General features: G+C 59.0%; 156 protein-coding genes and 2 pseudogenes. 80 read left to right on the top strand and 78 right to left on the bottom strand.

Going from position 1 to position 174,213, the window contains the following annotated elements; translation table 11 throughout:
• The coding region (gene hisD, locus ACIOMO_RS11725; RefSeq protein WP_401240772.1) for a histidinol dehydrogenase at positions 1–1,271 on the top strand (1,271 nt) is incomplete at its 5' end.
• A gap of 3 nt (positions 1,272–1,274) precedes the next feature.
• Positions 1,275–2,327 (top strand): histidinol-phosphate transaminase, encoded by a 1,053-nt coding sequence (gene hisC, locus ACIOMO_RS11720; protein ID WP_212544068.1) that lies wholly within the window; start codon positions 1,275–1,277, stop codon positions 2,325–2,327.
• A 193-nt stretch (positions 2,328–2,520) separates the two neighbouring features.
• On the opposite strand, the gene ACIOMO_RS11715 is transcribed toward hisC, so the two are convergent.
• From ACIOMO_RS11715 to algW, 4 genes are all read right to left on the bottom strand, one after another.
• A complete protein-coding gene (locus tag ACIOMO_RS11715; protein ID WP_401240769.1) occupies positions 2,521–3,240 on the bottom strand; it encodes a DUF4198 domain-containing protein in 720 nt (239 codons plus the stop codon).
• A 12-nt stretch (positions 3,241–3,252) separates the two neighbouring features.
• Positions 3,253–5,358, bottom strand: a complete 2,106-nt coding sequence (locus ACIOMO_RS11710) for a TonB-dependent siderophore receptor (protein ID WP_401240766.1) — start codon at positions 5,356–5,358, stop codon at positions 3,253–3,255.
• Positions 5,359–5,578: 220 nt separating this feature from the next.
• On the bottom strand, positions 5,579–5,974 hold the full coding sequence (locus ACIOMO_RS11705; protein ID WP_401240763.1) for a hypothetical protein: 396 nt from the start codon (positions 5,972–5,974) through the stop codon (positions 5,579–5,581).
• 250 nt (positions 5,975–6,224) lie between these two features.
• Complete coding sequence (gene algW / locus ACIOMO_RS11700) at positions 6,225–7,385, bottom strand: Do family serine endopeptidase AlgW (protein ID WP_053117131.1); 1,161 nt, start codon at positions 7,383–7,385, stop codon at positions 6,225–6,227.
• A 103-nt stretch (positions 7,386–7,488) separates the two neighbouring features.
• On the opposite strand from algW, the gene ACIOMO_RS11695 reads away from it, so the two are divergent.
• The 3 genes from ACIOMO_RS11695 (at position 7,489) to cysN (ending at position 11,309) form a co-directional block, all read left to right on the top strand.
• The gene (locus ACIOMO_RS11695) at positions 7,489–8,247 is read left to right on the top strand and encodes a Nif3-like dinuclear metal center hexameric protein (protein WP_053117132.1); all 759 of its coding nucleotides are present in this window, start codon (positions 7,489–7,491) and stop codon (positions 8,245–8,247) included.
• A 236-nt stretch (positions 8,248–8,483) separates the two neighbouring features.
• Positions 8,484–9,401 carry a sulfate adenylyltransferase subunit CysD gene (gene cysD, locus ACIOMO_RS11690; protein WP_008085033.1) on the top strand — a complete coding sequence of 306 codons (918 nt, stop codon included), beginning with the start codon at positions 8,484–8,486 and terminating at the stop codon, positions 9,399–9,401.
• Positions 9,402–9,410: 9 nt separating this feature from the next.
• On the top strand, positions 9,411–11,309 hold the full coding sequence (gene cysN, locus ACIOMO_RS11685) for a sulfate adenylyltransferase subunit CysN (RefSeq protein WP_053117134.1): 1,899 nt from the start codon (positions 9,411–9,413) through the stop codon (positions 11,307–11,309).
• A 153-nt stretch (positions 11,310–11,462) separates the two neighbouring features.
• On the opposite strand, the gene ACIOMO_RS11680 is transcribed toward cysN, so the two are convergent.
• The 3 genes from ACIOMO_RS11680 to ACIOMO_RS11670 are packed head-to-tail and all read right to left on the bottom strand — an operon-like array spanning position 11,463 to position 14,852.
• Positions 11,463–12,365, bottom strand: a complete 903-nt coding sequence (locus tag ACIOMO_RS11680; RefSeq protein WP_053117136.1) for an acyltransferase — start codon at positions 12,363–12,365, stop codon at positions 11,463–11,465.
• Positions 12,366–14,465, bottom strand: a complete 2,100-nt coding sequence (gene pta / locus ACIOMO_RS11675; RefSeq protein WP_401240757.1) for a phosphate acetyltransferase — start codon at positions 14,463–14,465, stop codon at positions 12,366–12,368.
• 60 nt (positions 14,466–14,525) lie between these two features.
• A complete protein-coding gene (locus tag ACIOMO_RS11670) occupies positions 14,526–14,852 on the bottom strand; it encodes a DUF3565 domain-containing protein (protein ID WP_082341397.1) in 327 nt (108 codons plus the stop codon).
• Between ACIOMO_RS11670 and ACIOMO_RS11665 the strand changes: the two genes are divergently transcribed.
• From ACIOMO_RS11665 to ACIOMO_RS11655, 3 genes are all read left to right on the top strand, one after another.
• Positions 14,821–15,306 carry a peptidylprolyl isomerase gene (locus ACIOMO_RS11665; RefSeq protein WP_053117141.1) on the top strand — a complete coding sequence of 162 codons (486 nt, stop codon included), beginning with the start codon at positions 14,821–14,823 and terminating at the stop codon, positions 15,304–15,306. The two genes, ACIOMO_RS11670 and ACIOMO_RS11665, sit on opposite strands and share 32 nt — an antisense overlap.
• A gap of 122 nt (positions 15,307–15,428) precedes the next feature.
• Positions 15,429–15,911, top strand: a complete 483-nt coding sequence (locus ACIOMO_RS11660) for a glutathione peroxidase (protein ID WP_053117143.1) — start codon at positions 15,429–15,431, stop codon at positions 15,909–15,911.
• A 195-nt stretch (positions 15,912–16,106) separates the two neighbouring features.
• Positions 16,107–17,210 carry an NADH:flavin oxidoreductase gene (locus ACIOMO_RS11655; protein ID WP_282355775.1) on the top strand — a complete coding sequence of 368 codons (1,104 nt, stop codon included), beginning with the start codon at positions 16,107–16,109 and terminating at the stop codon, positions 17,208–17,210.
• 137 nt (positions 17,211–17,347) lie between these two features.
• On the opposite strand, the gene ACIOMO_RS11650 is transcribed toward ACIOMO_RS11655, so the two are convergent.
• Both ACIOMO_RS11650 and cysZ read right to left on the bottom strand, forming a co-directional pair.
• On the bottom strand, positions 17,348–18,547 hold the full coding sequence (locus ACIOMO_RS11650) for a glycosyltransferase family 4 protein (protein WP_401240753.1): 1,200 nt from the start codon (positions 18,545–18,547) through the stop codon (positions 17,348–17,350).
• 42 nt (positions 18,548–18,589) lie between these two features.
• A complete protein-coding gene (gene cysZ, locus ACIOMO_RS11645) occupies positions 18,590–19,342 on the bottom strand; it encodes a sulfate transporter CysZ (protein ID WP_159812166.1) in 753 nt (250 codons plus the stop codon).
• A 312-nt stretch (positions 19,343–19,654) separates the two neighbouring features.
• Here cysZ and trxB point away from each other — a divergent pair, with 312 nt between their 5' ends.
• Positions 19,655–20,617 (top strand): thioredoxin-disulfide reductase, encoded by a 963-nt coding sequence (trxB, locus tag ACIOMO_RS11640; RefSeq protein ID WP_053117174.1) that lies wholly within the window; start codon positions 19,655–19,657, stop codon positions 20,615–20,617.
• 214 nt (positions 20,618–20,831) lie between these two features.
• On the opposite strand, the gene ACIOMO_RS11635 is transcribed toward trxB, so the two are convergent.
• The 6 genes from ACIOMO_RS11635 to ACIOMO_RS11610 all read right to left on the bottom strand — a co-directional run bounded on the left by ACIOMO_RS11635 (position 20,832) and on the right by ACIOMO_RS11610 (position 23,918).
• On the bottom strand, positions 20,832–21,170 hold the full coding sequence (locus ACIOMO_RS11635; protein ID WP_102900671.1) for a HopJ type III effector protein: 339 nt from the start codon (positions 21,168–21,170) through the stop codon (positions 20,832–20,834).
• A complete protein-coding gene (locus ACIOMO_RS11630; RefSeq protein WP_401240749.1) occupies positions 21,163–21,459 on the bottom strand; it encodes a DUF1244 domain-containing protein in 297 nt (98 codons plus the stop codon). The genes ACIOMO_RS11635 and ACIOMO_RS11630 overlap by 8 nt, the downstream gene beginning before the upstream one ends.
• Positions 21,460–21,557: 98 nt before the next feature.
• Entirely contained in the window at positions 21,558–21,929 is a 372-nt protein-coding gene (gene folX / locus ACIOMO_RS11625) for a dihydroneopterin triphosphate 2'-epimerase (RefSeq protein ID WP_053117178.1), read from the bottom strand.
• Entirely contained in the window at positions 21,930–22,490 is a 561-nt protein-coding gene (gene folE / locus ACIOMO_RS11620; RefSeq protein WP_053117179.1) for a GTP cyclohydrolase I FolE, read from the bottom strand.
• A 21-nt stretch (positions 22,491–22,511) separates the two neighbouring features.
• Positions 22,512–23,222, bottom strand: a complete 711-nt coding sequence (gene folM, locus ACIOMO_RS11615; RefSeq protein ID WP_401240746.1) for a dihydromonapterin reductase — start codon at positions 23,220–23,222, stop codon at positions 22,512–22,514.
• Between the two features lie 126 nt (positions 23,223–23,348).
• Entirely contained in the window at positions 23,349–23,918 is a 570-nt protein-coding gene (locus tag ACIOMO_RS11610) for an antibiotic biosynthesis monooxygenase (RefSeq protein WP_401240743.1), read from the bottom strand.
• 210 nt (positions 23,919–24,128) lie between these two features.
• On the opposite strand from ACIOMO_RS11610, the gene ACIOMO_RS11605 reads away from it, so the two are divergent.
• Positions 24,129–25,088 (top strand): MerR family transcriptional regulator, encoded by a 960-nt coding sequence (locus ACIOMO_RS11605; RefSeq protein ID WP_401240740.1) that lies wholly within the window; start codon positions 24,129–24,131, stop codon positions 25,086–25,088.
• 3 nt (positions 25,089–25,091) lie between these two features.
• On the opposite strand, the gene ACIOMO_RS11600 is transcribed toward ACIOMO_RS11605, so the two are convergent.
• Together ACIOMO_RS11600 and ACIOMO_RS11595 are read right to left on the bottom strand one after the other, a co-directional pair.
• Positions 25,092–25,697, bottom strand: coding sequence for a hypothetical protein (locus ACIOMO_RS11600; protein ID WP_053117187.1), 606 nt, complete (start codon positions 25,695–25,697; stop codon positions 25,092–25,094).
• A gap of 54 nt (positions 25,698–25,751) precedes the next feature.
• Positions 25,752–26,228, bottom strand: coding sequence for a PAS domain-containing protein (locus ACIOMO_RS11595; protein ID WP_053117190.1), 477 nt, complete (start codon positions 26,226–26,228; stop codon positions 25,752–25,754).
• Between the two features lie 153 nt (positions 26,229–26,381).
• On the opposite strand from ACIOMO_RS11595, the gene ACIOMO_RS11590 reads away from it, so the two are divergent.
• Entirely contained in the window at positions 26,382–26,837 is a 456-nt protein-coding gene (locus ACIOMO_RS11590) for a flavodoxin (protein ID WP_053117192.1), read from the top strand.
• Here ACIOMO_RS11590 and ACIOMO_RS11585 read toward each other — a convergent pair.
• The gene (locus tag ACIOMO_RS11585) at positions 26,827–27,714 is read right to left on the bottom strand and encodes a LysR family transcriptional regulator (protein WP_401240736.1); all 888 of its coding nucleotides are present in this window, start codon (positions 27,712–27,714) and stop codon (positions 26,827–26,829) included. The two genes, ACIOMO_RS11590 and ACIOMO_RS11585, sit on opposite strands and share 11 nt — an antisense overlap.
• A gap of 97 nt (positions 27,715–27,811) precedes the next feature.
• Between ACIOMO_RS11585 and ACIOMO_RS11580 the strand changes: the two genes are divergently transcribed.
• From ACIOMO_RS11580 to ACIOMO_RS11560, 5 genes are all read left to right on the top strand, one after another.
• On the top strand, positions 27,812–28,198 hold the full coding sequence (locus ACIOMO_RS11580) for a CidA/LrgA family protein (protein WP_053117196.1): 387 nt from the start codon (positions 27,812–27,814) through the stop codon (positions 28,196–28,198).
• Positions 28,188–28,874 carry an LrgB family protein gene (locus ACIOMO_RS11575; protein ID WP_053117198.1) on the top strand — a complete coding sequence of 229 codons (687 nt, stop codon included), beginning with the start codon at positions 28,188–28,190 and terminating at the stop codon, positions 28,872–28,874. The genes ACIOMO_RS11580 and ACIOMO_RS11575 overlap by 11 nt, the downstream gene beginning before the upstream one ends.
• 132 nt (positions 28,875–29,006) lie before the next feature.
• Positions 29,007–29,789, top strand: coding sequence for a class II aldolase/adducin family protein (locus ACIOMO_RS11570; RefSeq protein WP_053117200.1), 783 nt, complete (start codon positions 29,007–29,009; stop codon positions 29,787–29,789).
• Positions 29,789–30,691, top strand: coding sequence for an alpha/beta fold hydrolase (locus tag ACIOMO_RS11565; RefSeq protein WP_401240731.1), 903 nt, complete (start codon positions 29,789–29,791; stop codon positions 30,689–30,691). Before ACIOMO_RS11570 ends, ACIOMO_RS11565 begins: the two co-directional genes overlap by 1 nt.
• A gap of 202 nt (positions 30,692–30,893) precedes the next feature.
• Positions 30,894–31,805, top strand: coding sequence for an SDR family oxidoreductase (locus ACIOMO_RS11560; protein ID WP_159812177.1), 912 nt, complete (start codon positions 30,894–30,896; stop codon positions 31,803–31,805).
• A gap of 48 nt (positions 31,806–31,853) precedes the next feature.
• Here the strand turns inward: ACIOMO_RS11560 and ACIOMO_RS11555 are convergent, their stop codons facing one another.
• The 3 genes from ACIOMO_RS11555 to ACIOMO_RS11545 all read right to left on the bottom strand — a co-directional run bounded on the left by ACIOMO_RS11555 (position 31,854) and on the right by ACIOMO_RS11545 (position 35,663).
• Positions 31,854–32,477 carry a hypothetical protein gene (locus ACIOMO_RS11555; protein ID WP_401240728.1) on the bottom strand — a complete coding sequence of 208 codons (624 nt, stop codon included), beginning with the start codon at positions 32,475–32,477 and terminating at the stop codon, positions 31,854–31,856.
• 403 nt (positions 32,478–32,880) lie between these two features.
• On the bottom strand, positions 32,881–33,141 hold the full coding sequence (locus ACIOMO_RS11550) for a hypothetical protein (protein WP_053117206.1): 261 nt from the start codon (positions 33,139–33,141) through the stop codon (positions 32,881–32,883).
• Entirely contained in the window at positions 33,141–35,663 is a 2,523-nt protein-coding gene (locus ACIOMO_RS11545) for an S-type pyocin domain-containing protein (protein WP_401240726.1), read from the bottom strand. The genes ACIOMO_RS11550 and ACIOMO_RS11545 overlap by 1 nt, the downstream gene beginning before the upstream one ends.
• 746 nt (positions 35,664–36,409) lie before the next feature.
• Here ACIOMO_RS11545 and ACIOMO_RS11540 point away from each other — a divergent pair.
• The 4 genes from ACIOMO_RS11540 to ACIOMO_RS11525 all read left to right on the top strand — a co-directional run bounded on the left by ACIOMO_RS11540 (position 36,410) and on the right by ACIOMO_RS11525 (position 44,872).
• Positions 36,410–38,203 carry a DUF1302 domain-containing protein gene (locus tag ACIOMO_RS11540; RefSeq protein ID WP_212544053.1) on the top strand — a complete coding sequence of 598 codons (1,794 nt, stop codon included), beginning with the start codon at positions 36,410–36,412 and terminating at the stop codon, positions 38,201–38,203.
• Positions 38,204–38,226: 23 nt separating this feature from the next.
• The gene (locus ACIOMO_RS11535) at positions 38,227–39,594 is read left to right on the top strand and encodes a DUF1329 domain-containing protein (RefSeq protein WP_053117210.1); all 1,368 of its coding nucleotides are present in this window, start codon (positions 38,227–38,229) and stop codon (positions 39,592–39,594) included.
• Positions 39,595–39,733: 139 nt separating this feature from the next.
• Positions 39,734–42,295: a LuxR C-terminal-related transcriptional regulator gene (locus ACIOMO_RS11530; protein ID WP_401240723.1), complete on the top strand. Its 2,562-nt coding sequence runs from the start codon at positions 39,734–39,736 to the stop codon at positions 42,293–42,295.
• Between the two features lie 165 nt (positions 42,296–42,460).
• Positions 42,461–44,872, top strand: coding sequence for a dermonecrotic toxin domain-containing protein (locus tag ACIOMO_RS11525; protein WP_401240720.1), 2,412 nt, complete (start codon positions 42,461–42,463; stop codon positions 44,870–44,872).
• A gap of 45 nt (positions 44,873–44,917) precedes the next feature.
• Here the strand turns inward: ACIOMO_RS11525 and ACIOMO_RS11520 are convergent, their stop codons facing one another.
• Complete coding sequence (locus ACIOMO_RS11520; RefSeq protein ID WP_401240717.1) at positions 44,918–45,712, bottom strand: IclR family transcriptional regulator; 795 nt, start codon at positions 45,710–45,712, stop codon at positions 44,918–44,920.
• A 164-nt stretch (positions 45,713–45,876) separates the two neighbouring features.
• On the opposite strand from ACIOMO_RS11520, the gene hmgA reads away from it, so the two are divergent.
• From hmgA to ACIOMO_RS11500, 4 genes are all read left to right on the top strand, one after another.
• Positions 45,877–47,181, top strand: a complete 1,305-nt coding sequence (hmgA, locus tag ACIOMO_RS11515; RefSeq protein ID WP_150792373.1) for a homogentisate 1,2-dioxygenase — start codon at positions 45,877–45,879, stop codon at positions 47,179–47,181.
• A 3-nt stretch (positions 47,182–47,184) separates the two neighbouring features.
• The gene (fahA, locus tag ACIOMO_RS11510; RefSeq protein WP_401240715.1) at positions 47,185–48,489 is read left to right on the top strand and encodes a fumarylacetoacetase; all 1,305 of its coding nucleotides are present in this window, start codon (positions 47,185–47,187) and stop codon (positions 48,487–48,489) included.
• Between the two features lie 12 nt (positions 48,490–48,501).
• A complete protein-coding gene (maiA, locus tag ACIOMO_RS11505; RefSeq protein WP_401240712.1) occupies positions 48,502–49,137 on the top strand; it encodes a maleylacetoacetate isomerase in 636 nt (211 codons plus the stop codon).
• A gap of 164 nt (positions 49,138–49,301) precedes the next feature.
• On the top strand, positions 49,302–50,657 hold the full coding sequence (locus ACIOMO_RS11500; RefSeq protein WP_401240709.1) for an MFS transporter: 1,356 nt from the start codon (positions 49,302–49,304) through the stop codon (positions 50,655–50,657).
• 79 nt (positions 50,658–50,736) lie between these two features.
• Here the strand turns inward: ACIOMO_RS11500 and ACIOMO_RS11495 are convergent, their stop codons facing one another.
• Complete coding sequence (locus ACIOMO_RS11495) at positions 50,737–51,540, bottom strand: transglutaminase family protein (RefSeq protein ID WP_401240707.1); 804 nt, start codon at positions 51,538–51,540, stop codon at positions 50,737–50,739.
• A 185-nt stretch (positions 51,541–51,725) separates the two neighbouring features.
• On the opposite strand from ACIOMO_RS11495, the gene ACIOMO_RS11490 reads away from it, so the two are divergent.
• Positions 51,726–52,745, top strand: coding sequence for a Glu/Leu/Phe/Val dehydrogenase dimerization domain-containing protein (locus ACIOMO_RS11490; RefSeq protein WP_053117228.1), 1,020 nt, complete (start codon positions 51,726–51,728; stop codon positions 52,743–52,745).
• Between the two features lie 144 nt (positions 52,746–52,889).
• Here the strand turns inward: ACIOMO_RS11490 and ACIOMO_RS11485 are convergent.
• Positions 52,890–53,144: pseudogene (locus tag ACIOMO_RS11485) on the bottom strand (YebG family protein); the annotation flags it as partial.
• Between the two features lie 337 nt (positions 53,145–53,481).
• Between ACIOMO_RS11485 and ACIOMO_RS11480 the strand changes: the two are divergent.
• On the top strand, positions 53,482–53,982 hold the full coding sequence (locus tag ACIOMO_RS11480) for a phosphate-starvation-inducible protein PsiE (RefSeq protein ID WP_053117232.1): 501 nt from the start codon (positions 53,482–53,484) through the stop codon (positions 53,980–53,982).
• Here the strand turns inward: ACIOMO_RS11480 and ACIOMO_RS11475 are convergent.
• Both ACIOMO_RS11475 and ACIOMO_RS11470 read right to left on the bottom strand, forming a co-directional pair.
• On the bottom strand, positions 53,979–54,296 hold the full coding sequence (locus ACIOMO_RS11475; RefSeq protein WP_053117234.1) for a DUF3509 domain-containing protein: 318 nt from the start codon (positions 54,294–54,296) through the stop codon (positions 53,979–53,981). The genes ACIOMO_RS11480 and ACIOMO_RS11475 overlap by 4 nt on opposite strands.
• A gap of 341 nt (positions 54,297–54,637) precedes the next feature.
• Positions 54,638–56,014: an L-serine ammonia-lyase gene (locus tag ACIOMO_RS11470; protein ID WP_053117236.1), complete on the bottom strand. Its 1,377-nt coding sequence runs from the start codon at positions 56,012–56,014 to the stop codon at positions 54,638–54,640.
• A 135-nt stretch (positions 56,015–56,149) separates the two neighbouring features.
• Between ACIOMO_RS11470 and ACIOMO_RS11465 the strand changes: the two genes are divergently transcribed.
• Positions 56,150–57,097, top strand: coding sequence for a LysR substrate-binding domain-containing protein (locus tag ACIOMO_RS11465; protein ID WP_159812191.1), 948 nt, complete (start codon positions 56,150–56,152; stop codon positions 57,095–57,097).
• A gap of 199 nt (positions 57,098–57,296) precedes the next feature.
• Positions 57,297–57,704 carry an HPF/RaiA family ribosome-associated protein gene (locus tag ACIOMO_RS11460; protein ID WP_053117239.1) on the top strand — a complete coding sequence of 136 codons (408 nt, stop codon included), beginning with the start codon at positions 57,297–57,299 and terminating at the stop codon, positions 57,702–57,704.
• Positions 57,705–57,941: 237 nt separating this feature from the next.
• Here ACIOMO_RS11460 and ACIOMO_RS11455 read toward each other — a convergent pair whose 3' ends face one another.
• The 4 genes from ACIOMO_RS11455 to ACIOMO_RS11440 form a co-directional block, all read right to left on the bottom strand.
• Positions 57,942–58,310, bottom strand: a complete 369-nt coding sequence (locus ACIOMO_RS11455; protein WP_401240702.1) for an endonuclease domain-containing protein — start codon at positions 58,308–58,310, stop codon at positions 57,942–57,944.
• Positions 58,311–58,517: 207 nt separating this feature from the next.
• Positions 58,518–60,851, bottom strand: a complete 2,334-nt coding sequence (fecA, locus tag ACIOMO_RS11450; protein ID WP_401240699.1) for a TonB-dependent Fe(3+) dicitrate receptor FecA — start codon at positions 60,849–60,851, stop codon at positions 58,518–58,520.
• 179 nt (positions 60,852–61,030) lie between these two features.
• Positions 61,031–61,963: a DUF4880 domain-containing protein gene (locus ACIOMO_RS11445; RefSeq protein WP_401240697.1), complete on the bottom strand. Its 933-nt coding sequence runs from the start codon at positions 61,961–61,963 to the stop codon at positions 61,031–61,033.
• A complete protein-coding gene (locus ACIOMO_RS11440; protein ID WP_282355841.1) occupies positions 61,960–62,448 on the bottom strand; it encodes a sigma-70 family RNA polymerase sigma factor in 489 nt (162 codons plus the stop codon). The genes ACIOMO_RS11445 and ACIOMO_RS11440 overlap by 4 nt, the downstream gene beginning before the upstream one ends.
• 186 nt (positions 62,449–62,634) lie before the next feature.
• Between ACIOMO_RS11440 and ACIOMO_RS11435 the strand changes: the two genes are divergently transcribed.
• From ACIOMO_RS11435 to ACIOMO_RS11410, 6 genes are all read left to right on the top strand, one after another.
• Positions 62,635–62,940 (top strand): DUF3649 domain-containing protein, encoded by a 306-nt coding sequence (locus ACIOMO_RS11435; RefSeq protein ID WP_053117249.1) that lies wholly within the window; start codon positions 62,635–62,637, stop codon positions 62,938–62,940.
• On the top strand, positions 62,937–64,523 hold the full coding sequence (locus ACIOMO_RS11430) for a PepSY-associated TM helix domain-containing protein (protein ID WP_401240693.1): 1,587 nt from the start codon (positions 62,937–62,939) through the stop codon (positions 64,521–64,523). Before ACIOMO_RS11435 ends, ACIOMO_RS11430 begins: the two co-directional genes overlap by 4 nt.
• On the top strand, positions 64,523–64,849 hold the full coding sequence (locus tag ACIOMO_RS11425; RefSeq protein WP_053117253.1) for a DUF3325 domain-containing protein: 327 nt from the start codon (positions 64,523–64,525) through the stop codon (positions 64,847–64,849). The genes ACIOMO_RS11430 and ACIOMO_RS11425 overlap by 1 nt, the downstream gene beginning before the upstream one ends.
• Before the next feature lies 1 nt (position 64,850).
• Entirely contained in the window at positions 64,851–65,417 is a 567-nt protein-coding gene (locus tag ACIOMO_RS11420; RefSeq protein ID WP_053117255.1) for an RNA polymerase sigma factor, read from the top strand.
• Positions 65,414–66,403: a FecR family protein gene (locus tag ACIOMO_RS11415; RefSeq protein ID WP_401240690.1), complete on the top strand. Its 990-nt coding sequence runs from the start codon at positions 65,414–65,416 to the stop codon at positions 66,401–66,403. The genes ACIOMO_RS11420 and ACIOMO_RS11415 overlap by 4 nt, the downstream gene beginning before the upstream one ends.
• A gap of 198 nt (positions 66,404–66,601) precedes the next feature.
• Positions 66,602–69,031 carry a TonB-dependent siderophore receptor gene (locus ACIOMO_RS11410; RefSeq protein ID WP_401240688.1) on the top strand — a complete coding sequence of 810 codons (2,430 nt, stop codon included), beginning with the start codon at positions 66,602–66,604 and terminating at the stop codon, positions 69,029–69,031.
• Between the two features lie 216 nt (positions 69,032–69,247).
• On the opposite strand, the gene ACIOMO_RS11405 is transcribed toward ACIOMO_RS11410, so the two are convergent.
• The gene (locus tag ACIOMO_RS11405) at positions 69,248–70,123 is read right to left on the bottom strand and encodes a helix-turn-helix domain-containing protein (protein ID WP_401240685.1); all 876 of its coding nucleotides are present in this window, start codon (positions 70,121–70,123) and stop codon (positions 69,248–69,250) included.
• Positions 70,124–70,262: 139 nt separating this feature from the next.
• Here ACIOMO_RS11405 and ACIOMO_RS11400 point away from each other — a divergent pair, with 139 nt between their 5' ends.
• The gene (locus tag ACIOMO_RS11400; protein ID WP_159812200.1) at positions 70,263–71,165 is read left to right on the top strand and encodes a DMT family transporter; all 903 of its coding nucleotides are present in this window, start codon (positions 70,263–70,265) and stop codon (positions 71,163–71,165) included.
• Between the two features lie 19 nt (positions 71,166–71,184).
• Here ACIOMO_RS11400 and ACIOMO_RS11395 read toward each other — a convergent pair whose 3' ends face one another.
• Entirely contained in the window at positions 71,185–71,694 is a 510-nt protein-coding gene (locus ACIOMO_RS11395; RefSeq protein WP_401240682.1) for a DUF2165 family protein, read from the bottom strand.
• A gap of 146 nt (positions 71,695–71,840) precedes the next feature.
• Positions 71,841–72,815: a D-glycerate dehydrogenase gene (locus ACIOMO_RS11390; RefSeq protein WP_053117267.1), complete on the bottom strand. Its 975-nt coding sequence runs from the start codon at positions 72,813–72,815 to the stop codon at positions 71,841–71,843.
• A gap of 809 nt (positions 72,816–73,624) precedes the next feature.
• On the opposite strand from ACIOMO_RS11390, the gene ACIOMO_RS11385 reads away from it, so the two are divergent.
• A complete protein-coding gene (locus tag ACIOMO_RS11385) occupies positions 73,625–74,113 on the top strand; it encodes a hypothetical protein (protein ID WP_401240679.1) in 489 nt (162 codons plus the stop codon).
• Positions 74,114–74,204: 91 nt separating this feature from the next.
• On the opposite strand, the gene ACIOMO_RS11380 is transcribed toward ACIOMO_RS11385, so the two are convergent.
• Together ACIOMO_RS11380 and ACIOMO_RS11375 are read right to left on the bottom strand one after the other, a co-directional pair.
• Complete coding sequence (locus tag ACIOMO_RS11380) at positions 74,205–74,579, bottom strand: DUF6124 family protein (protein WP_401240676.1); 375 nt, start codon at positions 74,577–74,579, stop codon at positions 74,205–74,207.
• Between the two features lie 380 nt (positions 74,580–74,959).
• A complete protein-coding gene (locus ACIOMO_RS11375) occupies positions 74,960–75,928 on the bottom strand; it encodes a LysR family transcriptional regulator (protein ID WP_008088899.1) in 969 nt (322 codons plus the stop codon).
• Between the two features lie 279 nt (positions 75,929–76,207).
• Here ACIOMO_RS11375 and ACIOMO_RS11370 point away from each other — a divergent pair, with 279 nt between their 5' ends.
• From ACIOMO_RS11370 to ACIOMO_RS11355, 4 genes are all read left to right on the top strand, one after another.
• Complete coding sequence (locus tag ACIOMO_RS11370; protein ID WP_401240673.1) at positions 76,208–77,707, top strand: efflux transporter outer membrane subunit; 1,500 nt, start codon at positions 76,208–76,210, stop codon at positions 77,705–77,707.
• 238 nt (positions 77,708–77,945) lie between these two features.
• The gene (locus ACIOMO_RS11365) at positions 77,946–80,138 is read left to right on the top strand and encodes an FUSC family protein (RefSeq protein WP_401240670.1); all 2,193 of its coding nucleotides are present in this window, start codon (positions 77,946–77,948) and stop codon (positions 80,136–80,138) included.
• Positions 80,128–80,328 (top strand): DUF1656 domain-containing protein, encoded by a 201-nt coding sequence (locus tag ACIOMO_RS11360; RefSeq protein WP_007914106.1) that lies wholly within the window; start codon positions 80,128–80,130, stop codon positions 80,326–80,328. Before ACIOMO_RS11365 ends, ACIOMO_RS11360 begins: the two co-directional genes overlap by 11 nt.
• A gap of 10 nt (positions 80,329–80,338) precedes the next feature.
• Complete coding sequence (locus ACIOMO_RS11355; RefSeq protein WP_053117274.1) at positions 80,339–81,199, top strand: HlyD family secretion protein; 861 nt, start codon at positions 80,339–80,341, stop codon at positions 81,197–81,199.
• Positions 81,200–81,251: 52 nt separating this feature from the next.
• Here ACIOMO_RS11355 and ACIOMO_RS11350 read toward each other — a convergent pair whose 3' ends face one another.
• From ACIOMO_RS11350 to ACIOMO_RS11340, 3 genes are all read right to left on the bottom strand, one after another.
• Positions 81,252–82,544 carry a hypothetical protein gene (locus ACIOMO_RS11350; protein WP_401240665.1) on the bottom strand — a complete coding sequence of 431 codons (1,293 nt, stop codon included), beginning with the start codon at positions 82,542–82,544 and terminating at the stop codon, positions 81,252–81,254.
• Between the two features lie 171 nt (positions 82,545–82,715).
• On the bottom strand, positions 82,716–83,114 hold the full coding sequence (locus ACIOMO_RS11345; protein ID WP_053117278.1) for a DUF4440 domain-containing protein: 399 nt from the start codon (positions 83,112–83,114) through the stop codon (positions 82,716–82,718).
• Positions 83,111–84,481, bottom strand: a complete 1,371-nt coding sequence (locus ACIOMO_RS11340; RefSeq protein WP_401240662.1) for an MFS transporter — start codon at positions 84,479–84,481, stop codon at positions 83,111–83,113. Before ACIOMO_RS11340 ends, ACIOMO_RS11345 begins: the two co-directional genes overlap by 4 nt.
• Positions 84,482–84,590: 109 nt before the next feature.
• On the opposite strand from ACIOMO_RS11340, the gene ACIOMO_RS11335 reads away from it, so the two are divergent.
• The gene (locus ACIOMO_RS11335) at positions 84,591–85,472 is read left to right on the top strand and encodes a LysR substrate-binding domain-containing protein (RefSeq protein WP_401240659.1); all 882 of its coding nucleotides are present in this window, start codon (positions 84,591–84,593) and stop codon (positions 85,470–85,472) included.
• Positions 85,473–85,567: 95 nt separating this feature from the next.
• Here the strand turns inward: ACIOMO_RS11335 and ACIOMO_RS11330 are convergent, their stop codons facing one another.
• Together ACIOMO_RS11330 and ACIOMO_RS11325 are read right to left on the bottom strand one after the other, a co-directional pair.
• On the bottom strand, positions 85,568–86,392 hold the full coding sequence (locus tag ACIOMO_RS11330) for an SDR family oxidoreductase (RefSeq protein ID WP_401240656.1): 825 nt from the start codon (positions 86,390–86,392) through the stop codon (positions 85,568–85,570).
• A gap of 36 nt (positions 86,393–86,428) precedes the next feature.
• Positions 86,429–86,893, bottom strand: coding sequence for a hypothetical protein (locus ACIOMO_RS11325; RefSeq protein ID WP_053117285.1), 465 nt, complete (start codon positions 86,891–86,893; stop codon positions 86,429–86,431).
• A 170-nt stretch (positions 86,894–87,063) separates the two neighbouring features.
• Here ACIOMO_RS11325 and ACIOMO_RS11320 point away from each other — a divergent pair, with 170 nt between their 5' ends.
• The gene (locus ACIOMO_RS11320) at positions 87,064–89,538 is read left to right on the top strand and encodes an RHS repeat domain-containing protein (protein WP_401240654.1); all 2,475 of its coding nucleotides are present in this window, start codon (positions 87,064–87,066) and stop codon (positions 89,536–89,538) included.
• Between the two features lie 92 nt (positions 89,539–89,630).
• On the opposite strand, the gene ACIOMO_RS11315 is transcribed toward ACIOMO_RS11320, so the two are convergent.
• From ACIOMO_RS11315 to yaaA, 13 genes are all read right to left on the bottom strand, one after another.
• On the bottom strand, positions 89,631–91,082 hold the full coding sequence (locus tag ACIOMO_RS11315) for a mannose-1-phosphate guanylyltransferase/mannose-6-phosphate isomerase (RefSeq protein WP_159812211.1): 1,452 nt from the start codon (positions 91,080–91,082) through the stop codon (positions 89,631–89,633).
• Positions 91,083–91,288: 206 nt separating this feature from the next.
• Entirely contained in the window at positions 91,289–91,945 is a 657-nt protein-coding gene (locus ACIOMO_RS11310; protein ID WP_105705573.1) for an alginate O-acetyltransferase AlgF, read from the bottom strand.
• A 14-nt stretch (positions 91,946–91,959) separates the two neighbouring features.
• Positions 91,960–93,135, bottom strand: a complete 1,176-nt coding sequence (locus ACIOMO_RS11305; RefSeq protein ID WP_401240651.1) for an alginate O-acetyltransferase — start codon at positions 93,133–93,135, stop codon at positions 91,960–91,962.
• A 10-nt stretch (positions 93,136–93,145) separates the two neighbouring features.
• Positions 93,146–94,711, bottom strand: a complete 1,566-nt coding sequence (locus ACIOMO_RS11300) for an MBOAT family protein (protein ID WP_053117293.1) — start codon at positions 94,709–94,711, stop codon at positions 93,146–93,148.
• A 191-nt stretch (positions 94,712–94,902) separates the two neighbouring features.
• Positions 94,903–96,027, bottom strand: a complete 1,125-nt coding sequence (locus tag ACIOMO_RS11295) for a mannuronate-specific alginate lyase (RefSeq protein ID WP_053117295.1) — start codon at positions 96,025–96,027, stop codon at positions 94,903–94,905.
• A gap of 8 nt (positions 96,028–96,035) precedes the next feature.
• Complete coding sequence (locus ACIOMO_RS11290; protein WP_053117297.1) at positions 96,036–97,496, bottom strand: alginate O-acetyltransferase; 1,461 nt, start codon at positions 97,494–97,496, stop codon at positions 96,036–96,038.
• Positions 97,497–97,506: 10 nt separating this feature from the next.
• The gene (gene algG, locus ACIOMO_RS11285; RefSeq protein ID WP_401240647.1) at positions 97,507–99,093 is read right to left on the bottom strand and encodes a mannuronan 5-epimerase AlgG; all 1,587 of its coding nucleotides are present in this window, start codon (positions 99,091–99,093) and stop codon (positions 97,507–97,509) included.
• 26 nt (positions 99,094–99,119) lie between these two features.
• Positions 99,120–100,601, bottom strand: coding sequence for an alginate export family protein (locus tag ACIOMO_RS11280; protein WP_401240644.1), 1,482 nt, complete (start codon positions 100,599–100,601; stop codon positions 99,120–99,122).
• Positions 100,598–102,100, bottom strand: a complete 1,503-nt coding sequence (algK, locus tag ACIOMO_RS11275; protein ID WP_400755614.1) for an alginate biosynthesis TPR repeat lipoprotein AlgK — start codon at positions 102,098–102,100, stop codon at positions 100,598–100,600. Before algK ends, ACIOMO_RS11280 begins: the two co-directional genes overlap by 4 nt.
• 15 nt (positions 102,101–102,115) lie before the next feature.
• On the bottom strand, positions 102,116–103,285 hold the full coding sequence (locus ACIOMO_RS11270) for an alginate biosynthesis protein Alg44 (RefSeq protein WP_053117301.1): 1,170 nt from the start codon (positions 103,283–103,285) through the stop codon (positions 102,116–102,118).
• A 35-nt stretch (positions 103,286–103,320) separates the two neighbouring features.
• Entirely contained in the window at positions 103,321–104,802 is a 1,482-nt protein-coding gene (gene alg8, locus ACIOMO_RS11265; protein WP_401240640.1) for a mannuronan synthase, read from the bottom strand.
• A 178-nt stretch (positions 104,803–104,980) separates the two neighbouring features.
• A complete protein-coding gene (locus ACIOMO_RS11260) occupies positions 104,981–106,297 on the bottom strand; it encodes a nucleotide sugar dehydrogenase (RefSeq protein ID WP_008087506.1) in 1,317 nt (438 codons plus the stop codon).
• A gap of 809 nt (positions 106,298–107,106) precedes the next feature.
• Positions 107,107–107,886, bottom strand: coding sequence for a peroxide stress protein YaaA (gene yaaA, locus ACIOMO_RS11255; RefSeq protein WP_053117306.1), 780 nt, complete (start codon positions 107,884–107,886; stop codon positions 107,107–107,109).
• Between the two features lie 320 nt (positions 107,887–108,206).
• Here yaaA and ACIOMO_RS11250 point away from each other — a divergent pair, with 320 nt between their 5' ends.
• The 6 genes from ACIOMO_RS11250 to ACIOMO_RS11225 all read left to right on the top strand — a co-directional run bounded on the left by ACIOMO_RS11250 (position 108,207) and on the right by ACIOMO_RS11225 (position 113,507).
• Positions 108,207–109,331: a polysaccharide deacetylase family protein gene (locus ACIOMO_RS11250; RefSeq protein WP_159812216.1), complete on the top strand. Its 1,125-nt coding sequence runs from the start codon at positions 108,207–108,209 to the stop codon at positions 109,329–109,331.
• Positions 109,332–109,668: 337 nt separating this feature from the next.
• Complete coding sequence (locus ACIOMO_RS11245) at positions 109,669–111,063, top strand: PhoH family protein (RefSeq protein ID WP_053117311.1); 1,395 nt, start codon at positions 109,669–109,671, stop codon at positions 111,061–111,063.
• Positions 111,064–111,295: 232 nt separating this feature from the next.
• Positions 111,296–111,769 carry a cyclic pyranopterin monophosphate synthase MoaC gene (gene moaC / locus ACIOMO_RS11240; protein WP_016985015.1) on the top strand — a complete coding sequence of 158 codons (474 nt, stop codon included), beginning with the start codon at positions 111,296–111,298 and terminating at the stop codon, positions 111,767–111,769.
• Positions 111,766–112,008: a molybdopterin converting factor subunit 1 gene (gene moaD / locus ACIOMO_RS11235; protein WP_134174740.1), complete on the top strand. Its 243-nt coding sequence runs from the start codon at positions 111,766–111,768 to the stop codon at positions 112,006–112,008. Before moaC ends, moaD begins: the two co-directional genes overlap by 4 nt.
• 3 nt (positions 112,009–112,011) lie before the next feature.
• The gene (moaE, locus tag ACIOMO_RS11230) at positions 112,012–112,464 is read left to right on the top strand and encodes a molybdopterin synthase catalytic subunit MoaE (RefSeq protein ID WP_038357637.1); all 453 of its coding nucleotides are present in this window, start codon (positions 112,012–112,014) and stop codon (positions 112,462–112,464) included.
• A 266-nt stretch (positions 112,465–112,730) separates the two neighbouring features.
• Positions 112,731–113,507, top strand: a complete 777-nt coding sequence (locus tag ACIOMO_RS11225; RefSeq protein WP_401240635.1) for an ABC transporter substrate-binding protein — start codon at positions 112,731–112,733, stop codon at positions 113,505–113,507.
• Positions 113,508–113,608: 101 nt separating this feature from the next.
• Here ACIOMO_RS11225 and ACIOMO_RS11220 read toward each other — a convergent pair whose 3' ends face one another.
• From ACIOMO_RS11220 to ACIOMO_RS11200, 5 genes are all read right to left on the bottom strand, one after another.
• Positions 113,609–114,235, bottom strand: coding sequence for a transcriptional regulator (locus tag ACIOMO_RS11220; RefSeq protein ID WP_064118408.1), 627 nt, complete (start codon positions 114,233–114,235; stop codon positions 113,609–113,611).
• 93 nt (positions 114,236–114,328) lie between these two features.
• Positions 114,329–115,456: an NAD(P)/FAD-dependent oxidoreductase gene (locus ACIOMO_RS11215; RefSeq protein ID WP_401240632.1), complete on the bottom strand. Its 1,128-nt coding sequence runs from the start codon at positions 115,454–115,456 to the stop codon at positions 114,329–114,331.
• Positions 115,457–115,615: 159 nt separating this feature from the next.
• On the bottom strand, positions 115,616–116,560 hold the full coding sequence (locus ACIOMO_RS11210) for an ornithine cyclodeaminase family protein (RefSeq protein ID WP_053117325.1): 945 nt from the start codon (positions 116,558–116,560) through the stop codon (positions 115,616–115,618).
• 136 nt (positions 116,561–116,696) lie between these two features.
• On the bottom strand, positions 116,697–118,175 hold the full coding sequence (gene rhlB, locus ACIOMO_RS11205; RefSeq protein ID WP_401240629.1) for an ATP-dependent RNA helicase RhlB: 1,479 nt from the start codon (positions 118,173–118,175) through the stop codon (positions 116,697–116,699).
• 96 nt (positions 118,176–118,271) lie between these two features.
• Positions 118,272–118,928 carry an alpha/beta hydrolase gene (locus ACIOMO_RS11200; RefSeq protein WP_053117331.1) on the bottom strand — a complete coding sequence of 219 codons (657 nt, stop codon included), beginning with the start codon at positions 118,926–118,928 and terminating at the stop codon, positions 118,272–118,274.
• Between the two features lie 468 nt (positions 118,929–119,396).
• Here ACIOMO_RS11200 and ACIOMO_RS11195 point away from each other — a divergent pair, with 468 nt between their 5' ends.
• The 4 genes from ACIOMO_RS11195 to ACIOMO_RS11180 all read left to right on the top strand — a co-directional run bounded on the left by ACIOMO_RS11195 (position 119,397) and on the right by ACIOMO_RS11180 (position 123,559).
• The gene (locus ACIOMO_RS11195) at positions 119,397–120,428 is read left to right on the top strand and encodes an amino acid ABC transporter substrate-binding protein (protein ID WP_053117336.1); all 1,032 of its coding nucleotides are present in this window, start codon (positions 119,397–119,399) and stop codon (positions 120,426–120,428) included.
• Between the two features lie 66 nt (positions 120,429–120,494).
• On the top strand, positions 120,495–121,676 hold the full coding sequence (locus tag ACIOMO_RS11190; RefSeq protein WP_212544011.1) for an amino acid ABC transporter permease: 1,182 nt from the start codon (positions 120,495–120,497) through the stop codon (positions 121,674–121,676).
• 10 nt (positions 121,677–121,686) lie between these two features.
• Positions 121,687–122,784, top strand: coding sequence for an amino acid ABC transporter permease (locus ACIOMO_RS11185; RefSeq protein WP_008080192.1), 1,098 nt, complete (start codon positions 121,687–121,689; stop codon positions 122,782–122,784).
• A 10-nt stretch (positions 122,785–122,794) separates the two neighbouring features.
• Positions 122,795–123,559, top strand: coding sequence for an amino acid ABC transporter ATP-binding protein (locus ACIOMO_RS11180; protein ID WP_053117341.1), 765 nt, complete (start codon positions 122,795–122,797; stop codon positions 123,557–123,559).
• A 61-nt stretch (positions 123,560–123,620) separates the two neighbouring features.
• On the opposite strand, the gene ACIOMO_RS11175 is transcribed toward ACIOMO_RS11180, so the two are convergent.
• Entirely contained in the window at positions 123,621–124,109 is a 489-nt protein-coding gene (locus ACIOMO_RS11175) for a type II toxin-antitoxin system MqsA family antitoxin (protein ID WP_401240623.1), read from the bottom strand.
• On the bottom strand, positions 124,106–124,417 hold the full coding sequence (locus tag ACIOMO_RS11170) for a type II toxin-antitoxin system MqsR family toxin (RefSeq protein WP_159815599.1): 312 nt from the start codon (positions 124,415–124,417) through the stop codon (positions 124,106–124,108). The genes ACIOMO_RS11175 and ACIOMO_RS11170 overlap by 4 nt, the downstream gene beginning before the upstream one ends.
• 166 nt (positions 124,418–124,583) lie before the next feature.
• Between ACIOMO_RS11170 and ACIOMO_RS11165 the strand changes: the two genes are divergently transcribed.
• The 5 genes from ACIOMO_RS11165 (at position 124,584) to ACIOMO_RS11145 (ending at position 128,579) form a co-directional block, all read left to right on the top strand.
• Positions 124,584–125,243, top strand: coding sequence for a FadR/GntR family transcriptional regulator (locus tag ACIOMO_RS11165; protein WP_053117351.1), 660 nt, complete (start codon positions 124,584–124,586; stop codon positions 125,241–125,243).
• Positions 125,233–126,537: a CynX/NimT family MFS transporter gene (locus ACIOMO_RS11160; RefSeq protein ID WP_401240620.1), complete on the top strand. Its 1,305-nt coding sequence runs from the start codon at positions 125,233–125,235 to the stop codon at positions 126,535–126,537. The genes ACIOMO_RS11165 and ACIOMO_RS11160 overlap by 11 nt, the downstream gene beginning before the upstream one ends.
• Before the next feature lie 209 nt (positions 126,538–126,746).
• Positions 126,747–127,217: a nuclear transport factor 2 family protein gene (locus tag ACIOMO_RS11155; protein ID WP_053117357.1), complete on the top strand. Its 471-nt coding sequence runs from the start codon at positions 126,747–126,749 to the stop codon at positions 127,215–127,217.
• Positions 127,218–127,256: 39 nt separating this feature from the next.
• Entirely contained in the window at positions 127,257–127,559 is a 303-nt protein-coding gene (locus tag ACIOMO_RS11150; protein WP_008083651.1) for a GIY-YIG nuclease family protein, read from the top strand.
• An 84-nt stretch (positions 127,560–127,643) separates the two neighbouring features.
• Positions 127,644–128,579, top strand: coding sequence for a glutathione S-transferase family protein (locus tag ACIOMO_RS11145; protein ID WP_053117363.1), 936 nt, complete (start codon positions 127,644–127,646; stop codon positions 128,577–128,579).
• Positions 128,580–128,678: 99 nt separating this feature from the next.
• Here ACIOMO_RS11145 and ACIOMO_RS11140 read toward each other — a convergent pair whose 3' ends face one another.
• Together ACIOMO_RS11140 and yejK are read right to left on the bottom strand one after the other, a co-directional pair.
• On the bottom strand, positions 128,679–129,029 hold the full coding sequence (locus ACIOMO_RS11140; protein WP_282359160.1) for a glutaredoxin family protein: 351 nt from the start codon (positions 129,027–129,029) through the stop codon (positions 128,679–128,681).
• Entirely contained in the window at positions 129,029–130,033 is a 1,005-nt protein-coding gene (yejK, locus tag ACIOMO_RS11135; RefSeq protein ID WP_053117368.1) for a nucleoid-associated protein YejK, read from the bottom strand. The genes ACIOMO_RS11140 and yejK overlap by 1 nt, the downstream gene beginning before the upstream one ends.
• 519 nt (positions 130,034–130,552) lie before the next feature.
• Between yejK and ACIOMO_RS11130 the strand changes: the two genes are divergently transcribed.
• Complete coding sequence (locus ACIOMO_RS11130) at positions 130,553–130,834, top strand: HU family DNA-binding protein (protein ID WP_401240615.1); 282 nt, start codon at positions 130,553–130,555, stop codon at positions 130,832–130,834.
• Between the two features lie 180 nt (positions 130,835–131,014).
• Here the strand turns inward: ACIOMO_RS11130 and rlmF are convergent, their stop codons facing one another.
• The 5 genes from rlmF to ACIOMO_RS11105 all read right to left on the bottom strand — a co-directional run bounded on the left by rlmF (position 131,015) and on the right by ACIOMO_RS11105 (position 137,737).
• A complete protein-coding gene (rlmF, locus tag ACIOMO_RS11125) occupies positions 131,015–132,034 on the bottom strand; it encodes a 23S rRNA (adenine(1618)-N(6))-methyltransferase RlmF (protein WP_401240612.1) in 1,020 nt (339 codons plus the stop codon).
• Positions 132,035–132,260: 226 nt separating this feature from the next.
• Positions 132,261–135,107, bottom strand: a complete 2,847-nt coding sequence (locus ACIOMO_RS11120; protein ID WP_401240609.1) for a valine--tRNA ligase — start codon at positions 135,105–135,107, stop codon at positions 132,261–132,263.
• 246 nt (positions 135,108–135,353) lie between these two features.
• The gene (locus tag ACIOMO_RS11115) at positions 135,354–135,749 is read right to left on the bottom strand and encodes a DNA polymerase III subunit chi (RefSeq protein ID WP_212549652.1); all 396 of its coding nucleotides are present in this window, start codon (positions 135,747–135,749) and stop codon (positions 135,354–135,356) included.
• Between the two features lie 8 nt (positions 135,750–135,757).
• The gene (locus ACIOMO_RS11110) at positions 135,758–136,186 is read right to left on the bottom strand and encodes a DNA polymerase III subunit chi (protein ID WP_053117380.1); all 429 of its coding nucleotides are present in this window, start codon (positions 136,184–136,186) and stop codon (positions 135,758–135,760) included.
• Positions 136,187–136,246: 60 nt separating this feature from the next.
• Positions 136,247–137,737: a leucyl aminopeptidase gene (locus tag ACIOMO_RS11105; protein WP_159813864.1), complete on the bottom strand. Its 1,491-nt coding sequence runs from the start codon at positions 137,735–137,737 to the stop codon at positions 136,247–136,249.
• Between the two features lie 308 nt (positions 137,738–138,045).
• On the opposite strand from ACIOMO_RS11105, the gene lptF reads away from it, so the two are divergent.
• The 8 genes from lptF (at position 138,046) to pdxJ (ending at position 146,472) form a co-directional block, all read left to right on the top strand.
• Positions 138,046–139,167 (top strand): LPS export ABC transporter permease LptF, encoded by a 1,122-nt coding sequence (lptF, locus tag ACIOMO_RS11100; protein ID WP_053117386.1) that lies wholly within the window; start codon positions 138,046–138,048, stop codon positions 139,165–139,167.
• Positions 139,160–140,221 carry an LPS export ABC transporter permease LptG gene (lptG, locus tag ACIOMO_RS11095; protein ID WP_401240604.1) on the top strand — a complete coding sequence of 354 codons (1,062 nt, stop codon included), beginning with the start codon at positions 139,160–139,162 and terminating at the stop codon, positions 140,219–140,221. Before lptF ends, lptG begins: the two co-directional genes overlap by 8 nt.
• 172 nt (positions 140,222–140,393) lie before the next feature.
• Positions 140,394–142,193, top strand: coding sequence for a translation elongation factor 4 (gene lepA / locus ACIOMO_RS11090; protein ID WP_016986097.1), 1,800 nt, complete (start codon positions 140,394–140,396; stop codon positions 142,191–142,193).
• 5 nt (positions 142,194–142,198) lie between these two features.
• On the top strand, positions 142,199–143,053 hold the full coding sequence (lepB, locus tag ACIOMO_RS11085) for a signal peptidase I (protein ID WP_053117392.1): 855 nt from the start codon (positions 142,199–142,201) through the stop codon (positions 143,051–143,053).
• Positions 143,054–143,236: 183 nt separating this feature from the next.
• The gene (gene rnc, locus ACIOMO_RS11080; protein WP_053117395.1) at positions 143,237–143,926 is read left to right on the top strand and encodes a ribonuclease III; all 690 of its coding nucleotides are present in this window, start codon (positions 143,237–143,239) and stop codon (positions 143,924–143,926) included.
• Positions 143,919–144,821 (top strand): GTPase Era, encoded by a 903-nt coding sequence (era, locus tag ACIOMO_RS11075; RefSeq protein ID WP_007909024.1) that lies wholly within the window; start codon positions 143,919–143,921, stop codon positions 144,819–144,821. The genes rnc and era overlap by 8 nt, the downstream gene beginning before the upstream one ends.
• Positions 144,822–144,987: 166 nt before the next feature.
• The gene (gene recO, locus ACIOMO_RS11070; RefSeq protein WP_401240601.1) at positions 144,988–145,677 is read left to right on the top strand and encodes a DNA repair protein RecO; all 690 of its coding nucleotides are present in this window, start codon (positions 144,988–144,990) and stop codon (positions 145,675–145,677) included.
• Positions 145,678–145,725: 48 nt separating this feature from the next.
• Positions 145,726–146,472, top strand: a complete 747-nt coding sequence (gene pdxJ, locus ACIOMO_RS11065) for a pyridoxine 5'-phosphate synthase (RefSeq protein ID WP_400755637.1) — start codon at positions 145,726–145,728, stop codon at positions 146,470–146,472.
• An 83-nt stretch (positions 146,473–146,555) separates the two neighbouring features.
• Here pdxJ and mltF read toward each other — a convergent pair whose 3' ends face one another.
• Entirely contained in the window at positions 146,556–148,016 is a 1,461-nt protein-coding gene (gene mltF, locus ACIOMO_RS11060; RefSeq protein ID WP_082341386.1) for a membrane-bound lytic murein transglycosylase MltF, read from the bottom strand.
• A gap of 285 nt (positions 148,017–148,301) precedes the next feature.
• Here mltF and purL point away from each other — a divergent pair, with 285 nt between their 5' ends.
• From purL to ACIOMO_RS11035, 5 genes are all read left to right on the top strand, one after another.
• A complete protein-coding gene (purL, locus tag ACIOMO_RS11055) occupies positions 148,302–152,198 on the top strand; it encodes a phosphoribosylformylglycinamidine synthase (RefSeq protein ID WP_401240599.1) in 3,897 nt (1,298 codons plus the stop codon).
• 5 nt (positions 152,199–152,203) lie between these two features.
• Complete coding sequence (locus ACIOMO_RS11050) at positions 152,204–152,515, top strand: YqfO family protein (RefSeq protein ID WP_042607740.1); 312 nt, start codon at positions 152,204–152,206, stop codon at positions 152,513–152,515.
• A gap of 978 nt (positions 152,516–153,493) precedes the next feature.
• Positions 153,494–153,856 (top strand): DUF6124 family protein, encoded by a 363-nt coding sequence (locus ACIOMO_RS11045; RefSeq protein ID WP_212549650.1) that lies wholly within the window; start codon positions 153,494–153,496, stop codon positions 153,854–153,856.
• A 252-nt stretch (positions 153,857–154,108) separates the two neighbouring features.
• The gene (locus ACIOMO_RS11040) at positions 154,109–154,765 is read left to right on the top strand and encodes a DUF6036 family nucleotidyltransferase (protein ID WP_401240595.1); all 657 of its coding nucleotides are present in this window, start codon (positions 154,109–154,111) and stop codon (positions 154,763–154,765) included.
• Positions 154,749–155,195, top strand: a complete 447-nt coding sequence (locus tag ACIOMO_RS11035) for a hypothetical protein (protein ID WP_064393272.1) — start codon at positions 154,749–154,751, stop codon at positions 155,193–155,195. Before ACIOMO_RS11040 ends, ACIOMO_RS11035 begins: the two co-directional genes overlap by 17 nt.
• A 53-nt stretch (positions 155,196–155,248) precedes the next feature.
• Here the strand turns inward: ACIOMO_RS11035 and nagE are convergent, their stop codons facing one another.
• The 7 genes from nagE to ACIOMO_RS11000 form a co-directional block, all read right to left on the bottom strand.
• A complete protein-coding gene (nagE, locus tag ACIOMO_RS11030) occupies positions 155,249–156,961 on the bottom strand; it encodes an N-acetylglucosamine-specific PTS transporter subunit IIBC (RefSeq protein ID WP_401240592.1) in 1,713 nt (570 codons plus the stop codon).
• A 23-nt stretch (positions 156,962–156,984) separates the two neighbouring features.
• Positions 156,985–159,498 (bottom strand): phosphoenolpyruvate--protein phosphotransferase, encoded by a 2,514-nt coding sequence (ptsP, locus tag ACIOMO_RS11025; protein WP_401240590.1) that lies wholly within the window; start codon positions 159,496–159,498, stop codon positions 156,985–156,987.
• A 304-nt stretch (positions 159,499–159,802) separates the two neighbouring features.
• The gene (locus ACIOMO_RS11020) at positions 159,803–160,825 is read right to left on the bottom strand and encodes an SIS domain-containing protein (RefSeq protein ID WP_110721222.1); all 1,023 of its coding nucleotides are present in this window, start codon (positions 160,823–160,825) and stop codon (positions 159,803–159,805) included.
• On the bottom strand, positions 160,806–161,912 hold the full coding sequence (gene nagA / locus ACIOMO_RS11015) for an N-acetylglucosamine-6-phosphate deacetylase (protein WP_401240587.1): 1,107 nt from the start codon (positions 161,910–161,912) through the stop codon (positions 160,806–160,808). Before nagA ends, ACIOMO_RS11020 begins: the two co-directional genes overlap by 20 nt.
• A gap of 24 nt (positions 161,913–161,936) precedes the next feature.
• Positions 161,937–162,668 (bottom strand): GntR family transcriptional regulator, encoded by a 732-nt coding sequence (locus ACIOMO_RS11010; protein ID WP_053117422.1) that lies wholly within the window; start codon positions 162,666–162,668, stop codon positions 161,937–161,939.
• A gap of 281 nt (positions 162,669–162,949) precedes the next feature.
• Positions 162,950–163,465, bottom strand: a complete 516-nt coding sequence (locus ACIOMO_RS11005; RefSeq protein WP_008081650.1) for a murein L,D-transpeptidase family protein — start codon at positions 163,463–163,465, stop codon at positions 162,950–162,952.
• 74 nt (positions 163,466–163,539) lie between these two features.
• A complete protein-coding gene (locus ACIOMO_RS11000; RefSeq protein WP_053117425.1) occupies positions 163,540–164,094 on the bottom strand; it encodes an NUDIX hydrolase in 555 nt (184 codons plus the stop codon).
• Between the two features lie 147 nt (positions 164,095–164,241).
• On the opposite strand from ACIOMO_RS11000, the gene ACIOMO_RS10995 reads away from it, so the two are divergent.
• From ACIOMO_RS10995 to purT, 5 genes are all read left to right on the top strand, one after another.
• A complete protein-coding gene (locus tag ACIOMO_RS10995) occupies positions 164,242–164,841 on the top strand; it encodes a CoA pyrophosphatase (protein ID WP_053117428.1) in 600 nt (199 codons plus the stop codon).
• A gap of 45 nt (positions 164,842–164,886) precedes the next feature.
• Positions 164,887–165,411 (top strand): gamma carbonic anhydrase family protein, encoded by a 525-nt coding sequence (locus tag ACIOMO_RS10990; RefSeq protein WP_007954617.1) that lies wholly within the window; start codon positions 164,887–164,889, stop codon positions 165,409–165,411.
• Positions 165,408–165,623: a DUF1289 domain-containing protein gene (locus ACIOMO_RS10985; RefSeq protein ID WP_401240582.1), complete on the top strand. Its 216-nt coding sequence runs from the start codon at positions 165,408–165,410 to the stop codon at positions 165,621–165,623. Before ACIOMO_RS10990 ends, ACIOMO_RS10985 begins: the two co-directional genes overlap by 4 nt.
• A gap of 132 nt (positions 165,624–165,755) precedes the next feature.
• On the top strand, positions 165,756–166,223 hold the full coding sequence (locus ACIOMO_RS10980; protein ID WP_053117431.1) for a VUT family protein: 468 nt from the start codon (positions 165,756–165,758) through the stop codon (positions 166,221–166,223).
• 100 nt (positions 166,224–166,323) lie between these two features.
• On the top strand, positions 166,324–167,505 hold the full coding sequence (purT, locus tag ACIOMO_RS10975) for a formate-dependent phosphoribosylglycinamide formyltransferase (RefSeq protein WP_007908992.1): 1,182 nt from the start codon (positions 166,324–166,326) through the stop codon (positions 167,503–167,505).
• 104 nt (positions 167,506–167,609) lie between these two features.
• Here the strand turns inward: purT and ACIOMO_RS10970 are convergent, their stop codons facing one another.
• The 3 genes from ACIOMO_RS10970 to ACIOMO_RS10960 form a co-directional block, all read right to left on the bottom strand.
• Positions 167,610–168,926 (bottom strand): MFS transporter, encoded by a 1,317-nt coding sequence (locus ACIOMO_RS10970; protein WP_401240578.1) that lies wholly within the window; start codon positions 168,924–168,926, stop codon positions 167,610–167,612.
• 401 nt (positions 168,927–169,327) lie between these two features.
• Positions 169,328–170,569, bottom strand: a complete 1,242-nt coding sequence (locus ACIOMO_RS10965; RefSeq protein ID WP_401240576.1) for a transporter associated domain-containing protein — start codon at positions 170,567–170,569, stop codon at positions 169,328–169,330.
• A 12-nt stretch (positions 170,570–170,581) separates the two neighbouring features.
• Positions 170,582–171,394 (bottom strand): inner membrane protein YpjD, encoded by an 813-nt coding sequence (locus tag ACIOMO_RS10960; RefSeq protein WP_159813843.1) that lies wholly within the window; start codon positions 171,392–171,394, stop codon positions 170,582–170,584.
• Positions 171,395–171,533: 139 nt separating this feature from the next.
• Here ACIOMO_RS10960 and ACIOMO_RS10955 point away from each other — a divergent pair.
• The 4 genes and pseudogenes from ACIOMO_RS10955 to trmD form a co-directional block, all read left to right on the top strand.
• Positions 171,534–172,610, top strand: a pseudogene (locus ACIOMO_RS10955) (signal recognition particle protein); the annotation flags it as partial.
• Positions 172,611–172,861: 251 nt separating this feature from the next.
• Positions 172,862–173,113, top strand: a complete 252-nt coding sequence (rpsP, locus tag ACIOMO_RS10950; protein ID WP_045059142.1) for a 30S ribosomal protein S16 — start codon at positions 172,862–172,864, stop codon at positions 173,111–173,113.
• A gap of 5 nt (positions 173,114–173,118) precedes the next feature.
• Entirely contained in the window at positions 173,119–173,655 is a 537-nt protein-coding gene (gene rimM, locus ACIOMO_RS10945; RefSeq protein ID WP_007908985.1) for a ribosome maturation factor RimM, read from the top strand.
• A 44-nt stretch (positions 173,656–173,699) separates the two neighbouring features.
• On the top strand, positions 173,700–174,213 hold a 514-nt coding region (trmD, locus tag ACIOMO_RS10940; RefSeq protein ID WP_401240801.1), incomplete at its 3' end, for a tRNA (guanosine(37)-N1)-methyltransferase TrmD.

Genomic DNA, 174,213 nt, shown 5'->3' with positions numbered 1-174,213 from the left:
ATCATGTGGATCATCTGCTGAGCTGGGAAAGTGTGTCTGACGACTCGGTCAATCAGCGCGTGCTGGACATCATCAAGGCTGTGCGCGAACGCGGTGACGCGGCGCTGGTCGAGTTCACCCAGAAGTTCGACGGCCTTGAAGTCGCTTCGATGGCCGACCTGATTCTGCCGCGCGAGCGTCTGGAACTGGCGCTGACGCGCATCACCGTGCCGCAGCGTGAAGCACTGGAAAAAGCCGCCGCCCGCGTGCGCAGCTACCACGAAAAACAGAAGCAGGATTCCTGGAGCTATACCGAGGCTGACGGCACCGTGCTGGGCCAGAAGGTCACGCCGCTGGATCGCGCCGGTCTGTACGTGCCGGGTGGCAAAGCGTCGTACCCATCCTCTGTATTGATGAACGCGATTCCGGCCAAGGTCGCCGGTGTGACCGAAGTGGTCATGGTCGTGCCGACCCCGCGCGGTGAAATCAACGAGCTTGTGCTGGCGGCGGCGTGCATCGCTGGCGTTGACCGCGTGTTCACCATCGGTGGCGCACAAGCCGTTGCCGCGTTGGCGTACGGCACCGAAAGCGTGCCGAAAGTCGACAAGGTGGTTGGCCCGGGCAACATCTATGTCGCCACGGCCAAGCGCCACGTTTTCGGTCAGGTTGGCATCGACATGATTGCCGGCCCTTCGGAAATCCTCGTGGTGTGCGACGGCCAGACCGATCCGGACTGGATCGCCATGGACCTGTTCTCGCAAGCCGAGCACGACGAAGACGCGCAGGCGATTCTGGTCAGCCCGGACGCCGAGTTCCTCGACAAGGTCGCCGCCAGCATCGACAAACTGCTGCCGACCATGGATCGCGCGACCATCATCGAAACCTCGATCAATGGCCGTGGTGCACTGATTCACGTGAAAGACATGGCCCAAGCCATCGAAGTCGCCAACCGCATCGCCCCGGAACACTTGGAGTTGTCGGTCGCTGATCCGCAAGCCTGGTTGCCGCAGATTCGCCACGCCGGCGCGATCTTTATGGGCCGTCACACCTCCGAAGCGCTGGGCGATTACTGCGCGGGCCCGAACCACGTATTGCCGACTTCCGGCACTGCGCGGTTTTCGTCGCCACTGGGTGTGTATGACTTCCAGAAACGTTCGTCGATCATCTTCTGCTCCGAGGCCGGTGCTTCCGAGCTGGGTAAAACTGCCTCCGTGCTGGCCCGTGGCGAATCGCTGAGCGCCCACGCGCGCAGCGCCGAATACCGCATCAAAGACGAACAGAAGGGAAACTGAAAAATGAGCAAATTCTGGAGCCCGTTCGTTAAAGATCTGGTGCCGTACGTGCCGGGCGAACAACCGAAGCTGACCAAACTGGTCAAGCTCAACACCAACGAAAACCCGTACGGGCCATCGCCAAAAGCCTTGGCGGCCATGCAGGTCGAGCTGAATGACAACCTGCGTCTGTACCCGGATCCGAACAGCGATCTGCTGAAAACCGCTGTCGCCAACTACTACGGCGTACAGAGCAATCAGGTGTTCCTCGGCAACGGTTCGGATGAAGTGCTCGCGCACATTTTCCACGGTCTGCTGCAACACGATCAGCCGCTGCTGTTCCCCGATATCAGCTACAGCTTCTATCCGGTTTACTGCGGTTTGTACGGCATCCAGTTTGATGCGGTGCCGCTGGACGCACAGTTCCAGATCGACCCGGCCGACTACGCCAAGCCGAACGGCGGGATTATTTTCCCAAACCCGAACGCACCGACCGGCTGCCTGCTGGCGCTGGAAGCGGTCGAGCAAATCCTCAAGGCCAGCCCGGATTCGGTAGTGGTTGTTGATGAGGCGTATATCGACTTCGGCGGCGAGACGGCGATCAGTCTGGTCGATCGTTATCCGAACCTGCTGGTGACGCAGACCCTGTCCAAGTCGCGCTCGCTGGCAGGTTTGCGCGTGGGTCTGGCGGTGGGGCATCCGGACTTGATCGAGGCGCTGGAGCGGATCAAGAACAGCTTCAACTCCTATCCGCTGGATCGTCTGGCGATTGTCGGTGCTGCTGCCGCGTTCGAAGATCGCGAGTATTTCGACAAGACCTGCCGGTTGGTGATCGAGAGCCGCGAGTGGGTGATCGCTCAGTTGCAGGCCAAAGGTTTTGAGGTGTTGCCGTCGGCGGCGAACTTCATCTTTGCGCGGCATCCGCAGCATGATGCGGCGGGGCTGGCGGCTAAATTGCGAGAGCAGGGCGTGATTGTGCGGCACTTCAAGCAGGAGCGGATTGCGCAGTTCCTGCGGATTTCGATTGGCACGCCGGAGCAGAATCAGGCGCTGATCGACGGCCTGGGCGAGCTTTAAAGGCAAGAGCCCCTCACCCTAACCCTCTCCCAAAGGGAGAGGGGACTGATTGGGGGATGCTGTTGAATTGCACCGACCTGATGCTGCTTTACCGAATCCATAATCGACTCGGTCTTTCAGGTCGATGTACACCGCAAGACACCTCGGTCGGCTCCCTCTCCCTCTGGGAGAGGGCTGGGGTGAGGGTCTGCTCTTATTCGTGATGTGGCTCGCCGAGGAATGTCAGCGAACTAAACAACCCACGACTATTCACATCAGCACTGTCCTTCACCGGCACCTCAACCTGCGCCGCAATCACATTCAGCCCTTCATTTCTCACCAATACCTGCGCCCGGCCATCCTTATCCGTCTCGGCGCTCAACGTGTTCGGCGCATTGCGATAGTCGCCAATCAACTTCACCCCCGGCGCCGGTTTGCCATCGAGCAATACCCGCACCGGCAATGATTTCCCCGGCCCCACCGTCAGTGGATCAACCTCCGGCACAATCAGCACCTTGATCTGATCCAGCTTCGGCAACTTCGCCCCCGGCTGATAAATCGCCAGACTGTATTTAAACGTCTCCGTCGCCTCGACAGCGCCCGGTACTTTGCTGCGCCCTTCATTGACCCACTTCTTGTCAGCGGTCTGCGACCACATGCCGTTATTCAGCGCCACGGCCATCACCGCAGGCGACTTCAGCGGTTTCAAACGTGCGTGATCAGCGAGCCGTTCAACGCTGACCGGAATCATTTTTCCGCCCGCGTCATAAGCCCAGGCGCCGCTGATTTTCTGCGCCTTGAACGCATTGTCTTCAGCGCCGTGGCCGTAGATCACTTCGATATTGCCGCGCCGTTGTTCCGTCCACAGGCCATGAGCCGAGACTTGGCCGGCGAACAGGGCGGCGATAAGCACGAGGGTTTTGCCGTATTGCATGGTGACGTCCTTTTACAGATTGAGTGTCAGGCTGACGGTGAAATTGCGCGGCTCGCCGGGGTTGACCCAGTAATTGCTGTAGGAGCGCTCGTAATACTTTTCGTCGAAGAGGTTGTTCAGGTTCAGGCCGACGGTGACGTTGTCGCTGGCCTTGTAGTGGGCCAGCAGGTCGACGGTGTGATAGGCCGGCAATTGAAAATCGCTGCCGGATTCACCGGAGCGGTCGCCGACATAAGTGAACGCCGCGCCGACGTCCGAGCCGCGCAAACGGCCATCCTGAAACTCATACACCCCGAGCAGACTGCCGCTGCGTTTGGCCACGCCGAGGATTCGGCTGCCGTTGGGAATCACCGCGTCACCCTGAGTGACTTCGGCGTCGATATAAGCGAAGGCACCGATTACCCGCACCGCATCGGTGACTTGCCCGGTGACTTGCCAATCGAAGCCGCGACTGCGCGCCTTGCCCATCGCACGGCTGGTATCGGTGCCCGGGTCGAGGGCGAGGACGTTTTCCTTGTCGATGTGGAAGAAGGCGAGGGTGCTGCTCAGGCGCTCGTCGAACAGCTCGTTCTTGATGCCGACTTCGTAGCCGACGCCTTCTTCCGGGTCGAAGGATTTGCCGGACGCGTCGAGGCCATTGTTCGGTTTGAACGAGGTCGAGGCGTTGGCGAACAGACCGGTTTCCGGCGTCAGTTGATAGAGCAGGCCGGCGCGTTGGGTGAGGGCGTCATGCCGTTGGTTGCTCGTGGCGTTGCGGCTGTGATCGTCGATGTGTTGATCGAAATGTTCGAAACGCGCACCGATCATCCCGCGCAGTTTGTCGGTGAAGATGATTTGATCCTGCAGGTTCAGCGCATGGCTTTCGACGTGTTCGAACGTATCCGTGCCCGAACGTGCACTGTTGGGTTTCGGCTGGCCGTAGATCGGGTTGTAGATGTCAATCGCGTAGGGGCCGCCAGCAATCGTGGTGACGCGCTCGTTCTTGCGGAAGTTCTCGTACTCGCTGCCGATCAGCAGTTCGTGCTGCCAAGGGCCGAGGTCGAACAGGCCACGCAGCTCCAGTTGGGTGATGCTGTCGTGCCAGTTGGTGTCGCGCTCGCGATATCGGCGGTTGACGGTGTGGCCGTCGGCGTTCAGCGGACGCGCTTCCGAAGCGAAGCCCCAGAGTTTGCCGTCCTTGTAATGGCTGGCCAGGCGCAACTTCCAGCTGTCGTTGAGGTGATGTTCGAGGGTCGCTTGCAGCAGGTTGTTGTGGTTGTCGATGTTACCGTCGTTGGGTTCACCGAGGAAGGTCGAGCGCGACACGCCGCTCCATCTGTTGTTCGGCGCAACGATGCCGCGATCGAACGTGGAGCTGTGGCGGACGATTTCGCTTTCCACCAACAGCGACGTGTCCGGGTTCAATTGCCAACTGATCGAAGGCGCGACGAACACGCGCTTGCTGTCGACGTGATCGCGAAAACTGTTGTTGTCCTCGACCGCGAGGTTGATCCGCGAGAGCACATCGCCCTGATCATCCAGCGGCGTGTTGACGTCCAGCGCAGTGCGATAGCGATCCCAACTGCCGGCGCTGGTTTGCAGCGTGGTAAAGGCTTCGGGCTGCGGTTTCTTGGTGACGATGTTCACCGTGCCGCCCGGATCGCCTCGACCGTACAGGCTGGCCGCCGGGCCTTTGAGCACCTCAATACGCTCGATGTTGGCCGCATCCGGCGTGCTCGGATAACCGCGATTGGCGCTGAAACCGTCCTTGTAGAACTCAGAGGTGGTGAAACCGCGCACGCTGTACTCGTAAAGCGTCAGGCCACCGAAGTTGTTCTGCTTCGACACGCCGCCAGCAAAATCCAATGCGCGCTCAACACTGCTGCTGCCCAGATCCTTGAGCACGCTGGCGGGAACTACGCTGATTGCTTGCGGGATATCACGAATCGCCGTGTCGGTTTTGGTCGCACTGGACGAACGCGTGGCGCGATAACCCTTGACCGGGCCGGTCGGCGATTCGTAATCGGAGATGACGCTGATGGCGTCGAGTTCGAGGGGTTGCGGTTCTTCGGCGAAGGCTGGATCAACCAGCAAACCGAGGCTCAGGCCGAGCAGGGAGGCCTTTGTTCGAGATGACATGTTATATTGTTCCAATTCCTAGAATTGAAACAATATAACATGCCTTTTGAGATTCGTTGCTATTCGCCTTAGACGGTGAAAACCCGCTTGTTTGGGGCGGGCCGAACATCTGGTTACCGCAGCGCACACGCGCCCTTCGTAGCACCGAGAAGAAGCTGGGAGCTAAAAAGCCGAATCTCTCGGCTCTTCACTAAGATTAACTTCAGAAAAAATACATCAATTACAGCCAGTTCAAATCGAAAACCGCCCTGAGTGAAATTAATCCCTTATCGATAAACTCGATTCTGCCAACGAGTTTTTTGTCAGGGCTCGAGACGGTAATGTAGAGCTTCCCTTCTGTTGCATTAAAGATTTCACCGTTCTGGCTATAGACCCACTGCATAAACACATCAGGAAAGTCTTCTGGGTAACTTAAAATGTTGAGGCCTTCTTGGAGACCATTACCAAAAGTTACTCGAAAACTGGAATTACCGGTTAGACGGACAGCATGGAGATCGCTGATTCTGCCCGAGTTGGGATTGTGTGCTACATCGATATCGTTGGGAGAGAAGGCTGTCCCGCCCGTAGGAGTGACGGTGAAACGACCTTTCAATGGGCGTTTTTCTTCGCGATTCATCTTGTCTTCCTTGTTAATAAAGAATAGTTGCAACGCAGAAAGATTAATGGCGAGTGTATTTTTTTGTAACTGTCAGATCTGACAGTCTGTGGATACCAATTTGTTATTAGAATTATCGCTAAACTGTTAGAAATGGCTCTAAGGAGGAAAGGGTACCTTCGTCAGTAGGGAGTATCGTCAACAAAAAACGCGGTGTATTAACACACCGCGTTTTATAAACGTGCTCCGAGAATACTATTTGCGTGCAGGGTTAGTTCTCTTCCTCCGCTTTCACCGGCGCCGGTGGTGGACGCAGACCAATTTCAGCGGTGAGCTTCAACTCTTTACCGTTACGCATCACCTGAATCGTCACTTTGTCAGTCGGCTTGATCCGCGCAACCTGGTTCATCGAGCGACGACCATCCCCGGCCGGCTCGCCATCAATGCTCAGGATCACGTCACCCAATTGCAGGCCGGCCTTCTGTGCCGGGCCATCGCGGAAGATCCCCGCCACGACAATCCCCGGACGCCCGGACAAGCCAAACGACTCGGCCAATTCCTGGGTCAGCGGCTGCACTTCAATGCCCAGCCAGCCACGAATAACTTGACCGTGTTCGATGATCGACTTCATCACTTCCATCGCCAGTTTCACCGGAATGGCAAAACCGATGCCCTGCGAGCCGCCGGACTTGGAGAAGATCGCCGTGTTGATGCCGGTGAGGTTGCCGTTGGCGTCGACCAGTGCGCCGCCGGAGTTGCCTGGGTTGATCGCCGCGTCGGTCTGGATGAAGTCTTCGTAGTTGTTCAGGCCCAACTGGTTGCGGCCAGTGGCACTGATGATGCCCATGGTCACGGTCTGGCCGACGCCGAACGGGTTGCCGATGGCCAGCGCGACATCGCCGATACGGATGTTGTCAGAGCGGCCGACAGTGATCGCCGGCAGGTTTTTCAAATCGATCTTGAGGACAGCGAGGTCGGTTTCCGGGTCGCTGCCGATGACGCGGGCGAGGGTTTCACGACCGTCCTTTAACGCCACGACGATCTGATCGGCGCCGCTGGTGACGTGGTTGTTGGTGAGGATGTAGCCTTCCGGGCTCATGATCACGCCGGAACCGAGGCTCGATTCCATACGCTTCTGCTTCGGCGAGTTGTCACCGAAGAAGCGGCGGAACTGCGGATCCTCAAACAGCGGATGGTTCGGCTTGTTGATGACTTTGGTGGTGTACAGGTTGACCACCGACGGCGCCGCGATGGTCACCGCGTCGGCATAGGACACCGGGCCCTGCTGCACGCTGGTGGTTTGCGGGGCCTGTTGCAGGTTGACGTCGAGGCTCGGCAGCCCGACCCATTGCGGGTAACGCTGAATAATCAACAGAGCGATAAGCACACCGGCCAACAACGGCCAGCCCATAAAACGCAGCGCCTTGAACATTAAGCACGTCCTGGAAAAGTTGCAGGCGGGGTCAGACCGCCCATAATGTCGCGCATTATACGAGGCCGCGCGTGCCTCTGAACGGGATATTTAGGAGTCTTTCATGGCCGTTGCCCTCAGCACCCTCGTCGAAGAAGCCGACCGTTACCTTGGCAGTGCGAAAATCGCCGATTATTGCCCCAACGGCTTGCAGGTCGAAGGCCGGCCGCAGGTGATGCGTATTGTCAGTGGCGTCACTGCCAGTCAGGCCTTGCTCGACGCTGCCGTTGAGGCCGGGGCGGATCTGGTGCTGGTGCATCACGGTTACTTCTGGAAGGGCGAAAACCCGTGCATCACCGGCATGAAACAGCGCCGGTTGAAGACGCTGCTCAAGCACGACATCAGCTTGCTCGCCTATCACTTGCCGCTGGATCTGCACCCGGACGTGGGCAATAACGTGCAACTGGCGCGTCAGTTGGACATCACGGTGGAAGGGCCGCTGGATCCGGATAACCTGAAAATCGTCGGCCTGGTCGGCTCGTTGAAAGACCCGATGACCGCCCGCGACTTCGCCCGCAAAGTGCAGGAAGTCATGGGCCGTGAGCCGCTGCTGATTGAAGGCAACCCGATGATTCGTCGGGTCGGCTGGTGTACTGGCGGTGGCCAAGGCTACATCGATCACGGCGTCGCGGCGGGCGTCGATCTGTTCCTCAGTGGCGAAGCGTCCGAGCAGACTTTCCACAGCGCTCGCGAAAACGACATCAGCTTCATCGCCGCCGGCCACCACGCCACCGAACGCTACGGCGTGCAGGCGCTGGGCGACTACCTGGCAAAACGCTTCGCCCTCGAACACATCTTCATCGACATCCCCAACCCGATCTGACTGACACGACCTCTGTAGGAGCTGCCGAAGGCTGCGATCTTTTGATCTTTAAAAACAAGATCAAAAGATCGCAGCCTTCGGCAGCTCCTACAGGGGCGGGTTGGCCGAACTGGTGGGCATATTCATATGCCCTTTCGTTCTAGCCCGCGTCCTGATTAGAAGAAGGTCGCTGTGCTAGGATTCCCCGCTCGAACACGGCCCGCTGGCCGTTCATAAGAAAGTTTTCGTGAGTAGCCATGGTCGACAAACTGACGCATCTGAAACAGCTGGAGGCGGAAAGCATCCACATCATCCGCGAGGTGGCCGCCGAGTTCGATAACCCGGTGATGCTGTACTCCATCGGTAAAGACTCCGCCGTGATGCTGCATCTGGCACGCAAGGCGTTCTTCCCGGGCAAGCTGCCGTTTCCGGTGATGCACGTCGACACCCGCTGGAAATTCCAGGAGATGTACAAGTTCCGCGACAAGATGGTCGAAGAACTGGGCCTGGACTTGATCACCCACATCAACCCCGATGGCGTGGCGCAGAACATCAACCCGTTCACCCACGGCAGCGCCAAGCACACCGACATCATGAAAACCGAAGGCCTGAAACAGGCACTCGACAAGCATGGTTTCGACGCAGCGTTCGGCGGCGCCCGTCGCGATGAAGAGAAATCCCGCGCCAAAGAGCGCGTGTACTCGTTCCGCGACAGCAAGCATCGCTGGGATCCGAAAAACCAGCGTCCGGAGCTGTGGAACGTCTACAACGGCAAGGTCAACAAGGGCGAATCCATCCGTGTATTCCCTCTGTCGAACTGGACCGAACTGGACATCTGGCAGTACATCTACCTCGAAGGCATCCCGATTGTGCCGCTGTACTTCGCCGCCGAACGCGAAGTGATCGAGAAGAACGGCACGCTGATCATGATCGACGACGAGCGCATCCTCGAGCACCTGTCCGATGAAGACAAAGCGCGCATCGTCAAAAAGAAAGTGCGTTTCCGCACCCTTGGCTGCTACCCGTTGACGGGCGCCGTGGAGTCCGAAGCCGAAACGCTGACGGACATCATTCAAGAAATGCTCCTGACGCGAACTTCCGAGCGCCAGGGCCGTGTCATCGACCACGATGGCGCCGGCTCGATGGAAGACAAAAAACGTCAGGGTTATTTCTAAGGGGTTGTCATGTCGCACGTATCTGATTTGATCAGCGAGGACATCCTCGCCTACCTGGGCCAGCACGAACGTAAAGAGCTGCTGCGCTTTTTGACTTGCGGTAACGTCGATGACGGCAAGAGCACCCTGATCGGGCGCCTGCTGCACGACTCGAAAATGATCTACGAAGATCACCTCGAAGCGATTACCCGCGATTCGAAGAAAGTCGGCACCACCGGTGACGACATCGACTTGGCATTGCTGGTTGATGGTCTGCAGGCCGAGCGGGAGCAGGGCATCACCATCGATGTTGCTTACCGCTATTTCTCCACCGCGAAACGCAAATTCATCATCGCCGACACCCCCGGCCATGAGCAGTACACCCGCAACATGGCCACCGGTGCCTCCACCTGTGACCTGGCGATCATCCTGGTCGACGCGCGTTACGGCGTGCAGACCCAGACCCGTCGCCACAGCTTCATTGCTTCCCTGTTGGGGATCAAACACATCGTCGTCGCCATCAACAAGATGGATTTGAAAGGCTTCGATGAAGGTGTGTTCGAGTCGATCAAGGCCGACTACCTGAAGTTCGCTGAAGGCTTGAAGATGAAGCCGACCAGCATGCACTTCGTGCCGATGTCTGCCCTCAAGGGCGACAACGTGGTCAACAAGTCCGAGCGCTCGCCTTGGTACAAAGGCCAGTCGCTGATGGAAATTCTCGAGACCGTGGAAGTCGCGGGCGACCGCAACTTCACCGATCTGCGTTTCCCGGTGCAGTACGTCAACCGTCCGAACCTGAACTTCCGTGGTTTCGCCGGCACGCTGGCCAGCGGCATCGTGCACAAGGGTGACGAAGTCGTGGTGCTGCCTTCGGGCAAGAGCAGCCGCGTGAAATCCATCGTCACCTTCGAAGGTGAGCTGGAACACGCCGGTCCGGGTCAGGCTGTCACGCTGACCATGGAAGACGAAATCGACATCTCCCGTGGCGACCTGTTGGTGCATGCCGACAACGTGCCGCCAGTCACCGACAGCTTCGAAGCGATGCTGGTGTGGATGGCTGAAGAGCCGATGCTGCCGGGCAAGAAATACGACATCAAACGCGCCACCAGTTACGTGCCGGGCTCGATTGCCAGCATCGTTAACAAGGTTGACGTGAACACCCTGGAAGAAGGCCCGGCGAGCGCGTTGCAGCTTAACGAAATCGGCAAGGTGAAGATTGCGCTTGATGCGCCAATCGCCCTCGACGGTTACGAAAGCAACCGCACCACCGGCGCGTTCATCATCATCGACCGCTTGACCAACGGCACCGTCGGCGCCGGCATGATCGTCGCGCAGCCTGTGACGCATGGCACTGCCACGCACCACGGCAAACTGGCGCATGTTGCGACTGAGGAACGTGCTCAGCGTTTCGGCCAGCAACCGGCGACCGTGCTGTTCAGCGGTCTGTCGGGCGCGGGCAAAAGCACGCTGGCTTATGCGGTCGAGCGCAAGCTGTTCGACATGGGCCGTGCGGTATTTGTGCTGGATGGTCAGAACCTGCGTCACGACCTCAACAAAGGTCTGCCACAGGATCGTATCGGCCGTACCGAGAACTGGCGTCGTGCCGCACACGTGGCGCGTCAGTTCAACGAAGCCGGTCTGGTCACGTTGGCTGCGTTTGTCGCGCCAAGCGCTGAAGGTCGCGAGCAGGCCAAGGATCTGATCGGCAAGGATCGTCTGCTGACGGTCTACGTACAGGCCTCGCCGGCCGTGTGCGCCGAGCGTGATCCGCAAGGTCTGTATGCCGCCGGTGGCGACAACATCCCGGGCGAATCCTTCCCGTACGACGTGCCGCTGAATGCCGATCTGGTGATCGACACGCAGACGCTGAGTCTGGAAGAAAGCGTCAAGCAAGTGCTGGATCTGCTGCGTCAGCGTGGCGCGATCTAAGCGTTAGCGACAAATAAAAAGCCCGCCGATGAGTGATCATCGGCGGGCTTTTTTTTGATCTTTAAAAAGTCAAAAGATCGCAGCCTTCGGCAGCTCCTACAGGATGTACGTCAATCCAATGTAGGAGCTGCCGGAGGCTGCGATCTTTTGATCTTAATGCTTCGGATATTCGCGGTGCATCTGTTCCAGCAGCGCATCCTTGTCCAGCCACAGCTGATTGATCCAGCCCTGAAACTGCAAACGATACTCGCCGTCCTGGTCGTAATTCTTGCCAATGAATTGCTGCGGAATTTTCAGCTCTTCAAAGTGCACCACCACGTCGCGCACATTGCCGCACAGCAAATCCCAAAAACCCGGACGCCCGGCCGGGTAGTGAATCGTCACGTTAACGATCGACTCCAGTTGCTCGCCCATCGCATCCAGTACAAACGCAATGCCGCCAGCCTTCGGCTTGAGCAGATATTTGAACGGCGATTGCTGCTGCGCATGTTTGCCTTCAGTAAACCGCGTGCCCTCGACGAAGTTGAAAATCCCCACCGGATTATTGCGAAATTTCGCGCAGGTTTTACGCGTAGTTTCGAGGTCTTTGCCTTTCTTCTCCGGGTGCTTGGCCAGGTACGCCTTGGAGTAACGCTTCATGAACGGAAAGCCCAGCGCCCACCACGCCAGACCAATCACCGGCACCCAGATCAGCTCCTGCTTGAGGAAGAACTTCAGCGGTTGAATGCGGCGGTTGAGCACGTATTGCAGCACCAGAATATCGACCCAGCTCTGGTGGTTGCTGGTGATCAGATACGAGTGCTGATAGTCGAGGCCTTGCAAGCCGCTGAGGTGCCAGCGCGTGCGGCGCACCAGGTTCATCCAGCCTTTGTTGTTGCTGATCCACGCTTCATGGGTGTGGCTCATCAGCCAACCGGCGATGCGTTGAGTGAAGGCAAACGGCAGGGCCTTGACCAACGCCACGCAAAACAGAAACGAGCAAAGCAGAATCGTGTTGAGCGCCAACAGCAGCGAGGCGATCACGCCGCGCACGGGTGCAGGTAGAAAATCCAGCATTTACACATCCATAGGTCGGTTGGCGGCTTGAATCGCGGTGAGGGCGATGGTGTAGACGATGTCATCGACTTGCGCGCCGCGCGGCAAATCGTTCACCGGTTTGCGCAGGCCTTGCAGCATCGGCCCGAGGCTGACGCAATCGGCGCTGCGTTGCACGGCTTTATGCGTGGTGTTGCCGGTGTTCAGATCCGGGAAGACGAACACCGTGGCGCGACCGGCGACCTGACTGTTTGGCGCCAGTTGCCGGCCGACTTCGGCGTTGGCCGCGGCGTCGTATTGCAACGGGCCGTCGATCAGTAGCGAGTGCTGTTGTTCGTGGGCGAGCAGGGTGGCTTCGCGGACTTTTTCGACTTCTTCGCCCGTGGCCGATTCGCCGCTGGAATAACTGATCATCGCCACGCGTGGCGTAATACCGAACGCCGCTGCCGAGTCGGCGCTTTGCAGGGCAATCTCGGCCAGTTCGGTGGCGCTCGGGTGCGGGTTCATCACGCAGTCACCGTAGACCAGCACTTCCTCCGGGAAGAGCATGAAGAACACCGACGACACCAGCGTGCAGCCCGGCGCGGTTTTAATCAGCTGCAATGCCGGGCGGATGGTGTTGGCGGTGGTGTTGATCACGCCGGAAACCAAGCCGTCGACTTCATCCAGCGCGAGCATCATGGTGCCGATCACCACGGTGTCTTCCAGTTGCTGCTCGGCCATCGGCGCATTAAGGCTTTTGGTTTTGCGCAGGGCCACCATCGGCTCGACATAGCGTTCGCGGATCAGATCCGGATCAAGAATCTCCAGCCCCGGCGGCAATGTGATGCCTTGGGCGCGGGCGACGGCTTCGACGTCTTCCGGTTTCGCCAGCAACACGCAACGGGCGATCCCGCGTTCCTGACAGATCGCCGCCGCTTGTACGGTGAACGGCTCGCTGCCTTCGGGCAGGACGATGCGCTTGTTCGCTGCCTGCGCACGCTGAATCAATTGATAACGGAACACCGCCGGCGACAGACGCATTTCCCGTGGCGTGCCGCAGCGCTGGTGCAGCCATTTCGCGTCGAGGTGGCTGGCGACGAAGTCAGTGATGATCTCCGCACGCTCGCGGTCATCAATGGGGATTTCCTTGTTCAAACCGTTGAGCAGATTGGCGGTGTCGTAGGAGCCAGTGCTCACCGACAACACCGGCAAACCGGCCTGCAACGCGCCACGGCAGAGGTCCATGATGCGCGGATCGGGCAGGGTGTCGCTGGTCAGCAACAGCCCGGCCAGCGGCACACCGTTGATCGCGGCGAGGCTGACGGCGAGGATGATGTCGTCGCGATCGCCGGGGGTCACCACCAGCACACCGGGCTTGAGCAGCTCGACGGTGTTGCGCATGGTGCGCGCGCAAATGATGATTTTGGTCATCCGCCGGGTTTCGTAATCACCGGCGTTGAGCACCTGCGCGCCCATCAGATCGGCGACGTCGCGGGTGCGTGGTGCGTTGAGTTCTGGTTGATACGGAATGCAGCCGAGCAGGCGGAAATCACCGCTGCGCAGCAACGGCGAGTGCTCCTTCAGACGCGCGGCGAAGGCGTCCATGCTTTCTTCGGTCTTGACCTTGTTGAGGATCACCCCAAGGACTTTCGGGTCTTTCGGCCCGCCGAACAATTGCGCCTGCAATTCGACACGACCGGAGAGTTCGGCGAGCACTTCGTTTTCCGGCGCCGAGACCAGAATCACTTCGGCGTCGAGGCTCTTGGCCAAATGCAGATTGACCCGTGCGGCATAACTGGCGCTGCGGGTCGGCACCATGCCTTCGACCACCAGCACGTCTTTGCCGATCGCGGCTTGCTGGTAAAGGGTGATGATTTCTTCGAGCAACTCATCGAGCTGACCGTCGCCGAGCATCCGCTCAACGTGAGCGAGGCCCAGCGGTTGCGGCGGTTTCAGGCCGTGGGTGCGCGCCACCAGTTCGGTGGAACGCTCAGGGCCGGTGTCGCCCGGGTGCGGCTGCGCAATCGGTTTGAAGAACCCGACTTTCAGGCCCGCTCGCTCCAGCGTGCGTACCAGCCCGAGGCTGATGGAGGTCAGACCCACGCCAAAATCGGTGGGTGCGATAAAAAAAGTTTGCATGCGAATTCTCTAAAGTTGCATGGCAATGGTGTCAGCTTATGTCTGGCTGACTACCGAAATTCAGTCGCCAAGGTTATCGCTAACCGAGCCTTGTGCGCACCAACCGCAGGCAAAGGGTTGGCCTATTTTTTCAATACGTTGCGCCGGGTCGAGTACCCACGCCCGGGTTTGCCAGGGCGGCTGATGGCGCAGGTGCTGGGTGTGGCCACAGGAAAGCTCGGCCACCCAATGGCCCTCTTCGTCTTGATGGAAGCCTGTGATCGTCGAAACCCGTTTGTCCGGGTTGTGTTCGCTTTCGCGCGATTGCTTCGCTAAACTTGGCCTTTCTATATTCTTATGCAAAAGGTCTCGCCCCATGCTGATCGCCGCCAATAAGGCTGTCTCCATCGACTATACCCTGACCAACGACGCTGGTGAGGTCATCGACAGCTCCGCCGGCGGCGCTCCGCTGGTCTACCTGCAAGGCGCAGGCAACATCATCCCGGGCCTGGAAAAAGCTCTGGAAGGCAAAACCGTTGGTGACGAGCTGGACGTTTCCGTTGAACCGGAAGACGCTTACGGCGAATACGCCGCTGAGCTGGTCAGCACCCTGAGCCGCAGCATGTTCGAAGGCGTTGACGAGCTGGAAGTCGGCATGCAGTTCCACGCTTCGGCGCCGGACGGCCAGATGCAAATCGTCACCATCCGTGACCTCGACGGCGACGACGTGACCGTTGACGGCAACCACCCGTTGGCCGGCCAGCGTCTGAACTTCAAAGTGAAGATCGTTGACATCCGTGATGCCAGCCAGGAAGAAATCGCTCATGGTCACGTCCATGGCGAAGGTGGCCATCACCACTGATTTCTGCGCTAAGCTTCGAGTACTGGAGAGGCGCCTGCGGGCGCCTTTTTAGTCCGCGGCTGTCCTTGGTGGTCTCGCCAAGTGGCTGTTTCGAGTAGAACACGGGAATCTTGGAGTTCGTCATGAGTGCTTTTCACGACCTTAAGTTGACAGCCCTGGATGGTCAGGAGCTACCGCTGGCGCCTTTCAAGGGCCAAGTCGTGCTGGTGGTCAACGTCGCCTCCAAATGCGGCTTGACCCCCCAGTATGCGGCGCTGGAAAACCTCTATCAGCAGTTCAAAGGCAAAGGCTTCAGCGTGCTGGGCCTGCCGTGCAACCAGTTTGCCGGTCAGGAACCCGGTTCTGAAAAGGACATTCAGGATTTCTGCAGCCTCAACTATGGCGTGACGTTTCCGTTGTCGAGCAAGCTCGAAGTCAACGGTCACGAACGGCATCAGCTCTACCGTCTGCTGGCGGGCGAGGGCGCGGAGTTTCCCGGTGACATCACCTGGAACTTCGAGAAGTTTCTGCTCGGCAAGGACGGCCGGGTGTTGGCGCGGTTTTCGCCGCGTACGGCGCCGGATGATCCGACCATTGTTCATGCGATTGAAAAAGCGCTGAGCTGATCAAGCAAGATCAAAAGATCGCAGCCTTCGGCAGCTCCTACAGGTGACCTCAAAATCCCATGTAGGAGCTGCCGAAGGCTGCGATCTTTTGCTCTGCGTCTTTTGATCCTTAATCACCGAAATCAATAATGCTGTTCAAAGGCTTCGGCTCTCCATATTATCGCCGTCATAAAGCCATTTCTGTGGAGCCTCTCGATGCCCGTTCAAGCCTTGTTCAAACCGTTCCACCTCGGTGCCCTCGAACTGCCGACCCGCGTGGTCATGGCGCCGATGACCCGTTCTTTCTCCCCGGGTGGCGTGCCGAATTCGAAAGTCATCGAGTACTACCGCCGTCGTGCGGCGGCCGGTGTTGGCCTGATCATCACTGAAGGCACCACCGTTGGCCACGTTGCCTCGAACGGTTACCCGAACGTGCCGCAGTTCTTCGGTGAAGCGCCGTTGGCTGGCTGGAAAAAAGTCGTCGACGCCGTTCACGCTGAAGGCGGCAAGATCGTTCCGCAACTGTGGCACGTGGGCAGCGTGCGCCGCATCGGCACCGAACCGGACGCCAGCGTGCCGGGTTACGGCCCGTCGGAAAAACTCAAGGACGGTCAGGTCGTGGTGCACGGCATGACCAAACAAGATATTCAGGACGTGATCGCTGCGTTCGCCCAAGCGGCCAAAGATGCACAAAGCATCGGCATGGACGGCGTGGAAATCCACGGCGCCCACGGTTACCTGGTCGACCAGTTCTTCTGGGAGGGCAGCAACCAGCGCACCGATGAATACGGCGGCAGCCTGGCCAACCGTTCGCGTTTTGCCATCGAGTTGATTCAAGCCGTGCGTGCTGCGGTCGGCGAAGGCTTCCCGATCATCTTCCGCTTCTCGCAGTGGAAGCAGCAGGATTACACCGCGCGCCTGGTGCAGACCCCGGAAGCGCTGGGTGAATTCCTCAAGCCGTTGTCCGACGCTGGCGTGGATATTTTCCACTGCTCGACACGCCGTTTCTGGGAGCCTGAGTTCGATGGCTCTGACCTGAACCTCGCCGGCTGGACGCGAAAGCTGACCGGCAAACCGACTATCACCGTTGGCAGTGTCGGCCTGGATGGCGAGTTCCTGCAGTTCATGGTCAACACCGACAAGGTCGCGCAACCGGCCAGTCTGGAGAACTTGCTGGAGCGTCTGAACAAAGAGGAATTCGATCTGGTGGCGGTGGGGCGTGCGCTGCTGGTTGACCCGGACTGGGCGTTGAAAGTCCGCGAAGGGCGTGAACAGGATATTTTGCCGTTCAGCCGTGAGGCGTTGATGTCGCTGGTTTAAGCGGCGCCTTCATTGGCCTCTTCGCGAGCAGGCTCGCTCCCACAGGTTCCTCTGGTGTTCACAAAATTTTATGTTCACTAAAGATCCCCTGTGGGAGCGAGCCTGCTCGCGAAAGCGGTTGGCAGGTCAACAACAATTCAGGGCAGTGTCTGAGCCCCAGGCACCACCAAATCCCCCAAACATGCCCCACGCAAATGGCTCTCAAACTGCTCGATAATCGCCGCCCATCCCTGGCGACTCGCATGCTGCCGCGCATTCAGGCGCACGCAACGCAAGCGCTCATCCTCTTCCAATAACCACACCGCCGCCTCGCAAAACGCCTCTTCATCACCGGGCATCGCCAGCACGCCGCTGTAGCCATGGCGAATATGCTGCGCCGCCGCAGCCTGATCGTAAGCCACTACCCCCAACCCTGACGCCAACGCTTCCAGCACCACATTGCCAAAGGTTTCGGTCAGGCTCGGAAACAAAAACACATCCCCCGACGCATAGTGCGCCGCCAGCGCTTCGCCACGCTGGGCACCGCAAAAAATCGCCTCAGGCAATTCCTTCTCCAGCGCCAGCCGTTGCGGCCCGTCGCCGACCACGATCAGTTTCAGATTGCGCTGTGGATAAGCGCTGCGCAGTGCTTCGAAGCTGCCCTTGAGCAGGCCTAGGTTTTTCTCCGGCGCGAGGCGTCCTACGTGAATCACGGCAACGTCGCGCTCGCCCAGTCCCCATTGCTCACGCAAGGCGTTCAGGCGTTTGCTCGGGTGAAACAACTGGCTGTCCACACCGCGCGACAACAACGCCAAACGCTCGAAATGCCGACGCTCCAGTTCCAGACGTTGACTGGGACTGGGCACCAGCGTCATCGCCGAGCGATTGTGAAACCAGCGCAAATAATGCGTGAGCATCCGCGTCAGCAGGCCGAGGCCGTACTGACTGGTGTATTGCTGAAAATTTGTGTGAAAGCCGCTGACCACCGAAATCCCCAGGCGTCGCGCCGCGCGCAAAGCCGATAAACCCAGCGGGCCTTCCGTGGCGATGTACAGCACATCCGGGCGCTGGCGTTTCCAGCGGCGCAGCAATTTGTGCATCGACGACTGGCCCCATTGCAGGCCCGGATAGCCCGGCAGCGGCCAGCCTCGGCACAACAGCAGCGCGTCGTCATCGCTGCGCTGCGGATCGCCGGCCTGACGCGGGCGCACCAGATCCACTTGATGCCCGCGCGCGCGCAGTCCATCGCACAAGCGGCCAAGGGTATTGGCCACGCCGTTGATTTCCGGTGGGAAGGTTTCGCTGATGAGGGTGATATGCAGAGCTGTCGTCATGACCTCAGTGTCGGCTGAGGCCATGTCGTCGTTGTGACGTTCGGATGATGGATTTGTGACGCCGCGTTAGCGTTGAGTCACCAGGTTCTCGGCGCCACGCTCACGCACCCAGAACAGCGTCGCACCGGCGACGGCGGCCGGCATCATCAAAATGTTCACCACTGGAATCAGCAGCACCAGATAGACGATCCCGCCAAAACTCATGCTCTGCCAGCGCTTCTGCCGCAGCCAGGCGAGCATCTCGTTCCAGCCGAGTTTGTGGTTGTCCGCCGGGTAGTCGATGTACTGGATCGCCATCATCCACACGCCGAACAACAGCCACAGCGGCGCGGCGATAATGTTCACCACCGGGATAAACGAAAGAATGAACAGACCGATCGCGCGGGGCAGGAAATAGCCGAGTTTGCGCATTTCCCGGGCGAGGGTGCGCGGTACCATTTCGATCAGTTCGCCCCAGCTGAAGGCCGGGAAGTCATCGGTGCCGCGCACCACCACTTCGACTTTTTCCGCGAGGAAACCGTTGAACGGTGCGGCAATCACGTTGGCGAGCATGGTGAAGGTGAAAAACACCATCAGCGCCACCAGCACCACGAACAGTGGCCAGAGGATGTAGCTGAGGAAGCTCAGCCATTCCGGCAGCGACGGCATCAGCGTGTCGACCCAGAGGCTGAACTGGTGGCCGGCCAGATAGATCAATCCGACGAACAGCACGAGGTTGATCGCCAGCGGCAGCAACACGAACAAGCGCAGGCCAGGGCTGAGAACCAGTTTGAGGCCTTCGCGCAGGTATTGCGGGCCGGACAGAACAGGGGCGGGCATAAGGTGCTCCGAGCAAGGGAAAACGCGCCGACCTTACCGACTTTGCAACGGCGGCGAAAGCACGGTAGAGCGATCGACATTCACTGTAACAAAGACGTCCATCTCGTCAGTGTGTCGGCATAGAGACCACCTATGAGCTGGATTGTTAATCCGTATTTCCTTAATCTTGCCCCCCTCGATACGCTGCACCCAACTTTTTACAGGACTGTCGAGCTCAAGCCTTCCCCAAGGTTTTCCACGGTTCTTTTTTATTTCCGCCGGCAGTCCGGCGATCCGTGCCAGTTTTTTCGGCCCGGTCAACAGGAGCAGGTCATGTCTGAAGTCCGTCATTCGCGAGTGATTATTCTCGGTTCCGGCCCTGCCGGTTACAGCGCTGCGGTATACGCGGCCCGTGCCAACCTCAAGCCACTGCTGATCACCGGCATGCAGGCCGGCGGTCAACTGACCACTACCACCGAAGTCGACAACTGGCCGGGCGACGTTCACGGCCTGACCGGTCCAGCCCTGATGGAGCGCATGCGCGAGCACGCCGAGCGTTTTGAAACCGAGATCGTTTTCGATCACATCAACGCTGTGGATTTCGCTGCCAAGCCTTACACCCTGACCGGCGACAGCGCGGTTTACACCTGCGACGCCCTGATCATCGCCACCGGCGCCAGCGCTCGTTACCTGGGCCTGCCGTCGGAAGAAGCGTTCATGGGCAAAGGCGTTTCGGCCTGCGCAACCTGCGACGGTTTCTTCTACCGCAACAAGCCAGTCGCTGTGGTCGGCGGCGGCAACACCGCGGTTGAAGAAGCACTGTACCTGGCCAACATCGCCAGCACCGTGACCCTGATTCACCGTCGCGAAACCTTCCGCGCCGAGAAGATCCTGATCGACAAACTCAACGCTCGCGTCGCCGAAGGCAAGATCATCCTCAAGTTGAACGCCACTCTCGACGAAGTCCTGGGCGACAACATGGGCGTGACCGGTGCGCGTCTGAAGAACAACGATGGCAGCTTCGACGAAATCACCGTCGACGGCGTGTTCATCGCCATCGGCCACACCCCGAACACCTCGCTGTTCGAAGGCCAGTTGACCCTGAAAGACGGTTACCTGGTGGTGCACGGCGGCCGTGAAGGCAATGCGACTGCGACCAGCGTCGAAGGGATCTTCGCTGCCGGTGACGTGGCTGACCACGTTTACCGTCAGGCCATCACCTCGGCCGGCGCCGGCTGCATGGCGGCACTGGACACCGAGCGTTACCTGGACGGTCTGCAGAACGCATCGTTCTAAATCGCAGACATAAAAAAACCGGCCAGATTGGCCGGTTTTTTTGTGCCCGGAGTTTCAGCTACGTGATGATCGTTCCCACGCTCTGCGTGGGAATGCCTCATCTGGACGCTCTGCGTCCGATGGGACGCGGAGCGTCCCCGGCTGCATTCCCACGCGGAGCGTGGGAACGATCACGGTGTAGGAGCTGCCGAAGGCTGCGATCTTTTGATCTTGATCAGCGGCGGGTCAGGGGTTGGGCGGTGAACTTGACGCCGGCCAGACCGTGTTTGATCAACGCACGGATGTTGCCGTGATCGCTGCCCTCAGGCGTCGCCACTACCGAGCGGTAATGCTCACCAAACGCCAGCAGCGCTTCTTCATCACTCAGGCCTTCCAGCAGCGCCAGACCCAAGGTCTTGCACGAACCTTCGTTCTGCCCGGCGGCGTTTTCCACGCCACCGTTGTTGAAGGCTTGCGGCTGGTAGTCGTAACCGGCAGCAATGAAAGCCAGGGTGTCGGCGAAAGCGTGCTCGCCGCTTTTCAGGCTGGCGCGCAGGGTGTTCAGGTCACTCATGGGGTTTTCCTTTGGCGAACGCCGCTTGCTGGTCGGCGCTGGCTTCTTGCTGATATTGGGCTTTCCACTCGGCGTACGGCATGCCGTAAACCACTTCGCGGGCGTCATCGAGGCTGACGTCGATCTGGCGCTCGTCGGCTTCGGCCTTGTACCACTTCGACAGGCAATTGCGGCAGAACCCGGCGAGGTTCATCAGGTCGATGTTCTGCACGTCCTTGCGGCTGTCCAGATGGGCGACCAGCCGGCGGAAGGCGGCGGCTTCGAGTTCGAGGCGTTGTTGCTCGTTCATGGAGGTCTCTTCGAGACAGCTTCAAGCGGCGAGCTTCAAGCTGCAAGTTTGGATTGTGGGTGGCGGTAGCTTAACGCTTGCAGCTCGAAGCTTGAAGCTCAGCGGCTTGCCGCGAGGGTGATCGATACCGATTCGGCAAATCGCAGCGCATGCGGCTTGTCGACTTCGACTTCGGCGTACAGCACCGAGCCGTTGCTCATCACCAGATCGAGCAATTCCTGCGTCAGGCGTTCAAGCAGCGCAAAACGGTTGCCCTCGACGTGAGCGATGATCGCTTTGGTGATCGTGCGGTAGTTCAGCGCGTGATCGATGTCGTTGTCACGCACCGCTTCCTGCGCGGCATACAGAATGGTGACGTTGATCAGCACATCCTGCTTGTTGAGGATCTCGTCCTCGTTGATCCCGATAAAGGTGCGCAAGCGCAGATCCTTGACCCGGATGCGCGCCATTCCCGGTTGAAGTTGTGGCATTTACTTGCTCCGTCCAATCAATTGCAGGAACTCCTGACGGGTGTTGCTCGACTCGCGGAAGGCGCCGAGCATGACCGAGGTGTTCATCGTCGAATTCTGTTTTTCCACGCCGCGCATCATCATGCACATGTGTTTGGCTTCGATGACCACGGCGACCCCAGCGGCATCGGTGACCTGTTGCACCGCGTCGGCGATTTGCCGGGTGAGGTTTTCCTGAATCTGCAGGCGTCGGGCGAACATGTCGACCAGCCGTGCGATCTTCGATAATCCCAGCACCTTGCCCGTCGGAATATAAGCCACATGGGCCTTGCCGATGAAGGGCAGCAGGTGATGTTCGCACAACGAGTACAACTCGATGTCGGCGACGATCACCATCTCGTCACTGTCCGAAGCAAACAGCGCGCCGTTGACGATTTGCTCGACGCTCTGATCGTAACCGTGACACAGGTATTGCATGGCTTTGGCCGCGCGCACCGGGGTGTCGAGCAACCCTTCGCGGTCGGGATTTTCGCCGAGACCGATGAGGATTTCACGGTAGTTTTCGGGCAGGGAAAGGCTCATGGACATCCTCGCAGCTAGGCGTTATTTGACGTGCCGCCCGCCGTTGACGGTCAGGGTCGTACCGGTGACATAAGGGTTGTCGAGCAGATAGCGCAGGCTCTGGTAGATCACTTCGCTGCCGGGTTCGATGCCCAGCGCCGATTTAGCCAGCGCTTTGGTGCGGTACGCCGCGTCGTCGTCGGGATTGAACAATAGCAGGGCCGGCGCGATGCCGTTGACCTTGATTGCTGGCGCATAGCGCGCGGCGAAGGACAGCGTCAGGCTGTCGAGCCCGGCTTTGCTGGCGCAATAGCCGATGTGTTTGCTGCTGCCCTTGCGCGTGACATCGTCGCTGATATGGATGATGTCGGCGGGTGTCGAGCGGTGCAACAAATCGGCGCAGTGCAGGTTGATCAGGTAGGGCGCGAGCATGTGCAGATTGATCATGCGCGTGAAGGCTTCCGCCTCGCTGCCCGGGGTTTCGGCGAGCCACTCGGAGGCGTTGTGCACGATGGCGCGCAGGCTGTCGGTGTGGTTTTTCAGTTCGCTGATGAAGGCGAGAATCCCGGCTTCGCTGGAGAAGTCGGCGAACAGGCCGATGGCGCCCAAATCGCGCAGTGTTTGTACACCGGGACGTTCGGTGCGGTAGGTGAAGATGACGCGATGACCGTCTTCAAGCAAACGCTGCGCGCAATGCAGACCGACACGCTGGCCGGCGCCGGTGATGAGGATCGGGGCTGCGGAAGTAGACATGAACGGCTCGCATCGCGGTGGGAGCAAAAACTATAACAGCGACACGACGGAAAAGATCGCAGCCTGCGGCAGCTCCTACATTGGCCTGCTTGCCTCCCTGTAGGAGCTGCCGAAGGCTGCGATCTTTTAAAGGTGCTGCGTAGACGTTTTGGCCGGCACGCGTCGAACCGGCGTGCTGTTCAACCAATTCGCCAGTAATCGCGTCGACAGCGGAATAAAGAAATAAACCATCAATGGCGTCAGGCACAGCGTGCTGATAAACACCCGCGGCAACAGACTCATTTCGCCGAGCAGCGGGCCCAGCACAAAGTTGAACAGCATCGACACCGGAAAGAACGCCAGCCAGATCGCCACCGCCTGTTTCCAGCGTGGCGGGCGCTGACCGGCCGCGCCGAACCAGCCTTCGATGCCGCTGACGCGATGTTCCTTCGGATGCGCAAACAGATCGCTGCCCCGATCCAGCCATGCCGTACGCGAGGCGGAGTGCTCCCACGTATGCAAAGTCTGTTCATCGACGAAGCGGAAGATGATTTGAAACTCGTTATCACCGGGCGGCGGAGCGAGCACGCCAGAACCGAGATAACCGGGAAAGTCGGTGGCCAGTTGTTCGCCTTCGCGCAACCAGGCAATCAGATCCTGATAGCGACCATCGGCGACGCGACGCGCGACCATCAGCGTGACGGGGGAAGTAGACATTGTGTATCTCCGTATTTCGTTCGCGGCACTCCGGGTAGGAGTTTCGCCAGACGCGCGCCGGGGTAGAGGCCCGCGTTTATTGCCAAGCAAGGATTATTCCTGAATTTCGCGATTTAACCAGAGACTTTCGTCGCAGTTCATCGCTTTTACCTTTAGCGGGCATTGCAGCTAGAATGGATCCAATCACTTTACAAGGACGTTGAGCGCACTATGCCTGTCATTACGGAGCTGAGCCCTGTTTCACGGGCGTCTGACGCGCTCGAGCGCGAAGACCTCTTTCCCATTCGTGAAGTGTCCCGACTCACCGGGGTCAACCCGGTCACGCTGCGTGCCTGGGAGCGACGTTACGGTTTGATCGAACCGACGCGCACCGAAAGTGGGCATCGGCTGTATTCAATGACCGAAATCGAGCGCGTTCGCAGCATTGTCGAGTGGATCGATCGTGGCGTCTCCGTGAGCAAGGTCGGCAAAATCCTCGCTAAAACCGAACCGCTAAAAGCACTGTCGCACATCATTTCCGATGATCAGGTGCAGGCCGATTACCAGCAGTGGCAGCATCAGGTAAAGCGTGCGGTCAGCGCCTTCGACGATCTTGAACTGGATCGTGTCTACGGCCAGATTTTTTCTTCTTATTCGCTGCCCGTGGTTTTTCAGGACATCCTGCTGCCGCTGTGGCGGCAATTGCTGCTGGGGCAGGAAGCCTTCGGACACACCAGCGAATGGCTGTTCTACGACGGCTACCTTAGAACCCGCGTACTGCAACGAATCATCGCGTTACGCACCACGCAGCCCCGCAAGATTCTTGTCAGTGCATTGGCCGGTCAGTGCCGTGAACTGGAATTGCTGGTGGCCGCGCTGTTTTTGAGCAGCAGCGATGCGGGTGTTCGGGTATTGACGACCGGTCAGCCATTCGATGAATTGACGCTGGTCTGCGAAAAGATCAAACCGCAGGCACTGGTGCTGTTTTCCAATCACGCACCGGCCGTCGAACTGCCACGGCGTTTGAACCGTTTGGCGCTGAGTCTGGATTGTCAGGTGTTGCTGGCGGGGGATGCGGCGGATCTGGCAGAGGAAACTCTGGCCGGATCGTCAATCGGTTGTCTGGGCAATGAAGGCGCGACCATGCGTCAGCGGCTGACGCAATATCTCGCGGGCAAACTCGATACCTGAGACTCAGGTGTGCAGGGCAGGGTGGGTCAGGCGATGTTGTTGCAGAATGAACTGGCGCAGGCGCTCGGTTTCATCGGCATCGGTCTGGCTCAGTTCGTAGGCGAAGAAACCTTTGTCGGTCTCACGCTCGAAATTGCCGCGCAGGGAAATTCGCTCATAGCCTGAAGGGCTGAACCACAGGGCGAAATGCTTCGGTGGTTTGGTCTTGTTGCGCACTTCCAGCAACACGCCTTTGTGCGACACCTCATGAACCCACAACGTCCCCGGTTGGCCATTGGCGTTTTCCAGCGCCACCGGCTCGTCCAGCGCCAGGCGCCATGGCCGCACCATCGGGCCGTCTTCGTAAATGCTCGGCACGCCGAGGCGCAAATGCAGCGCGTGGAACTCGTCTTCCACCAGGTGCAGCGGGAAAGTCATCTGTTGGTTTTCGAAGTTGGCCTGAATGGTCACTTGTTCGTGAGCGGCCAGGCGCGTGAGCAAATCACGGATCTGCGAACCGCCATTAACCAGCAGACTCGACGTCGCATCCCGCACATTCAGCTGCGGGTTGTGCTGCATGGTCTGGATGAAATCCAGCTCATCCTGAGTGAGGAGGGCGTCGCGTTGCATGGTTAGCTCGAAAGATATAGTTACAAAGTCATTGGTGATTGTAGTTAATGACAATTAGTTCGCTGATTTGTTTGCGCCGTTCGTCGCTTTCAGTTCTGCCAGCTGTGCTTTCAATGTCGCGACCTCCTGTTCGAGTTGCGCAACACGTTGCTGAGCCTTGACCTGAATCGTTACATCTTTCTGCACGCCGACGAAATAAGTCAGCCCGTCGTCAGCGCTTTTTACCGTTGAAAGCGACAGTTCGTTCCAGAACGGTGTGCCGTCCTTGCGATAGTTACGCAGGATTTCCCGGCACGACCCATTGTTGCGCAGCACCTCGCGAACCCGCTCCAGACTGGCTTGATCACGGTCACCAGCCTGCAGAAAGCGGCAGTCCTGATAGAGAATTTCTTCGCTGCTGTAGCCGGTCAGCTGTTCGAATGCGGGGTTGACGTAAATCAGGATCGTGTCCTGATCGCCTTCCTTTTCCGCTACCACGATTCCATCGTTGGAGGCGTTGATCACCATTTGCAGCAGGCTGGCGTTGATCATCTGTGAGTCCGTTCAGAATGGCCGAGGGTTCGCATTCTAGATAAACCGTCAGCGCTGTCTACTGGCCATTATCGCCAGTTGAGATCCAATCGCAGCTTTGCGGCTCGGGCTGCTACTATCGCCGCTCATTTTTTCAGTTTCAGGATCAGATTGATGAAAGTCGCCATCCTCTCCGGTTCGGTTTACGGCACCGCCGAAGAAGTCGCCCGCCACGCCCAGAACCTGTTGAAAGCCGCTGGCTTTGAAACCTTCTACAACTCGCGCGCCAGCCTGGCGGACATTCAAGCGTTCGGCCCGGAAGCATTCCTCGCGGTGACCTCGACCACTGGCATGGGCGAGCTGCCGGACAACCTGCAACCGTTGTATTCGACCATTCGCGATCAACTGCCAGCAGCGTGGCGGGGTTTGCCCGGCGCGGTCATCGCCTTGGGCGACGCCAGTTATGGCGACACCTTCTGCGGCGGCGGCGAGCAAATGCGCGAACTGTTCGGCGAACTGGGTGTGCGTGAAGTGCTGGAGATGCTGCGCATCGACGCCAGCGAAAGCGTGACCCCGGAAACCGACGCCGAGCCTTGGCTGGCGCAGTTGATCGACGCGCTCAAGGGCTGATCGGCCGCTCGCGCAGGAGTGCCAGCCACGCCTGCGCGGCATTCGACAAATAAGCGCCCTGACGCCAGATAAACGCGATGTCCCAGCGCAGATAATCCGGCGCACGCAAGGTCAGGCGCACCACGCCTGGCCGCACAAGTCCGCGCGCCACCACGCTGGGCAACAACACCACGCCTTGCCCGGCGGCCACCAGCGCCGCAAGAAAATCCGCCTGACCGCTGCGGCCGCCTTCCTTCGGTGTGAAGCCCATTTGCTGGCACGCCTGCAGCAAACGATCGTTGAGCACGAAGCTGCGCTGATAAAGCAGAAACGGCGTATCGGCGAGCTCCTCCAATCCGATCTCGCCGCGATCAGCCAACGGGTGATCGACCGGTAGCAGCGCATCGAGTTTCTCATCGCAAAACGGCTGACAGTCGAACTGCGGATCCTTCGGCAACAAACTGCCACCCAGCTCCAGTTCACCGTTGAGCACGGCTTGCTCGATGTTGCGGCTGCCGCCCTCGAGCAACTGCACGCTAATGTTTGGATAGCGCCGGCGATATTCAGCAAAGAGCCCGGCGAACAAAGCATCGCTGCCCAACAGTGGCAGACCGAGGCGCAACTCGCCACGGGCCAGATGACTGAGATCGTCCAGTTCGACCAGCAATTCGTTGCGTAAACGCAGCATCGCTTCGGCGCGCTGCAACACCACGCTGCCGGCGGCGGTCAGGCGCAACTGCGAACCGAGGCGCTCGAGCAGCGGAGTGCCCAAACTCTGTTCCAGTTGTGCGACTTGCTTGCTCACCGCCGACTGGCTGATGTGCAGGGTTTTCGCCGCTTGGGTGAAACCGCCCTGATGCATGACTTCGACAAAGCTGCGCAGCTGTTTGAATTCCATCTGCCTGATTCCGTTTTGGAATGGCTTTGAGTCTAACAATTCGCTTCGGGGATGGCAGGCCACTTCGTAAAATAGGCTTCTGTAAGGAGCCAATCTCATGAACGCCGCCCGCTTCAAACACCTTTCCCGTCTCTTCGTCGAACTCGCCGTGTTACTCGGTCTCTACCTGCTCGGCTGCCAACTCGCCGCGTGGCTGGCCTGGCCGATTCCTGGCGGCGTGATCGGCATGGCGCTGTTGCTGCTGGCCTTTGCTTTCGGTTGGGTCAAACCGGCGGCGCTGCAATTGGGCGCGGGCTTGTTGATGGCCGAGATGTTGTTGTTCTTTATCCCGGCGCTGATGAGCCTGCTCGATTACGGCACGTTGCTGCGCAATGACGGCTGGCGGATTTTGCTGGTGATCGCCGCCAGTACCTTGATGGTGATGCTGGTGACCGCATTCACCGTGGAATTGGCCGTGCGCGCGAGGCGTTCCCATGAAGCTTGAATGGATGCCGATGTTCTGGCTCGCCTTCACTTTGTTGGCGTACCTGTTCAGCCGCTGGATTTATCGGCGCACCGGGCGCTATGTGTTGTCGCCGCTGATTCTGGTGCCGGCGCTGCTGCTGGCGCTCGCCGTGCCGCTGCACACCGCCTATGCCGAATATTCCAGCAACACCCATTGGCTGATGTTGGTGCTCGGCCCGGTGACCGTCGCGTTTGCTGTGCCGATCTGGCAGCAACGCCGATTGCTGATGCGGCACTGGTCGGCGCTGATGCTCGGCATGGTGGCGGGCAGTGCAGCGTCGATCGGTACCTCGTTCGGCTTGGCCAAGGCGTTGGCACTCGACAGTTCGGTGACGATGTCGCTGGTACCGCGTTCGATCACCACGCCGTTCGCCATGCCGCTCGCGCAAAACCTCGGCGGTGTGCCGGAGCTGACCGCGGTGTTCGTGATGTTCACCGGCGTGTTCGGCGCGATGCTCGGCGGCGTGCTGTTGAAGTGGTTGCCGCTGCGCAGTGCCTTGGCGCGTGGCGCGTTGTTCGGCGTTGGCGCGCACGGTGCCGGCGTGAGTCGCGCGCATGAAGTGGGCGGTGAAGAAGGCTCTGTCGCCGGGCTGGTGATGGTGCTCACTGGGTTGCTCAATCTGTTTGCTGCACCTTTGTTGGCGTCGTTGCTTTGACATGGATCCAAGCTGTTTGCACGACTGACCCGGTCAGTCATCAAGCTGGCTGCCAATGCAACTACGTGATTGCCTGCACCTGACTAGACTGCTCACACGTTGCAGAACAATAAGAACGCAGAGGTGCATACAGTGAGCGTAGCCCCCGTCCAATCGTCCCTTAACGTCAAAGACCAGGTCAGTGCTGCGGAATGGCAGACCCGTGTCGATCTCGCCGCTTGTTATCGTCTGGTCGCCGCCCATGGCTGGGACGATCTGATCTTCACGCATATTTCCGCCAAGGTGCCGGGCACCGAAGACTTCCTGATCAATCCGTTTGGTCTGATGTTCCATGAGATCACCGCGTCGAGCCTGGTGAAGGTCGATCAAGCCGGCAACAAACTCATGGACAGCCCGTACGAAATCAATCCTGCCGGCTATACCATCCACAGCGCCGTGCACGAAGTGCGGCACGACGTGGTTTGTGTGCTGCACACGCACACCGCCTCGGGTGTCGCGGTGTCGGCGCAAAAGCAGGGCGTGTTGCCGATCAGCCAACAATCGTTGTTCGTGCTGTCGAGCCTCGCCTATCACGGCTATGAAGGCGTGGCGCTGAACCACGAAGAGAAGGCGCGTTTGCAGGCCGACCTCGGCGAAAATAATTTCCTGATGTTGCACAACCACGGTCTGCTGACCTGTGGCAGCACCATCGCCGACACCTTTTTGATGATGTTCACTTTCCAACGCGCTTGCGACATTCAGGTGATGGCGCAAACCGGTGGCGCTGAACTCATCGCCATCGAACCGCAAATTCTGGCAGGCGCCAAAGCGATGATCGCCGGCGTCACCAAAAGTGCTCAAGGCATGGGTGGCGCGCTGGCCTGGCCAGCGCTGCTGCGCAAACTCGATAAACAAGACCCCGGATATAAACTCTAATGCCACTTGCCGAGATTCCTCTGTGTGTCTGGCGTAAACGCAGCCGGACGTTTGTCTTTCGTGGTCAGCCGATCCGTTACTGGACGGCGGGGCAGGGCGAGCCGCTGCTGCTGATCCACGGCTTCCCGACCGCCAGTTGGGACTGGCATTACCTGTGGCAGCCACTGGCCCAGCGTTATCGGGTGATTGCCTGCGACATGCTCGGTTTCGGCGATTCAGCCAAGCCGATCAACCACACCTACAGCTTGCTGGAACAGGCGGATTTGCAGCAGGCATTGCTCGCGCATTTGCAGGTCGAGCAACCGGTGCATGTGCTGGCGCACGATTACGGCGACAGCGTTGCCCAGGAACTGCTGGCCCGGCATTACGAAGATCGCCTCGAAATCGCCAGTTGCGTGTTCCTCAACGGTGGCCTGTTTCCGGAAACCCATCGGCCGGTGTTGATGCAGAAACTGCTGCTCAGCCCATTGGGCTGGATGATCGGGCGCGCGTTTACCCGCGATGCGCTGGTGAAAAGTTTTCGACAGATTTTTGGGCCGAACACGCGGCCGACAGAGAGCGAACTGGATGATTTCTGGAGCCTGGTCGACACTAATCGTGGGCCACGGATCATGCACAAACTGATCAGCTATATTCCGGAGCGTCGGGTGCAGCGTGATCGTTGGGTCGCGGCGATGCAGCGCGGTGAAATTCCTCTGCGGGTGATTGATGGCGAAGTCGACCCGATCTCTGGTGCACACATGGTGCAGCGTTATTGCGAGTTGATTGCTGATGCCGACGCTGTGCTGTTGCCGGGCATTGGTCACTACCCGCAAACCGAAGCACCGGTGCAGGTGCTTAAGCACTATCTGGAATTTCGCGAGCGTCAGGTGCTGCCACCGCGCAAAGTGGCCTGTTCCTGAAGATCAAAAGATCGCAGCCTTCGGCAGCTCCTACACTGATCCCCTGTAGGAGCTGCCGAAGGCTGCGATCTTGTGCTTTTCAAACCTGACTATCCCCCAACCTTATCGCACACCATTCAGCCCCAGCCCTGTTCGTTGTGACACCACGCCCCGTGCCTGACACTCGGGATCAATGTCCCATTGGCCTGCTGGAGTTGCCTCGATGAATGAGTCTGTGCGTTTCGAAGATAAAGTCGTGATCGTCACCGGAGCCGGTGGTGGCCTTGGCCGCGCCCACGCACTGCTATTCGCCAAACAAGGTGCGAAAGTGCTGGTCAACGACCTCGGCGGCTCGGCTCAGGGCGAAGGCGCCAATGCCTCCGCTGCCGACCGCGTCGTCGCCGAAATCCGTGAAGCCGGCGGCACCGCCGAAGCCAACCACGACTCGGTCACCGACGGCGACAAACTCGTGCAAAACGCCCTCGACGTCTTCGGCCGTGTCGACGTCGTGGTCAACAACGCCGGGATCCTGCGCGATAAGACCTTCCACAAAATGGACGACGCCGACTGGGATCTGGTTTACCGCGTCCACGTCGAAGGCGCCTACAAAGTCACCCGCGCCGCATGGCCGCACCTGCGCGAGCAAAACTACGGTCGCGTGATCTTCACCGCATCAACCTCCGGCATCTACGGCAACTTCGGCCAGTCCAACTACGGCATGGCCAAACTCGGCCTCTACGGCCTGACCCGCACCCTGGCCATCGAAGGCCGCAAAAACAACATCCTCGTCAACGCCATCGCCCCAACTGGCGGCACGCGCATGACCGAAGGCCTGATCCCGCCGCAAGTGTTCGAACAACTCAAACCGGAACTGGTCAGCCCGCTGGTGGTGTACCTGGCGAGCGAGCAATGCCAGGAGACTTCAGGACTGTTCGAAGTTGGTGGCGGCTGGATGGGCAAAGTGCGTTGGGAGCGCAGTTTGGGCGCCGGGTTTGATCCGCGAGTGGGTTTCTCGCCGGAAGATGTCGCGGCGCACTGGCAGCAGATTTGTGATTTCGAAGGCGCGGCGCATCCGAAGGACAATATTGAAGCGCTGAAGGAAATGATGGCGAATTTGCAGAAGTATTCGCTGTAAGGGACGTTTTAGCCTCGCTGCGTTCTCGACGTGGCGAGGCTCTTTCTTTTATTCCTCGTACCGTTTATCAATTATGAATTCCGGGAGTTTCCAATTTGGGCCCGAAATGGCGACAGCCTCTTTGCCCTCAGCCAATACGCCTTCATGAAATAATTCCTCGTACGTTTTACACAGTTCACCACGTGCAATGACTTCAAATCGATAACGCCCGAACAGTGTATCGAGGGCGGGAAATGCCAAACCGATTGCCAACACTGATAACAAATCCCTGAGATTTTCTTGCCTGACAGCCTGCTCGAGTTTTGCAGGCGAACTCTTGATTCTGCTGACACATTCAAATGCTTCCAGTTCCTGTTTTTTCGCAGCGTCAATCGCCTCGGCGGTGTAGCGCAATGCCTCATCATCACCCAGTTTGAAATCTTCAAGTGTGGCCGAATGGACGTTATTCCAAAGCGACGGATTACTCTTGGGAACGTAGTCGTCAGCAAGCCCCATCGCTCTGAATCGCTCCATCATTCGAATCGCATGCGCATAGTACCGGCGATCGGTGTCGGTCATCGCAAGCTTGCACTCCAGGATGGCATCAAGACGCGCAAGCATGATGAGGTCGGCAGCAGATCCTTTTCTTTCGATTTTTGTCTCTGCGGCTTTAACAGAATCTTGTTCCAACATTCGTTTTACTCGCTGCAAGTTTTTCGGATTTTTCGGAGCGATTAACCTACATCAGCTTTTGAACAGACATATCTGCATCGTTCGTCAGTAATGACGCGCGTATTTGTATGAATAATCTTTAGCCCTGAATTAAAGCTTGGCATCAGCGGGTCAAAAAGAGATTTCCTACAACTGATGGGAAAACTTCCTGATGAATGCAGGAGAGGTGGGCAAAACGACGCCCATAAAAAAGGCCGCTGCAAACACAGCGGCCAAGGTAAGACGTTGGATCAAGGAGCTAAAAATCAAAAGTCAGTGAGCGCATCTTTGAGATAAATATGGAGACGCTTGGGCAATTGATGGCGCATTTACAGAAGTCTTCGTTCTGAGAAAAGAACCATCAAACTCAGGCTTGATGGTCCGGTTAGGAGTATCTGTTTTCTATCATGAATTTTGGGGCTTTCCAGTTTGGGCCTTTGGCTGCCAAGCCTTTGTCGCCGTGTGCCAATACACCAGCAGCAAGAAGGCGCGCGTATGCCATTTCCAAAGCTCCGTATTCGGAGATCAGCTCTCGGTTATAACGTCTGATCATCATGTCCAGATGCGGATTCGCGTTGAACAGCGAGAATACGGTGACGATGTCATCCAAAGATTCATTTTTTACGATTTGCTCAATGGTGCTCATTACCACATCTCCTTGAGTAACTTCTGATATTCGCGCTCTTGCTGTAGGTCATCGGCTTCCAGAGCTTCCGGTGTGTAGAGCAAAGCCGGATCGTCTCTCAATTGATAGTCTTCCAAGGTCGCAGCATGCACGTTGTTCCATACGGGAGAGTCTTTGTCGGGCATTTCATTGTCGCCATACCCCATGGCTTTGAGTCGTTCAAATTCCCTGATTTCATGTGTGTAAAAACGCTTATCTGTGTCGGTCATCTCAAGCTCCCCTTGAAGAACTTTATATAACCTGTCGACCATGATTTCGTTTGCAGCTGATTTTGGGAATTTAAGGGTGTGGGATTCCACCGTAAAAACTCCTTCCGGTGTTGCAATTGCAGAACCCCAATGAGAAAGAATAATCGGTAATCCAATTTCCTCCGGATTGAACTTTCGAGTGCTGTGCTCTCCTTCTTGGATTGCTCCCTCGTATGGACTGCTGAACACCACATAAAGCGGAGCAATCCCTGAGTCATCAGGGAACACAATAATGAATCGTTCCCACCCCTCGACCAGAATCGGATTTATATCCAGTCGCCCTTCAACCGGGATAATGGCGGCTCCCGAGTAGGCGGGCGTATCTGTTTCCGTAATGGGTGATGCAGTAGAGCTGTTACCCGGTGAGTGGGCGGGCGTCCAGGTAAGGAAGTCAGTTGGAGAATCCGGCAGAACGGCTTCGTAGACGTCATTCAATAGATCGTACGCTGCGTTCAGCACCAGAACACTTGAGCGCACATGGAAGTCGTCGGTAGTCGTGACGAATACTTCGGCGCCGGGGCCAAAAGATCGAATTCCCAATCCAACGGGTAGATCGAGTGTTCCTTGTCGGTCGGCGATTTCGCGCAATGTCTCGGGAGTTTCTGAAGACAGTTCGGCAAACGGTACGCTCAGCGTGAATCGATCACCGTTACCCAAGCGCGATGGCATCAGCAGTGCCGCGAAACCGACAACTGCTGGAGCTATCAAAGCAGTTCCCGCCGTTGTCAGCGTCAAAAGCCCTGACCTCATAGCGTTGAGAATCGAGGTCGTCGTCGCAGGGGGCAGGCGAACTGCACTTGATGCGAACGAGAAAACCGGCCGGCTGACAGCCAGCGCTCCGGAGGCTGGGTAAACGGTGTGAATTTCCGATATTTGCCGAGGCTCTTCTACATCTCGTTCATCGGCCTCCGCTTGCGACTTCGCTGCTCTTTGCTGATTGATCTTTTGCGTTGCCAATTGAGCTTGCTGTTGAGCCACAGATGTAGCGGTTCTGATGGCGCCGTTGAGAATTTCCTGACGTCGCTGCTCGGCTTCCAGTCGGGACTTTATTTGCTCGATTCGCTGCTCCATTTCTGCAGTAAGACGAGCCTGCTCCACAGCGAAAAACTGTGCGGCTGCTTCTGCATCGACTTGCGCTCTGGCAAGCGCTGTTTTCAATGCCAAAGCATCAGCTTGAGCCTTAGCCTTTTCACGCGCCGCATTTTCGATTAATTCATTGTAAAGTTTTCTCAATTCTTCTCTTTCTGCTTGGTCTCTGACTTCCTCCTCTTCCTGCTCTTTGCGAGCTATTTCATCGAGTTCTCTCTGGCGTTGCTGTTCAGCAGCAATTCGAGCGCGCTCGGCGTTGGCCAGACCCTCGAGTCGTGCCTGTTCGCGCGCTCTATGTTCTTCCTGTTGTCTGCGTGCAACTTCAGCAAGGTCTTTCTGCCGTTGTTGCTCCGTTGCAATACGTGCTCGTTCAGCGGCCAGGCGCTGAGCTTCTGCGACCGCAGCAAGTCTTGCCTGCTCCTGTGCTCTGTTATGTTCCGCCTGTCTGCGTGCCGCATCGGCAATGTCTCTCTGCCGTTGTTGTTCCGCTGCAATCCGGGCGTTTTCGGCTGCCACTCGAGCTGCCTCGGCCATCGCCGCATTCCTTGCGTGCTCCTCAGCCTGTGCGGCCCTCAAGTAACTTTGTGCATTCATCGCTTGCTGGTGCAGCAGGGCAATCGATTGAGATAGAAGCTGGGCCTCATGCGCCGCGAGATAGGATTGCTCCCAGAGTTGTGTCGAGCGAGCGCCGGGCCAGATTAGCTTGTCGATGGTTGTCGCTTTACGAACGAAGTCGGTGAATGATTTATCTCTCGGGTCACTGCCGAAAAAAGCATTCGCAGTAATGTTTTTTTGCTGTAGTTCGACGGTCTTTCGAGCGCGTAATGTTTCCCTTATATCTACTTCTCTCTGCCACGCCTGAACGGCTGATATCGATGAAGCAGGCAGCTGTGATCTATTGGCTGCAATTTCTGCTTCCAGATTAACCGGCAGTGCTTGTGACTTGGTTTCAAATTCCTGCTGTACTTGTCTTTTTACTTCTTGAGTTCTGACAGATGTTTCCACCTGGTGGAGTTGAGTGTTGGTACCGTTCCCGAACATGCCACTGCCGCGAGGGCGTGAATGAGTGGTAATCGGGGTCATCCATTCCGGGGCTTGTCCAACAGTATGGATAGCCGGAAAATTATCTTGTGGTGGTCGTTGCATTTAAATTCCTTTTTAAATGCGGCATCGAAATAGCTTTTGCTGTGCGGCATTAGTCGCAAGCGTAAAGCTGCAAGCCTGCGCCAATGATGTGAGCAGGTATGTTTATGCTAAGTGATTAATTTCTAGGAATGGGCTTAGTGTGTTGTCGGAAACTTCTGGTACGACAAAGAGAGTCTGGGAAGCGATGAGACAGATTTTGTTAATGAATATGTAGGATTAGTAGGAATGCGGAAATTTCTTACAGTGCGCCGCGGTAGTTAGCTCAGCGCCTTGTAGGATCTGATCAATGCAGCGCCCATAAAAAAGGCCGCTGCAAACGCAGCGGCCAAGGTAAGACGTTGGATCAAGGAGCTACAAATCAACGTCAGTGAACACCGGGGCGATAAACCGACCTATCGATTCATCTGAAATCTGTCAGCAATGGCCAGCGTTGCTCATGGCCAGTGCTTCGGCGCTTTTCGGCGTATCCCGTGAAAGCCCGCTCAGAATAAGCAGTTCGGCCTGTAGGAAAAATAGCGATTCCGGACATGCACTGTTGCGGAGCATGCAACAGTCGCTACGTCCCGGCATGCACCATGCGCTGTGCTGATGATCGTCCATCCAGCTCACTCATGGATCGCGCATAGCCCCGTGCTGTGCGGGCATTCATCCTTTCGAGCGACAGCGTGAATACCTCCTTGGTGCGCTTATCGTCCGGTGGTGGCGGCAGTAGGGTGGGGCCTTCTGTCACTCACCGGGGAAGACGCATGACAAAAACAACAATGCGCGCCATCTTCACACCGCAAGCGCTGGCCGCTGCGGTGGCTCTGGGTTGCTGTGCCCAGGCGCAGGCGGTTTCGTTCAACATCGGCGAAATCGAAGGGACGTTCGACTCGTCCTTGTCGATCGGGGCGAGCTGGGGCATGCGCGATGCCGACAAGTCGCTGGTCGGCACGGTCAACGGCGGTACCGGGCAATCTTCCACGGGTGATGACGGGCGCCTGAACTTCAAGAAAGGCGAGACCTTTTCGAAAATCTTCAAAGGCATTCACGACCTCGAACTGAAGTACGGCGACACCGGTGTGTTTGTGCGCGGCAAGTATTGGTACGACTTCGAGCTCAAGGACGAAGACCGCGAGTTCAAACAGATCAGCGACAGCGGTCGCAAGGAAGGCGCCAAGTCTTCCGGCGCGCAGATTCTCGATGCCTTCGTCTATCACAACTATTCCATCGCTGATTTGCCGGGCACTGTGCGCGCGGGTAAGCAGGTGGTGAGTTGGGGCGAAAGTACCTTCATCGGCAACTCGATCAACAGCATCAACCCGGTCGACGTTTCCGCGTTTCGCCGTCCCGGTGCCGAGATCAAGGAAGGCCTGATTCCGGTGAACATGTTGTTCGGTTCGCAAGGTCTGACCGATCAACTGACGGTTGAAGGCTTTTACCAACTGGAGTGGGATCAGACCGTTCTCGACAACTGCGGCACGTTCTTCGGTGTCGACGTGGCGGCGGATGGTTGCAACAACGGCTACACCGTCGGCAGTCCAGCCATTGCACCGTTTGTGCCGTTGACCCAGGCATTCGGTCAGGGCATTCAGGTCACTCGCGAAGGGGTGGTGATTCCCCGTGGCGGCGACCGCGATGCGCGGGATTCCGGGCAGTGGGGCACGGCGCTGCGCTGGCTCGGCGACGATACCGAGTACGGCCTCTATTTCATGAACTATCACAGCCGCACGCCAACGGTGGGCACCACTACGGCGGGGCTTTCGACGCTGGCGGCGTTGCCGGGCATGGTCGGCATTGCCAACGGTCTGGCGCCGGGCAGCGGTGCGGGGCTGGCGCAGAGCGTGATGCTTGGACGCGGTCAGTACTACCTCGAATACCCGGAAGACATTCGCTTGTACGGCGCGAGTTTCTCCACCACCTTACCGACCGGTACCGCGTGGACTGGCGAGATCAGTTACCGGCCCAACGCGCCGGTGCAGGTCAACACCAACGACTTGACGCTGGCGCTGCTCAACCCGATTGCCGGCGGTGCGGCCTCGCCACTGGCGACGTCGCCGGGCGCGGACAACAAAGGTTATCGCCGTAAAGAAGTGACGCAAGTGCAGAGCACCCTCACGCACTTCTTCGATCAGGTGTTGGGCGCTGAACGTCTGACCGTAGTCGGCGAAGCGGCGGTGGTGCACGTCGGTGGTCTGGAGTCGCGCAGTCAGCTGCGTTATGGCCGCGACTCGGTGTACGGCCAGTACGGTTTCGGCGGCGACACCGATGGCTTTGTCACCTCGACCTCGTGGGGCTACCGCGCCCGGGCGATTCTCGATTACGCCAACGTGGTCGGCGGGATCAACTTCAAACCCAATCTGTCGTGGTCGCATGACGTCGCCGGTTACGGGCCCAACGGCCTGTTCAACGAAGGCGCGAAAGCGATCAGCGTCGGCGTCGATGCCGACTACCGCAACACCTACACCGCGAGCCTCAGTTACACCGACTTCTTTGGCGGTGACTACAACGTCCTCGAAGACCGTGACTTCGTGGCCCTGAGCTTCGGCGTGAACTTCTGATCTGCCCGAGAAGGATGACTGCAATGCGCAAAATGATTCTGCAATGTGGTGTGCTGGCCCTGAGTGTGCTGGCGGCCAACGTGATGGCGGCGGTGTCGCCGGATGAAGCGAACAAACTCGGCACCAGCCTGACCCCGCTCGGTGCTGAAAAGGCCGGCAACGCCGATGGCTCGATTCCGGCGTGGACCGGCGGTATCCCGAAAAACGCCGCCGCGGTGGACAGCAAAGGTTTCCTCGCCGACCCGTTCGCCAACGAGAAACCGTTGTTCACCATCACCCCGGCCAACGTCGACAAGTACAAAGACAAGCTGTCCGAAGGCCAGGTGGCGATGTTCAAGCGCTACCCTGAAACCTACAAAATTCCGGTCTACACCACTCATCGCACCGTCGCCGTGCCGCCGGAAATCTACGAATCGGCCAAGCGCAGCGCGCTCAACGTCACCACCATCAACGACGGTAACGGCTTGGCCAATTTCACCGGCAACCGCTACTACGCCTTTCCGATTCCGAAGAACGGCGTCGAGGTGTTGTGGAACCACATCACCCGTTATCACGGTGGCAACGTCAAACGCATCATCACTCAGGTGACCCCGCAGACCAACGGCAGCTTCACGCCGATCCGCTTCGAAGAAGAGATCGCCGTGCCGCAACTGATCAAGGATATCGACCCGGAAAAAGCCGCCAACGTGCTGACCTTTTTCAAACAGTCAGTGACCGCGCCGGCGCGTTTGGCCGGCAACGTACTGCTGGTGCACGAAACCCTCGATCAGGTGAAGGAGCCGCGTCTGGCGTGGATCTACAACGCCGGCCAGCGTCGGGTTCGTCGGGCGCCGCAAGTGGCGTATGACGGCCCGGGCACGGCGGCGGATGGCCTGCGTACTTCGGACAACTTCGACATGTTCTCCGGCGCACCGGATCGCTACGACTGGAAACTGGTCGGCAAAAAGGAAATGTACATCCCGTACAACAGCTACAAACTCGATTCGCCGAGCCTGAAATACGACGACATCGTCAAGGCCGGGCACATCAATCAGGATCTGACCCGTTACGAACTGCACCGTGTCTGGGAGGTGATCGGTACGGTGAAACCGAACGAGCGGCACATCTACGCCAAGCGCCACATGTACATCGATGAAGACAGCTGGCAAGTCGCACTGGTCGATCACTATGACGGTCGCGGTCAATTGTGGCGCGTGGCCGAAGGTCACTCTGAATATCACTACGAGCATCAGGCACAGGCTTACACCCTCGAAGCGCTCTACGACATCATTGCCGGTCGCTACATTGCCCTGGGCATGAAGAACGAAGAGAAACACAGTTACGAATTCGGCTTCGAAGCCAAGGCGGCGGATTACACGCCATCGGCCTTGCGCGCCGAGGGCGTTCGGTAACGGTCTGGATACATCGGCAAGGCAAAAGGCGACCACTCGGTCGCCTTTTTTATGGGCCGCAATCAGCGCGCTGAATACTCGTCAACAAGGTGCCCGGAGCGGGCTAGGGTGAGTGCACAACGATAAGAAGGCTCACTCGATGACCGCCATGACGCCCTGCCTGGATCGCCGCGGATTTCTGCCCAGGCTTTCTTCCCATCATCAGTCGCGTACGCGTTTGAGCGCGCCATTGCTCGAATCCGTGGCGCGGGTGCGGCTGGTGTGCGCGCCGGCCGGCAGCGGCAAAAGTGCATTGCTTGCTGAATGTCTGTTTCAGGCGCCGCCCGCGTGCGAGGTGCGGTGGTTGCCGTTGGCCGGGGCAACGCTCAGTCCCGCCGACTTCTGCCAGCGTCTGGCGCAGACGTTGGGACTGGTCGAACGGGTGGATGAGGCGCGGTTGATCGCGACGCTGGCGCGCTGGTCTGAGCCGACCTGGTTGTTTATCGACGATTACTGTCGTCTGCCCGATCCGGCGCTGGATGCGTTGCTTGATCGTTTGCTGGCGGTCAGCAGTCCGGCACTCACGTGGTGGATCGGCACGCGCCGACGTCCGCAATGCAACTGGCCGCGTTTGCTGCTCGACGATGAGTTATATGAATCTGAAAGCGTGACCCTCGCTCTGACCCAAGACGAAATCGCCTGTGCGTTGACGCATTTGACGGCAGAGCAGGCCCACAGTGTGGCCGGGCGAATTGTCCAGCGCACCGGCGGCTGGTGCGCCGGGGTGCGCATGGCGCTGCTGCAAAAGTGCGACTGGACGCAAAGTCTGCAACCGCAACAACGGGTCGATACGCTGCTCGATTATCTGCAACACGAACTCTTCAGCAGCCTTACGCCGGAGCTGGCTGAAGCCTGGCGGGTGTTGGCGCATCTGCCGCGATTCAATGCCGAACTGTGCGAGCACTTGTTCGGTGCCGGCGAGGGTGCGCAACTCTTGCGCACGCTGCAAACGCTGGGCTGCTTTATCGAGCCGTGGCACGAATCGGCTGAATGGCTGCAAGTGTTCCCGCCGCTCGCGCAAGTCATGCGCGAAGAGCAATGGCCGGCGAGCCGTTCCTGGCATCGGCGTGCCTGTCAGTTTTTTACCGTCGGCAAGGATTGGCGTTCGGCCTTCGAGCAAGCGCTGCTCGCCGAAGAATTCGAAGTGGCGGTCAGCCTGTTGCAGCACTTCAGTTTTGAGCATCTTTTTGAAGAGCAGACCGTGGTGTTGTTGCTGCAATTGCACGAGCAACAGGGCGAAGAGTTGATTTTGAGTTCGCCGCAATTGGTCGGTCTGTTTACCGGGGCGCTGTTGTTTGCCGGACGGTTTGAACAAGCAGAACAATGCATCGCGCATATGACGCGATTCCTGCCGCAACCGTCAGTGCAATCCGAGCGGCAATTGATCGCCCGTTGGCAGGCGCAACAGGGTTGGCTCCTGCATTTGCAAGGGCAGATGCAGCCCGCGCAGGAACACTTTCAGCAGGCGCTGGCCGAACTGGCCCCCGAGACGTGGCCGACCCGGCTGCTGTGCCTGTCGGGGCTGACTCAGCAGGCATTTCTGCGCGGTGAACTCGACGTGGCGCAGGCGTTCAACCGGCAAGCGCTGTGCCTGGCGCGGGCGCATGATTCATTGGTCTTCGAAGGCCTGCTCGAACTTGATCATGCGCACCTGCTCGAACAGCGCGGTGCGAGCGCGCGGGCCGAGGCGTTATTGAGCAACATGGATGAATTGCTTCGCGAGCACACTGTGCGGCTGACGCCTTTGCACGGCAGGATCGCGCTGCTGCGCGGGCGACTCGCACTTAATCAGGGGCTGGACGAACGCGCGGCGGCACTGTTTCAAAGTGGCTTGAATGATTGCCTGCGCAGCCACGACAAACGAGTGCTGTACGGCTATTTGGGACAGGCGCAATTGGCGGCCAATCAGCGTGATTTTGAGCTGGCCTTCAATCGGCTCCGGGCGGCTGAACGCTTGATGCAGCAGCGGCAGATTCCCGACACGGTCTATCGCGGTGTGTTGCTGCAGGTCAGCAGCCATTTCTGGTTGCAACAGCAACGTCAGGATCTCGCTTGTGAAGCGCTGAGCCGCGTGTTGCGTCATTACCAGGGAGCTCAAGCTGTGCAGGCTCCGCCAGCAACCGTGTTGCTCATCCCGAGAATTGAATACCTGCTGATCCTTGCTCGCGCTGCCGGTTCGCCGATGGACGCTGAGCACCTGGCGCAGTTGCAGCGCAGGATGAACCAGGCCCAATCCAGCGCGATGAACGCCTTGCACACGGAATTGCAGCTGGTCATCGCCGAGCTTTTGTGGCTCGCCGGCCGCAAGGATGAAGCCGATAAAGCCTTGCGACAGGGGCTGCGGCTGGCGGCGGATTTTCAGTGCCGTCAGGCGTTGCAAGAGTTGAGTCTGCGCAGGGCCGAGATGCTGCAAACGGTGGCGCTGCCATCGGCTCATCATGCGGATTTTGAAAACTCCGCCAGTTTGCCTTTGTTGAGTCAGCGCGAACTGAAAGTTTTAAAGCTGATTGCCCTCGGTTATTCGAATCAACAGATTGCCGATGAAATGTTTATCTCGTTACACACGGTAAAGACTCACGCTCGACGTATTAACGTAAAGCTCTGCGTAGAGCGCCGGACTCAGGCGGTCGCGAAGGCAAAGTTGTTAGGCGTGCTGAGTTAAAAATAAAGCGTGCTAACAGCACGTTGAAGTCATTGAGACGTTTTGCATGCTTTGCCCATATTTTGAATTGCTTGTCGGTTTTTTTGTTTTCGCCAACTGAAGTAATTTTTGCCCGTTGACCTGCCATTCGGCTGGTTGTGTTCTGAAATAACTCAGGGGCATTGAATGAACTTGTTTGATAAGCGAATTTTGGCGAACGTGCAAGAACCTGCAAAGTGGCTGGGAAATGCCGAGGGTGATAAGCAGCTCGAGTTTGCGCAGTTAGAACAACAGCTTGTTGCCAGTCGACTGCATCTCGAACGACAACTGGAGCACCTGACCGATCTCCAGTCGTATGCGCGCTTTGTCATTGCTGGTTTGATCAGGCTCGATTTTGGTACGGTATTGAATCCTGATCAAATCACCGTTCGTTCACAATATGTTTTCAAAGTAGGCCCGCACACTATTCAGCAGGACAACTCACGGAGTCTGACCGAGTTTGCGCTGTATGGGCTGCACGACAAATCGTCACGCGCCCGACTGGAATGCGTGGGCGAAGGCGTGCCGATACAGATGAACCAGCAATGGGTCGAAAACGTCTTGGATACTGCTGATTTGCGCTCCGCTTATGCTGTCAACTTGCGCAAAACCTATGAGGAAAGCAGTGTCGTCGAGGCCATGAGTGCCTTTATAAAACAGCAGTTGTTGCTGAGCGCCTTTTCCGCGCGGCTGCAGGGGCAACTTGATCAAACCAATCTCGAGCGTGTCCGGCGCGCGGTCGAGGGCGAGGCGGGGCTAATTGTCGGATACCTGATACTGGAGCTTCCCGGGGTCAATAATCGGCCGTTCAAGGATCTCGTGGTGATCGGCCCTAATCAGCCTGGGCGGGGTGACTGGCTTCTGTATGCGCCGGGCTCTCCGGGCAATCGCGAATGGCGAGAGTTTCCCGATATTCGGAGTCTGAGCTTTGAAATCGGCGCCTGGACGGCGACTGAAAAGGGTTGCGATTATCTTGTCTGGCAGTCTCATGCGATGGATCGGCAGGTCATTTCCAGCCATCTAAAGAAGGTCTTGCAATTACCCTCTCTGTGGCGAGGCGTAGAGGTGGGGCCTACGCCTTACCGTGGCTCGGAAGCGATGTTGAATCTGGTGTACAACCAGCGTGCCTGGATTGTGGCGCAGGAAGAAAGTGTCACACCCTATGCCTATCGTACGGCCACCGATGGACAGCGTCAGACGTTCGCCAGGGTCAGTACCGAACTTCAGGCGCTGCAAACCGTAAATGTACATCAGGGCGGATTTATTTCTTATGAACAGTTCTGCTTCGACCTGATCAAACAGCGTGTTGAACAAGTGATATCGGAACGGGGCGAGTCTGTTTTAGTCAATCCGGATCAGATCCGGGTTGAAATCAGCGAAGATCAGCAATTGACGCTGAGGCAGTTGATTGTTGCTGAAGTGCACTTTTATGCCGACGGTGCCGGTCAACCCAAATACCCGCGATTTGTTGTAGCTGAAAATCATCCACCGTTAAGGACTCTGGATATTCGCGACATCGCCGGTTGGTCACGAACACTCCGCCCGGGTGAGCAGTACATCGATATGTTGCGTGCCGTTCATCTGAATCGAAACAATAGGGAGGGTGCATTCAAGCGGCAGATTTATCTGTCGGCTTTGATACGCAAAATGTATGTGGCCGCCATGCAGGCTTTTTTCAGCGGGCGTCTGAGCGCTCAAACGCTTCCTGAATTACTTAATCTCATTGGCGGGATTGATGGTGAACACCCGCCTAAATCGATTCTGGAGAAGATTGGTACAGTCAAATACAGCGCGATGTGCAGTTTGCATATCAAGGGTGAATTGGTGGTCGGTGTGTACGTGTTCCGTTTGCACGTCGCGGGTCATGTTGAAGAATACGTGTTCGCCCCGGATGCCCCGGACGGCTGCGAAATCTGGCCATTTCACGAGTTCGTCAACGCTGTGAAAACACGCGGTTACGGGCGTTACTTTTATGAGAGAGTCGAGGAGAAGTCTCAGCGCAAGGTCAAAAGCTATCTGGATCAGCTTGAGGAACAAAGCAACTTCGTAGAGGCTCCTGTTCTGGAGTCCAACAGCCGAATAGCTAACTTCCAAACCTGCTATGACGAATTGATTAACAAGGTCATTTCCGATGTCGATGAAAAGACTCAAAGCCTGAGCGAAATTATTTTCGGGCTGGTTTTTGATGGCGTTGTCACGGCGGTCACTGCACTGAGTTTCGTCTTTCCGCCGGCGGGCATTGCTCTGAGTGTTGTGTTGTTCACCAAAGAAACGTTATCCGGCCTTGATGCACTTGTTCAGGGTGATCGGGCGAAAGCGCTGAAGCATTTTGTGGAAGCAATTGCGGAACTGGCCTCGTTGGGCAAGGCTGCCGCGGGTAAGCGCGCCGCGTCCACAGTGCAACGTAACTTCGTTTCACTCATCGGTGACGTTTATAAAGTCGAGAGTTTTTACAGGCAGGCAACAGGACACGCTGGTCTGCCCGGTCTGGCAAAGGAGGCCATTCAGGAGATCCTGGATGGCCCTCAAGCCCTGACCAGTAAAACCACGGTTATCTGACCCAGTACCGTGCCATGCCACAGCGTCGCACACTAATGGCGCTGCTCAGCGACTGACTTCATCGCTTTGGTAGCCCATTCGCCAGCTCACGGCCCGCGTCGCCGCCAACAAGCGCTGCGCCGCCGGGCCGTTTTCGTCAGCGTGAAACAACGAGGTCGGGCCGACAATCGTGAGCACCGCCGCGACCTGGCCTACGGCATTGAACACCGGCGCGGACAACGCGTCCACGCCTGGCATCAGCAAGCCGTGAACATGGTGCAGACCGCGTTCGCGGATCTGTTGGCACAGGGTTGTGTAAGTCTTTTCCTCTTTGAGCGGGTGATCGGCAACGGCGATTTCCTGCTCGCGCAGATCATCGGTTTCCCGATGCGGCAGAAACGCGCTGAACACCAGTCCCGTTGAAGAACTGAGCAGCGGCAGCACCGAGCCCAATTGCGTCACCACCGTCACCGCACGCACCGCCGGTTCGATGTGCACCACGGTTGCACCCTGATTGCCCCACACCGCCAAAAAACAGGTCTCGTTGAGTTCGTCGCGCAGTTCGGCCAACGGCAGGGCGGCGACTTTCAGCACGTCCATACTGTTGAGTGCGGCCAAACCCACGCGCAACGCTTCGCGGCCGAGGCCGTAATGGTTGGTGGCGGCGTTCTGTTCGGCGAACCCCGAGGCGATCAACGCCTGTAAATAGCGATGCACCTTGCTCGCCGGCATCTGCACATGTTCGGCCAGACGCGACAGCGAGGTCGACGGTGACAACTCGGCCAAAGCCTTGAGGATGTCGGTGCCGACTTCGGCGGAGCGGACTTTCTGTTTGCCGTTACTGTCGCTGGTTTTTTCCATGGTGCGGCCGGGTTCCGATACGAATGGGCGTCTTTATAGCTTGACGCTGGATAGCGAGCAAATTACGTTATGCGTAATCGAATTACGATAATAACAACCCCGGCGTGCCGAAACCTCTGAGCCAGAGCGATGGGCCACTGCCGACTCCCTGTTCAGGAGGCTCCATGAACCTCGATTCAACCGCTCAGGCGCTGGCGTATCAGTCCGGTTTCGGCAACGAATTCAGCACTGAAGCGTTGCCCGGCGCGCTGCCCGTCGGCCAGAACTCCCCGCAAAAAGCCCCGTACGGCCTCTACACCGAATTGTTTTCCGGCACCGCGTTCACCATGACCCGCAGTGAAGCGCGGCGCACCTGGATGTACCGGATTCAGCCGTCGGCCAATCACCCGGCGTTCGTCAAACTGGAACGGCAACTGGCCGGTGGGCCGTTGGGCGATGTGACACCGAATCGCCTGCGTTGGAATCCGCTGGAGATCCCGGCCGAGCCGACTGATTTCATCGATGGCCTGGTGAGCATGGTGGCCAACTCCGCCGCCGAAAAACCGTCCGGCATCAGCATTTACAACTACGCCGCCAATCGTTCGATGGAACGCGTGTTCTTCAATGCCGACGGCGAACTGCTGCTAGTGCCGCAACTCGGCCGTCTGCGCATCGCCACCGAGCTGGGCGTGCTGGAAGTGGCGCCGCTGGAAATCGTCGTGCTGCCGCGCGGCTTGAAATTCCGCGTGGAACTGCTCGACCCGCAAGCACGCGGTTACGTCGCCGAAAACCATGGCGCGCCGCTGCGTCTGCCGGATCTGGGGCCGATTGGCAGCAACGGTCTGGCCAATCCGCGCGACTTCCTGACGCCGGTCGCTGCTTACGAAAATCTGCAGCAACCGACCACTCTGGTGCAGAAATTCCTCGGTCAGTTGTGGGCTACCGAACTCAATCACTCGCCGCTGAACGTGGTCGCCTGGCACGGCAATAACGTGCCGTACAAATACGACCTGCGCCGTTTCAACACCATCGGTACGGTCAGTTTCGATCATCCCGATCCGTCGATCTTCACCGTGCTGACCTCGCCGACCAGCGTGCACGGTCTGGCCAACCTCGACTTTGTAATCTTCCCGCCGCGCTGGATGGTCGCCGAAAACACCTTCCGGCCACCGTGGTTCCACCGCAACCTGATGAACGAATTCATGGGCCTGATCCAGGGCGAATACGACGCCAAGGCTGAAGGCTTCGTGCCCGGTGGCGCCTCGCTGCACAGCTGCATGAGCGCCCACGGCCCGGACGGCGAGACTTGCACCAAAGCGATCAACGCCGAGCTCAAACCGGCAAAAATCGACAACACCATGGCCTTCATGTTCGAGACCAGTCAAGTTCTGCGCCCAAGCCGCTTCGCCCTCGACTGCCCGCAACTGCAATCAACCTACGACGCGTGCTGGGCCACACTGCCCGCCACGTTCGACCCGACCCGGAGATAACCCATGACGCAGAATTCCATTACCCGCAGCTGGGTCGCTTCAGCCAACGGTCACGCAGATTTCCCACTGCAGAACTTACCGCTCGGTGTGTTCAGTATCGACGGTTCGGCGCCGCGCGCAGGCGTGGCGATTGGCGAACAGATTTTTGATCTGCAAGTCGCGCTGGAAGCCGGGCTGTTCGACGGTGCCGCGCGCAGTGCCGTCGAAGCCATGCACGGGGGCCAGTTGAACGCGTTTTTTGAACTCGGTCGCGACGCTCGTGTGGCTCTGCGCGAACGCTTGCTGGAACTGTTCAGCGAAGGCAGCACGCACCGTGGCAACATCGAAGCCCAAGGTGCAAAACTGCTGCCACTGGCCGCAGATTGCCAACTGCACCTGCCGGCACGCATCAGCGATTACACCGACTTCTACGTCGGCATCGAACACGCGCAAAACGTCGGCAAACTGTTCCGTCCGGATAACCCGCTGCTGCCGAACTACAAACATGTGCCAATCGGCTATCACGGTCGCGCCTCCACCGTGCGTGCCTCCGGTACCGATGTGCGTCGTCCTAAAGGTCAGACCTTGCCGGCCGGTCAGACTGAGCCGACTTTCGGCCCGTGCGCGCGACTGGATTATGAACTGGAACTGGGCATCTGGGTCGGTCAGGGCAACGAGATGGGCGACTCGATCGCCATCGGCGATGCCGCTGATCACATCGCCGGTTTCTGCCTGCTCAACGATTGGTCGGCGCGCGATATCCAGGCGTGGGAATACCAGCCGCTGGGCCCGTTCCTGTCGAAGAGCTTCATCACCAGCGTTTCGCCGTGGGTCGTAACAGCAGAAGCGCTGGCGCCATTCCGCACCGCGCAACCGAAGCGTCCGGAGGGTGATCCGCAGCCGCTGCCGTACCTGTTCGATCAACGCGATCAGGACGGCGGTGCTTTCGACATCGAACTGGAAGTGCTGCTGCTCACCGAAGCCATGCGCGAACAGAATCTGCCAGCCCATCGCCTGACCCTGAGCAATACCCGCTACATGTACTGGACTGTCGCGCAAATGGTCGCGCACCACAGCGTCAACGGTTGCCAGTTGCAGGCCGGTGATCTGTTCGGTTCGGGCACTTTGTCCGGCCCGGAAAACGGTCAGTTCGGCAGCCTGCTGGAAATCACCGAGGGCGGTAAAAAACCGATCGAACTGGCCTCCGGCGAAGTGCGCAAATTCCTTGAAGACGGTGACGAAATCATCCTGCGCGCACGTTGCGCCCGTGATGGTTTTGCCTCGATCGGCTTCGGCGAATGCCGTGGCAAAGTGTTGGCGGCGCGCTGACAGGAGCGGTTCATGGATCTCTATACCTACTACCGTTCGACCTCGTCGTACCGCGTACGGATCGCGCTGGCATTGAAGGGCCTCGACTATCAGGCGTTGCCGGTCAATCTGATCGCGCCGGCCGGTGGCGAGCATCGGCAAGCGGCGTATCTGGCGATCAATCCACAAGGCCGGGTGCCGGCCTTGCGCACTGACGAGGGTGAGTTGTTGATCCAGTCGCCGGCGATCATCGAGTACCTGGAGGAACGTTATCCACAGGTGCCGTTGTTGCCGGAAGACCTCGCGGCCCGCGCCCATGTGCGTGCTGTCGCGGCGGTGATCGGTTGCGATGTGCATCCGCTGCACAATGTTAGCGTGCTCAATCGCCTGCGCCAGTCGGGGCAGGAAGAGCCGCAGGTGGTCGAGTGGATCAGTCACTGGATCGGCCAAGGCTTGGCGACGGTGGAGCAGTTGATTGGTGATAGCGGTTTCTGTTTCGGCGAGTGGCCGTGTGTGGCGGATGTTTACTTGATTCCGCAGTTGTATGCGGCTGAGCGGTTCAATGTGTCGTTGGAGGCTTATCCGCGAATTTGTCGGGTTGCTGCACTGGCGGCAGACCATCCAGCGTTCATCAAAGCCCATCCCGCGAATCAACCTGACACCCCGTAACCAAAATTGTGACTGATCGTTCCCACGCTCTGCGTGGGAACGCATCCCGTGACGCTCTGCGTCACAGTGGACGCAGAGCGTCCCCGGCGGCATTCCCACGCGGAGCGTGGGAACGATCCGGTGGCCACAGCAAAAAATCATAAAAACAAAACAGGTACCTTGCGATGCACAACCAGATTGCCAGCTTCCGTGCGGCACTCGACGCCCGTCCGGTGTCCCGCTATCAGTGGTTGCTCCTGATCCTGCTCGCCTTGCTGCTCGTCACCGACGGCTACGACGCGCAGGTGCTCGGTTACGTTGTCCCGGCACTGGCTCAGGATTGGGGGCTGGAAAAAGCCGCATTCGGACCTGTTTTCAGCGCCAACCTGCTCGGTTTGACCATTGGTTCGCTGGTGGTCACGCCATTGGCCGACCGCTTCGGCGTGCGACGGATTCTGCTTGCTTGCGTGCTGATCTACGCCACGCTCACCGTGTTGATGGTGTTCGCCGATTCCCTGAATACGCTGATGATCGCGCGTTTTATCTGCGGCATCGGCATGGGTGGCGCGATGCCCAGCGCGATGGCGTTGATGTCGGAATATTCGCCACCGCGCTTGCGCACCTTGATGGTGACGCTGGCGGCGTGCGGTTTTTCGTTCGGTGGTGCGGCGGGTGGTTTTGTCGCGGCCGGATTTATCGATCAGTTCGGCTGGCAAGCGGTGTTCCTCGCTGGCGGCGTGACGCCGTTGCTGCTGTTCCCGTTCCTCTGGTGGATGTTGCCGGAGTCGCTGCCGCGTTTGCTGCGTGACGCGCCGCCGTATGCGCGCCTGCGCAAAGTCACCGCGCGAATGTTGCCGGACTGGCAACCGCCAGTGGCGAGCGTCGAGCAGAACGAGCGCGAGCAGGGCAGCAAACTGACCGTGGTTGAATTGTTCCGCAACGGCTACGCGCGACCGACGCTGCTGATTTGGGCGACGTTTTTTGTCAGCCTTATTCTTCTGTATTTCATGATCAGCTGGCTGCCGACGTTGCTGCTGGAAAGTGGCCTGACACTCAACGAAGCCAATCTGGTGACGTCGATGTTCCTGTTCGCCGGCACCCTCGGCGCGATTTGCATGGCGTGGTTTGCCGACCGTTTAAAGCGCAAGGTGCGGCTGTTGTCTGGCGTTTTGGCCGGCGCGGCGCTGTGTACGATTTTGCTTGGCCTTAATCACGACAACCCGCGTTATCTGGTGGCCTGCGTGTTTGCGGCGGGGTTCTGCATCATCGGCGGGCAGCTGACGTTGAATGCGTTCGCGAGTAATTTTTATCCGGCGCACGTTCGCGCCACGGGTACTGGGTGGGCATTGGGTGTAGGGCGTTTTGGTTCGATTCTCGGGCCATTGTTCGGCAGTCTGCTGTTGGCGATGCACATTCCCGTGGCGCAGATTTTCTTCTTCTGCGCGATTCCAGCGGTCATTGCGGCGCTGCTGATCATCCAGGTGCGCTCGCCTTCCGAGGGTGGTTCGGTTGTGGGTGTTGCGGCGCCTTCTAAATCCTGAAGATCAAAAGATCGCAGCCTTCGGCAGCTCCTACATGGGATCATCTGTAGGAGCTGCCGCAGGCTGCGATCTTTTGCTTTTAATGGACGACGGAATTAGGCGGCAAGTGGCTGAGCCGGTCGGTCAGGCGCAGACGCTGGATCGGATCATCGCTCAGCAACAACGCACGCTCCAGATCGAAGCGCTCGGCATTCGGGCAATCCAGCCGCTGATATAAACTGGCCCGCGCCAGATAATCAGCGGCAGCAGCATCGCCCAGTTCGAGTACCCGTTCAGCGTCGATCAGCGAGGCAATGTAGTCCTCATGGGTCAGGTGCAACTGCCGCAAGTTGCGCGACAAACGTTGCAGCATCTGCACCGGCGAGGCGGTCAGTAAATGCTCGGCGTTGAGTTTCATGTTCGGCCCGTACTGGCGCTGCAACAACTCGCGACAATCATTCGGATACAGGCGTCGACCGCCGCAGGGATCAAGCAGGTGATCAGCCCCCGGTACTCGCAGCAGGAAGTGCCCGGGGAAGTTGACCCCGACCAGCGGAATCTCCAGGCCCTGTGCCAACTCCAGCGCAATCAACGCCAGCGCCAAAGGCTGACCGCGACGGGTCTGCATGACTTTTGGCAGCATCGCCGCCTGCGGTCGTAACGGCAAAAAATCATCCTGAGCGAAACCCAGATCGGTCATCCGCCGCAGCAACGGTTGCGCCAGTTCACTGACCGGCAGCATCGGCAGCCCATAACTCACGCGCTGTTGCAGCTCTTTGAAGTCGTGCAGCAGCGCCGTCGGGTCGACGTCTTTTTCGTGCTCGGCAGCAATCCACAACGCGGCTTCTAACAGCGCGGGCGGTGAACGGTGCAGGCACTCGAAAAATCGTTGACGCGGACTCATCGCAATCTCCCTCGAATGCCTCGTTTTAGCCCCGTCAGTGCTATTCGTCCAGTGGCGGATTTTGCAGCGATTGAGTTATGCCGCAAAACATCTGTCTTCGAGGCCGCTTATTCCGGTGCGCTCCAGCAATTTTCAGGCGCAAGCCTATACTGGCGTTCTACAAGAAGTGATTCGGGAGCCCAACAATGTTTGCGCTCATGCAAAGCACTCGCCTGGATTCGCTGCACCTTAGCGTCGACCCGGTTTCAGGGTTGAAGGCGGTCATTGCCATCCATAACAGTCGCCTCGGGCCAGCCCTGGGCGGGTGTCGTTACCTTGCCTATCCGAATGATGAATCAGCCATCGAGGATGCCATTCGCCTGGCTCAGGGTATGAGCTACAAAGCCGCGCTGGCGGGATTGCCGCAGGGCGGTGGCGTTGCAGTGATCGTGCGTCCGGCGCATGTGGAAAATCGTGCGGCGCTGTTCGAGGCGTTCGGTCGCTGCATCGATCAGCTTGATGGCCGTTACATCACCGCCATCGACAGCGGCACCTCAGTGGCGGACATGGATTGCATCGCTCAACAAACCCAACACGTCACCAGTACTACTTCGGCGGGCGATCCGGCCCCGCATGCGGCAATGGGCGTGTTCGCCGGTATTCGCGCGACCGCCATGGCGCGGTTGGGCAGCGATAATCTTGAAGGTTTGCGCGTGGCGATTCAGGGTTTGGGCAACGTCGGGTATGCGCTGGCGGAGCAACTACACGCGGCGGGTGCCGAATTGCTGGTCAGCGATATCGACCACGGCAAGGTGCAACTGGCGATGGAGCAACTCAACGCGCATCCGATTGCCAACGATGCGTTGCTCAGTACGCCGTGCGACATTCTTGCGCCGTGTGGGCTGGGCGGGGTGCTCAACAGTCACACCGTCACACAATTGCGTTGCTCGGCGGTGGCGGGCTCGGCGAACAATCAACTGACACATCTGGACGTGGCTGATCAATTGGAACGGCGCGGAATTCTTTATGCGCCGGATTATGTGATTAATGCCGGTGGGCTGATTTATGTCTCGCTGAAGCATCGCGGCGAGGAATTGCCGACAATTACCGCGCATCTGTCGAAAATCAGTTCGCGACTGACGGAGGTGTTTGCTCATGCGCAGGCGGAGAAGCGTTCGCCAGCGCGGGTGGCGGACGAGTTGGCGGAGCGGGTTTTGTATCGGTGATGGGGGAAGATCAAAAGATCGCAGCCTTCGGCAGCTCCTACAGGGGCTGCGATCCTTTGTTGATTACTTTGCCGCTTTTGCCGCTTTCGCAGGCTTGGCCGGCGCTTCAGCAACTTCCACCACTTCGGCGTTCTCGACAGGCTCGGCCGGTGCGTTGATCAGCTCCGACAGTGCGTCAGGCTGGCTCTTGAACGCCCGGGCGAACACATCGCGATTCTTCGCCATGTAGATCCCGGCTTCTTCCACTTGCTGTTCAGTCAGGGACGGAACGGCTTTTTGCAGGACATCGGCCAGATATTCGGCCAGTTCGAGCATTTTGTCATGACGGTCAGCTTCGGCTTTATCCATGAACAAGCGCTCCAGATCTCGGCTGCTGCGGTATACCACTTCGACGGCCATTCACCACCTCACATGCCTTCACATTAAGTTGTCTTGACGACTACTGTATCCATATACAGCGAAAAGGATAAGCGAATCCCTGCGCCATGGGTAGTGGGATTTTAATGTAGACCGGATTTAGGGTTTGTCAGTGGGATCGTGTTGGGGCCATTCGCGAGCAAGCTCGCTCCCACAGGGATCGTGCGAACCCGAGGCCTGCGACCAAACGCCACGGCGCGGGTTTGGTGATGGCTCGCCATGATGGCGTGGCCTCTTTTCTGCATGAAAACCGTCACGTGCAGAAAACCGTCACGTCCAACGCGCATCATCCGCTCGCATCGAGCTAAGGAACATCATCGTGAAAATAAACTGGGCCGAGAAACTGCGGCAAAACGTGCATCAACTGGCCGAGTCCCTGGGCAACCTATTCGTCGAAACCTTTCACTATCTGGCGCTGTTTGCCATCGGTGCGGTGACGGCATACGCGGCGGTGATGGAGTTTCTCGGGATGCTCGAGGAAGGCCACATCAAGATCGATGACATTCTGTTGCTGTTCATCTATCTCGAATTGGGCGCGATGGTCGGGATTTATTTCAAGACCAACCACATGCCGGTGCGCTTCCTGATCTACGTGGCGATCACTGCGCTGACGCGCCTGTTGATCTCCAACGTCTCGCACCACAACCCGCCAGACATGGGCATCATCTACCTGTGCGGCGGGATTCTGCTGCTGGCGTTGGCGATTCTGGTGGTGCGTTACGCCTCGTCACAATTTCCCTCGGTGAAAATCGAGAAACCACAGCGCACCCTCGGTACAGGTTCCAGCGAGCATCCCGAGGTCGAGAAGGGCGAGCTTTAAAGTCCGGCCGCTGGTCGGGGCTGATCAATGATTTTTTGCGGTGGCGGGGTCAGTCCGTCGCCGCTGGTCATCGATTCGAGGATCGCCATGGCGCTGTGGCCCTGTTCGATGGCGATGCCGAATTGAATGCTCTGCACCAGCCGTTTAAGGCGCGCGGGATCGTTGCGTTGTTCGGCGCTGATCATGCGTTTGGCCACGATCCGGCCGTTGTTGGACAGGGTCAGCATAATGCTGCCGTCCAGCCCTTGAATGCTCAGGTTGATCTGATAGTCCGGCGCAAAGGCATCGGTAATGATCTGAAATGGATTGTCCATGATGCGTCACCGCCTGATTGAACGTGCAGTTGTTGACCGGCCGTGATCGGGTTGGTTCGCCAAACCTGATCACCGGCCATTCCGTGGCCATTCGCGAATTGCTCGTGTAGGAGCTGCCGCAGGCTGCGATCTTTTGATCTTCGGTGTTTTGATTTCAGTCATAAAGATCAAAAGATCGCAGCCTTCGGCAGCTCCTACCATGGAGTTTGCAAGGGACATGCCGGAAAAATTGTCGAACAATGAACACGGCGATAAAAAAGGCGAGCCACGGGGCTCGCCTTTTTTTATCGCGCGGTTTCAGGGCAGAACTGCGCAGATGACCGCTGACAGTGCAATCGGGATCAGCACTCCACCCAGTTCACCGCCAGGCCGCCGCGCGACGTTTCCTTGTACTTGTCGTGCATGTCGGCGCCGGTATCGCGCATGGTGCGGATGACGCGATCCAGGGAGATGAAGTGATTGCCGTCGCCGCGCAGGGCCATTTGCGTGGCGTTGATCGCTTTCACCGCCGCGATCGCGTTGCGCTCGATGCACGGCACTTGCACCAGCCCGCCGACCGGGTCGCAGGTCAGGCCGAGGTTGTGTTCCAGACCGATTTCGGCCGCGTTTTCCAATTGCTCCGGAGTGGCGCCGAGCACGTCAGCCAGACCCGCAGCGGCCATTGCGCAGGCCGAGCCGACTTCGCCCTGACAACCGACTTCGGCACCGGAGATCGAGGCATTTTTCTTACACAAAATACCGACGGCGGCCGCGCCGAGAAAGAACGCGACGACATCGTCGTCAGACGCGTCCGGATTGAATTTCATGTAGTAGTGCAGAACCGCCGGAATGATCCCCGCTGCACCGTTGGTCGGCGCAGTGACCATGCGCCCGCCCGCCGCGTTTTCTTCGTTCACCGCGAGGGCGAACAGATTCACCCATTCCATTGCAGACAGGGTCGAGCTGATCACATTCGGTTTGCCGATTTCCAACAGGCTGCGGTGCAATTTCGCCGCACGACGCGGCACATTGAGACCGCCGGGCAGGATGCCTTCATGGCGCAAACCTTGTTCGACGCACTCCCGCATCACCGACCAGATGTGCAACAAGCCCTGACGGATTTCGGCGTCGCTGCGCCAGGCGCGCTCGTTGGCCATCATCAGCTCGGACACCCGCAAGCCATGCTTTTTGCACAACGACAGCAGTTCGGCGGCGCTGGAAAAATCGTACGGCAGCACCACGTCGCCGGCCGGGGCGACACCCGACTCGGCTTCCGCCGCTTCGACGATGAAACCACCGCCGACCGAGTAGTACGTTTGCTCAAGCAGCACGTCGGTTTCGCCGAAGGCTGTCAGCGACATGGCGTTGGGGTGGTAGGGCAGGCTCTCGTCGAGCAGTAGGAGATCTTCCTGCCAGTTGAAGGCAATCGCGCGTTGACCGGCGAGGGACAGTTGGCCTGACTCACGCAATTGCTGGATGCGCGGGTCGATGGTCGACGGATCAATGCTGTCCGGCCATTCGCCCATCAGGCCCATGACCGTGGCGCGATCGGTGGCGTGACCGACGCCAGTAGCGGAAAGCGAGCCGTACAGGCGGATTTCCACGCGCCGCACATCATTGAGTAACCGCTGGTCGATCAGCGCCTGAGCGAAGGTCGCAGCGGCGCGCATCGGGCCGACGGTGTGGGAACTGGACGGGCCGATGCCGACTTTGAAAAGATCGAAAACACTGATAGCCATACTAAAGCCTTGCAAGTCATGGAGTAGGAATCGCCGCCATTTTTTGTAGGCCAAGCGCAATGTCGGCGATACTGCCTCTCTCGGTCTGACGTGACCAACGAAACTTCCTAAGACAGCCTTTAGCAGGACTAAACGATGAGTCGTCAATTGCACGCACAGACCTATGTCTGGCTGCAGGTGTTTTCCTGTGCTGCGCGGCACCTGTCATTCACCCGGTGCGCGGAAGAACTGCACATCACCCCGGGCGCGGTCAGCCAGCAAATCCGCCAACTGGAAGAGCGCCTTGGCTTTCGTCTGTTTCATCGGCGTGCGCGGGGCGTGGAGCTGAGCGCCGAAGGGCAGCGGCTGGCGATCACGGTCAACGAGGCGTACGGCAGCATCGATGCGGAATTGCGTCGACTCGATGCCGGGATGATCAGCGGCACGCTGCGGGTGCGCTCGATTCCATCGTTTCTGAGCAAATGGCTGACGCCACGCTTGCCGCGCCTGCAACAGCGTTTTCCGGATATTCAGTTGCGACTGGTGGCGGAGGACAGCAGCGTGCCGTTGCATGAAGGCGATTTCGATCTGGCGATCGATCTCAACGACGGTAGCTATCCGGGATTGTTATCCACAGCCTTGCTCGATGAGCAGATTTTCCCGGTGTGCGCGCCGAGCCTGCTACGCGGGCGCCCACCGCTGCACGGGCCGGCGGATCTGGGGCATTTCCCGCTGCTGCACGACATCACCGCCTGGCGCGGCAGTTATGAATACGCGGAGTGGGAGTTTTATCTCAACGCGATCGGCTTCGAGGGCGCCGACGTACGGCGCGGGCACACCTTCAACCGCAATCACCTGACCATCGAAGCGGCGATTGCCGGCATGGGTGTGGCGATTGCCCGGCGCACATTGCTTAACGATGAGCTGGAGCGGGGCGCGTTGATCGTGCCGTTCGGCTTGTCGGTGCCCAATCACAAACGTTACGTGTTGCTCTATGCGCCAGGGGCGCTGAGCCATCCGGGCGTGCGTGCGGTGCATGATTGGCTGGTCGAAGAGGCGGGGATTTTTCGCAGCTTGCACCCGTTGAACGACGGGCAATTGTGAGCAGATTTTGCCAGGTTGCGAGGCGACCCAACTCCCGACCTTACCAGCGCTTTACTCGGTTGTCCGGCTTTTTTTGCGAATGAATATTTATCTTTTCTCAGGGGTTGAAATGTTCGGCAGTCGGGCCGATTGTTGTAACCAAGGGGTCAGGAAATTCAATTCAGGCCCCTCGCGAGCTAGCTGAAATAAGGGATGAACTATGCAAATCCAAGTCAACAGCGATAACCATGTTCAAGGCAGTAAACGACTGGAGGAGTGGGTACGTACAACCATTGAGAGCACGCTCGACCGTTATGAGGAAGACCTGACCCGTGTCGAAGTCCATCTGAGCGACGAGAACGGTGACAAACCAGGACCGCATGACATGCGCTGCCAACTGGAAGCGCGGCCAAAGGGCCATCAACCGATTTCCGTGACCCACAAAGCCGATTCGCTGGAACAGGCGATCGACGGCGCTGCCGAAAAACTCGAGCACGCCTTGGAGCACCTCTTCGGCAAACTGCGAGGTAAACCACGCGCCGCTGTAGTGCCCTTCACCGGCAAGGCCAACGACAAGCTGTTGGCGGAAGAATTTGACGAGAATGAACAGGCAGCGATCAACAGTTGATGCGCTGATTTTATAAGCCAACCTGATGAGAACGGGCCTGCGAATGCAGGCCCGTTTTTTTGTAGCAGGACAGCCCCTCACCCCAGCCCTCTCCCAGAGGGAGAGGGGGCCGACCGAGGTGTCTTGCGGGGTACATCGACCTGAAAGACCGTGTCGATTATGGATTCGGTAAAGCAGAATCAGGTCGGCGTGACTCGCAAGCATCCCCAATCAGTCCCCTCTCCCTCCGGGAGAGGGTTAGGGTGAGGGCAATTTTCGAGCTGCCGCTATTCGTATGATCTGCTCCAGTACGGCATCCATCTGCTGGAGTACCTCCAGATTGCTGAACCGTACGACCTCAATGCCTTGTTGATACAGGTAGAGAGTTCGGCGCTGGTCATGGATCAATCCCGACGATTCATAGTGCTGGCTACCGTCCAGCTCAATCGCCAATTTCAGCTCAGCACAGTAAAAATCCAGCACGTAAGGCGGGCAGGGAAACTGTCGGCGGAATTTAAGCTTGGCGATTTGGCGGGAGCGTAATCTCTGCCAGAGCAAGTGTTCGCAGTCGGTCTGCTGGGCGCGTAACTGGCGGGAGAACTGGACGAGGGTGGGGCGAGTTTGCATGCTTCACGATCCTTGTGAAGTTGATTTGATATTTCACTGTAGCCGAGAACCCTCACCCCAGCCCTCTCCCAGAGGGAGAGGGGGCCGATTTGTGTGCTTTTCAAACGCAAGCTCGACTCGATATCTCAGGTCGGCGTAATTCGCAAAACAACGCGATCAGTCCCCTCTCCCTCCGGGAGAGGGTTAGGGTGAGGGGCTCTTCAATCCTCAGAACGCTACCGAAGTCTGCACATAAACCGTCCGCGGTTCACCCACATACTTGCCTTTGTTGTTGTCATCAAATGAGCGCGTGAAGTACTGCGTGTTAAAAATGTTCTTCACCCCAACCGCGACATTCAAATCCGACAACTGCGGCCCAAAGTCATACCCCGCGCGACTGCTGAACAGCATGTACCCTGGAATCTTGCCATTGCTGCCATCAGCACTTTCCTTCGAGGTATTAGCGTTATCAGCAAACTGGTCACTCTGGAAACTGCTGTCCAGATTCAACTTCCACGCCCCTTCGGTGTAACCCATACCAATCGTGCCCTTGTGCTTTGACGAGAACGGCACCCGATTACCTTTGTTCGGCCCGTCTTCACGAATAGTCGCGTCAACAAAGGCGTAAGTCGCGTAAACATCAAAACCCGCCAGCGCCGGGCTCAAGTCATCCAGCGCGTAGTTGACGCTGGTCTCGATACCTTGATGACGGGTCTCACCACGGGCGATCACCGAATCATTGGTCTGATTACTTTCATACTGATTGTCGAAGTTGATCAAGAACGCGCCAATTTCCGCGCGCAACGCGCCATTGTCATAGCGAGTACCAAGCTCCCAGGTGCGCGCCTTTTCCGGTTTTACTTCGCCGCTGCTCACGCGGTTGGGCATCTGGCTGTATTGCACGCTGCCGAACGAGCCTTCGGTGTTGGCGTACAGATTCCAACTGTCAGTCAGGTGATAAAGCACGTTCAACGCCGGCAGCGCGGTGTTGTAGTCGCCTTCATATTTGACGTTGGTCAGGTTGTTGGTTTGCTGCGAGTCGATCATCTCGTAGCGCACGCCCGGGGTGATTGTCCATTTGCCGATGTCGATGCGGTCGTCGACGAAGAACGCATTGGCTTCGGTGCCTCCACGGGTATCGCGGTCGTTGCGGCTGTTGGTGGTCGGGTATTCGTTGCTGGCGATCGGCGTGCGATAGCGCAGTTCGTGGCCGGCCTCGTTGATGTAGCGATAGCCGATGCCGACTTCATGACTGGTCGGGCCGAGGTCGAAGCCTTGGGCGAAACGGGTTTCCAGACCGCGCACCCAGTACTCGCGCGGCGACAGCGAAAGGAAGCTGCCCTGATCCAGATAACCGCTGCGCAGGGTTTTGGTGAAGAAAGTATTGGCAGTGAATTCGCGGCGATCTTCCTGATAGCGATAGCCGAAGTTGAACATGGTGCGACGGCCCCAGAACTGGTCTTTCGGGCGCGTCGACTGATACGGATCGGCATCGTAATCGGCGACGTTCAGACCGCCCGGCATGTCGGCCTTGCCTTCGTAATACTGCGCCATGGCGTTGAAGCTGTTGGCCTCGTCGAGCTGGTATTTGCCCTTGAGGATCAGGTCGTCGATTTCGCTGTCGCTGTGTTCGCGCCAATCACCGCCGCGCGTGCCGGAGTAAAGCAATGCGCCGCCGAGACCGTTGGCGTTGGTGCCACCGGCCAGCAGGTTGGCGCTGGTTTTGAAGCCATCGTGGCTCGAGGAAGGGCTGGTCTCAGTCTGGAAACCGCCCTTGACCGTTGGCTCGTCAGGAATCGCGCGGGTGACGAAGTTGACCACGCCGCCGACGTTCTGCGGGCCGTAACGCACCGCGCCGCCGCCGCGCACCACGTCCACCGCATCCATGTTGCCCATGCTGATCGGCGCGAACGACAACTGTGGTTGGCCGTAAGGGGCGAACGGCACCGGGATGCCATCCATCAACACGGTCGAGCGTGCGGCCAGACGCGGATTCAAACCACGAATGCCGAAGTTCAGCGCCATGTCGTGGCTGCCGGTGCCGTTGTTTTCCGGGGCGTTGACGCCGGGGATGCGGTTGAGCACATCACGCGCTTGAGTCGCGCCTTGGCGTTCGAACTCTTCGCGGCGGATCACATCGCGCGCGCCGGGGTGTTCGAAGACGTTGATCTGCGCGGCATCGCCGAGCCAGTCGCCGACGACTTTCGAGGTGTCCAGCTCCAGCGCGGCATCGGTGATCGGTTGCAGGCTGAACGCGTTGTTACCTTCGGCGCGTGCTCGCAGACCGGTGCCTTCGAGCAGCGCATTCAAACCTTGCTCAGGCGTGAAGCTGCCTTCCAGACCCCGGCTTTGCACGCCGCTGGTGATTTGTGAACCGAAAGAAATCAGCACACCCGCTTCACGGCCAAACTGGTTGAGGGCGTTTTCCAGCGACGACGGTGCGATGTGATAAGCCTTGGCGTCGGCCGCCATCGCGGCGGGCAGGGCGCTGAAGCTCAGGCTGGCGCCGAGGACGAGATTGCGCAGGCTGCGAGCCAGTGGCGTGAGGCGGGTGGGGTGCATGGTGGATGATCCTGAGAAGGTTGAATCAAGGGGGCTTTCCTTCTCTGTCACGCCAGATCTGAAAAACGGCTCATTTATTTTTCAAGGATCAAAAGATCGCAGCCTGCGGCAGCTCCTACATTTGCAATGCATATCTCCTGTAGGAGCTGCCGAAGGCTGCGATCCTTTGATCTTGTTCCTTACACCCGCGCCTCAACGGTCACCCAATACCGGGTAAAGCGCTTCACCTTCACCGGCAAACTGATTTCCAGCAGATCAAGAATCCGCTCACTGTCGTCCAGCGGATACGTCCCGGAGATCATCAAATCAGCAACCTTCCTGTCGCAATTAAGCTGCCCACGACGATAGCGACCGAGTTCATCGAGGAAATCCCCCAAGCGCATATGCGCCGCCACCAACATGCCGTCCACCCACGCTCCACTGTTGGCATCCAGCGCTTTCGCCTCACCAACGGAGGTCGAGGTAAAACTCAGTTGCCGAGCCACCGGCAGCAGCATCGGCGCACGCCCATCGGCGCTTAGTTCGACCCGCCCTTCAAACAACGCCACCTGCGTGCGATCGGCCAATTGCCGCACATTAAGACGCGCGCCCTGGGTTTTCAGAACACCCTGCGCCGTGCGCACTTCAAACGCTTGCGACGCGGTCAGGAGCATTTCTCCCTCAAGCAAACGAATCAGACGCTGATCAATCCGCACGTCAGCCGCACTCGCCGTGTTGAGGTGCAATTGATCGCCCGCACCCAACGCCACCTTGCGCCGTTGCCCAACCGGGCTGCGGTAATCGGCGAGCAGCGACGGCAGCGGATTGTGCTCGCGCATGCCCCAAGTGGCAGCGGAACCAGCGCCAAGAATCAGCAACAATTTCAGCGCCTGACGCCGACTGCCCGACTTCGGCCCGTTCAACGCCGCATGCGCCAGCGGTGAAGACACCCCGCGCAACCGCTGATTGACCCGCTGAATGTGTTCCCACGCCCGCCGATGTTCGCTGTGCGCCTCCAGCCATTGCTGCATCGCCATCTGCTGGCGCGGGCTCAAGGCGCCTTGCTGCATTTCCATCAGCCAGTGCACAGCCTGTTCGGCCACCTGCGAAGAAAAATCCGGCGCGCGATTCATAGGGCGAAGTAGCAGCGCATCGCCGCTTTGTTCAGATGACGTTTGACCGTGGCCACAGAAATGCCGAGTTCAGCGGCGATCTGTGGATAAGTCAGGCCATCGACCTGCGCCAGCAAAAACGCGCGTTTGACCTGGCGCGGCAAACCGTCGAGCAACTCATCCAGCTCCATCAGGGTTTGCAGGATGATCGCTTTGTGTTCTTCCGACGGCGCGAGCATTTCCGGCATCTGCGCGAGAGTGTCGAGATAGGCGCGCTCCAGATCCTGCCGGCGGTAATGATTGAACAACACGCGCTTGGCGAGGGTGGTGAGGAACGCGCGCGGCTCGATGATCACCGGTGGATCGCGAGCGGTCAGCACTTTGATGAAGGTGTCCTGCGCCAGATCCGCCGCGCTGTCCGGGCAGCCGAGTTTGCGCCGCAGCCAGCCGGTCAGCCAGTTGTGGTGGGCCTGATAGAGCGATTCGACGGGATGGGCGGACGACAACGGTGACTCCGGGCGTTTTGTTGACGCGGTAGAGAGGTGCGTTAGAGAACAAGAACTGTTCGCATTGTAGGGTGCGCTGACGGTGTCCGGCAATCAGATGCTTTTGCGTATGAGAATATTTATCATTAATATTGCCCTACTGTTGTTCGGCTTGTCGGCCGGACGTTTTCGTTTCAGGGTCGAAACATGAAAGCCAAACTCGCCACACTTCCCATGTCCTATCGTCTGGCCGTTACCTCGCGGGTGCTGGCGGCGGTGTTTGGCGGCTATCTGGTCGCGGCGCTGGCCAGTGTCACTCTGACCATGTGGTTGCCGCTGAACCGCGCCGAAGCCGTGGTGACCGGCATGACCGTCTCGTTTCTGGTCTATCTGGTGGCGGTGTTGTGGTGCTTTGCCTGCCGCACGGCGTGGTCGGCGTGGGTCGGTTTGCTAGTGCCGAGCGTGATTCTGGCGACCATCTCCGGCGCTGCTCGCGGGTTGGGCTTTGCATGAAAGAGGGTTTTCGCCAGGCCATGGCCTGGTTGCACACGTGGGTCGGGCTGGTGTTCGGCTGGTTGCTGTTCGCGATTTTTCTGACCGGCACGCTGGCCTATTTCAATGATGAAACCACGCACTGGATGCAGCCTGAAATTCCCTCGCGACCGTTGAATGCCGAGGCGAGCCTGGCGCTGGCGCAAAATTATCTACAGCAACATGCCACCGGCGCCTCGCGCTGGTTGATCGACTTGCCCGACGCCCGTGATCCCGGCCTGACCGTGCGCTGGCAGCAGTCGCCGGGCAAACCCGGCGAACGCGGCCGCTTCGAATCGAAAACCCTCGACGCGCAAACCGGCAGCGAAGTGCAGGGCCGCGAAAGCATGGGCGGCGAGTTCTTCTACCGCTTCCACTTTCAGCTGCAAATGCCCTATCCGTGGGGGCGCTGGCTGGCGACGATCGCCGCGATGGTGATGTTCGTCGCGCTGATCACCGGGATCATCACCCACAAAAAAATCTTCAAAGACTTCTTCACCTTCCGTCCGCGCAAAGGCCAGCGCTCCTGGCTCGACGGGCATAACGCGGTCGGCGTGCTGGTGCTGCCGTTTCACCTGATGATCACCTACAGCAGCCTGGTGATTTTCATGTCGATGGTCATGCCGGCGAGCATTTTGGCGTCGTACGGCAGCGACGTGAACAAGTTTTATGATGAGGTTTTTCCTGCATCCAATACCCCGGAACGCGCCAACATTGCGCAGGCGCTGGCGCCCATGGCACCGCTGTTGGCCAAGGCCAGCGAACAATGGTCGGGCGGCCATACGGCGCGACTGTCGGTGAACAATCCGGGCGATGCCAACGCGACGGTGGTGCTGTCGCGTGCCGGCGACGGCGTGGTGCACGATTTCGGCCGTGCGGTGACGTTCAACGGGGTCAGCGGGCAGATGCTCGGCAGCACACCGAATCAGCCGATGGCCATGGCGGTCGGCGGCGCTTTTTATGGGTTGCACATGGGCCACTTCGCCGGGCCGGTGTTGCGTTGGCTGTACTTTATTTGCGGGCTGGCCGGCACCGCGATGATCGGTACCGGGCTGGTGATCTGGCTCGGCAAGCGTCAACTGAAACATGCGAAGAGCGGTGTGATGCCGTTCGAACTGCGGCTGGTTGAAGTGCTGAACATCGCCAGCATGGCCGGGCTGGTGACGGCGATCGCGGTGTTTTTCCTGGCCAATCGTCTGCTGCCGACAGGCCTCGCCGGGCGTGCGGATTGGGAAGTGAATGCGTTCTTTATCGCCTGGGGATTGAGCGTGGTTCACGCGCTGTTGCGACCGGGGCGCAAGGCGTGGGTCGAGCAACTGGCGTGCGGCGCGTTGCTGTTTACTGCCGTGCCGGTGATCAATGCGCTGACCACGCCGTGGAATCTCGCGGCGACCCTGACGCAGAGCGATTGGACGCTCGCCGGTTTCGATCTGACCTGCCTTGCCACCGGCCTGTTTCTGGCGTGGGCCGCATGGAAAATGCAGCGTGCCGGCAGCACCGTCAGCGTGAAAAATCCTCGTCGCGAAAAGGCTCGGGCGATCACCCTTGAGCAGGGAGCGAACTAATGTTGCTGGCGCTGCTGCTGTGCTATGCCGGGTTCACCGCGTTGTGTCTGTCGATGCCTCGTCATCACGACGAATTGCTAGGGCACAAACCTTCGGCCTCGCGTCGTCAGGCGCTGAAAATCGGCGGATGGTTGTTGCTGTGTTTGTCGCTGTGGGCGGCGGTGACGGTGAACGGCTGGAGCTTTGGCCTGGTCGACTGGTTCGCCGTGCTGATGCTCAGCGCATTGACGCTGGTGTTGCTGATGCCGTATCGCCCGCGTCTGGCGTTGGCGCTCGCCGGGCTGAGTCTGTTGGCCAGCCCGGTGGCGGCATGGGCGCAGTGCTGACGTGCTGATCGGTCTCCCTCCGGAATCCCGCGACGACGAACCGCGCGGGGCGCGTGCGCATTTTCTCCAGGTATTTCTGTCCCAGCGTTCGCAGATGGAAGCGCTGGTGAATCGGCGCGTCGGCTGCCGGGCGACAGCGGCGGATCTGGTGCAGGATCTGTTTTTGCGTTTCTGGCGGCGGCCGCTGGTGCAAGTCGAAGAGCTCAGCACTTATCTTTTACGTTGCGCCGGCAACATCGCCATCGACCATTTGCGCAGCGAAGGTACGCGCTCGCGAGTCAACGAGGGCTGGCAACCGGATGAGCCGCACAGCCACGGCAGCGAGCCGCAAGCCGCGCTCGAAGCGGGCAATGATCTGCGTCATGTCGAAGCGGCGTTGCGTGCATTGCCCGAGCGCACCCGACAAATCTTTTTGCTCAATCGCATCCACGGCCGCAAGTACGCCGACATCGCCAAAGCCATGGGCCTGTCCCAAAGTGCCGTGGAAAAACATATGATGCGCGCCCTCGAGGCCTGCAAGGCCAGCCTGCGCGAACCCGCGCCACGTCTGCCAGGGAAAGCACCGTGAAGCCAACCGATTACGTCACCCCGACACCGGCTCAGGAGCAGGCTGCATTCGCCTGGCTGAGCCTGTTGCATGATCGGCCAAGTGCGGGCGATCAACTCACCTTCAGCCAATGGCTACGCGCCGATCCGGCGCACGCCGAGGCTTATGCGCAGGCGCAAGTGGTCTGGGAGCTGAGCGAAGGCCCGGCGCGAACATTGGCCGATGAAGAGGCTTTGGCGCTGCAGGATTATCTCGATGCGATGGATCGACCGCGTCGTCCGCAGCTGTTGCGGTGGTCGGGTGCGCTGGCGATTGCCGCGTGTCTGTTGTTGATGATCAGCCTCGGCACCGGGTGGCAGCCGCAGCGCTGGATTGATGATCTGGGGGCGGATTACGTTTCCGCGCCGGGGGAAATTCGCACGGTGACGTTGGCCGATCAATCGCAAGTTACCCTCGATGCTGACAGTGCGATTGCAGTGGATTTCAGCCGGGGTGAGCGGCATGTGCAGTTGCGCCGTGGCGCCGGATTTTTCACGGTTACGCACACTGGTGAACCGTTTGTGGTCGAGGCCGAGAAGGGCCAGGCGCGGGTGCTTGGGACGCAATTCGAGGTGCGACTGCAAGCGCATGGCGCGCAGGTGACGGTGTTGTCCGGGCGTGTCGGGGTGACGGCGGATCGTGATGGCGAACAGCAGATTCTCACGGCCGGGCAGCAAGTCGCTTACGGCGCGGGATCGGCGGAAAAACTGCATGCCGTGGACAGCGAGGCGCAACTGGCCTGGCGGCAGGGTTGGCTGACGTATTACAAGTCGACGCTGGGGGACGTGGTGGAGGATTTGCGCCGGTATTACCCGGGGCGGATTGTGCTGCTCAATGATGAGTTGGCGGCGCGCAAGGTCAGTGGCAGTTTTCCGAGCAAGGATCCGCAGGCGGTGTTGAATTCTTTGCAGGGGGTGTTGGGGTTTGAGCAGCATCAGGTGTTGGGGCATTTGATTATTTTGCGTTGAGGCAAAGTCAAAAGATCGCAGCCTTCGGCAGCTCCTACATTGAAATGCGATCCCCCTGTAGGAGCTGCCGAAGGCTGCGATCTTTTGATCTGAAAAAATATTTTCAAATTGTGATGAGGTAAACCCAGGCCCCATCCGTGTAGTGACTGAAACTGCGAGTCATTCGCATCCGTTGCGGTTCTACACAGGTCATGAGTCATGAAGTCCAGGGCAAAATCGGGTTCGGTCAAACAGTGGTTAGGCGCGTCGGCGTTGAGCTTTTCGGCATTGGCGCTGTTGCCGATGAGCGTGGCGCGCGCCGCTGAAACCGTCAGCAGCCAGCCGCAAAAGCTATTCACTTTCAGCCTGGCCGCCAAACCGCTGCCGCAAGCCTTGAGCGATTTCAGCCGCGTCACCGGGCAGAGCGTGGTCTACACCGACGAAGCGCCGTACGGACTCACCGCCCCGGCGGTCAACGGCCAGATGAGCGCGGAACAGGCCCTGCAAAAGTTGCTCACAGGTTCCGGCCTGAGTTTCCGCCGCACCGACAGCCACACCCTGGCACTGGAGCCGCAGCCCACCGCAGGCGCACTGAACCTCGGCGCCACCACCATCACTTCGATGCGCGACGATTCGTTGAGTTATCAGCCGCCGGAAACCAGTTCGGTGATGCGCTCGTCGGCCTCGCTGCAAGAAGTCCCGCAGACCGTCAACGTCATCCCGGCGCAGGTTATCCGCGATCAGGCGCCGCGCAATCTCGACGACGCACTGGCCAACGTCAGCGGCATCACTCAGGGCAACACCTTGGGCAGCACGCAGGACTCGGTGATGACGCGCGGTTTTGGCGATAACCGTAACGGCTCGATCATGCGCGACGGCATGCCGATCGTGCAGGGCCGTGGCATGAACGCTACCGTGGATCGCGTCGAAGTGCTCAAGGGCCCGGCCTCGTTGCTCTACGGCATTCAAGACCCCGGCGGTGTGGTCAACATGGTCAGCAAGAAGCCGGAACTGGCGCAATACAACGCGCTGACCCTGCGCGGCTCGACCTACGGCGACGGCAAGAATGGCAGCGGCGGCACTTTCGACAGCACCGGTGCGCTGGGCGATTCCGGGCTGGCCTATCGCATGGTGCTCGATCACGAAGACGAAGATTACTGGCGCAATTTCGGCACGCTCCGCCAAACCCTGATCGCGCCCTCGCTGGCCTGGTTCGGCGAAAGCACCAAGCTGTTGTTCGCCTACGAGCATCGCGAATTTCTCACGCCGTTCGACCGTGGCACGGTGATCGATCCGCGCACCAATCATCCACTGGATATCTCGCGCAACGAGCGCCTCGACGAGCCGTTCAACAACATGGAAGGGCGTTCGGATCTCTATCACTTCGAAGCCGACCACGAACTCAACGACGACTGGAAAGCCCATTTCGGCTACAGCTGGAACCGCGAAACCTACGACGCCAGCCAAGTACGCGTCACCGCCATCGACACTAAAAAAGGCACGCTGACCCGCAGCATGGACGGCACACAAAACGCGATCAGCACCGACCGTTTCACCACCGCCAGCCTCGAAGGCAAGATCAACGTGTTAGGCATGCAGCATGACCTGGTGTTCGGCGTCGACGATGAGTACCGCAAGATCTACCGCGCCGACCTGATCCGTCAGAAAAGCCTGAGCACCTTCAGCTACGTCAATCCGGTGTATGGCCGTGAAGTCGAAGGCACCACGGTCAGTGCCGCCGACAGCGCGCAGACCGATGAACTGCGCAGCGATTCGGTGTTTATGCAGGACTCGATTCACCTCACCGATCAATGGATTCTGGTCGCCGGCGGGCGCTTTCAGGAGTACGACCAGTACGCCGGCAAAGGCGTGCCGTTCAAGGCCAACACCGACAGTAACGGGCAGAAATGGGTGCCGCGCGCGGGGCTGGTGTATCGCTACACCGACGCTTTGTCGTTCTACGGCAGCTACACCGAATCGTTCAAACCCAACTCGACCATCGCCCCGCTGAGCGGCAGCAGCACCGTGCTCGACGGCAGCATCGCGCCGGAAGAAGCCAAGTCGTGGGAGCTGGGCGCGCGCCTCGATCTGCCAGGACAAGTCACCGGCAATATCGCGCTTTTCGACATCAAGAAACGCAACGTGCTGGTGGCCAATGCTGAAGGCCCAACGACGATTTACAGCGCCGCTGGCGAAGTGCGTTCGCGCGGTCTGGAACTGGATTTGAGCGGTCAGTTGAGCGAGCGCTGGAGCATGATCGGCAGCTACGCCTACACCGATGCCGAAGTGACGGAAGACCCGGACTACAAAGGCAAGCGCCTGCAAAACGTGGCGAAGAATAGCGGCTCATTGTCGGCGGTGTATGACTTCGGCAGCGTGATCGGTGGCGATCAATTGCGCGTCGGTGCCGGGGCGCGGTATGTCGGTGAGCGGGCGGGTAACGCGGTGAATGATTTTGATCTGCCGAGCTATACCGTGGCGGATGCGTTTGCGACTTACGACACCCAGGTTGAAGGGCAGAAGGTCAAGTTTCAGCTGAATGTGAAGAACCTGTTTGATCGCACTTACTACACGTCGGCGGCGAGCCGGTTCTTTGTGTCGATGGGGGATTCGCGGCAGGTTTCGTTGTCCAGCACGTTGGAGTTTTAAGTCAAAATCAAAAGCCCCTCACCCTAACCCTCTCCCGGAGGGAGAGGGGACTTATTGGGGGATATTGGAGAACTCCGCCGACGTGATCGATCTTTACCGAATCCACAATCGACTCGGTTATACAGGTCGATGTACAACGCCAGACACCTCGGTCGGCCCCCTCTCCCTCTGGGCGGTCCGACGTTTCGGGAGGGCTGGGGTGAGGGGAACCAGGCCTCAACGCAAAAACGCCTGCCGATACTCCCCCGGCGTTCCGCCCAACACCTGCTTGAATCGATTGGTAAAGTGGCTCGCACTGGCAAACCCGCAAGCCAGGGCAATCTCCCCCAACGGCAACGCCGTACCGCGCAATAACGCCCGCGCCCGATCCAGACGTCGCGCCAGCACGTATTGATGCGGCGGCAAGCCAAAGCTCACCCGGAACATCCGCGCAAAGTGATATTCCGACAATGCACATAATCCGGCCAACTGCCCAAGGCTGATCGGCTCGGCCAACTGGCTGTCGATGAACTCCACCAATTGCCGACGCTGATGCGGCGCCAGCCCACCCTTCAAACGCAAACCCTGACGCACGCCGACTTGGCTGAGCAAGGTGTGGCTGATCAATTCGTGAGCAATGCTGCTGGTCAGCAAGCGCTCGGCGGGCTCGGCCCAGTTCAACGTCAGCAGTTGCCGAAAGCGCTGTGCCTGTTGCGGATCTTCAAGAAAAGTCTGCTCGCGCAATTGCATCTCACGCGGCTCACGATCAAGCAGCGTGACGCAACCGAGGGCGAATTGTTCAGCGCTGAAATACAGGTGCGCCAAACGAATATCACCGTTGATCACCCAGCCCGATTCGTGATCGGCCGGCAGGATGCACAGCTTGTCCGGCCCGCCTTTTTGCCCCGGCTGGCCGCGACGGAAAGTGCCGGTGCCGCCAGCGATGTAGCAGGACAGCGTGTGGTGGCTCGGCGCTTCGTATTCCTGCGCGTCGTGGTGGTTGGTCCACAAAGCTGCAGACAAGCCGTCACCGAGCTCGGCGCTGTGCACAAGGCGTGCGTTCGGCGAGCGGTTGAGGGCTTGAAAGACTTGCAGGTTATCGATTGCGGCCATGATCGGTTCTCTCCAACGCCTTGCATCCTACTCCGTAGACTTCGCGCTGCCAGCCCACTGCCGGACAAAAGCGCAAGAATCTGCAAGCGCCCAGGGCAAGCCTCGGCAGACACTCAAGGCCTATTGAGGAGTAAGCGCCATGAACCTGTCGTTGTATTTGCTGACCGTGCTGATCTGGGGCACCACCTGGATTGCCTTGAAATGGCAGTTGGGGGTGGTGGCGATTCCGGTGTCGATTGTTTATCGATTTGGCCTCGCGGCGCTGGTGCTGTTTGTGTTGTTGCTGCTCAGCCGTCGGTTGCAACCGATGAACCGTCGCGGTCATTTGATTTGTGTGGCGCAGGGCTTGTGCCTGTTTTGTGTGAACTTCATGTGTTTTCTGACGGCGAGCCAGTGGATCCCCAGCGGTCTGGTGGCGGTGGTTTTTTCCACCGCAACTTTGTGGAATGCATTGAATGCGCGGGTGTTCTTTGGGCAGCGCATCGCGCGCAATGTATTGATGGGCGGGGCGCTGGGGCTGTTCGGTCTGGGCATGCTGTTCTGGCCTGAACTGGCCGGGCATCAGGCCAGTCCGCAAACCTTGCTTGGACTCGGTTTGGCGTTGTGCGGCACCTTGTGTTTTTCGGCGGGCAACATGCTGTCGAGCCTGCAGCAAAAAGCTGGCCTCAAGCCGCTGACCACCAATGCCTGGGGCATGGCGTATGGCGCGGCGATGCTGTCGGTGTGGTGCCTGGTCAAAGGCATTCCGTTCGACATGGACTGGTCGCCGCGTTACGTCGGCGCGCTGCTCTACCTTGTTATTCCCGGTTCAGTGATCGGTTTCACCGCATACCTGACCCTGGTCGGCCGCATGGGCCCGGAGCGCGCGGCGTATTGCACGGTGCTGTTCCCGGTGGTCGCGCTTAACGTTTCGGCGTTTGCCGAAGGTTATCAGTGGACGGCGCCGGCGCTGGTCGGGCTGGTGCTGGTGATGTTGGGGAACGTGTTGGTGTTCCGTAAACCGAAAACAGTCTTGGTTCCGCCGCACGGTAAGTTAGCTTGATATGAAAGAGCGCTGTTGATCAGCGCTCGACTTTCAAGGTGATATAAATCATTACCGGGAAGATGAAGTCAACAATGTGCCGAGCCCAGTCTTTTGCATTCCATGATTGCGAAGTGTCCATGTCGAACCATTCGACGCCGACGGTTTGCAGGCAGACGTAATAGATGAAGATGGCAACCATTATGCCCATGATCGAGAACTTCTTGGCTTCATGGAAAGCGTCCGCCGAGTCATTGACCTTACGGTACAAGTGATAGGTGCCCATCAGGCAGAGCACGGTGTACGTGACCTCCATCGTAATGATGAACCAGTAGATCCGGTGGTGCAGATACGGTGAGTCGATCGCCCGGTACAGAATGTTTTCGTTGGCGGTGGTGGTGTCCATGCTCAGGATGTGAGCAACGTATTCGTAGTTTGAATTGTAGTCGGTAAAGTTATGGGTGATCACTAACAGACCAAAGAAGCTGATGTAAGCCATCAAGATAATTTTGCTGTAGCGGATAAGTTTTTCGGTGGTCATGTTGTTCAAGGTGTTCGCTCTCCATAGCGCGTTATCGTTAATTCGATAGTGTGGAGAGCTTATAGCGCTTGACTTTTATTAGGGCTAAAGTTGAATTTCAAGTTATGTAGTCAAGTTGTGGCGGGCAAGTGCAAGTTTTGCACTTGCCCGTTTTTCTATCCGCGCCAGACTTGTGGGTTGACCAGATCCTGCGGGCGTTCGCCGAGCAGGGCGCTGCGCAGGTTGGCGAGGGCACGGTTGGCCATGGCTTCGCGGGTTTCGTTGGTTGCGGAGCCGATGTGCGGCAGGGTTACGGCGTTTTTCAGCTGGAACAGTGGCGATTCGGCCAGCGGTTCTTTTTCGTAGACGTCCAGACCGGCGCCGCGAATGCGGTTGTTTTGCAGGGCTTCGATCAGGGCGGGTTCGTCGACGACCGGGCCACGGGAGATGTTGACGAGGATGGCGCTTGGTTTCATCAGGGCCAGTTCGCGGTGGCTGATGAGGTGGCGGGTTTTGTCGCTGAGTGGCACCACCAGGCAGACGAAATCGGCTTCGGCGAGCAGTTGGTCGAGGCTGCGAAATTGGGCGCCGAGTTGTTGCTCGAGTTCGGTCTTGCGGCTGTTGCCGCTGTAGATGATCGGCATGTTGAAGCCGAGGTGGCCACGGCGGGCGATGGCGGCGCCGATGTTGCCCATGCCGACGATGCCGAGGGTTTTGCCGTGTACGTCGCTGCCGAACAGCGGGGCGCCGACGCTGGCTTGCCATTGGCCGGCCTTGGTCCAGGCGTCGAGTTCGGCGACGCGGCGGGCGCTGCTCATGATCAGGGCGAAGGCGAGGTCGGCGGTGCTTTCGGTGAGGACGTCGGGGGTGTTGGTGAGCATGATGCCGCGTTGGTTGAAGTAGTCGAGGTCGTAATTGTCGTAGCCGACGGAGACGCTGGAGACGACTTCGAGTTTGGTCGCGGTTTCGAGTTGGGCCTGGCCGAGTTTGCGGCCGACGCCGATGAGGCCGTGGGCGTGGGGCAGGGCTTCGTTGAATTGGGCGTTGATGTCGCCGGTTTTTGGGTTGGGGACGATGACGTCGAACTCTTGTTGCAGGCGTTCGATCATTGGCGGGGTGATGCGGCTGAAGGCCAGGACAGTTTTTTTCATTGGTTTTGGCTCGTTGTCGGGCTTGATGCTAAGCACGCTAACATTTTTGTTTTGGGGTGTCTTGGCGGCCTTTGGGCCGACCATGTTCTTGGGGTTTTGGGTGTATATCCGTTGCTTCGGTAACGGCGGCTTAGGGTTTCGCCCTGACGGCGACTCACTTTTTTTACAAACGCCTAAAAAAAGTAAGCAAAAAAACGCTTGCTCCTGCGTTCGGCCCGCTCGCTGGGGCTCGGGGTTCCTTCGCTGCGGGATTGATCCGGGGGCAGCGCCTACGGTTTGCTTCGCTGCACCTCCTCTCGCTGTGTTTGGCTGCGCCAAACGGTCGCTGCGCTCCCACCCCCGGATCAATCCCTCCACTCAGCCTTCCGACGTCGCTCATGGATCAAGATCAAAAGCTTTGTCGAGCTTGCGCTCATCCTGTGTAGGAGCTGCCGCAGGCTGCGATCTTTTGATCTTGCTTGTGCTTTTGTAGGAGCAGAGCTTGCTCGCGAAGGCGGCCTGACAGCAGACCCATTTCTTGCAGACTGCACACAATTCAACTGTAGGAGTGAGCCTGCTCGCGATGACGTCCTGCCGGCCTACCAATATCTCTCAATTGTACTCAACCCCTGTGGGAGCGAGCTTGCTCGCGAAGGCGGTATAACAGCCGATCATTTTCTGTGAGGTTGCAAGAGGTCTGACTCGGTTTTCCAATTTTTTATCGCAACTCGTACTTAAAAACTGTCATTTGTATCAGGTGTTAATTGCCCGAAGAGAGGGAAGAATCGGTTGAAAGTAGGGCCACTTAAATTTCTTGGAAGGGTTAAAACATGGAACATGACGAGTTTTTTACAAATGATCATCCCCAGTCGGCAGTACAAGGTAGCGGAAATGCGTTGATAGGTGACTTTGCACCGTTTTCCGGGAAGGTCGTAAAATTTATCGTAGGTCGAAACAGTAAATGGGTGGTGCTGGATGTAAAACAGGAGCTTAGTCTGAATAAGTGGCTGAGTCTTACTCTCTACTTCAGCTCGGATATTGAAAACGGCAGGCATCCATTTGTAAAAGATGGAAAGGTCTCTCACATGATCTATTCAATCAATGAAAAGGTAGGCGGTGGGCATAGCTTTGAACCTTATTCTGCGCTGCATGGAACGGGATACGTTGACGTGGACTTTGATATTACTAACGGGACGTTTGAAGGTGGCTTTGAACTATTGTTCGAAGGCAGTACGTCACCTACACGCAAAGATCATGGTGGGTTCAGAGGTGTTTCAGGCTTGGAATACGAGACTAACCCTGATGGTGATCAATTGTAGGAGTGAGCCTGCTCGCGATAGCGGTGTGTCAGACGCCAGAAATATTGAGTGTGCTGACGTCTTCGCGAGCAGGCTCGCTCCCACGGGGGAATCAGTTGTGGGTTGGGGGTTGGGCTATTTCGTGGTTATCCAGCGCCCGGTTTACCGCCAGTTCGGCGAGCATGATGATTTGCTGGATCGCCAGAATCGTTCTTCGCTGCGGGAGTTCGATGTAGGCGGCGATGTCGCTGGTCATGAGGCTGGCTTGGGCCAGGGATTCGCAGGCGTGGACCAGCAGGCTTTCGTTGTCCTGATCCGGGGCGATCTGGAACATGGTGGTGGGTTTGTGGAAGCGCAGGGTGAGTGCGTTGGGTTTGAGGTAGTGGTCGAGGGCGCGTTCGGCGGCTTCGTGGAATCTTTTTGAGCCGGGGAATTCGTAGGGGGTGGTGTTTTCGGGTTCGGGGGGATTCGGTGTTGGTTTGATCATGGTGAAGCTCCATTCGGGAAGTGGAGTTCGCCAAGCACTGCGACCAAGCAATAGGGTGGCGAACCGTACGCGGGTTGGTCGACCAGGGAATGGAAACCCGGCAGAGCCGAAGCTCTCCCACGCACGGCTCGCCATTAAGCAAGCTTGAAAAGTGCGCCATTCTAAACCCGAGCGACCAAGCCCGGTCGCTGATTCGTCAGCGACACCCAAAGCCTATCCACCTCGCTTCCGACAGACAACCGACGCGACCTGTCGGAAACATCCGCGAAATTCCCGTTCTGTAGGAGCTGCCGTAGGCTGCGATCTTTTGATTTTTAAACGGCAAGATCAAAAGATCGCAGCCTGCGGCAGCTCCTACAGGGGCGTGGGGTGTTTAAGCGTCAGTTGGCGACTCGGGCGCCGGCGAGGGTGCCGCTGAGTTCGTAGGCGGCCAGTTCGGCTTGGTGTGCGGCGAGGATTTCTGGCAACGACCCGCGCAGGTATTCGACCCACGTTTTGATCTTCGCATCCAGATATTGCCGCGACGGGTAGATCGCATACAGGTTCAATTCCTGCGAGCGGTAGTTCGGCATCACCCGCACCAGCGTGCCGTTGCGCAAGCCTTCAATCGCCGCATACACCGGCAGCACACCCAGGCCCATGCCGCTGATGATCGCGGTTTTCATCGCGTCGGCGGAGTTCACCAGAAACGGTGAGCTGTTGATGGTGACCACTTCCTGACCTTCCGGGCCGTCGAACGCCCATTTTTCCAAAGGGATCACCGGGCTGACCAGGCGCAGGCACGCGTGGTTGAGCAAGTCGCTGGGCTTTTGCGCGGCGCCGTTGGCTTTCACGTAGGCCGGGGAGGCGCAGACGATGCTGTAGGTGATGCCCAGTCGCTGCGAAACAAAACCGGAATCGGGCAGTTCGCTGGCGAGCACGATGGACACGTCGTAGCCCTCGTCGAGCAAGTCCGGCACGCGGTTGGCCAGGGTCAGGTCGAAGGTCACGTCCGGGTGGGTTTTGCGGTAGCGGGCGATCGCGTCGATGACGAAGTGCTGGCCGATGCCGGTCATGGTGTGCACTTTCAACTGCCCGGCCGGGCGCGCGTGGGCGTCGCTGGCTTCGGCTTCGGCTTCTTCGACGTAGGCGAGGATCTGTTCGCAGCGCAGCAGGTAGCGCTTGCCCGCTTCGGTCAGGGCGATGCGGCGAGTGGTGCGGTTGAGCAAGCGGGTTTGCAGGTGGGCTTCCAGGTTGGAGACCGCGCGCGAGACGTTGGCGGTGGTGGTGTCGAGTTGCACGGCGGCGGCGGTGAAGCTGCCGGCTTCGGCGACGCAACTGAAGGCGCGCATGTTTTGCAAAGTGTCCATGGGGTGCTCTCAAGGGAGATGGCAAATTGTGACACGAAGTTTCAGGGGCGAGACCCCCGACCAAGGGATTATCTCGTTAACCGTAACAAAGATTCACAGAAATCCCAGCTTATCGCCGCACAGGGCCTTCCATAGAATTGCGCCGATCCCTGTAGGAGCTGCCGAAGGCTGCGATCTTTTGATTTTGTTTTAAGGGAATCAAGGTCAAAAGATCGCAGCCTGCGGCAGCTCCTACAGAGAGCAAGCCCCGCCTTATCCTCTTCTCAGGAATTCGCAGCTGTGCCGCGTCGCATCAACAGAGCGCTTTTGCCTCTCAGTGTTCTGGCTTTTACCCTGGGTCTCAGCGGCTGCATCTCAACTGACGGAATTGCCCCGCAGGGCGAGGCGTTGGAGGCCAATTCACTGGCCACCGACGACGCCATCGCCCACGCTGCCCGTGACGCCAACTGGCCCACCGCGCAATGGTGGCAAGCCTACGGCGACCCGCAACTGAATCGCTGGATCGACCTCGCCGTGCAATGCAGCCCGAGCATGGCCATAGCCGCTGCGCGAGTGCGTCAGGCGAAAGCCATGGCCGGTGTCGCCGAGGCGGCTGAGTCGTTGCAGATCAATGGCGAGTCGACGTTAAAACGCCACAATTGGCCGACCGATCAGTTCTACGGCCCCGGCGATCTGGCCAACACCACGACCTGGGATAACAACGCTGCGCTGGGTTTCAGCTACGCCCTCGACCTCTGGGGCCGCGAAAGCAATAGCAGCGAGCGCGCGGTGGATCTGGCGCACATGAGCGCGGCCGAAGCGCGACTGGCGCAGCTGGAATTGCAGAACAACATCGTCCGCGCCTACATCGAACTGTCGCTGCATTACGCCCAGCGCGACATCGTCGCGGCGACGCTTGCGCAGCAACAACAGATTCTCGATCTGGCGCAGAAGCGTTTGAACGGCGGGATCGGCACGCATTTCGAAGTCAGTCAGGCCGAAACACCGTTGCCGGAAACCCATCGGCAAATCGATGCGCTGGATGAAGAGATCGCCCTCAGTCGTAATCAACTTGCCGCGCTGGCGGGTAAAGGGCCGGGGGAGGGCGCGCAGTTGCAGCGCCCGACTTTGTCCCTTGGCGCTGAGTTGAAACTGCCGTCAGCATTGCCCGCCGAATTGCTCGGTCAGCGGCCGGACGTAGTCGCCAGTCGCTGGCAAGTCGCGGCGCAGGCGCGCGGGATCGATGTGGCGCATGCCGGGTTTTATCCCAATGTCGATCTGGTCGGCAGCCTCGGTTACATGGCCACGGGTGGCGGCGCGCTGGAGTTTTTGACCGGCAAGAAACTCAACTACAACGTCGGCCCGGCGATCTCGCTGCCGATCTTTGACGGTGGGCGTTTGCGTGCCGAACTCGGTGAAGCCTCCGCCGGTTACGACATCGCCGTGGCGCATTACAACCAGACGCTGGTGAATGCGCTGAAGAACATTTCCGACCAGTTGATCCGCCGCGAATCGATGGACAAGCAGCAAGGCTTTGCCGCCGAGTCGGTGGCCACGGCGCAGAAGACGTACGACATCGCGATGATCGCTTATCAGCGTGGGCTTACTGATTACCTCAACGTACTCAATGCGCAGACGTTGCTGTTCAAGCAACAGCAAGTGCAGCAGCAGGTGCAGGCGGCGCGCCTCAGTGCGCATGCCGAATTGGTGACTGCGCTGGGTGGCGGCCTCGGTGCCGGCAACGACGTACCGACGGCCGAGAAAACCCAGGCCCCGAAAACCCCGGCACTGCTGCGGTGAACCCAAAATCTCAGCTGGAAATTTCCTCCTTTGGAGTTGACCCCAAACCCTGTGGCGAGGGGATTTATCCCCGTTCGGCGGCGCAGCCGTCGCAAAGCCAGTGCACGCGGTGTGACTGTGGGAATCGGGTCGTAGGTTTTGGGGCCGCTTCGCAACCCAACGGGGATAAATCCCCTCGCCACAGGGGCTGTGTACGCTGTAACAAATTCTTCAATTCTCGATCATTGAGCAGAATTTAATGACTCCCTTGCCCGCACCATTGCGCTGGCTCTACTCCCTGGAATGGCGCCGTGGATTTTTCGACTGGGCGCGCAGCGATGGCGTGACCTGGGTCTACATTTTCAAGGTGTTGCTCGCCGCGTTCCTCACGCTGTGGCTGGCCATGCGCCTGGAACTGCCGCAACCACGCACGGCGATGATCACCGTGTTCATCGTCATGCAGCCGCAGAGCGGCCAGGTGTTCGCCAAGAGTTTCTATCGCTTCCTCGGCACATTGGCCGGGTCGGCGATGATGGTCACGCTGATCGCCTTGTTCGCGCAAAACACTGAACTGTTTCTCGGCTCATTGGCGATCTGGGTCGGCATCTGTTCGGCCGGCGCCGCGCGTTGCCGCAACTTCCGCGCCTACGGTTTTGTCCTTGCCGGTTACACCGCCGCGATGGTCGGTTTGCCCGCGCTGGCTCACCCGGACGGCGCGTTCATGGCCGCCGTATGGCGCGTGCTGGAAATCTCGCTGGGCATCCTTTGCGCGACCGTGATCAGCGCCGCGATCCTGCCGCAAACCGCCAGCGCCGCCATGCGCAACGCCTTGTATCAGCGCTTCGGCGTGTTCGCGCTGTTTGTCACCGATGGCCTGCGCGGGCGCAGCAAAGCCGAGTCTTTTGAAGCGAGCAACGTGCGCTTTATCGCCGAAGCGGTGGGTCTCGAAGGCTTGCGCAGCGTGACGGTATTCGAAGACCCGCACATGCGCCGACGCAACGGTCGCCTGAGCCGTTTGAACAGCGAATTCATGGGCATCACCACACGCTTTAACGCCTTGCATCAGTTGCTCGAACGCCTGCGCGTCAACGGCGAAGAACACGTGGTCGCGGCGATCAGACCGGGCCTGCAGGATCTCGCCGAAGTGCTCGACGGCTTCAGCGGCCGCGCCCTGACCAGCCCCGATGCCGCCCGTTTGGCAACTGCGCTGGCAACCTACAAAGAAGGTTTGCCGACACGCGTGCGAACCTTGCGCGCGATCTTTCAAGACACCGATCCGAGCGAAGCCGAGCAGCTGGATTTCCACACCGCGTACGAACTGCTTTATCGCTTCGTCGACGACCTGCACAGTTATGCACAGACCCACGCGTCACTCGCCGATCACCGTCACGAACGCGAGCGCTGGGATGAACCGTTCACCCCGCAAACCAACTGGTGGGCCGCTGCGGCATCAGGCATACGCGCCTCGTTCATTCTGGTGGTGCTCGGCAGTTATTGGGTCGCCACTGCATGGCCAAGTGGCGCGACGATGACCCTGATCGCCGCCGCCACCGTGGGCCTTTCGGCTGCCACACCCAACCCGAAACGCATGGCTTTCCAGATGGCTTGCGGCACCTTCCTCGGTGCCCTGATCGGCTTCGTCGAGATGTTTTTCATCTTCCCGTGGATCGACGGTTTTCCATTGCTGTGCGTGATGCTCGCGCCAGTGATCGTGCTCGGCTCGTTCCTCACGTCGCGCCCGCAATACGCCGGTGTCGGCCTTGGTTTGCTGATCTTCTTCAGCACCGGTTCGGTGCCGGACAACCTGACGATCTACAACCCCTACACCTTCATTAACGACTACATCGCCATGGTCATGGGCATGCTGGTCTGTGCCGCTGCCGGGGCGATTATTCTGCCGCCGAACAGTCGCTGGCTGTGGAAACGTCTGGAGCAGGATCTGCGCGGCCAAGTGGTTTACGCAATCAGCGGCAAACTAAAAGGCCTGGCCTCGAGCTTCGAGAGCCGCACCCGCGATCTGCTGCATCAGGCTTATGGTCTCGCGGCCGGGGAACCTAAGGTGCAAAAGAATCTGCTGCGCTGGATGTTCGTGGTGCTCGAAGTCGGCCACGCGATCATCGAGTTGCGCAAGGAACAGGCGATCCTGCCGGTGCACCCGGCCTATGCCGAATCGCAGCCGTGGCGCCAGGCAATTCGCGTGATGGGTCGCGCGTTGGTGCGGCTGTTTCTGCAACCCAACTCCAGCAATCTTGAACGCGCACTGATCGCTGTCGATCACGCAATCAGCCGAGTCGCCGCGACCGATGAGCCGTTCGCGCCGCATTTCGATACCTCCGCATTGCGCCGGGTGAAGAGCTATCTGCACTTCATCCGCACCTCCTTGCTCGACCCGCAATCACCGCTCGCTGCCTACGCCGTCGCCAAGCCCGAAGGACTTGCCCATGCCTCGTGAAATCGCCTTCCACGGCGTGTACATGCCGACCATGACCCTGATGTTTTTCATCGCTGCGGCACTGGCCTGGGCGGTGGATCGGTTCTTGTCCGGTTTCGATCTGTACCGTTTTTTTTGGCACCCGGCGCTGCTGCGTCTGAGTCTTTTTACCTGTCTGTTCGGCGCCATGGCGCTGACTGTCTACCGTTGAGAACGTCCCCATGAAAAAGTTTTTCAGCCTGCTCGCGACCCTGCTGGTGCTGGCCCTGGCGCTGTGGATCGGCCGCACGTTGTGGGAGCACTACATGAACACGCCGTGGACCCGCGATGGTCGCGTTCGCGCCGACATCATCAACGTCGCCGCCGACGTTACCGGCGAGGTGATCGACGTGCCGGTGCGCGACAACCAACTGGTGAAAAAGGGCGATTTGCTCATGCAGATCGACCCCGAGCACTACCGCATCGCCGTCAAACAAGCGCAGTCGCTGGTCGCCTCGCGCAAGTCGACGTGGGAGATGCGCAAGGTCAACGCCCATCGCCGCGCCGACCTCGACAACCTGGTGATCTCCAAGGAAAACCGCGACGACGCCAGCAACATCGCCGACGCCGCGCTCGCCGATTACCAACACGCGCAGGCGCAACTGGAAGCTGCTGAACTCAACCTCAAACGCACCGAAGTGCGTGCGGCGGTCGACGGTTACGTGACCAACCTCAACGTGCATCGCGGTGATTACGCCCGTATCGGCGAAGCGAAAATGGCCGTGGTCGACATGAACTCGTTCTGGGTTTACGGCTTCTTCGAAGAGACCAAACTGCCCCACGTTCGCGTCGGAGATAAAGCCGACATGCAATTGATGAGCGGCGAAGTGCTCAAGGGCCACGTGGAAAGTATTTCGCGCGGCATCTACGACCGCGACAACCCGGAAAGCCGCGAGCTGATCGCCGATGTGAATCCGACGTTTAACTGGGTGCGGTTGGCGCAGCGGGTGCCGGTGCGGATTCACATTGATGAGGTGCCGGAGGGGGTTCTGTTGGCGGCGGGGATTACTTGCACGGTGGTGGTAAGTCAGGGAGTGGAGTAATCCTCTGAGTTCCCCCACCTTTAGTAGGCGGGGGGGCAACGGTGCGACGGGTTCAGCTGAGGAAACATTTCATGACGCCGATGCCCTCAGGATTAACCCCGGTGATGTTGGCGCTGACAATGATTCGCCCGTCCTGACGGGAGACCAGTTGAACCGGCGCGCTTTTTATTGTGAAGTCCGCAGGGGTGTAGCCGGTGCTGTTGAAGGTGGTGTCCAGGCTCCCGTCCACATTGAAGCGGGCAAGCAATGGCCACCAAAAAGCAGCAGCAACCACAATTTTGTTATCGGGTTGTACCAGTGCACAGCTCCAATGATTTTCACGCTCGGCATCGAACTGGGTCAGCAGCGGTTTGCCCTGGTTGAACATGAGATGGGGGCTGCCATTGGGCGTCAGCGCAACCAGCAGGCCCAACTGGTGAGGAGCACCTCGGGTAAAGGCTTCGCCCGCAGCGATCAAGCTATGGTCGGCTCTTTCGATTACGGTATTGAACAGTGAGCCATGATCGGGCAGATCCACGAAGTGAAAACCTGAGGAATCGGCAAAATCCCTGTCAACCTCACCGTTGTGCTTTAGCCGTACCAGCGTCGCGACGTTGTGCGCAGGCTGGGCACGGACATGGCCTGCAATGACCACATTGTCACCCTGAGAAAGGCAGCCATTGATGGCCGTCGCGGCATGGGGATCAGGTATTTTCAGTTCCCAGCGACCATTGCCATTGAACCCCGTGTCAGGTTCTCCATTTGATAGAAGACGAAAAACCACGCCCGTTGTCAGCTGCAACTCATTGTGGCGCAGTAAGTAGTTGGCGGTGACCAACAGCTTGCCATCTGGCTGAATCTGCAAGGTACAGGAGTTTGTCAGCAGTTCCTCGTACACGGGCGTTGCAATGACAACGCTGCCGTTGTTGCCAAAGGAGGGGTTGGGTTGACCGTGCTTATCGACGCACGTAATCGCCAGATCAGCCCAACCTGAAGGGCCTTCCGTCCAGCCTTGCATGTAGATAAGTCCAGGTTCGCTTTGCTGCACCACCAACTTGCCGCCGGAACACGCCGCCCCGGAATTGAAGCTTCCCAATAAAATGCCATTGTTGGCGAACGTCCGATCGAGAGTGCCGTCGCTGTCGGTGCGTCCAATGACATATTTGTACTGTTCTTCGTGATGCACGTAGGCACTGAAGATCGTCTTGCCTTGTAGATCACTACTGAGTCCCATGAACAGGGCTAGCACTTGGAATGCTGGATCGTCATCCAGTAATTTACTCAGGTAGGCAATGCTGTCTTCGTCGCCGAATGCTGGATCTGGCGTGCCGGGTGACCGGTTCGCCTTGGGATGTGAAAGCGTCATCAGTTGTCCGCCGTTGTCGATTGATGTGGTGTTTTCAACGTGGGGTACAAGGCATACACGACACCATTCATTCGATACTGCGCAGGAAACTGTGGGTGCTTGTTCTGAAAGACTACGGCTGATGTTCTCGATACGTCTACTGTCAGAAGTAACAGGTAGCGACCGACGGCTTCAGCCCTGGCAGAGCGTCTCCTGCAAGTGTCGCCAGATCACTCGCCCGGATGGGTGTTTTTCAAAAACCACCGTCGAGCGCCGATCTGTATACGACCCGCTTGCATCGGTTTGCTGCTCTCGGTAACTCACCGTCGCCCCGCGTTCGTGCAGCGCAATCGTGCGCAGTTCACTGAGCTCAATCCTGAACCCGGGTTTCTTCCCTCCAGCCATCCGAAACAACGCGCTCAAGGCCTCGAAATTCAACACCCGGCCCAACGGCGAAACCATGGAGAATTCGGCTGAAAACCTGTTCAGTAATCTCTCCAGCGCTGCGTCTTCTTCCTCCAAGGCAAACCATCGCTCGATGGCTTCGTGTGCCTGAATCACTTCATCAAAGTATTCGCTGTAGTCGGTCATGTAGATTTTTCCTTGAGGGGAGTTTGAGTCAGCAGCGCGAGCACTGCCGTCGAATCGAACCGCAAAACACTGACCATCGGCAGCATCGTCAGCAACGCGGCAGCGAGGAAGCAGTAGCGAAAACCCTCACCACCCAAAGCCCCCAACAAGGAGCTGAGCAACGCCGCGCCGAGGCAAAAACCAAGCTGACGATTGATATTCCACAGCGCACTGGAGTGGCCCATTTTTTCTGGCACGATGCCGACGAATGCCAAGGTCTGCGCAGTGACGCTGCACAGGCTGCCGCCCAGGCCCATCAGGCCGTAGGCGATGATCAGCGGCGTGCTGGCGGGTTGTTCGATGCGCATCAGCAAGACGATACCGAGGCATTGCAGGAGCATGCCGGCGCTCAACAGCGGCTTCGGCCCCAGGCGATTGAAACTGCGTTTGCCGAGCATGATCGCCACGCCCGAACCCACTGCCCATGGCAGCATCAACGCACCGGTTTGCGCAGCGCCTAAGCCGAGGTTGTGCAGATACAACACGGCGATCATGTGGGTGCCGGTGAACACGCCGGGCACGCACAGGTAGATCAGCATCGCCAGACGCAGGGAGGGGTTTTTGATCAGTTGCAGATCGAGAATGGCGTTGGGTTTACGCCAGCCGTCTCGCAGATAAATGCACAGGGTCAGGACGCTGAGCACGAAGACAAGGAGACCGAGGATTCGGGTGTCGGCTTCGCTCAGCATGCTGACGGCGATCAACAACAAACTCAGCGCAGTCGCCGCCAATAGCAAGCCGCGCGCATCCAGCGTCGGGCGTTCACTCGAAGGCTGATCGGCTTTCAGCCAGAACAGACCCAGGCCAAACGCGAGCAGCGCCACCGGCAAATTGAGGTAGAAAATCCACCGCCACGACAACGCCTGAACGATCAATCCGCCCGCCGCCGGCGACAGTGCCGGCACCATCAGCGCCACCAGTAACACCACGCCGGTGAAATGCGCGCGCTGCGATGGCGGAAACTGTCGATACGCCAACGCCTGACCCACCGGCAGCAACAACCCGCCACCGAGCCCTTGCAGCAGGCGCCAGCCAATCAAGCTTTCGATCGATGCCGCTTGCGCCACCAGCGCCGAGCCAATCCCGAACAGCAGCAGCGAGGCGAGAATCAGCCGTCGCTCGCCGACCCGTGCCGCCAGCCACACGCTCAGCGGAATGATCAGCGTCAGCCCGAGCATGTAGGCGTTGGTGATCCACGCCAGTTGCGTCACCGAGGCATGCAATTGTTGGGCGATGTCGGGGTAGGCAATGCTGGCGACGAACATGTTCAGCAAGTCGAGGGCGAACCCCAACAGATACACCAGCGCGACTTTCGAGCGATAAGCCATGGCAGCTTCCCTGTGATGAGACGTGCAGGGTAGGGCGCTTCTGGTGATAGGAAAACGCTGGTTTGGCTGCTAGTTTGTCAAAATTATTTTGACAAGGAGCGCCGTGGCAATGGTCAGTCTGGATCGATTCGACACCTTCAAAGCCGTGGTCGAGGCCGGTTCGTTGACCGCTGCCGCTGACACATTGGGCCAGACTCGCGCGGTGGTGAGCTTCAATCTCAAGCGGCTGGAAGAGGAATTGGGCGTGACCTTGCTCACGCGCAACACCCGGCAACTGGCGCTGACCGACGCCGGCGAACGCTTCTATCGACGCTGTTTGCGCACGCTGGATGAAGCGCGACTGGCCATTGAGGAAGCGCGTTCGGAACATTCACAGCTCAAGGGCACGTTGCGGATTACCACGACGGTGGAGTTCGCGCTGGCGCAAGTGGTGCCGGCGCTGGAGGTGTTTCGGCAGCAGCAACCGCAGTTGAATATTCACCTGTCGACGTCTTCGACGCATGCCGATCTGATCTCCGAACGGTTCGACATGGCGATTCGTCTGGGGCGTATGCACGACTCCAATTTGCGTGCGGTGCAGTTGTCGACATTCGAGGTGTTTGCGGTGGCAGCGCCGGGATTGGTCGAGCGTTTTGCGCCGGTTGATATGCTGGCGGTGCTGGAGTCGATGCCGACATTGGGGCACGGGCGGGTGCCGGAGATGACGGTGACTGATCCGCACGGTGCAGAACATTTCTACCAGCCGAAACCGGGAACCACTGCGATTGTTGCGGACAACTCGGCGACGCTCAGGGCCTTTGCCTTGACCGGGCAAGGGGTGGCGATTTTGCCGCAATGGTTGATTCAGGAGGATTTGGAGTCGGGGCGGTTGGTGCGTTTGCTCCCCGACTACCGCTTTGCCCAGCAAGGGGTGTACGCGCTGTATCCGGACACCCGGCATTTGCCGCTGAAGGTGCGGGCGTTTATTGATTTCATGAAAACCTGGAACTAACGACTCCCTGTAGGAGCTGTCGAGTGAAACGAGGCTGCGATCTTTTTATCTTCAAATCAACATCAAAATCAACAGATCGCAGCGTGCCGCAGCTCCTACAGATCCCCACCCAACCCGAACCGCTTCATCAACACCGACTCCAGCAACCCTTTCGGCAACAACGCCGCCAACAGCGGCAACGCCCGGCTGCCATTACCAATGCGGATCAAGCGCGGCGGGTTGCTCTGCCGCACGGCCTTGAGCAAATCAGCGGCAAACTCAGCAGCCGGCGTTGGCTTATCCTGCGAAGCCTTGGCCCGCGCGCGAATGCCTTCACGCAATGGAAACCACGGCGATTGTTCATTGATCAATTGCTCGGCCTCATGCCCGGCATTCTTGGCGAAGCTCGACTGAATCGCCCCCGGCTGCACTTCCATCACACGAATGCCGAACGGCGCCAGTTCCATGCGCAAGGCATCGGTCAATGCGTGCACCGCCGCTTTCGAGGCGCAGTAAGCACCGGCAAACGGCGTGACCAAAACCCCTGACACGCTGCCGATATTCACCACCAGTCCCTTGCTCCGCCGCAGCACCGGAAACAACGCGCGGGTAACGCCGACTATGGAAAACACATTGGTTTCGAACTGCCGTTGCATCGCCGGCACACCGCCGTCGAGCAACGGCCCCATCGCGCCATAACCGGCGTTGTTGATCAGCACATCGATTCCGCCATGCTCCTGACTGATTCGCTCGCCGAGTTGCGCCAGCGCCGCGCCGTCGTTGACATCCAGTTGCACGGCGGTAAAACCGGCTGCACTCAATGCAGCGACATCGTCAGCCTTGCGCGCACTGGCCCAGACCTCATAGCCCGCGGTTTTAAATGCATCGGCAAGCGCGCGGCCGATGCCGCTGGAACAACCGGTAATCAACGCAACGGGCATGGCGCATTCCTTGTGCAAAAAAGTTGGGAAGGGGGATCAGTCGGAGAAACTACCCTGCAAATGCTCGGCGCGGAACTCCAGAGTTTGCGGGCGATAACCGGGACGCAGTGGCGGCAATGGCAAACAGTCTTCCCATGTCGAACCGGCCTGCAATTCGCCGGGGCCACGGTAGCGCGGTGCGGTGTATTGGTTGTCGGCCAGGTTGACCGTGTCACCCGGCGCGTAGGCTGCGATGCGCCAGCGCAGTTCGGTCAGCGGCACGCTGTTGCCGTTGTTCATCTTCAATTGCAGCGGACGATCGGCGGGGCATTGCTCCGGCGCGTAGCTGATGCGCAACTCGAGGCGCGCCAGTTGCTTGATCTCGCGGTTGTCCAGCCACACCACCCACATCGCTACCAGACCGAGGCCGATAGCGGCTGCCACTGACACCGGCAAGGCTTTGGCCGGATAGCGCAGCAACAGGATCAGCCAGGTGATGACCAGCAAAATGCCGATGAACATGGGGGAGCGCTCCTTGAGTTCGTGAGCACCATCCTACCGAAGGGCCGGCGCAATGGATATTCGTAGAACAGTCGATTGCGCCGTTGGTCGGGACTGTAATTTCTGACAGTAGGCACGCGGCACTTTGCCTGCTGTGATAACCGCACGCACCAAGGACGTGGTCGAAACCCATGGGCATCCACAGTCATACATCGATGCTTGAGGTGAATGATCCACGCGGACTGCAAATTCGCAACGTGGATTACTGGCGCGACGATGAAACCCGGCCTGCTGAAACGCGTATCCACCGTACGGCCCTCGACGTCGCCGGGCATGCCGTCAAACAATGGGATCCGCGACTGTGGGCGCTGCAAGCAACGGATCCGTTGACGCCGGCCAACCTGACTTCGGTGCATGCATTGAATGGCGAAGTGCTGCGTTCGGACAGCACCGATGCCGGTGTGCATATCAAGTTGCGTGGTCTGGGCAATCAAGTGTTGTCCGCTTGGGACAGTCGTGCCACGCGGCAAGAGAATGAATACGATCAGCGTCTGCGCCCGACGGCGAAGTTCGAAGAGGCGGTGGCCGAGCCCCGACGCTGTGTCGAGCGCTTGGAGTACGGCCGGCCGGGGGAGGGCGATGCGCAATGCAATCAGTTCGGCGAGCTGATCCAGCACTTCGATCCCGCTGGTTGCGTGCTGTTCACACAGTTCGCGATCAACGGTCAAAGCACTGAAAACACCCGCCACTTCACCCAGGATTCGGTTGTGCCGAACTGGCCACCCTTGCTGGATGATTGTCTGCGATTGCTCGAACCGGGGCCTGGTGCGACCACGCAATGGCGCTTTACCCCACAGGGGACGCTGCACGAACTCATTGATGCCAAGGGTCATCGACAAACGTTCGAGATGGCCGTGGATGGCCGTTTGCGTGGCGCTGCTTTGCAGTTGAAGCATCAATCCAGCGCGCAGCTGTTGGTCAGCGATATCCGCTACAACGCTGAAGGCCAGGTTGTATATGAAATGGCGGGCAACGGTGTCAGCACGACGTTGCTTTATCGGCCACAGGACGGTCGACTGCTCGAACGTCTGACCAAGAGCACTGTTAGCGTGGTGTTGCAGCATTGGCTTTATCAGTACGACCCGATGGGCAATGTACTGAGCATTGAAGACAAGGCACTCCCCGTGCGCTATTTCGCCAACCAGCGCATCGAGCCGATCAGGCATTTTCGCTACGACAGTCTTTACCAGTTAATCGAAGCTACTGGCTGGGAGTCGCTCGTTACTCAGCGGGGCCCCGGCGCGAGCGGCCAGGCGGATCCGGCAGCGATCGGCAACTATCGGCAGACCTTCCGTTACGACGCCAGCGGTAATCTCCTGCAATTGAGCCATGTCGGCGGACAAGCTCAGGGTCATCAACTCAGCGCCGCTCGCTACAGCAATCGTTGCCTGTCCTGGCGCAACGGTACGGCCCCCACGGAAGCCGACATCGCTGCCGCGTTTGATAGCAACGGCAACTTGCTGGCGCTGGAGCCCGGCCGAAAACTGCACTGGAATCTGCGCAATCAGCTCAGTCGCGTCACGCCCATTACCCGCGAGAGTGGGCTCGATGATCGAGAATCTTACCTGTATGACGGCGCCGGTTTGCGCGCGCGCAAGATCACTGAATGGCACACCCATGAACGCACAGTGATTGCTGAGACGCGCTATTTGCCCGGGCTGGAACTGCGCAGCCACAGCGGGCATGGCGATCAATTACAGGTGATCACTGTGCCGATCGGACTCAACAACGTGCGGGTTTTGCATCGTGACGGCGGACCGGATCGCTACCGCTATGGCTGCACCGATCACGTCGGTTCCATCGGTCTTGAACTGGATGGCGATGGGCAAATCATCAGCCGCGAAATGTTTTATGCCTTCGGTGCAACGGCGTGGCAGGACGGCGATGTCAGCGACAAAAGCCTCGGCTACTCAGGCAAGGAGCAGGATGCCACCGGCCTGCATTATTTTGGCTTCCGTTACTACGCCGCGTGGCTGCAACGCTGGGTCAGTCCCGATCCCGGCGAAGAGGTCGACGGGCCAAATCGATACCGGGCGATGCGCAACAATCCGCTGTTCTATCGCGATCAGGATGGATTGGTTTCATTGCCCACTCAGGCCTCAGGCAGTGCGGCATTGCGAATGCAGGAATCGTCTCGAGGTCTGCCACAAGTGTCATCAGAAACCCGAGAAAGGATTGCTCAGGGCGCACAGGTCATTGGCAAGACCTTGTCTTACGCCAAGCATCCGTTGATCGGCGCCGTGGGCAGTGTGCTGGAAACCGGCGGGCGCGTGCTCGAAGTCTACGATGCGCAAGCACAGATGCAGAGCCGCCAACGCAGCCCCCAGCACATGTTGCCAACGAGTGTGCCGGTTGCCAGCAACACCTCATCACTGTTGAGCAAGTTACCGGAGATGGCCGCTTTCACCGGTTTTAACCATCAGATTGGCGAAACAGCCGCACAGTCCAGCGCAGCGCCGAGTGCACTCTCGATGCAGTTATTCGCCGCCGGATTCGGTTCGGCGACGCCACCGAACATATCGATGGCGCTGATGGCCGAGGATCCTTTGAAGATGGGCAACAAACGTGGCAAACGCGCCACGGTTGCTGCGGCGCATCATGAATAGAGTGGCTGTCTGGAAATAAAAAAGCCCCGCCCAACCCGCTGCGGATAGGGAACGCAACGGGCTGGACGAGGGCTTCCTGTTTTGCCGATCAGTTACTGCGCGATGGTTTTCACCGACACGCCGCGTTCGATCGGGGTGGAGCGGCCGTAGATGTCTTCGAAGCGTTCGATGTCGTCTTCACCCAGGTACGAGCCCGACTGGACTTCGATGATTTCCAGCGGGATCTTGCCCGGGTTGCGCAGGCGATGCACCGAGGCGATCGGGATGTAGGTCGACTGGTTTTCGCAGAGCAGGAACACGTTTTCATCGCAGGTCACTTCGGCGGTGCCGCTGACCACGATCCAGTGTTCGGCGCGGTGGTGGTGCATCTGCAGCGACAGGCATGCGCCCGGTTTCACCGAGATGTGCTTGACCTGGAAACGCCCGCCCATGTCCACCGAGTCATACGAACCCCACGGACGATAAACCTCGCAGTGGTTCTGGGTTTCGCTGCGGCCCTGCTCGTTGAGCGTGTTGACCATTTGCTTGACGCCCTGAACCTTGTCTTTGTGGGCAATCATCATGGCGTCTTTGGTTTCGACCACGACGATGTTTTCCAGACCGATCACCGACACCAGTTTGCCGTTGCCGTGGATCATGCAGTTCTTGCTGTCCTGGATGACCACGTCGCCTTTGGTGACGTTGCCGTTGGCGTCTTTCTCGTTGACTTCCCACAGCGACGACCAGCAACCGACATCGCTCCAGCCAGCGGTCAGCGGCACCACGCAGGCGCGCTGGGTTTTTTCCATCACGGAGTAGTCGATGGAGTTGTCCGGGCAGCAGGCGAAGGTGGCTTCGTCCAGCGTCACGGTGTCGGCATCCTGCTCGCTGCGCTCAAGGGTCAGCAGGCAGGTGTCGTAGATGTCCGGATCGTGCTTTTTCAGCTCTTCGAGGAAGCGGCTGGCGCGGAACAGGAACATGCCGCTGTTCCAGTAGTAACCGCCGGACTGCACGTACTCGGTAGCGCGTTTGACGTCAGGTTTTTCGACGAAGTGCGAGACGCGGCTGACGCCTTCGGGCAGCAGCGAATCCGCAGTGGATTTGATGTAGCCGTAACCGGTTTCCGGTTTGGTCGCCGGTACGCCGAACAGCACCATTTCGCCGTTTTCAGCGGCGACGGTGGCGAGGGCGAGGGCGCGTTGCAGGGCTTTCTGGTCTTCGAGGACGTGGTCAGCCGGCAGCACCAGCATCAATTCGTCGCGACCTTCATTGACCAGCATCATCGCGGTCAACGCCACGGCCGGCGCGGTGTTGCGGCCGAACGGTTCCATCAGGATGCGCTGGCATTCCAGATTGCGATTGCTCAACTGCTCGTTGACGATGAAGCGGTGATCCTTGTTGCAGACCACGATCGGGGTGTCCATACCTTCGAACACCAGGCGTTCGAGGGTCTGCTGGAACAGCGTGTGTTCGCCGGTCAGGGCGAGGAATTGCTTAGGGAACTGCTTACGCGAAAGCGGCCAAAGACGTGAACCGCTACCACCTGACAAGATCACCGGAATCATATTGTTTACTCCATAAAATCGATTGGTTAGAGGCACGAACGCTGTGTCGTTTCACTCTTGTTTTTGTTTCGTACCGAGAGGCCGCCGCATTCCCTTGTAGGAGCTGCCGAAGGCTGCGATCTGTTGATCTTGATCTTCAAAAACAAGTCAAAAGATCGCAGCGTGCCGCAGCTCCTACAGGGGTCAGCGTCTCATCGGGAAATTTGTTAGCGAGTCGATACCGGGCGTTTTACCCAGACTGGCGACAGGCTGCTGCCGCTGCCGGTGACGTACAGCACCGCCGCTTCACCACGCTCCAGCGCGACCGGTTTCACGTCGCCGACTTTCTTGTCACCTTCGTACAGCGCCAGGCTGACTTTCACCGGGTTGATTTCACGTTCGCCACGGCCCTTGGCGGCCACGTTCGGCACCACGTCGGTCTTGCCGTCGGCGGTCTTCAGGGTCAGCGGCTTGTCGCTGAGGTTCTGCACGCGCACCAGGGATTTCTGCTTGTTCTTGAACGGCGGCTCTTCAATCAGTTGCGGCGCGCCGGAAGCGTTGTTGACCAGGGTGTAGTAGTGGTCACCGGCGAGTTTCACCGGCAGGGTCTGGCTGCCGACTTTGGCGCTGTAATCACCGCCCGGCATGAAGCTGAAGTCGCTGCTGGCCAGTGGTGCAACGTCGCTCAGGTTGGTGCTGCCAACGGTGGCGCTGACTTCAGCGTTGCTGGCGTTGTAGACACGCACAAAGGACGAGCCTTTCGGTGCGGTCGGGCCGTACAGCGCGGCGTCACCGCCGGCGAAAGCTTGAACCGACAGCACGCTCAAACCTGCAACCAGTGCAATGCGTTTTGCGAGACGACGAGGAGTAGTAGTGAAAGTCATGGTGTACCTCTCTTTCAGTTTTGCGCCCGATCGGGCGTCTCGGATTTAGTGTTGATTGCTACGTTTTGTTGGCGCGCGCCGGCTTGTTTAAGCTCTGCGACCCACTGCGGGTCGGCGTCGCCGATTTCGTTGTTCACAGGCAGATATCGTTCAGGAAACTCCCAGATCAGCACCTGTGGCGGGCTGTTCTTGAAGTCATCGCTTTTCAGGTAGCTGAGCATTGGCAGGATCGGGCCGTGGCCGTCTTCGGCGTAGCTCACCACGTCGCTGTGCAGCGCTTGTTTCAGGGCACCGACGAAGTTCCAGTTGGGGTTGGCGCTGTAGCTGGTGCCGACCAGTGCCACCGGCACTTCATTGCTGGCGAACAGCGCGTCGTCACCGGCAGGCTGATCGCCAGCCGCGACGGTGTTGCGCTTTTGCAGCGGCTCTTGCGCCGGCATCAGGTTTTCAAACAGCGGATCGAGCGGCAGGAACAAGCGCAGATCGCCCTTGTGCGTGACCTTTTCCGCTGGCGTAGTGACGAAGCGCTGCGGCTCGCCGCTGAGCGGGAACTTGTCGGCGATGGTTTTCGCCAAAGTGTTTGCTGCAACCTCGGCGCCCTCAGGCGTCCAGTGCGTATCGGTGCGCAGGAACACTTGCTGACCGCTTTGCTTGGCCTGTTGGAACGGCTTGAGCAAGTCAGGGGCGAGGATCTTGTCGGCGGCTACACGAGCATGGAAATCCTGATAGAGATTTTCGTGGATGCTCGCCGGTTTCACTTCACCCAGATGCTCCGGGTAGAGACGAACCTTGGCCGGCACGATCGCCATCACCAGTTTCACGCCTTTCTCTTTGAGGGTCTGGCGCACGCCTTCGACCAGCGCGTAGTTGCCTTGCAGGTTCAGCTCTTCGTTGACGATCGGGTTGAATTCTTCATAGCTGTACAACCACTGATAGCGACCGAGCACCACGCCCGGACGACCTTCGTTGAACAGTTTGAAATCCAGCGCGGCCCAGAGGTTGGTGCCCAGACGCTTGATCGGGAATTCATCGTCGTAGTGGGTTTCCACAGCCTTGGTCCAGCGACCGTTGAGCACTGTCGCATCGGCATTGGTGCTGAAGCCGAAGAAGCTGCGAACCGACCACAGACCCAAGACCAACAGGGTCACCAGGAACAGGGCGATGTAGAAGATGCGTAATGAGCGGGTCATGTCAGATCCCTCAGAACTGGAAGTAAAGGAACGGCGAGAAGCTTTGCGCCGAGAGTTTGAGAATCGAGGCGATGAACAGCAGCAGGATCAGGCCGCGCATCACATAGCGCGACCAGTCCGCGCTCCAGTAGGCCGGTTGCACCTGGGCTTCGACGCCGACGGTGTAGCCAGGCTCATGGATGCTCGCCGGGTTTTCGCCGGGTGCGGCTTTGATCATTCCCGGAGTCGCCGTCGCTGGGCCGTTGGCCTCGACGTTGACTTCAGGTTTGCTCTTGGCCGGCGGCTGGTTGGTGTACAGATCGCGCAGGCCGAAGAAGGCCAGCGTCACGTACGCCACAACCAAAGTTGCCACTTGCAGACCGGTGAGGCTGGCCTGATTGAGTTCGGACAACGACCAGTCGCCAAAGCTGAACATTGCGCCGTACATACGGCCGGCGACATGCAGGTTCTCGGCGCGGAAGATCACCCAGCCCATCACCACGAGCAGGAAAGTCAGCGCCCAGCGGATCGGATTGAGGCTGCGTGGCGAGGTGTTCAGGCCCAGCGCTTTTTCAATCGCCAGCCACATGCCGTGCCAGGCGCCCCAGACGATGTAGGTGATGTTCGCGCCGTGCCACAGACCACCGAGGAGCATGGTCAGGAACAGGTTGCGATAGGTCATCAGCGTGCCTTTACGGTTACCGCCGAGGGTGATGTACAGGTAGTCACGCAGCCAGGTCGACAGGCTGATGTGCCAGCGACGCCAGAACTCGGTAATCGACTGGCTGATGTACGGCTGTTTGAAGTTTTCCATGAAGCGGAAACCCATCATCAAGCCCAGACCAATCGCCATGTCGCTGTAACCGGAGAAGTCGAAATACAGCTGCGCGGTGTAGGCCAGTGCGCCGAGCCAGGCATCGCCGGTGGTCGGGTTTTGCAGGGCGAAACAATGGTCGGCGACCACCGCGAGGGTGTCGGCGATGAAGACTTTCTTGATGAAACCCTGCATGAACCGCGTGCAGCCCTCGGAGAATTTATCGAGGGTGTGCGTGCGGTTGTTGAACTGGTCGGCGAGGTCGCGGAACCGCAGCACCGGGCCGGCAATCAAGTGCGGGAAGATCGCTACGAAGGCGGCGAAGTCGATCAGGTTGCGCGTGGCCGGGGTGTCGCCGCGATACACGTCGATGATGTAGCTGATCGACTCGAAAATGTAGAACGAGATACCGATCGGCAGCAGTACGTGGGTGAGGATGAACGGCGACAGACCGACCGACGTCATCATCGCGTTGATGCTGTCGACGCCGAAGTTGGCGTACTTGAAGTAGCCGAGGATGCACAAATCGACTGCGACACCGAGCAACAACCAGCGCTGCGCCGGTTTGGTTCTGACACCGGCGGCACCGACTTTGAGGCCGATCCAGTAGTTCCACAATGTGACGGCGGCGAACAGCGCGAGGAAGTCCACACGCCACCAGGCATAGAACACGTAGCTGGCGATCAGCAGCAGCAAATTGCGATAGCGTTGCCCGCTCAAGTAGTACAAGCCGAGAAAGATCGGCAAGAACAGAAACAGGAACACGTTGGATGAAAATACCATCCCGATCTCTCCATGTTTGAACCAACAGTCAAGGGCCAAAGCCCCCCCAAACCCCCCACGAAAAACCGGCGGGCCAACTCAAATTCGATGCCCCCTGTAGGAGCTGCCGAAGGCTGCGATCTTTTGATCTTGATCTTTAAAGGCCAGATCAAAAGATCGCAGCCTGCGGCAGCTCCTACAGGGTTGTGGTCTTACGAGCCTTTGTTGCCCTTTTCATGGGACGGGTCGTACACCTTGGTCAGGTCGCCGCCGAGGCGGAAGGTCTTGAACGGCTGCATGCCGCGCTTCTTCTCGATGACATCCGGCGCACAGGTGTAGAGCGTGCAGAACGGTTCGAGCCAGGCGAATTTCATGTCCTCTTTCAGGTCGGTCATGTCCTGCTCTTTGCCGTTCTTCTTCTCGAATTCATCCGGGTCTTTCACCCCCGACAACACCCGATCACCCAGACGCTTCAGCGCACCGTTGTTTTCCTGACGCAAATCGACCCCGTTGACCTGAGCGAAACTGGCGATCATCGCCAGCGGCGGCAGGGCGTAGTTGTGATAGGCGAGGGCGCGTTGCTGGCGCTTGAGTTCGTTCGGCAGGTAACCGTCGGCATCGACCTGATTGGCGCCGACCTTGTATTCCTTCACCGCCCAGTCAAACAGGTCGCGGCGGTTGGTCGCGACCGAGGTCGCCATCACCGACCATGCGGCCCAGTACGAGTGATTGTTGGTTTTTTCCAGCGGCAGGTTGTCCCAGTCGCTGACCACCTGGTCGGCCATTTTGCTGAACCACGCCTCGATCACCTGCGCTTCCTGCTGATGCTGCGCCAGCGGATGCGAGTCGGAGAACTTCAGGCGAATGTACGAAGAGGCCATGCTGCCCAACGCCCATTTGCGCATCGACTTGCCGGTGTGGTTGAAGTCTTTCGACATCAACGCGTCGGCCTTGGCCCACGCGGTCAGCCAGTTCAGCGTGCAGTCGAGCTGTTCCGGACGACCGTCGCGCATGAACTGCATCACCCGTTTGGCGGTGCCGCGTTCCAGCGTGGTGATGTCTTTGGTGGTGTCGCGGAAAGCTTTTTCCGACTGCACGTTCAGCGTTGAACGGGCCTTGTCCGAGCCTTCGTATTTGCTGCGAAATTGCAGCGGCCCGGTGTACGGCGTCGGCATGGCGTCGCAGCCTTCGCTGTTGTCGCCGGTCTTGAATTTATCCACAGGCGCGAAATAGCCCTGCGGTGGACGCAGTGGCGCGGCGGCCTGTGTCGCCCCGGCGAACATCGCCAGGCTCAGCAGCGTCGGTGCCAACAGATTTTTGAGTTTCGGATTTCGCATAGCAGACCTCATTGCCCGACCTGAGCGGTTTGTTGCCCAGCGCCCGGGAATACGTTGCGTTTGCAGATTTTCGCTTCGACTTTTTGTGGAGCGGTGCCCGCTTCCGGGCCCTGAACTTCGACCGCCAGCAGGTTCTGCGTGGCCCAGTCTTCGTCCGTGCGCAACTCAAAGGCGAAACGACCGTCGGTGTCGGAGGTTTCCGGTTTCTCGATCTTGATGTCCTCGTGGCGACCGTTCATGTACCAGAGGGTGGCTTGGAGGGTTTTCACCGAAGGGTCGGCGAAGCGGATGTCGACCTGATGGCTGCTGTTTTGCAGGTTCAGGTTCTTGCTGTTGACCAGCAGTTCTTGTTTGCCGCCCGGCTTGAGCGTGGTGCTCGCGGACATCTGTGCGTCTTTGCCTTCGCAGCCGTTGTCGAGCAGGGACATCATCTGGCGATAGATGGTCTCCTGATCGAGGCGATACAGCGGCGAGAACTCCCAGATGAGAATTTTCGGCGGGGTCTTCTGGAATTCGTCGCTGCCGAGGTACTGCAACATCGAACCTTCCAGACCGCCGCCAGGGAAGGCGACGTTGAGAATGTCGGCGCCGATGGCTTCTTCGAGGAAACCGGCGAAGTTGTAGTTCTTGCCGCTGTGCGACGTACCGACGAGGGTGATTTGCGGGTTGCCGGAATCACCGAACAGGTCGCCGTCGCCAGCCTCGCCCTTAGGCTCGGTGGTGAACTGGTCCATGTACTGGATCGCGTAACTGGTGCCGCACAGTTGCCCGGCCATGTTGTGCAGGGTGCCGGTCTTGCCCATGCGCCCGGAGCGTTTGGTTTCGAATTCACGCTTGGGCACGTCGGCGAAGGCCGGGATTTGCTTGACCTTCTCGGCGACGATTTTCGCCGTGCGCTGTGCACCGTATGGCGTCCAGTGTTGGTCGCCGCGGAAGTAGAAATCGTGGGCGGGCAGGGTGTCGGGCAGCGATTCGTTGGTCAGCGGCGACAGATCCGGCACGACGTAACCCATCTTGGCGAAACGGCCGAGCATGGTCTTGTAGTTGCCCAGCGCTTTCTCGTAATCGAACGCTGCTTTTTCCTGCGGGTTGAGCTTGTTGCGGTTCACCAGGCCACGGGTTGGCTGGTAAACAATCACCAGCTCGACGCCTTTGGCCTTGAACGCATCGTGCAGCTGTTGCAGGCGTTTGTAGCCGGCCGGGGTGGTGTTGAACTCGGTGCGCAAATCTTCCTGAGTGCGGAACAGCCAGTCGCCTTGCGCCTGCACCAGCGTGGTGAAGTTCTGCTGATAACGCGTGGTGTAGTTCTTCGCGTCATGCGCCGCCGGGCACAGGTTGCAGCACGGTTCGGCGCTGAACTTCGGCGGCGTAGCGGCGGCGCCTTCATCGGCGCGGGCGCCGTTGCTGGCCGCGAGAATGCCCACGGTCAGGGCCGACAGGCTGAGTAATTTGATCAAGTGTGGGTGCATAAAATTATCCTCAGTCCTGCATTTCGGTCTGGCGTTCGACAGGGTCGATCAGCACGGCTATCTGCTGGCTCACAAGCAGGTCGAGAATTTCATCCTGGCGCTCGCCGAGGATGCCGTTGAAGCTGATGCCGCTGGATTTGGTCGGCGCCAGCATCGACACGCGATACAGCTCGACACTCAAAGGCGAATCGATCGACAGCGGGCCGCTGCCGTTGGCCGCCAGCTCACCGCCGACGACGATCAGCGACACCTGCGCATCGAACGGGTCGAGCTTGATGTCACGGTCGGTGTCGCTCAGATCCTTGATGTGGCCGTAAACGCCGGTCAGGCCGTTGGCCATGGCGACGTTTTCGTAGAGGCGGATGTTCACGCTGTTACGAATACGGATGCCGTGGCGTTTGTTGCTGATGACCTTGTTGCCCCACAGCAGATTGTCGGCGGACTCGTAGAGCGTGATGCCGTCGGTGTGGTTCTTGTAGATCTCGTTGTAGGCAATGATGTTGTTGACGCTGTTACGGTCGATCACCAGGCCCGAGAGGTGGTTGTCGAAGCTCTTGTTGTTGAAGATGAAGCTGTCGTTGACCTCACGGGAAATAATGATCCCGTGCTTCTTCTTCGTGCCGTGCACAGTGTTCTCGGCAATGATCAGGCCGTGGGAACGGTCGTGCGGGTCGATGCCGTAAACGATGTTGTCTTTGTAGGTGTTGCCCTTGACCACGAAGTCGCGGGTCTCGTAGCAGTAGAAGCCGTACCACATGTCCGAGAACTCGGAACCGACGATCCAGCCAGTCGGTTCGGGACGCTTGAGCACCTTGGCCATGTTCGGCGTGTACTGGGAAATACTCACGCCGTACGACTTACTGTTGGCGTAGCCGAAGCTGGCCATTTTGCTGTTGACGATGTAGGTCTCGGTGCCGCCCCAGGCGAGCAGGAACGGACGGAATTCTTTCGGCGAACGGAAGGTCGCCGGGCCGTTTTCCTTCTCGCGCCAGCCAGTGATTTTGGTGTCGCGCACGAACAGCTGACCGTCGTTGACCAGGAACGAACCGGCCTCTTGCGACAGGCGCAATTCCTGGGTCTGGCCATCGATTTCGAGGATGCCTTTACGGCCAACCACGATCGGCAGCTTCGACAGGTACACGCCCGGCGAGGTTTCGCTGAAATACTGCTTGGGCAGTTTCTGCGCCAGATCCTTGAGGTTCATGTAGCCGTCGTCGACGAAGATCGCCTGCGGGATGCCGTGCTGACGCACCACCCATTCGGCCATCTTGTTGTCGCCGCCGATGAAGTCCTTCAGCGCGTCTTCCTGCATCATCCGGCGCACGCTGATCTTGCCCGGTTTGCTGCGGACGATTTTCGCCGCAGCGGCTTCGGCGGTGAAGCCGGAGAGGTCAGGCAGTTTTGGCGCGGCCAGATTCAGCGCGTCGGTCGGCGCGCTGCTGACGGTGTAGGTCTTGGCCTGTTGCAGTTCTTTGGCCACGGTGGCCGGCTTGGCCGGTTGCGGCGCCGTCGGCTCCACATTGGCGAAGGCGCCGGCGCTGGCCAGCAGCATCGCGCCGGCCAGCAGGCTGAGTGAGCCTATCCTGGTGCTGATCATGTCGGGCACTCCCTTGGCGGTTTGCATCAGAAGCGCCAGATCACGTCGATGAACGCGCGGTGCATGTACGAATCAACCTGCTTGCCGTAGGCATCGCCCGGTTTGAACACACCGCCACGGAAACGCACGAGGGCCGAAGGCTCGTCGATCGACTGGCTCAACGCCGCCGGCAGCAGGCCTTGCTTGAAGTACTTGGTGACGACCAGATCCATCTCCTGACCGAGATCCTTGTTGCCGTCTTCAAGCGGCAGCGAGGTGCTGGAAAGGATCGCGCCGGTGGCGTCGTCGGTGTTGTTTTCCACAGCGTTGATGCCGTTGCTGCCGACCGGCTTGTTGCCGTCGACACGCCAGAATTTGTGGTAGATCAGGCTGGCGTCGTACTCGTCGTTGACCATCCACGAACCGAACAGCGTCGCGGTTTGCATGTTGTTCATTTCGCCACGGAAGGCTTCGCCGAAACGGTGAACCCGCGAGCGCGTACCGGTGTAGTTGGAGCGGTTGCTCTCCAGACCATTCTGCTCGTAATCGGCGCTGGCGCGGGCATACGCACCGCCGACTTGCCATTGCGGATCAAGGCGCAGACGCACACCGATGTCGGTGGCCCAACCGTTGACGTCATCGCTGCGCTTGGCTTGTGCCGGGCGGGTGCCATCGGCATTCAGCGCGTTGACCGTGTCGCGGTCGCCGCTCATGCCGGTGATGCTGCCCCAGTAGTTGACGGTGTTGGTGTTGCGCCAGTTGTAGGCGTCGCTGTCGGCGGTCAGGCCGATCCAGCTGATGTCGCCGTTCTCGGTTTTATCCAGCGAATCACGCGGGACACCCGGCTCGGCGTAATCGAGTTTGCCGTCGTCGTGGGTATGGTGACCACGAATGCCGACCCACTGGCCCGGCGTCCACTGGTAAGCGGCATCGGCGTAGGCGTGCAGGCGATCTTTGTCTTTCGGCGCCAGCTCTTTCAAGTCGGTGCGGTATTCGCTGAAGCGTTCGGCGACACCGGCGTTGGCGCGCAACAGGGTGGTGTCTAAGGTCCAGTTCAGCGCTTCGATGTTGGTGTCGCGCCATTGGCCGTCGTCATTGCGCAGGCGCTGGCGACCGAACTTGAGCATCTCGCCCGGGTACGGCGTGAGGCCGCTGTAGCCAACCCAGAACTCGCGCATCGCCAGGTAGTTTTTCTTGGTTTTGCGATCACCGTTGTCGGTGGCTTGTTCACCGTCGGATTGTTGCAGGGTGTCGGTTTCGATGATGTCGGTCGAGGTCACGGCCTGGCCCATGGCGTAGGCGCTCCACGCGCCGCTTTCGCCGTAGATCCACGGACGCAGGTCGAGGCCGACGCCGTTGACGTCGCCGCCGCTGGCGGTGCCGAGGTCGCGATCGTCTTCGGACTGGCCGGTGACTTTCACTTCGAGGCCGAAGTTCTTGGTTTCAGTCATCGCGGCCAGTGTCGGGCAAGACCAGATCAGCGCGAAAGTGAGGCCAATGCCGGCCTTCACGAATGGATTCAACTTCATAATTTTTCCTCGCCGTCTTCTTCTTGCAGGGCGTGCAGTTGCAGCGTGTTCTGGTTCAGAGCGCCACGGCTGGCTTGCTCCTGTTGCAGCAGACGTTGGGCTTCGGCCAGACGCTCGGGCGGCAATTGCGCGGCGAGGGTGGTCGCCAGCTCATCGGCTTGCGGGGTGTTTTGCGCCTTGGCCAGTTGGCTGAAGACGTAGGCGTTGAGCGGATCGGGCTTGGTGCCCTTGCCTTGGGAGAACAGTTGCGCGATGGCGAAGTCGGCGCTGTTTTGGCCGTTGCGCGCAGCGGTCAGCAAGTGGTCGAGCGCCTTCTGCGGATAGACCTTGCCGAGGTAGCCACGGCGATAGATCTGGCCGAGGTAGTAGTCGGCGGCGACTTCACGGCCAACGGCTTTCTGGAAATGTTCTTCGGCGACTTTGGCGTCGGCCGGGACCATTTTGCCTTCGTAGTAGAGCTTGCCCAGCAACAGCTCGGCGCGCGGCTGGTCGGCGGCGCGGCCGTTGTCGAGGTACTTCATCATCTGGTCGACGTCGCCCAGTTCCGGGTAGTCGTACAGCAGTTGCGCGAGGGTCACCCACGACGCCGGGTAGCCAGGAGCGATCGGCTCAAGCAGGGACTGCGCGGTTTTTTCGTCGGGCTTGCCGAGGGTCGAATCGGCCAATACACGGGCCACCGAATCGACGCGCTGGGCGGTGACGGTGCCACGGCTGTAACCGGCCTGCATCTGCTTGATCAGCTCGGCTTGCTGTTCTGGCTGGGCACGTTTCTGATAGACCGTGGCCAGTTCGACGTAGCAGATGTCGGTGGTGTTGAGCGCGGCTTTGCAGATTTTTTCCACGTCATCCAGGTGCTGGTCGTAGGTGCCTTGGGTGCGATACAGCAGCACTTGGGCCAGGCCCGCTTCCGGGTAACCGGATTTGCGCCATTGATCGATCTGCTGCTGCGCGTTGATGTTCGGGAAGCTGTGCGGGTATTGCAGGTAGAGCATCGCCAGCGGGATCAACGTGTTGCCTTCGCCATTGGCGGCGGCTTTTTTCAGCAGGGTTTCGGCTTCGTGGTGCTCGGCTTCGGTGGAACCCGGTTTGGCCACCAGCAAGCGGCCCAGACGCGCCTGAGCACGCGGCGAAACACTGGCGGCGGCGCGGTAAGTCGCTTCGGCCTGTTTCATTTGCTCAGGGTCGCGGCTGTCGACCTGGATATCGGCGAGGCCGACTTGCGCCTCGCTGTAACCCAGATCGGCCAGTTGCTGATAATTCTGCGCAGCGGTGGCAGTGTCGCCACGCTTCAGCGCTTCGTTGGCCAGACGCTGATCGGGCAGGCCGGCGCAACCGGCCAGAGAAACTGCCAATGCCAGCGAGCACACCATCAATCCCATGTGGGAGCGAGCCTGCTCGCGAAGCAGTCGACTCGGTACATCAGACAAACCGTGCGGACCCTTTCGCGAGCAGGCTCGCTCCCACAGGGTCGGCGGTGTGTTCAAGATAGGAGTAGTCACAGGCATGTCCTCGACTTAAAGACCGGCAGCCATGGCTTTGTCGATCAGCCAGTTCAGGTTCGGGCCACGGTCGCTGTTGACTTCCACAGGGCGGCCGGCGAGGTTGCTGTCGAGCGGCTCGTCTGGCTGGATCTGTACGCGGATGTCAGAGGACAGGTCGGCGCTTTTCAGGCTGGTGCTGCTGACGATCTTGCCGGTGCGGGTCTTGTCTTCGCCGGCGATCTGGAAGCTCACCGGAGTGCCCGGACGCACGTCGCCGAACTGGCGATAGGAGAAGCGCGCATCAACGGTGGCCTGAGTGTTGCGCGGCACCAGTTGGAAGATCACGTCGCCCTTGCTCGCGTATTGACCGTCAGCCACCAGTTGCTGGGCCACGGTGCAATCGCAGGGCGAAGTCAGGGTGCCGGTCATTTGTTTGCCGAACAGTTCTTCAACCTTGGCCGGGGACAGTTGATCTTCTTCCAGATGGCCCTTGAGCACGTCGAGCATGCTGGTGCTGAAGGTCGCCAGTGGCGCGCCTTTGGCGGCAACGCCGTCGGACTTGATCAGGCTCTGCACGGTGCCGTCGCGCGGCATGGTGATGTTCATCCCCGGTACGCTGACCAGACCGGCCTGCGCGTGGCTGACGAAGTACATGCCGTACACCGATTTGAAAATGAAGCCCGCCGCGACCAGGCCGACGACAAACACACCGGCGCTGAAGGTCACTGCTTTCAGTCGACCGAACGGGGTCATGCCGGAGCCGCCGTCCTTCACTTTGCGCGCCTTGGTGAAGTTGTCGCGCTGCAGCGTTGCCAGCACTTCACCCATGCTGACGATGTCGCCGGCCAGGTGCGAAGTGATCAAGTGGCGCAGGGTGGAAATGTCCTGCGGCTCGAGGTTCTGAAACTGGCAACCGACGCGGCCGGTCTGGCGGTCGTAAGAACGGATCTGCAGTTCCACGTCCATCGCCAGTCCGAGGTTGTCGATGACGAATTGCAGACGCGCCTTGTGCACGTCGCCAGCCTTGAGCGGCAACTGCCCGGCGTTGAACGCCAGACCACCGGCCGACAGGTCGATGACCCGCGCTTCAACCGGTGTCCGGTCGGGGCCGAAAAAGCGCAGTTTGGCCGGGATTTTCACGCGGGCGTGTTGGCGCTGGGCTTCGGATTCATGCACTACGTTGGCGTTGACGGCGGTATTCATAGGGGCGATTTCCTTGTTAATTCAATAGGGGCGGGTCAGACCATCATCAGCAGCACGGCGACAAAAATGCTGCCGGCGGAGAAGGTCATGGTCCGAGACGACCAGGTGTTGAACCAACGTTGAAAGCTGGCGAGATCACGGGTCAGGGATGTGGGTTGGCGTGTCCAGGATTGTTGGTCGAGGCGGAAGAACACGTAGATCTTCACCAGCGCGCCGACGATCTGGTTGTAATAAAGAATCGCGGGATAAGCTGGGCCGATCCGGTGACCTGAGCACGACAGCAGCAGGGTCAGAATCAGGCGGGTGATGCCGATCCACAGCAGGTAAACGAGGATGAACGCGGTGCCGTATTTGAAGCTGGCGATGATCGCCACGGTCAGGCCGAGCAATGACGTCCACATCGATACGCGCTGGTCGAACAGCACCACCGAGGTGAAGGCGCCGAGGCGTTTCACACCCAGGCCCAGTGCTCGCGAGTTCTGGCCCAGCTTGTAGCCGAACCAGCGGAACATCAGTTTGCGGCTGGCCTTGATGAAGCTCTTTTCCGGCGGGTGTTCAACGGTGTTGATCGCCGCGTCAGGCACGTAGAAGGTGTCGTAGCCAAGGCGCATCAGGCTGAACCAGCTCGACTTGTCGTCGCCGGTCAAAAACTTGAAACGGCCCAGACGCCAGTGTTGCAGCGAGTCGCTTTCAACGTCGGCGATGAATTCCGGATTGGTCACCACAGACGCTTTGAATACCGACATACGCCCGGTCATGGTCAGCACGCGTTTGGACAGGGCCATCGAGCACATGTTGATGTGGCGCTGGGCGAAACGCAGCTTGTGCCATTCGCTCATGATGTAGCCGCCGCGCACTTCGCAGAATTCGTTGGTGGTCAGGCCGCCGACGTTGCCGAACAGCTGGAACCACGGCACGGTCTTGCGCACGGTGCCTTCGCCGAGCACGGTGTCGCCATCGATCACGGCGACCACGGCACGGTCGTCCGGCAGGTGACGGGAGATCGCGCGGAAACCGTAGGCCAGGCCATCACGTTTGCCGGTGCCGGGAATGCGCACGAAGTCGAGCTTCACACGCTCTGGCGGATTCATCCGCGCCCACAGCGCCTTGACCAGCAGCTCATCGGACATTTCCACGATTGAGCAAACCACCGTGGTCGGCAGTTCGCAGTCGATGGCTTCGCGGATCACCGAGCTGTAGACCTGCGCTGTGGTTAGCGCGTCGATACGGAAACTGGTGACCATCAGAAACACATGCGACGGATCCGCCGCTTTACCCAGCTTGCGCACTTTGCGGCGCAGGTGCGGGTAAACGATGTAGAGGAAAATCATGCCGCGCACAAAGTGCGTTGCACCCATCGAATAGCGCCAGATACCCACGGCGCCAATCAGGAAAATGAAGTCCTTCGACTCGGAGTCGAACGTGGACGTGGGCAGCATCAAGGCCAGGCCCATCAGCAAACTTAGGTAAAACAGCCAACCGGCGGCCTGAAGTAGGCCGTGTTTTAGCCTGTGCATAATCTGCATCCGTCTCTATCTCGGGCCGGGCCCGATGGGGTTAAGGCAGGCTTACAAAAACTTGCAAGGACATGTAGGAGCTGCCGAAGGCTGCGATCTTTTGATCTTTCGCTTGGGATTTTGGTGTTCCCGAAAAGATCGCAGCCTCGTTTCACTCGACAGCTCCTACAGGGCTGCTTTACCAGCAGATACCTTCGGTGCGAGTACCGGCGTCGGTGGCTTTGGCCATGAAGCCGACCAGGTCGATCACCTGTTTGCCGTGCGGCGCTTGTTGGGCCAGGGCACGGAACTTCTCGTCGCGGTTGCCGAGGATGATCACGTCGGAGTTGTCGATCACCGAATCGAAGTCCGCGTTGAGCAGGGACGATACGTGCGGGATTTTCGACTCGATGTAGTCTTTGTTCGCGCCGTGAACACGGGCGTACTCGACGTTGCTGTCGTAAATGCTCAGGTCGTAACCCTTGCCGATCAGCATCTCGGCCAGCTCGACCAGCGGGCTTTCGCGCAGGTCGTCGGTGCCGGCCTTGAAGCTCAAGCCGAGCAGGGCGACTTTGCGTTTGTCGTGGCTTTCAACGATGTCGAAGGCGTTCTGTACTTGCGATTCGTTACTGCGCATCAGCGAGTTGAGCAGCGGCGCTTCGACGTCCAGCGAACCTGCGCGGTAGGTCAGGGCACGCACGTCTTTCGGCAGGCACGAACCGCCGAAGGCGAAGCCTGGGCGCATGTAGTACTGGGACAGGTTGAGGGTCTTGTCCTGGCAAACCACTTCCATCACTTCACGGCCATCGACGCCGACCGCTTTGGCGATGTTGCCGATCTCGTTGGCGAAGGTCACTTTGGTCGCGTGCCAGACGTTGCAGGTGTACTTGATCATCTCGGCGACGGCGATGTCCTTGCGGATGATCGGCGCGTCGAGTTCTTCGTACAGCGATTGCAGAACGTCGCCCGAAGCCTTGTCGAATTCGCCGATGACGGTCATCGGTGGCAGGTCGTAGTCGGCGATTGCGGTGGATTCACGCAGGAATTCCGGGTTGACCGCAACACCGAAGTCGACGCCAGCTTTCTTGCCGGAGCAGTCTTCGAGAATCGGGATTACTACGTTGGCAACAGTGCCCGGCAATACGGTGCTGCGTACAACGATGGTGTGGCGAGTGGTTTTTTCACGCAGAACAAAACCGATCTCGCGGCACACGGCTTCGATGTAGTTCAGTTCGAGGTCGCCGTTCTTTTTGCTCGGCGTACCGACGCAGATCATCGACAGGTCAGTGTCACGAATCGCTTCGGCGAAGTTGGTCGTGCCACGCAGACGACCGGTTTGAATACCCTGTTGCAGAAGTTCGCCCAGGCCCGGTTCAACAATGGGAGATTTGCCAGCGTTGATCATGTCGATCTTGTCTTTGGCAACATCGACGCCAACCACGTCATGGCCCCGTGCAGACAGGCAACCGGCACAAACTGCGCCAACGTAACCCAAACCAAATATGCTGATGCGCATCGCAATTACCTCTGTATATATCAGGCCTTAGAAGGCCGGAGTTAATGGTGTTCAGCGTTCACTAGTGCACTCGAAAGTGCGGCTTACAGGCGCCACAATGCCGTGTGCAGGCATACAAAGTTCCGAGTGTCTAAATAAGTGCACTCAAGATGTGCGCAACCAGGCCTTATAGTTATGACTTGCCCTGTTATGCAGCGGATCTTCCTTTGGAAGACTCAGGTGCATTCGTCTTGCGCGCTTGATGGCGGGCAGGAAGGCCCGTAGATCAAGCGGTTTGGTGCTCAGGCGAGCACGTTTATAGGGGCGCGGCCTTGGCCTTGTAGGGGATATTAATGCTGCGTATCTCCTGTCCTTCAGTGTGCTTTGCGACCGGTTAGTCATCTAGGCAAGTTGCTGTGACAACTTGGTTACATGGCTAATTGTCCTACGTAAGTTATCTCGTACAAACTCGGCGAGAATCGTTACCGGTGGTATGAACTACGCATTTGGACATAGTTCCAGTCCGCTCATCGCGCCATCTGAAATTTTTTGAAATATTGACAAAGATGGCACTGGTCTCAATTTGATAGCACTTTCCGTTTCGCCCTTTATTGATAGGGGCGTCATTGCGGTAGATAGTTTTGTGCCACTACCTTGAAAAAAGTTACGTGCCACTACTGAAAAAAATGATCAGTGTCGAGTGAAACTAAAATTAGAAAGGACAGGGATTGTTTTCTGGCGCCATAAAAATGGCGAAATCAAGCGAGGAATTTTTGACGTCGTGCGAGCTGCACGACTCTTTATAAAAAGAGTCGTGCATTAGGCATGCTTTATTCGGGGGCGTGGTCGCGCAGAAATACCAGGTTGTCAGGTTTCGACTGTTCGGCGCTGTAGCGATAACCCTGCACATCGAACTGCTTGAGCTGGGCGGGATCGTTGATCTTTTCCTGAATCACGAAACGGCTCATCAGGCCACGAGCCTTCTTCGCGTAGAAGCTGATGATCTTGTACTGGCCGTTCTTCTGATCCTTGAACTCGGTGTTGATGATCCGCGCGTTCAACGCCGTGCGTTTAACCGCCGAGAAGTATTCGTTGGACGCGAGGTTGAGCAGCACGTCGTCGCCCTGATCGGCCAGCGCTTCGTTGAGCCATTCGCTGATGCGCGTGCCCCAGAAGGCGTACAGGTCTTTGCCACGGGCGTTGGCCAGTTTGGTGCCCATTTCCAGGCGATACGGTTGCATCAGGTCGAGCGGGCGCAGCAGACCATAGAGGCCGGAGAGCATGCGCAGGTGCTTTTGCGCGTAGTCGAAATTGGCTTCGCTAAAGGACTGCGCATCAAGGCCGGTGTAGACGTCGCCCTTGAAGGCGAGCAGCGCTTGCTTGGCGTTTTCCGGGGTGAACGCGGGCGTCCAGCTGCCAAAACGCGCGGCGTTGAGGCCGCCGATCTTGTCGGACACGTGCATCAGCTCACTGATCTGCGCCGGGGTCAGGTCGCGCAATTGCTGGATCAGTTCCTGAGAATGGTCGAGGTACTGCGGCTGGGTGAAGCGCTGGGTCGCCGGCGGTGTTTCGTAATCGAGGGTCTTGGCGGGGGAAATCACCATCAGCATGAAGTCGTCTCCTTTAATCGTGGGGGCGATTCTAGGGGGTTGTCGGTGTTGACTCCAGCTATCAAGCCCATAGGTGATCGGCGGCTTGGCGATGATCGTTCCCACGCTCTGCGTGGGAATGCCGCCTGTGACGCTCCGCGTCACCGTCGAGCTGGACGCGGAGCGTCCGGGGAGGCGTTACCACGCAGAGCGTGGGAACGATCATCGCAATGATTCAATGGAGGCACAGGTAGGAGCTGCCGAAGGCTGCGATCTTTTGATCTTTCTTTTGATCCACCCGCGATATAGTGCCGCGCGGGTTTTGTTATGGAGACGCCCCTTTGCGCATTGTTCTTTTATTCACCGCGTGGCTGTTGAGCTTCGGTGCCATCGCGGCGCCGGGCGATGTGGCGACGCTGGATCGCAGCACCTGGCCGGAGCAGCTCAGCAGCCCGACGCTGTTCGACGTCGCCTCGCGCGCCGAAATCCTCATGTTCGCCCGGGGCCTGCTCGGCACCGAAGCGCTGGACGAAACCGCGCTGGCCCAGCGCCTTGGCCTGCGCACGGTGAATATCGACGCGGTCAACAGCCTGCGTCAGCGCCTCTGGCAGCGCCTGTTGGCCAACTACAACTACGCCCAGCAAAGCTGCGATCAGGACGCCTCGTTCTGCTTCCTCGTCGAAGACCTGCCGACCCTGCGCGAGCAAGCCGCCAAATTCGTCGTCAGCGATGACAGCTATTACACCAAGTGGGCCGAGCCGAGCCGGATCTTCCATGTGCAGTATCTCGATGAACTGATGCGCAAGGCCGCGCTGTTCCCGCAGACCAGCAGCGAAGTCGATCGTTTCGGCGACTACGAGCGCAACGGCGATGAGATGCACGACCGGCTGTTTCTGCTGACTTTCGACAGCGCCGCGAATCTGCAACCGGACAATACCGACTGGCTCACCGGCTATCTGCGCAAGGCCAATTTGAGCGGCACGTTCTTTGTGTTGGGCAAGGATATTCAGGCGCGTTTGAGCGATCGTTCGGTGAGCAGCCTGCAAACCGAGTTCTCCAGACAGTGCGTCGGCGTGCAGGGCTGGGAGTTCCGCTCCCACAGCCACTGGCAGGACTGGCAGGATTCGGTGCGGCGCAGCGCCGATCTGGTGAAGAACAAACTGCCGGAAAACTACGTACCGCTGTTCCGTCCGCCGGACGGCCAGCGTCGCAGCGATGCGCAAGGTTTCTTTAACACCCAGGGCCTGCAAGTGGCGCTGTGGGACATCGATGCCCAGGACGGTGCCGGCAAACTCAAGGGCGCACCGAGCGCGCAACGGGTGCTGACCCTGATGCTGTTGTGGCGTCACGGGGTGATCAATTTCAATATGAAACAGGACGCGGTGAAGACCTCGTTGCCGTGGCTGATCACGCAAACCGCGCAGAGCGGCATCGGTTGGGAAGACTGTCAGGACGCGTTTCGCTGAGAAACGCTAAAAGCCCGGAAACATTGGGCTTGGGGTGATTTTTACAGAGAATTTGCTGCAGGTGGACTTCCGACTCTAACGGTGTCGACGGAGTCCGCCAAGGGCTTTTCGTCACTTTGCAAAATAAACTTAAAAAAACCGTCAAAGTACTTTTTTATGTCATCGGTTTTGGAGTATTACGAAGACAGACCGCCGAAACCTGCAACACAGGTGGCGTCTTCCAAGACCCGTTTGTTTGCAGTCACTTGAATCTCCGCAGGTGAGATTTCGGCAGTCACATCGAGGCGCAGCACCGCTCAGGTATTGCGTCTACTGGCTCTGACATAGGTGACCGAGTATGGATGATCACGGACGTAGCCCTTCCTCCAACCAGCCAATCCTGTATGTACTCGATACCAACGTATTGATTCACGATCCAAACGCCCTGCTGAATTTCGAAGAACACCACGTCGCGATCCCGATGACCGTGCTTGAAGAGCTGGACAAGCTCAAGAGCGGGCATCACAGCGTGGCCGCTGAATGCCGTCAGGCCATCCGGCTGATCGACAAAACCCTGGGCGATGCGTCCCCGGAAGATGTCGAACTGGGTGTGCCAATCCAGCGCGGCAAGGGCGGGCCGAAGGGCTTGCTGTCAATTCTGATGAGCAAGCAGGCCGAATCGAACCTGATTCTGCCCGAGCATCTGAACGACAACAAAATCATCAACCAACTGATCGACCTGCACACTCGCGACCCTAAAAAACCAGTGGTGCTGGTCACCAAAGACATCAACATGCGCCTCAAGGCGCGCGCCTGCGGTATCGCCTCCGAGGACTACAGCACCGACCAACTGGTCGACGACGTGTCCTTGCTGCCGAACGGCTACCACAACATGACCGGCTCCTTCTGGGACCGCGTGAGCAAGGTCGAAACCCGTCAGGATCACGGCCGCACCTGGCACCAGGTACAACTGATCGACAACCTGCCGGCCGTGCACATCAACGAGTTCATCATTGATGAACAGGGCTTCGTCGGCTGGATCAAGGAGATTGAAGAAGACCGCCTGCTGATTCTCGACCTGCACCAGGAACCGCTGCTGCACCAGGAAGCGTGGGGGCTGAAACCGCGCGACATCTATCAAAGTCTGGCGCTGTACGCGCTGCTCGACCCGGACATTCATCTGGTCAACCTGTCGGGTGCGGCAGGCTCCGGTAAAACCATTCTGGCGCTGGCCGCTGCGATCGAGCAGACCATGGTCAGCAAACGTTATCGCCGCATCATTGCCACCCGCAGCGTGCAGGGTCTCGACCAAGAGATCGGTTTCCTGCCCGGCACCGAAGCGGAAAAAATGGAGCCGTGGCTGGGCGCCATCACCGACAACCTCGAAGCCTTGCACATGGATGACGAAAACACCCATGGCAGCGTCGACTACATCCTCAGCAAAGTGCCGCTGCAGTTCAAATCACTCAACTACATTCGTGGTCGCAGCTTCCAGCAGAGCCTGATCCTGATCGACGAATGCCAGAACCTCACACCGCACCAGATGAAAACCATCATCACCCGTGCCGGCGCCGGTTCGAAAGTGGTGTGCCTGGGCAACCTCGCACAGATCGACACCCCTTACCTGTCCGCGACCAGCTCCGGGCTGACCTACCTGACCGAACGCTTCAAGGATTTCCCGAACGGTGTGCACATCACCCTGCAAGGGGTACCTCGCTCGATCCTGGCTGAATACGCCGAAACCCATCTGTAACTGCATCGTCAACAAAACCGGGCGGCCCCAAAAGCCGCCCGGTTTTTTTATGCCTGAACACAAAACCAAATGTAGGAGCTGCCGAAGGCTGCGATCTTTTGATCTTGTTTTTAAAGATCAAAGTCAAAAGATCGCAGCCTTCGGCAGCTCCTACACAGGTTGCGTGATAATCCGACTCGCGGAAATTTGACCCGCAGGTTTACAATCCCCGCTCCTGATCAGGAGTAATCCCGTGCTGACTCATCTCGATTCTCAAGGTCGCGCCAACATGGTCGACGTCACCGAAAAAGCCGTGACGTTCCGTGAAGCGACGGCCCAAGCGCTGGTGCGCATGCTCCCCGAAACGTTGCAGATGATCGTCAGCGGCGGCCATCCCAAGGGTGACGTGTTTGCCGTAGCGCGCATCGCCGGCATTCAAGCGGCAAAGAAAACCAGTGATCTGATTCCCCTGTGCCACCCGCTGATGCTGACCGGCGTCAAAGTCGAACTCAGTGCTGACGGCGAAGACACCGTGCGCATCGTCGCCCGTTGCAAACTGTCCGGGCAGACCGGCGTCGAGATGGAAGCGCTGACCGCTGCCAGCGTCGCCGCCCTGACCATTTATGACATGTGCAAAGCCGTCGATCGCGGCATGACCATTGAAAGCGTGCGTCTGCTGGAGAAGGTCGGCGGCAAGAGCGGGCACTTTCAAGCGGAGCAGCCATGAACCTGACCGTGAAGTTTTTTGCCCGTTACCGTGAAGCGCTGGGCGTGGATTCGCTGAAGGTTGAAGGTGATTTCGCCACCGTCGATGACGTGCGTGCATTGCTGGCGCAACGGGATGGCGCTGAAGTATTGAGCGAACAGAACCTGATGTGCGCGCGCAATGAAGACCTCTGTCAGCTCGACGAGCCGGTGGTCGATGGCGACGAAGTGGCGTTTTTTCCCACCGTGACCGGAGGCTGAGCCATGGCGATTCGTGTGCAGGCCACGCCGTTCGACCCGGGCGCTGAAGTCAACGCGATGCACGCGGCCAACGTCGGTGTTGGCGCGGTGGTGAGTTTTGTCGGTTACGTGCGCGACTTCAACGATGGACTGGATGTGGCGGGGATGTTCCTCGAACACTATCCGGGCATGACCGAAAAAGCCCTTGGCAAAATCGCCATCGAAGCCGAGCAGCGCTGGCCGCTGCTAAAACTGGAGGTGCTGCATCGCATCGGCGCGCTCGAGCCGGGTGAACCAATCGTGTTCGTCGGCGCCGCCAGCGCCCATCGCCAGGCCGCCTTCGATGCCTGCGCCTTCGTCATGGACTACCTGAAAACCCGCGCACCGTTCTGGAAGAAAGAAAACACCAGCGACGGGCCGCGTTGGGTTGAAGGGCGGGACAGTGATCATGCCGCGGCGGATCGCTGGAAAAAGTAATTCCTGTAGCGCCCTTCAGTAAGCCTTCGCGAGCAGGCTCGCTCCCACATTGGATCTTTATGAACGCAGATGTTGTGTTCGCTACAGATCCCCTGTGGGAGCGAGCCTGCTCGCGAAGACGCCATCTGCATCAATAAAATCCTTCCTCTGTGCCCGATTGACGGCTTGTACGTATAAGTCCAATATGGATTTATAAGTACAAAAAAGCATCGCCTCCGTTTCAGCTCTTTCTTGCCAAACCAACAACAACCCGCGAGAGAACGAACATGAAGAAACTCACCCTCATCACCGGTCTGGCCCTCAGCCTGTTGTCCTGCGCCAGCGTGTTCGCCGCCGAGCAAACCCTGCGCATCGGCATCGAAGCCGCTTACCCGCCATTCGCCTCGAAAACCGACAAGGGCGAAATCGTCGGTTTCGACTACGACATCGGCAACGCCCTGTGCGCGCAGATGAAGGTCAAGTGCGTGTGGGTGGAAGGTGAGTTCGACGGTCTGATTCCTTCGCTGAAAGTGAAGAAGATCGACATGGCGCTGTCGTCGATGACCATCAACGAAGACCGTAAGAAGTCGGTGGATTTCACCCACAAGTACTACTTCACGTCGTCGCGTCTGGTGATGAAAGAAGGCGCCACGGTAGACGATCAATACGCCAGCCTCAAAGGCAAGAACGTCGGCGTTCAGCGTGCGACCACCACCGATCGTTACGCCACCGAGGTGTTCGAGCCCAAGGGCATCAACGTCAAGCGCTACAGCAACAACGAAGAGATCTACATGGATCTGGCGGCGGGGCGGCTGGATGCGATTTTCGCTGACACCATTCCGCTGAATGACTTTTTGACGATGCCGCGCGGCAAGGGCTATGCGTTTGTCGGGCCTGAGTTGAAGGATCCGAAGTACGTCGGCGAGGGCGCGGGGATTGCGGTGCGCAAGGGCAATGCGGAACTGGTCAGCCAGTTGAATGGCGCGATTGATGGCATTCGCGCGAGTGGCGAGTACCAGAAGATTTCCGAGAAGTATTTCAAGTCCGACATTTACGGCGACTGATAGTCCGCTATCGCGAGCAGGCTCACTCCTACATTTGGAATGCGTTCCCCTTGTAGGAGTGAGCCTGCTCGCGATGGCGTCAGAGAAATCACCGCAAATCTCTAGCCCTTCATTTCCTTCAAATGCTTGTACACCGTCGCCCGCCCCATGTTCAGCACATTGGCCACATAGTTCGAAGCGCTCTTGCCCTTGAACGCGCCCTCGGCGTGCAGCGCCAGCACCAGTTCACGTTTGTGATCGCGGGTCAGCACATTCAGGCTCAACTGCCGCTCGCGCAGCCAGGCGTGGAGGAAGGTGTTGATGCGTTCCTGCCAGTCATCGCGAAACAGTGAATCCGGCTGCGGGATCAGTTTGCTCGGCGACAGGAACAGATCCAGCGCCGCCTTGGCATTCTCAAACAGCGATATATTCAGATTGATGCAGAGCACCGCCAACGGCAGACCTTCGCCGTCGCGCAGGACGCTGCTCAGGCTGCGAATCTTCTGACCGTCCCAATTGAGCTTTTCGTACGGGCCAATGTTCCTGTCGCTGACATCCTCGCTGAGCATGTCTTCTAGAGACGAGTCGTCGCCGATTTCGCGTTTCGACAGGTTGTTGGCGATGTAGTCGACCTTCTGCGTGCGCAGGTCGTGCAGCACCACTTCGGCGTGCGGAAAGAACAGCGTGGCGATGGCGTCGGCGATGGCGCGGAAGTTATCCAGCGCCGGATCGAATTCAGGGGCGGTCATGACAGTGGAGCTCCAGGCAGCGTCAGCGCCCCCGTGAACAGGAGGCGCTGCGAGTGTGCCGCAATCCGTTGAGCGAGTCATCCTGACGGGCATTCAAGCGAGGCGGGCAGGGGAGAGCATGGCGCTGCTCAGACCGAAGTTGCGCAAGTGCTCGGGCAGAGGTTCGCCGCGAACCAGCGCCGCGCTGGCCTGGCCCATCGCCGGCGATGTCTGGATGCCGTAACCACCCTGCGCCGCGACCCAGAACAGCCCCGGCACCTGCGGATCGAAACCGCTAAGCAAATCACCGTCGGCGACGAAACTGCGCAGGCCGGCCCAAGTGCGGGTCGGACGGCGGATGGTCAGCGTGGTGGCTTCTTCGATCTGGTAAATGCCCATGGCGATGTCCAGTTCTTCCGGTTGCACATCGTGGGGTTCGACCGGATCGGCGTTGGCCGGTGAGCCGAGGAACATGCCGGCGTCGGGCTTCATATAGAAGGATTCGTCGAGGCTGACCAGCATCGGCCAGTGATGAATGTTGACGCCTTCGGGGCCGGCGAAGATAAATGCGGCGCGGCGTTTCGGTTGCAGGCCCAGCGGTTTGGCGCCGGCTAGCGCTCCGATTTTGTCGGCCCAGGCGCCGGCGGCGTTGATGATCACTGGCGCGCTAAAGGTCTGGCCGTTGGTTTGCACCTGCCAGAGGCCGTCGGCGTCACGACTGAGGCCGAGCACCTCGCAATCGGTGTGGACTTCGCCGTTGTTGCGTCGGATGCCGCGCAGGTAGCCCTGATGCAGGGCATCGGTGTCGATGTCGCTGGCGCTCGGGTCGTAGATCGCGCCGTGGACTTTTTCCCGGCGCAGGATCGGCAGGCGCGCGCAGGCTTCGTCGGCAGTGAGCAACTGCATCTCAGGGACTGTGGCTTTGGCGCTGAGGTATTGGTTGTTGAGTTCGGCGGGGTCACCGGTGAAATCGACGGTCATTTCGCCGCGTGGGGTCAGCAGTGGATGTTCGCAGAAACCGGCCGGTGGATGATCGAAAAACTCACGGCTGGCCTGGGTCAGTGCACGTACCTGCGGGGTGCCGTAGGCGGCGGTAAACAGCGCAGCGGAGCGGCCGGTGGAGTGATAGGCCGGGTGCGATTCACGTTCGAGCACGATGACTTTGCCGTGCGGCGACAGCCAGAAACCGGTGGAAGCGCCGGCAATCCCGCCGCCGATGATGATGAAATCTGCCTGGCTCATGAAAAACTCCAACGCTATCAAGGTTCTCCGGGAATCCGCCTGCGGCAGCTCCCAATTGAAATACATTCCCTGTAGGAGCTGCCGAAGGCTGCGATCTTTTGATCTTGACCTTAAAAAAACAGATCAAAAGATCGCAGCCTTCGGCAGCTCCTACAGTGGTCAGTTGTTGAGGTGGTAGAGCGCATTGGCGAGGGCGATGTCTTCCAGGCCCAGGCCGATTGAGCGGAAAAACACGTGACGATCGTAATCCGGGCGCTGCACTTTCTCGCTGAGCAGGTCGGCGAGGTCGCCGACGATCAAATCCTTGCTCCAGCCATGTTGTTCAGCAGCAATCAGCATTTCACCCGCCGAACCCGGCGTGGTCAGACGATAGTCGCAGAACACTTGCATCTCGTTGAGGCGCTGCGGTGGTACTTCGTGGGCGCGCGGGGCGTTGGTGCTGATCGAGGTAATCAGCGCCGGTTTACTCAGCTCAGCCGGATCAATCACCGGCCCGGCTGACGAGGTGCAGAGCATGATCACGTCAGCCTCGGCGAGGGCGGCTTCCCGGCTGTCGACGATCTTCAGATTGGGCGTGATGGCTTTCAACAGGGCCTGGGTCTGCGCGTCGGCGGACAGGCTTGGCGAATACAGGCTGATGCTCTGCCAGTCGCGCAGCGACTTCACGTAATGCAGATGCGCCTGCGCAACCTTGCCGCTGCCGATGATCGCCAGTCGCGTGGCATTCAACGGCGCGAGGGCGTCAACTGCCACGGCAGTGGTCGCGGCGGTGCGTGCGGTGGTCAATTCACCGGCATCGCAGAGCAGCAGCGGTTGACCGGTTTTCATCGACATCAACAGCGTCCACGCCGTCACCAATGGGCCTTGCTCGCGAACGATGTAGGGCGAAGTCTTCATGCCGTACACACCGTCTTCAGCCAGTACACCCAGATAGTTGATGAAGTCACCGGCACCCTGCGGGAATTCCACCAGTTGCTGCGCCGGTTGCACGGCGCTACCCGCCGCAAGGTCGCGAAACAGCTTGCGCAGGATCTGCGGCACATCGAGACGCGCCAACAACTCGCGGGCCTGATGCTGGTCGATCACGTAGGGCGTACTGGACATGTAGGACTCCGGAATCCGAATCTAAACTTATTAGTCCATTATGGACTTTTAGTATTCTCTCGCAAGCGTCCGATCAAATCCCGGGCGAAAAAAAAGCGCAGTCCGTTGCCGGCTGCGCTTTTCTATTAAACGTCGCTTACTGCGGACGCTTACGCTCGACCGCACGCAACAGATGCGTCGGTGGCGTTTCACAACTGATCTTGCGACCGAGCTTCTCTTCAATGGACGGCAACTGATAGGAGTCGTCCTCACCGGCGAAGCTGATCGACACGCCATCAGCGCCCGCACGACCGGTACGGCCGATGCGGTGTACGTAGTCGTCCGGCACTTCCGGCAGGGTGAAGTTGATCACATGGCTGATGCCGTCGATGTGAATGCCGCGACCGGCCACATCGGTGGCGACCAAGACACGAATCTTGCCTTCGCGGAAACCTTCCAGAGTCTTGATACGTTTGTGTTGCGGCACGTCGCCGGACAACTGCGCAGCGTTCACACCGTCGCGCACCAGACGCTCTTCGATGCGGCGGACTTCGTCCTTGCGGTTGGCGAAGACCATCACCCGCTCCCAACCATTATCGTTGACCAGGTTGTAGAGCAGTTTGTACTTGTCGGCACCGGCCACGGCGTAGATGTGTTGCTCGACGTTTTCGTTGGCGACGTTGGTGATTTCGATTTCGACGATCGACGGATCGGTCGTCCACTGCTTGGCGAGGTTCATCACGTCTTCGGTGAAGGTCGCAGAGAACAGCAGGGTCTGGCGTTCGCTTTTTGGCGGGGTCTGACGAATGATCTGGCGGACTTGCGGGATGAAACCCATGTCGAGCATGCGGTCGGCTTCGTCCAGCACCATCACTTCGACCATGTCCAGATGCACGTCGCCGCGCTGGTTGAAGTCGAGCAGGCGGCCCGGGGTCGCGACGAGAATGTCGCAGTGGCGCGCTTCGAGGTGCTTGAGTTGCTTGTCGAAGTCCATGCCGCCAACGAAGGTCATCACGTTGAGGCCGGTGTACTTGGTCAGGTCAGCGGCGTCTTTAGCGATCTGCACCACCAGCTCACGGGTCGGCGCGATGATCAGCGCACGGGGTTCGCCCATGTAGCGTTCTTTCGGCGGCGGTGTTTGCAGCAACTGAGTGATGATCGAGATCAGGAACGCGGCGGTTTTGCCGGTACCGGTCTGCGCGCGACCAATGGCGTCTTTGCCGGCGAGGGTGAAACCCAGCACCTGCGCCTGGATCGGCGTGCAATACGGGAAGCCCAGATCCTGAATGGCGTGCATCAGTTCTGGCGCTAGTTTGAAATCGTGAAAGCGGGTTTTGCCTTCTTGTGGCTCGACGACGAAATCTTCGAGTTTCCACGGAATGACCGATGCCTTGGGCTTCGGTTCGCGACGCGGTCTGGCCGGTTTCGGCTCTTCACTGCGCGCAGGCTCGGCGGCGATGGGCGCGGCCGGAGCGGGTTGCGGGTCTTGCTTCGGTGCTGCTACGGCAGCGGGGCGGTCGGCCTGGGGCACATCGTGGCGATGACCGGGGGCGTGCGACGGCGCACTGGGAACTGGCGCGAGCTGCTCAGCCTCGCTTTTACCGAACATTTTCTTGAGTGCTTCGAGCACGGTCATCTCATCAATTGGTTAAGGAATGTACGCCGGCCAGTGTAATGCAAGAAACGGGCGCGGCGTAGTGTGATGATCAACGGGCAGGCAATGCTGTCGCGATTAGCGCAGACGTTCGCTCAACCAGACGCCAATGTCGCGAATTTCTTCGGGTAACACTTCGTGCTCCATTGGGTATTCCTGCCATGTCACGGTGACACCATGCTTCACCAAGTGCTCGTAAGCACTGCGGCCCATCGAGTTCTGCACCACGTTATCGAACTGACCGTGCAGGCACAGCACCGGAATCCGCTGCTGGCTGGCCGATAACTCCAGCTCATCACTGAACGTCGGTGCATACGTCGACAACGCCAGCACGCCACCCAACGGCCCCTGCCATTTCAAGAAAGCGGTGTGCAACACCACGGCACCACCCTGGGAAAAACCGGCGAGGAAAATCCGCGAGGCGTCTATTCCGCTGGCGCGCTCGTTTTCGATCAATTCGATGATGCGATCCGCCGACGCTTCCAGCTCATCACGATCGATCGCCCGCGCCGGGCTCATGGCTTTAATGTCGTACCAGCTCGGCATGGCATATCCGCCATTTATCGTAACGGGACGTGTCGGCGCCTGCGGCAACACAAAACGCGTGCTCAACAGGCTTTCCTGCAACGCTTCGGCCACCGGCAGGAAGTCATAGCGGTCGGCGCCGAGGCCGTGCAGCCAGATCACGCAGGCGTCTGCGGGCTTAACAGGCTGAAGAATCAAGGGCTCGGTCATGGCTGCTCCAATTGTGTGCGGGCGCTCTCATTGAGTGCGTGATTGAAGGGCGCGCCCGATTGATCTGTTAAGAAGATGTCGCAAGGGTACAAGTTTTGCTATTGACCTGTCGCTAAAGCGCTTCAGCGAACGGTGTGGTACGGGCTTTGCTATGGCTTCAGGCGTGCAACCGATCTCGCGCCTGGCGGTAACACTATCAGTGTACCCCGTGGGCCGGGATTGCAAAAAATCCGGTGATGGATGTTCGCCAAGGGCCGCTACGGGCTTCGCGAACGTGAAAGGGCTACCGCCCGTTCGGCCGATTGGTGAGAAGTGAGTGATCCATTTTGTGGATCTTCTCCTACTAGACTCATAGCGAAGGTCTTACGTCGGTTGACCCAATAAAAAGCCAACAAGGGTCAACACCGCCTCAAAAGGGTGCGACTGGACTCAAGCTCCGACACAACAAGAGCAAAACTGGAGGTTTGAATGAAGATGTTGAAATCCACCCTGGCCATCGTGACTGCAGCAACAGTACTCGGTGTCAGCGGGTTCGCTCAGGCGGGTGCAACCCTGGATGCAGTGCAGAAGAAAGGTTTCGTGCAGTGTGGCGTGAGCGACGGTCTGCCGGGCTTCTCGGTACCGGATGCAACCGGCAAGATCCTCGGGATCGACGCTGACGTCTGCCGCGCTGTGGCCGCTGCCGTTTTCGGCGACGCGACCAAGGTCAAGTTCAGTCAGTTGAACGCCAAGGAGCGCTTCACCGCGCTGCAGTCCGGCGAAATCGACATTCTGTCGCGCAACACCACCATGACCAGTTCGCGTGACGCGGGCATGGGCCTGAAATTCCCGGGCTTCATTACCTACTACGACGGCATCGGCTTCCTGGTGAACAACAAGCTCGGTGTGAAAAGTGCCAAAGAGCTGGACGGTGCAACCATCTGCATCCAGGCCGGTACCACCACCGAGCTGAACGTTTCCGACTACTTCCGTGGCAACGGTCTGAAATACACCCCGATCACTTTCGACACCTCCGATGAAAGCGCCAAATCGCTGGAATCCGGTCGTTGCGACGTGCTGACCTCCGACAAGTCCCAACTGTTCGCCCAGCGCAGCAAGCTGGCAGCGCCGAAGGACTACGTGGTTCTGCCGGAAACCATTTCCAAAGAACCCCTGGGCCCGGTCGTACGTAATGGCGACGACGAGTGGCTGGCTATCGTGCGTTGGGTTGGCTACGCGCTGCTCAACACCGAAGAAGCCGGCATCACTTCGAAAAACGTCGAAGCCGAAGCCAAGTCGACTAAAAACCCGGACGTCGCTCGTATGCTCGGTGCTGACGGCGAATACGGCAAAGACCTGAAACTGCCGAAAGACTGGGTAGTACAGATCGTCAAACAAGTCGGTAACTACGGCGAAATCTTCGAGAAAAACCTCGGCAAGAGCACTCCGCTGGAAATCGACCGCGGCTTGAACGCCCTGTGGAACAACGGCGGCATTCAGTACGCACCACCAGTGCGCTAATGGTTCTATCGCCCGGCGGGCCAACCGCCGGGTGATGTTCTTGTTCCATTTTTTGCGGGGCACTTCATGCAAAATTCAATCGGCGCACCTAAGCAGAGGCTCAGCCTCAGCGATCCGCGAGTGCGTGCGTGGCTATTCCAGATCATCACGATTGTCGCGGTGGTTTCGCTGGGCTGGTTCCTGTTCGACAACACTCAAACCAACCTGCAGCACCGGGGCATCACTTCCGGTTTCAGCTTTCTGGAGCGCAGTGCCGGGTTCGGCATCGCTCAACACCTGATCGACTACACCGAAGCGGACAGTTATGCCCGCGTCTTCGTTATCGGTTTGCTCAACACCTTGTTGGTGACAGTGATCGGCGTGATTCTGGCGACGATTCTCGGCTTCATCATCGGTGTGGCACGGCTGTCGCAGAACTGGATCATCAGCAAACTGGCGACGGTGTATGTGGAAGTCTTCCGCAACATTCCGCCGCTGCTGCAAATCCTGTTCTGGTACTTCGCGGTATTCCTGACCATGCCGGGGCCGCGCAACAGCCATAACTTCGGCGACACCTTCTTCGTCAGCAGCCGTGGCCTGAACATGCCGGCCGCGCTGGCCGCTGATGGTTTCTGGGCGTTCATGATCAGCATCGTGGTGGCCATCGTCGGCATCGTGCTGATGTGCCGTTGGGCCAACAAACGCTTTGAAGCGACCGGCGTGCCGTTCCACAAGTTCTGGGTGGGCCTGGCGATTCTGCTGGTGATTCCGGCGTTGTGCGCACTGATCTTCGGCGCGCCGCTGCACTGGGAAATGCCCGAGCTCAAAGGCTTCAACTTCGTTGGCGGCTGGGTGCTGATCCCGGAACTGCTTGCCTTGACCCTGGCCCTGACCGTGTACACCGCGGCGTTCATCGCTGAGATCGTGCGTTCGGGGATCAAGTCGGTCAGCCACGGCCAGACCGAAGCGGCGCGTTCGCTCGGCCTGCGCAACGGCCCGACCCTGCGCAAGGTGATCATCCCGCAAGCCCTGCGCGTGATCATTCCGCCGCTGACCAGCCAATACCTCAACCTGGCGAAAAACTCTTCGCTGGCGGCCGGTATCGGTTACCCGGAAATGGTTTCGCTGTTCGCCGGCACCGTGCTTAACCAGACCGGTCAGGCGATCGAAGTGATTGCCATCACCATGAGCGTGTACCTGGCGATCAGTATCAGCATTTCCCTGCTGATGAACTGGTACAACAAGCGCATTGCGCTGATCGAGCGGTAAGGAAAAGCGCATGAGTACTCATACTTTCAAACCCGACATGCCCCCACCGAACAGCAGCATCGGCGTGGTGGCGTGGATGCGCGCGAACATGTTCTCCAGCTGGCTCAACACCTTGCTGACCCTGTTTGCGTTCTACCTGATTTACCTCGTCGTGCCACCGATTCTCAGTTGGGCAATCATTGATGCCAACTGGGTCGGCACCACCCGCGCCGACTGCACCAAGGACGGCGCCTGCTGGGTGTTCATTCAGCAGCGTTTTGGCCAGTTCATGTACGGCTATTACCCGGCTGAATGGCGCTGGCGCGTCGACCTGACCGTGTGGCTGGCGGTAATCGGCGTGGCGCCACTGTTCATCTCGCGCTTCCCGCGTAAAGCGGTGTACGGGCTGAGCTTTCTGGTGATCTACCCGATTGTTGCCTGGTGCCTGCTGCACGGCGGCGTGTTCGGCCTGCCACAGGTGGCGACCAGCCAATGGGGCGGCCTGATGCTGACCCTGGTGATCGCCACCGTCGGTATCGCCGGCGCCTTGCCGCTGGGGATCGTGCTGGCGCTGGGTCGACGTTCGAACATGCCGGCGATTCGGGTGGTCTGCGTGACCTTCATCGAATTCTGGCGCGGCGTGCCGTTGATCACCGTGCTGTTCATGTCCTCGGTGATGCTGCCGCTGTTCCTACCCGAGGGAATGAACTTCGACAAGCTGCTGCGGGCGCTGATCGGCGTGATCCTGTTCCAGTCGGCCTACGTCGCTGAAGTGGTGCGCGGTGGTCTGCAAGCGATTCCCAAAGGTCAGTACGAAGCGGCCGCAGCGATGGGCCTCGGTTACTGGCGTTCGATGGGCCTGGTGATTCTGCCGCAAGCCCTGAAGCTGGTGATCCCGGGCATCGTCAACACCTTCATTGCGCTGTTCAAGGACACCAGTCTGGTGATCATCATCGGCCTGTTTGACCTGCTCAACAGCGTCAAGCAAGCCGCTGCCGACCCGAAATGGCTGGGCATGGCCACCGAAGGCTACGTGTTCGCCGCCCTGGTGTTCTGGATTTTCTGTTTTGGTATGTCGCGCTATTCCATGCATCTGGAACGCAAGCTCGACACTGGCCACAAGCGTTAGGAGTTTTGAGATGAGTGAAGTAATCAAAAAGCCTGTGAGCCCTGAAGGCATTATTCAGATGCAGGGCGTCAACAAGTGGTACGGCCAGTTCCACGTGCTGAAAGACATCAACCTCAACGTGAAACAGGGCGAACGTATCGTTTTGTGCGGCCCGTCGGGTTCCGGCAAATCGACGACGATTCGTTGCCTCAATCGTCTGGAAGAACACCAGCAGGGCCGCATCGTCGTCGACGGCGTGGAACTGACCAATGACCTCAAGCAGATCGAAGCGATCCGCCGCGAAGTCGGCATGGTGTTCCAGCATTTCAACCTGTTCCCGCACCTGACCATTTTGCAGAACTGCACCCTGGCGCCGATGTGGGTACGCAAGATGCCCAAGCGCAAGGCCGAGGAAATCGCCATGCATTACCTGGAACGCGTACGCATTCCGGAGCAGGCGCATAAGTTCCCGGGGCAACTGTCCGGTGGTCAGCAACAGCGTGTGGCGATTGCCCGCGCCCTGTGCATGAAACCGAAAATCATGCTGTTCGATGAACCGACTTCAGCGCTCGATCCGGAGATGGTGAAAGAGGTGCTCGACACCATGATCGGTCTGGCAGAAGACGGCATGACCATGCTTTGCGTGACTCACGAAATGGGCTTCGCGCGGACTGTGGCGAACCGTGTGATCTTCATGGACAAGGGTGAAATCGTTGAGCAAGCGGCGCCGAATGACTTCTTCGATAATCCGCAGAATGAGCGGACGAAGTTGTTCTTGAGTCAGATTTTGCATTGATCTGACCTACGTTCTGAAATAAACCCGGACCGAGTTCCGGGTTTATTTTTTCCAGGTTTTGTCAGGGCACCGGTGCCGTCTCCTGTTCCGGGAAGCGCGCGGCGAGCAATCGCCGCAATTCACTGCCTTCGTTCATCGCGTGTATTTCGGCGAGCAGGTGAGGGTGCCGGTCTAGCAGACGCATAAGATTGAACAACGGTTGAGGCGGTGAAAGCTCGCCGCGTTCGTAGCGGGAAAAAGCGTTGTGACCTCCGCCGGATAGCAATTTAACTGCTTCTTTTTGGGTGAGATGCAATTTGCGGCGGATGCGTTTCATCTCGGCGCCCATTACGTGGAAGCACTCTTCGAGCAATTTATCGCCGGCGTCAGAATAGCGTTCGGCGCTGTCAGTATCGTTATCAAAAATGATCTCGCCGCAGGCTTTGCATTCCCACCCTGCAATGCCGTGCACCCAACGTGAAACATCCTTGTAGTTGACAGTCAAACTGCGACCTTCGAAATGTTGCATCGACTCTTGAGTGCCACAGCTCAAGCATTGCCGTGTATTCATAAATTCTTCTCCTTGAAAGAGATCACGGGAGGACCGCCGTTGGGGCAGTAGGTGATTTTGATATACAACTCCAAGTCGTGAAATCCAATGTGGTAAACATCCTGCCAGTGTCTGTGGTTGGTGTAGCAAGTCATGGACTTGTAGAACATCCGGCGATCCAGCGAGCAGATGGCTTGCTGCATACGTTTGAGGTTTAACCCCATGCCCTTGCCCGAGCTCATCGCGCTTCCTGTAAAGGCTTTAGCGCCCAGTCTGATGACTTCTTGCTTCACTACCACCAAGTCGTAATGGGGTGTGTTCTTTTCCATAAGAAACCAAAACCCTGTCCCTGAAATTACCCTTAAAGGGTGATTTTGACTAATCGAAAATGCCGCTCCATGTGTCGCCTTTTGACCTTAGGTGGTTGCCGTCCTACATGGGTCTGACTAACATGTCGGAAAATTCATCCTATGATTGGATGAAAGGGCGAATCCTATGTCAGACATTTCTCCACTCATCAAACGATCCTTGGTCGATCAGGCCTTGGATCAACTCCGCCAGCGCATTAACAGTGGTGCCTGGCAGGTCGGCGAACGCTTGCCGACCGAACCCGAGCTCTGCGCTGAGTTGGGCATTAGCCGCAATACCGTGCGCGAAGCCATGCGTGTGTTGGCGTTTTCCGGATTGATCGAGATTCGCCAGGGCGACGGCAGTTATTTGCGCGCGCTGGTTGATCCGCTCGACACGCTGAAAGCGTTGTCGCGTTGCTCGCTGGAGCAGGCGCGGGAAACCCGGCACATCCTCGAAGTCGAGGCGATCGGCCTGGCGGCGTTGCGTCGCACCGATGAAGACCTCGCCGCATTGCGCGAAGCCCTCGGCACCAGTGGCAGTCACTACCACGGAGATCTCGACACCTACATCGCCTGCGATCTGGTGTTCCACCGCCGACTGGTCGACGCCGCGCACAACCCGACCCTCAGCGAGCTGTATCGCTATTTCTCCAGCATCGTCGGCGCGCAATTGCGCCAGACCCTGAACATCGTCCCGCGCCGTCAGGAAGTGTTCGACCTGCACATCGAGTTGCTCGATGCCGTCGAACAACGCGACCCGGAACGGGCCAAAGCCTTGTCGAGGCAGTTGATCAATGAACCTTGAAACCGAGAAATCCATGTCCCGCAGTGAGCTATCCACAACCCCGAAACGCACGGCAGAGCTTGAAGAGCTGCTGATCGACGCCGAGGCCGATGACGAGCAGGTGCAACAAAGCCATCCGCTGGTGCGCCGGCCGTGGCTGTTGCTGCTGGGGCTGATTCTGGTGGCGTTGAACTTGCGTCCGGCGCTGTCGAGCATGGCGCCGCTGCTCAGCGACGTTTCCAAGAGCCTCGGCTTGTCGGCGGCGCAGGCCGGTTTGCTGACCACACTGCCGGTGCTGTGCCTCGGTTTATTCGCACCGCTGGCACCGATTCTGGCGCGACGTTTTGGCGCCGAACGCGTGGTGTTGGGGATCCTGCTGACACTGGCCTGCGGCATCATTTTGCGTAGCAGCTTCGGTGAAATCGGCCTGTTTGCGGGCAGCGTATTGGGCGGCGCAAGCATCGGCATTGTCGGCGTATTGCTGCCGGGTATCGTCAAGCGCGACTTCGCCAAACACGCCGGCACCATGACCGGCGTCTACACCATGGCCCTGTGTCTGGGCGCGGCAATGGCGGCGGGCACCAGTGTGCCGTTGAGCGAAAATTTTGGCGGAGACTGGACAATTGGCCTGGGCTTCTGGGTCATCCCGGCGCTGGTGGCGGCGTTGTTCTGGCTGCCACAGGTCGGTCAAAAACACGGTGCACACAACGTCGCCTATCGCGTGCGCGGCCTGCTGCGTGATCCGCTGGCGTGGCAAGTGACGTTGTATATGGGCCTGCAATCGTCGCTGGCGTACATCGTGTTTGGCTGGTTGCCGTCGATCCTGATTGGTCGCGGGCTGACGCCGACGCAAGCGGGTCTGGTGTTGTCCGGCTCGGTGATCATCCAGCTCGCCAGTTCGCTGGCCGCGCCTTGGCTGGCCACTCGCGGCAAGGATCAGCGACTGGCAATTGTCGTGGTGATGGCGTTGACCCTGGGTGGCCTGTTCGGTTGCCTGTATGCGCCGATCGAAGGCCTGTGGGGCTGGGCGATTCTGCTGGGCCTGGGGCAGGGCGGTACGTTCAGTCTGGCGTTGACGTTGATCGTCTTGCGTTCGCGGGATTCGCACGTCGCGGCGAACCTGTCGAGCATGTCCCAGGGCTTCGGCTACACGCTGGCGTCGATGGGGCCGTTTGCGGTCGGTGTGGTGCATGACTGGACGGGCGGCTGGAATGCGGTGGGCTGGATCTTCGGCATCATCGGCACCGGCGCGATCATCGCCGGCCTCGGCGCCGGGCGAGCGCTGTACGTGCAAGTGCAAAGCGAAAGAATCTGAATCCACACATTTTAAATGTGGGAGCGAGCCTGCTCGCGAAGGCGATTTAACATTCAACATCTGTGTTGACTGACACGCCGCTTTCGCGAGCAGGCTCGCTCCCACATTAATTTTGTGTGTAGTTGGTATTCGGTTTACGAATGCCGATAGTGTTTCTTCGTATTGCGGATTATCGTGCTGGCAATCTGTACCTATTTTGGAGATTGCCCATGAGCGAAGCCCACAGCGCGTTGATCACCCGCTTCTACGAAGCCTTCAAACGTCTGGACGCCGAGGCCATGGCCGCGTGCTACACCGATGACGTGGTGTTCAGCGATCCGGCCTTCGGCGAACTGCGCGGGCGCGATGCCGGCGACATGTGGCGCATGCTCACCACCCGCGCCAAAGACTTCTCCCTGACCTTCGACAACGTCCGCGCTGATGAGCGCAGCGGCGGTGCGCACTGGGTCGCGACCTACCTGTTCAGCCAGACCGGCAACGTTGTGATCAACGATATCCAGGCCCGTTTCGTCTTCCGTGACGGCAAGATCTGCGAGCATCACGACCATTTCGATCTGTGGCGCTGGTCGCGTCAGGCTCTGGGTTTCAAAGGTCTGCTGCTGGGCTGGACGCCTCTGGTACGCAACGCCGTGCGTGCGCAGGCGTTGAAGGGACTGAAGGCATTTCAGGCCGGTCGCTGATAAGATCGCGGCCTGTTTCCTACACGTCTTGATCCCGAAGTGACCAGCCTTAGCGAAAAATCTGTCGATGTTGCCGAACCGGTGAGCAAGTCCTGGTTCGTCTACCTGGTTCGCGCGGCCAACGGTTCGCTGTACTGCGGCATCAGCGACGACCCGGTGCGCCGCTTCGCCAAGCATCAAAGCGGCAAAGGCGCGCGGTTCTTCCTTTCCAGCCCGGCGATGGCGTTGGTGTACACCGAGCTTTGTCGCGATAAAAGCGATGCTTTGCGTCAGGAACGGCTGATCAAAAAACTGCGCAAGAGCGCCAAGGAATGCCTGGTCGCGTCTTATCAATCTGACTGATCGGTTCCCATCAGCCAGATCTGTAGGCTGCTAAGCAAATGCGCGCTAAGCTGCCGACTCACTTTCTGAGCGGCGGAGCCGAGCATGTCCGAGTTGATTCTGCATCATTACCCGACTTCTCCATTTGCCGAGAAGGCCCGCCTGCTGCTGGGTTTCAAAGGCCTGTCGTGGCGCTCGGTGCACATTTCGCCAGTGATGCCAAAGCCGGATCTGACCGCACTGACTGGCGGCTATCGCAAAACCCCGGTGCTGCAAATCGGCGCCGACATCTACTGCGACACTTCACTGATCGCCCGTCGCCTGGAGCAGGAAAAAGCCCTGCCGAGCTTCTTCCCTGAAGGCCAGGAAATGACCACCGCGAGTTTCGCCACCTGGGTTGATTCGGTGGTGTTTCAACATGCGGTGAGCCTGGTGTTTCAGCCGGAATCGGTAGCCGTGCGTTTCGGCAAGCTGCCGCCGGAAGCGATCAAAGCGTTTATGGCTGACCGCGCCGGTTTGTTCAGTGGCGGCAGCGCCACACGTTTGTCCGCTGAGCAGGCCAAGCATCAATGGCCGACGATCATGCTGCGTCTGGAGCAACAACTGCAGCGCGAGCAGGGCGACTTCCTGTTCGGCGAGCCGTCGATTGCCGACTTCGCGCTGGCGCATCCGCTGTGGTTCCTCAAAGCGACTCACGTCACCGCGCCGTTGGTGGATGAGTATCCGGCTGTTTCCGCGTGGTTGGGTCGAGTGTTGGGCTTTGGCCATGGCGCGGCGAGTGCGATGACCTCTGAGGAAGCGCTGGAAGTTGCACGCAGTGCGACGCCAGCGGATCTGCCGAAAGAGCAGTTCATCGACCCGAATGGTTTCAAGGCAGGCCAGCAAGTGGCGATCTCGGCGACGGATTACGGTGTTGATCCAGTGGTCGGTGAGTTGCTGTTTGCCGGTAGCGAAGAGCTGATCATTCGTCGCGAAGACGAGCGCGGCGGCGTGGTGCACGTGCACTTCCCACGCTTCGGTTTCCGCATCGAAGCCCGCTAAATCTGTAGGAGCAAAGCTTGCTCGCGAAGAACGATGACGCGGTGTCTCTGACAAACCGGGTCATCGTTCTTCGCGGGCAAGCCTTGCTCCTACAGAGTTCTATTTCAGGGCGGCGAGGATCTCGTCCGGGTCAAACCCGCGAATCAAGGTGCCGTTGACATCAATCAACGGAATCCCGCGTCCACCCAATGCCTCATACGCCTTGCGCGCATCGGCATCCTTCTCGATGTCGAACTCCTTGAACGGAATCCCCTTGCTGTCGAGAAAACGCTTGGTCTGCTTGCAGTAACCGCACCAGTCGGTGGCGTAAAGCACGACGTTGGCTTGCGCCCGCGTCTGCTCGGCAACCATCTGCGACGGATTGAACACCCGCTCGATCTTGCCCCAGTTCTGATACACCACGACCACCAGCAGAACCAGCGCGACCTTCTTCAGCACATTGGCGAGCATCAGTTGCGCCGCTTCAGCTGATCGGTCAGCGACGTCGGCAAACCTTTGATCACCAAGGTGCCAGCTTCTTCGTCGTACTCGATCTTCGAGCCCAGCAGGTGCGCTTCAAAGCTGATCGACAGGCCTTCGGCGCGGCCGGTGAAGCGGCGGAATTGATTCAAAGTGCGTTTGTCCGCGGGAATCTCTGGCGACAGGCCGTAGTCCTTATTGCGGATGTGATCGAAGAAGGCTTTCGGGCGCTCTTCGTCGATCAACTCGGAGAGTTCTTCCAGGCCCATCGGCTCGCCGAGTTTGGCCTGGCTGCTGGCGTAATCGACCAGGGTTTTGGTCTTCTCGCGCGCGGACTCTTCCGGCAGGTCTTCGCTCTCGACGAAATCGCTGAAGGCCTTGAGCAGCGTGCGCGTCTCGCCCGGGCCGTCGACGCCTTCCTGGCAGCCGATAAAGTCGCGGAAGTATTCCGAGACCTTTTTGCCATTCTTGCCTTTGATGAATGAGATGTACTGCTTCGATTGTTTGTTGTTCTGCCACTCGGAGACGTTGATCCGCGCTGCGAGGTGCAGTTGGCCAAGGTCGAGGTGGCGCGACGGGGTCACGTCCAGCTCGTCGGTCACCGCCACGCCTTCACTGTGGTGCAGCAGGGCGATTGCCAGGTAATCGGTCATGCCTTGCTGATAATGCGCGAACAGCACGTGGCCGCCGACCGACAGGTTCGACTCTTCCATCAGCTTCTGCAGGTGCTCGACCGCGACTTTGCTGAATGCGGTGAAGTCCTTGCCGCCCTCCATGTATTCCTTCAGCCAGCCACTGAACGGGAACGCGCCGGATTCCGGGTGAAACAGGCCCCAGGCTTTGCCCTGTTTGGCGTTATAGCTTTCGTTGAGGTCGGCGAGCATGTTCTCGATGGCCGCGGACTCGGCCAGTTCCGTGTCACGGGCGTGCAGAACTGCGGGCGTGCCGTCGGGTTTTTTGTCGATCAGGTGGACGATGCAATGACGGATCGGCATGGGCTTCTCGGCTGTTGGAAGGGAGGAGGGCAGGCTCCCCCGAAAAAGCGCTAAGTGTACCCGATTCTCGGCACGGGCCTGTTGTAGGAGCTGCCGCAGGCTGCGATCTTTTGATCTGGCATTTTAAAAAAACAGGATCAAAAGATCGCAGCCTGCGGCAGCTCCTACATAAGCGGGAAACCGCGTCAGCGGCAGCGTAAACGTGGGGTTGTAGGGCAAAACCGGGGCGTGCGACCGGGCTTATGCAGTTTTTTCGCGGTTTAGAGCAATAAAGCTGACCAAATGGGTAGCTAGAGGCGGATATTTCCTTGTCTCTGTGCTAGTTTTGCCCGGTCTTACGCGAAGTCACTGCGTTAAGCGTGCAATCAGCATTTGTCAGGTCGAACCAAACCCTGATTTCGGTATCTATAACCCGACTCGTCGTGGTTATCGCCGAGGGTGCCAGATCCAGAAGATCGGGCTCGATGGCTGACACTGCACTCTGCAATCCATATGAATTTGATAGGGAAGGAACACTACATGGCTCTTACTAAAGACCAACTGATCGACGACATCGCTGAAGCTATCGACGCGCCGAAATCCACCGCGCGTAACGCTCTGGACCAACTGGGCCAAATCGTTGCCGATCAGCTGGAAAACGGCGGCGAAATCACCTTGCCAGGTATCGGCAAGCTGAAAGTGACCGAGCGTCCTGCCCGCACTGGCCGTAACCCTTCGACTGGCGCTGCCATCGAAATCCCTGCGAAGAAAGTGATCAAGCTGGTTGTGGCCAAAGGCCTGACCGACGCTGTGAACAAGTAAGACGCAGCAAAAAAAACCGTGCTCCGGAGTGATCCGGGCACGGTTTTTTTGTGCCTGCGATTTGACGTCTTACCCCTGTAGGAGCTGCGGCACGCTGCGATCTTTTGATCTTGTGTTTACAAATCAATCAAGATCAAAAGATCGCAGCGTGCCGCAGCTCCTACAGGGGTCAGCCCAAGGTTAGCGGGTCCAACGCTCGCGGCGCCAGATCTGCTGCTCGGACTTGGTCTGGAACGTCCACGCCACGAAACGGCTCTGCTTCTGGCCTTGGGACATTTCTACGACCTGGCTTTCCAGCACGCCGGCCTTTTTCAGCGCGGTTTCGATGGCTGGCAGGTTCGAGGCTTTCGACACCAAGGTGCTGAACCACAGCACTTTGTGCTGGAAGTTCGCGCTCTCGGCGATCAGTTGCGTCACGAAACGCGCTTCGCCGCCTTCACACCACAGCTCCGCCGACTGGCCACCGAAGTTCAGCACCGGCAGTTTGCGTTTCGGATCGGCCTTGCCCAGGGCGCGCCATTTGCGCTCGCTGCCCTTGGTCGCTTCGTCCATCGAGGCGTGGAACGGCGGATTGCACATGGTCAGGTCAAAGCGCTCGCCCGGCTCAAGCAAGCCGATCAGGATGTGCTTGCGGTTTTCCTGCAAGCGCAACTGAATCACCTTGTTCAAGTCGTTGGACTGAACGATAGCCTTGGCGGCAGCCACCGCCGTCGGGTCGATTTCAGAACCGAGGAAGTGCCAGCGGTATTCGCTGTTACCGATCAGCGGATAAACGCAGTTGGCGCCCATACCGATGTCGAGCACGTTGACGATCGCGCCGCGCGGCACCTTACCGTCGTTCATGCTCGCCAGCAGGTCAGCGAGGAAGTGCACGTAATCGGCACGGCCCGGCACTGGCGGGCAGAGGTAGTCTGCCGGGATGTCCCAATGCTGGATGCCATAGAACGACTTGAGCAGCGCCCGGTTGAACACGCGCACCGCGTCGGGGCTGGCGAAGTCGATGCTTTCCTTACCGTACGGGTTGATGATCACAAACTTCGCCAGTTCCGGCGTGGTCTTGATCAGCGCCGGGAAGTCGTAACGACCCTGATGGCGATTGCGCGGGTGCAGGCTGGCCTTTTCACGCGGCTCGACGGTCTTGGCCGGGGTCGCGGAGTCGGGCTTTTTGCGCGCAGGTTTGGGTGTGCGGGGGGCGTTCATGGGCGTGGTCGATTCGGGTATGGCTGAAAGTGGCGGGTATTGTCCCACATTGACGAGCTATGCGCCGATCCCATGTAGGAGCTGCTGCAGGCTGCGATCTTTTGATCTTGGTTTTTAAAAGCCAGATCAAAAGATCGCAGCCTGCGGCAGCTCCTACAGGGGGGAATGTGGCGGGAATGAAAAAGGGAGGCCACTTGGGCCTCCCTTTTTTTAGTGCGATTTGCCGTTACAGACTGGCAATCCGCGCGTGTTGCTCGGCCAGTTTGGCCAGGGCTTGTTCAGCCTCGGCCAGTTTGGCGCGTTCCTTCTCGATGACTTCGGCCGGGGCCTTGTCAACGAAACCGGCGTTGGACAGTTTGCCGCCAACACGCTGAACTTCACCCTGCAAACGCAAGATTTCCTTGTCCAGACGCGCCAGCTCGGCGCCCTTGTCGATCAGACCGGCCATCGGCACCAGCACTTCCATCTCGCCAACCAGCGCGGTGGCGGACAGCGGAGCTTCTTCGCCAGCCTGCAGAACGGTGATCGATTCCAGACGCGCCAGTTTCTTCAGCAGCGCTTCGTTCTCGGTCAGACGGCGCTGGTCTTCAGCGCTGACGTTCTTCAGGTAGATCGGCAGTGGCTTGCCCGGGCCGATGTTCATTTCGCCACGGATGTTGCGCGTGCCGAGCATCAGTTCCTTGAGCCATTCGATGTCGTTCTCGGCGGCCGGATCGATGCGCTCTTCGTTGGCCACTGGCCAAGGTTGCAGCATGATCGTCTTGCCCTGAATGCCGGCCAGCGGCGCGATGCGCTGCCAGATTTCTTCAGTGATGAACGGCATGAACGGATGCGCCAGACGCAGCGCCACTTCCAATACGCGAACCAGCGTACGGCGAGTGCCGCGCTGACGTTCAACCGGCGCATTCTCGTCCCACAGCACAGGCTTGGACAGTTCCAGGTACCAGTCGCAATACTGGTTCCAGATGAACTCGTACAGCGCTTGCGCCGCCAGGTCGAAACGGAACTGATCGAGTTGACGGGTCACTTCGGCTTCGGTGCGTTGCAGCTGCGAGATGATCCAGCGATCCGCCAGCGACAGTTCGTAGGCTTCGCCGTTCTGGCCGCAATCTTCGCCCTTGTCCAGAACATAACGCGCGGCGTTCCAGATCTTGTTGCAGAAGTTGCGGTAGCCTTCAACGCGGCCCATGTCGAACTTGATGTCGCGACCGGTCGAAGCCAGCGAGCAGAAGGTGAAGCGCAGGGCGTCGGTGCCGTAGCTGGCGATGCCGTCGGCGAACTCGTCGCGGGTCTGCTTCTCGATCTTCTTCGCCAGTTTCGGCTGCATCATGCCGGAGGTGCGCTTCTGCACCAGGTCTTCCAGCTCGATACCGTCGATGATGTCCAGCGGGTCAAGGACGTTGCCCTTGGACTTGGACATCTTCTGGCCCTGACCATCACGCACCAGACCGTGTACATAAACGGTCTTGAACGGTACCTGCGGCGTGCCGTCCTCGTTCTTGATCAGGTGCATGGTCAGCATGATCATCCGGGCAACCCAGAAGAAAATGATGTCGAAGCCCGTCACCAGCACGTCGGTGGAGTGGAATTTCTTCAGGAACTCGGTTTTTTCCGGCCAGCCCAAGGTGGAGAACGTCCACAGACCGGAACTGAACCAGGTGTCGAGAACGTCGTTGTCCTGTTGCAGCGCAACGTCCGGGCCAAGATTGTTTTTGGCACGCACTTCGGCTTCGTCGCGACCGACATAGACTTTGCCCGACTCATCGTACCAGGCCGGAATCCGGTGGCCCCACCATAGCTGGCGGCTGATGCACCAATCCTGAATGTCGCGCATCCACGAGAAGTACATGTTTTCGTACTGCTTGGGTACGAACTGAATGCGACCGTCTTCAACGGCAGCAATCGCAGGCTCGGCCAAAGGCTTGGTCGACACGTACCACTGGTCGGTCAGCCACGGCTCGATGATGGTGCCGGAGCGATCGCCTTTCGGTACTTTCAGGGCGTGGTCGTTGACGCTGACCAACAGACCGGCGGCGTCGAAGGCGGCAACGATTTGCTTGCGCGCTTCAAAACGCTCGAGGCCGGCGTATTCAGCTGGAATTGCGCCGTCGATGCTGTCGTTCAGCGTACCGTCGAGGTTGAACACCTGGGCTGCCGGCAGCACGTTGGCGTTCTTGTCGAAGATGTTCAGCAGCGGCAGATTGTGGCGCTTGCCGACTTCGTAGTCGTTGAAATCGTGGGCCGGGGTGATTTTCACGCAGCCGGTGCCGAATTCAGGATCGCAGTAATCGTCGGCGATGATCGGGATGCGGCGGCCAACCAGCGGCAGCTCGACAAACTTGCCGATCAGGGCCTGGTAGCGCTCATCGTTCGGGTTAACCGCAACGGCGGAGTCGCCGAGCATGGTTTCCGGACGGGTGGTCGCGACGATCAGGAAGTCGTTGCCATCAGCGGTTTTCGCGCCGTCGGCCAGCGGGTACTTCAGGTTCCACAGGAAACCCTTCTCGTCGTGGTTTTCCACTTCGAGGTCGGAAATCGCCGTGTGCAGCTTGGTGTCCCAGTTGACCAGACGCTTGCCACGATAGATCAGACCGTCTTCGTGCAGACGCACGAACGCTTCTTTAACCGCTTCCGAGAGGCCATCGTCCATGGTGAAGCGCTCGCGGCTCCAGTCGACGGACGAGCCGAGGCGGCGGATCTGACGGCTGATGTTGCCGCCGGACTGATCCTTCCATTCCCAGACTTTCTCGAGGAATTTTTCGCGGCCCAGATCGTGGCGATTCTGGCCTTGGGCTTCGAGTTGACGCTCCACCAGCATCTGCGTAGCGATACCGGCGTGGTCGGTGCCCGGCTGCCACAGGGTGTTGCGACCCTGCATGCGGCGGAAACGGATCAAGGCGTCCATGATCGCGTTGTTGAAACCGTGACCCATGTGCAGGCTGCCGGTGACGTTCGGCGGCGGGATCATGATGGTGTAGGAGTCGCCCGCGCCTTGCGGGGCGAAGTAGTTCTCGGACTCCCAGGTGTTGTACCAGGAAGTTTCAATGGCGTGCGGCTGGTAGGTCTTATCCATGCGCGGCGGGACCCTATTGGCATTAATTCAGGAAAAGCCGACGAGTATAGCGGGGCATGGAGCCGAGGGCGAGCGGGGGGGAGGTCGCGCGGACACTAATGTTGGGGGGGAACCTTTGTGGTGAGGGGATTTATCCCCGATGGGCTGCGCAGCAGCCCCAATATTTCAATCACGCTGCGCGTTTGCAGGGTTAACGACTGCTGCGCAGCCGATCGGGGATAAATCCCCTCACCACAAGGAGGGGGGTTATTCGTATTGGCTGAGCAGCCTTTCCATCCGCGCATCAAGGCGCCGTTTGATTTCGGTTTCGATGTGCGGCGCGAAGTCGTCGATCACGTCTTGCATGATCAATTGCGCGGCGGCGCGCAGTTCGCTGTCGAGGTGGAGCAGGGCGTCCGGGCCTTTATTCACCGGTGTCGCAGGTTGCGCGGCCGGCGCCGGAGTTGGCGCAGGTTGCGGTTCGACGGCTTGCGGTTCATTGCCAACCGCTTCGAACAACATCGGAATCTGTTCCTGTTCACCTTCATCGACCGTATCGGTCAACAGCGGTGGTTGCAGGTTGTCGTCGCCGAGCAACTGACGGATCGATTCGAGATCGTCGAGCAGGTGTGTCGGCTTTTGCTGCGGTTTCGGAGTGTCCATTGGAATGCTCAGAGTCGCTGTAAACGGTGATCTTGCAGAGGATAGCCCTGTTCGCGGTAGAAGCGAAAACTCTCCCGCGCCGCGGCACGAATCGTCGGGTCTTCGACCACCACTTCCGCCACCCGGGCGAACTTGTTGGCGAAGGCCGGGACTTTCAGGTCGAGGTTGACCAGCAAATCCTGATGCTGACCGCAGTCATCACCCACACCCAGCACGATCAAACCGTCCGGTTCGCTGTCGGCAGGGCCATGCGGCACGAAGCTTTCGCCCTTGAACGCCCACAGGCGCGCATCGAGATCGTCACGCTGGGCGGCATCGCTGCAATGCAGATAGATGCGGTGACCCATGCGCCAGGCTTTCTCGGTGAGCTTGCAAGCGAAGTCCAGGCGAGCCGAAGGGTCGGCGCTGGGCAGAATGTAAAAATCGACTTTGGTCATTGCGGTTCCAGAGCGGCAAGCGGCGTCACCCGAGAGTGACGCCGCCGCCCATCAGCGGGTTCAGGCTTTGGCGCGATCCAGCAGGTACTGGGTCAGCAATGGCACCGGACGGCCAGTGGCGCCCTTGTCCTTGCCGCCACTGGTCCATGCGGTGCCCGCGATGTCCAGGTGCGCCCAGTTGAGGTTCTTGGTGAAGCGCGACAGGAAGCATGCCGCTGTGATGGTGCCGGCTTTCGGGCCGCCAATGTTGGCGATGTCGGCGAACGGGCTGTCCAGTTGCTCTTGGTACTCATCGAACAGCGGCAGCTGCCAGGCGCGGTCGTCAGCAGCCTGGCCGGCGCTGAGCAGTTGGCCGATCAGTTCGTCGTTGTTGCCCAGCAGACCCGAGGTGTGCGCACCCAGTGCGACGACGCAAGCGCCGGTCAGGGTGGCGATGTCGATCACCGCTTGTGGCTTGAAGCGCTCGGAGTAGGTCAGCGCATCGCACAGCACCAGACGGCCTTCGGCGTCGGTGTTGAGGATTTCCACGGTCTGGCCGCTCATGGTGGTGACGATGTCGCCTGGACGGGTCGCATTGCCGCTCGGCATGTTTTCCGCGCAAGCGAGGATGCACACCAGGTTGATCGGCAGTTTCAGCTCAAGCACGGCGCGCAAGGTACCGAACACCGAGGCAGCGCCGCCCATGTCGTACTTCATTTCGTCCATGCCGGCGCCCGGCTTCAGGCTGATGCCGCCGGTGTCGAAAGTGATGCCTTTGCCGACCAGTGCGTACGGCTTCTCGGATTTCTTGCCGCCGTTGTATTGCATGACGATCAAACGTGGCGGTTGCTCGCTGCCTTGGCCGACGGCATAGAACGAGCCCATGCCCAGCGACTTGATTTTCTTCTCGTCGAGGACTTCGACTTTCAGGTCCTTGAACTCTTTACCGAGGTTCTTCGCTTGTTCGCCAAGGAAGGTTGGGTGGCAGATGTTCGGTGGCAGATTGCCCAGATCACGGGTGAAGGCCATGCCGTTGGCGATCGCGGTGGCGTGATTCACGGCGCGCTGCACCTCGGCTTGGGCAGCCTTGATGGTCAGCAGGGTGATTTTTTTCAGTGCGCGCGGTTCGGCTTTCTGGCTCTTGAACTGGTCGAAAGTGTATTCGCCGTCCACCAGGGTTTCCGCCAGCAGACGGGTTTTGCCGTAGCTGTCGCGGTTTTTAACAATAACTTCATCCAGCGCCAGCACGGCGTCGCTGCCGTTCAGGCCTTTCAGAGTATTGAGGATACCGGCAACGATTTTGCGGAACGGACGGTCGCCCAGTTCTTCATCCTTGCCCACGCCAACCAACAGCACGCGCTCGGCTTTGAGGTTAGGCAGGCTGTGCAGCAGCAGGCTTTGACCGACTTTTCCGGCCAGATCGCCACGCTTGAGGACGGCGCTGATCGCGCCACCGCTCAGTTCGTCGACCTGTTTGGCGGCGGCGCCGAGTTTGCGGCCTTCGCCGACGGCAACCACCAGGGTGGCGGTTTTCAACGTTTCTGGGCTAACGCTTTTTACAACCAGTTCCATGTCCGGATCCCTGAATGAATGGTCAACACGCAGGCGTTCGACGGTGTCCGCAGTCGCCTGCTTATAAATAGAAGAGGCGCAGGCCAAAGCCTGCGACAAGGGCCGCAGTTTGAACCTCGCTCCCCGCGCCTGACAACCCTCGGTTGTACGATCTGCAACGGATTACAGACATGGATGAGTGTGCGCAGTGACAGGCGCCCCCAATCACAGGATAATGCCGCATCTTTTTCCGACGGCTCTGCGTTGCGGGCCGGTCGGTGTGTTTGCTTGTTTGGCCGCCTTAGCCTGACAACCCTGGAGTGTCTGGTTTGATCGTCTTCCGTTATCTGTCCCGCGAAGTCCTGCTGACCCTCAGCGCCGTGAGTGCCGTGCTGCTGGTCATCATCATGAGCGGTCGCTTCATCAAATATCTGGCTCAGGCCGCTGCCGGCCAGCTCGATCCGGGTTCGCTGTTCCTGATCATGGGCTTTCGTCTGCCGGGGTTCTTGCAACTGATTCTGCCGCTGGGCCTGTTCCTCGGGATCTTGCTGGCTTACGGTCGCCTGTACCTCGAAAGCGAAATGACCGTGCTCTCGGCCACCGGCATGAGCCAGCAGAAGCTGTTTCGCATGACCCTGTTTCCGGCGACCCTGGTGGCGTTGGTGGTGGCATGGCTGAGCCTGGGGTTGGCCCCTCAAGGCGCCAACCAGTTTCAGTTGCTGCTGAACAAGCAGGATGCGCTGACCGAATTCGACACCCTCGAACCGGGTCGCTTCCAGGCGCTGCGCGACGGTACGCGGGTGACGTACACGGAAACCCTGACCGACGACCGGATCAATCTGGGCGGCGTGTTCATTTCGCAGAAAAACCTTGGTGCCGACAAGAAGGACCGCGGGATTTCCATTCTGGTGGCCGAGTCAGGTCTCCAGGAAAGTCGCAAGGACGGCACCCGCTACCTGATCCTCAAAAACGGTTACCGCTATGACGGCAGCCCGGGTCAGGCGGATTATCGTGCGGTGCATTACGAGACCTACGGTGTGCAGTTGCCCAAGCCGGAAGTCAGTGAAGAAGTCACCGACCGTGACGCCATGCCGACCTCAGCCTTGCTTGGAAGTGATGACATCCGCTCCAAAACCGAACTGCAATGGCGTCTTTCCCTGCCGCTGCTGGTGTTTATCGTGACCCTGATGGCGGTGCCGCTGTCGCGGGTCAATCCGCGTCAAGGGCGTTTCCTCAAGCTGCTGCCGGCGATTCTTCTTTATATGGCTTACCTGACCATCCTGATTGCCGCCCGTGGCGCCCTCGAAAAAGGCAAGATCCCGCCGACCCTCGGGTTGTGGTGGGTGCACGCGATCTTCCTGTTTATCGGTCTCGGCCTGCTCTATTGGGAGCCTTTGCGCCTGAAGATGGCCAGCCGTCGCAGCGCTGCGCTGGAGGTGGCCCGTGGTTAAACTCGACCGCTACATCGGCAGCAGCGTGTTCATGGCGATCATCGCCGTGCTGGCGATCATTCTGGGTCTGGCGACGTTGTTCGCTTTTATCGATGAAATGAGCGACGTCAGCGACACCTACACGCTGAAGGATGTGCTGAGCTTCGTGATGCTCACCGCGCCGCGCCGTCTCTACGAAATGCTGCCGATGGCCGCGCTGATTGGCTGTCTGATCGGTCTCGGCAGTCTGGCCAGCAGCAGCGAACTGACCGTCATGCGTGCAGCTGGTGTATCGATCGGGCGCATTGTCTGGGCGGTGATGAAGCCGATGCTGGTGCTGATGCTGGCCGGTTTGCTGATCGGCGAATACGTCGCACCGGCCACCGAAAGCATGGCTCAGGCCAATCGCTCGCTGGCCCAGGGCAGCGGCGATGCGCAAAGTGCCAAACACGGTATGTGGCACCGTCAGGGTGAAGAGTTCATCCACATCAACGCCGTTCAACCCAACGGTTTGCTGTACGGCGTGACCCGTTATCACTTCGACAAAGAGCGTCATCTGCTGAGTTCGAGCTTCGCTAAAAAAGCCGAGTTCGACAAAGATCACTGGCAGCTCACCGATGTCACCACCACGGTTTTCCATGAGCGCAGAACCGAAGTGGTCAATGTGCCGGCCGAGCGTTGGGACGTGTCCCTGAGCCCGCAACTGCTTAGCACGGTGGTGATGGCGCCGGAATCGCTGTCGATCAGCGGTCTGTGGGGTTACATCCACTATCTGTCTGAACAAGGCTTGAGCAACGGCCGTTATTGGCTGGCGTTTTGGGTCAAGGTGTTGCAGCCGCTGGTGACTGCTGCGTTGGTGTTGATGGCGATCTCGTTCATCTTCGGCCCGCTGCGTTCCGTGACCCTCGGTCAGCGTGTGTTCACCGGTGTGCTGGTCGGCTTCACCTTCCGCATCGTCCAGGATTTGCTCGGCCCTTCGAGCCTGGTGTTCGGTTTCTCGCCGCTGTTTGCGGTGCTGGTGCCGGCCGGTGTGTGTGCGCTGCTCGGTGTCTGGCTGCTGAGACGGGCCGGTTAATGCCGCCGGTTTTGCCAGTGTTTTAACCTCGAAAACGCCTCGGTCGACAGACCGGGGCGTTTTTGCATGCAATCCGGGTGACAGGTGAACGTGACGCTTGCGCCGTGTATCAGGTACAATTCCCGGCTATTTTTCGGCGGGCTATGCCTGCAGCCTTTTTGAGTGTTGATCCGTGAGTGATTTGAGTCATATCCGCAATTTCTCCATCATCGCCCACATTGACCATGGCAAGTCGACGCTGGCCGATCGCTTCATCCAGATGTGCGGCGGCCTGGCCGAGCGTGAAATGGAAGCCCAGGTACTGGATTCCATGGATCTGGAACGTGAACGCGGGATCACCATCAAGGCCCACAGCGTTACCCTGTACTACACCGCCAAAGACGGTATCAAGTACCAGCTGAACTTCATTGACACCCCGGGCCACGTCGACTTCACCTACGAAGTCAGCCGTTCCCTGGCCGCGTGTGAAGGTGCACTGCTGGTGGTCGACGCCGGTCAAGGCGTTGAAGCCCAGTCCGTGGCCAACTGCTACACCGCTATCGAGCAGGGCCTTGAGGTCATGCCGGTGCTGAACAAGATCGACTTGCCACAGGCTGATCCTGATCGCGTCAAAGACGAAATCGAGAAGATCATCGGCATCGATGCCACCGACGCCGTCACCTGCAGCGCCAAAACCGGCCTGGGTGTCGACGAAGTGCTCGAGCGCCTGGTGCACACCATTCCTGCGCCGACCGGCAACATCGAAGATCCGCTGCAAGCGTTGATCATCGACTCCTGGTTCGACAACTACCTGGGCGTTGTCTCCCTGGTGCGTGTGCGTCATGGCCGCGTGAAGAAGGGCGACAAGATCCTCGTCAAGTCCACCGGCAAGATCCATCTGGTCGACAGCGTTGGCGTGTTCAACCCGAAGCACACCGCTACTGCTGACCTGAAGGCCGGCGAAGTGGGCTTCATCATCGCCAGCATCAAGGACATTCACGGTGCACCGGTCGGTGACACCCTCACCCTGAGCTCGACCCCGGACGTTGAAGTGCTGCCTGGCTTCAAACGCATCCAGCCGCAGGTTTACGCCGGTCTGTTCCCGGTCAGCTCCGACGACTTCGAGGATTTCCGCGAAGCGTTGCAGAAGCTGACCCTCAACGACTCGTCGCTGCAATACACCCCGGAAAGCTCTGACGCACTGGGCTTCGGCTTCCGTTGCGGTTTCCTCGGCATGCTGCACATGGAAATCATCCAGGAGCGCCTCGAGCGCGAGTACGACCTGGATCTGATCACCACCGCGCCGACGGTAATTTTCGAGCTGGTGCTGAAAACCGGTGAAACGATTTACGTCGACAACCCATCCAAGCTTCCGGATGTGTCGTCGATCGAAGACATGCGCGAGCCAATCGTGCGCGCCAATATCCTGGTGCCGCAGGAGCACTTGGGTAACGTCATCACCCTGTGCATCGAGAAGCGTGGCGTTCAAGTCGACATGCTGTTCCTCGGCAATCAGGTGCAGGTCACTTACGACTTGCCGATGAACGAAGTGGTGCTCGACTTCTTCGACCGTCTCAAATCCACCAGCCGCGGCTATGCTTCGCTGGATTACCATTTCGATCGTTACCAATCGGCTAATCTGGTGAAACTGGACGTGCTGATCAACGGCGACAAGGTCGACGCTCTGGCGCTGATCGTGCACCGTGACAACTCGCACTACAAAGGTCGCCAGTTGACCGAAAAGATGAAAGAACTGATTCCTCGTCAGATGTTCGACGTGGCGATCCAGGCCGCCATTGGCGGTCAGATCGTGGCACGGACAACCGTCAAGGCGCTCAGAAAGAACGTATTGGCCAAGTGCTACGGCGGTGACGTTAGCCGTAAGAAAAAACTGCTTGAAAAGCAGAAGGCCGGTAAAAAACGCATGAAGCAGGTCGGCAACGTGGAAATTCCACAAGAAGCCTTCCTTGCAGTGCTCAGGTTGGATAGTTAGGTCCTATGTCACTAAATTTCCCGCTGTTGCTGGTCATCGCCGTGTTCGTCTGCGGCCTGTTGGCGTTGCTTGATCTGTTGATCCTTGCACCGCGTCGGCGTGCCGCCATTGCCTCTTATCAGGGCAGTGTCGGTCAGCCAGATGTCGTGGTGGTCGAGAAACTCAACAAAGAGCCGCTGCTGGTTGAATACGGCAAGTCGTTCTTCCCGGTGTTGTTCATCGTGCTGGTGCTGCGTTCGTTCCTCGTGGAACCGTTCCAGATCCCGTCGGGTTCGATGAAGCCAACCCTGGACGTCGGCGACTTCATTCTGGTGAACAAGTTTTCTTACGGGATCCGCCTGCCGGTGATCGACAAGAAAATCATCGAAGTCGGTGACCCACAGCGTGGCGATGTCATGGTGTTCCGCTACCCGAGCGACCCGAACGTCAACTACATCAAGCGTGTAGTTGGTCTGCCGGGCGACACGATTCGCTACACCGCTGACAAGCATCTGTTCGTCAACGGCGAGTCGATTGCCGAGCAGATGATCGGCTCCGAGCCGGGCACCCTGGGCAGTGCCGAGCTCTATAAGGAAAAACTCGGCGCTGCCGAGCACCTGATCCGCAAGGAAATGAGCCGCTACCGCGCCACCCCGGATCGTTCGTGGACAGTGCCTGCCGGGCACTACTTCATGATGGGCGACAACCGCGACAACTCGAACGACAGTCGCTACTGGGATGATCCAAAGATTCCCAAGGATCTGCTGGGCATGGTTCCCGACCAGAATATCGTCGGCAAGGCCTTCGCGGTCTGGATGAGCTGGCCGGAACCGAAACTCAGTCACCTGCCGAATTTCTCGCGGGTTGGCCTGATCAAGTAATCACACACGGCGCTGTTGAACACAGCGCCGAATGCATTTCTGGCGTCGACACAATCGGCTCCGGGGCATGAAGCCAACGATATTCAGGATGTAATTTTTGAACACAGCGTTAATTGTCCCAGGCCCGCGCCGTACCCCGGCGATGGCGGTGGAATCCAGCTTTGAACACAGCGTGGGTAAACCGTGAGCGCCTCATTAAGCCGTCTCGAGCGACAGCTCGGTTACACCTTCAAGGATCAGGAGCTGATGCTGCTGGCCCTTACGCACCGCAGTTTTGCCGGGCGCAACAACGAACGCCTGGAATTCCTCGGCGATGCCATCCTCAACTTCGTCGCTGGCGAGGCGCTGTTCGATCGCTTCCCGCTGGCCCGCGAAGGCCAATTGTCGCGTTTGCGCGCACGTCTGGTAAAAGGTGAGACGCTGGCCGTACTGGCGCGCGGTTTCGACCTTGGCGACTACTTGCGACTGGGTTCCGGTGAACTGAAGAGCGGCGGTTTCCGTCGCGAATCGATTCTGGCCGATGCCCTCGAAGCCTTGATCGGCGCGATCTACCTCGATGCCGGCATGGACATGGCGCGCGAACGCGTCCTGGCCTGGCTCGCTGGCGAGTTCGAAGGTCTGACGCTGGTCGACACCAACAAGGATCCGAAAACCCGCCTGCAGGAACACTTGCAATCGCGCGGTTGCGATCTGCCACGCTATGAAGTGGTGGATATCCAGGGCGAGCCGCACTGCCGAACCTTCTTCGTCGAGTGCGAAGTTGTCTTACTGAATGAAAAAAGCCGAGGTCAGGGTGTCAGCCGTCGTATTGCCGAACAGGTAGCGGCCGCTGCAGCACTGATTGCCCTGGGCGTGGAGAATGGCAATGACTGATACAAACGCAACTCGCTGTGGCTATGTTGCCATCGTCGGCCGTCCCAACGTCGGTAAGTCGACGCTGCTCAATCACATCCTCGGCCAGAAGCTCGCGATCACTTCGCGCAAGCCGCAGACCACTCGCCACAACATGCTCGGGATCAAAACCGAGGGTGACGTGCAAGCGATCTACGTCGACACCCCGGGCATGCACAAGGGTGGCGAAAAGGCCCTGAACCGTTACATGAACAAAACCGCTTCGGCCGCGTTGAAAGACGTCGACGTGGTGATCTTCGTCGTTGACCGCACCAAGTGGACCGACGAAGACCAGATGGTGCTGGAACGCGTGCAGTACGTGACCGGCCCGCTGATCGTCGCGCTGAACAAGACCGATCGCATCGAAGACAAAGCCGAGCTGATGCCGCACCTGAGCTGGTTGCAGGAACAACTGCCGAACGCGCAGATCATTCCGATTTCCGCACAGCACGGGCACAACCTCGACGCACTGGAAAAAGTCATCGCCGACCACCTGCCGGAGAACGATCACTTCTTCCCGGAAGACCAGATCACCGACCGCAGCAGCCGTTTCCTCGCCGCCGAACTGGTGCGCGAGAAAATCATGCGCCAGATGGGCGCCGAGCTGCCGTACCAGATCACCGTCGAGATCGAAGAGTTCAAGCAGCAGGGCAAAACCCTGCACATCCACGCCTTGATCCTCGTTGAGCGTGACGGTCAGAAGAAGATCATCATTGGCGACAAGGGCGAGCGCATCAAACGCATCGGCACCGAAGCGCGCAAGGACATGGAGCTGCTGTTCGACTCCAAGATCATGCTCAACCTGTGGGTGAAGGTGAAGGGCGGCTGGTCCGACGACGAGCGTGCACTGCGTTCGCTGGGTTACGGCGACCTGTAACCAGCGGTTGTCGCAACAGCGAAGAAACCTGTGGGAGCGAGCTTGCTCGCGAAGAGGATGTAACATTCAGCATCGATGTTGACTGTCACACCGAATTCGCGAGCAAGCTCGCTCCCACAGTGGTTTTGGGGTGAATATAAAACCGCGCTTTTTCCATGAGAGTTCCATGTCCTCAAACCCGCCTCCCGCCCAACCCGCCTACGTCCTGCACTCTCGCGCCTATCGCGAAACCAGTGCCTTGGTGGATTTCCTCACGCCGCAAGGTCGGCTGCGGGCGGTGTTGCGCAGTGCGCGGGGCAAGGCCGGGACGTTGGCCCGGCCGTTCGTGTCGCTGGAAGTCGAGTTTCGCGGCAAGGGTGAGTTGAAGAATGTCGGGCGCATGGAAAGTGCCGGCACCTCGGCGTGGCTCAATGGTGAGGCGCTGTTCAGCGGACTCTATCTCAATGAACTGCTGATCCGTTTGCTCCCTGCTGAGGATCCACACCCCGGTGTATTCGATCACTACGCCGCGACCTTGCTGGCATTGGCTGAGGGCCGTCCGCTGGAGCCGCTGCTGCGTTCCTTCGAATGGCGTTTGCTGGACGATCTCGGTTATGGCTTCTCGCTGAACAGCGATATCCACGGCGAACCGATAGCCGAAGACGGCCTCTATCGCCTGCAAGTGGATGCCGGCCTGGAGCGCGTTTTTCTGCTGCAACCCGGCCTGTTCAACGGCGTCGAATTACTGGCCATGGCCGAAGCCGACTGGACTGCACCGGGCGCACTTTCCGCAGCCAAGCGCCTGATGCGCCAAGCCCTCGCCGTTCACTTGGGCGGCCGTCCTCTCGTTAGTCGCGAGCTGTTTCGCAAGCCCTAGCCCCGTGTATGCTGTGCGCCGAATCTTTTTCTTCAGGAGCGCGCACCCGTGACCACCAGCAATCGCATTCTTCTTGGCGTGAACATCGACCACGTCGCCACCCTGCGTCAGGCCCGTGGTACGCGCTACCCGGATCCGGTCAAGGCTGCGCTGGACGCGGAAGAGGCGGGCGCTGATGGCATTACTGTTCACCTGCGTGAAGACCGCCGGCACATTCAGGAGCGCGACGTACTGCTGCTCAAGGATGTGCTGCAAACCCGCATGAACTTCGAAATGGGCATCACCGAAGAAATGATGGCGTTCGCTGAGCGCATTCGTCCGGCGCACATCTGCCTGGTGCCGGAAACCCGTCAGGAACTGACCACTGAAGGCGGTCTGGATGTAGCCGGGCAGGAAGAACGGATCAAGGCTGCGGTTGAGCGTCTGTCGAAGATCGGCAGCGAAGTGTCGCTGTTCATCGATGCTGATGAGCGGCAGATTGCAGCGTCGAAGCGCGTTGGCGCACCGGCGATCGAACTGCACACCGGGCGTTATGCCGATGCTGAAACGCCGACGGAAGTGGCTGAAGAACTGCAGCGCGTTGCGGATGGCGTGGCGTTTGGTTTGGCGCAGGGTTTAATCGTCAATGCCGGCCATGGCCTGCATTACCACAACGTTGAGGCGGTGGCGGCGATCAAGGGGATCAACGAGCTGAACATCGGCCATGCGCTGGTGGCGCATGCGTTGTTCGTGGGCTTCAAGTCCGCTGTGTCCGAGATGAAAGCGCTGATACTGGCTGCTGCGCTCAAGGGCTAAGATCAAAAGATCGCAGCCTTCGGCAGCTCCTACAGGTTATGTGTACACCTGTAGGAGCTGCCGAAGGCTGCGATCTTTTGCTTTTAAAGCGGGGCAGGTTCTTGAGCGGGTTTTGACTTGTCGATGCCAGGCACATGCAGATTGCCCTCAGCCACTTGATCACCCTCAAGCTGCGGCTGCGTCACCCAGGTCAGAATGTCGTAATAACGACGAATGTTCGCCACGAAATGCACCGGCTCGCCGCCCCGGGCATAGCCGTAACGGGTTTTGCTGTACCACTGTTTCTGCGCCAGACGCGGCAGGATCTTCTTCACGTCCAGCCACTTGTCCGGGTTCAAACCTTCTTTGGCGGTCAGTTTGCGCGCGTCATCGAGGTGGCCGCTGCCGACGTTGTACGCCGCGAGGGCGAACCACGTGCGATCCGGTTCCTTGATCGAATCGTCGAGCTGATCCTTCATATAAGCCAGGTACTTGGCGCCGCCCATGATGCTCTGTTTCGGATCAAGTCGGTTCGACACGCCCATCGCCTGCGCGGTGTTCTGCGTCAGCATCATCAGCCCGCGCACACCGGTTTTCGAGGTGACCGTCGGTTGCCACAGCGATTCCTGATAACCGATCGCCGCCAGCAGGCGCCAGTCGACTTTCTCTTTCTTCGCGTAATTCTTGAAGTGCTGTTCGTACTTTGGCAAGCGCTGCTGCAAGTGCTGGGCGAAGGTGGTCGCGCCCATGTAACCGAGTACGTCAACGTGGCCGTAGTAGCGATCTTTCAAGCGTTGCAGGGTGCCATTCTTTTGCACCTTGTCCAGATACGCGTTGATCTCGTTGAGCAGGCTGTTGTCTTCGCCCGGGGCCACGGCCCAGCTCTGGTTGCTGGCATCGCCAAGGTCGAAGGCGACGCGGATGTTGGTGAAGTACACCTGGTTCATCGCCACTTCGTTGGAATCGACGAGGGTCAGGTCGATCTGGCCTTCATCGACCATGCGCAGCAGATCGACCACTTCAACCGCGTCGGATTCTTCGTATTCAATGCCGGGGAATTTCTTTTTCAGCTCCGCCAGTTGCTCGGCGTGGGTGCTGCCCTTGAGCACCATGATCTTCTTGCCGACCAGATCGCCGGCGTCGGTAGGGCGCGACTGGCCGTTGCGATAAATGATCTGCGGGGTAACTTCTAAATAAGAGTGGGAGAAACGCACCTGTTGCTTGCGATGCTCACTGCTGACCAGGCCGGCGGCGGCGAGTACCGGGCCGTTGGGTTTGCCGATCTGATTGAAAAGGTCATCGAGGTTGTCGGCGGTCTCGATCTTCAGCTCGACCCCCAAATCGTCGGCGAAACGCTTCACCAGCTCGTATTCGAAGCCGGTTTCACCGCTGCGATCCTGAAAGTAGGTGGCGGGGCTGTTGCGTGTAATCACGCGCAGCACACCATCCTCCTTTATGCGCTCCAGCGTGTTGGGTTTATCAACACAGCCACTGAGCATCAGGAAGAGTCCGGTTGCGATCAGCCATTTGGCGTACCGCGGACGCAAAGCCGTTGGGAAAAACATGTGCGCAGTATACGCAAACGGCCACTGGCGCCATATCTCGACAGTGCAGGATGACTCTGTTGGCCGTCACAAAATCGCACGAAACCCAGCAGGCACGGGGCTTCGCGGGTTTTTGTTACAGTAAAAATAAGCAGGTCTCAAATCGCTGATTTACCTGACTCCGGAGTCGGAAACACAGATTGATACCCGAGTGCAACCGTGCGTAGCGTTTCGGGTGATGTTGAGGGCGGTTTAGGCTAGAATGCACGGCCTCAAAGCACACCCCTTCCCGAGGCTGTCCCGAAGATGTTGATCCTGCGCGGCGCTCCTGCCCTTTCTGCCTTTCGCCTCAGCAATCTCCTTGAGCAACTGAGCGAGAAGGTTCCAGCTGTCAGTGGCCTGTATGCTGAATTCGCTCACTTCGCCGAAGTCACCGGCGTCCTGACCGGCGACGAACAGCAGGTGCTAGCGCGCCTTCTGAAGTACGGCCCAAGCGTTCCGGTACAAGAGCCGACCGGTCGTCTGTTTCTGGTGTTGCCGCGTTTCGGCACCATTTCGCCATGGTCGAGCAAGGCCAGCGACATCGCCCGCAACTGCGGCCTGAGCAAGATCCAGCGTCTGGAGCGCGGTATCGCCTTCTACGTTGCCGGTCAGTTCAGCGACGCCGAAGCCCAGCAGATTGCCGACGTGTTGCACGACCGCATGACGCAAATCGTGCTGGCCAACCTTGAACAGGCCGCCGGTCTGTTCAGCCACGCCGAACCGAAGCCGCTGACCGCGATCGACATCCTCGGTGGCGGTCGCGCCGCGCTGGAAAAAGCCAACACCGAACTGGGCTTGGCCCTGGCCGAAGACGAGATCGACTATCTGGTCGACGCCTTCAACGGTTTGAAGCGCAACCCGCACGACATCGAACTGATGATGTTCGCCCAGGCTAACTCCGAGCACTGCCGTCACAAGATCTTCAACGCCAGTTGGGATATTGATGGTGAGAACCAGGAAAAAAGCCTGTTCGGCATGATCAAGAACACCTACGTGATGCACAGCGAAGGCGTTCTGTCGGCTTATAAGGACAACGCCTCGGTGATCGTCGGCAACGTCGCCGGCCGTTTCTTCCCGAACCCTGAGACCCGTCAGTACGGCGCGGTGCAGGAGCCGGTGCACATCCTGATGAAGGTTGAAACCCACAACCACCCGACCGCGATTGCTCCGTTCCCGGGTGCATCGACCGGTTCCGGCGGCGAAATCCGTGACGAAGGTGCAACCGGCCGTGGCGCCAAGCCAAAGGCTGGCCTGACCGGTTTCACCGTGTCCAACCTGCAGATCCCGGGCTTCGAACAGCCGTGGGAAGTGCCGTACGGCAAGCCTGAGCGCATCGTTACCGCCCTGGACATCATGATCGAAGGCCCGCTCGGCGGCGCCGCGTTCAACAACGAATTCGGTCGTCCGGCCCTGACTGGCTACTTCCGTACCTTCGAACAGTCGATCACCACCCCGCATGGTGACGAAGTTCGTGGTTACCACAAGCCGATCATGTTGGCCGGCGGCATGGGCAACATCCGCGAAGAACACGTCAAGAAAGGCGAGATCGTCGTGGGCTCCAAGCTGATCGTCCTCGGCGGCCCGGCGATGTTGATCGGTCTGGGTGGCGGCGCGGCTTCCTCCATGGCCACCGGCACCAGCTCGGCGGATCTCGACTTCGCTTCCGTACAGCGTGAAAACCCTGAGATGGAGCGTCGTTGCCAGGAAGTCATCGACCGTTGCTGGCAGTTGGGTGACAAGAACCCGATCAGCTTCATCCACGACGTCGGCGCGGGCGGTCTGTCCAACGCCTTCCCGGAACTGGTCAACGACGGCGACCGCGGTGGCCGTTTCGAACTGCGCAACATTCCCAACGACGAGCCGGGCATGGCCCCGCACGAAATCTGGTCCAACGAATCCCAGGAACGTTACGTTCTGGCCGTCGGCCCTGAAGACTTCGCGCGCTTCCAGGCGATTTGCGAACGCGAGCGCTGCCCGTTTGCCGTTGTCGGTGAAGCCACCGCTGAACCGCAACTGACCGTGACCGACAGCCACTTCGGCAATAACCCGGTGGACATGCCACTGGAAGTGTTGCTGGGCAAGGCCCCGCGCATGCACCGCTCGGTGGTTCGCGAAGCTGAAATGGGCGATGACTTCGATCCGTCGAACCTCGACATCAGCGAGTCCATCGAACGCGTTCTGCATCACCCGGCCGTGGCGAGCAAGAGCTTCCTGATTACCATCGGCGACCGCACCATCACCGGCCTCGTGGCCCGTGACCAAATGGTCGGCCCATGGCAGGTTCCGGTGGCCGACGTTGCCGTCACCGCCACCAGCTTCGACGTTTACACCGGTGAAGCGATGGCAATGGGCGAGCGCACTCCGCTGGCTCTGCTGGACGCCCCGGCGTCGGGCCGCATGGCCATCGGCGAAACCCTGACCAACATCGCCGCGTCGCGCATCAACAAGATCTCCGACATCAAACTGTCGGCGAACTGGATGTCCGCTGCCGGCCACCCGGGCGAAGACGCGCGTCTGTACGACACCGTGAAAGCGGTCGGTATGGAACTGTGCCCTGAGCTGGGTATCACCATTCCGGTGGGCAAGGACTCGATGTCCATGGCCACCCGTTGGAGCGATAACGGCGAAGAAAAAACCGTGACCTCGCCGATGTCGCTGATCGTGACCGGTTTCGCGCCAGTGGCTGACATCCGTCAGACCCTGACCCCGGAACTGCGTATGGACAAGGGCACCACCGACCTGATCCTGATCGACCTCGGTCGCGGGCAGAACCGTATGGGTGCTTCGATCCTTGCTCAGACACACGGCAAGCTCGGCAAACACGCGCCGGACGTCGATGACGCCGAAGACCTGAAAGCCTTCTTCGCGGTGATTCAGGGCCTCAACGCCGACGGTCACTTGCTGGCGTACCACGACCGTTCCGACGGTGGTCTGCTGACCTCCGTGGTGGAAATGGCCTTCGCCGGCCACTGCGGTCTGAGCCTGAACCTCGACGGTCTGGCAGAAACCACCGCCGACATCGCCGCCATCCTGTTCAACGAAGAACTGGGTGCGGTGATTCAGGTTCGTCAGGACGCCACGCCAGACATCCTCGCGCAATTCAGCGCGGCCGGTCTGGGCGACTGCGTGTCGGTGATCGGTCAGCCGATCAACAATGGCCAGATCAACATCACCTTCAACGGTGACACCGTGTTCGAAGGCCAGCGTCGTCTGCTGCAACGTACCTGGGCTGAAACCAGCTACCAGATCCAGCGTCTGCGTGATAACGCCGACTGCGCCGAGCAAGAGTTCGACGTGCTGCTGGAAGAGGACAACCCGGGCCTGAGCGTCAAGCTCAGCTACGACGTCAACCAGGACATTGCCGCGCCTTACATCAAGAAAGGCATTCGCCCACAGGTTGCCGTGCTGCGTGAGCAGGGCGTCAACGGTCAGGTGGAAATGGCCGCTGCGTTCGACCGCGCTGGTTTCAACGCGATCGACGTGCACATGAGCGACATTCTCGCCGGCCGTGTCGACCTGAACGAGTTCAAAGGTCTGGTGGCGTGCGGTGGTTTCTCCTACGGCGACGTGCTCGGCGCCGGTGAGGGCTGGGCCAAGTCGGCGCTGTTCAACAGCCGTGCCCGCGATGCGTTCCAGGGTTTCTTCGAGCGTAACGACAGCTTCACCCTCGGCGTGTGCAACGGTTGCCAGATGATGTCCAACCTGCACGAGCTGATCCCGGGGAGCGAGTTCTGGCCGCACTTCGTGCGCAACCGCTCCGAGCAGTTCGAAGCGCGCGTGGCGATGGTGCAGATTCAGGAATCGAACTCGATCTTCCTGCAGGGCATGGCCGGTTCGCGTATGCCGATCGCCATCGCTCACGGTGAAGGTCACGCCGAGTTCTCCAGCGAAGAAGCACTGCTGGAAGCCGATCTGTCGGGTTGCGTGGCGATGCGTTTCGTCGACAACCATGGCAAGGTCACCGAGAAGTATCCGGCTAACCCGAACGGTTCGCCGCGCGGGATTACTGGTCTCACCAGCCGTGATGGCCGTGTGACGATCATGATGCCGCACCCGGAGCGTGTGTTCCGCGCGGTGCAGAACTCGTGGCGTTCGGAAGACTGGAACGAGGACGCACCTTGGATGCGTATGTTCCGTAATGCACGCGTCTGGGTTAACTAAGGCCTGTGTATAAGCTGGCGTTTTTTGTTCCTGACAGTCATGTCGAGGTGGTCAAAGGGGCTGTGTTCGCTGCCGGTGGTGGGCGGATCGGTGACTATGACCACTGTGCTTGGCAGGTGCTTGGTCTGGGCCAGTTTCGACCTTTGGACGGGAGTCAGCCGTTCATTGGTGAGGCGGGGCAGGTTGAGCGGGTTGAGGAATGGAAGGTTGAGCTTGTGGTGGCGGATGAGTTGATTGTTGCTGTTGTGGCGGCTTTGAAGCTTAGTCATCCGTACGAGACGCCGGCTTATGAGGTGTGGCGGCTGGAAGATTTCTGATCTTCCTTGCTGAAACAAGAAACCCGCAGATGAGAGATTGTCTGCGGGTTTTTTGTTGCCCCCGATTTGCTTTTCTGTAGGAGTGAGCCTGCTCGCGATGGCGCCCTGACAGGCGACCATGCTCTGTCTGGCTGAGTGAATATCCGATTCTTCGAGTGCTGCCGCTGACGGTTCCGCCCTTACGGCGGGTCACTTTTGACAAACGCCTCAAAAGTAACCAAAAAGGCTTGCCCCAACGTTCGGCCCGCTCGCTAAAGCTCGGGGTTCCTTCGCTCCGGGATCCATCCGGGCGCATCGCCTCCGGTTTGCTTCGCTGCACCTCCTCTCGATGCATTTGGCTGCGCCAAACGGTCGCTGCGCTCCCACCCCCGGATGAATCCCTCCACTCAGCCTGCCGACGGGGCCTGTGGATCAAGATCAAGAGCAGGCGAGCTGACACTCGGCCTATTGAGTGGTGAGGAGCACGGAGTGTTCGGCTTTGGTTTTGTGGTGGATTCGCCCCTCACCCCAGCCCTCTCCCGGGGGAGAGGGAGCCGATTTGTGGGCTTTTCAGGATCTGAATTCGACTCGGTATTTCACGTCAGCGTAGATCCACCAAACACTTCGGTCAGTCCCCTCTCCCTCTGGGAGAGGGCTAGGGTGAGGGTTTGCTTTGGTCTGTTTAGATATGTGTAGAAATAACAGAGTCTTCCCACAAGGTTTTCAGGTTGTCCGTCGGACGCGCGCTCTCTAGTCTTTGCCTGTCGCTGCCAATTCAGCGACCGGGAGGTGAGATACCCGATTTGGATCCCCAGACAAGTGCCCCCATAATTGCGGCCAGCTAACGCTGTCAGCAATTCCTTATGGCGGCTATGTGCGGGCGGACTTCGGTCCGGCCGGTTTTGGGGTTCTATCGGTGATCTCACTCCGTACATGGCTGCCACCTCTTCTTCGAGTGAGATCGGGAGCAAGTGGCTGCAAACTTAAAGGACTTGTTCGATGGACAAACTAATCCCAGATCCACCCCCCGAAACCACCACCCCACTCGAAGCCGCCATCCGCGCCGAAGACTTGGCAAAAAACCGCGAAGCCATCAAACGCGCCCTCGATTTCTACCTCAGCCCCGAACCCGCCAAACCCCGGCAACCGAGCACGATGTTCCTCGTCCACCCCAGCGTCGACACCGAAAGCCTGCTCGCCCACGCCTGTGAATCGTTGGCCTCAGCAAACGCCATGGCCAGCAACTTCGCAACCGAGCTAGGCGGCTTGCACCGCAGCACGGCACTGGCCATCCAGCAAATCATCATGCTCGCCGAACTCGCAGTAAATCGCGCACTGGATCGAGTCGATCCACAAACCTGACAACCGCGTCATCGTTCATCGCCAGCAGGCTGGCTCCCACATTTGAAATGCATGCTCTGCGGGCTTGCTCGCGAAAGCGTTTCCGCAGTTGTCCGAATACTTCCTGTACCTCATCAAATAGCGGAATTTTCCTACCGGTTTTTCAGGTTGTCTCTCGGAAGTAGCCTCTCTAACTTGGGTTGTCTCTGGAAAACAGTGAGCTAGGCAATAGACCGCTAACGGGATGTTGCTCCTTTCGCTGAAGCCATCGACATGACTCTGAGGTTGAAAATGGAGCTACTTCCCGTCGTCACACCCCGCATCAACGCAAGCACCGCGCTGGGGCGGGCGCTGGTATCGATGTTCAAGTCCGTCGAGGCGGAATTGATTGAAGAGAATGCAGCAACTGGAGCGGTCAAGATCATTGTGTTTGGAGGGTGTGCAGTTCACCTCTACACCCATCACCGCATATCTTTGGATGTCGATGCGGAAATCTATGAGGCATGCATTCCGGCAGGATTCGACCTGCGTACGCTGCTGGCGACGGTGCCGGAGCCCTTTGTCGATGAGCTTTCTGCTCGAAAGATGGAGCTGAACTACGACCTGCAATACAACACTAGCTTTGGCCCGATTCATGAGGATTATTGGTCGCGAAGTATTCCCATGTCAGAGTTTTCGCTGGAGTCTCCTCTACACATTCATATTGCTGCGCCCGTCGACATAGCCATTACAAAGCTGGGCAGGGCTACAGATCACGATATCGCAGACATCAATGCGCTTCTGAGGTGCGGGTTCATACTGACCAGCGAGCTCCGGCGTCTGGCATTGCAGGCAATTGATGTATATGTTGGCAATAAAGCGCAACCGACCTCGGTATTGAGCAACATATTGCAAGACTATCTGGAGAAAGCAGATGACGAAGCTGAATGACGCTCACGTCCTCTCATCCGCATTAGACACTCTCGTCAGAAGCCCTCTGAATCAGGCCGACGACGTTGCACTGGTGAATGCTGCGAAAGAAGTCTGGTACTCGGATTCAAATGTTGAAAGCGAGGTGAAGGCCTTTCTGAAACATCATAGCGATGACATTGAACGTCGCCGCGCCGCCTACCTGTTGGAGCGATTTACGCGTTTTTCGTGTGTCTCGGATACCCGCGTATTGGAAACGCTTCATGCGCTGGAGCTTTTCGCACACTCGACACCGAAGCAGGATGTCGCGCCTCAAACAAAGGTTTCATTACGCAATCGCAAAGATGAATTGGCGGTCTCTTGGGGGTTAGCAGAAAGTCTTGGATTGAAGGTTCAAACGCTGATGCCATTTCAGACCCGCCATTACCAAGCGGAACAGCATTCATCCTGAGCCGAATTTGTTGGCGATGAAAAACCCGGCCTAAGCCGGGTTTTTTGTGTCGATTAAACCTTCACACTAACCTCGCTTCGGTTGACCAGGCTTTCCAGCGCCCCGCTCAAACTCGCCGCCTTATCCCCCACCAGCAAATGCCAGACCCCTCCATCCAACTGGCTGACACCGTGACACCCCAGATCCTTCAGCTGCGCCTCGGACAACGCCTTGCCATCCGCCAATTGCAGGCGAATCCGCGTCATCGCAATGCAATCCAGTTGCAGCACATTGTCGCCACCGCCCAACGCATTCAGCCATTGCTGCGCCTCGGAACCGGCAACGGCTACAACTTTCGGCTCATCAACAACAGCGGTTTCAACCAAAACAGCACGCCCCAACGCCGGCATCGCCAGACGAATCTCATCCGCAATGCTGTCCGCCATCGGCCCGACCACAACCTGCAAACTCCCACCTTTACCCGGTCGCACAACCGCCATCGCACCCAGCGCTTTCAGATCAGCATCCGAAGCCTTGTTGCGATCAACCATCTCCAGTCGCAACCGCGTGGTGCAGGCGCCAACCGTTAGCAGATTTTCAGCGCCGCCCAATGCCTTGATGTATGCACTGGCGCGCTCGTTCTCAGTCAGTACGGCTTTTTCACTGACAGCGACATCCTCACGCCCCGGCGTTTTCAGATTGAAGCGACGAATGCAGAAGTCGAAGACGAAGTAGTAGATCACCGCGTAAGCCAACCCAACCGGGAACACCAGCCACCCGTTAGTGGACTTGCCCCAGCCGAGAATCATGTCGATAAAGCCGCCGGAGAAGGTGAAGCCCAAGTGGATGTTCAAGGCATTGGTAATCGCCATCGACAACCCGGTCAGCAGCGCATGCAGCAGATACAACAACGGCGCCAAAAACATGAAGGCGAATTCAATCGGTTCAGTCACCCCGGTCAAAAACGAAGTCAGCGCCATCGACAGGAAAATCCCGCCCATGACTTTGCGGCGTTCCGGCAGGGCGTTGCGGTACATCGCCAGACACGCCGCCGGCAGGCCGAAGATCATCATCGGGAACATGCCGGTCATGAACTGGCCGCCCTTCGGATCGCCGGCGAAGTAGCGCGACAGGTCGCCAGTCACCAATGCGCCCGTAGTCGGATCGGTGAAGTTGCCGAACACGAACCACGCCATGTTGTTGAGGATGTGGTGCAGGCCGGTGACGATCAGCAGGCGGTTGAACACGCCAAACACGAACGCGCCGATGCTGCCGCTTTCCATCATCAAGGCGCCGAAAGCGTTGATGCCGTGCTGGATCGGCGGCCAAATGTAGCCGAACACCACGCCCAGACCGACCGCCGCGAACCCGGTGACAATCGGCACAAACCGTCGCCCACCAAAGAACGCCAGATACTCCGGCAGCTTGATGTCCTTGAAGCGGTTGTACAGCGCGCCAGCCATCAGGCCGGCGACTATGCCGGCGAGCATGCCCATGTTGATGGTCGAGTCGAGCACCTTGAGCGTTGAGATCATCACCAGGTAACCGATCACCCCGGCAAGGCCGGCGGTGCCGTTGTTGTCCTTGGCGAAACCGACGGCGATGCCGATGGCGAAGATCATTGCCAGGTTGGCGAAGATCACTTGGCCGGCATCGTGGATGATCGCGATGTTCAGCAGGTCAGTGTCACCCAGCCGCAGGAGCAGGCCGGCAATCGGCAGGATCGCGATCGGCAGCATCAGCGCGCGGCCGAGGCGTTGCAGGCCTTCGATAAAGAGTTGGTACATGGCGTTTGTCCTTGTTGTTTTTGTTAGCGCAGTGGCCAATGTTGATGACAGGCGTGGCGCACGGCGGCGGCGCTGCTCAACTTGAGCAGGTCGCGACTGAGGCGCTGGCATTCGGCTTCGTGCACCTGGCGCACGCGATCCTTGATTTCACCGATCTGCACCGGGCTGACCGACAATTCGGTAACGCCCAGACCGATCAACACCGGCGTCGCCAGCGGATCGGAGGCGAGGGCGCCGCAGACGCCGACCCAACGCTTGTGCACCGCCGCGCCTTCGCAGGTCATGGCGATCAGGCGCAGCAGCGCCGGGTGCAGGGCGTCGACGCGGGCGGCCAGACCGGCGTGATCGCGATCCATGGCCAGGGTGTATTGCGACAAATCGTTGGTGCCGATGGAGAGGAAGTCGGCGTGTTTGGCGAGTTGTTCGGCCTGTAATGCGGCGGCGGGGACTTCGATCATCACGCCGATTTCCGGACGCTGAGCGATGTTCATCTCCAGGCACAACGCTTCAACGCGCTGGCGGATGTGCAGCAGCTCATCCACTTCGGTAACCATTGGCAACAGGATTCGGCAGCGACGCAGCGGGCTGACTTGCAGCAGCGCGCGCAGTTGCTGATCGAGGATTTCCGGACGGGCCTGCGCCAGACGAATGCCGCGCAGACCGAGCACCGGGTTGGCTTCGATCGGCAGCGGCAGATAGTCGAGTTGCTTGTCGCCGCCGACGTCGATGGTGCGGATGATTACTGGGTGATCGCCCATTGCATCCAGCACCCCTTGATAGGCAGCACGTTGCTCTTCGACATCGGGTGCGGTCTGGCGATCGACGAAGAGAAACTCTGTGCGCAGCAGACCGACACCTTCGGCGCCGTTGGCAAAGGCATCTGCCGCTTCAGCGCTGGAGGCGACGTTGGCGACGACTTCGATGTGCACGCCATTTCGCGTTTCTGCTGGCAAGTGAGCTTTGGCCTGCTGCGCGTCGCGACGTTGCTGGCGATCAATTTGCGCCTGTTGAACTTCAGCCAAGCGCTCAGCGTTTGGCGTCAGTTCCAGACGACCGCCATCGGCATCGAGCACCACCGATTGACCTTGCGGCTGATCAAGCAATGCCGAACCCAGCGCCACCATGCATGGCAAACCTTTGCCGCGAGCGAGAATCGCCACGTGCGATGTCGCGCCACCCTCGGCCATGCACAACCCGGCGACACCTTGGGCGCTGAGTTGCAGCAGATCCGAAGGCGTCAGTTCATGCGCAGCGACGATGGCACCGGCCGGCACATCGTAATTCCATGCCTCGCCGAGCAACGCCCGCAACACGCGTTGTTTGAGATCGCGAAGATCGTTGGCGCGCTCAGCCAGCAGCGCGCTGCCGGTGTGCTGCAGGACTTCGCACTGCACATCGATCGACTGGCTCCAGGCGTGAGTCGCCGCAGTGCCTTGTTCGATGGATTGCTGTGCCGCGTCGAGCAGCGCCGGATCTTCCAGCAACGCCAAATGCGCGGCGAAGATCGCTTCTTCATCGGCATTCTTGTGCTTCTTCGCTTGGGCGAGGGTGCCGTCGATTTCGCTGCTGACCTGTTGCAGTGCAGCTTCAAGCACTTGCTGTTGTTGCAGCGGATCGTGATTGCCTGCGTCCACCGGCAAGCTGATCGCGTTCAAGCGAAACAGCGGCCCACCGACGAATCCCGGCGCAGCGCAAACCCCGTGCATCACGCCAGCCTCGGCCGGGCGTTTAAGAGGGGCAACACTGACCGGTACCGCCGCGTGATGATCATCCGGCAATGCCGTGGCCAACGCCGTGAGCAACGCTTGCAGCGCCGCCTCAGCATCCGGCCCCTGACAGCTGACCTGCACTTCGTCCTGCTCGCCAACCGCTAGGCCCATCAAACCGATCAGGCTGTTGCACGGCGCCGATTTACCGGCGAAGTGCAGTTGCGACTGGCTTTTGAAACCTTGCGCGGTCTGCCGAATCAGCGCTGCCGGGCGCGCATGCAAACCACCGCGATGAGCCACCAACACATGACCCTGAACCTCTGGCCCACCGACGACTTCGGCGCTCGCTGCCGAACCATTACGCGCCACAATGTGCAGCAACGGTTCGCCGACTTTCACCGCTTTAAGCGTGATCGGGCGTACTTGGAAATCCTGGCTGTTGGTCAGGATCAACAGGCTGACGAGGCTTTTGCATTGCTGGCCGACCTTGTCGAGGTCGTAGCGCAACAACGGCTGACCCTTGGTTACGCGAACACCTTCCTTGACCAGCATTGAGAAACCTTCGCCGTTCAACTCCACGGTGTCGAGGCCCAGATGCAGGAGGATTTCCGCGCCGTTGTCGGCACGCACGGTGAGTGCGTGGCCGGTGCGCGCGACATGGATGATCACCCCGGCGCACGGCGAGTACAGCGTGTCGTTGATCGGGTCGATGGCGATGCCGTCGCCCATGGCGCCGCTGGCGAACACCGCGTCCGGGACTTTGGCGAGCGTGAGCACCGGGCCGCTGAGCGGGGCGCTGAGGGTCAGCTCTTTATTGTTGTTGTGCATGGCTCGGTCTCATCGGTTAAATCTCGGTTCGATATCCCCTGTAGGAGCTGCCGAAGGCTGCGATCTTTTGATCTTGTTTTTTGTAAATCAAAATCAAAAGATCGCAGCCTTCGGCAGCTCCTACAGAGGTTGTGCATCAATCGGCGGTTTTCGCGTCCGCCGATAGGGTTGTGCATCAATCAGCGGTTTAGCGTCCGCCGATAGAGTTGTGCATCAGTCGGCGGTTTTGCGTCCGCCGATTGGGTTGTGCACCCATCAGCGGTTTTCGCGTCCGCCGATAGGGTTATGCATCGATCAACGGGTGTCAGTGCGTGCGGGTTACTTTGCTCAGGTGGCGCGGCTGATCCGGATCCATGCCACGGGCCACGGCCAAACCTGCCGCCATCACGTAGAAACTCTGGATCGCCAGAATCGGATCGAGCGCTGGGTGCTCGGCGCGGGTCAGCGTCAGGTCGCGTTCGCTCACGTCATCCGGCGCGGCCAGCAACACGCGAGCGCCGCGTTGGCGCATTTCTGCCGCCAGGCTCAACAAGCCAGCCTGTTCAGCACCGCGCGGTGCGAAAACCAGCAGCGGATAATGTTCGTCGATCAACGCCATCGGGCCGTGACGCACTTCGGCGCTGCTGAACGCTTCGGCCTGAATCGCCGAGGTTTCCTTGAATTTCAGCGCCGCTTCCTGAGCGATGGCGAAACCGGCACCACGGCCGATGACCATCAAACGCTCGCAATCGCGCAACGCTTCGATGGCCACGCTCCAGTCCTGTTTTGCCGCTTCGCGCAGTCCTTCAGGCAGGGCGTTACCGGCCTCGAGCAATTCGCTGTCCTCCTTCCAGTGCGCGATCAAACGGGCGCTGGCGCTGAGGGTGGCGATAAAACTCTTGGTCGCGGCGACGCTGCTTTCAGTCCCGGCGAGCAGCGGCACGCTGAACTCACACGCAGCTTCCAGTGGCGAATCGGCGGCGTTGACCATCGACACGCTCAGCGCGCCACGCTTGCGCAGCAGACGCAGGCTGTTGACCAGATCCGGGCTCTGCCCCGATTGCGAAAAGGCGAACGCGACCTGACCGCTGACCTTCAACGGCGCTTGCTGCATGGTCACCACCGACATCGGCAACGACGCTACCGGCACGCCCAGTTGCTGCATGGTCAGGTAAGCGAAGTAGCTCGCCGCGTGGTCGGAGCTGCCGCGCGCAACGGTCATCGCCACTTGCGGCGGCTGACGGCGCAGGCGCCCGGCGATCTCGATCATTTGCGGGTCGAGCTGTTGCAGTTGGGCTTGCACGGCCTCGAACGAGGACAGCGCCTCCTCAAGCATTTTTGAAGTCAATGTCTTCTCCTTCGACCATGACGGCGGTCAGTGTGAGTGAGCGATCGAGCCGCACGCAGTCGGCCCAGGCACCTGGGGCAAGGCGCCCGCGTTCGTTGATGCCGAGGTAGTCGGCGGGGAATTGCGACAGACGCTGCGAAGCCTCGGCGATCGGCAAACCGATCTTCACCAGATTGCGCAGGGCCTGATCCATGGTCAGCGTGCTGCCGGCCAAGGTGCCGTCGGGCAGGCGCACACCGCCCAGGCATTTGGTCACGGTATGGCTGCCGAGCTTGTATTCACCGTCGGGCATGCCGGCGGCAGCGGTCGAATCGGTGACGCAATACAGGCACGGGATCGAGCGCAGGGCCACCCGAATGGCGCCGGGATGCACATGCAACAAATCCGGAATCAGCTCGGCGAATTTGGCGTGGGCGAGTGCCGCGCCAACGATGCCCGGCTCGCGATGATGCAACGGGCTCATGGCGTTGTAGAGGTGGGTGAAACTGGTTGCGCCAGCCTCCATTGCGGCAACGCCTTCCTCGTAACTGCCGAGGGTGTGGCCGATCTGCATGCGCACGCCACGGCTGCTGAGTTCGCGGATCAAGCCGTCGTGACCGGCGATTTCCGGGGCGATGGTGATCACGCGGATCGGCGCCAGTGCCAGATATTCTTCGACTTCGGCCATCAACGCGGTGTGGGCGAAGTTCGGTTGTGCACCGAGTTTGCCGGGGTTGATATATGGGCCTTCGAGATGGACGCCGAGGACGCGCGCGGCACCTTTCGGACGCTGTTCGCAGAACTCTCCGACGTCCTTCAACACGCTGGAAATCTCGGCACTCGGCGCGGTCATGGTGGTGGCCAGCAGCGAGGTGGTGCCGAAACGCACGTGGGTTTTGGTGATGGTCTCGAAGGCGCTGGCGCCTTCCATGATGTCTTTGCCGCCACCGCCATGCACGTGCAGGTCGATGAAACCGGGCAGCAGATACGGCAGATCATTGGTTGCCGGATCGCAAGGCACGCCTTCGATCGACACGACTTTGCCGTGTTCGTGGATCAGCCGGCCGCGAACCCAGCCGCTGGCGGTGAGGATGTTGTCTTCGGACATTTCGGTTCTCGCTTATGGCTGCGCTTAACGGCGAAGCTCTGCAACAAAGTCGTAGTAGTCGTTGCGGCAATAGGTGTCGGTGACTTCGATCGGTGTGTTGTCTTCGAGGTAGCCAACCCGGGTCATCAGCAGCATCGCGGTGCCGGGGGCGATGCCGACCAGCGCGGCGAATTCGTCCGAGGCGTTGATTGCCTGAATGTGCTGCAAGGCGCGGACGATCGGTTTGCCGATGCCGTCGAGGTATTCGTAGAGGGAATCGCCGACCAGTTGTGGCTTGGGCATGATCGAGGCGGGCAGGGTGCTCATCTCGATGGCCATAACTGTGTCATCGGCTTTGCGCAGACGCTTCATGCGCGCGACCTTGTCGTTCGGCGACAGGCTGAGGCGGATCAGTTCTTCGTGGGTCGGCAGGGTGATTTCACGCTCCAGCCATTTCGAACTGGGTACGAAACCCTTCAAGCGCAGCATCTCGCTGAAACCGGACAGGCGCGACAGCGGTTGTTCGAGGCGTGGGGTGATGAAGGTGCCGGAACCTTGCAGGCGACGGATCAGGCCTTGATCGAGGAGGACTTCGAGGGCTTTGCGCGCGGTGACGCGGGAGATGCCGAGCAACTCGCTGAGATTGCGCTCGGACGGCATCGCCTGTTCGGCTTTCCACTGGCCGGCATGAATCGCCGATTCCAGATTGCGCGCCAGTTGCAGGTACAACGGCGTCGCTTGTTGGTCGTCAGGGCGCAAGGCCTGAAGGTCGTTCATGTCGGTGTCCGGTGCGGGTATTGGAGTGGTTGTCGCCCGTGAATGCAGCGAAAATTAATACCACTTGAATACCATGTCAACGTGGTGACAGGGCCGGAAACCCTTATGGATCGAGGCTTTGGAGGATGGTGGTTCTAAGTGGTATTAGGGGTGGGGGTGTAAACGCAAAAGATCGCAGCCTGCGGCAGCTCCTACAGTGGGAAGTGGTATCACCTCTGTAGGCGCTGCCGCAGGCTGCGATCTTTTGATTTATTTTTTTGCGAGTGACCAGCGGTCAATCGTTAAGGGCGGATTTCAACCATCGTGCCATCCGGCACCAGGCTCCACACTTCGCGCATATCCACATTGCGCATGGCGACGCAGCCGTCGGTCCAGTCGAGGGTGTGGAACAGGTCTTCCGGGGTTTCTTCGGAATCCGGTGTGCCGTGGATCATGATCATCCCGCCAGGCTCGACGCCTTCACGCCGGGCGCGGGCCGAGTCGCTGATGTTCGGGTAGGAAATGTGCATCGACAGGTTGAATTTGTCGCTGGTCTTGCGCCAGTCGATCCAATAAAAGCCTTCCGGCGTGCGCTTGTCGCCTTCAATCAGTTTCGGACCTTTTTTCGCGCCCTTGCCCAATGAGATGCGATAGGTCTTCAGCGGTTTGCCGTCGGCGATCAACTGCAGTTGATGCGCCGATTTGAGCACCAGGACTTTTTCGATAAGCGGGGTATTCGCCGGCGTCACGGTGGTCACGAAGGACGCTTGGGAGACGCTAACGAACGACAGGCAGAACAGGGCAAGCAACCAGCGCATTGAAACGATTCCCCAAGGAGTGACGCAGATAAGTGTTGTGTAGGAGCTGCCGCAGGCTGCGATCTTTTGATCTTCTAACCGACAATCACCGGCTGCACCAACGGCGGAATCGATTCCGAACGAACCGGATACACCTCAACCCGCCGATCAGCGAAGAAGCATTCTAAGGTACGCCCCACCGTCCTGAAAGCCAGCTCGTCCCATGGAATGTCGGCTTCGTCGAATAGTTGCACTTCGAGGCTCTCGGGGCCGGCGGCAAAGTCCAGATCAACCAGCTCCGCGCGGAAGAACACATGCACCTGACTGATGTGTGGCACGTCGATCAGCGTATAGATGCTCAGGTTACGCACACGGGCGCAGGCTTCTTCGGCGGTTTCGCGGATAGCGGCCTGTTCGATGGTCTCACCGTTCTCCATGAAACCGGCAGGCAACGTCCAATAACCGAGGCGCGGCTCGATGGCACGGCGGCACAAGAGCACTTTCGTGCCCCAGGTCGGCACGCAACCGGCGACGATATTGGGGTTTTGGTAGTGAATGGTCTGACAGCTGTCACAGACAAATCGCCGCCGCGAATCGCCTTCGGGAATGCGCTGGGTGACCGGGTTACCGCAGTGGCTGCAAAATTTCATGCTGGGCTTCCTGAATGCTGCGCCTATCTTGGCGTGCAGCGGTGTCGGTCGGCAAGTTGTCGTTTCGCGACATGGCGAGATTCGGGGGCTTGGGCGGCTGCAATGATTGGTGCATGATGCAGGGTAAGGCACCGATCGAGAACACTCATGCTGGACGAGCTACTGCATAGGGTAAGCAACCACACACCGCGCACGCTGGAGACCGACAAACGTTTCCCCGAGGCCGCCGTTCTGGTGCCGATCACCCGCAGTGACCAACCGGAACTGGTTCTGACCCTGCGCGCCAGCGGGCTCTCGACCCATGGCGGCGAAGTGGCTTTCCCCGGTGGACGCCGCGATCCCGAAGACCCGGATCTGATCTTCACCGCCCTGCGCGAAGCAGAGGAAGAGATCGGCCTGCCGCCAGGACTGGTCGAAGTCATCGGGCCGCTCAGCCCGCTGATCTCCCTGCACGGCATCAAGGTCACGCCTTATGTCGGCGTAATCCCCGATTTCGTCGAGTATCAGCCTAATGATGCCGAGATCGCTGCGGTGTTCAGCGTGCCGCTGGAATTCTTCCGCAAAGACCCCCGCGAACACACCCATCGCATCGACTATCAAGGTCGCAGTTGGTACGTGCCGAGCTATCGCTACGGCGATTTCAAGATCTGGGGCCTGACCGCCATCATGATCGTCGAGTTGATCAATCTGCTCTATGACGCCAAGATCAGTCTGCATACTCCGCCTAAAAGCTTTATTAACACCTAAGCCATCGTTCGAATGGCCATCACCGTGAGCCCTGAGGAAAACAAGATGAAATACCGCTTGGGCGACGCCCGTGTCGAGACCCACCCACAGAGCTGGGTCGCCCCCAATGCCGTGCTGGTAGGCAAGGTCAAACTGGAAGAGGGCGCCAACGTCTGGTTCAACGCCGTGCTACGCGGCGACAACGAACTGATCCTGATCGGCAAGAACAGCAACGTGCAGGACGGCACCGTGATGCACACCGACATGGGCTATCCGCTGACCATCGGCACCGGCGTGACCATTGGCCACAACGCCATGCTGCATGGCTGCACCGTTGGCGATTACAGCCTGATCGGTATCAACGCGGTGATTCTCAACGGCGCGAAGATCGGCAAGAACTGCATCATTGGCGCCAACTCGCTGATTGGTGAGGGCAAGGAAATTCCGGATGGTTCGCTGGTGATGGGCTCGCCGGGCAAGGTTGTGCGTGAGCTGACCGAGCCGCAGAAGAAGATGCTTGAGGCCAGCGCCGCGCACTATGTGCATAACTCCCAGCGTTATGCGCGTGATCTGGTTGAGCAGGAAGAATGAACGCGCCCGAAAGACCGGTTGCCTCGCCGTGCGTGAATATTTGTGCGCTGGATGAGGATGATGTGTGCACCGGGTGCCAGCGTACGGTGGAAGAGATTACCCGCTGGAGCCGCATGAACAATGACGAGCGCCGGGTGGTGCTGGGGTTGTGTCATGAACGGGCAAAGGCGAGTGGGTTGGTGTGGATGATTGGTAAGACACCCGGGCATTAAGATCAAAAGATCGCAGCCTTCGGCAGCTCCTACATTTGAAATGCGTTCCCTTGTAGGAGCTGCCGCAGGCTGCGATCTTTTGATTCTGCTTTGGCTGAAGTAATCTGTGCGCCAATCTGCCAGGTCGCCCCCATGATTTTCCTCATCGCCTACATCAGCAGCGTCGTGCTGATCAACTTCGCCTTCTCCACCGCGCCGCACCTGGACATCATCTGGTCGGCCTGGGGCGGTCTGGTGTTCGTGCTGCGCGACATGGTGCAAATCCGTTTCGGCCACGGGGCGATCGCGGCGATGCTGGCAGCGTTGGTACTGTCTTACGTCACCTCCGACCCCTCCATCGCATTGGCCAGCGCCACGGCGTTCGCGGTCTCCGAGATCATCGACTGGCTGGTGTTCAGCATCACCAAACGTCCGTTGCGCGACCGCTTGTGGATCAGCTCGGCGCTGAGCATTCCTCTCGATACCTTCATCTTTTTCGGCATGATCGACGCCATGACGCCACCGGTGATCATCACCGCACTGCTGTCGAAATTCGCCGGTGTGACCGTCGTCTGGCTGATCATGGCCTGGCGCGATCGCAAACAGGCCGTCGCCAGCTGAAGCCAAACCCTCGGGTTCATGTAAAATGCCGCGCTTTCTCCCCATGGAAAGCGCGTCTGGCGTCGCTTTCCTCGATGATCCGCTGCTTTGAGGACCTGAGATGACCCGTATCGGAACTCCGTTGTCGCCAACCGCGACCCGCGTATTGCTGTGTGGCTGTGGTGAGTTGGGCAAGGAAGTGGTGATCGAGCTGCAACGCCTGGGCGTTGAAGTGATCGCCGTTGACCGCTACGCCAACGCGCCGGCCATGCAAGTCGCCCATCGCAGCCACGTGATCAACATGCTCGACGGCGCCGCCCTGCGCGCGGTGATCGAAGCCGAGAAGCCGCACTTCATCGTGCCGGAAATCGAAGCCATCGCCACCGCCACCCTGGTTGAACTGGAAGCCGAAGGCTTCACCGTGATCCCGACCGCGCGCGCTGCGCAACTGACCATGAACCGCGAAGGTATCCGTCGTCTGGCCGCTGAAGAGCTGGATCTGCCGACCTCGCCTTACCATTTTGCCGACACCTTCGAGGACTACAGCAAAGCCGTTGAAGACCTCGGTTTCCCATGCGTGGTCAAACCGGTGATGAGCTCGTCGGGCAAAGGCCAGAGCCTGCTGCGCAGCACCGATGACGTGCAGAAAGCCTGGGATTACGCGCAAGAGGGCGGTCGCGCCGGCAAAGGTCGGGTGATCATTGAAGGCTTTATCGATTTCGACTACGAAATCACCCTGCTGACCGTGCGCCACATCGGCGGCACCACGTTCTGTGCGCCAGTTGGCCACCGTCAGGAGAAGGGCGACTACCAGGAATCGTGGCAGCCACAAGCCATGAGCCCGATTGCCCTGGCTGAATCCGAGCGTGTTGCCAAAGCCGTGACTGAGGCGCTGGGTGGCCGTGGTCTGTTCGGCGTTGAGCTGTTCATCAAAGGTGATCAGGTATGGTTCAGCGAAGTCTCGCCACGCCCGCACGACACCGGTCTGGTCACGTTGATTTCGCAGGATCTGTCGCAGTTCGCGTTGCACGCTCGCGCGATTCTGGGACTGCCGGTGCCGTTGATCCGTCAGTTCGGGCCTTCGGCTTCGGCGGTGATTCTGGTGGAAGGGCAGTCGACCCAGACAGCGTTCGCCAATCTGGGTGCGGCGTTGAGCGAGCCGGATACGGCGTTGCGTTTGTTCGGCAAGCCAGAAGTGAATGGCCAGCGCCGTATGGGCGTGGCGCTGGCGCGGGATGAGTCGATCGAGGCTGCGCGTGCCAAGGCGACCCGTGCTGCTCAGGCTGTTGTCGTAGAACTCTAAACCGGGTCGCGGCATTCGCGAGCAAGCCCGCTCCCACATTGGTTTTGTGTATGCCACAGACCTAATGTGGGAGCGGGCTTGCTCGCGAAGCTTTTGATCTTCTGTCAGGCGACCCGATTCAGATCGTTATCCCGCGTCTCTTTCAGGCACAGCACCGCAATCAAACTCAGCACCGCCGCCCCCGACACATACCCGCCGACATAGCTCAAACCACCCATCGCCACCAGTTTCTGCGCAAAGAACGGCGCCGCCGAGGCCCCGACAATCCCACCCAGGTTATACGCCGCCGAAGCACCGGTATAACGCACGTGGGTCGGAAACAGCTCCGGCAACAGTGCGCCCATCGGTGCAAACGTCACGCCCATCAAAAACAGCTCGATGCACAGAAACAGCGCCACGCCCCAGGTCGAGCCTTGCGTCAGCAATGGTTCCATCAAGAACCCGGACAGAATCGCCAGCACGCCACCGATGATCAGCACCGGTCTGCGCCCATAACGATCGCTGGCCCAAGCCGACAATGGCGTCGCAGCCGCCATGAACAGTACGGCAAAGCACAGCAACCCCAAGAATGTCTCGCGGCTATAACCCAACGTGGAAACCCCGTAACTCAGGGAAAAAACCGTCGAGATATAGAACAGCGCATAGCACACGACCATCGCCGCCGCGCCCAACAAGGTCGGTGCCCAATACTGGCTGAACAGCTCAACCAGCGGCACTTTCACCCGCTCCTGACGCGCGATGGCGTTGGCGAAGACCGGCGTTTCGTGAAGTTTCAGGCGCACATACAGGCCCACCATCACCAGTACCGCGCTAAGCAGGAACGGAATGCGCCAGCCCCAACTGCGGAACTGCTCGTCATCGAGGGTCATGGCCAGGGTCAAGAACAAGCCATTGGCCGCGAGAAAACCAATCGACGGGCCGAGTTGCGGAAACATACCGAACCACGCGCGTTTGCCTTTCGGCGCGTTTTCCGTGGCGAGCAACGCAGCACCGCCCCATTCACCGCCCAATCCCAGGCCCTGACCAAAGCGCAGCACACACAACAGAATCGGCGCCCACGCGCCAATCGTGGCGTAACCCGGCAGCACGCCGATCAGCGTCGTACACACGCCCATCAATAGCAGAGATGCGACCAGCGTCGATTTACGCCCGATACGGTCACCGAAATGGCCGAACAGCGCCGAGCCCAACGGTCGGGCCAGAAAAGCGATGCCAAAAGTAAGAAACGCCGAAAGCATCTGCGCCGTGCCGGACGTCTGCGGAAAGAACACCGGCCCGATCACCAGCGCAGCCGCCGTGGCGTAAACATAGAAGTCGTAGAACTCGATCGCGGTGCCGATAAAACTCGCCGTCGCCACGCGGGTGGCGGAGTTGGTCGGTTGGGCAGGCGCGGTGTCGCTGAAAGCGGTACTGGTCGTCATGCGGTGATCCCTGACAGTCATGAGCTCCGTTGGAGCGAATTATTATGGTCGAACACCCAGGGATGTGGGATGAGGCGCGGTCGCTGTTTCAGGTAGGAACAGTCGCCGGAGTACAGCGGAAATGGCCGAAACCGGTCTGGTGCGGGGTAAGCACGCGGTTTGGCAACGCTTGGGTAAGCGGATTTGATTATAGGAAGGGGGCTAACAATCAAACAAGAGCAAAAGATCGCAGCCTTCGGCAGCTCCTACATTTGGGACATATGGGACATTGGGAACATTTGGGGCATTTGGGACATTTGGGACATTTGGGGCATTTGGGGCATTTGGAACATTTGGAACATTTGGAACGCATTCCAATGTAGGAGCTGCCGAAGGCTGCGATCTTTTGATCTTTTGATCTTCTATCGGGCCGGCACCAAAGCAGGCACAGACGAGGTATGCCAGATCAACACCTTGCTCACCCGGTTCTCCTCAGTCTCAAGAATCTCCAGTCGATAGCGCCCGATCTTCAAGCAAACCGCACTCTCGGGAATCGTCTCCAGCGCCTCAGTCACCAACCCGTTCAGCGTTTTCGGCCCATCACTCGGCAAATGCCAGCCCAGGCACTTGTTCAATTCGCGAATCGAAGCGGTGCCATCAATCACCATCCGCCCGTCAGCCTGCGGATGAATGTGCGGGTTCTCCAGGCTGTGCTCACTCTCGAACTCGCCGACGATCTCTTCAAGAATATCTTCCAGCGTCACAATGCCGAGCACTTCGCCGTACTCATCGACGACCATGCCCAGGCGCCGCTGCTGCTTGTGGAAGTTCAGTAGTTGCAGTTGCAGTGGCGTACTTTCCGGGACGAAATACGGCTCGTAACTCGCCGCCAACAACGCCTCTAGCGTCAGATCGCCGTTGTTCAGTAAATGACGGATCTGGCGGGTATTGAGCACCGCTTCAACCTGATTGATGTCGCTGTGGAACATCGGCAGGCGCGTGCGCTTGTTCTGGCGCAGTTGCTCGATGATCGCTTCAATCGAATCGTCGAGGTTGATGCCGTCGACGTCACTGCGCGGCACCAGAATGTCGTTGACGGTGATGTTGTCCAGCGCATGAATTCCCGAAACCGGGTGTGCGTGAACAGGATGCTCGGGGTCATCACGTCGATCGCCGGGCGCTTCGTCGTCGCTCTGCTGCACCACTTGTGGCTTGCGCGCGAACGGGCGGACCAGCAAAACGCTGACACGGCTGAACAGCCAGGCCAGTGGGTAAACAATCTTCAGCGGAACCGCCAACAACGAATTGCCGAAGGCCAGCACGGCATCCGGATAACGTTGGGCGAGGGTGCGCGGGAAGTAATCGGCGAACACCAGCAACACCGCACCGGCACCCAGGCACGCTGCCCACGGGCCGTTTTCTTCACAGAGGAAAATCGCCAGCAACGTCGCGATGATCACGGCGAGCGCACGGCACAAGGTGTTGCAGAGGATCAGGCTGTCGAGCGGGAAGCTCAGCTTCGCCAGCGGTTTATCGCTGGCGCGCGAGGCGGTGCGTTGCGCGAGCAGATGCTGCTGCGCGATTTCGACGGCGGTAAACAGCCCTGACCATAAAATCAGCAGGACAAATACCGCGAGCATCGGCCCTATGGGCAAACCGTCCATTTATGCCGCCCGTCAGATGTGCAGGATGTATTCACGAACCAGTTTGCTGCCGAAATACGCCAACATCAGCAGGCAGAAACCGGCGAGAGTCCAGCGAATCGCCTTGTGACCGCGCCAGCCGAGACGGTTGCGGCCCCACAGCAGCACGCTGAACACGATCCAGGCCAGGCACGCCAGCAAGGTTTTGTGTACCAGATGCTGGGCAAACAGGTTCTCGACGAACAGCCAGCCGGAGATCAGCGACAGCGACAACAGCGTCCAGCCGGCCCAGAGGAAGCCGAACAACAGGCTTTCCATGGTTTGCAGCGGCGGGAAGTTCTTGATCAGTCCGGACGGATGTTTGTGCTTGAGCTGGTGATCTTGCACCAGCACCAGCAAGGCCTGGAACACCGCGATGGTGAACATGCCGTAGGCCAGCAGCGACAATAGAATGTGCGCGAGGATGCCCGGTTCTTCGTCGATGATCTGCACAGTGCCGGTCGGCGCGAACTGCGCCAGCAACACCGTGACCGCGCCGAGCGGGAACAGCAGCACCAGCAGGTTCTCCACCGGAATCCGTGAGCAGGCGATCAAGGTCAGGGCGATCACCGCCGCCGAGATCAGGCTGGAGGCGCTGAAAAAGTCCAGGCCCAGGCCAATCGGCGTCAGCAAATGCGTGAACAGGCTGGCGAACTGGGCCACCACGGCGAGTACGCCGAGGGAAACCAGCAGGCGCTTGTTCGCCTTGGCACCGGCGGCCAGACGCGTGCCTTGATAGAGAGTCGCAGCGGCATATAGAAGGGCGGCGGCGAGGGTGGTCAGCAAACTGGGTGACAAGGGGAGCATAAATCCTGTTAGGCAAGCCCGAAAGGGGCTGAGTTTGGCATAGAACCGCCATGGCACGAAAGACTCAGGAAGCTGACGGCGAGGTGTCCGCCAGCCGCAGTCTTCGCTATAATCCGCGACCTGCCCACGCCGCAGGCTCGCCGTCATTCTGATGGCCGGTTTGCAGGGTGCCGGTAAAACCACCACCGCCGGCAAACTGGCGCGCTTCCTGAAAGAGCGCAAGAAGAAGTCGGTCATGGTCGTGTCGGCGGACGTTTATCGTCCTGCGGCGATCAAGCAGTTGGAAATGCTCGCCGGTGAAGTGGGCGTGACCTTCTTCCCGTCCGACCTGAGCCAGAAGCCGGTCGACATCGCGCAAGCTGCTATTAAAGAAGCAAAACTGAAATTCATCGACGTGGTCATCGTCGATACCGCCGGTCGTCTGCACATCGACGAAGAGATGATGGGCGAGATCAAGGCGCTGCACGCCGCGATCAACCCGGTCGAAACCCTGTTCGTGGTTGACGCCATGACCGGTCAGGATGCGGCCAACACGGCCAAGGCCTTCGGTGATGCGCTGCCGCTGACCGGTGTGATCCTGACCAAGGTCGACGGTGACGCCCGTGGCGGTGCTGCGCTGTCGGTTCGCGCCATCACCGGCAAGCCGATCAAGTTCATCGGTATGGGCGAGAAGAGCGAAGCGCTCGATCCGTTCCACCCTGAGCGTATCGCCTCGCGCATTCTCGGCATGGGCGACGTGCTCAGCCTGATCGAACAGGCCGAGGCGACCCTCGACAAAGACAAGGCCGACAAACTGGCCAAGAAGCTGAAGAAGGGCAAGGGCTTCGACCTCGAAGACTTCCGCGATCAGCTGCAACAGATGAAGAACATGGGCGGCCTCGGCGGCCTCATGGACAAACTGCCGAGCATCGGCGGCGTCAACCTGTCGCAGATGGGCAATGCCCAGAACGCCGCAGAGAAACAATTCAAACAGATGGAAGCCATCATCAACTCCATGACCCCGGCCGAGCGCCGCGACCCTGAGCTGATCAGCGGTTCGCGCAAACGCCGTATCGCCATGGGTTCCGGTACTCAGGTGCAGGACATCGGTCGCTTGATCAAGCAACACAAGCAGATGCAGAAGATGATGAAGAAATTCACCGCGAAAGGCGGAATGGCGAAAATGATGCGCGGCATGGGTGGAATGTTGCCCGGCGGCGGCATGCCGAAAATGTAAAGAATCCGCGCCGGTCGTCGCACCGGCGCAGACCCTGCAAGGACGCAGGATCAACAGCAAACCCGCACACGGCGGGAGCTGACCGGCCGTTTTTATCGACGGCTCTATATGCAGATCTGCACGGCATGCCATAGGCGCCGGAAAAAGTCATTTGCAAAAGTCCGGATATTCCTTAGAATATGCGGCCTTTCGGGCACCCATGCCCGCTGTGCATTTAGATTTGCAGCACCGACTACAGTAACGATGTTCACATGCTAACAATCCGTCTTGCCCTTGGCGGCTCCAAAAAGCGCCCGTTTTACCACCTGACCGTAACCGACTCGCGTAACCCGCGTGACGGCTCCCACAAAGAACAGGTTGGTTTCTTCAACCCTGTTGCCCGTGGTCAGGAAGTTCGTCTGTCCGTGAACCAAGAGCGCGTTGCCTACTGGCTGAGCGTTGGTGCACAGCCTTCTGAGCGTGTTGCTCAGTTGCTGAAGGACTCTGCAAAGGCTGCGGCCTGAGCAATATGAACGCGACGCCAGCTGTTGCTGATGATTTGATCGTTATCGGCAAAATTTATTCTGTTCATGGCGTTCGCGGCGAAGTGAAGGTTTATTCCTTTACTGATCCGACTGAAAACCTGTTGCAGTACAAAACCTGGACGCTCAAGCGCGAAGGCAATGTCAAACAGGTCGAGCTGGTCAGTGGACGCGGGAGCGATAAGTTCCTGGTCGCAAAGCTCAAGGGTCTTGATGATCGTGAAGAAGCTCGTCTTCTGGCCGGTTATGAGATCTGCGTGCCGCGCAACCTGTTCCCTGAATTGACCGACGGCGAGTACTACTGGTACCAGCTGGAAGGTCTGAAGGTCATCGATCAACTGGGGCAAATGCTCGGGAAAGTCGATCATCTTCTGGAAACCGGCGCCAATGATGTAATGGTAGTCAAGCCTTGCGCTGGCAGCCTGGATGATCGCGAACGCTTGCTGCCCTATACGGCGCAGTGTGTGTTGGCAGTCGATCTGGCAGCGGGCGAGATGAAGGTGGATTGGGATGCGGACTTCTAAGCGTGGCTAAATTGCGCGTAGAAGTGATCAGTTTGTTTCCCGAGATGTTTTCCGCCATCGGCGACTACGGCATCACCAGTCGAGCGGTCAAACAGGGGCTCTTGCAGCTGACCTGTTGGAACCCGCGGGATTACACGACGGATCGGCATCACACTGTGGACGATCGCCCGTTTGGCGGTGGTCCGGGCATGGTGATGAAGATCAAGCCCCTGGAAGATGCTCTGGTTCAGGCCAAGGCAGCAGCCGGGGAGGCGGCGAAGGTTATTTACCTGTCCCCCCAAGGCCGTCAACTGACTCAGTCGGCGGTACGCGAGTTGGCACAATCGGATGCATTGATCCTGATTGCCGGCCGCTACGAAGGCATTGACGAGCGTTTTATTGATGCTCATGTCGATGAAGAGTGGTCGATTGGTGACTATGTATTGTCTGGCGGCGAGCTGCCGGCAATGGTCATGATCGATGCGGTTACACGACTGCTGCCTGGAGCTTTAGGGCATGCGGACTCCGCCGAGGAAGATTCCTTTACGGATGGTCTGCTGGATTGCCCGCACTACACCC

The organism is Pseudomonas sp. NPDC087804, from assembly GCF_044742965.1.
Taxonomy (GTDB): Bacteria; Pseudomonadota; Gammaproteobacteria; order Pseudomonadales; family Pseudomonadaceae; genus Aquipseudomonas; species Aquipseudomonas rustica.
The sequence above is the reverse complement of the archived record's forward strand: the minus strand, read 5'-3'. Positions and strand labels throughout refer to the sequence as shown.

Excerpts from the sequence above, each read along its gene's own strand:
- hisC (WP_212544068.1), top strand. The coding sequence starts at position 1,275 with ATGAGCAAATTCTGGAGCCCGTTCGTTAAAGATCTGGTGCCGTACGTG.
- ACIOMO_RS11715 (WP_401240769.1), bottom strand. The coding sequence starts at position 3,240 with ATGCAATACGGCAAAACCCTCGTGCTTATCGCCGCCCTGTTCGCCGGC.
- ACIOMO_RS11710 (WP_401240766.1), bottom strand. The coding sequence starts at position 5,358 with ATGTCATCTCGAACAAAGGCCTCCCTGCTCGGCCTGAGCCTCGGTTTG.
- ACIOMO_RS11705 (WP_401240763.1), bottom strand. The coding sequence starts at position 5,974 with ATGAATCGCGAAGAAAAACGCCCATTGAAAGGTCGTTTCACCGTCACT.
- algW (WP_053117131.1), bottom strand. The coding sequence starts at position 7,385 with ATGTTCAAGGCGCTGCGTTTTATGGGCTGGCCGTTGTTGGCCGGTGTG.
- ACIOMO_RS11695 (WP_053117132.1), top strand. The coding sequence starts at position 7,489 with ATGGCCGTTGCCCTCAGCACCCTCGTCGAAGAAGCCGACCGTTACCTT.
- cysD (WP_008085033.1), top strand. The coding sequence starts at position 8,484 with ATGGTCGACAAACTGACGCATCTGAAACAGCTGGAGGCGGAAAGCATC.
- cysN (WP_053117134.1), top strand. The coding sequence starts at position 9,411 with ATGTCGCACGTATCTGATTTGATCAGCGAGGACATCCTCGCCTACCTG.
- ACIOMO_RS11680 (WP_053117136.1), bottom strand. The coding sequence starts at position 12,365 with ATGCTGGATTTTCTACCTGCACCCGTGCGCGGCGTGATCGCCTCGCTG.
- pta (WP_401240757.1), bottom strand. The coding sequence starts at position 14,465 with ATGCAAACTTTTTTTATCGCACCCACCGATTTTGGCGTGGGTCTGACC.
- ACIOMO_RS11665 (WP_053117141.1), top strand. The coding sequence starts at position 14,821 with ATGCTGATCGCCGCCAATAAGGCTGTCTCCATCGACTATACCCTGACC.
- ACIOMO_RS11670 (WP_082341397.1), bottom strand. The coding sequence starts at position 14,852 with ATGGAGACAGCCTTATTGGCGGCGATCAGCATGGGGCGAGACCTTTTG.
- ACIOMO_RS11660 (WP_053117143.1), top strand. The coding sequence starts at position 15,429 with ATGAGTGCTTTTCACGACCTTAAGTTGACAGCCCTGGATGGTCAGGAG.
- ACIOMO_RS11655 (WP_282355775.1), top strand. The coding sequence starts at position 16,107 with ATGCCCGTTCAAGCCTTGTTCAAACCGTTCCACCTCGGTGCCCTCGAA.
- ACIOMO_RS11650 (WP_401240753.1), bottom strand. The coding sequence starts at position 18,547 with ATGGCCTCAGCCGACACTGAGGTCATGACGACAGCTCTGCATATCACC.
- cysZ (WP_159812166.1), bottom strand. The coding sequence starts at position 19,342 with ATGCCCGCCCCTGTTCTGTCCGGCCCGCAATACCTGCGCGAAGGCCTC.
- trxB (WP_053117174.1), top strand. The coding sequence starts at position 19,655 with ATGTCTGAAGTCCGTCATTCGCGAGTGATTATTCTCGGTTCCGGCCCT.
- ACIOMO_RS11635 (WP_102900671.1), bottom strand. The coding sequence starts at position 21,170 with ATGAGTGACCTGAACACCCTGCGCGCCAGCCTGAAAAGCGGCGAGCAC.
- ACIOMO_RS11630 (WP_401240749.1), bottom strand. The coding sequence starts at position 21,459 with ATGAACGAGCAACAACGCCTCGAACTCGAAGCCGCCGCCTTCCGCCGG.
- folX (WP_053117178.1), bottom strand. The coding sequence starts at position 21,929 with ATGCCACAACTTCAACCGGGAATGGCGCGCATCCGGGTCAAGGATCTG.
- folE (WP_053117179.1), bottom strand. The coding sequence starts at position 22,490 with ATGAGCCTTTCCCTGCCCGAAAACTACCGTGAAATCCTCATCGGTCTC.
- folM (WP_401240746.1), bottom strand. The coding sequence starts at position 23,222 with ATGTCTACTTCCGCAGCCCCGATCCTCATCACCGGCGCCGGCCAGCGT.
- ACIOMO_RS11610 (WP_401240743.1), bottom strand. The coding sequence starts at position 23,918 with ATGTCTACTTCCCCCGTCACGCTGATGGTCGCGCGTCGCGTCGCCGAT.
- ACIOMO_RS11605 (WP_401240740.1), top strand. The coding sequence starts at position 24,129 with ATGCCTGTCATTACGGAGCTGAGCCCTGTTTCACGGGCGTCTGACGCG.
- ACIOMO_RS11600 (WP_053117187.1), bottom strand. The coding sequence starts at position 25,697 with ATGCAACGCGACGCCCTCCTCACTCAGGATGAGCTGGATTTCATCCAG.
- ACIOMO_RS11595 (WP_053117190.1), bottom strand. The coding sequence starts at position 26,228 with ATGATCAACGCCAGCCTGCTGCAAATGGTGATCAACGCCTCCAACGAT.
- ACIOMO_RS11590 (WP_053117192.1), top strand. The coding sequence starts at position 26,382 with ATGAAAGTCGCCATCCTCTCCGGTTCGGTTTACGGCACCGCCGAAGAA.
- ACIOMO_RS11585 (WP_401240736.1), bottom strand. The coding sequence starts at position 27,714 with ATGGAATTCAAACAGCTGCGCAGCTTTGTCGAAGTCATGCATCAGGGC.
- ACIOMO_RS11580 (WP_053117196.1), top strand. The coding sequence starts at position 27,812 with ATGAACGCCGCCCGCTTCAAACACCTTTCCCGTCTCTTCGTCGAACTC.
- ACIOMO_RS11575 (WP_053117198.1), top strand. The coding sequence starts at position 28,188 with ATGAAGCTTGAATGGATGCCGATGTTCTGGCTCGCCTTCACTTTGTTG.
- ACIOMO_RS11565 (WP_401240731.1), top strand. The coding sequence starts at position 29,789 with ATGCCACTTGCCGAGATTCCTCTGTGTGTCTGGCGTAAACGCAGCCGG.
- ACIOMO_RS11560 (WP_159812177.1), top strand. The coding sequence starts at position 30,894 with ATGAATGAGTCTGTGCGTTTCGAAGATAAAGTCGTGATCGTCACCGGA.
- ACIOMO_RS11555 (WP_401240728.1), bottom strand. The coding sequence starts at position 32,477 with ATGTTGGAACAAGATTCTGTTAAAGCCGCAGAGACAAAAATCGAAAGA.
- ACIOMO_RS11550 (WP_053117206.1), bottom strand. The coding sequence starts at position 33,141 with ATGAGCACCATTGAGCAAATCGTAAAAAATGAATCTTTGGATGACATC.
- ACIOMO_RS11545 (WP_401240726.1), bottom strand. The coding sequence starts at position 35,663 with ATGCAACGACCACCACAAGATAATTTTCCGGCTATCCATACTGTTGGA.
- ACIOMO_RS11540 (WP_212544053.1), top strand. The coding sequence starts at position 36,410 with ATGACAAAAACAACAATGCGCGCCATCTTCACACCGCAAGCGCTGGCC.
- ACIOMO_RS11535 (WP_053117210.1), top strand. The coding sequence starts at position 38,227 with ATGCGCAAAATGATTCTGCAATGTGGTGTGCTGGCCCTGAGTGTGCTG.
- ACIOMO_RS11530 (WP_401240723.1), top strand. The coding sequence starts at position 39,734 with ATGACCGCCATGACGCCCTGCCTGGATCGCCGCGGATTTCTGCCCAGG.
- ACIOMO_RS11525 (WP_401240720.1), top strand. The coding sequence starts at position 42,461 with ATGAACTTGTTTGATAAGCGAATTTTGGCGAACGTGCAAGAACCTGCA.
- ACIOMO_RS11520 (WP_401240717.1), bottom strand. The coding sequence starts at position 45,712 with ATGGAAAAAACCAGCGACAGTAACGGCAAACAGAAAGTCCGCTCCGCC.
- hmgA (WP_150792373.1), top strand. The coding sequence starts at position 45,877 with ATGAACCTCGATTCAACCGCTCAGGCGCTGGCGTATCAGTCCGGTTTC.
- fahA (WP_401240715.1), top strand. The coding sequence starts at position 47,185 with ATGACGCAGAATTCCATTACCCGCAGCTGGGTCGCTTCAGCCAACGGT.
- maiA (WP_401240712.1), top strand. The coding sequence starts at position 48,502 with ATGGATCTCTATACCTACTACCGTTCGACCTCGTCGTACCGCGTACGG.
- ACIOMO_RS11500 (WP_401240709.1), top strand. The coding sequence starts at position 49,302 with ATGCACAACCAGATTGCCAGCTTCCGTGCGGCACTCGACGCCCGTCCG.
- ACIOMO_RS11495 (WP_401240707.1), bottom strand. The coding sequence starts at position 51,540 with ATGAGTCCGCGTCAACGATTTTTCGAGTGCCTGCACCGTTCACCGCCC.
- ACIOMO_RS11490 (WP_053117228.1), top strand. The coding sequence starts at position 51,726 with ATGTTTGCGCTCATGCAAAGCACTCGCCTGGATTCGCTGCACCTTAGC.
- ACIOMO_RS11475 (WP_053117234.1), bottom strand. The coding sequence starts at position 54,296 with ATGGACAATCCATTTCAGATCATTACCGATGCCTTTGCGCCGGACTAT.
- ACIOMO_RS11470 (WP_053117236.1), bottom strand. The coding sequence starts at position 56,014 with ATGGCTATCAGTGTTTTCGATCTTTTCAAAGTCGGCATCGGCCCGTCC.
- ACIOMO_RS11465 (WP_159812191.1), top strand. The coding sequence starts at position 56,150 with ATGAGTCGTCAATTGCACGCACAGACCTATGTCTGGCTGCAGGTGTTT.
- ACIOMO_RS11460 (WP_053117239.1), top strand. The coding sequence starts at position 57,297 with ATGCAAATCCAAGTCAACAGCGATAACCATGTTCAAGGCAGTAAACGA.
- ACIOMO_RS11455 (WP_401240702.1), bottom strand. The coding sequence starts at position 58,310 with ATGCAAACTCGCCCCACCCTCGTCCAGTTCTCCCGCCAGTTACGCGCC.
- fecA (WP_401240699.1), bottom strand. The coding sequence starts at position 60,851 with ATGCACCCCACCCGCCTCACGCCACTGGCTCGCAGCCTGCGCAATCTC.
- ACIOMO_RS11445 (WP_401240697.1), bottom strand. The coding sequence starts at position 61,963 with ATGAATCGCGCGCCGGATTTTTCTTCGCAGGTGGCCGAACAGGCTGTG.
- ACIOMO_RS11435 (WP_053117249.1), top strand. The coding sequence starts at position 62,635 with ATGAAAGCCAAACTCGCCACACTTCCCATGTCCTATCGTCTGGCCGTT.
- ACIOMO_RS11430 (WP_401240693.1), top strand. The coding sequence starts at position 62,937 with ATGAAAGAGGGTTTTCGCCAGGCCATGGCCTGGTTGCACACGTGGGTC.
- ACIOMO_RS11425 (WP_053117253.1), top strand. The coding sequence starts at position 64,523 with ATGTTGCTGGCGCTGCTGCTGTGCTATGCCGGGTTCACCGCGTTGTGT.
- ACIOMO_RS11410 (WP_401240688.1), top strand. The coding sequence starts at position 66,602 with ATGAAGTCCAGGGCAAAATCGGGTTCGGTCAAACAGTGGTTAGGCGCG.
- ACIOMO_RS11405 (WP_401240685.1), bottom strand. The coding sequence starts at position 70,123 with ATGGCCGCAATCGATAACCTGCAAGTCTTTCAAGCCCTCAACCGCTCG.
- ACIOMO_RS11400 (WP_159812200.1), top strand. The coding sequence starts at position 70,263 with ATGAACCTGTCGTTGTATTTGCTGACCGTGCTGATCTGGGGCACCACC.
- ACIOMO_RS11390 (WP_053117267.1), bottom strand. The coding sequence starts at position 72,815 with ATGAAAAAAACTGTCCTGGCCTTCAGCCGCATCACCCCGCCAATGATC.
- ACIOMO_RS11385 (WP_401240679.1), top strand. The coding sequence starts at position 73,625 with ATGGAACATGACGAGTTTTTTACAAATGATCATCCCCAGTCGGCAGTA.
- ACIOMO_RS11380 (WP_401240676.1), bottom strand. The coding sequence starts at position 74,579 with ATGATCAAACCAACACCGAATCCCCCCGAACCCGAAAACACCACCCCC.
- ACIOMO_RS11375 (WP_008088899.1), bottom strand. The coding sequence starts at position 75,928 with ATGGACACTTTGCAAAACATGCGCGCCTTCAGTTGCGTCGCCGAAGCC.
- ACIOMO_RS11365 (WP_401240670.1), top strand. The coding sequence starts at position 77,946 with ATGACTCCCTTGCCCGCACCATTGCGCTGGCTCTACTCCCTGGAATGG.
- ACIOMO_RS11360 (WP_007914106.1), top strand. The coding sequence starts at position 80,128 with ATGCCTCGTGAAATCGCCTTCCACGGCGTGTACATGCCGACCATGACC.
- ACIOMO_RS11355 (WP_053117274.1), top strand. The coding sequence starts at position 80,339 with ATGAAAAAGTTTTTCAGCCTGCTCGCGACCCTGCTGGTGCTGGCCCTG.
- ACIOMO_RS11350 (WP_401240665.1), bottom strand. The coding sequence starts at position 82,544 with ATGACGCTTTCACATCCCAAGGCGAACCGGTCACCCGGCACGCCAGAT.
- ACIOMO_RS11345 (WP_053117278.1), bottom strand. The coding sequence starts at position 83,114 with ATGACCGACTACAGCGAATACTTTGATGAAGTGATTCAGGCACACGAA.
- ACIOMO_RS11340 (WP_401240662.1), bottom strand. The coding sequence starts at position 84,481 with ATGGCTTATCGCTCGAAAGTCGCGCTGGTGTATCTGTTGGGGTTCGCC.
- ACIOMO_RS11335 (WP_401240659.1), top strand. The coding sequence starts at position 84,591 with ATGGTCAGTCTGGATCGATTCGACACCTTCAAAGCCGTGGTCGAGGCC.
- ACIOMO_RS11330 (WP_401240656.1), bottom strand. The coding sequence starts at position 86,392 with ATGCCCGTTGCGTTGATTACCGGTTGTTCCAGCGGCATCGGCCGCGCG.
- ACIOMO_RS11325 (WP_053117285.1), bottom strand. The coding sequence starts at position 86,893 with ATGTTCATCGGCATTTTGCTGGTCATCACCTGGCTGATCCTGTTGCTG.
- ACIOMO_RS11320 (WP_401240654.1), top strand. The coding sequence starts at position 87,064 with ATGGGCATCCACAGTCATACATCGATGCTTGAGGTGAATGATCCACGC.
- ACIOMO_RS11315 (WP_159812211.1), bottom strand. The coding sequence starts at position 91,082 with ATGATTCCGGTGATCTTGTCAGGTGGTAGCGGTTCACGTCTTTGGCCG.
- ACIOMO_RS11310 (WP_105705573.1), bottom strand. The coding sequence starts at position 91,945 with ATGACTTTCACTACTACTCCTCGTCGTCTCGCAAAACGCATTGCACTG.
- ACIOMO_RS11305 (WP_401240651.1), bottom strand. The coding sequence starts at position 93,135 with ATGACCCGCTCATTACGCATCTTCTACATCGCCCTGTTCCTGGTGACC.
- ACIOMO_RS11300 (WP_053117293.1), bottom strand. The coding sequence starts at position 94,711 with ATGGTATTTTCATCCAACGTGTTCCTGTTTCTGTTCTTGCCGATCTTT.
- ACIOMO_RS11295 (WP_053117295.1), bottom strand. The coding sequence starts at position 96,027 with ATGCGAAATCCGAAACTCAAAAATCTGTTGGCACCGACGCTGCTGAGC.
- ACIOMO_RS11290 (WP_053117297.1), bottom strand. The coding sequence starts at position 97,496 with ATGCACCCACACTTGATCAAATTACTCAGCCTGTCGGCCCTGACCGTG.
- algG (WP_401240647.1), bottom strand. The coding sequence starts at position 99,093 with ATGATCAGCACCAGGATAGGCTCACTCAGCCTGCTGGCCGGCGCGATG.
- ACIOMO_RS11280 (WP_401240644.1), bottom strand. The coding sequence starts at position 100,601 with ATGAAGTTGAATCCATTCGTGAAGGCCGGCATTGGCCTCACTTTCGCG.
- ACIOMO_RS11270 (WP_053117301.1), bottom strand. The coding sequence starts at position 103,285 with ATGAATACCGCCGTCAACGCCAACGTAGTGCATGAATCCGAAGCCCAG.
- alg8 (WP_401240640.1), bottom strand. The coding sequence starts at position 104,802 with ATGCACAGGCTAAAACACGGCCTACTTCAGGCCGCCGGTTGGCTGTTT.
- ACIOMO_RS11260 (WP_008087506.1), bottom strand. The coding sequence starts at position 106,297 with ATGCGCATCAGCATATTTGGTTTGGGTTACGTTGGCGCAGTTTGTGCC.
- yaaA (WP_053117306.1), bottom strand. The coding sequence starts at position 107,886 with ATGCTGATGGTGATTTCCCCCGCCAAGACCCTCGATTACGAAACACCG.
- ACIOMO_RS11245 (WP_053117311.1), top strand. The coding sequence starts at position 109,669 with ATGGATGATCACGGACGTAGCCCTTCCTCCAACCAGCCAATCCTGTAT.
- moaD (WP_134174740.1), top strand. The coding sequence starts at position 111,766 with ATGAACCTGACCGTGAAGTTTTTTGCCCGTTACCGTGAAGCGCTGGGC.
- moaE (WP_038357637.1), top strand. The coding sequence starts at position 112,012 with ATGGCGATTCGTGTGCAGGCCACGCCGTTCGACCCGGGCGCTGAAGTC.
- ACIOMO_RS11225 (WP_401240635.1), top strand. The coding sequence starts at position 112,731 with ATGAAGAAACTCACCCTCATCACCGGTCTGGCCCTCAGCCTGTTGTCC.
- ACIOMO_RS11220 (WP_064118408.1), bottom strand. The coding sequence starts at position 114,235 with ATGACCGCCCCTGAATTCGATCCGGCGCTGGATAACTTCCGCGCCATC.
- ACIOMO_RS11215 (WP_401240632.1), bottom strand. The coding sequence starts at position 115,456 with ATGAGCCAGGCAGATTTCATCATCATCGGCGGCGGGATTGCCGGCGCT.
- ACIOMO_RS11210 (WP_053117325.1), bottom strand. The coding sequence starts at position 116,560 with ATGTCCAGTACGCCCTACGTGATCGACCAGCATCAGGCCCGCGAGTTG.
- rhlB (WP_401240629.1), bottom strand. The coding sequence starts at position 118,175 with ATGACCGTGCTCGAAGCACTCAAGAAAATGTTCGGTAAAAGCGAGGCT.
- ACIOMO_RS11200 (WP_053117331.1), bottom strand. The coding sequence starts at position 118,928 with ATGACCGAGCCCTTGATTCTTCAGCCTGTTAAGCCCGCAGACGCCTGC.
- ACIOMO_RS11195 (WP_053117336.1), top strand. The coding sequence starts at position 119,397 with ATGAAGATGTTGAAATCCACCCTGGCCATCGTGACTGCAGCAACAGTA.
- ACIOMO_RS11190 (WP_212544011.1), top strand. The coding sequence starts at position 120,495 with ATGCAAAATTCAATCGGCGCACCTAAGCAGAGGCTCAGCCTCAGCGAT.
- ACIOMO_RS11185 (WP_008080192.1), top strand. The coding sequence starts at position 121,687 with ATGAGTACTCATACTTTCAAACCCGACATGCCCCCACCGAACAGCAGC.
- ACIOMO_RS11180 (WP_053117341.1), top strand. The coding sequence starts at position 122,795 with ATGAGTGAAGTAATCAAAAAGCCTGTGAGCCCTGAAGGCATTATTCAG.
- ACIOMO_RS11175 (WP_401240623.1), bottom strand. The coding sequence starts at position 124,109 with ATGAATACACGGCAATGCTTGAGCTGTGGCACTCAAGAGTCGATGCAA.
- ACIOMO_RS11170 (WP_159815599.1), bottom strand. The coding sequence starts at position 124,417 with ATGGAAAAGAACACACCCCATTACGACTTGGTGGTAGTGAAGCAAGAA.
- ACIOMO_RS11165 (WP_053117351.1), top strand. The coding sequence starts at position 124,584 with ATGTCAGACATTTCTCCACTCATCAAACGATCCTTGGTCGATCAGGCC.
- ACIOMO_RS11160 (WP_401240620.1), top strand. The coding sequence starts at position 125,233 with ATGAACCTTGAAACCGAGAAATCCATGTCCCGCAGTGAGCTATCCACA.
- ACIOMO_RS11155 (WP_053117357.1), top strand. The coding sequence starts at position 126,747 with ATGAGCGAAGCCCACAGCGCGTTGATCACCCGCTTCTACGAAGCCTTC.
- ACIOMO_RS11145 (WP_053117363.1), top strand. The coding sequence starts at position 127,644 with ATGTCCGAGTTGATTCTGCATCATTACCCGACTTCTCCATTTGCCGAG.
- ACIOMO_RS11140 (WP_282359160.1), bottom strand. The coding sequence starts at position 129,029 with ATGCTCGCCAATGTGCTGAAGAAGGTCGCGCTGGTTCTGCTGGTGGTC.
- yejK (WP_053117368.1), bottom strand. The coding sequence starts at position 130,033 with ATGCCGATCCGTCATTGCATCGTCCACCTGATCGACAAAAAACCCGAC.
- ACIOMO_RS11130 (WP_401240615.1), top strand. The coding sequence starts at position 130,553 with ATGGCTCTTACTAAAGACCAACTGATCGACGACATCGCTGAAGCTATC.
- rlmF (WP_401240612.1), bottom strand. The coding sequence starts at position 132,034 with ATGAACGCCCCCCGCACACCCAAACCTGCGCGCAAAAAGCCCGACTCC.
- ACIOMO_RS11120 (WP_401240609.1), bottom strand. The coding sequence starts at position 135,107 with ATGGATAAGACCTACCAGCCGCACGCCATTGAAACTTCCTGGTACAAC.
- ACIOMO_RS11115 (WP_212549652.1), bottom strand. The coding sequence starts at position 135,749 with ATGGACACTCCGAAACCGCAGCAAAAGCCGACACACCTGCTCGACGAT.
- ACIOMO_RS11110 (WP_053117380.1), bottom strand. The coding sequence starts at position 136,186 with ATGACCAAAGTCGATTTTTACATTCTGCCCAGCGCCGACCCTTCGGCT.
- ACIOMO_RS11105 (WP_159813864.1), bottom strand. The coding sequence starts at position 137,737 with ATGGAACTGGTTGTAAAAAGCGTTAGCCCAGAAACGTTGAAAACCGCC.
- lepB (WP_053117392.1), top strand. The coding sequence starts at position 142,199 with ATGTCACTAAATTTCCCGCTGTTGCTGGTCATCGCCGTGTTCGTCTGC.
- era (WP_007909024.1), top strand. The coding sequence starts at position 143,919 with ATGACTGATACAAACGCAACTCGCTGTGGCTATGTTGCCATCGTCGGC.
- recO (WP_401240601.1), top strand. The coding sequence starts at position 144,988 with ATGTCCTCAAACCCGCCTCCCGCCCAACCCGCCTACGTCCTGCACTCT.
- mltF (WP_082341386.1), bottom strand. The coding sequence starts at position 148,016 with ATGTTTTTCCCAACGGCTTTGCGTCCGCGGTACGCCAAATGGCTGATC.
- purL (WP_401240599.1), top strand. The coding sequence starts at position 148,302 with ATGTTGATCCTGCGCGGCGCTCCTGCCCTTTCTGCCTTTCGCCTCAGC.
- ACIOMO_RS11045 (WP_212549650.1), top strand. The coding sequence starts at position 153,494 with ATGGACAAACTAATCCCAGATCCACCCCCCGAAACCACCACCCCACTC.
- ACIOMO_RS11040 (WP_401240595.1), top strand. The coding sequence starts at position 154,109 with ATGACTCTGAGGTTGAAAATGGAGCTACTTCCCGTCGTCACACCCCGC.
- ACIOMO_RS11035 (WP_064393272.1), top strand. The coding sequence starts at position 154,749 with ATGACGAAGCTGAATGACGCTCACGTCCTCTCATCCGCATTAGACACT.
- nagE (WP_401240592.1), bottom strand. The coding sequence starts at position 156,961 with ATGTACCAACTCTTTATCGAAGGCCTGCAACGCCTCGGCCGCGCGCTG.
- ptsP (WP_401240590.1), bottom strand. The coding sequence starts at position 159,498 with ATGCACAACAACAATAAAGAGCTGACCCTCAGCGCCCCGCTCAGCGGC.
- nagA (WP_401240587.1), bottom strand. The coding sequence starts at position 161,912 with ATGTCCGAAGACAACATCCTCACCGCCAGCGGCTGGGTTCGCGGCCGG.
- ACIOMO_RS11010 (WP_053117422.1), bottom strand. The coding sequence starts at position 162,668 with ATGAACGACCTTCAGGCCTTGCGCCCTGACGACCAACAAGCGACGCCG.
- ACIOMO_RS11005 (WP_008081650.1), bottom strand. The coding sequence starts at position 163,465 with ATGCGCTGGTTGCTTGCCCTGTTCTGCCTGTCGTTCGTTAGCGTCTCC.
- ACIOMO_RS11000 (WP_053117425.1), bottom strand. The coding sequence starts at position 164,094 with ATGAAATTTTGCAGCCACTGCGGTAACCCGGTCACCCAGCGCATTCCC.
- ACIOMO_RS10995 (WP_053117428.1), top strand. The coding sequence starts at position 164,242 with ATGCTGGACGAGCTACTGCATAGGGTAAGCAACCACACACCGCGCACG.
- ACIOMO_RS10990 (WP_007954617.1), top strand. The coding sequence starts at position 164,887 with ATGAAATACCGCTTGGGCGACGCCCGTGTCGAGACCCACCCACAGAGC.
- ACIOMO_RS10985 (WP_401240582.1), top strand. The coding sequence starts at position 165,408 with ATGAACGCGCCCGAAAGACCGGTTGCCTCGCCGTGCGTGAATATTTGT.
- ACIOMO_RS10980 (WP_053117431.1), top strand. The coding sequence starts at position 165,756 with ATGATTTTCCTCATCGCCTACATCAGCAGCGTCGTGCTGATCAACTTC.
- purT (WP_007908992.1), top strand. The coding sequence starts at position 166,324 with ATGACCCGTATCGGAACTCCGTTGTCGCCAACCGCGACCCGCGTATTG.
- ACIOMO_RS10970 (WP_401240578.1), bottom strand. The coding sequence starts at position 168,926 with ATGACGACCAGTACCGCTTTCAGCGACACCGCGCCTGCCCAACCGACC.
- ACIOMO_RS10965 (WP_401240576.1), bottom strand. The coding sequence starts at position 170,569 with ATGGACGGTTTGCCCATAGGGCCGATGCTCGCGGTATTTGTCCTGCTG.
- ACIOMO_RS10960 (WP_159813843.1), bottom strand. The coding sequence starts at position 171,394 with ATGCTCCCCTTGTCACCCAGTTTGCTGACCACCCTCGCCGCCGCCCTT.
- rpsP (WP_045059142.1), top strand. The coding sequence starts at position 172,862 with ATGCTAACAATCCGTCTTGCCCTTGGCGGCTCCAAAAAGCGCCCGTTT.
- rimM (WP_007908985.1), top strand. The coding sequence starts at position 173,119 with ATGAACGCGACGCCAGCTGTTGCTGATGATTTGATCGTTATCGGCAAA.